This window comes from Rhodococcus sp. DMF-1 (assembly GCF_021441945.1).
In the GTDB taxonomy this organism is placed as follows: Bacteria; Actinomycetota; Actinomycetes; order Mycobacteriales; family Mycobacteriaceae; genus Rhodococcus; species Rhodococcus ruber.
In genome coordinates this window covers 5,258,130-5,487,798 of sequence record NZ_CP090442.1, presented here as the reverse complement: position 1 = coordinate 5,487,798, position 229,669 = coordinate 5,258,130, and the positions used below count along the sequence as shown (strand labels likewise).

Genomic DNA, 229,669 nt, shown 5'->3' with positions numbered 1-229,669 from the left:
GGGATCCGCTCGGTGGCCTGCGCCGCGGCACCGAGGACGGACCACGCGTATCCGGAATGTCCCTGTTCCTCCAGCCACGGGTTGTAGTGGTCGCTGATCACCGAGAAATCGAAGCCGGCCTGCTCCGCCATCTGCACGTCGCGGACGAGGTGGTCGGGCCGGGACTGTTCGCAGAGCATGGTGTAGCCGAAGTCGGTCACTGTTCGTTTCCTCCCGTGGTCGGTGTCGGGCGCCGCGCCGGGGCCGGCGATCCGTCCCTGTCGAATACCCACCGGTCGTCTCGGTACACGACAGTCGGGCAGGAGCCGTGGCCGCGGCTCCACCGTCCCCCGATGAGTTCGTCCCGTCCGCGGAGTCTCAACTCTCGCATCACCGTCATCGCCGGCGCGGGTGCTTCGACTGCGGAAGGTTCGGAATATCGATGACACGCGCCCGCCGAGGCGCTCGTCCGAGCCCCGCGCCGGCTTCCTCGTCTCGCGTTGCGAGCTCGAGGATCACCTTGCCCACCGCGTGAAAGGGACCTGCTGTGAACCTGCAATCCGGGGTCGCGCCGACCTACGACGGCCTGGCCGACCTGCTCGCCTCCGTCCCCGCGGAGACCTGGGACGCGCCCTCGCTCTGCGAGAAATGGCAGGTGCGCCACGTGGTCGCGCACGCAACGATGCCGGCGCGGCTCACACCCGAACAGTTCGGAGCCGAGATGGCGGCGGCGGGCGGCGACTTCACCGTGCTGTCCGACACCGTGGCCGCCCGCGACGCGTTCCTTCCGGTCTCCGAACACCTGGCCCATCTCCGGTCGCCGCTGCTGCACGCGTGGCAGCCGCCGGGCGGCGGCGCGGCCGGCGCGCTCAGCCATGCAGTGATCCACTCCCTCGACGTCACGGTCGCGCTCGAGCGGCCGACGGTTGCCCCGGCCGAGGCCGTGGTAGCCGTCCTCGACCAGCTCACCGCCGCGAACGGCGCAGTGTTCGGGGTCGACCTGACCGAGGTCCGGCTCGAAGCCGACGACGCCGACTGGAGCTGGGGCAGCGGCGAGGTGGTGCGGACCGACAGCGGCCGCCTGGTGGCACTGCTGAGCGGCCGCACCCTGCCCGACGGCCGCACACTGCGCCGTGACTGACCGACCGGCCGACTCGAAGGCACCCGGGTCGCCGTCTCCCACAGCAGGGTGACGGAGCATCGGCCCCGGGTCGGATTTCGGGTTCGCCTCCGCCCGATCCGCGCCGCGGGCACACTCACTGCATGGACCGTTCGGCCACCCGACGAGGAACGACGCCGACCGGATGCGGATCGCCGCACCGGAGACGACCTCGACCCGGGGATCCCCGTTGACCGGAGCGTCACCCGCGCCGGAAGCCCGGCAACCCGGATTCGACGACCTCGAGATCGGTGATCTCGTCCGTCGCACCGGCGTCAAGTGGGCACGTGCCGTCCGCGCGGGCGCCCTGCCGGCCTGGGTCGCCGACATGGACTTCCCGATCGCCCCCGCGATCCGGGACGCGCTGTGCGACGCGGCCCGGTCGGGAGAGCTCGGCTACCCCGACTGGGCCGGCGGCACCCCGCTGCGCGCGGAGTTCGCCCGGCGGATGCAGTCCCGCTACGGATGGACGATCGACCCCGCCGACGTGCGGGAGCAGACCGATCTCATCCAGGCGCTGCAGCTGATCCTGCATGTGCACACCGAGCGCGGCGACGGTGTCGTCATCCAGACCCCGAACTACCCGCCCTTCCTGGCCACGATCGCGACCATGGGCCGCAGGACCGTCGAATTCCCGTTCGTCGACACCCCGGAGGGGTGGCGGCTCGACTTCGACGCGCTCCGGGCCTCGCTCGTCGCCGAACGCCCGAAAGTGCTCGTCCTGGTCGACCCGCACAACCCGACGGGACGGGTCCACACCCGTCCCGAACTCACCCGCATCGCCGAACTTGCCGCCGAGTTCGACCTGCTCGTCGTCAGCGACGAGATCCATGCGGAGCTGATCTACGCGCCCCACCGGCACATCCCGTTCGCGTCGATCGGTGCGGACGCGGCGGCGCGGACGATCACCCTCACCTCGGCCGGCAAGGCATTCAACATCGCCGGCCTGCGCTGTGCCGTCGCGCACTACGGGTCGAAGCAGTTGCTTGCCGTGCGGGACCGAGAACCGCCCGACCTGTACGGCACCGTCTCGACCCCTGCCGTGCTCGGCACCCTGGCCGCATGGCGACACGGCCAGGACTGGCAGGAGGCCCTGCTCCGCGTGCTCGACCGCAACCGCCGGCGGGTCGACACGGTCCTGCGTGAGCACCTGCCGGAAGCCCGCCACCATCGGCCGGAGGGCACCTACCTCAGCTGGGTCGATGTCTCGGCTCTGGCCGTCGACGATCCGGTCCGCCGGATCCGGGACCTCGGCCGGGTGCTGGTCGACGGCGGCCGACCCTTCGGACGTTCGGCAGAAGCGTTCGTGCGCATCAACTTCGCCACGTCGGGGGCCGTCCTCGAGCACATCCTCGACGGTGTCTCGGCGGCGCTGCGCGGCCGGCGAGCCGACTCACCGCTGACCGATCTCCTCGGCACCTGAGCAGTCCCGGTCGCGCGGCACCTCCCGCTCGAGTTCGTCGAGCCAGATGCGCGCGGACGCATCCGAGGGCGCGCGCCAGTCCCCGCGCGGTGAGAGCGAGCCACCGGCAGCCACTTTCGGACCGTTCGGCATCGCGGACCGCTTGAACTGACTGAAGGCGAAGAACCGCTGGACGAACACGCCCAGCCACCGCCGGATCTCGGGCAGGTCGTACGCGCGGCGGGCATGCTCGGGATGGCCGGCCGGCCAGTCCCCGGCACCGGTCTCGTGCCAGGCCTGCCACGCCAGGTAGGCGATCTTCGACGGCCGGAACCCGAAGCGCAGCACCTGGAACAGGAAGAAGTCGTGCAGGTCGTACGGACCGATCGCGGCCTGGGTGCTCTGCGGTGTCTCCCCCTCCCCGACCGGGACCAGCTCGGGACTGATCTCGGTACCCAGGACGGCCTCGAGAACGGTGCCGACCTCGGCGTGGAACTGCCCGGACGAGACGACCCAGCGGATCAGATGCTGGATCAACGTCTTCGGCACCCCGGCGTTGACGTTGTAGTGCGACATCTGGTCCCCGACGCCGTACGTCGACCAGCCCAGTGCGATCTCCGACAGGTCCCCCGTCCCGAGCACCAGCCCACCGCGCTGGTTCGCGGCCCGGAACAGGTAGTCGGTGCGCAGCCCGGCCTGGATGTTCTCGAACGTGATGTCGTAGACCCGCTCCCCGCGCGCGAACGGGTGACCCAGGTCCTCGAGCATCACGCGGGCGGCACGGGTGATGTCGATTTCCTCGAGCGTCACCCCGAGCGCGCGGCACAGCCGGCGGGCGTTCTCCCGGGTCCGGTCGCTCGTCGCGAACCCCGGGAGGGTGAAGGCGAGCACGTCCTCACGCGGACGGCCGAGCCGGTCCATCGCCTTGACCGCCACGATGAGCGCGTGGGTGGAATCGAGTCCGCCCGACACCCCGATGACGACCTTCGGCCCGCCCGCCGTCGGACCACTCAGCGCACGCAGGCGCTGTTCGAGCCCCGCGACCTGGATGTTGTAGGCCTCGTAACAGTCGTGCTCGAGGCGGGCCGGGTCGGCGGGCACGAAGGGGTAGCGCTCGACCCGGCGTCGCAGGCCGATGTCGGTGAGCGGGGGTGCGAGGGTGAACGTGATGCGGCGGAACGCGTCGAGACGGGCGGCGTGACGACGCCGGTTGTCGTCGAAGGTGCCCATGCGGGTGCGCTCGTTGCGCAGCAGCTCGAGGTCGACGTCGGCCACCGCGTGCTGTTCGCCGCGCGGGAACCGCTCGGTCTCGGCGAGCAGCATCCCGTTCTCGTACACCATTGCCTGCCCGTCCCAGGACAAATCGGTGGTGGACTCCCCCGCTCCCGCCGCGCAGTACACGTAGGCGGCCAGGCACCGCGACGACGCCGAACGAGCCAGCAGATGCCGGTCCTCGGCGCGGCCGACGGTGATCGGACTGCCCGACAGGTTCGCCAGCACCGTGGCGCCGGCCAGAGCGGCCTCCGCGCTGGGTGGGATCGGCACCCACATGTCCTCGCAGATCTCCACGTGCAGCACCAGACCGGGAACATCCGTGGCCTCGAACAGCAGGTCGGGACCGAACGGAACCTCGTGACCGGCGAGGCGAACCGTGCCGCGCACGTCGTCGCCCGGTGCGAGCTGCCGGCGCTCGTAGAACTCCCGATACGTCGGCAGATACGACTTGGGTGCGACCCCCAGGATCCGCCCGCGGTGCACGACCGCCACCACGTTGTAGATCCGGTGCCGGGGCCGCAACGGCAGCCCCACCAGCAGGACGGGCAGGAGGCCCGCCGAGCCGGCGACGACCTCCGCCAGTGCCCGCTCGGCCGCCTCCAGCACCGTGTCCTGCATCGACAGGTCCTCGATCGAGTACCCGGTCAGCGTCAGCTCGGGAAACACCGCGAGCCCGACCCCGTCGTCGTGGCAGACCCGTGCGGCCCGCAGCACCGTCGCCGCGTTGGCCGCCGGGTCGACGATCGCCGTCGGCGTCGCGCAGGCCGCGACCCGCAGGAAGCCGTGGCGGTAGCTGGACCGGAACTCGGCTCTCGCCTCGGTGTCGGGGACGTCCCGAGGGCCGGCTTCCTCGTTCATCGCACAGCCTCCTTGCTCGCGCCCGCGGCGCCCGGATCGCGTGATCGAATCCTAGGGATCCGGCCGCTCGGCGCCACCCGGGGCCGTGGAGCGGTCCGGATCCGGACTTTCGCGGCATCATCTCGGCGTTCCGGGGAACACTTGCAGTACGGAAGAATCGGGATACGTCCGCGCGGCCCAGGGGGTGGTGATGGCCTACCGGCACGAGGAGTTCGTCGCTGCGCTGTCGAAGTTCGCGCAGCGCCTGCTGACCCCGTACGAGGTCGACGCCGCTCTCGACGCAGTCGTGGGCAAGGTGACCTCCGTGCTCGAACTGACAGGAGCGGGAGTGACTCTGCACGTCGACGGCCGGCTCCGGTTCGTCACCGCCGCCGGCGAACAGGTCGACGCGATGGAGCGGTGCCAGGAACGATTCGACGCCGGACCGTGCGCGCACGCCTTCACCCACGGCGAGACCATCGCCGTCGCCGATGTCCGCGGCCGCGACGACCTGTGGCCGGAATTCGCCGCCGAGGCGCGGCGGCTCGGGATCGCCGCCGTCGCCGGTGTCCCGATGCAACTCGGCGAGGTCAAGGTCGGCGCCCTGGACCTCTACTGCCGCGAACCCCGGGAATGGGCCGACGACGAGCTCGCCGCCGCGCAGGTGTTCGCCGACATGGCCACCGGCTACATCGTCAACTCCGACAAGATGCGCCAGCAGGAACAACTCTCGGCGCAGCTGCAGACCGCGCTCGACACCCGCATCGTCGTCGAGCAGGCCAAGGGCATCACCGCGCAGGCCCGCGGCGTCACCCCGGCTGCGGCATTCGAGCTGATCCGCTCCTACGCGCGCCGCCGTCAGGCGCCGGTGCGCGCCGTCGCCCAGGCGATCGTCGAGGTCGGTCTGCGCGTCTGAGCGCGTCAGAGCTCCGCATCGATCTCCCGCACGAGGGCGACCAGATTCCGGTGGTGCGAGCCCGCCCAGTAGATCCGGCCGCAGTCCGTGCAGCGGGAGAATTCGTCGTAGAAGCGGCGGGTGAGCGGCTCGAGCTGATCGAGCACCTCCTCCTTGGACACGGCGACGAGCCTGCCGTTGCAGCGCAGGCATCGGGTGAACGGAGCGAACCGTGCCCCGAGATCGAGCCGGCGCACGACCTCGACGATCTGTTCGAGCGGACGGTCGGCGTGCACGAACAGCCCGTGGGTGATCTCCCGGCGCTCGAGCAGTCCCCGGTCGCGGGTCAGCAGGATCCGCTGATGGGCACTCCCGATCCGCGCCAGTTCCGCGTCGTCCATGTCCGACGTCCAGATCACGTCGAACCCGAGCAGCCGGAGCAGGCGTGCGAGCCGGCCCAGGTTCACGTCGACCACGAACCGGGGCTCCCGCAGCGGAACCGGGCGCAGCCGGGTGATCGGTTCGATGTCGAGCGCCTCGAACAACGGATAGACCGCGATGCGGGCACCCGGCCGCGGGCGGTACGCGAAGTCCACCGGCTCCCCGTCGACCACGATCAGATCGATCTCCGTGTGCGGGATGCCCATCGCCTCGACGACGTCCTTGACCGTCTGGTGGCTCCGGAACGGCCGTCGCACCGCGACGCCCCGCGACTCGGGCGCGACGAAGTCGTTCAACTCGGCGTACGCCCGGACCTCGACATGGCCGGTCATCGAACGATGGTCGCGCGGAGCGGGCATCGGCACAACCTCCCGGAGGCGCGCGGTCAACGCGGAACGTGGCCCCGCGTCGCAGGCATGCGCCGGACGACGTGGATCGAAGTCGAGCAGGGCTGAATACACTGACCGGAGATCGGTTCACTGCGCTGCCGGACAGAGAACCGGAGAGGGGTTCGGATCGCCCATCCTTCGGCGGGGCGATCCTGGCACTGCGGGCCGCCCGGGCTCGCGACCGGCTCGCGGCGTGGCAGCACGCCACCCGGCTCCGCCTGCCTGACGATCACCACCGCAGGAGTACCCGATGACCTCTCGCACCGGACCGCACCGGATCGCCCCCGGCGTCCACCTCCTCCGGGCCGGGCGGACTGCCGCCGCCCCCAACGTCTACCTGCTCGGGTCGGCAGCGAGGTGGGTGCTGGTGGACGCGGCCTGGTCCGGCAGCGCCGAGATCGTCACCGCGGCAGCAGAGTCGTTGTTCGGCCGGGGCACGAAACCGGCGGCGATCGTGCTGACCCACATCCATCCGGACCACTGCGGGGCGGCCGGAGCGCTGGCCCGGACCTGGCGGGTGCCGGTGTACGTGCACCCCGCCGAGCTGCCGATGGCGGCGGGCCGCTACCTGCCGGAGTTCACGATGCCGCTGGACCGGTGGGTGGTGGCCCCACTGATGCGACTGCTGCCCCGGCGAACTCGGGCACGGATCGAGCACGCAGGCGACATCACCGACGTCGTGCGCCCGCTGGAGCCGGGCGGCGCGGTGCCGGGGCTGCCGGACTGGCAATGGGTGCACACCCCCGGGCACACCCCTGGGCACGTGGCCTACCTGCGGCGCAGCGACGGCGTGCTGATCACCGGGGACGCCACCGTGACCGTGGACCTGAACTCGGTCACCGGGGTGCTGACGGGCCGGCAGCGGCTGGCCGGGCCACCCCGGTACACCACCTGGAGCCGGCCGGCGGCAGTGCGGTCCGTCGCTGCCCTGGCGGCGCTGCAGCCGCAGATGCTCGCCCCCGGGCACGGGCTGCCGCTGACGACCGGGACGGCCGGGGCGCTGCACCACCTGGCCCGGCAACTCGACCGCCCCCGGACCGGTCGGTTGCGCAGGCTCCGGAGCGCCGTGGCCGCGCCCCGTTACGGCGGAGCGGGCCGGTATCGGCCCCCACCGCCGGTGTACGCGCGGCTGCAGTGGCTCGGCCACGCACTGACCCGGCTGCGGCTCAGCCCGCGGAATGTCGTGACGCTGGAGGTCCCCGGCCGTCGCTCCGGTGTCGTGCGCCGGACCAATCTGCTGCTGCTGGACCACGACGGCGAGCAGTACCTGCTGTCGCTGGCCGGCCAGTCCCAGTGGGCCCGCAACGTGCGGGCTGCCGCCGGGCGCGCACTGCTGGTCCGCGGTCGCCGACGTCGGGCGGTCACCCTGGTCGAGGTACCGGTCCCCGGCCGCGCCGACATCCTCCGCGCCTACCTGCTGCGGGGCGGACGGGAACCCGGCCACCGGAAGATCGCTCGGGAGGCGGACATGTACTTCGGCCTGGCCGGTGCACCCACCCGGGCGGAACTCGCGGCCGTGGCCTCGCGCTACCCGGTGTTCCGCGTCACCGACACCGCCTCGCAGCAGTCGTGATATCGGTCACGTCTCGACGCGCGTGCCCCTGCGCCTGGACGGCGGTTCGGTCGCCCAACTGGGGTTTCGCCGCGCCGATCGGATCGATAGATGCAGACTATCAATCGAATGCAGTCGATCGATTGGCCCTGCCTATCGAAACTCGTTAGTGTTTGAAAGGTCAGAATCCCTATCGACCGAACAGAGGTTCAACGTGGCCCTGATCAACAAGCAGATCAAGCCCTTCTCCGCGACCGCCTACCAGGAGGGTGGTTTCATCTCCGTCTCCGACGAGGACATCAAGGGCAAGTGGGCGATCTTCTTCTTCTACCCGGCCGACTTCACCTTCGTCTGCCCGACGGAGCTCGGTGACCTTGCCGACCACTACGAGGAGCTGCAGAAGCTCGGCGTCGAGGTCTTCTCGGTCTCCACCGACACCCACTTCACGCACAAGGCGTGGCACGACTCCTCCGAGACCATCGGCAAGATCAAGTACGCCATGATCGGCGACCCGACCCTGCAGATCAGCACCGACTTCGAGGTGCTACGCGAGAACGAGGGCCTGGCCGACCGCGGCACCTTCCTCGTCGACCCCGACGGCATCGTCCAGTTCATGGAGGTCACCGCCGAGGGCATCGGCCGCAACGCCGCCGAGCTCGTCCGCAAGGTCAAGGCCGCTCAGTACGTCCGGTCGCACCCGGGCGAGGTCTGCCCGGCCAAGTGGGAAGAGGGCGCCGAGACCCTCGCCCCGTCGCTGGACCTCGTCGGCAAGATCTGACACCTCCGGATCCGACCTTCCTGCGGCGCGGGGCCCGGCCCACATCGGGCCCCGCGCTCCCGGAGCGCCGAGCCACCCGGCGCCGTGCCGAATTCCGATCACCGTTCCCCACCCGTCGATGGAGTAGATACCCATGCTCGAAGCCTCGCTCGCCGGCCAACTGAAGTCCCTCCTCGAGCGGCTGACCCTGCCGATCGAGCTCGTGTCCTCCCTCGACGACGGACCCAAGTCCGCCGAACTCGCCGCCCTTCTCGACGAGATCGCGGCGATGTCGGACAAGATCACCCACGAGCGCCGCGACGACGACGCACGACGCCCCTCGTTCGCCATCCACCGGGTCGGCACCGATATCGAGGTCCGCTTCGCCGGCATCCCGCTCGGTCACGAGTTCACCTCCCTCGCACTCGCTCTCCTCCAGGTCGGCGGTTACCCGTCGAAGGAGCCGGAGGAACTGCAGCAGCAGGTCCGCGACCTGGACGGCGAACTGCACTTCGAGACCTACTTCTCGCTCTCCTGCCAGAACTGCCCGGACGTCGTGCAGGCCCTGAACCTGATGTGCGTGCTCAATCCGCGCATCACGCACGTCGCCATCGACGGCGCCCTGTTCCAGGACGAGGTCGACGGACGCCAGGTGATGGCCGTACCGACGGTGTATCTCAACGGGGAACTGTTCGACTCGGGCCGCATGAGCCTCGAGCAGATCGTCGGCAAGCTCGACACCGGCGCCGCAGACCGCGCGGCCGCCGCGATCGCCGAGAAGGACCCGTTCGACGTACTCGTCGTCGGCGGCGGACCGGCCGGCGCCGCAGCCTCGATCTACGCCGCCCGCAAGGGAATTCGCACCGGACTCGCTGCCGAGCGCTTCGGCGGCCAGGTGCTCGACACGATGGCGATCGAGAACTTCGTCTCCGTGCCCTACACCGAAGGTCCCCAGCTCGGCGCCGCGCTCGAGAATCACGTCCGTCAGTACGACGTCGACGTCATGAACCTGCAGCGGGCCGCGAAGCTCGTGCCGGCGACCGTCGAGGGTGGCCTCGTCGAGGTCGAACTGGACAGCGGCGCCTCCCTCCTCGCCCGTACCGTGATCCTGTCCACCGGCGCGCGGTGGCGCTCGATGAACGTGCCCGGCGAGACCGAGTACCGCAACAAGGGTGTGACCTACTGCCCGCACTGCGACGGACCGCTGTTCAAGGGCAAGCGCGTCGCCGTGATCGGCGGCGGCAACTCCGGTGTGGAGGCCGCCATCGACCTCGCCGGCGTCGTCGCGCACGTCACGCTCATCGAATTCGACTCGGTGCTGCGCGCCGACGAGGTGCTGCAGCGCAAGCTGCGCAGCCTGCCGAACGTGGACATCGTCGTCAGCGCACTGACCACCGAGGTCCTCGGCGACGGCACCAAGGTCACCGGACTGACCTATCAGGACCGCGCCACCGAGACGTCGCACACGCTCGAGCTCGAGGGCGTCTTCGTCCAGATCGGTCTGCTGCCCAACACCGAGTGGCTCGCCGGGACGGTCGAGCTGTCGCCGCGCGGCGAGGTCGTGATCGACGACCGCGGCCAGACCTCGGTGCCGGGTGTGTTCGCGGCCGGTGACTGCACCACGGTGCCGTACAAGCAGATCGTCATCGCCGCCGGTGCCGGCGCGACCGCGGCGCTCGGCGCGTTCGACCACCTCATCCGCACCAGCGCCCCGGCCGAGGACTCGGTCGCCGCGACCGTCCGGTAGTTCGTCCGTCGTGAACCTGCGTGATCTCGAGTACCTGGCCGCGGTGGCGCACCATCGCCACTTCGGCCGGGCGGCGGAGGCCTGCTTCGTCAGTCAGCCGACGCTGTCGACCCAGATCCGCAAGCTCGAACAGGAACTCGGCGTCGAACTCGTCGAGCGGAGCCCGCGTCAGATCACCCTGACCGGCGCGGGCACGCAGATCGTGGAGCGGGCCCGGATCATTCTGAGCGAGACCGCGAACATCCGCGAGATCGCCCGGCAGTTCTCCGACCCGGAGTCGGGCACGCTCCGCATCGGCCTGTTCCCGACCCTCGCCCCGTACCTGCTCCCGCACGTCGTGCCGTCGGTACGGGCGAGGTTTCCCGATCTCGAACTGCTGTTGATCGAGGAGAAGACCGAGGACCTGCTCGAACGGCTCCGCCGCGGCGACCTCGACGTCTGCGTGCTCGCACTGCCGATCGACGACGACCACCTGCACCAGGAGTACCTGTTCTCCGAGGACTTCGTGCTCGCCGTCCCGGCCTCCCATCCGCTGGCCGGCACACCCGAACCTGCCCCCGTGTCGGTGATCGCGGACGAGAGCCTGCTGCTGCTCGAGGACGGTCACTGCCTGCGGGACCAGGCCCTCGAGGTGTGCCGGCTGACCGGAGCCGCCGAACGCAACGGCTTCCGGGCGACGAGCCTCGAGACCCTGCGGCAGATGGTGATCGCCGGGGTGGGGGTGACCCTGCTGCCGCGCCTGGCCGTCACCACCCCGGTCGCCCAGCCCCCGGAGATCCGGCTGCTGCGGTTCGCCGAGCCCGTCCCGCGTCGCCACATCGGCATGTTCTGGCGCAAGACCAGCGGCTTCCGCGACTTCCTGCCGCAGCTTGCCGAGATGTTCCGCCGGCTCCCCGAGGGTCTGGTCGACCCGACACCACCCTCCTGAGCGGGAGTCCGCGGCACCGGCCGTGCCGGGCCGCGGGCACGTGCTGCAGGATGGGCGGGTGCCCGAACCCATCCGCCTCGTCGCCGACGTCGACACCGGCATCGACGATGCTCTCGCCCTGCTCTACCTGCTGGCGAGTCCGGAAGCGGAGATCGCCGCGGTGCTCTCCACCGCCGGGAACGTGCCCGTCCCGCAGGTGACCGCGAACAACCTGGCGTGGCTGCAGGTGTGCGGCAGACCGGACATCGAGGTCGCCGTCGGATCGGCGGCCCCACTCGTCGCGCCGCTGATGACCACCGAGGACACGCACGGTCCGCGCGGCGTCGGTTACGCCGACCTGCCCGCCCCCGGTCACGGCCCGTCGGGCCGCAGCGCCGCCGAGGCGTGGGTGGAGCTGACCCGCGCCCACCCCGGCGAACTCGTCGGCCTCGTCACCGGTCCGCTCACCAACCTGGCGCTGGCCGTCCGGCTCGATCCGCAACTCCCCCACCGGCTGCGCCGCCTGGTCGTGATGGGCGGGGCGTTCAACTACCCGGGCAACACCACACCCACCTCGGAATGGAACATCGCGGTGGATCCGGAGGCCGCGAAGGCGGTGTTCGACGCATTCTCCGCCGTGGCGCCCGACCGCCGGCCGATCGTGTGCTCCCTCGACACCACCGAGTCGATCGCGATGCGGCCCGATCACCTGCGACGTCTGGCCGAGGCCGCGGGAAGCGTCCCGGCCGAGCTCCTCTCGCCGGACGATCCGCGCGGTCTGCGCTCGCGGGCGTCCAACCCGATCGTGCGGCACCTGTCCGATGCGCTGCGCTTCTACATGGAGTTCCACCGCGACCAGGGTCAGGGCTTCCTGGCCCACGTCCACGATCCGTTCGCGGCGGCGGTCGCCCTCGGAACGGTGCCCTTCACCACCCGCCCGGCGACCGTCGACGTCGAACTCGACGGCCGGCTCACCCGCGGCACCACCGTCGCCGACTGGTCCGGCATGTGGGGCCGGCCGCCGAACGCCGAGATCGTCGTCGCCACGGACCCGCAGGTCTTCTTCGATCACCTCGTCGAACGGGTCGGCGCCCACGTCGCGGCCCGGTTCCGTCCGGCCTGACCCGCACTCGCGCGTGCGTGTGGCCGAATGTCACACCGGTTCGATCTGATCGACCCGGTGTGACATTCGGCCACAGTGGATTCCGCGAGCGGTACCGCGTCAGGCGCGCGCCAGGACCTTCGCCTCCTCGACCACGACGGCAGGTTTCGCGTCGGCCGGGCCGTGGCCGTCGTCGACCATCGTCTCCTCGTCGAACGGGATACGGCCGGCGAGGACGTCGCGGACGCGACCGCGGTCGACGGTTCCGGTCCACGTTCCCACCAGCAGGGTGGCGACGGCGTTGCCGGAGAAGTTGGTGACCGCGCGCGCCTCGGACATGAACCGGTCGATGCCGACGATGAGGCCGACGCCGTCGAGCAGCTCCGGACGGTGGCTCTGCAGGCCGCCGGCGAGCGTGGCCAGGCCCGCCCCGCTCACCCCGGCCGCGCCCTTCGACGCGACGATCATGAACACCAGCAGGGAGAGCTGCTCGGCCAGCGACAGCGGCGAACCGAGCGCGTCGGCGATGAACAGCGAGGCCATCGTCAGGTAGATGGCGGTGCCGTCCAGGTTGAACGAGTAGCCGGTGGGCACGACGACACCGACGGTCGTGCGCTCGACCCCGACATGCTCCATCTTCGCGATGAGCCGCGGCAGCGCGGACTCGGACGAGGACGTCGCGAAGATCAGCAGGTACTCGCGGGCCAGGTACTTGACCAGCTTGAAGATCGACACCCCGGCCACCATCCGCAGCAGGGAGCCGAGCACACCGAACACGAACAGCACGCACGTGAGGTAGAACCCGATCATCAGGGTGCCGAGCTGGACGACCGCGCCGAGACCGGTCTGCCCGACCACGTTGGCGATGGCGCCGAAGGCACCGATCGGAGCGAGCCACAGGATCATCGACAGGATCTTGAACACGAGCTTCTGCACGTAGCCGATGCCGCGCAGGACCGGCTCGCCGGACTTGCCGAGTGCCTGCAGCGCGAAGCCGACCAGCAGCGCGACGAACAGGGTCTGCAGCACACTACCCTCGGTCAGCGCCGACAGCAGCGACGTGGGGATGATCGACGCGACGAAGTCCATGGTCCCGCCCGCGGCATGGGCTTTGTCGGCCAGCGCGGCGCCGGCGCCGGCGGCCTCCGGGGACAGGTTGAGGCCGCTGCCCGGATCGAGCAGGTTGCCCACCCCCAGGCCGATGCCCAGCGCGACGGTGGACATGCCGAGGAAGTACACCATCGCCAGGCCGCCGACCTTGCCGACGCTGGCAGCGGCCCGCACCGAGCCGATGCCGAGGACGATCGTGCAGAAGATGACCGGGCTGATCATCATCTTGATGAGGTCGACGAACATCGTGCCGAGGACGCCGAACGACTTGCCGACGTCCGGTGCGAGCCAGCCGACGAGGACGCCGGCCACCACTGCCACGATGACACCGACGTAGAGCCAGTGCGTGCGGTCTCTGCGCTGGGCCGGTGGCGTGGCGCCGGGTGCCCGGGAGTCTGGTGACGTGCTCATGGCGGATCCTCTCGGATGGGCGGTTCGGGGGCTTCGTGATCGCGGTCACGTTCCTGATAGAAATGGTGGTGTCGCAGCCTCACCCGGTGAAGGTTGCGTTCATTTCGTTCAGGTGATGTCGCGCTCACGAGGCGGACCCACCGGCATCCGGAAGGAGTACGCCCGTGCCGCCGACCGCGCACCGGCCGTCGATGAGCGTGGCGCGTCAGCTGCTGGTGCTGCAGCTGGCGGTGCTCGCCCTGGTCATCGCCGCAGGCACCGTCCTCGTCGGGATCGACGAACGCCGCGACAGCGACGACGCCACCCGCCGCACCGTCCTCGGCATCGCCGAGGCTCTCGCGGGCTCCGATTCGACGGCCGCGGCGTTGCGGACGCCGGATCCGACGGCGGTGCTGCAGCCGCGCACCGAACGGATCCGCGAGGCGACCGGTACCGATTTCATCGTCGTGATGGCGCCGGACCGCACCCGGTACACCCACACCGATCCCGCCATGATCGGTCTGCCGTTCAGCGGCAACATCGACGCTGCGCTCGACGGCACGGCGTTCACCGAGACCTACGCCGGTTCGCTCGGCCCGTCCATCCGGGCCGTGGCGCCGATCCTCGACGGCGGGCAGGTCGTCGGTCTCGTCTCCGTCGGCGTCACCCGCGCGCGGGTCGCCGACCAGTTCGCCCGCGGGCTGCCCGCCCTACTCGGTCTGTCGGCCGCGGCCCTGGCCGTCGCCGCGGCCGGCGCCGTGCTCGTCAGCCGGCGCCTGCGCCGCCAGACCCTCGGACTCGCGCCGGACGAACTGCGCCGGCTCTACGAGCACCACGACGCGGTCCTCCACGCGATCGGGGAGGGCCTGATCGTGATCGGCACCGACGACCCCGCCCGCGTGGAGGTCGTCAACGACGAGGCGCGGCGCCTCCTCGGTCTCGGCGACGGCCCGGTCACGACGGACGATCTGCCCGAGGCGCTGCGGGTGGCCGGCCCGGACGCGGACGCCCGCGGTGACGTACTTCTCACCGAGGACCGCGTCCTGGTCGTCGACCGCAGCCCGGTGCAGTGGGAGGGCCGGCGGATCGCCACGGTGACGACGTTGCGGGATCGCACCGAGCTACGTACGGTGCTGGGCGAACTGGACTCGGTCCGCGGTTTCGCCGACGCGCTGCGCGCACAGGCACACGAGTCGGCGAACCGGCTGCACACCATCGTCACGATGGTCGAACTGGGACGTCCCGAGGAGGCGGTCGCGTTCGCGACGGAGGAACTGCGCCTGTCGCAGCAGCTCATCGACCGGCTCACCGCGTCGGTGCAGGAACCCGCACTCGTCGCCCTGCTGCTGGGGAAGATCAACGACGCCGCCGAACGCGGCGTCGAACTGACCGTCACCGACGACACCGCGCTGGGCCCGACCCCCCTCGGCACCCGCGACCTGGTGACACTCGTCGGCAATCTGGTGGACAACGCCATCGACGCCGCCCGGGCCGTCGACGAACCGTGGGTGGAAGTGACGATACGACAGGATGATTCGAACATGATCGTCGAAGTGGCGGACAGCGGACCGGGGATGTCGCCGGAAACCCTCGCCCGCGCCATGACGCGGGGCTACTCCACGAAGGCAGACCACCACGGCCTGGGGCTGGCCCTCGTCGCGCAGGTGGTGACGCGGCACCGCGGCACCCTGCGTACCGAGCCGTCGCTGGGGTCGATGGTCGTCGCCGAGATCCCCCTGCAGACCGAGCACGCAGGCGGCGCACCGTGATTCGCGTCCTCGTCGTGGAGGACGAGCCTCGCATCGCCGACGCCCACCGCGCGTACGTCGATCGACTGCCGCAGTTCACGGTCGTCGCCGTCGCCGGCACCGGCCGGAACGCGCTGCGTGCCGTCGCGGAGGCCGCGAAGGCCGGTGAGCCGGTGGATCTGGTGCTGCTGGACATCGGGCTGCCCGACATGAGCGGCCTCGACGTCGCGGCGGCGCTGAGCGGGATCCGGCCGAGCCCGGACATCATCGCCGTGACCTCCGCGCGCGACCTCGAGGTCGTTCGCACCGCCGTCGCCCGGGGTATCGTGCTCTACCTGCTCAAGCCCTTCACCTTCGCCGCCCTGAGCGACAAGCTCGACCACTACCTGGCCTACCGCGAGGCGCTCGGCGCGTCCGGCGCGGCCGCCGGCCAGCACGACATCGACCGGGCGATGGCGGCGCTGCGGACCTCCGATCCGCGTGCGTCGTCCCCGAAGGGCGTCGCGCCCCACACTCTCGATGCGGTCGCCCGGTGTCTGCGGGAGGCGTCGGGCCCGCTGACGGCCGCCGAGGTGGGCAGCGCAGTGGGCGTGTCGCGGGTGACGGCGTGGCGGTACCTCGAACGCCTGGCCGACGACGGCGTCGCCGCCCGGCACACCGAGTACGGTCGCGCCGGCCGTCCGCAGATCCGCTACGCCCCGCGCTGAACGAGGCGCCGCCCCGGGGAGCCGCCCGTGGACCGAATGTCACATTGCGTCGATGACATCGACGCAATGTGACATTCGGCCACCAGGCATTCGGCCACCAGGGCGTTGGGCCACCAGGGCGTTGGGCCACCAGGGCGTTGGGCCACAACAACGTTCAGGGACGATATGCGCCCGACGTCTCGAGGACCCACGCGAACTCGAAGGCGACCTCGCGCCACTTCTCGTACCGGCCGGACACGCCCCCGTGGCCGGCGCTCATCTCCGTCTTGAGCAGCAGCGGCGCGTCGCCGGTCTTCGTCGCGCGCAGCTTGGCCACCCACTTGGCCGGTTCGACGTAGAGCACCCGCGTGTCGTTGAGGCTGGTGATCGCGAGGATCGCCGGGTAGTCCTTCGCCTCGACGTTCTCGTACGGGCTGTACGAGCGCATGTACTCGTACACCTCGGGGTTGTCGAGGGGGTTGCCCCACTCGTCCCACTCGATCACCGTGAGCGGCAGCGACGGGTCCAGGATCGAGGTGAGCGGGTCGACGAACGGCACGTTCGCGAGGATCCCGGCGAACAACTCCGGCGCGAGGTTCGCCACCGCACCCATGAGCAGTCCGCCCGCACTGCCGCCGTCGGCGACGAGGCGGTCGGGCCGGGTGACGCCGGTGTCGATCAGATGCCGGGCGCAGGCGACGAAATCGGTGAAGGTGTTCTTCTTCGCCAGCGTCTTGCCGTTCTCGTACCAGTGCCGGCCCATCTCGCCGCCGCCCCGCACGTGGGCCACCGCGAAGACCATCCCCCGGTCGAGGAGCGACAGCCGCGCCACCGAGAAGCCGGGGTCGATGCTGGCCTCGTACGACCCGTACCCGTAGAGCAGCACCGGCGCATTCGCGGGCGCACCCTTGCGGGCCACGATCGACAGCGGGATGCGCGTGCCGTCCTCTGCCACCGCCCAGTCCCGGCGCTGCTCGTAGTCCGACGGATCGAAGTCACCGAGCACCGGCTGGGCCTTGCGCAGCAACAGTTCTCCGGAGTCGACGACGTAGTCGTAGACGCGGCTGGGGGTGATGAACGACGTGAACCCGAGCCGCAGCATCGGCTGGTGCCATTCCGGGTTCGCACCCGGACCGACGGCGAACAGTTCCTCGTCGAACTCGAGTTCGGTCAGCTCGCCGTAGCCGTCGGCGGTCAGCGGCCACACCGCGAGCCGGGTCAGCGCCTCCCGCCGGTAACCGAGCACGAGATGCCCGGCGAACGCGTCGACGTCCTCGAGGCGCACGTCGTGCCGGTGCCCGATCAGAGTGCGCAGAGCAGACGGATCGTCCACGGGTGCCTCGGCGAGAACGAAGTTCTCCGCCTTCTCGCGCGTGATCTCACCCGTCGCGTCGTCCACCACCTCGACGACGTCGTTGTGCATGACCAGGAACCGGTCCTCGCCGCCGACGACGGCATGCTCGGCGCCGTACTCGACCCCCTCGCGCCGCGGCAGCAGCACCCGGAACTCGCCGGTGGGGTCGGCGGATTCGAGGACCCACCCCTCGGTCGTGATCTTGGATCCCACCCAGATCATCAGGTACTTCTCGCTGCGGGTGGTGCCCACGGACACCCAGAACCGCTCGTCGGGCTCGTGGAAGACCCGGACGTCCTCGGTGTGGGACGTACCCAGACGGTGGCGCCACACGGTGTCCGGTCGCCAGGACTCGTCCACGGTGAGATAGAAGATGTGGCTGTGGTCGATCGCCCACGTCGCGCCGGGTGCGGTCCCGGGGATTTCGTCGGCGAGCAGCTCACCGGTGCCGAGGTTCTTGAACCGCAGCGTGTAGCGCTCGTCGCCGACGACGTCGACCGAGTAGGCGAGCAGCGTCCCGTCGTGGCTGATCGAGAACGCACCGAGGGAGAAGAACTCGTGCCCGGCGGCCTCGACGTTGCCGTCGAGCAGCACCTGCTCCCCGGGCAGTTCCACACCCGGTGCCAGCTCCGGCGGATTCCAGTCGTCGGGGTCGGAGATCGGGCAGCGGCACTGGATGCTGTACTGCTTGCCCTCGGCGGTCCGGGCGTAGTACCACCAGTCCCCCATGCGGGTGGGCACCGACATGTCGGTTTCCTGCGTGCGGGACTTGATCTCCTCGAAGATCTTCTCCCGCAAGGGCGCCAGGTGCGCGGTCTGCTTCTCGGTCCACGCGTTCTCGGCCTCGAGGTGGGCGATGACCTCGGGGTTCTCCTTGTCGCGGAGCCACTCGTACTCGTCGACGAACGTGTGCCCGTGATGCACCCGCTCGGACGGCACCCGCTTGGCGATCGGCGCGGTCATGCGCTCGGCTCCAGCCAGTCGGAGAACGACAGACCCGAGATCCGTTCGTAGGCTTCGATATACCTCTCACGGGTGGCGTCGACGATGTGCTGCGGCAGGGGCGGCGGCGGGGTGTCGGAGGTGCGGTCCCATCCGGACTCGGGACTCGTCAGCCAATCGCGCACGAACTGCTTGTCGAAGCTGGGCTGCACCTTGCCCGGCTCGTACCCCTCGGCGGGCCAGTAGCGCGACGAATCCGGGGTGAGCACCTCGTCGGCGAGGACGAGGTGCCCGGCGCCGTCGAGTCCGAACTCGAACTTCGTGTCGGCCAGCAGGATGCCCTTGTCCGCCGCGTACATCGCGGCGCGGCCGTAGATGTCGAGGGTGTCCTCGCGCAGCTTCACGGCGAGATCCTGGCCGACCTTGTCGACGACCTCGTCGAAGGTGATGTTCTCGTCGTGGTCGCCGAGTTCGGCCTTGCTCGCGGGAGTGAAGATCGGATCGGGCAGCCGGCTGGCCTCCACGAGGCCGTCGGGCAACGGGACGCCGCACACCCCACCGGTCCTCCGGTAGTCGATCAGGCCCGATCCGGTGAGGTAGCCGCGGGCGACGCACTCGATCGGCACCATCTTCAGCCGTTTGACGACGAGGGCGCGGCCGAGGACCTCGGCGGGGATGCGGTCGTCGTCGGGCTCACCGGCGAGGTGATGGTTCACCTCGAGCAGGTTGAAGAAGAACACGCTCATCGCGGTGAGCACCCGGCCCTTGTCGGGAATCGGGGTGTCGAGCACGTGATCGTATGCCGAGATCCGGTCGCTGGCCACGAGGAGCAGGTGCTCGTCGTCTATGACATACAGGTCCCGGACCTTGCCGCCGGCGAGGTGGGGGTAGGACTCGAGTGATGGACGCACGGTGCCACCCTAGTGCGCCGCCCGGACCTGCACGGCACCCCCGCCCGATCCCGGGATCGTTCACGACGACAATGATCGTGACCGGAACCCCACCCCGAACAGGAGCGTGATGTCGGCGGCACCCCGGATCGACGTGGGTCTGCGCTCGGAACGCGGACCGATTCTCGCGGCCCTGATGCTCGCCACCGCGCTCGTCGCACTCGAGAGCACCGTCCTGGCCACCGCCGTTCCGACCGTCGTCGCGGACCTCGGTGGCTTCACGCAGTTCCCGTGGCTGTTCTCGAGTTACCTGCTCACCCAGGCCGTGCTCGTGCCGGTGTACGGCAAGTTGTCGGACGTGTACGGGCGCAGACCCGTGCTGGTGTTCGGGATCGCGCTGTTCGCCCTGGGCTCGGCGCTGTGCGCGCTGGCATGGAGCATGCCGGCCCTGATCGCGTTCCGCGCGGTACAGGGACTGGGCGCGGGGGCCGTGCTGCCGATGGCGCAGACCATCGCCGGCGACATCTACACCGTCGCCGAACGCGCGAAGGCCCAGGGCTACCTCGCGAGCGTGTGGGGCATGTCGGCGATCGTCGGCCCCGCCGTGGGCGGGGTCTTCTCCGACTTCGTGTCGTGGCCGTGGATCTTCTGGATCAACCTGCCGCTGTGCGCGCTGGCCGTGGCGGTGCTGCTGAGGGCGTTCACCGAGTCACGGCCCTCCGGGCCGCGGCGGCCGGTGGACCGGGCCGGTGCCGCGACGCTCGCGGCGGGCTCCGGACTGCTGATCCTGGGTCTGCTCGAGGGTGGGCAGGCCTGGGCGTGGGCGTCGGCGCCGAGCGTCGGGGTGTTCGCGGCCGCCGCGACGCTGCTGCTGCTGTTCGTGTGGGTGGAGCGACGCGCGGCGGAGCCGATCCTGCCGCCGTGGGTTTTCGCCCGCCGCGTCGTGCTCACCAGCAGCGCGGTCGCTGCTCTCGTCGGCGCCGTGGTGCTGGGCCTGACCTCCTACGTGCCGGCGTTCGTGCAGGGGTCGCTGGGCACCACGGCGCTGGTGGCGGGATTCACCCTGTCGACGATGACGATCGGCTGGCCGCTCGCGGCGGCGCGCTCCGGCTGGTTCTACCTGCGGATCGGGTTCCGCAACACCGCGATGATCGGCTCCGTCCCGGTGCTGGCCGGCACCGGCCTGCTGACGCTGCTCGACGAGCGGTCACCGGTGTGGCAGGTCGCGGGGTGCTGCGTACTCGTCGGTCTCGGGATGGGCCTGATCGCGAGCCCGGCGCTGATCTCGGCGCAGTCGAGCGTGACGTGGGCCGAGCGTGGGGTGGTGACGGGGGCGTACTCGTTCGCCCGCTCGATCGGCAGCGCCGTCGGGGTCGCGGTCTTCGGGGCACTGGCGAATGCGGCCGCGCACGACGTCGCCGGCTCGGGACCGCTCGCGCCGGAGCAGCTCGCCGACGCGGTGGCGCCGGTGTTCGTCGCCCTTCTCGTGACCGCGGTGGCCCTGGCCGTGACGGCCGCCACGATGCCGAACCGGCCTGCGGAACAACCCGACCCCACCTAGATTGGAAAGGCTCACCTAAGGTGTGGGGTATGTCGAACGAAGACGGGCTGCTGCCCAGCGTCATCGAAGTCGCGAAGGTCGAGGACATCACCCCCCGCATGCGCCGCGTCACGTTCGCCGGACGCGGCGTCGAGGTCTACGCGAGCGACCCGACCCGGGTGCCCAACATCAAGCTGATCTTCCCGCGCGCGAACGGTGACCTCGACCTGCCCGTCAACACCGGCGGCCGGCGCCTCGAGTGGCCCGACCCCACGCTCAAGGCGCAGGTCCGCACCTACACCGTGCGGCGACTCGACCCCGCGGCCGCCGAGATGGACGTCGACTTCGTCCGGCACGGCGACGAGGGCCTGGCCAGTGCCTGGGCGGAGCGGGCCCGTCCCGGCGATCGCCTCGCGGCGGCCGGCGGCGGCGGGATCGTCGCGCCCCCGGCCGACTGGTACCTGATCGTCGGCGACGAGACGGCGCTGCCCGCGATCGGCCGCATGCTCGAACGCCTCCCCGAGGGCGCCCGGGGCACCGCCGTCGTCGAGGTCGCCGACGAGGGCGAACACCAGGACCTGCGCTCCCCCGCCGACATCGAGATCCGCTGGGTGCACCGCGACGGCGCCCCCGCGGGCACCACCACGCACCTGACCGACGCGGCGACCGCCGTGCCGATCCCCGACGGCGAACTGAAGCGATTCGCGTGGGTGTCGGCCGAATCGAAGACCGTGCTGCGGATGCGCAGCTACCTGCGCCACGAGGCCGGCTTCGACCGCCGGTCCACCCTCGTCATCGGCTACTGGCGGCACGGCATGACCGAGACCGGGTACGGCCGCACCACCGACCACGACCGGGACTTCACCGAGCACGACGCCTGAGCCGGGCCGAGCGACTCGGGCCGAGCGGATGTATCGTCCCCCTCCTCAGCGCCGGCGGGCGATACATTCGCTCGGCCGCAGGCCGCTCAGGGCGACGAGTCGGGCCCGTGCACCTGGTCGTGCAGGGCCTCCATCCGGACGTCGAGGTCGCGGGCGGTCGCGGCCGCCGCGCGCAGTTCGTCGAGCAGTTCGACGGGCACCGCCTTGTCGTACTTGTAGAAGATCTTGTGTTCGAGGCTGGCCCAGAAGTCCATCGCGACGGTGCGGATCTGCAGTTCGACGAACACCGGCTGCACGCGGTCGGACATGAAGACGGGGACCTCGACGATCGCGTGCAGGCTCCGGTATCCGTTGGGCTTCGGGCACGCGATGTAGTCCTTGACCTGGACGACCCGGATGTCGTGCTGCCCGGTGATCAGGTCGAAGATCCGGTAGACGTCGGAGACGAAGCTGCAGGTGATGCGGATGCCCGCGATGTCGTAGATGTTGTCGCGGATCGCGTCGAGGGTGAGCGGCAGGTTCTTGCGGACGGCCTTCTCGACGACCGATTCGGGGGTCTTCAGCCGCGACTTGACGTGCTCGATCGGGTTGTGGTCGTGGGCGAAGCCGAACTCCTCCCGCAGGATGTTGATCTTGGTCATCATCTCGTCGATGCCGAACTTGTAGACCATCAGGACGCGGCGGAACTCCCGCTGGAGCGCGATCTGCGGCGGGTCCAGGTGGAGCTGCGCGGGCTCGAGTCGTGGTTGCCTCAGCTGCACGTCGTCAGCGCCGTCCACCGTTTCTGTCACCGTCTGTCTCCTCGTCGCCTTCCCGATCGAGTCTGCCAGGTCGGCCGAGGGTGGGGCCCGGCGACGACTCGGAGCCGCGGCGACGAGCGTGGGCGCGAGGCGCAGCGACCGCGCCGGAACGGCACGGTCGCTGCGCGCCCTCACGCGGGCACCGTCGTCACCACGGCAGCGGCACCCACCGGTCGAACAGCCAGAACCCGTGCCCCTGCGACCCGGGCTGCTGATGCTGCGGGGCCGGCCGCTGCGGGGCCGGCTGCGGCTGTTGCTGCTGGTGCTGCATCGGGGACGCCTCGGCGCTCGCGGCGCCGGCGCCCACCGCCGCCAACGCGATCGTCCCGGTCGCCGCGACCTTGCCCAGCTTCGTGTTCAGAACCTTCACGACTTCGCAGTCCTCTCGTCAGGGGCGAGGCGGTTCCCCGCCCGTCGGACGACTCGACACCGACTCGCGCAGCCGGCAGCAGGCTCGGGAAACCCTGACGTTCGGCTCCGAATTCGCGATGCCCGCCCGCGGTGGCCGCCGCGGACGCCCTGACCGTCCGTCCCGACGAATCGGATCCGGTACGGCTCAGCATGTCGTATCCCCCTCCGGCACAGCGAGATCGACGAGGTAGCGTGCGACAGGCAGGTCGATGCACCACTGGCCGCTCAGCACCACCCCGTGCTGGGTTCCGCGGTACGTGACGAGCACCGCGTCCAGTTGCTTCGCCAGGTCCACCCCCGCCTGGTACGGCGTCGCCGGATCCTCGGTGGTGGAGACGACGACGATCGGGGGCAGGCCGTCGACCTCCACGGCGTGCCGATCTCCCGTCGGCGGCACGGGCCAGAAGGCGCACGCACCGAGCGGCGCGTTGCCGGTGCCGCGGCCGTCGTCGAGGAACGGTGCCGCTGCACGGGACCGGGTGTCGAGTTCACCGGCCACCGCCGGGTCGGTCACGGCGGCGTCGTCGACGCACCGCACAGCCGCCATCGCCTCGCCGGAGTTCGAGTACGAGCCGTCGGCGAACCGGCCCTCGTACATGTCGGCCAGCAGCAGCAGCGTGTCGCCCCGGCCCTGCTCCAGCTCGGTGAGTCCGGTCCGCAGGTACTCCCAGCCCTGCGGCGAGTACAGGGTGGCGACGACACCGCTGATCGCGTTCGGATAGCTCAGTCCCCGCGGATCGTCCGTGGCCGCGGGACGGTCGATGAGGGGATCGACCAGCGAGCGGAACCGCGCGACCGCGGCCGCGGGATCGGCGCCGAGGGGGCAGTCCTCGCGGGTCGCGCAGTTCGCGGCGAACGCGTCGAATGCCTGCTGGAAGCCGGCGGCCTGCCGCACCGCCTCCTCGACGGGGTCCTGCTGTGGATCGAGCGCCCCGTCGAGCACCATCGCGCGTACGTTGCCGGGGAACGCCTCCGCATAGGCCGAGCCGAGCCGGGTCCCGTACGAGTATCCGAGGTAGTTCAATCCCGCGTCGCCGAGCGCGGCCCGGATGACGTCCATGTCCCGCACCACGTCGCGGGTGCCCACGTGTGCGAGCACGTCGGTGCCGGTGCGTTCGGCGCAGCGCGCCGCGTACTCCCGGCTCTTCTGCTCGGCCCGGGCAATGCCCTCGGCGGTCATGTCCACCACGGGATCCTGCCGCCACGCGTCGGTCTCCTCGGATGTCAGGCAGTCGATCCGCGGCGTCGACGCCCCGATTCCGCGCGGGTCGAATCCGACGACGTCGAACCGCTCGGCGAGTTCGGTGCCGTCGGCGACGACGGCCGTCCCGAGCCCGGAGGCTCCCGGTCCGCCCGGGTTGACGAGCAGTGATCCGATCTTCTCTCCCGTCGCCCGCGAACGGGACAGGGCGACCTGCGCCGTATCGCCCTCGGGGCTCTCGTAGTCGATCGGCACGGTCACCCGCGCGCACTCGAGCCCGGCCCCGACCAGGTCCGACCCGTCGGTGCTGTAGCCGTCGCACGACTCCCACCGGACCTGCTGGGTGTAGAACGGTTCGAGGCCGGGCGGGATCTCACCGGTCGTGGAGGCGAAGCCGGTGGCGACGACCGGAGACGAGAACCCGCCCACGATCAGGGCCGTCGCCGCTCCCGTTGTGGTCACCAACTGCAGGACCCGTTGCCGGATCCCGCGTTCGCCGTTCGACGCCATGAATCGACCTGCCCTCCAGTGGTACTCGACCGGAGGAAGCAGATCCCTCCGCGGACCACTACAGGGTCGGCGCCGACGGCGCTCGGTACCACCACCCCGAGGGTGCCGATGGGCACCCCCTCGACGGCACCGCGCGGCCCGCTCGTGCGGTCAGCCGGGTCGCTCGGCGATGCGCTTGATCGCCTCGAGGCGACGGTCCCACTGCCGTCCGATCGAGTCCAGCTCGCCGGCCAGTTCGCCGAGCCGGGTTCCGATTGCCCGGTAGCGGATCTCCCGCCCGATCCGGAACGACTCCACGAGCCCGGCGTCGGCGAGGACGGTCAGGTGCTTCGCGATCGCCTGACGGCTGACCGGCAGCCGCTCCGCGAGCGCACTCGCGGACAGGTCCTCGGCGCCGATCGCGGTGAGGATGTTCCAGCGGGTTTCGTCGGCCAGTACCGCGAGCACCGCCGGAACTCCCTTCGCCACATCGTTCACCGGGATTCCAGGAACTCCACCAGATCGCCGAGTTCGGCGCGCCAGCCGTCGACGTTGCCGTCGTGGGCCGCCTGCGGGTCGACGAGCTCCTCGAAGCCGGTTTCCACCAGGGTCAGCCGGGTGCCGCCGTCGATCTCCGCGAGGTCGAACCGCACCACCGTGGAGTTACCCGGCACCGGGTCCACGTTCGCGTCGCGGGCCCAGCGGTAGACGAGCGTCTTCGGCTCGTCCACATGCTCGACCAGGACGCGGAAGGGACCGTGGTCGTGTCCCGTCCAGCCGAACGCGCCCGCGCCTCCGGGCGATGCGTCGAATTCGATTCTGTCGCCGAACCATTGCGCGATCAGTTCGGGTTCGGTCAGTGCGGCCCATACCTTGGTGGCCGGGGCCGCGATGTCGATGGTGCGGGTGATGTCGAGCGGGGCCATGATCGCCTCCAGTCCGGGGATACGATTTGTGCAACTCCAGGGTTGCGTCTCTCTCCCCAAACCGCAACCCCGAAGTTGCACTAATTCGGGTCTTCGCGGCGCCGGGCCGTCTCTCAGAGCTCCCGGTCGACGACGAGCATCTGGACGGCCCCGAACCAGGGGACGATCCGGCCCGGCAGGGCGGCAATCGGCTCGAGTCGATGCCCGAACCGCGCCGCGGTGAACAACCGGCCCCGCACCTGGGCCCGGCCGTGTCGACCGCCCAGGCGGCGCAGCTCTCGCCGAGAAACGTAGCGTGCGGCCGAGTACGGCGCTCGTCGGGTGGGCCGATCGATCCACCCCCACGGGCTGGTGGGGTTGAGGGTGAGCGCGACGATGCGCCCGCCCGGGCGAGTGATACGGGCCATCTCGACCAGCACCGCCGCGGCGTCGGTGAATTCGAGGGTCGCGATCGTGACGGCGGCGTCGGCAACGGCATCCGGCACGGGCAGGCGAGTGGCGTCGGCGCGCACGAGCCGGGCGGGTGCCCGGTCGGTCGCGACGGAGAGCATGCCCGCCGCGAGGTCCACACCGAGCATTCGGGCACCGCGGTGGGCGAGATGGCTCACGAGCCGGCCGGTCCCGCAGCCGACCTCGACCACGGTCCGGCCGGCCACGTCGGGCAGGACCTCGTCGACCGCGTCGCGCTCCACCGCCCAGGCGTGGGCACCCCACGGGGTGTCGAACCAGGTGTCGTAGTCCCGCGCCCGCGCAGCGCCGGTCGTCATCCGTCGCTGCGCGGGGGCGTGGGGGTGCGGAACGTGGACATGCCGTCGGGTTCCCCGCATCCGAGCCCCGAAACAACGGCTCGCGCCGGACCTCGGCTGCGGGTACGCCGTCAGTCGAAGTCCGGAACGGCGACGGTGTCGGAGACCACGCTGTAGACGAGCAGCAGGACGCCGTTGTCGAGGACCTTGCAGTCGCGGAGGTCGAGGGTCGCCTGCGCCTCGACGGAGTCGAACAGGCGCCGGCCCGAGCCGACCAGCACGGGGTAGACGGCGAGCCGGTACTCGTCGACGAGTCCCTGACTGCGCAGGAACTCGACGAGGCTGCCGCTCCCCATGACCAGCAGGTTCTTCTCGGCCTTGAGGGCGCGGATCCCCTCCGCGACGTCGCCCTCGATGCGGGTCGCGTTCCACTCGAGTTCGGTGAGCGTGGTCGTGGCGACGTGTTTGGGAATGTCGTTCATCTGCGCCTTGGACGCGTCGTCCTCGCCGGGATGATCGGGCCAGACCGCGGCAAACTCCTGGTAGGTGGTGCGGCCGAGGAGCAACGCGTCCGCCTCGTTCAATTCGCCGTCCTTGAACGCGGCGATCGTGTCGTTCCAGTACGGGAACGTCCACGCGGGGTTCTCCATGACGCCGTCCGCAGAGACGAACTCGGTGACCGTGACCTTGCCCATGACATCCACTCCTCTTCGGCTTGCCCCGTCCGCGCGGACGGGCGTGCTGTCTCGGATACAGACCGGCCGGCTCCGCCGAACTCATCGCGGCACGGACCGGACGGACTCAGACGACGCGCTCGAGGCTAGTGCCCTCGTCGAGCCGGCGCAGCGTCCGTAGGCCCGCCCACAGCAGCGCGGTGACCACCAGCCCGACGGCGCCGTACGCGGGCAGCGCCGCGGAGATCGGCACCAGCGTCGCCACACCGCCCGCGACCACCGCGCCGACGGAGGCGCCGGCGGTGACCTGCGCCGCCCACACCGCGGCGATACGCCCGCGGTACTCGTCGGGAGTGTGCTTCTGCACCGTCGCATACCGGACGATATCGGTGAGCGCGTCGCCGAAACCGTGCGCGGCCAGACCGATCAGCGCCACCGCGACGGTCGCGGTGAGGCCCGCCCCGACGAGCCCCGCGGCGGAGACGGCCATGAGCACGAAGATCGCCTGTCCGGACCGGCGGAGACGACCGGTCCAGCCGCTGGTGAGGGAGCCGATCACCGCGCCGACCGCCGGGGCGGTATAGAGCAGTCCGACCACCGACGGTCCCGCGCCGAGCACCTCCGTCGCGTACTCGGGGACGAGCACCGACCAGCCGGCGAGCAGCATCGTCACGAACCCGCACACGAGCACGCCGCCGATGACGCGGTTTCCCGCCGCGTAGCGGAAGCCGCTCGCCACCGAACGCAGCGGCGACTCGTCGGCGACGTGGGCCGGTGGCAGCGCCGGCAGCCGGGTGATGCAGAAGGTCGTGATCGCGGTGGTGAACGCGGCCAGCGCGTAGGCCACCCCGACTCCCCCGGTCGCGATGACGACGCCGCCGAGCGCCGGCCCGATCATCGCGCCCAGGTCGCCGGTCAGCGCCATGAGGGCGCCGGCGGCGGCCATCTTCTCCCGCGGCAGCAGGCTCGGTGTGACGGCCATCAGCGCCGTTGCGGAGATGCCACCGCACACACCGTCGATCACCGCCGCCACGTAGACGACCCACATCTTCGGATCGGGCAGGAACGCGTTGACCGCGAGCACCGCGAACGCCACACCCGCCGTGCCGCGCGCGAGCGCGATGACCCGGCGCCGGTCGTAGCGGTCGGCGAGCACCCCGCCGGCAAAGGTGGCGGCGAACGTGGTCACGCCGAGCACCGCCGACACGGCGGCGACCTGCGCGGTGGACCCGGTGAGCCGATACACCTGCAGGGGCACGGCCACGACGAGGAAGCCGATACCGAACAGCGACACGATCCGGGCGGTGAAGATGTAGCGGAATTCGCGGCTGGTGCGCAGCGGGTCGACGTCGAGGACCAGCCTGTCGATCAGGGCCACGGCCGGGTCACCGCGGGGTGAGCAGGTCGTACCACGCCTCGAGCTGCGGTTCGGTGGCCAGGGAGACGAAGTCGACGTCCGCGCCGGCGTCACGCCACCGCTCCACGAGCGCCATCAGGCGCACCGAGTCGAGGCCCTGGTCGACGAGGCTGACCGCGGGGTCGAGTTCGTCGGCCTCGATCTCGAGAAGCCGCGCGACGTCGGTGCGGATCGTCTCGCGGTCCACGGTGCCGGACTGTGCTGACATGTGATCACTCCTTTTCGGGTGCAACGGGTACGGGGATGCGCGCGGCCGCGGCGAGGGCCTGGACCCAGCGCCGGGCCACGAGGTCGACGGTGTGCTCGTCGAGCACCTCGGCGGGCGCGGCGAATTCGCAGTCGAGTACGGGACCCTCCGCGGTGTCCTCGACGACGGCGTCGACATGCAGGACGTGGTCGAGCGGCGTGGCCGGGTCGACGGAACCGCCGAGCGCGACGGCCTCGGGTGCGCCGGACCACGGGGCACCGGTGTCCTCCCCCAGCGTCATCCGGCCGAGGTAGTTGAACACCACCTGCGGTCGCCGATAGCGGTCGAAGGCCGGGTCCGGGGCGAGTCGGTGCAGCAGTCCGAACCCGATACCGTTGTCGGGCACAGCCTTCAAGGCTTCCGTGACGCGCGTGCGGACCGCGTGTGCGGCAGCCGCTTCGGCCAGGGCGTCCCCGGGGTCGATGCCGGACAGGTTCAACGCGACCGGGAACATCGAGGTGAACCATCCGACGGTGCGCGCGACGTCGGACCCGGGCACGATCTGCTCCTCGCGTCCGTGGCCCTCGAGTTCGACGCGCACGACGTCGCCGCCGCGGACCGAGGCCACCGCCACGGCGAGCGCCGCGAGCAGGGCGTCGTTCACGGCCCCGGAGGCGAGAACGTCCTCGGTGACCGGCACGGGGACCCGCACGTGCGTCGAGCGCAGCGCCGCGACCGTGTCGCGGACCGGGTCCAGCGGCCGCGCACCGAGCGGTGGTTCGACCGCGGGTTGCCATGCGGGCAGCGAGGTCCTGACCCGCTCGGAGCGCGCGGCCTCGGCGAGGCCGGTCGCCCACGCCCGGAACGACGTGCCCGGCGGCGTCAGCGCCACGGTCTCGCCGCGTCCGGCCTGTTCGACGGCATCGGCGAGATCCGGGACGAGGATCCGCCACGACACGCCGTCGATCACCAGGTGGTGCACGGCGACGAACACGCGGCCGGGGCGGTCCGGCCCGAAGTCGAACCAGATCACCTGCACCATCACTCCGGATTCCGGATCGAGTGCGCCGTAGGCGATTTCACGTTCAGCAGCGAATCGGTCCGCCCACCGCTCGGCGTCGACCTCGCCGACCTCGACGCGGCGCACCAGTGTCTCGATGTCCGGTGCGTCCTCGGGGACGGTCCAGCGCGGCCCGCCGTCGGTGACGACGAACCGGGACCGCAGCATCGGATGGGTGTCGAGCAGCGCCGCGACGGCCGTTCCGAGCACGTCCACGGTGAGGCCGACGGGTGCGACGAGCAGCCGGGCCTGCGAGAACCGCGCGAGGTCGCCACCCCACGCGAGGGCCTCCCACACGATCGGGGTGATCGGCACGTCGCCCGTCGCGGCGATCGCGGGCACCGTCGCCGGGACGGCGGGTTCGTCGACGGCCGCCAGCGCCGCGACGGTGCGCAGCTCGAACACCTGCCGGGCCGTGAGCCGGAGCCCGGCGGCCCGAGCGCGGGAGACGAACTGGATCGAGACGATCGAGTCGCCGCCGAGGGCGAAGAAGTCGTCGTCGATCCCGACGCGGTCGAGGCCGAGCACCTCGGCGGCCACCTCCGCCAGCGCGGCCTCCCGCGCGGTGCGCGGCTCCCCCGAACCGGCCAGCGCCCCGAAGTCCGGCTCCGGCAGCGCCTTCCGGTCCACCTTGCCGTTGGCGGTGACGGGGAATGCGGCCAGCACGAGCACCGCGGCCGGCACCAGGTAGTCGGGGACCCGCTCGGCGAGCACGGCCCGCACGGCGGCGGGGTCCACGTCGCCGTCGGGGACGACGTAGCCGACGAGGCGGCACACCCCGCGGTCGTCGGTGTGGGCGACGGCGACGGCGTCGCGCACCCCGCGCACCGCGGTCAGCGCCGCCTCGACCTCGCCGAGCTCGACCCGGAATCCGCGGATCTTGACCTGGTCGTCGCCGCGGCCGAGGAATTCGAGGGTGACCCGGCCGTCGCCCGCCGGGACGCGGCGCACGACGTCGCCGGTGCGGTACATACGGGCGCCGGGCGGACCGAACGGGTCGGGCAGGAAGCGGGTGCCGGTCAGGTCGGGTCGGCCGAGGTAGCCCCGGGCGACGCCGGATCCGGCGACGTACAGCTCCCCCGCGACGCCGACCGGCACGGGGCGCAGCATCCGGTCGAGGACGTAGGCGGCGGCGCCGTGTACGGCCCGGCCCAGGCACGGGGCGTCGGCGTCGGTGACCTGTCCGACGAGCGAGTCGACGGTGCATTCGGTCGGTCCGTAGAGGTTGAACGCACGTCCGTCGGTCAGCTCCCGCAGCCGCCGCCACAGCGCCGGGTTGACGGCCTCACCGCCGAATCCGACCGTGGCGGGGCGGTGCTCGCCGTCGAACAGCCCAGCCGCGACCATGCGGTCGAGGAACGACGGGGTGACCTCGAGGAAGTCGAGGGCGTGCGCGGCGACGTAACCGACCATCGCCTCGGGGTCGCGCATGGCGTCCTCGTCGAACACGTGCACGGCGTGGCCGTCGAGCAGCCACAGCATCGGCTGCCACGAGGCGTCGAACCCGAACGACCACGCGTGCCCGACACCCACGCTCGGCCGTCCCGCCGCCGCCACCGTGGGCACGTACAGGTCGGCGCGGTGGCTGTCGAACAGGCCGAGCAGGTTCGCGTGCGTGACCGCCACGCCCTTCGGCAGTCCGGTGGAGCCGGACGTGTAGATGACGTACACCGGATGCTCGGGCCGGAGCGGCGCGGTGCGCTCGCGGTCGGTGACGGGGACGGCCGGACGGACCGCGACGTCGGCACGAACCGACTCGTCGTCGAGGTCGAGCACCGGCACCGCACCGAGCACCGGTCGCAGCGTGTGCGCGACGCCGCCGCCGGTGACCACGACCCGCGGCCGCGAGTCGCCGGCCATGTGGGCGAGGCGCTCGGCCGGATACGACGGGTCCATCGGCACGTAGGCGCCGCCGGCGGCGTGCACGGCACAGATCGCGACCATCATCTCGGCCGAGCGCGGCAGGGCCAGGCCCACGAGCGCCTCGGGTCCGACGCCTTCGTCGATCAGCCGCCGTGCCAGCCGCGCCGAGGCGGCGCCGAGCTCGGCGAAGGTCAGGTGCTCGTCCCCGCACACGACGGCCGTCGCGTCCGGGGTGCGGGCGACCTGCGCCGCCAGGAGAGCGGGCACGGTGCCGTGCCCGCTCGACGGCGCCGGAGCGGTCGACGAGAGCTCGTGCCACCGTCCTCGCTCGGCCGGGCCGAGGACGTCGAGCTGCGCGACGCGCCGCGGCCGGTCGCCGGCGAACTGCTCGAGGAGGTGCACGAGCCGGCGGCCGATCTCGTCGGCGTCGCCGGCGGTGAACAGCGCCCGCTGATACTCGAGGGTGAGGGCGAGCTCGTCGTCGAGCCCGGCGACGAGCACCAGGGGGAAGTTGGTGGCGTCGTGGCCGCGGACGTCGGTGACGTCGAGGCCGCCGGAACGCTGCGCGCGGGCGAGGGCGTCGGTGTCGATCGGGTAGCTCTCGAACACGATGAGGGTGTCGAAGAGCTCTCCGACGCCGACGGCGCGCTGGATGTCGGCGAGTCCGACGTACTGGTGATCGAGGAGCCGGTTCTGCTCGCCTTGGACGCGGCGGAGCAGGTCGTCGGTGGGCTCGCCGGGGCGCAGCGCGACGCGCACGGGCACGGTGTTGATGAACAGACCGATCATCGTCTCGATGCCGGGCACGTCCGGGACGCGGCCGGAGACGACAGCACCGAAGGTCACGTCCGTGCGGTCGAGCCGGGCGCCGAGAAGGACCGCCCATGCGGTCTGCACCGCGGTGTTCACGGTGACGCCGAGGTCGCGGCAGCGGCGCTGCAGCCGCGCGGCCAGGCCGGCCGGAACCGGCACGGGAAGTTCGGCGGGCAACGTGGCGTCGAGCGACGAGCCGGCGGGGGCGAGCAGCGTGGGCTCCTCGACCCCGGTGAGTGCCTCGCTCCAGCGGCGCAGTCCGTCGTCGGTGTCGCGGTCGCCCAGCCAGGCGAGGTAGTCGGTGAACGGCCGGACCGCGGGCAGCGCAGCCGGATCGGCCCCCGCCCCGTACAGGGTGAACAGTTCCTGCACGAGCAGCGGCGACGACCACCCGTCGAGCAGCAGGTGGTGCGCGGCGACGATCAACCGGTGCCGGTCCGGCGCGAGGCACACGAGCGTGAACCGCACCAGCGGCGCGGCCGCGACGTCGAACCGGGTGGCGCGGTCGGCGGCGACGAGCTCGTCGCTGCGCTCCTCGACCGGCCGAATGTCACATTGCGTCGATCCGACCGACGCAATGTGACATTCGGCCACGGGGGCGGGGGTGGTCACGGGGGTGGGTGTGAGGGCGACGTCCGTCCACCGCAGGCCCGGGTCCCGGAGGACGACGCCGATCGGGTCGCCCGCCGCAGTGGTGCGGAACCCGGTGCGCAGATTCGCGTGCCGGTGCAGCAACGCGGCGGCGCTGCGCCGCAGGGTGTCCCGGTCGAGATCACCGCGCAGATCGAGGACGGTCTGCATCGAGTACACGTCGGTCCCGGTGCCGCCGTCGAGACCGGCGAGGAAGAACATCCCGCGCTGCAACGGCGTCAGCGGCACGACGTCGTCGATCGGGCCGAGTTCGGCGGTGAGCGAGTCCAGTTCCGTAATGGTCAGCCTGGGGTAGGTCAGATCCGACGGGGTGGGACCGCCGGCGCCGGGGGCGTCGGCGTGCCGGGCCAGCGCGGTCAGGGCCTCCACCCAGCGACGGGAGACGAGTGTGAGGGTTTCCTCGTCGAGGACCTCCGCCGCGGTGAATTCGCAGACGATCTCGGGTCCGGCGGGGCCGTCCTCGGTGACGGCGTTGATGTCCAGGACGTGGTCGAGCGGGGTGCCGGGATCGACGGCGCCGCCGAGCGCGCCCGCCTCCGGTGCGGTGGACCACTCCTGACCGGTGTTCTCCCCCAGCGTCATCCGGCCGAGGTAGTTGAACATCACGTCGGGAGAACGGTATCCGGGGAAGTTCCGCGTTCCCTCCGGGGCGAGCCGCCGCAGCAGCCCGAATCCGATGCCGTCGTCGGGCAGTGCCCGCAGCGACTCCTTGACCTGTGCGAGAGCGGTCCCGGTGGCGGCGGTTCCGGCGAGTGCCTCGTGCGGGTCGATGCCGGACACGTCGAGCACGGCGGGGTACAGGGTGGTGAACCAGCCGACGGTGCGGGACAGGTCGGCGCCCGGCACGACGTGCTCGGCGCGGCCGTGGCCCTCGAGGTGCACGCGCAGCCCGTCGCCGCCGCGTACCGACGTCACGGCCAGCGCAAGGGCGGTGAGCAGCACATCCGCGACGCCCGCCCGGTACGCGGCGGGCACGGTGGTGAGCACCTTCTCGGTGACCGCCACGGGGACTCGCACCTCGCGCGACCGGGTGGTGGCGACGGTGTCGCGCGCCGGATCCAGCGGGCGGGCACCGAGCCGCGGTTCTGTGGTTCCGGCGATCTGCTGCCAGTGCGGCAGGGACTGCGCGACGCGGTCGGACGCGGCGGCTGCCGTGAGCCCGAGCGCCCAGTCCCGGAAGGAGGTGCCGGCCGGCTCGAGGTCCGGCGCGGTGCCCCGCCGCGCCTGATCGACGGCGGCCGCGAGGTCGGGGACCAGGATCCGCCACGACACGCCGTCGACGACGAGGTGGTGCACGACGACGAACACCCGGCCCGCGGCGCCGGGGCCGGCGTCGAGGAACAGCACGCGGATCATCCGTCCGGCCGCGGGGTCGAGCTCCGCCAGGGCGCGAGCACGTTCGGCCTCGAACAGCGCCCGCCACCGCGGGCCGTCGAGGCCTGCCGCATCGACGCGGCGCACCGCGGTCTCGGGGTTCGGAACATGTTCGGGGACTATCCATTCCGCATCGTCGCCGGCCACGGTGAGCCGTGAGCGCAGCATGGGGTGGGTGCGCAGCAGCGCGGCGACGGCGGCGACGAGGTGCGCTTCGGTGAGCCCGGCCGGGGCGACGAGCAGGCGGGACTGCGCGAAGCGCCGCAGATCCCCTCCGTGGTCGAGGGTTTCGCGCACGATCGGGGTGAGCGGGACCGGGCCGGTGGCCGCGACGACGGGCCGCGCCGGCTGCTCGTCCCCGGTGTCGGCGTCGCAGGCCGCAGCGAGCGCGGCGACGGTGCGCAGTTCGAACACCTGACGCGCGGTGATCCGCACGTCGGCGGTGCGGGCGCGGGACACCAGCTGGATCGAGACGATGGAATCGCCGCCGAGGCTGAAGAAGTCGTCGTCGATGCCGACGCGGTCGAGACCGAGGACCTCCGCGAACGCGGAGCACAACGCCGCCTCCGTGTCGGTGCGGGCCGCACCGGATCCGGCGAGGGCACCGAAGTCCGGCTCCGGCAGGGCCTTCCGGTCGACCTTGCCGTTCGCCGTGGTCGGCAGGACCGGCAGCGGCAGGATCACGGCGGGCACCAGGTAGTCGGGCAGCCGGGCGGCGACCGCGGCGCGCACGGCCCCGGGATCCGCCGTTCCGGTGACGTAGCCGACCAGGCGACGCACGGCGCGGGCGTCGGTGTGGGCGACGACGACCGCGGCATCCACCCCCGGCACGGCACCCAGCGCGGCCTCGACCTCGCCGAGTTCGACGCGGAAACCACGGATCTTGACCTGGTCGTCGGCGCGGCCCACGTATTCGAGGGCGCCCCGCGCGGTGGCGACCGGGTCGGGTGACCACCGCACGGTGTCGATCGGGTCCGGTAGCCACCGCACGGTGCCGACTGGGTCCGGCAGCCACCGCACGATGTCACCGGTGCGGTACATCCGGTCCCCGGTGAACGGGTCGGCGACGAACCGCTCCCCCGTCCGGCCGGGCTGTCCCAGGTAGCCGCGGGCGAGACCCCCGCCGGCGACGTAGAGTTCCCCGGCCACACCGGGCGGCGCCGGCCGCAGCCACCGGTCCAGCACGTACAGCCGGGTGCCGGGGGGCGGACCGCCGATGGTGACGGTGTCACCGCCGATCCGGGTGTATGCGGCGTCGACGGTGCATTCGGTGGGGCCGTAGCAGTTGTAGGCCTCGACGCCGTCCGCGGCGCGCAGCCGCTGCCACAGCGCCGACCCGACGGCCTCGCCGCCGACGGTGACCGTGGCGGGCCGGTGGCGGTCCCCGTCGAGCAGACCGGCGTCGAGCAGACCACTCATCAGCACGGGCACGCAGTCGACGTGGTCGATGCGGTGGGTGCGCACGTAGTCGACGACGAATGCGGTGTCGCTGCGGTGCTCGTCGGGCAGCACGTGCAGGGTGTGCCCGGACAGCAGCCAGGTCAGGGCGGCGACGGCCGAGTCGAAGGCGAACGGGTAGGTGAGCAGCACCCGCCGTGTGCCCGATGCCGACGGCATGATCGTCTCTCTCTGTGCGGCAAGGAAATCGGCGAGATTGGCGTGGGTGACGACGACGCCCTTGGGGAGACCGGTGGAGCCGGAGGTGTAGACGACGTACGCGGTGTGGCCGGGGCGGAGCGGCCGGCGACGGTCGGCGTCGGTCACCGCGGCGGCGGGCAGTGCGGTGAGCCGGGCCTGCACGTCCGGATCGTCCAGCACGACGACGTGCGCACCACCGCCGGGGAGGGTCGCTCCGAGTTCCGCGGCGACGGCGCCGGTGGTGAGCACGACGCCGGGACGGGCGTCGGCGACCATGTGGGCGAGCCGGTCCGCCGGGTACGACGGGTCGAGCGGAAGGTAGGCACCGCCTGCGGCGAGCACCGCGAGGATGGCCTCGACGGTCGCGGCGGAGCGCGGCAGGGCCAGGCCCACGAGCACGTCGGGTCCGACACCGAGCTCGATCAGCAGCCGCGCGAGCCGCGCCGAGTTCGCTCCCAGTTCCGCGAAGGTGCGCTCCTCGGCGCCGCACACCACCGCGAGGGTGCCGGGCTCCCCCGGGGCGGGCAGCGCCGCGACGGTGCCATCCGCGGGAGCGGCCGGTGCGACGGACCACGTGCCGAGGACGCGACCGCGCTCGGCGCCGGTGAGCAGGTCCAGCCCGGCGGCCGGGCGGTCCGGCGCGGCGGCGAGAGTGTCGAGGATGTGGACGAGGCGGTCGGCGAGGGCGGCGGCGTCGTCCGCGGTGAACACACCGGGCCGGTAGTCGAGGGTCATGACGAGGGTCTCGGCGACACCCGCGGTGAGCACGAGCGGATAGTTGGTGGCGTCGCGGCCCTCGACGGCGGCGATCGTGACCCCGCCCGCGCGCTCGGCGCGGTCGAGCGCGTCCCGGTCCACGGGGTAGCTCTCGAAGACGGTGAGGGTGTCGAACAGCTCCCCGAGCCCGGTCTCCCGCTGGACCTCGGCGAGGCCGAGGTACTGATGGTCGACGGTGCGGGACTGCGCCAGCTGCACCTGTCGCAGCAACTCGGTGACGGTGGCGCGGGGATCCAGGCGCACCCGCACGGGCACGGTGTTGATGAACAGCCCGACCATGGATTCGACGCCGGTCAGTTCCGGCGGTCGCCCGGAGACGGTGGCGCCGAAGACGATGTCGTCGCGGCCGAGGAGTCCGGACAGCAGCAGCGCCCAGCCGGTCTGCAGGACGGTGTTGAGGGTGACGCCGGCGTCGCGGGCGAGGCCGGTGAGCCGGTCGTTCAGCTCGACCGGCACGTCGACGGCGAGTGCGACGGTGGGTGTGGTGGCGCGGGTGGCGCCGGGCGGGGCGACGAGGCTCGGTTCGGTGAGCCCGTCGAGGGATTCGCGCCACAGCGCGCGAGCGGCGTCGTGGTCCTGCCGGTCGAGCCAGCTGAGGTAGTCGCGGAAGGGCCGCACCGGGGCCAGCCCGGCGGCGGTGCCGCCGGCGGCGTAGATCTCGAGGAGTTCGCGCACCAGGATCGGGGTGGACCAGCCGTCGACGACGATGTGGTGGGCGGTGAGCACCAACCGCACGTCGTCGGGCCCGAATCGCACGAACAGCCAGCGGATCAGCGGTGGCCGCGCGAGGTCGAACCAGTCGCGCAGATCCTCGTCGAGCAGATCCGCGAGACGTCGCTCGGACTCGTCGACCGCGAAACCGGTGAGATCGACACTGCGCCAAAGCGCCTCGACACCGCGCACGACGAGCCCGGCGGTGCGGCCGTCCTTGCGGGGACGGAAACACGTGCGCAGGGCAGGGTGCCGGTCCAGCAGCGCCTGCGCGGAGGCTCGCAGGGTGTCCTCGTCCACCCGCCCGGTCAGGCGCAGCACGGACTGCACGGTGTAGGCGTCCGGTTCGACGGCTCCGGCGGCACGGGCGGCGTCGTCGGGCGCGGCGACGGTGCTGAGGTAGAGCAGGCCCTGCTGCAGCGGCGAGAGGGGAACGATGTCTTCGAGCGCGGAGGTGCGGGTCATGGCTGCCTATCGGAGCGGGTGTGCGACGAACACGGCCCCCGGGTCGCCGGACGCGGGGGCCGTGGGTGCCGGGAGGGCTACTGCTGCTGGTTCGCGGGCAGCGCGGCGAGCGCCTGATCGATGGAATCGAGTGCGAGCAGCGCGGTCTCGTAGGTCGCGGCGTGGGAGTGCCGGACCGGGACCAGGTTTCCAGCCTGCACGGCGGGCAGGGCCTGCCACAGCGGGGAGGCCATCAGCTCCTGCAGCTCGGGCGAGACGGACCCGTCGCCCTCGACGCCGTAGACGATGACGTCGACGTCCCCGAGGTTCCGGCCGATCTCCTCGACGGAGAGGTACTCGCCGTGCACGGCCTCGGGATCGGCGGGCTGACCGGGGAATTGCAGGTCGAGGTCCTGGAAGAGGTTGGTGGTGTACGAGGAGGCGTACTCGCGGTAGAACTCACCCGGCTCGGTGCCGCACACATTGCAGACCCCGGCGAAGGTCAGGTTCCCGAGGGTGCCGCGGTACTTGTCGGCGATCTCGGCGGCACGCGCCTCGTACTGTTCCTTGTACTCGCCGTACTCCTCGGAGACGCCGGCGGCGTCGGCGTACTGCTCGCCGAGCATGCGCCAGTCACCGGGGTCGGTCAGGCCGAGGAAGACCACCGGAGCGAGCGCCTCGAGCTTGGCCGTGTCGAGCTGCGACTGCACGCGCGCGGGCACGCCCATGATGATCAGGTCGGGTGCGGCGGCGGCCACGGCCTCGTAGTCGAGTTCGCTCACGGCTCCGTCCGGCGCCACCTTGGGCAGGGCCTCGTACGCGGCCTCGGTCTCGGCGTCCATGTTGTCGAGCTCGCGGGTCCACTCGCAGGCCGCAGCCAGGTTCGCCTCGGCCTGGAGCAGCGGCAGGACCGCGTAGCCGCAGGCGACGATGCGCTGCGGATCGGCCGGGATCTCGATCGACCCGTTCTGCGCCTCGAACGTGCGCGTGGTGCTCGCGCCGGACTCCTCACCGGTGCCGCTGTCGCTGCCGCATCCCGCGAGGCCGATCGCCAGCATCGCCGCCGCGCCGATCGCCGCCGCGCGGCGCACCCGGCCCAGTCCCTCAACCCGCATCGCTCACTCCCACATGTCTGTTCGCCGGGCACCTGCCCGAACTCAGTTGGTTAGGCTAACCGAACCTACTCTGCGCGCCAAGCGCTACGTCTCCGGACCACGGCGTCCCCTCACGCGTCGCGCCGGTCCGAGCCGCCGGCTCCCCCGCCACCGCGTCGCCACCACCGCAGCCGCACACGCACCGCCCCTCCGGTGCGGAGGCCGACCCTGCCGCAACCCCGACCTCGGCGAGGCAGGCAACACCGCCTCGGTGGACACCCTCGCCTCCTGAAGATGCTCCTCGCGCCGGCGCGGCCCGAGGTGGACGCCGTGCGGCACCCGACGGGTGGGCGACACCGCCCCGATCCTGGAGAAATGGCACGATGGCGCGGTGAGCATCGGTAGCTATCTGGCCCTGATGGGCGTCTGGCTGGCCGGGGTCGTCTCCCCCGGACCGGATGCTGTTGTGGTGCTGCGACAGTCGGTCCTGGGGTCCCGCCGCCTCGGGATCGCCACAGCCCTCGGGATCGCCACCGGAATCGCGGTCTGGGTCACCGTAGCGATGCTGGGTGTGGCGGCCGGACCACCGAAGGTGCTCGCCGCCGTCCAGATCCTCGGGGCGGCGCTGCTGCTGTACCTGGCCGTGGCGACCCTCCGGGCGCGGCCCCTCACCGACACCGCAACGGGCGCATCGCCGCAATCCCCGTCGACGTCCTTCGCGCTCGGTGTCGCCACCAACATCACCAACCCGAAAGCGGTGGTGTTCTTCATGGCCGTGTTCGCCACACTGATACCGCAGCACGCCTCCGGAGCAGACAAACTCACCGTGGCGGTGTTGCTGATCGCCTCCGAAGCCGCGTGGTTCGGTGCCCTCGCCTGGTTCGCATCCGCGAAAGTCGTCGACCACTGGCTGCGGTCCCATGCCCGCGCGTTCGCCCGCACCACCTCCGCGGTCCTGACGATTCTCGCCGGGGTCGTGCTGTGGTCGGGCACAACAGAACTACTCGCCTGACCCCGGGCGACCTCGAGTCGGGCGCACCGGCCCGGCCACCCCCTCCACCCGAGCAATCGGAGGGTGCCACGCCCACGACCTTCGCGCACTGCTCCCGTGCAACCGCATCTGCGCGACGGGCTCACCGCAGGGCGCGTATCCCCAGATTCCCGCGACCCCTCATTTCGACGAGGCCGAGAGGATCACGTCACCCGTTGGCTGCTTGAACGACCCTGCTGTGCGCGGGTTCTCCGGCCTGTCGGAGGGGCTCACCGCCCAGGACGGGGGACATCGGCGGAAGTCAGAGGGCCGGTATGCCTACGGTTCGGGTCGGGGCACCCTCGGGAGAGGCGGCGTTCAGCTGCTGGACGTCGGCGCTGTGGGCGCGCAGCGCTGCGCGGACTTCGACGCCGGCCCGGCGTCGGCACTGTCGCCGTCCCGGTCGTGGACGACCACAATCAGCACGGCCCGTGACGGCGACACCGATCGGACGCGATGGGGGGTATTCGCGTCGAAGTAGAGGCTGTCCCCCTCGTCCAGGGTGATCACCTGATCGGGGATGCTCACCTCGACAGTCCCCTCCTTGACAAGGATGAACTCTTCACCCGGGTGCTCCATGTAGTCGGATCCGGGTTGCGTCGTCGGGTGAACAATGAACGGCTGCATGGATTTACCGATCATGCGGGTGGCGACGGCGTCGTAGACCGCACTCCCGTCGCGCTCGTCGACCTGCGCGCGCTCACCTCGCCGCTCGACCGTCATCATGCTGTTGTCGGGGCTGTCGGAGAACAGCTGACTGACATCGGCGTCCAGGGCCCGCGCGATCTTCAGCGCCACCGCGATCGACGGTGTACTGATCCCTCGCTCGACCTTCGACAGGTAGCTCTTGGTCAGCCCGGTGCCCTCGGCGAGGGCCTCCAAGGTCAACCCCGCCCGGCGTCGATGCGACCGCAGTAGCGCCGCCATCGTGTCCACACCTCCCTCTCGGTTGCGCCCGCGAAGACAGGCGTCCCCGCACACGCCCACCCTACCGACCACGTCACCCGGTTGCACTATAGGACACTTTGTGTCCTATAGTGCTCTACGTGTCATCGACTTGTCCGTGGTGAAAGGAGCCCCGAGGATGGCGACAACGATGAATCTCGGCAAAGCCGAGTTGATGGAGACCGCCAAGAAGACCATGCTCACCGAGGTCGCGGCGGCCGAGTGGACGGACCGCCAGAAGATCGCCCTGACCTGCCGGGCCCTGTTCGATGCCGGACACGACTCCGGTCTGGCGGGCCAGATCTCCGCGCGCGGCACGGCACCGGGAACCTTCCTCACGCAGCGGCTCGGTCTCGGCTTCGACGAGATCACCGAAAGCAACCTGCTCCTCGTCGACGAGGACCTTCAGGTTCTCGAAGGCAGCGGCATGGCGAACCCGGCCAACAGGTTCCACAGCTGGATCTACCGGGCACGGCCGGATGTGAACTGCATCGTCCACACGCATCCGCTGCACGCGGCGGCATTGTCCATGCTCGAGATCCCCCTGCAGGTCTCGCAGATGGACGTCGCCCCGCTCTACGACGACTGTGCGTTCCTGCCGGACTGGCCGGGAGTTCCCGTCGGCAACGAGGAGGGCGAGATCATCTCTGCCGCGCTCGGTGACAAGCGCGCGATCCTGCTCGCCCACCACGGGCAACTCGTCGTCGGATCGACCATCGAAGAGGCGTGCTCGCTGGCGCACCTGATCGAACGGGCGGCCCGCCTGCAACTGCTCGCGATGGCGGCCGGCGAGATCAAGCCTCTTCCCCCACGGCTGGCGCGTGAGGCCCACGACTGGACCCTCACCCCACGCCGCAGCGAAGCCAACTTCGGCTACTACGCACGCAAGGCCCTGCGCTCCCACCCGGACGCGATCGACTGCCACTGACCCCGGCCACCCACCATCCGAATTCTCTTGGAGTGCACCTTGACCACAATCAGCGGAATCGTTGCATACCCCGTCACACCGTTCGACAGCCGAGACCCCGAGACGATCGACGTGGACATCCTGCACCTGCTGCTGGACCGCATGATCGATGCAGGCGTCGATGCGATCGCCCCCCTCGGCAGCACCGGGGAGAGCGCCTACCTCGACCACAACGAGTGGATCACCGTCGCAACCGAAACCATCGAGCACACCGACGGCCGGGTGCCGACGGTCGTCGGAGTCTCGGACCTGACCACTGCCGGCACGATCCGTCGCGCGCAGATCGCCGAGCGCCTCGGCGCCACGGCGGTGATGGCGCTGCCCACCTCGTACTGGCGCCTCACCGAGGAAGAGGTCCGGTTGCACTTCACCACCCTCGCCGAATCGATCGGAATCCCGGTGATGGTCTACAACAACCCAGCTACCACCGGCATCGACATGACGGCGGAGTTCCTGTTCGACCTCGTCGCCACGGTCGAGAACATCACGATGGTCAAGGAATCCACCGGTGACATTGCGCGCATGCACCGCCTGAACGAACTCAGCGGCAACACACTTGCGTTCTTCAACGGCAGCAACCCGCTGGCGCAGAGGGCCTTTCAGGCGGGTGCCGCAGGCTGGTGCACCGCGGCGCCGTGCCTGATCCCGCACCGGATCGTCGAGTTCCACCGCGCGATCACCACAGGCCGGGAGGACGAGGCGGCCGAACTCTTCGATCGGCTCCGTCCGCTCCTCGACATGATCGTCAGCCGCGGGCTTCCGGCCACGATCAAGGCGGGCCTGCGCAGCGTCGGCGTCGAGGCGGGAACCCCGCGCCGGCCCCTGCTTCCCCTCGATGAACCCGAAACCGCCCGACTCGAGGAGCTCATCGCCGCCTGCCGGTGACGGAACACCACCACCGCTCGTATTTCACACGCAGCACTGGCCGAACGCTGCCGCCTGCCGAGCGCAGCGCATCCCGCATCGAACTTCGCAGACGCAGAGCCCGCGGACACTACGCACTGGCACCGCTCCACCCGAGACCTTCGAAAACCCACAGGAGCAACCGAATTGACAACGACCACCACTCCGACGGTCCGACCGCTCGCCCCCACCGACGAGACCCGCTGGCGCGTCCTCTTCCGTGAGTACCGCACGTTCTACAAGCTGCCCGAGTCCGAGGACATCGTCTCCCGTGCATGGGGATGGTTCATGGATCCCCGACACGAATGCAAGGCGCTCGTCGCGGAGGCGCACGGCGAGATCCTCGGGTTCGCACACCACCGTCGTTTCTCCTCGCCCTACACCGGTACCACCGGTCTCTTCCTCGACGATCTGTTCACCGACCCCGCGGCCCGGGGCCGGGGGGTCGGACGTGCACTGATCGAGCGTCTCACCGAGATGGCCGCCGCCGAGGGCCGCGCCGTGGTGCAGTGGGTGACCGCCGAGGACAACCATCGAGCCCAGGCGCTCTACAACACCCTCGCCACACGAACGAACTGGGTCACCTACGAAGCCGAGCCCTCGGCGAGGTGATCACTGCACCATGAGCGTGTTCCTTCCAGGAGTCCTGCGGTAGGACTTCGTCCGGTCAGGATGCAGTGATGGCCGGCCGGGCAGGTACCGACCCGACGGTCGAGTGCGCGTCGCAGTTCGCGCACGACGGCGTAGGGGTCGGTCCTGCCCGGCTGTGTCGGGGTCGGTCGACCGCAGCATCGTGAGGAACAGGTGCGCAGGGCCGGCCAGGGGTGGCCTGCGGGCGCGCCTGCCGGCCCAGCGCACAGACACTCACCCGAACTCCAGGGCGAACTCGTCGATCTCGGACTGGTCCAGACCACTCAGCGTCAGATCGGAGGGCGTGAAGCCGCCCGCGTCGTCGCGCGCGGCGTGGTCGGCGAGCGCACGCAGCGCCGCGACCCAGCCGTGTGCCAGCTCGGCGACGACGGTCGCCGTGACGACGCCGGTGGCGTACCCCCACGTCGCGCGGAGCACCGGCCCGGCCGGCGTCTCCTCGGTGACGGCACCGACCTCGATCGCGTGGCTCACCGGCATCGCCTCGTCGGTGGCGCCACCGAGCACGCCGGCTTCCGGAGCCGCCGTCCACGGCGCGCCGGTCCCGTCGCCGAGGGTCAGCCGGCCGAGGTAGTTGAACCCGATCTCCGGTGCCGGTCCGGCCCCGAGCTCGGCCGCGGAGTCGGGGTCGAGGTGACGGAGCATGCCGAATCCGATTCCGCTGTCCGGGATCTCCCGCAGTTGCTCCTTGACGAGCTTGAGCGCCGCACCGGCGGCGGCCCCACCGGCGAAGGCCTCGGCGAGGTCCACCGCCGACACGTCGAGACGGACCGGATACAGGGTGGTGAACCAGCCGACGGTGCGGGACAGGTCGGCGCCGGGCACCACCTGCTCCTCACGTCCGTGCCCCTCCCGGTCCACCGGGACCGGCCCGCCGCCGCACGCCCGGCGCACGGTCAGCGCCAACGCGGTCAGCAGCACGTCGTCGACACCCGCGCGGAACCGCTCCGGCACGGTGGTCAGCAGCGCCTCGGTCACCGACGCCGGGACCTCCACCTGCACCCGCGCGACCGTGGCCAGCGTGTCACGCACCGGGTCCACGTCCCGCCCGGCAATTCGCACGCACCCGGCGGGTTCGAGGACGCGGCGCCACAACGCCAGTTCGCCGCGCCGCGCGGGGACCTGCTCCAGCAGTCCCCGCGCCCATGCCCGCAGCGGTGTTCCCCCGCCGTCCGGTTCGACGCCCTCGCAGGCGGCGGCCAGGTCCTGGACCAGGATCCGCCACGAGACCCCGTCGACCACCAGGTGGTGTATCACCACCAGGATCCGGCCCGGGCGGTCCGGCCCGGTGTCGAAGAAGACCAGCCGCATCATCGCGCCGGCCTCGGGATCGAGGGCGGCGCACGCGACGTCGGTCTCCTCGGACAGCACCGACGAGCGCGCCCGCTCGTCGAGTCCCCGGACGTCCACCCGTCTGACAAGCGCGGCCGGATCTACGACGTCCGCGGCACGGACGTCGAAGGTCCGTGCGACCGGATCGAAGACGGCACGCAGCGCGTCGTGCCCCGCGAGCACCCGGCCCACCGCGCCGGCCAGGGTGGCGAGGTCGAGGCCGGGGGGTGCGATCAGCAGCCGGGACTGGGCGAATCTCCGGTAGGGGCCGCCGCGGTCGAGGAGGTCGTGCACGATCGGGGTCGCGGGGACGAGACCCAAGGCCGCGGTCCGATCCGTCGCCTCCGATACCGGATCGACCTGCACGATCCGGGCCAGGCCCGCCGGGGTGCGGTGTTCGAAGACGTCGCGCGCGGCGAACCGCAGTCCCGCCGCGCGAGCACGCGACACGAGCTGGATCGAGACGATGGAATCGCCGCCGAGGGAAAAGAAGTCGTCGTCCGGCCCGACCACGTCCAGGTGCAGCACCTCCGCCACCACCACGCACAGGCGTCGCTCGAGGTCGTTCGCCGGGGCGCGCGGCGCACCGGCGGGCGCGAAGACCGGAGCGGGCAGCGCCCGCCGGTCGAACTTGCCGTTCGGGGTGGTCGGGAACTCGTCGAGCACCACGACCGCGGCCGGCACCATGTGCTCGGGCAGGCGACGGGACATGTGCTGCCGCAACACCTCCGGGTCGGTCGCATCGCCGACGACGTAGCCGACGAGCCGGCGCCGGCCCGGTTCGTCCTCGCGTGCCACGACCACACAGCCCGCGACCGACGGATGCGCCGACAGCACGGTCTCGATCTCGCCGAGCTCGATACGGAACCCGCGGATCTTGACCTGATCGTCGCTGCGGCCGAGATATTCGAGGACCGGACGGTCGCCGCCCGCGTCGAGCCACCGCACCCGATCGCCGGTGCGGTAGAGCCGGGTTCCGGAGGCACCGAACGGATCGGCCACGTACCGGGTGGAGCTGTGGCCGGGCCGGTTCAGGTAGCCGCGGGTCACGCCGGGCCCGCCGACGTACAGCTCCCCGGCCACTCCCGTCGGCACGAGGCACAGGCGGTCGTCGAGCACGTACACCCGGGCACCGTCGATCGGCGTCCCGATGTGCGGGCGCACTCCGCGGATCTCGGCAATGGTGGCGTCGACCGTGCATTCGGTGGGGCCGTACATGTTCAGCGCCCGCACCCCGTCGATCGACCCGAGCGTCGACCACAGGTCCGCGGACACGGCCTCGCCGCCGACCGCGAGCAGGCGCGGGCGGTGTGGCGCCGCAGGCTCGCACAGCCCGGCGGCGAGCAGTTCGGTCATGAGCAACGGTACGCAGTCGACGGCGTCGATGCGGTGGGTGCGCACGTAGTCCACGGTGGCGGCGGCGTCGGCGAGCAGATCGGCGTCCGGCAGGTACAGCGTGTGCCCGGCCAGCATGGACAGCAACGGATCGATCGAGGAATCGAAGGACAGCGCGTAGGTGAGCAGCACCCGCAGCGGCCGATCCTCCGCGCGGCCGACGGTCCGGCGGCGCTGCGTCGCGACCAGGTTCACCACACCCCGGTGCGGCACCACGACGCCCTTGGGGAGGCCGGTCGAACCGGAGGTGTAGACGATGTACGCGGCGCCGTCGCCGGAGACCGCGCCGAGACGCTCGCCCGGCTCGAGCGGGGTGTCCGGCAGCGCGGGGTCCACCGCGGCGAGCGCGGCCTCGTCGAGGACGAGCACGGGCCGGGAGTCGGCGAGCATGTGCTCGACGCGCTCGACCGGGTACCCGGGATCGACCGGCACGTAGGCGCCGCCGGCCTGCCACACCGCGAGGGCCGCGACGATCGCGTCCGTGCCGCGCGGCAGCATCAGCGCGACCACGGTCTCCGGTCCCACGCCGCGGCCGATCAGGTAGCGGGCCAGACGGCCGGCGCGGGCGTGCACTTGCCCGAAGGTCAGCGTCTCGGTGCCGGTGACGAGCGCGGTCGCCTCCGGGGTGCGCTGCGCCTGGCGGGTGAACAGGTCGCCGAGGGTGCCCGCCCCGACGTCCTCGATCTCGTCCATACATACGTACGGGCTGCCGGAGCGGAGGCGGTCGCGTTCGTCGTCGGAGAGCAGGTCGAGCGCGGACAGGCGGGTCTGCGGATCCGTCCCGAGGGCGTCGAAGGCGCGCACCACGCGCCCCGCCAGCGCGTCGGCCGTGGTCGGGTCGAACAGGTCCCGCGCGTACTCCACCCGCACCCGTAGGCCACCGTCCACGTCCTCGATCACGTCGAAGGTCAGGTCGAACAGGGCGGCGCCGGTGTCGACGGTGGACACGCGCGGTTCCAGACCGGCGAAGGCGTCGACGACGGGCGGGGTGCGATGCTGCACGAGCACCTGGAACAGCGGATGCCGGCCGGCGCTGCGAGCCGGCTCGAGGGCCTCGACGAGACGGTCGAACGGCAGGTCCTGATGCGCGTAGGCGTCGAGATCGGTGCTGCGGACCCGGGCGAGCAGGTCGGCGAGCGTGGGGTCACCCGACAGGTCCGTCCGCAGCACCACCATGTTGACGAAGAACCCGACGAGGCCGTCCAGCTCGGCCGCGGGCCGGCCCGCGGTGGGCGAGCCGATCGGGAGGTCCTCCCCCGCGCCGCTGCGTGCGAGTGCGACGGCGACGGCGGTGTGCACGAGCATGAACATCGTGACGTTCGCCGCGCGCGCGACGGCGCGCAGTGCGTCGGCGACGTGCGGGGACACCGGCTGCTCGACCGTGCCGCCCACGAACGAGGCGGTCACCCCACGCGGCCGGTCGGTGGGCAGGGCGAGCTCCTCGGGCATCCCGTCCAGCCGGGCGCGCCAGTAGTCCAGCTGCCGGTCCGCGAGTCCGTCTGCGCCGCCGAGGATCTCGCGGTGCCATACCGCGAAGTCGGCGTACTGCACCGGGAGCGGCGCCGGCGTCCAGGAGCGTCCGGCGGCCGCGGCGGCATACGCGGCGCCGAGCTCGCGCAGCAGGATGGGGGCGGACAGCTCGTCGGCGGCGATGTGGTGCACGAGCACCAGCAGCACGGTCTCCGCGCCTCCGTCGTCGAAGAGCGCCACCCGGATCGGGATCTCGCGTTCGAGGTCGAATGCGTGCCGCGCCTCGGCCGCCGCCGCCGCGTCCAGGCCGGACGCCGGGACGGTGCGGGCGGTGAACGGCACCTCGGGTGCGGCGAGCGCGCGCTGCATGCCGACGCCGTCGTGGTCCTCGAGCACGGTGCGCAGGACCTCGTGCCGGTCGAGGACCGCGCGCACCGCGTCGCGCAGCGCCGCCGGATCGGGGACACCGCGCAGGCGCAGCGTCAGCGGCACGTTGTAGGTCGGGCTCGGCCCCTCGAGGCGGAACTGGAACCACAGCCGCTGCTGCCCCGCCGACAGCGGTGCCCAGTCGCCGCGCTCGACCGGTCGCAGCGGGATCCGCAGCGCTGCAGCACCGTCCGGGCACTGCGCGGCGAGCGCCTCGACGGTCGGGTGGTCGAAGACGGTGCGGATCGGCAGTTCCACGCCGAGCGTGTCGCGGACCGTCGCGATCAGCTTGGCCGCCGCGAGGGAATGACCGCCGAGGAGGAAGAAGTCGTCGTCGACGCCGACCGTGTCGAGGCCGAGGACGTCCGCGAACGCGGCGCACAGCACGCGTTCGCGTTCGGTGGCGGCCGCGCGCCCGCCGACAAGAGTCCCGAAGTCCGGTTCCGGCAGCGACGTGCGGTCCACCTTGCCGTTCGAGGTGAGCGGCAGCACGTCGAGGAACACGAACGCCGACGGCACCATGTGCGCCGGCAGCCGCCGCGCCACGTGCTCGCGGGCCGCCGCCGGGTCGCCGTCGCCGCCGACCAGGTAGGCGACGAGCCGCGCGGTGCCGGTCGCGTCGGGACGCGCCCCGGCGACGGCCCGCGTGACGCCGGGCAACTCCTGCAGCGCCGCCTCGACCTCGCCGAGTTCGACGCGGAAGCCGCGGATCTTGACCTGGTCGTCCCGGCGGCCGCGGTAGGCGAGGCGGCCGTCCGCGGTCCACCGCACCACGTCGCCGGTGCGGTACATGCGGGTTTCGCTGTCGCCGAACGGGTTCGCCACGAACCGCGCCGCCGTCGCGCCGGGCGCGCCGAGGTAGCCGCGCACCACGCCGGGACCGGCGACGTACAGTTCGCCGTCCACCCCCTCGGGGACGGGCTCGAGCGCGGCGTCGAGCACGTAGGCACGCAGGTTCGCCACCGGCCGGCCGATCACGGGTTCCGCCGCGTCCCCCACCTCGGCGACGAGGACGTCGACGGTGCCCTCCGTGGGGCCGTAGAAGTTGAACGCGGCGCCGTCCCGGTCGCGCAGGCGTCGCCACAGGGTGTCGGTGACGGCGTCGCCGCCGAACCCGAGGGTCGGCACGTCGCGCAGCAGGTCGGCCTCGACGATCTGCTCGAGTTGCGCGGGCGACAGTTCGACGAAGTGCCACCCCTCGCTGCGGGCGAGTTCGGCGAGCCGGTGCGGGTCGCGCTGCGTGGTCTCGTCGACGATGCTCAGCTCGTGCCCGTCGAGCAGCCACAGGTGCGGGCCCCACGAGGCGTCGAACGCGAACGACCAGACGTGCCCGACCCGCAGGCGGTCGCGGCCGGCCTCGGCGCGGGCCCGGGAGAAGACGCGCGCGCGGTGGCTGTGGAACAGGTTGACGGCCCCGCGGTGCGGGACCTCCACGCCCTTGGGCCGGCCGGTCGACCCGGAGGTGTGGATGAGGTAGGCCACGTCGAGCTCGTGCAGCGGTCGGCCGCGTTCGGCGCGGGTCAGCGGCTCGTCGGCGTAACCGGACGGGTCCAGCTCGTCGAGGTCCACCGGATCGGGCAGGCCCGCGGCGCAGGCGATCTCGGCGATACGTGCGGCCACGTCGCCGCCGGTGAGCACGACACCGGGCGCGGTCTCGGCGAGCACGTGCGCGAGTCGCTCGGCCGGATGGTCGGGGTCCAGCGGGACGCACGTCGCGCCGGCCTCGAGGACGGCGAACAGCGCGACGAGCGTGTCGGTGCGGCGCGGCAGCGCGACGGCGACGCGCCGCTGCGGGCCCAGCCCGGCGCTCAGGAGGTGCCGGGCGAGTCGGCGCGAGCGCGCGGCCAGTTCGCCGAAGGTCAGTGCGGTGGCGGCATCGCGCACCGCGGGTGCGTCCGGGTCGCGGGCCACCTGGGCGGCCAGCAGGTCCGGCAGCGTGAGGCCCGTGGGCACCGGCAGGTCGTCGCCGCTGCGCTCACCGAGGAGGCGGCGGCGCTCGTCGGCGTCGAGGATCTGCAGCCGGGCCAGCGGCCGGTGCGGGTCGGTGAGCGCGGCGACCCGGGTGAGAAGGAGTTCGAGCCGGCGGGCGTGCCGCTCGAGGTCGTCGGCGGTGTAGGCGTCGGCGTCGGCGTCCACCCAGATCTCGAGGCCGCCGGTGTGGTCGAGCGGCCGCGCGGTGACCATGAAGTCCTGCAGCGGGCCCCGGGCCACGGAATGCACCGCGGCGTGCAGGTCCGCGAAACGCAGCCGGTCGCCGAACGGTTTGACGTTGACGGACGGCCCCACGACACCGCGCGAGCCGGCGGGCAGGCGCAGGTCGTTCTGGATGTCCTCCCCGCGGTAGCGGTGGTGCGGACGGCAGTTCGCCACCGCGGCGCGCACGTCGCCGACGAGGTCGGCGAGGGTGCGGGCGGGTTCGGGGCGCAGGCGCAGCGGTACGACGTTGACCGCGGACATCGGCACGGTCGTCGCGGCGCTGCCCAGCCGGTTCATCACCGGGAATCCCACGATCACGTCGCCGCGTCCGGTCGCGGCCCGCAGGTACGCGGCGACGGCGGCGGTGACGACGTCGCCCCAGCTCGCCCCGGTGGCCTTGCCGAGCTGCGAGAGTCCCTGCTGCTGTTCGGCGGTCAGGGTCAGGCGCACGCCGCGGCAGCGGACGGCGATGCCGCCGGGACCGTCGGCGAGGGCCACGGCGTCCTCGGCGCCGTCGAGGTAGCCGGCCCAGAAGTCCCGGTCGGCGGCGAAGTCCGCGGACGCGCGATAGGCGGCCTCCTCGGCGACGACGGGGGCGAGCGGGGCGAACCTCGCCGGCGGCACCGGGCGCCCGAGCACGTCGGCGGTGTAGCGCTCGGCGATGCGCCGGGTGAGCAGGCCGAAGCCGTAGGCGTCGATCACCAGGTGATGGATGCACAGGTAGAGAACCACGTGCCGGTCGTCGAGCCGGAGCACGGCGGCGCGCAGGCAGAGTTCCCGTGCGGGGTCGAGCACGCGCGTATGGTCCTCGCGCATCCAGTGCTGCGCGGCCGCTTCCGGGTCGGGCTCGCGGCGCAGATCGACGACGGCAGGCTCCGGCGCCGCGTGTGCACCGGGACGGATGACGACCGATCCGTCGGCCTGCACGGCGAAGGCTGCGGTCGGCACCTCGGCTTCGGCGACGGTCTCCCGGACCGCGCGCAGCAGGGCGGCGACGTCGACCTCGCCGCGGAGTTCGACGCATTCCGCGGTGTTGAAGACGGGGTTCGCGGGGTCGAGCTGCTGGGCGAACCACACGCCGGACTGGGCTCGCGTCAGCGGAAACTCCGAGGTCGACAGGCCGGACGTGGGCACGATCGATCCCCTTTCTACGGTCGAATTCGACTGTGCCGTATCGCATCACGAGCGGTGAAGCCGGTCCGGCGCGAAACGTGACGATACCAAAGGTTAGGCTAACCGTATATGTTCTGCTGGGTCGGGTGCACGGCACCACGACCGACCCTGTCACCGCTACGAGAGGTCTGTGCACATGCAAGCACCGGTCGCCGCCCGCGGCACCGCCGCCTCGCGGCAAGTCGATACCGCCGCCTCGCGGCAAGTCGATACCGCCGCCCCGCGGCAGGCCGATACCGCCGCCCCGTTCGTGCTGTCGCGTCCGCACGGCACCGTCGTGGCGGAGGGCGTCGATGTCCGGTTCGACTCGGCCGGCGAGGCCGCGGCCGCGCTGCGCGCCGGCTCGGTGGCGGCCGTCGTCGGCGCGCTACCGTTCGCTCCCGATCACCGCGCCGCGCTCACGGCGCCCGTCGCGCTGCGGCACCAGCCGGACCCCGTCGGGGACGCCGCCGTCCCGCTCGCGCCGGTGCGGATCGCCGCGACACTGCCCGCCGAGGACGAACACCTCGACCGGGTGGCCACGGCGCTGCGGCAGCTCCGCGATCCGGCCGACGACCTGGCGAAGGTGGTGCTGGCCCGGGCGCTGCTCCTGCGGGCGGACGCACCCGTCGACCCGATGTCGCTGCTCGCCCGGCTGGCCGGAAACGATCCCACCGGAAACGGTTTCGCCGTCGATCTCACCGCCGCCGGCGGAGCGTGGACCGGCCGGCACCTCGTCGGCGCCAGCCCCGAGGTGCTCGTCCGGCGCCGCGGCGACCTCGTCACATGCCATCCGCTGGCCGGGTCCGCGCCCCGGCATCCGGATCCCGAGGTGGACGGGCGCACCGCACAACGCCTCGCCGCATCGGAGAAGAACCGCGCGGAGCACGCCCACGTCGTCGAGGCCCTGCGGACGAGCCTCGACCCGCTGTGCACCGACCTCGACATCCCCCGTACGCCGACGCTGGCGAGCACCCGGCAGCTCTGGCACCTGGGCACCCCGATCGCCGGCCGGTTGCGGGACCGGTCGGTCACCGCGCTCGACCTGGCTCTGGCCGTGCATCCGACCCCCGCGATCTGCGGCACGCCGACCGCCGCGGCCCGGGCACTGATCCGCGAACTGGAGGGCGACCGCGGCTTCTACGCCGGTGCCGTGGGCTGGGCCGACCGGGACGGTGACGGCGAATGGATGGTGACGATCCGCTGCGCCGTCCTCGACGCCGACGGCACCACGCTCACCACCCACGCCGGCGGCGGCATCGTCGCCGGTTCGGATCCACTCGACGAACTCGCCGAGACCACAACGAAGTTCGGCACGGTGCTCGACGCGCTCGAGGTGCGACGATGAGCCGGTCCGTCACCCTCGTCGTCGGCGCGGCCCACGGCATCGGCCGCGCCACCGCCCGCACCCTCGCGGGGGCCGGGCACCGCGTCGTCCTCGCCGATCGGGATCTCGACGGCCTGGCCGAGACCGCCGCGCTGCTCGACGTGCCCGCTCCCGTGCACGGTCTCGACGTGTGCGATGCGGCCGCCGTCGCCGAGGCGGTCGCCCGGGTGGAAGCCGAGCACGGGCCGGTCGACGCGCTGGCCCACGTCGCGGGTGTGTTCACCACCGGATCGGTGCTCGACTGCGATCCCGCCGAGTGGCGGAAGATGTTCGACGTCAACGTCACCGGCCTGGTCAACGTGCTGCGCGTCGTCGGCCGCGGAATGCGCGAACGTCGCCGCGGCGCGATCGTCACGGTCGGCTCCAACTCGGCGGGGGTGCCCCGCGTCGGGATGGGCGCCTACGGGGCGTCGAAGTCCGCCGCCCACATGATCGTCCGGGTGCTCGGTCTCGAGCTGGCCCGATTCGGGGTGCGCGCCAACGTCGTCGCGCCCGGTTCCACGGACACCGCGATGCAACGGTCCCTGTGGCCGGATCCGGGCGACGACGCGGGTGCCCGCACCGCGATCGACGGCGACGCGACCTCGTTCAAGGTGGGTATTCCGCTGGGCCGCATCGCCGAGCCCGCCGACATCGCGGACGCCGTCGCGTTCCTGCTCTCGGACCGCGCCCGCCACATCACCATGCAGACCCTGTACGTCGACGGCGGCGCCACGCTGCGCGCCTGACCCGAAAGGACCCCCGTGACGATCGCCGCCACCCGGACTCCCCTGGCCGCCACCGCCGGCTACCCGCGGGAGTTCGCGGAACTCTACCGCGCCGCGGGTTACTGGACGGACGAGACGTTCGTCCGGTTCCTGTCCGGCCGGGCCGACCGTCACGGCGAGCGCGTCGCGCTCGTCGGCCGCGACGCCCACGGCACCGAGCGACGGATCACCTACCGCGAGCTGTCCGACACGGCGGACCGGATCGCCGCGGGCCTCGCGGCGGCCGGGGTGCAGCGCGGCGACCGGGTCCTGGTGCAGCTACCCAACATCGTCGAGTACACCGAGGTGGTCTTCGCGGTGTTCCGTCTCGGTGCGCTGCCGGTGTTCGCGCTGCCCGCGCACCGCAGCGCCGAGATCGGGTACTTCTGCCGGTTCACCGACGCCGCCGCGTACGTGATCGCCGGCGAGCACGGCGGAATCGACTACCGGGCGCTGGCCCGGCAGGTGTGCGCGGCTCTCGACCGGCCCCCGGTCGTGATCGTCGCCGGCGACGCGCAGGAGTTCACCGCGCTCGACGCGCTGCGCGCACACGAGCCGGACGCGTGCGCCGACGTCGACCCGGAATCCGTGGCGTTCCTGCAGCTCTCGGGTGGGACGACCGGCACACCGAAGCTGATCCCGCGCACCCACACCGACTACCTGTACTCCGTGCGCGAGTCGGCCCGCATCTGCGGCGTCGACGCCGGCACCCGGATGCTCGTGGTTCTGCCGGCGGCACACAACTTCCCGATGAGCTCACCCGGGATCCTCGGCGTCCTGCACGCCGGAGGTACGGTCGTGCTGGCCCCGGACCCGAGCCCCGACACCGCCTTCGAGCTGATCGAGCGGGAGGGGATCACCATGGCCTCGCTCGTGCCCCCGCTCGCCCTGGCGTGGCTCGCGGCGCGGGCCCGCACCGAGCGGGACCTGTCGTCGCTGCGGGTCCTGCAGGTCGGCGGGGCGAAGTTCGGTGCCGAAGCGGCCGCGCGGGTGACGCCCGAACTCGGCTGCACCCTGCAGCAGGTGTTCGGGATGGCGGAGGGCCTGGTCAACTACACCCGGCTCGACGACCCCGACACCACCGTCGTCGGCACGCAGGGCCGTCCCATCAGCCCGCACGACGAGATCCGGATCGTCGACGACGAGGATCGGCCCGTCGCCCCCGGCGCGACGGGCCACCTGCTCACCCGCGGCCCGTACACGATCCGCGGCTACTACGCCGCGCCCGAGCACAATGCGACGGCGTTCACCCCCGACGGGTTCTACCGCACCGGCGATCTCGTGCGCCTGACCGAGGACGGCTACGTCGTCGTCGAGGGCCGCGCGAAGGATCAGATCAACCGGGGCGGCGAGAAGATCGCCGCCGAAGAGGTGGAGAACCACCTGCTCGCCCACCCCCACGTCCTGGACGCCGCGGTGGTCGCCGTGCCCGACGCCTACCTCGGGGAGCGCACGTGCGTGTTCGTCGTGGCCGACGGGACCACGCCGAAAGCCCCGGCGCTGAAGGCGTTCCTGCGGGAACGGGGCCTGGCCGCGTACAAGATCCCCGACAAGGTGGTCCTCGTCGACGCCTTCCCCGTCACCGGAGTGGGCAAGACCAGCCGCGCCGAGCTGCGCCGCGCGCTCGCCGCCACCCTGCAGCACTGATCCCCGACGACAGAAAGCGAATCCCGCCATGGCCCTGCCGAAGTCCGTCTCCTATCCGATGCCCACGGACCTGCCGGAGAACACCGTCGACTGGACGATCGATCCGCGGCGGGCGGTGCTGCTCGTGCACGACATGCAGGAGTACTTCGTCCGCGCGTTCGACCGCACGGCGGATCCGCTGGCCACGGTGGTGCCGAACATCGATACGATCCGGCAGTCGGCGTACGAGGCGGGCATTCCCGTCGTCTACACCGCCCAGCCGGGCGATCAGGATCCCGCCGAGCGCGCCCTGCTCACCGACTTCTGGGGTCCCGGCCTGGCCGACGACCCGGCTCTGACGTCCGTCGTCGCCGAACTCGCGCCGCGCGAGGACGACGTGCAGCTCACCAAGTGGCGCTACAGCGCATTCATCCGCACCGACCTGCGGGAGCGGATGCACGCGTGGGGCCGGGACCAGCTCGTCGTGACCGGCGTCTACGCCCACATCGGGTGCCTGAGCACCGCGCTGGACGGGTTCATGCGGGATGTGCAGGTCTTCGTCGTCGCGGACGGGGTCGCGGACTTCTCCCGGCGGGAGCACACCGAGGCGCTGCAGTACCTCGCGGCGCGATGCGCCGCCGTGGTGCCGGCGGCGGACGCGGTGCGGCGCCTGCGGACCGGCGCCCTTTCGGTGTCCGGCTGAGCGGCGGTCACACGCCGACTTCCTGTGGTTGTGTGCGGGCCGCGAGCGCGGCGTATCGGCCGTCGCGGGCGAGCAGTTCGTCGTGGCTGCCCTGCTCCACGATGCGGCCGCGGTCGAGGACGACGATGGTGTCGGCGTCGCGGACGGTCGAGAGGCGGTGCGCGACGGTGAAGGTCGTGCGATCGCGGCGGGCCGCGTCCAGCGCGGCCTGCACCGCGCGTTCGGTCTCGTTGTCGAGGGCGCTGGTCGCCTCGTCCAGCACCAGGATGCGCGGGTCGCGCAGCAGGGTGCGGGCGATGGCGAGGCGCTGCTTCTCGCCGCCGGAGAAGCGGTGCCCGCGCGCCCCGACGACGGTGTCGTAGCCGTCCGGCAGCGAGCACAGCAGGTCGTGGATGTGCGCGGCGCGCGCGGCCTGCTCGATCTCGGCGTCGGTCGCGTCGGGCTTGGCATGACGCAGGTTCTCCCGGACCGTGGCGTGCAGCAGGTACGTCTCCTGGGAGACCACACCGACCAGGCTCGCGACGTCGGCGAGCGGCAGGTCGCGCACGTCGACGCCGTCGATCGTCACCCGCCCCGACGTGGGGTCGTACAGTCGCGCGACGAGCGACCCGAGAGTTGTTTTTCCTGAACCGGTTTCGCCGACGAGCGCGACGTGCGAGCCCGCCGGCACGTCGAGGGTGATGCCGGCGAGCGCGTCCCGGTCGGCACCGTCGTAGCGGAAGCGGACGTCGTCGAACCGCACGGCGCCGGCGACGCGCCCGAGGTCCAGGTGCACCGGCTCGGTGGGTTCGCCGATCTCGACGGTCAAGTCGAGGTACTCGAAGATGCGGCTGAACAGCGCCAGCGACCCGGTGACCGACACGCCCACGTCGAGCAGGCTCATCAGCGGCCGGAACAGGGTGGCCTGCAGGCCGGTGAACGCGACGAGGGTGCCGATCGTCATCCCGCCCGACGTCGCGGGCAGGCCGGCGACGAGGTAGAGCAGGGCCGGGATGGCGGCGAAGACGATGTTCATCGTGGCCATGCGCCAGCGCCCGGACAACTGGGAGCGGACCTCGAGGTCGGCGAGTTCGGTGGAGGTGCGGGCGAAGCGCTCCGACATGGCGGGACCGGTGCCGAGGATCTTGCCGAGCAGGACGCCGCTGAGCGAGAGGCTCTCCTCGATCTGGGTCTGCATGTCGGCGAGCCGACGCTGGCGCACGGTGGTGATCTCGCGGCGCATCAGGGCGACCTTGCGGGTGAGCCAGATCGCCGGCGGCAGCACCAGCAGGGACAGCAGCGACAGCCGCCAGCTGAGCACCGCCATCGCGACGGCCGTGCCGACGACGGTGGTGACGTTGGAGGCGATCGAGGTCGCCGTGGAGGTGACGACGTTCTGCATGCCGCCGATGTCGTTGGTCAGCCGGGACTGGATCTCCCCGCCGCGGGTGCGGGTGAAGAAGCCGAGGGACTGCCGCTGCAGATGGTCGAACACGCGGGTGCGCAGGTCGTGCATGACGTGCTGGCCCACCGTGGTGGAGATCCACGTCTGCACCACGCCGAGGATCGAGGCGACGACGGTGACGGCGAGCATCGCCCCGACGGCGCCGAGCAGCAGCGGCACGTCCTGGTCGGGAATCGCGTGGTCGATGAGGGTGCGGACGAGGAACGGGTTGGCGAGCGTGATCACCGACGAGACCACGATGAGCCCGACGACGAGCGCAACCTGCCAGCGGTAGGGCGCGAAGAGCGCGCCGATGCGGCGCACGCTCACGGGGGATTCCTCGAGCTGGGCGCGGTCGCGCGGGTCGGGCTTGGCGTGCCGCATCGGTCCCGGCCCGCCGCCGGGCGGAGGCTGCATCATGCCCGTCACCTCCTTCGTGAGGTACGAAACGTACTTGTTGAGGTTGCCTCACTAAGAGGCAACCGTCAAGTGAGGTATGATCCGCATCATGTCCGACGTCCCCACCGACCCGGCGCTGCGCGACCTGCTGATGACCGCCACCCGCACGCTGCGCCGCCGCTGGCACGCCACCCTCGGTCCGTGGGAGCTGTCCCCGCACGAGCACCGCGCGCTGCACGTCGTCGGGCACTCCCCCGAGCCGCTGCGCCTCGGTGACGTCGCCAAGGCGCTGCGCATCGCGCCGCGCTCGGCCACCGAGGTGATCGACCGGCTCGAGACCCGCGGCCTGACCCGCCGCGTCGCCGACCCCGCCGACCGTCGCGCCGTGTGCGTCCACCTCACCGACGAGGGCCGCCGCATCGCCGCCGAACTCGATGCCGCGCGCGACGCCGAGGCCACCGAGTTCTTCGCCCGTCTCGACGGCCCCGAACGCACCGAACTCGCCCGCCTGCTCACCAAGCTCGCCGACGGGTGACTGCCGCGACGAGCGGGAGGTTGTCGCGGCAACGCGCGAGTGGCGTCGCCGGTTTCCTCCCGTTCGCCGCGAGAACCTCCCGGCCGGATCTCACGTTTCCCGCCCGACGAGCGTCTACGGGGTGGACTGCCCGGCCGGAGGAGGAACGATGACCAACCGGACCGACTCGCTCACCGCGCGGGTCGAGGCTCAGGACTGGCCGGCGCTCGTCGCCGAGCTCGACGCGACGGGGTGCGCGCAGACCGGGCCGCTGCTCACCGCGGACGAGTGCGCACGCGTCACCGCGATGTGGGACGACGAACGCCGCTTCCGCAGCACGATCGACATGGCGCGGTATCGCTTCGGCAAAGGCACCTACCGCTATTTCGGCAGTCCCGTACCCGAGGGCATCACCCGGTTGCGCGCGGCGTTCTACCACCGGCTGCTGCCCGTCGCACGGGACTGGGCACAGCGCCTCGGCGACCCCGCGCCGTGGCCCGACGAGTTCGGCGACTGGCTCGACGCCTGCCGCGCCGCGGGACAGACCGAGCCGACGCCCCTGCTGCTGCGCTACACCGCCGGCGACTGGAACGCCCTGCACCGCGACCTCTACGGCGACCTGGTGTTCCCGCTGCAGGTGGTGATCGGCCTCGACCGGCCCGGCCACGACCACCTCGGCGGCGAGTTCCTCCTCGTCGAGCAACGCGCCCGCGCGCAGTCCCGGGGCACCGCCACGGTGCTGCAGCAAGGTCACGCCCTGATCTTCACGACCCGCGACCGGCCCACCCGATCCACGCGCGGCTGGACCCGCTCCCCCGTCCGGCACGGGGTCAGCACCGTCCGCGCCGGCGTCCGCCACACCCTCGGCCTCGTCCTGCACGACGCACGGTGACCCACTACACGCTCGTCGGGAGCGACGGACGTCCCTACCTCAGCGCAGCCCCCGGCACACTGGGCGGCCACCGTCGCGGCCGGATCTACGGACGACTCGACTGCCGCGCGGCGCGGCGGGCGATCGCGCGCGGCGGCTACGTCCGGGACCGGGTCTTCTTTGCCGGCGAATCCGACGCCGTCGCAGCCGGCTACCGCCCGTGCGCGGTGTGCCTGCCGGATCGCCACCGGACATGGAAGGCGGACCGAGCCGGATGAGCGGCAGTTCGCGTTCTGCGCCGCGTACCCGCCGAAGCGGTGCCCGTCGGCCCGGTCGCTACCCGACCGGTTCGATGTCCGGGAGCCTCCAGGTCTTGTCGAACCGTGGCTCCAGAGGCCCGTAGAGCCGGAACATGGCGAACCAGCCCCTGCCGGGCAGGCTCTGTATCCAGTTGCAGTCCTCGGTGGGTCGTTCGGGCCCGAAGTGGACGTCGACCGAGCCGTCCTCGTTTACGGCCAGGTCCGCATCCTGGCTGGTCACCGACGGCCACTGCTGATCGGTCTGCAGCATCGACCGGGCCTGGGTGTCGTAGACCAGCACCGACCAGAAGTTGTTCACGGGCACGTGCGGGGGCACGTGCAACCGGTAGCTCCGGTCACCGTCGAACGGTGCGCCGGTGGCGTCGACGAATGCGAGGGCGTACTGCGACCCGGTCCCGACCGCCTTCTGATCGAAGGCCGGGCTGGTACTGCCGTACAAGAAGTCGAGTTGAGCGGCGGCGTCGAGCAGCAACGCCCCGTCCTCCGTGCACGAGTAGCCGCCGAGGAAGCCCGAGCGCCAGGCGCGGCCGGGGTAGTAGTACGCCTCCTGGTGGCGGAACCGGTAGGTCAGCGCGCGGGCGGTCGCGTCCCCGACCGTCGCCGCCTCGGTCAGGATCGCGCGCATCCGCTCGTCCGGGGCGAACGGCCTGCCCCGACGGATCCCGACCGAGGCGAACATGCCCAGGGTGAGCGGGTCGGCCGACTCCGGCGGTTCGGACTGCACCACCTCGTCGAGCATCTCCCAGAACCGGAAGTCGGCCGGGGCGACGGCGCACATCGGCTCGGCGGAGACGTTCACGAACCGCGTCGACGGGGGATCGTCCGCTTGGGAGAGCGGATGAATCCGGGTGTGCGCCTCGACCATCTCCACCGCCGGGCGCGGATCACCGTGTTCGTCCCGGAAACCCCGCCAGCCCACCCACAACCCGACGGTGCGTGACCGCACCACCCGGTCACCGTCCGGCACCTGCCCGGCGTAGCCCGGCGGCACGAACAGGTAGCGGCCGCCGCGGCCCTGGTCCGGTCCGGTGAGGCCCACGTCGACCACCCACCGGCACCAGGGATCGATTGCGGCGCCGTATACCTTCGGGGGGGACCTCGACGACGACTGGCCCGTCGCGCAGGTCGAGCCAGGCGTAGTGGTACGAGGTGCTCGTGTTGTAGACAAGGCCGAGGAATCGCGGATGGACCAGGTCCGCCCACATCACCAGGGTGGCGTTCACCGGCCCCCACTGCACCAGCGCCTTACGCATCGCCGCCACGGCGACCGGGGCCAGCCCCAGCAGGTACGCCTGGACCGCCCGCTGGAAGTCCAGGTTGTCGAACAGCGTCCGGGTCGCCGCGTCGTCGGGGACCCCGTCGAAGAATCGCAACGTGCCCAACCGGGTCCGGACCTCGTCCGGCATCGCGATCCCGGGCGGAATAGGTGTGGTGTTCGCATGCGAGGTCATCGATTTCCTCCTGCCTTCACGGCCGAGACCGCAACTCGTCGCCGTCGGCGCTCTTCGATTCCTCCGGCCGGTAGCACTTCTCGAACTCGGGTGGTATCCAGTCTGGCGTGTCGTCTGCCCGGATGGTGGGGAGTTCCTCGAATCCCGGGTGCGCGGCACGGCGCTCCCGGGTTCCGGCGCCCGCCGTGCTGCGCCGCTCCGCCTGTCCGAGTGGTCCGCGAACCAGTCGTTCTTCGCGAACCGGGCGTCGAGGATCACAACCGGACCGTCTCACGGCGTCTCTCCGCGGAGGTCGAATTGCTCTGTGATGCAGTGCGATTCACGCATCGAGGCGACCGGGGCCCCGTTCATTCGGTAATCGACGGTCCGACAGTCCTTTTCGGAGGCATTACCCATGGGGCGATGCCACCTCGCGGGGACTCCACACCGGCCGGAATCTCTCGTCGGCCTGCGATACCGGCGCCGGAGTCGCTGCGCGGCCCGTCCGGCGACCGTCGCCGGCAGGTTCCGGTTGGGTAGCATCGAGGCCATGAGCACGGAGGCCCGCCCCCACTCGACCGGGGCCGAAGCCGGGTCGTCGAGGGCGACGGCCGACCCCCTCGCCCTCGACCGTCAGGTCTGCTTCGCCCTGTCCGTCACCAACCGCGCGGTCCTTTCGGTGTACCGGCCGGTGCTCGAACCGCTCGGCCTGACCCACCCGCAGTACCTCGTGATGCTGGCGTTGTGGGGGGACGCGCCGATGTCGGTCAAGGGAATCGGACGGGCCCTCCAACTGGACTCGCCCACCCTGTCCCCGCTTCTCAAACGACTGGAGTCGCTCGGTCTGATCACCCGCACCCGGAGCCCCCAGGACGAGCGTCAGCTCGTCGTCGACCTCACCGACGCGGGACGTGCACTGCGGAAACGGGCGGAGACGGTGCCCGAAACGGTGGTGCGCCGGCTCGGGGTGAGCCTCGCCGAGCTCGAGGAACTGCACGACGTGCTGACCCGCATCAATGCCGCCGCGCTGCGCGCCGGCGCCCTCGATCAACACTAGGCACGCGAGATCCGGGCCTTCCCCGGGGGTCGATCGGCAGATCCACACTCCCACCATGCGGGAACCCGCAGGAAAAACATTACGGAAGGGTAACAAACTACTTCTCACTGCACATCGAATGGATCGGACGGCCGCCCGTCGGGTACGCCGGAACGGTTGTCCGAACGAAGGGATGTGTCTTGAGACCCACCGGCGATACCGACGTGCACTCCGAGGTCCGACCCGGTCATCTGCGGCGCGCGATCAGCGCCTCGGCCATGGGCAACTTCACGGAGTGGTTCGACTACGGCGTATACGCCTACACCGCCACCTACATCGCCGACTCGTTCTTCCCCGGCGATCTGGAATCGGCCACGCTGCTCACCCTGGGTGTCTTCGCCGTGTCCTTCCTCGTACGTCCGCTCGGTGGGCTGGTGTGGGGTCCCCTCGGCGACCGGCTCGGACGCCGCCAGGTGCTTGCGCTGACGATCATCCTGATGGGCACGGCGACCGTCCTGCTCGGTGCCATTCCCTCGTACGCCTCCATCGGCTTCTGGGCACCGCTGCTGCTGGTGCTGCTGCGCATGATCCAGGGCTTCTCCACCGGCGGCGAGTACGGTGGTGCGGCGACCTTCATGGCCGAGTACTCCCCCGACCGTAAGCGCGGGTTCTTCGGCAGCTTCCTCGAGTTCGGCACTCTCGCCGGCTTCTCGTTCGGCGCGCTCATCGTGTTGTCCATCGATCTGCTCTCCACCGACGCGTTCATGAGCACGTGGGGCTGGCGCCTGCCGTTCTTCGTCGCCGGACCCCTCGCCCTCGTCGGGCTGTACCTGCGGTCGAAGCTCGAGGACACCCCGGTGTTCCGCGAACTCGAGGCCGACGGGGAGGTCGAGCAGGACACCGGCACGCAGTTCAGGAGTCTGCTCTCGCAGTACTGGAAGCCGATCGTGACGCTGATGGGTCTGGTCGTCGCGCTCAACGTCTGCAACTACACCCTGCTGAGCTACATGCCGACCTACCTCGAGAACCGCATCGGTCTGTCGAGCACCGCCTCGCTGTCCCTCGTCGTCATCGGGCAGCTCGCCATGATGGCGGTCATTCCGTTCGCGGGCTCGCTGTCCGACCGGATCGGCCGCAAGCCGATGTGGCTGATCTCGATGGGCGGGCTGCTGCTGCTCGCGATTCCGATGTACATGCTCATGACCGTGAGCTTCGCCTGGGCCATCGTCGCGTTCACGGTCCTGGGCCTGCTGTACGTGCTGCAGCTGTCGACCATCTCGGCGACCTTCCCGGCGATGTTCCCCACCCACGTGCGCTTCGCCGGCTTCGCGATCGCCTACAACGTCTCGACGTCGCTGTTCGGCGGGACCGCCCCGGCGGTGAACGAGTGGCTGGTGGAGCGGACCGGCAACGACCTCGTCCCCGCCTTCTACATGATGGGCGCGTGCGTCGTCGGTCTCGTCGCGTTGTACTTCGTGGCCGAGACGGCCGGCGCGTCCCTGCGCGGGCGTGGGATCCCCGGCGTCGACACCGAACCCCGCCCGACGGCGCTGTCGAAGGCCTGACTCCGAACCCCCTCTCCGGAGGGGTCTTTCGGTTGATGCGCCCGGCGCCCGGTAGGCGACCGCCCCGGATCAGGCCGACGTGACGGCGCCGGTCATCGCGGCACGTAAGGCGACGTCGCGCGGATCGTTCCGAGACTTGCCCATGCGGTTGCAGACGTAGCCGTAGCCGATCCCGGCATCCGGATCGGCGTAGCCGAAGGAACCGCCGGCACCGGGCGCGCCGAACGACCGGGGGCCGCCGAAAGACCAGTCGGGACTCGGGCGCATGAAACCGAGGGCGAACCGGATGTCCCCGAGCATGCACGCGTCGTGGAAACCGTCCCGGGGCGGCACCGGCGGGGCCGTCAGTTCGTGCAGCGTTTCCGGGCGCATGCCGAGTTCCGCACCGCCGGTGGCCAGGACACCGTAGGCGTGCGCCAGGGCGCGTGCCGTGCCCACGCCTCCGCCGGACGGCGCCTCCAGATCGCGCGCGTAGATCGTGTCCGGGTCCAGTGCCACGAGCGTTCCCGGGTTGGCGACCAGCGAGCGGTAGAACACCGACCGCTTGTTCAGGAACGCCGGAAACAGCCGCGGCGACAGCTCGGCGAGATTCCGGAGGGGGTTCCGCATCATCAGCGGGGCAAGTCGGGCGTCGGGAACGGAGGCCGGGAGGCGGATGTAGAACTCCAGCCCCAGCGGGGTCGCGATCTCGTCCTGGAAGACCTGCCCGAGCGTGCGGTGCTGCGGGTCGACCCGGCGAACGAGTTCACCCTGATAGAAGCCGAGGCTGATCGCGTGGTAGGCCTGCCGCTCCCCCGGCGCCCACTCCGGTCTCTGGCGGGCCATGATCGCGGCCAGCCGGTCCGGGTCGGCGATGACCCCGGCATCCACCGGCTCGTCGAAGCCGAACAGCCCGGCCTGGTGGGCCAGCAGTTGGCGGACGGTGATCCGTTCCTTGCCGTTCTGCGCGAACTCGGGCCAGTAGGTGCAGACCCGCTCGTCGAAATCGAGCCAGCCGCGGGAATGGGCCAGCGCGACGGTCACGGCGGTCATCCCCTTCGTGGCGGAGAACACCAGCGTCATGGTGTCCCGTTCCCACGGCGCGCCGGTCGTCTTGTCCCGTACCCCGCCCCACAGATCGACCACCTTCTCCCCGCGGTAGTAGACGCAGCATGCGGCACCCAACTCCCTACGGTGGGAGAAGTTCTCGGCGAACGCCTGCCGCACGGCCGCGAAGTCGTCGCGCGCGTATCCGTGGATCCCCGGGTGCCGGGATATTCGAGCGGACACGGTCGTCTCCTCTCGCGTGGTGCGGCACACGCGGTACCGGCGATGCGGCACAGGGCCGCGCGGGTAGCCGATCGGGCGCGGCAGTCCGACGAGCGCTTCGTGCAGATCCCCGACGGTCGCGACGAACCTGTCCGACGACGACGTTCATGTCGTCCGGCTCGTCGACCGCCACGATCCGAACTGCACGACCGCCTCCTCGGACGCCTGCGACTCGCCGGGCCATCGCCCCCGGACAGTCTCCCGCACCCGGGAGATGCGGGCAATACAGTCGCGGCCCGCGGCGGGCACCCGTCCGTCGCATCCGAGATGAGGCAGGATGGTGCGGTGCCCGATTCCTCACCTTCTCCGGCCATCCTGCTGCGCGGGCGTTCGTCCGGCCGCGCAGTCCTCCTCGTCGGCTCGCTCGTCCTGGCCCTGGCCGCCGGCATCCGGTGGCTGCGGTCGAGCCAGGGCGTCAGCGCGTCGGCGTGGCGCGACGACGAAGTGGGTCCGGACGACCTGGCCGGCTGAGCCCGGACGACTCGGTCTCAGCCGGGGCTGCCCCCGGCGTCGGCCAGCGCTGCCCGCACGGTCTCGGCGGTGCCGTCGAGCACGGCGCGGTTCGGGGTGCGCGGCACGGCCCGCAGTCCGAAACCGTCGCCGCGACGGCGCGGAACGACGTGCAGGTGCACGTGGAACACTTCCTGGCCGGCGGCGGCGCCGTCGGCCAGGAAGAGGTTGACCCCCTCGATGGGAAGCGAACTCGCGCGCAGCGCGGTCGCGATGCGCCGGCCCGCGTCGAACACCCGCGCGCCGTCCTGTGGGGCGAGGTGCGCGAGGCCGGATGCGTGGCGCTTGGGGATCACCAGCAGGTGCCCGGGTGTGAACGGACGAATGTCCATGAACGCCAGCACATCCGGCTCGTCCAACACGATGCTCGCCGGCGCGGCGCCGGCGACGATCGCGCAGAACACGCAGTCGCTCACGCACTCTCCTGAACGGGTGCCGGCCGCCGGACGCCTTCGAGGAGCTGCAGCAGCTGCGCCTGCACCTCCGGCCGTTCGCGGATGGGGTCGTCGCTGTGGGCGAGGTAGAGCATGGCCTCCTCGACGGCCGCGACGATCATGTGCGCCAGCGCCGACGACTGCGGTGCCGGTTCGCCGCTGCGCCGCGCGATTGCCCGCAGCGCGCGCTCGGTGATCATGATGGTGTTCTTGCGGTGCCCCTCCCGGACCTCCGCCCAGCCCAGCACCGCGGGGGCCTCGATGAGCAGCAGACGCCGGATCGCCGGGTCGTACACGACATCGAGCGAGGCGAGCACCGCGGCGGTGAACGATTCCCACGGATCGCTGCCCTCGATCGCCGCGAGCGTCTCCTCGGTCTCCACCTGCATCCGCTCCACGACCCCGCGGAACAGATCCCGCTTGTTCGCGAAGTGATGGTAGAGCGCCCCGCGGGTCACGCCCGCGACGGCGACGATCTCCTCGGTCGCCGCCGCGGCGTACCCGTCGCGGAGAAACACCTCCGTCGCGGCGTCGAGCAGCGCGGCTCGCGTCCGCACCGCATCCCGGATCCGTACGGCATTACCCGGCTTCCCGGCCAACATCTTCTCCCCTGCATTTCGGCTACCCCCATCTGACAACTCCCCCCGGCAGCCTTGTCCCGGACGATCCCTACAGGATCGGCGCCGGCGTGTACTTCGCGGCGTCCGGGTACTGCTCGACGAGGTCCTGCACCGCCGCGACAACGGTGGCGACCTGCGCCTGTGCGGCACCGACGAACGCCGACCGGTCGGCCAGCGCGGCGTCGAGGGCCGCTCGATCCAGTGGCAGCCGCTCGTCGGCGGCCAGCCGGTCCAGCAGGTCCGGCTCGCGGCCCTGCTCACGCATCGCCAGTGCCACGGCGACCGCATGCTCCTTGATGACCTCGTGCGCCGTCTCGCGGCCGACGCCCGCGCGCACCGCCGCCATGAGCACCTTCGTGGTCGCCAGGAACGGCAGGTAGCGGTTGAGTTCCTTCTCGATCACCGCCGGGTAGGCACCGAACTCGGCGAGGACGGTCAGGAAGGTCTCCATCAGTCCGTCGAGGGCGAAGAATGCGTCGGGCAGTGCGACGCGCCGCACGACCGAGCAGAACACGTCGCCCTCGTTCCACTGCGCGCCGGCGAGCTCGGCGGCCATCGACGCGTACCCGCGCAGCACCACCTGCAGGCCGTTGACCCGCTCGCAGGAACGGGTGTTCATCTTGTGCGGCATCGCGGACGAGCCGACCTGGCCCGGCTGGAAGCCCTCGGTGACGAGCTCGTGCCCGGCCATCAGGCGGATGGTGTGCGCGAACGACGACGGCCCGGCCGCGACCTGCACGAGCGCGGAGAGCACGTCGTGGTCCAGGGAGCGCGGATAGACCTGGCCGACGCTGGTGAGCACGTTCGCGAAGCCGAGGTGCTCGGCGACCTTCGCCTCGAGACGCGCGAGCTTGTCGGCGTCACCGCCGAGCAGGTCGAGCATGTCCTGCGCGGTGCCCATGGGTCCCTTGATGCCGCGCAGCGGATACCGGGCGATCAGCTCGCGCAACCGGGTGAGCGCGATGAGCAACTCGTCGGCGGCGGACGCGAACCGCTTGCCGAGAGTGGTGGCCTGCGCCGCGACGTTGTGCGACCGGCCCGCCATCACCAGCGTCGAGTACTCGGCGGCGCGCTCGGCCAGCCGCGCGGCGATCGCGACACCGTGGGCGTGGGCGTGCTCGAGCGAACGCAGGATCTGCAGCTGCTCGACGTTCTCGGTGAGGTCGCGGCTGGTCATGCCCTTGTGCACGTGTTCGTGGCCGGCGAGGGCGTTGAACTCCTCGATGCGGGCCTTCACGTCGTGGCGGGTGACGCGCTCCCGCGCCGCGATCGACTCGAGGTCGACCTGCTCGAGCACCCGCTCGTAATCGGCGAGCGCCTCCCGGGGGACGTCGATCCCGAGCTCCGCCTGCGCCCGCAGAACCGCCAGCCACAGCTGGCGCTCGAGCACGATCTTGTGCTCCGGCGACCACAGCGCGGTCAGGTCCGGGCTGGCGTAACGGGTGGCAAGGACGTTCGGGATGCGACTCACAGGACATCAGTTTACGGCGCCCCGTCACGCCTCCTGCTCGGCAGGCGGTGCCACTCCCTCCAGGACGCCGGGCAGGATGCACCGCGCGAGGGCCCGCGGATCGGGGTCGAGGTCGCCGAGCGCGCCGAGCACGGCACCGTCGACGACCGCGACGAGCCGCCGCAGCTGTGGTTCGTGCACCGACCGCCCGCACCGCTGCAGCAGGTCCGTGAGCAGCTGCTCGATCTGCGCGCGCAGCTCCTTCTGGACGTCGCGCAGCTCGGGGTGACGGGCGGTGGCGACGCACCGCTCGTAGCGGGCGATGAGGCGCTCGCGTTCGATCTCGCCGACCCCGCCGGGCCCGACGAGCAGGTCGACGATCAGGTCCGCGGTGGACTCGGGTCCGCGGTCGCTCGGCGGGACGCACTGCACGCGCGAGCGCATGACGTCGAGTTCACGCCGGCCGTTGTGCTGGACCGCGCTCGCGACGAGGTCGTCGAGGGAGTGGAAGTAGTACGTGGTGGAGGCGAGTGGAAGTCCGGCCCGGTGCGCGACGGCACGGTGCCGGACGGCATCGATTCCGCCCTCGAGGATCAGGTCGGCCGCCGCCGCGACGAGCGCCTGGCGGCGCCGTTCGCCCTTGGGGGTGGCTGCGATCGACACCCTTGTCATGGTGCCAGTCCCGGTGGTCGCGCCTGACGGAAACGGCCCGAATACTCGCAGGTAGGACCAATCTGTCGGGTTTCGTCACGATCCGGGCAGCCAGGCGCGCAGCCGTTCCAGCGCCGCCTGCACGTCCGCGGTGGACCCGGCGAAGGACAGCCGGACGGTCCGATCGCCGTGCACGGTGTCGAAGTCGACGCCGGGCGCGAGCGCCACCCCGGTCTCGTGCAGCAGCCGGGCGCACCAGCGGGTGGAGTTCTCGCCGTCCGGGAGCAGGTGGCCGATGTCGGCGTAGACGTAGAAGGCACCGTCGGCGGGGGCGAGCTCGGTGACACCCAGCTCCGGCAGGCCCCGCAGCAGCAGCTCCCGGTTGGCCGCGTACCGCGTGACGTGCCCGTCGAGCTCGGCCCGGGCCTCCGCGCCGAACGCGGCGACGGCCGCGTACTGGGAGATCGCCGGCGGGCACACCGTCATGTTGGAGGCCAGGCGCTGCAGCGGCGGGCGCAGTCCCTCCGGCACGAGCATCCAGCCCAGCCGCCACCCGGTCATCGAGAAGTACTTGGACACCGAGCCGATCACCACGGCGTCGCGGGAGGTCTCCCACGCGCAGCTCGTGGCGGGCGCACCGTGCGTTCCGAACTCGATGCCGTGGTAGATCTCGTCGGAGATGAGCAGCGCGTCGTGGTCGTCGCACCAGCGGGCGAGTGCGGCCAGCTCGGCCGGCTCGATCATGGTGCCGGTCGGGTTGGCGGGGCTGGCGACGACGAGTCCGGCGATCGGCCCGTCGAGGGCCTCGAGCATCTCGACGGTCGGCTGGTAACGGGTGTGCGGTCCGCAGTCCAGCTCGACCACCCTGCAGCCGAGGGCGGCGAGGGTGTTGCGGTAGGCGGGGTAGCCGGGCCGGGCGACGACGACCGTGTCGCCGGCGTCGAAGGCAGCCAGGAACAGCAGCGTGAACGCCCCCGACGATCCGGTCGTGACGACCACGTCGTCGGCCCCGACGTCGACGCCGTAGCGGTCGCGGTGGTAGCCGGCGATCGCCTCGCGCAGCGGCAGGATCCCGAACGTCTCGGTGTAGCCGAGCAGCTCGTCGTCGAGGACACGGTGGGTGGCGCGCAGCACCGGGGCGGGTGCCGGCGTGGACGGCTGACCCGCCGCCAGGCTCAGCACGTCGCCGTGGGTGCGCTGCCGCTCGGTGGCCGCCTTCCACACGTCCATGACGTGGAAGGTCTGGATCCTGGATCGTCGGGATTCGAAGCGCACGACCTCGACGTTAGCCGCTCGCGCTCGGCCGGATGTTTCCCGGTGGGCATGCACCGACGGACCGTCGCGACGTCAGCTCCTTCGACGGACACCCGCGCGCCGACCGGAGCGCGCCCGTGTCCGGGCACCGCGCGGGTACGTCCCCCCTAGGACGGGATCGTGATGCGCCCTTCGACGGCGGCCAGTCCGATGTCCTTGCGGAAGTGCCCACCCGGCAGCTTGATGCCGGCGAGCGTGGCGTACGCCTCGTCGCGGGCGGCGGTGAGATCGGCGCCCGTGCCGACGACGCTGAGGACGCGTCCGCCGGCCGAGACGACCGCGTCGTCGGCGATCCTGGTGCCCGCGTGCAGCACCCCCTCCGCGTCGGCGCCGACGACCACGTCGCCGGTGCGGGGGCTGGCCGGGTAGTACTCGGCCGCCAGCACCACGGTGACGGCGGCGCCGTCGCGCCAGCGCAGCGGCGGCAGCTCGGCCAGGGTGCCGGTCGCGACCGCGTTCAGCACCTCGCCGAGCGGCGACTCGAGCAGGGCGAGCACGGCCTGGGTCTCGGGATCACCGAAGCGGCAGTTGAATTCGACGACGGCCGGACCGTCCTTGCCGATGGCCAGGCCCGCGTAGAGCAGGCCCGAGAAGCCGCATCCGCGGCGGACCATCTCGGCGGCGACGGGCTTCACGACGTCCGCGACGATCGTGTCGACCATGCCCTGCGGCAGCCACGGCAGCGGCGTGTAGGCGCCCATGCCGCCGGTGTTGGGGCCGGTGTCGCCGTCGCCGACGCGCTTGTGGTCCTGCGCCGGCAGCAGCGGCACGACGGTCTCGCCGTCGACGAGGCAGAACAGCGAGACCTCGGGGCCGTCGAGGAACGATTCGAGCAGCACGGGGTGCCCGTTCTCGAGGATTTCCGCGGCGTGGTCGCGGGCGGCGGCCCGGTCGGCGGTGACGACGACGCCCTTGCCGGCGGCGAGCCCGTCGTCCTTGACCACCCAGGTGGGGCCGAAGCGGTCGAGCTTCTCGTCGAGATCGGCGGGATTGTCGACGACCTCGCTGTGCGCGGTGCGGACCCCGGCGGTCTTCATGACGTCCTTGGCGAACGCCTTCGAGCCCTCGATGCGGGCGGCCGCCGCGGACGGACCGAAGCAGGCGATGCCCGCGGCGCGCACGGCGTCGGCGACGCCGAGGACCAGGGGCACTTCCGGGCCGATCACCACGAGGTCGACATTCTGCGCCTTCGCGAGCGCGACGACGTCCTCGGCGGACGCGGCGTCGACCGGGAGCTGCTCGGCGATCCGGCCGATGCCGGCGTTGCCGGGCGCCGCCAGCACGGCCGTCACGCCGGGATCGCGGGTCAGGGCCAGGACGAGGGCATGTTCACGGGCACCGGAACCGATAACGAGTACGCGCACGCAGGACAGGTTACGGGACCGGTCCGGGGCCCCGGACCGACGCATCGGTGCCCCACCGTCCGTGCGCGGGCGACGGGGTACCGGGACGGACGACCGGGACCGCCCGGCGCTACCGGGCCGCTCCGGCGTCCCCTCCGGTTCCCACGACCGGGCACCACACCAGGTCGGCACGGTCCCGGGTCCGCGCAACGGTGTACGCGTTGGGCAGGTCGACCGTGCGGACCCACTCGGCGGCCTGGGCGACGGTCGATCCGGTGGCCCGGTGACGCCGGGCCAGGCGGGTCTCGAGCTCGTCGTCGGGTGCGTCGAGGTAGACGACGAGGTCGAGGAGCGGGCGGATCCGTTCCCATCCGCCGTCTGCGAGGAGCAGGTAGTTGCCCTCGGTGACGACGACGCGGGTCTCGGGGGTGATCTCGTGGAACGCGGCGATCGGTTCGTGGAGGCGGCGCGAGTACTCGGGTGCGTGCACGGTCTCCGTGCGGTCGTCGCGGATCCGGCGCAGCAGGGCCGCGAATCCGTCGACGTCGAACGTCTCGGGCGCGCCCTTGCGGGATCGGGTGCCGCGGGCGTCGAGCCGGTGGTTGGACAGGTGGAAGCCGTCCATCGGAGCGGCGGCGGCGGCAATGCCGGCGTCGCGCAGGAGGTCGACGAGCAGGTCGGCGGCGGTGCTCTTGCCGGCGCCGGGCGGGCCGCAGAGCCCGACCACGCGGCGCTCCCCCGCCGCGACGGTGCGCAGGTGCCGGTCGATCAGGTCGGCGACGAGCGCGCGCAGCGGTCCCGTCCGGGGTGGCTGCGGCGACGGCATGCGACGAGGATACGAGAGGCGCCGGCTGCGGGGGTCCGCCTATTCTCCCCGGTATGGCTTCCGTGTTCAGCATGATCATCGCCGGCGACCTGCCGGGCCGGTTCGTGTGGCAGGACGACGACGTCGTCGTCTTCCTGACCATCAACCCCGTGAACCAGGGCCACGTGCTCGTGGTGCCGCGGCAGGAGGTGGATCACTGGCAGAACGTCGACGACGACCTGTGGGACAAGGTCCACCACGTCGCCCGCATCATGGGCCGGGCGGTGTGCTCGGCGTTCGGCGCGCCGCGTGCGGGACTGCTCGTCGCCGGCCTCGAGGTGCCGCATCTGCACCTGCACGTCTTCCCGGCGTACGACCTCGGTGACTTCGACATCAGCAAGGCGGAGAAGGACCCGTCGCCGGAGTCGCTCGACGAGGCCCAGGCGAAGCTGAAGGCCGCGCTACGGGAACTCGGGCACGCGGACCACGTCCCCGCCTGACCTTCCGGTCCGCGGCGGCACCGGTGCGGGGTCGTCGAGGAACCCGGTGAAGTGCGCCCACGACGTGCCGCGGGCGGCTGGGCCGGCGAGCAGTCCCAGGTGGCTGCCGGGCACGACCTCGAACCGCACGTGGGGCGATCCGGGCAGTACCCGGCCGATCGCCTCGACGGCCGGGACGGGTGCGAGCACGTCGTCGCTGCCGGCGAGTGCGAGCACGGGCACGGTGACGTCGGCGAGGTCGATCGTCCGGTCCTCGAACCGGACCCGGCCCGTCGCGAGTTCGTTCGCGACCGTGAGGCGCATCGCCATCTGATGGAACAGCCGGCCCGGGTAGCCGGGCATGTCCGCCTGGAACCGGTCGATCGCCTCCATCCGGGCGAGGGTGCCGGCGTCGGCGAGGTTGCGGGCGACGAACCACGGCCGGGTCAGTTCGCGTTCGAGGGCGGTGGCCCGGTAACCGAGCTGCACCAGCGGGGCGGGCACGCCCCCGAGCAGGTGGGTCACGGCCGTGAGGGCGGGTTCGCCCACGAGGCGGCCGAGGTGCCGGGCCGGCCCGAGGAAGGGGATGCGCTCGTAGTCGATCGGCGTGCCGAACGCGGTGATCGAGCGAATCGGCAACCCGGGATGGGCGGCCGCGGTGAGCAGGCACAGGGTTCCGCCGAGGCTCCAGGCGGCCAGGTCGACGTCGCGGCCGCCGCACAGTTCGGCGACCCGCGCGATCGCCTCGGGCACGATGTCGTCGACCCAGTGTTCGAACCCGAGATGACGGTCGGAGCGGTCCATGGTGCCGAAATCGAGGACGTGGACGTTGCGACCGGTGGCGACGAGGTGCTGCACGAGACTCTGCCCGGGGCGCAGGTCGTAGCAGCGCGCGGGCGCGGCGAGCGGCGGCACGAGCAGGACCGGGGCGCCCGCGTCGGACTCACCGTAGCGGCGCAGGGTACGGTGCGGTCCGTCGGCGACGACGGCCGACGCGGTGGCGTGCGGTGGTTCGATTCCGTCGCCGACGAACAGCGCCCACGCGTTGCGCACGGCGCGCTGCGCCGTCCCCGACAGTCCCACGACGTCTCCTTACTCGAAAGTCAGTTACGTCACCGTAGCCCAGGGCCGGACCGTCATCCCACCGGCATCCGCGGGATCAGCACCCGGAACGTCGACCCGGCGCCCGGCGCGGACTCCACCTCCGCCCGGCCGCCGTGGGCCGCCACCAGCGCGGCGACGATCGACAACCCGAGACCGCTGCCGCCCGACGAACGGGCGCGCGAGACGTCGGCGCGATAGAAACGCTCGAAGACCCGGGCGCGGTCCGCCTCACTCAGGCCGGGGCCGGTGTCGACGACCTCGAGCACGGCGTCGGGTCCGGCCGTGCCGACCCGGACGGTGACGCGCGCGTCGGCCGGAGTGTGGGTGAGAGCGTTGGTGACGAGGTTGCCGAGCACCTGCCGCAGTCGCGCGTCGTCGCCGAGCACCTCCGGTATCCCGGGGCCGTCGAACACCTCGAGCTCGACGGTGCGCTCCGGCGCGACGGCCCGCGCATCGTGCACGGCGTCGGCGGCCAGGGCGAGCAGGTCCACCGGATTCTGCTCGAGCGGCCGCTGGGCGTCGAGGCGGGCCAGCACGAGCAAATCCTCCACCAGCAGGCCCATCCGCCGGGACTCGCTCTCGATGCGGTCCATCAGCAGTGCGGTGTCGCTGCTCGCGCCCTGCCGGTAGAGCTCGGCGAACCCGCGGATCGTGGTGAGCGGGGTGCGCAACTCGTGGCCGGCGTCGGCGACGAACCGTCGCATCTTCTCCTCGGATCTGCGGGCGGACTCCTCCGACGCCGCCGTCGCCGCGAAGGCCTCCTGGATCTGGCCGAGCATGCCGTTCAGCGCCACCGACAGCCCACCGACCTCGGTGCGCGGGTCCCGCTCGGGAACCCGCCGGTGCAGATCCCCGCCCGCGATCGCTGCCGCGGTGCGTTCGACATCCTTCAGCGGCCGCAGACTGCGCCGCACCACGAAGTACCCGGCGACCCCGAGCACGAGCAGCACCGCGGCGCCGATGCCGACCTGCAGCACGACGAGCCGATCGACGGTGTCCTCGATCGAGACCAGGGTGACACCGACGGTGGTCACGAGGCCCGCGGCGCTACGGGTCGACACCACCCGCCAGCGCACGTCGGACCCGTCGGCGGAGCCCACGGTCTGCGGCTCCCACACCGGCTCGCCGGGCAGCGCCGGCGCGGTGGACTCGTCGTTGACGACGAACCGCTCCTGCCCGTCCGGGTCGACCACCCGCACATAGAACGGGCTCGGCGGGCGGTTCGAACTCGGAGCGTCCGGCGGCGGCAGCTCGCGGCCGGCCCCGGGCGGCTTGGCCCACGTCTGCGCCGCGGTGCGCAGGTCCTGGTCGGTCCGGGCGAGCAGCGAACCCTGCAACGCGGACGTCACCGCCACCCCGGACGCCAGCAGTCCCAGGCCCGACAACGCCACCAGCGCCGCGACCAGCGTCAACCGCAGCGGCAGCGGCCGTACGCGGCTCACGCGCGGGGTTCCCGCATGACGTACCCGACCCCGCGCAGCGTGTGGATCAACGGGGTGTCCCCGGTGTCGACCTTGCGCCGCAGATAGGAGACGTACGACTCCACGACGCCGACCTCGCCGCCGAAGTCGTAGCTCCACACGTGGTCGAGGATGCGCGGCTTGCTGAGCACCGTGCCCGCGTTGACCATGAAGTACCGCAGCAGGGTGAACTCGGTGGGTGAGAGCGACACCGGCCGGCCGGCCTTCCACACCTCGTGGGTGTCGTCGTCGAGTTCGATGTCGGCGAAGGTGATGCGGGCCGAGCGTTCGTCCGCGGCGATCTTGCCGGCCCGTCGCAGGATCACCCGGAGCCGGGCGATGACCTCCTCGAGGCTGAACGGCTTGGTGACGTAGTCGTCCGCGCCCAGGGTCAGGCCGGACACCTTGTCCGCCACGGCGTCCTTCGCCGTCAGGAACAACACCGGCGCGTCCGAGCCGTCGGCCCGGAGCCGGCGCAGCATCCCGAACCCGTCCATCCCGGGCATCATGACGTCGAGGATCACCGCGTCCGGCCGGAACGCCCGGGCCCGGTCGAGCCCCTCGGCGCCGTTGCTTGCCGTCTCGACCTCGAAGCCCTGGAATTTCAGGCTCACCGAGAGCAGTTCGGCGATGTTCGGTTCGTCGTCGACGATCAGAATCCGGGCTTCGGGGGTCTTGTCGGTCACGGCGCCGATTCTCCCGGAGTGCTCTGGCATGCCGCTGCGAGAACCCTGGGAACTTCCTGTATGGCCGGCCCTGCCGAATCCGGGCCGTCGGGGTGCGGCGATCGGGGATCATGGACGTGTTCGCACTGTGAGACGTATCCGCATCGTGAGGAGCCGCCGTGTCGCCGAAGTGGCTGCGCCGCGGGGCGGCGTCGGCCGCGGCCGTCGCCGTGTCCCTGCTCGTGGCCTGCCCGCCCGGGGCCGCCGAGGAGGTCGAGGTCTCGTTCGGCCTCGCGTGCCGGGTGCGGTCGGTGATCGACGTCGACGAATTGCTCGGATCGTCCGCGACGGTGGACGCGCCCGCCCGGGTCCGCCCGGGTGAACGGTTCAGCTACCGGATCCAGACGGCCCCCGTCGCGTATCCGGACTCGAGCCGCGGCGCTACCACCCGCAGCGTCTCCCGCCTGAAGAACGACTTCGCGATTCCCGCCAACGCGACGTTCGTCGACGCCGCGGTCGTGCCCGGGACCGCCTTCAACCTGGACAACGTGCCGCCCGGCGTGCTGCGGGTGAACGAGGACGGCGTCCCCGACCCGGCGGGCACGATCCTGCGCCTGTCCGGAAACAACGAGGTCATCGGCAACAGCCCCACGTCCGGCACCGAGGGCGAGGCCGGGATCCGGGCGCCCAAGACACAGTTGCAGCTCGACGGCACCCCCAGTCCCGTCGGCGACAGCTGGTTCCGGCTCCCCGCGGTGGAGGTGACCATGATCGCGGGCGACGCGGGCGTGATCACGCCGATGCTCCGCACCGCCGGCGCCGCGGGCCTGGTCGACGACGACGCCAACTACAACACCTCGCTCACCCAGGCCACGTTCCTCGGCTCCACCCAGTGGGGACCGACACGCTGCTCACCGCGGGACACGATGACCGGGCCCCTCAACGCCGGCGCCGGTCCGCTCGCGGTCATCACGATCTCCGACGTCGCCGAGGTGCCCGCGACGGTCACCGTCGACGCCCCGGACGTGGTGGACGACGGGACGGTCGTCACCCTCACGGCGACGGTGTCGCCGGACGTCGAAGGCGGCACGGTGCTGTTCCGGGACGGCGGCACCGACCTGGGTCAGCCGGTGGCGGTCGTCGACGGCCGGGCCGCCGTCGAGCATCGCCTCTCGGGCGCCGGAAGCCACACGATCACCGCGGTCTACTCGGGCGCGCCCGGCGCGGCGGGCGCGACCTCCGAACCCGTCGCGGTGACGGTGCCCGGATCCGGGAACGCCCGCGGCTGGTGGATCGCCGCCGGGGTCGGGGCGATCGCCGGTGTGCTGGCCGTTGCCGTCCTCGCCCGCCGCCGGAGGCGCTGATCCGGCCCCGCCGGAGGCGGTGATCCGGCCCCGCCGGAGGCGCCGACCCGACCGGACACGCCCCCGCACGTCCACCACGTTGTCGGCGCGTGATGCTATTACGGGACGAAGACAGCCACCGCGAAGGAGGTCCCGCCCATGACGACGTGCCGGGCGTGCCGATCCGATCTCGACCACTGTCACGGCACCCTCGTCGTGCACGCGACGACCACCGTGGAATGCACCGATCCCGACTGCTTCGACACCTCCCGGGTGCGGCACGTGCTGGTGATCGACTGCTCCGAACTCGCTCGGGGCTGCGGCTGCACCGAGGTGTATGCCCGGGTGGGAACGCTCCGCGTCTCCTGAGGACCCCCGGCGGCGGCGGCTCGTCCCGCCGAGCCGCACTGTTGCGCCGGTTACAGTGACAGTCATGAGTCTGGCGTCCGCGCTCGCGTTCCCCGTCCGTCTCGGCTTCGCTGCGGCGGATTCGGCCCTCGGCGTGGCCGAAGGCGTCATCGGGACCGTCCGCCTGGCGGTCTCCCCCCAGACGTATGCGGGGCTGAACGCGGTCGGCGTCGCGAGCCCGCGGGGACCGCTCGGTTTGCTGCAACAGGTCTCCGTGCTTGCCGCCGACGACCGTCCGCTCGGCCAGGCGCTGCGTCCCGGCGGACCGCTGGATCGCCTCCTCGCGCCCGGCGGACCGGTTGACCGGCTCACCGCCCCGGGCGGCCCCCTCGACCGGCTCCTCGAACCCGGTGGCGCCCTCGACCGGGTGACGGCGCCCGGCGGTCCGCTCGAGAAGGTCCTCGCCGAGGACGGAGCCCTGGACCGCCTGCTGTCGAGCGGCGGCCTCCTCGATCGGCTCACCGCCCCCAGCGGCCCGCTCGAGCGTCTGCTCGCCGAGAGCGGGCCCGTCGAACGGCTCACCGCTCCCGGCGGAATCGTCGACGTCGCCCTCCAGCCCGGCGGCCTGGTCGAACGGGCCCTCGAGCAGGGCGGGGTGCTCGACACCCTGCTCGCCGAACAGGGCGCCCTCGAACGCCTGCTCGCCAAGGGCGGACCGCTCGACCAGATCGTGTCGCTGTCCGAGACGCTGGTGCAGCTGACCCCCACGATCCATCGGATGAGCACCAGCATCGACGTGCTGCAGGAGACCGCCGAACTGCTCCGCGAGGCGGTGGGCCCGCTGGGTGATCTCGCGGGCAAGCTGCCCGGCCGGTGGTTGCGCAGCAACTCGGGTGGCTCGGGCAACAGCGGCAGGCACGAACTGCGGGCACCGGACTGATCCGCTCACTCCTGCAGGTCCGTGACGGCCCGGAAGGTGCCGTCCATGTGGAACGGGGTGGACTCGTGCTCGTGTGCGATCCGCCACGGCCCCTCGACGCGGCGTAGACCGAACGTGACGCGGAACCACAGGTCGAAGCGCGGCCCGCCGTGCTGTGTCGCTCCCAGCCGCGACAGTGCGTGGCAGAACGCGACGTCGCCGGCCGTCTCGACGCGCAGGTCCCGCACCTCACAGTCGAGAGGGCCGTCGAACCCCGCGAACCACGACGCCCAGACCTGCGGAGCGGGGGCGGACTTGCGCAGCGGCGGCGCCAGATCGAACACCGTCGCACCGGGGACGTAGCACGCGGCGAGCCGATCGACGTCCTTGGCGTTGCGGGCCGCGGTGTGTTCCTCGATCAGCGCACGAATCCGCTCCTCGTCCGGAGCCTCGTCCGTCTCGAGGACGGCGAGGATGTTGCCGGCCGGGTCCCGGAACCACGCGATCGGCGGGCCGACCCGACGGAAGATGCCCTTGTCGTCGACGTCGTCGTAGCGCTCGAACCGGACACCGCGAGCGGCGAGTTCGTCCACCACCTTCTCGAGGTCGCGAACGGGAAAGTCGAGGACGGTGTAGGTGGCCGGAGTGTGGTCCTCCTTCGGATAGATCAACGTGTCGCGTCCGCCGTCGAGGTGCAGGTGCAACATCCCGTGCTCCTCGGACACGGAGAGACCGAGGACGTCTCCGTAGAACTTCGCGGCCGCCGCCACGTCGTCGACAGCGAAACTGGAAAAGGAACGGTCCAACATGGTGCTGACTCCTCACTGCGAACGATGCCGTACCTGTTCCGACCGCCGAGCGGCGGTAAACTCATCGGCCGGGCGGTGACCTTCTTCCCCGGCACGGACCCCCGGGTCTAGCGTGAAAGACGGTTCCGACCGAGGGAGGTCGCCATGACACCCACTTCGACCCGACCGCGCTCCCCGGTCGCCGCCCGACGATTCGGGTATCTCGTCGCGGCCCTCCTCAACGCGGTGGTGCTGTACGCCGCGAACGTGTGGCCGGGCTGGGAGGCGGTGCCGTTCCTCACCGACGACACGCGGTCCGTCATCGGCTGGGTCAACGCCTCGATCCTGGTCAGCCTGGTCGCCAATCTCCTGTACCTGATGCGGGATCCCGTGTGGTTCAAGGCGCTGGGAGACGCGGTCACCACGACGGTTGCGCTGCTGGCGCTGCTGACGATCTGGCAGGTGTTCCCGTTCGACTTCGGCGACGCCTCGTTCGACTGGCCGCTCGTGGCGCGCATCGTCCTGGGGCTGGGAATCGTGGGCAGTGTCATCGGGATCGTCGCCGCCCTCGTCACCTTCGTCCGCAGCGTGGTGGGTCGCTCGTCGGCTCGAGGGACCCGGTCTCGCTGAACTGTGCCCGAGCCGGCCCTGGACGCCGGCTCGAAGGACCGCCTCGCCCCACCGAGCGAACGGACCGTGCTGGCGCCCCGCGCGACGGACCAGCGCGACGGGACCGGCCGAGGCTACTAGCGTTGGAACCATGCCCGTCCCCGAACTGCTCGCCGGCCGCTACGAGTTGCGCGGCGTGCTGGGCTGCGGCGGGATGGGTGAGATCAGAGACGGCTGGGACACCCGTCTCGGGCGACCCGTCGCGGTGAAAGTGCTTCGGGGCGAATTCGGACGCCTGCCCGACGTGCGCCGACGCTTCGAGGCCGAGGCACGCGCTGCGGCGTCCCTCGACGATCCGCACATCGTCGCGGTGCACGACAGCGGCGAGGACGCCGGAGTGCCCTACATCGTGATGGAGCGCCTGCCCGGCGGCACCCTCGCCGACGAGATCGCGCTCGGCCCGATGCCACAGGACCGGGTGCGGGCCATCCTGATCGACGTGGCAGCCGCGGTCGCCGCGGCGCACGACGCCGGGATCCTCCACCGCGACATCAAACCGGGCAACATCCTCTTCACCGAGGCCGGAGCGGTGAAGGTGACCGACTTCGGCATCGCCAAGAGCGCCGGCGAGGACTACACCCGCACCGGCGAACTCGTCGGCACCGTCGCCTACCTGAGCCCCGATCGGCTTGCCGGCACGCCGGCGAGCGTGCACGACGATCTGTACGCCCTCGGGGCCGTGGGGTACGAGGCACTGACCGGGCGCAAGCCCTACGACTACGACAACCTGCTGGCGCTGGCACGGGCGATCACGCAGGGACCGCCGCCCCCGCTGGCCGCAGCGCGACCGGACGTCGACCCCGGACTCGTGGCCGTGATCGAGCGGGCGATGGCACGCGATCCCGGACAACGCTTCACCAGTGCCCGGGACATGCTCGCCGCCCTGCAGGGCCGGCCTTTCGCCGCTCCGGTGAGCCCGGTGCCTCACGGGCCGACACGGGAGTTCACCGCCGCCGTGCCACTCGCGCCCGCCACGACTGCTGTGCGGTTCGACGCGACCCCCGAACCCGACCCCGGTCGTCGCCGGATCCTGCTGGCACTCGGCGTGACGACCGCAGTAACGGTTGCCCTGCTCCTGCTTGCCTGGGGGCGGGGCGGTGATGCGCCGTCGGTCGCGGGGACGAGCAGCGTTCCCGTCAGCATCCCGATTCCGGTCGGCAACCCCAGTTCACCCGGCACCCCAGAGGCGAGCCCGACGCCCGTGTTCACCACCGTTCCCGCGCCGGCCCCGATCGTGCCGCCGGTAGTGCCGGAGTCCGGGAACGGAAGCAGTGAGGACGGTAACGAGGGGAACGGTAGCGGTGACGACGGCCGCGGCAACGAGGGCCGCGGTGACGGCAACGAAGGTGGCAACGAGGGCGGCGGCAACAACAGCGGCGGCAACGGCAACCGCGGCAACGGCAACCGCGGCAACGGCAACAACAGCGGCGGCAACGGCAACAGCGGCAGGTGATGCGGGAGTCGGAACACGGGCCGGTGCGGAACGGAAGGGCTGATCGCGTTCGACCGCTGGACTGCACGAAACCCCTCGGGCGCTCCCACTTCGAGGTGGGAGCGCCCGAGGGGTGATGGATCAGAGCAGGATGCCGAGACCGGCGAGCAGAGTGAACAGCGTTGCAGCGAGGGAACCGAGAACCATTCCTACCTCCAAGGTGTCGTGTGACGATCCTTCGTCTCCGCAGGGGACGGAGACGAACGACGCTCCACGTCGCTGAGCGCGCGACGGGGGCATCATCAAGATCATCGAGCGGTACACGATAGGTGTTACCCCCAGTTCGACAAGCGCACTCTGTGATGTGCCTCACCACGGTTCGTCGGGTAGCCAGCCGACGGCCTTCGTGCCGGGAACCGACCGTCGGCCTGACTATGCCGCGGGCAAGTCACTTAGGATGGGTGCATGGATGCGGCACGGTTGGAGGGCTTTCTCGCCGATCGCGATGCCTGGCAGACCACCCAGTGCTCGATCGCGAAGGCGATGGACACGGTGGGAACCCGCTCGGCGATGCTGATCCTGCGCGAGGCCTACTACGGCACCCGGCGGTTCGACGACTTCACCCGCCGCGTCGGGGTCACCGAGGCTGTCGCGGCAGCCCGACTGCGCGAGATGACCGCCGAGGGCCTGTTCGAGCGTCGGCCGTACAAGGAACCCGGGCAGCGGACGCGGTACGAGTACGTCCTCACCGAGAAGGGCCGCGACCTGCTCCCCGTGGTACTCGCGCTGCAGCAGTGGGGTGACAAGTACCTCCAGGGCGAGCGCGGCGCTCCTCTCGGCCTGTCCGACGACACGACCGGTGATCCCGTGCGCGTCGAGGTCCGCAGCGCCGAACGCGAAGTCCCCCTCGAGGAACTGCGCGTGACGCCGAACTTCACCGCGGAACAGGCCCGCCGCGCGATGCGCAACGCCTCCGCAAACCGGTGACCCACCGCCGGGCGCTCTGCGAGAATCGGTCGACACGTTGTCACGAGCTCCGGGGGTGATCACCGTGACGGAGATGCCGGAATCCGGTGCCGGACCCGACCTGACCCGGGTGCCGACCGACGCCCTGCTCGCGGAGATCCGCCGCCGGATCGAGTCGTCGCCCGCCGTCTCCGCGGCAGCAGCGCCCGATCGAACCGAGGACGCCCCTCCCCCGAACACGCCGTTGCAGGTGTTCGAGGTCGCCGCGAACGAGAGCGACGAGACCGGGTTGCGCGCCTCACCGATCCACCCGGACAGCGAGACCTGAGCGCATCCGCGATCCGGGCAGCCGGACGCGAATGCAATTGTTGTCGCGTCCGACCGAGAACCGCGCGGATGCCCCCGCGCCGCTGGTGGAGCCCCCTGTCAGGATTGAACTGACGACCGCTCGCTTACAAGGCGAGTGCTCTACCACTGAGCTAAGGAGGCAGTCGAGCGCGCCAATCATACCGAGACACCGGGCCCGGCATGCCACCCCCCGGTTCGTTACGGTGGATTGGTGGCCGCGACGGCCGCAATCGACGACGACAGAGTTGGGAGCGCACAGCGGTGGGAACGATGGCAGCCGCCTTCGGAAAGCTTGTCCTCGACCGCCGGGCGACCCTGGACACCATCACCGAGGCGCCGGCGCCGCTGCAGCCGATCGACCTGACGGACGACGCGACGGTCGCCGAGGCACTCGACGTCGCCGTCCGCGTCGGCGAGGTGCTGCTGGCCGCGGGCACCGGCGCGATCGACACCTCCGAGCAGGTGCGTTTCGTCGCCGCGACGTACGGCCTGGCGCAGTGCGACGTCGACGTGACCTACAACTCGATCGTGCTCTCGGCGTACCGCGGGCCGACGATGCCGCCGGCGAGCACGATGCGCGTCGTGCAGTACCGGTCGATGGACTTCACGCGGCTCGCCGCGGTGGACCGGTTGACCCGGCGCATCCGGCGGGAGGCGATCTCCCCGGCGCAGGCCCGTGAGGATCTGCTGGCGATCACGACGGCGCCGCACCCGTATCACCGCTGGGTGGCGACGTTCGCGTGGGCGGCGATGGCCGCGTCGATCTCGGTGCTGCTCGGTGGTGGCGCGCTCGTGGCGGCGATGGCGTTCGCGTCGACGGCGGTCATCGACCGGACGAACCGCATCCTCAACGGCATGGGTCTGCCGTTCTTCTTCCAGCACGTCGTCGGCGGCATCATCGCCGCGACGCCCGCGATCCTGTTGTTCAACCTGCGCGAACCGTTGGGTGTCGACGCCCCGCCGGGGCTGATCATCGCGGCCGGCGTGACGGTACTGCTCTCGGGCTTGTCGCTGGTCGGCTCGGTGCAGGACGCGATCACCGGAGCGCCGATCACCGCGTCGGCGCGGTTCTTCGAACTGGTGATGATGACGGGCGGGATCATCGCCGGCGTGGCGACGGCGCTGAAGGTGATGGAGGCGCTGGGCGCGGAGCTGCCGGTGATCAGCAACGATGCGCTACCCACGGCGACCGCCCTGCCGGTGAAGGTACTCGCCGGTGCGGCGTCGGCACTGTTCTATGCGCTGGCGTGCTACGCCGAACGGCGGGCGCTGACGGCCGCCGCGCTCGGCGGTGCGGTGGGCAGCCTCGTGTTCCTGATGTCGATGGAGTTCGCGGTGGGTCCGATCATCTCGTCGGCGACGGCCGCGACGGTGGTCGGTTTCGCCGGCGGCCTGATGGCGCGACGGGCGCTGACCCCACCGTTGGTGGTGGCGGTCGCCGGTATCACCCCGTTGCTGCCGGGCCTGTCGTTGTACCGGGGCCTGTATGCGGTGATCGGCAACGAACTGCTGCTCGGACTGACCGCGCTGTTCTCGGCGTTCGGCATCGGGTGCGCGCTGGCGGCGGGGGTGACGCTCGGCGAGTGGCTGGCCCGCACGGTCCGGCATCCGCGCAGCGTGCTGCGGGCGGGGTCGCTGCGCCGGCCGCAGTTGCGGCGCGTCCGGCTGGTCCGTCCGTACCGGGGGGCGAAACGCCACGAGAGCCACCCCGCGGGTGGCGCACCCGCGGCGTGACTCTCGTCTACGCGTTACCTCGGACGGTCAGGCGCCGGCGTTGCGGGCCTTCTCGTCGGCTTCCATGGCGTCACGCAGGCTCTTCGGCCGCATGTCGGTCCAGTTCTTCTCCACGTACTCGACGCACGCTGCACGCGACTCCTCCCCGAACACCACGCGCCACCCCTGCGGCACCTCGGAGAAAGTCGGCCACAGCGAGTACTGCTCCTCGTCGTTCATGAGGACGTAGAAGCGGCCGTCTTCGTCGTCAAAAGGATTCGTGCTCATCTCGCCTCACTTGTCGCATAGGTGTGCTGCTCCCGTACCCTAGCAAGCTCCGGGGCCCGGTCATGACCCGCTGGTAGTTTTCCGTCGCGCTGCTCGAGGACGGATCCGAGGATCTCCCCGGACCGGATCGCCACGTTCGACAGCAGCGAGGCCGTCAGCCCGTGGGTCTTCTCGGTGCCGCCCTGAAGATAGATCCCCGCCCGGACGTCGCCCTCGGTGGGCAGGCGGTAGTCCCGGTCGACCGTGCGCAGCGGCGACGACTCGGGAGCGAGAGCGCCGAGCAGCGGGGGCAGCGGGGCGGCGTCGAATCCGGTGGCGAGGACCACGGCGTCGCACGTCAGGGTGTCGGTGAGTCCGTCGAGCGTGCTGCGCACGTCCACCTCGATTCCGGTGGCAGTCTCGGTGACCGCGGCGACCTCGGAGGCGCGCCGCATGAACAGCCGCCGCCGGCCGCCGACGCGCTCGCGGTACTCGGCCGCGTACAGCGCGGCGATGAGGTCGGGGTCGACGACGGAGTAGTTGGTGCTGCGGTGCAGGGCCAGCAGTCGCTCCCGCTCCGCTTCGGGTGCGGCGTGCAGTTCGTCGACGGTGGCCGGATCGAAGATGCGGTTGGCGTACGGGCTGTCGTCGGCGGGGCTGTAGCCGAAGCGGGCGAACACGTTGTGCACCTCGGCCTGCGGGTAGTGGCTGTGCAGGTACTGCACCACCTCGGCAGCGCTCTGGCCGGCACCGACGACGACGAACCGCTGGTGCACCGGCGCCGGCATCTCGGCCAGATGGAACAGGAACCGGTGGTTGTGGAAGCACCGCACGCTCTCGGTGGCCCACGGGGGGATGCGGGGCCGCAACCCCACCCCGACGACGATGTTGCGGGCGTGTACGACGGTGCCGTCGGCGGCGTGGACGGCGAGGCGGTCGGCGATGCCCGCCGGGTCGCGTACGGCCTCGACGGCGACGACCTCGGTGCCGTACCGCACGTCGGCGTCGACGCGGGCGGCCGCCCACTGCAGGTAGTCCTGGAACTCGTGTCGGGTGGGGAAGAACGTCTGGTGGTTGACGAAGTCGACGAGCCGGCCCCGGTCGTGCAGGTAGGCGAAGAAGGTGTAGGGGCTCGTGGGGTTGCGGAAGGTGACCAGGTCCTTCGGGAAGGCGATCTGCATGGTGGAGCCCTCGAGGAGCATTCCGGGATGCCAGGCGAACGCGGGCTGCCGGTCGAAGAACCGGGCCCGCACGGGGTCGTGCGGGGCTTCGGCATTGTGCTCTTCGACGGCGATCGCCAATGCGAGATTGGCGGGTCCGAATCCGATCCCGACGAGGTCGAGGAGTTCCGGTGGTTCGCCGTCCGGCGACGGCGAGTCACCGCTGTCGTTGCAGGAGCGGTCGGTCATGGTCGCTCTTCCGTGCTCGGGGGCCGCAGCCGCGGATGGATCGATCGCACAAGAAGATAGCTCAGGCTACCCTTGGTTTGGTTAGCCTACCAATCATTGCAGCCGGTTGGGGTGCGTCACCCGCCGGCCCGGAACCCCGCTCCCTAGTGACTCCCCTCCGCCCGCGCAAACAGATCGCCTTTGCGGATCTTGCCGGTGGCCGTCATGGGCATCGCCTCGACGAGTTCGACGATCGGCACCTTGTAACCCGCCATGTTCTCGCGCGCCCACGCCGTGAGTTCGCCGGCCGTGACGGTCGCGCCGGGGACCGGCTGGACGAACGCAAACGCGACCTGCCCTCGGTCCGGATCGGACCTGGGGACCACCGCGACCGTCGCGACCCCCGGGTGCATGCGCAGCAGCGCCTCGACCTCGGCGGGGAAGACGCTCATACCGTTGGTCTTGATCATCTCCTTGTTGCGGGCGAGATAGTGCAGCGCACCGCGCTCGTCGAACCGGCCGACGTCGCCGGTGCGCAGCCAGTCGCCCTGGAACGCGTCCGCGGTAGCCTCGGCGTTGCGGTAGTACCCGGTGGTCACCGAGGGGCTGCGCACGACGATCTGCCCGGTCTCACCGAGCGGCACCGGGGCACCCGCCTCGTCGACGATCAGGATGTCGGTGCCCGGCACGGGCAGGCCACAGAACACCGGCTCGCTCGCGAGGTCGAAGTCGCCGTCCTGGAAGCCGAGGGTGAAGGTGTCCGCGGTGTTCGTCTCGGTCATGCCGTAGCTCGCCTCCCGCAGGGTGTGGCCGGTCGCGTCGCGCCACCGCCGGCGGATCGCCGGGTCGAGCTTCAGCACGAACGACACCGCCATGGCGTTGTCGAGCGTGGCGGCACGATTCCCGTCGAAGCCGGGCGCGTCCATGAGTTCGACATAGTTGTCGACGGTGCCGACCGCGCTGGTGACGCCGTGCCGCTCGACGAGAGCCAGCGCGGCGTCCGCGTCCCACCGGGTCATCAGCACGACGGAGCCGCCGTTGACGAGAGGATTGAGGATGCCGAAGACTTCGCCGGCGATCCAGAACATGGGCAGGTAGTTGAGCACCACGGTGGTCTCCCCCACCCGCCGGCCGCCGCCGACGGTGGCCGCGGCCGCGGTGTAGACCATGTGCCACTGGGTGTGCTCGCAGCCCTTCGGCATGCCGGTGGTGCCGCCGGTGTAGTTCAGCGCGGCGAGCGCGTCCGGGTCCGTCGCGACGGCGGGTGCGCGGGGACTGTCGAGAATGCTCGCCCAGTCGCCCGCGGCGGGATCGGTGACCGGGAACGGTGGCGGCACCTCCCCCGGCCTCGTACCGGTGAGCATGTCGCCGAGGGCAGTGACGGCGACGTGCCGCACCGGCGTGCGCGGCCGGACCGCCTCCACCAGCGGGAGCAGTTCGGGCTGCGTGAGCAGGATCGTGACGCCGGCGTCGGCGAGCTCGTGGGCGAGCTCGTGTTCGCGCAGCATCGGATTCACGGGTACGTGGACGGCGCCGATCTTGAGGATGCCGAGCATCGCGACGTGGAACTGCGGACAGTTGCCGAGGTGGACACCGATCCGGTCGCCGGCCCGGGCGCCGCGGGCGAGCAGCCAGCCGGCGAACCGGTCGGAGAGGTCGTCGTACTCGGCGTAACCGACCGTGCGACCGTAGAACTCGATCGCGGGGGCATGCGGGCGCACGTGCGCCCAGTGCCGCAGGTAGTCCACGAGCGCGCGCTCGTCGATCGGGTACTCCACCGTCCGCGGCACCTCCGGCGGCCAGTGCGCTTCCTGCACCCGCCGGATCCCGGTGAGTGCAGCCTCGAGGGCGTCGGAGTCGGTGGGGACCGTGTTGAGCTCGCGTGTCATCTGATGTGCGGCGCGGATACTCCCTCGTTCACGAGGGAGAGGAAGCGCCGTCCTCCTTTCGGGGGGAGTGGTGGTGTCGGGCGAACCTGTCGGTGGGGTCGGTCAGCGTGCCGGGCATGGGGGTCGAGGTGGTGCGCTACAACTACCGGTTGCGGCCGGGCACCATCGCCGAACATGCCCTGATGCAGGAGTGGCATCGCTGCCGGTTCCTGTGGAACGAGGCGGTGCACCAACACAAGGCCGGTCGCCGGCCGACGTTCGGGAAGCTGGCCAAGCAGTTGACCGAGGCGCGGGCCCGCTCGTCGTGGTTGCGGGACGGCTCCCAGGTCGCCCAGCAGCAGATGCTGCGTACCTACGCGCAGGCGCTCGACGCGTCGTGCACGGTCGAGGGCCGGGGCCGGCCGCGGTTCAAGGCGCGGAGGAAGACCCTGCCGTCGCTCGAGTACACCCGCCGCGGGTTCCGGCTCCGGGACGGGCGGTTGGTGTTGCCCAAGGGCGTGAGTGTGCCGGTGGTGTGGTCGCGGGTGTTGCCGTCGGAGCCGTCGAGTGTGCGCATCACCCGCGATTGCCTGGGGCACTGGTACGCCTCGTTCGTGGTGACCCGCGAGGTGGAGCCGATCCCGGTGGCCGACCCGGGCAGCGCGGTCGGGATCGACTGGGGCGTGGCCCGCACCGCGACGGCCACCGAGGAGCGGTTCGACCTGCCGCAGCACGGGCACCGGAGACGGTGTGCGGCGGAGGTGGCGAGAGCGCAGCGGACGATGGCGCGGCGCCGCCGAGGCACGGGGCACCCACCCTCGAGGGGCTATCGCCGGGCCCGCACCCGGGTCGCGAAGGTGCAGAAGAAAGCGGCCCGGCGCAGCCGGCACGACGGCCGGATCTGCGCCCGGGCCGTGGTCGAGGCGCATCATCTGGTCGCGGTGGAGGATTTCCGACCCCGGTTCCTGTCGAGGTCGACGATGGCGCGCACGGCCGCCGATGCCGCGATCGCGACGGTGAAACGGGAATTGCTCGAGCGGGGCAGGCGGGCCGGCCGGAAGGTGGTGCTGGTGCGGCCCGCGTACACGACCATGACGTGTTCGAGGTGTTTCGCGAGAGCCAAGCAACGCCTCGGACTCGGGGAACGTATCTTCCGGTGCTGGGCGTGCGGGCATACCGCGTGCCGGGACCGGAACGCTGCCAGAGTGATTCTGGCTGTGGCGGAGCGTGGCCACACCGGTGTCGACGACGTGAGTCAAGCGGATCACCTCCCTCCGGGTGGTGGTGCGGTTGCGGTCTGAGCCGGGAATCTCCTGCCTTCAGGAAGGAGAGGCGTTAAGTCGACCTTCCGTTCTCGGGGCATCCGGCGGCGACGGGGTGATCCCGGTCACCCACCGTGTATAGTTGAATCCGGCGTCGAATTCAACTGACCGGGACGACCGCCGCACATCCGAATCACCGCACCGCAGCAGAGCTTTTCTGCAATCGAAAGGAAGACGTATGGCGCCCGCGAACAGGCAGGTCCGACTGGCACGACGACCGGTCGGCCGCCCCGACGACTCCACATGGGAGGTCACCAGCGCCCCGGTCCCGCAGCCGGCCGACGGCGAGTTCACCGTCCGCGTCGAGTACGTCTCCCTCGACCCCGCCATGCGCGGATGGCTGAACGACGTCCGGTCGTACGTCCCGCCGGTCGGGATCGGTGAGGTCATGCGCGCCCACGCCGTCGGGCGGGTACACGAATCCCGCCACGACGGCTACAAGGAAGGACAGCTCGTCTCCGGGCACTTCGGCGTGTGCGACTACGCCGTCTCCGACGGCAGCGGCGTCATCGCGGTCGACGAGTCCCTCGCACCGTCGCCGGTGTGGCTGGGTGCACTCGGATTCCCCGGCATGACGGCATATTTCGGTCTCGTCGACGTGGGGCGGATGAAGCCCGGCGACACCGTGCTCGTGTCGGGCGCCGCCGGGGCCGTCGGCAGCATCGCCGGGCAGATCGCGAAACTGAGCGGATGCCGCGTCATCGGCATCGCCGGCGGACCCGAGAAGTGCGCGTGGCTCACCGACGAGCTGGGATTCGACGCCGCCATCGACTACAAGGCCGGATCCGTGGGCCGGGCGCTGCACGCCGCCGCACCGGACGGGATCGACATCTACTTCGACAACGTCGGCGGGGAGACGCTCGACTCGGCGCTGGCCGTGCTGCGCAAGCACGCGCGAGTCGTGTTGTGCGGGGCCATCTCCGGCTACAACGCGACCGACCCGCAGCCGGGCCCGTCCCGCTACCTGTCCCTGCTCGTGAACCGGGCATCCATGACCGGGTTCATCGTCTTCGACTACCTCGACCGCTTCCCCGAGGGCATGGCTGCCGTGTCGGAATGGATCCGCCGCGGCGAACTGGTGACCCGTGAACAGGTCGAGACCGGCGGCGTCGAGGCGTTCGGACGCACACTCAACATGCTGTTCGACGGTGCCAACACCGGCAAACTCGTCCTGACGACCACGGCCGACTCCTGAGAACCCCGCGCCCGGCCGGGTCGCCCCGCGGCGCGGCCGGGCGCGATCAGTTCTCGAACCGATACACCGCGTACGCGGTGCGGATGACCGGCTGTGCGACGTTGCGGACCCGCACACCGCCCGGGGTCGTGCCGCGCTCGCACCCCGCGTGTGCGTGCCCGTGCACCGCGAGATCGAGGTGGAACTCGTCGATCGGCTCGCCCAGCAGATACGACCCGAGGAACGGATAGATCTCGGCGGGCTCGCCGCGCAGGGTGTCGCTGATCGGCGAATAGTGCAGCAGCGCCACGCGGACGTCGGCACCGTCGAGCTCGGCGACGGCGCCACGGAACCTGTCGGCCAGTTCCACGGTGTGCCCGGCGAACTGCTTCATCTCCGGCTCACCGAACGCGCTCGCGCACTTGCCCGCGAAACCCCCGCCGAACCCCTTGGTTCCCGCCACGCCGAGCCGGGCCCCGTCGACGTCGAGGACGACCGACTCCCCCTCGAGCACGACGATGCCCCGGTCGCGGAGCAGCTCGGTGATCTCGTCCTCGGCATCGCTGTGGTAGTCGTGGTTGCCGAGCACACCGACGACGGGCACCGCAAGATCGCCGAACTCGTCGGCGACGACGCGCGCCTCGTCGACGGTGCCGTGCCGAGTGAGGTCACCGGCGAGCAGCAGCACATCGGCGTGCTCGTGCAGGTGTTCGAGAGCGGGCCGCAGATGCCCGCGGGCGTCCTCGGCCAGGTGTACGTCTCCGACGGCAGCAATCCTCATCGCAGTTCCTCCACCGAGGTTCCGGGGTCGCGCGAGTCGACCACGTGCACGTCGTTGTGGACGGTGACGCCCGGCAACTGTTCCTGCACCACCACGCTCAGCGCGTCACGACGCGCGGCGCTGGCGACCTCGCCGGTCAGGTAGACGTCGGTGCCGCGGATCGTGACACGCACGCCTTGTTCGGCGGTGCGGGGGTCCTCGGCCAGGGCGCGGTGCAGGTGCGCCACCACGTACTGCGGGTGCTCCGGGTGTTCGTGACTCATCGTCGGGCCTCCGGGTCGGGTTCGATGATGCCCAGATCGGCGAGCAGGCCGAGGAAGGCGCGGGCATACGGCGACGCGGCCGTCGCGGTGGCCACCTGCCCCCAGTCCACCTGCTCGCGCAGGGCGCGGGCGATACGCAGCAACGGCGCGAAGTCGCAGCGGTGGGCGTCGAGCACGTTGAGCTTGTCGCTCATCAGGTCGGTGCCGCTGATCACCGGCGCCGCGGTCGGACCGATGCGCATCCACTGTGCGCGGGCGAGCATCGAATCGTCGACGTCCCGGTCGTTGGGCCGGAAGATCAGGTCCACGAGGTGATCACCCTCGTAGACCTTGCTCAGCCAGTTCTCGGGCGGGTCGACGGGACGCATGCCGGCGGCGACGAGCGCCTCCCGCGCGGCGTCCACATCGTGCGGGCGGACGAACAGGTCCACGTCGTGGTCGGACGCCGGGCCACCACGGGCGTACACCGCGCAGCCGCCGCCGACGGCGAACCGCACCCCGGCCTCACCGAGGGTGTTCACCGCCTTTGTCAGCACCTGCAGCAGCTGCCTCTCCTTGACCGACTCGTCCGACGAGCCCGCAGCGCCGGACGGCGCGGCATCGAGACCGTGAGGATGTGCGTTGGTCATGGGTGGCGGGTACCCGCGCGCCCGGGGCTCACACCTGGCCGGGCACCTGCCCCGTCACGAAGCCGAATCGCTCGGCGAGCTCGGAGCGGGTGCGGTCGGCGTCGGTGTGCAGCACGCCGGCGATTCCGATCCGCGCCGCTCCGTCGAGGTTCTGCTGCAGGTCGTCGATCATGACGGCCTGTTCGGGGGCGACCCCCAGGCGCTCGCACGCGAGGGCGTAGATCCGGCGCGACGGCTTACGGATGCCGACCTCGGCGGAGATCACCACCTCGTCCGCGAGTGCGGTCAGCTCGAAGCCCGCGTAGCAGTCCCGTCCGAAGGCGTTGGACACCAGCGCCACCGGCACGCCGGCGGCCCGCAGATCGTCGAGGAGGGCCACCGTCCGGTCGTCGCGCCGCAGCCCGGCCTGCATCCGGGCGGCGAGTCCTTCCGCAGTCACGGCAGCTCCGTGGGCGCGGAGCCGTCCGGCGAAGCCCTGCTCGAACTCCTCCGCGTCGATGCGCCCCGACTCGTGGTCGGCGAGCAGCCGTCGCGAGTCCGGGTCGCCGCCGAGCAGCCGCAGCGGCAGTCCCGGATCGCCGAGTGCCGCGCCGAACTGCTCGAACGCGGCGAACACGCTCGTGGTGAGCACGCCACCGAAGTCGACGAGGACGGCCGAGCGCTCGGGCGCGGCGCGGTTCATCGATCCCGCCCTTCGGAGCGTCCGGCACCGACGGCCGCGGCGCGCTCGGTGTGGAACCGCACCATGCCTTCCTGCGCGACGGCGGCGACCAGTCGTCCGGTCGTGTCGAAGATCTGTCCCTGGATCAGGGCGCGTCCCGAATCGGACGACGGCGACACCTGATCGAACAGCAGCCATTCGTCCACCCGGAACGGCCGCAGGAACCACACCGCGTGGTCGAGCGACGCCCCCTGGATCGGCCTTTCGGGATGCGGCAGGACGGCGATGTCGAGCAGCGCCATGTCGCTGCAGTAGGTCAGGGCACAGGCGTGCAGGACCGGGTCGTCAGGCAGCGGGGTGCGGTGCCGGATCCACAGCCGCCGGCGCGCCGGCGCGTCGGGTGTGGCCTCGTCCGCCGGGAGCCAGCGACGTTCCCAGTCGTCCCACTCCGGGAAGTCGTACCACGCGGCCCACGGGCGCCCGTTCTCCGTGACCTCCTCCGGTCCGGTCGTGGGCGGCATGGCCGTCTGGTGGGCGTGCCCGTCGTCACCGCGGTGGAACGAGGCGGTCAGGGTGAACACGGTCTCGCCGTCCTGGACCGCGGTGACGTAGCGGGTGCGGAAGCTGCCGCCGTCCCGCACGGCGTCCACGTGATAGTCGGCGGGCTCGAGCGGCCGGCCGGGGCGCAGGAAGTGGCCGTGCACCGAGTGCACGCCGAACTCCTGCGGCACGGTCCGTGCCGCCGCGGCGAGCGCCTGCCCCGCGACCTGACCGCCGAAGGTGCGCTCCATCTCGGTCGGCACCGGGGCGGCGCGGAACGTCGCCGGGGCGATCTCGCGCAGGCGCAGGATCTCGTCGATGCTCGGCACGTGTCTCCTCCTCGGGTCAGGACGATGCGACCCTGCGCATCTCGCGGCGCAGGATCTTCCCGCTGGTGGTCTTGGGCAGCTCGTCGAGGATCTCGACCGACCGGGGTGCCTTGTAGGCGGCCAGCCGCTCGCGGCACCAGGTCACCAGTTCGTCCGGGTCGACCTGCTGGTCCGGGCGCAGGCTCACGAACGCGGCGACCGACTCGCCGCGGTAGGAGTCGGGCACGCCGACGACCGCGGCCTCCCGGACCGCCGGATGCCGGTAGAGCACGTCCTCGACCTCGCGGGGCCAGACCTTGAACCCGGAGGCGTTGATCATGTCCTTCTTGCGGTCGACGACGTACACCCAGCCCTGTGCGTCCATGAAGCCGACGTCACCGGTCAGCAACCGTCCGCCCGGAATGGACTGGGCAGTGGCCTCGGGCAGATTCCAGTAGGCGGGGACGACCATCGGCCCCTCGACGGCGATCTCCCCGACCTCGCCCGGTCCGAGGTCCTTGCCGTCCTCGTCGACGATGCGCACCATCGCGGTGGGCAGCGGCAGACCGATGGACAGTGTGCCCGAGTCCGGATCCACCGGCGCCTCACGACCGGAAGGCACGACGACGCAGGGCGCACTGGTCTCCGTCAGGCCGTACCCGTTGCGGATGTAGAGGCCGGTCCGCTCGCGGAAGCGTTCGACGATGGCCGGCGGCAGCGGCGCGCCACCGGAATTGAGAGTCAGCAGCGACTCGAACGCGTCCGACGAGAACGACGGATGTGCCAGCAGCGCCATGAACGCGGTCGACGGGCCGACCATGAAAGCGGGCCGCTCCCGCTTCAGGACGTCGAGCACCACCCCGGCGTCGAAGCGGTAGGCCAGGACCAGCGGACCGGCCAGATCCACCGCCGTGAGCAGCTGCACGACCATCCCGGTGATGTGGAACAGCGGCGCGAGCGCGAAGATCGGCGAACCCGCCGGGATTTCGTCGTACAGGCGCAGCAGTACGCAGTTGACGGTGAGGTTCGCGTGGGTGTTGGTGGCACCCTTGGGCAGTCCGCTCGTCCCGGACGTGTAGGAGACGAGCGCGATGTCGTCGGGGACCAGGCCCGGGTCGGGGACGGGGCGGCCGGCCCACTCGCGGGCGACCTCGAGCAGATCGGGGACACCCGGGGTCCGGCGGCGCTCGACACCGGCGAAGAGCCGCTCGTCGTTCGAGGTCTGCAGGTCCAGCTCGCTCGCCGTCAACGCGATCGTCACGCCCGCCCCGGCGGACCGCTCCGCCACCCGGTCCGCCCACGCCTGTTCACCGCACACGACGGCGACGACGCCTGCGTCGGTGAGGATGTGGTCGAGCTCGTCCTTGTACATCGGGTTCAGCGGCACCACCGCGCCGCCGGCTTTCCACGCACCGAACAGCGCGAGGACGAACTGTGGCACGTTCTGCAGGTACACGGCGAGCCGGTCACCCTTGCGGAATCCCTGCGCGAACAGGTACGCCGCCACCCCGTCGCTGAGCTCGTCGACCTCCCGATACGTCAGCGCCGCACCGAGATACGTGATCGCCGGCCCGTCCGGCGCCGTGGCGACGGCGTCCGCGAACACCTCGAGGGTGGTCCGCCGCGGGACGGGCCCGGCCTCGGCTACGCGGGGATCGTACTGCGCCATCCAGGGCCTGTCGTCGTACCAGCTCATCGTCGCGACACCTGTCCTCTCGTGTGTGGTTGCAGCGCAGTCGAGTTCATGCGACCGGCAGGTCGACGAGCTCGGCCAGGCGGGCGCGGTGCCGGGACGGGACGCCGAGCGCGAGCTGATCGGCCTTGGCCCGCTTGAGGTAGAGGTGCGCCGGGTACTCCCAGGTCATTCCGATGCCGCCGTGCAACTGGATGCACTCCTCGGCGGCGTGCACCGCGACGTCGCTGCAGTACGACTGGGCGACGGCGGTCGCGATCGCGGTGTCGTCGTCGCCGCGCGCGTACGCGTCGGCCGCGTACCGGGCGGCCGACTGCGCCGCGCCCACCTCGAGCCACAGGTCGGCGAGCCGGTGCTTGATCGCCTGGTACGAGCCGACGGCGCGACCGAACTGGCGGCGCTCCTTGACGTAGGCGACGGTCGTCTCGAGGCACCACTGGGCCATCCCGAGCTGCTCGGAGGCGAGCAGCACCGCCCCGCACCGGAGCGCCTCGGCCACCGCCGCTGCCGCGTCGCCGTCGTCGACGCGGGTGGAGGCGGCCCCGGTGAACTCGATGTCGGCGATCGGCCGGGTCATGTCCAGTGACAGCACGGGGGTCACGGTGACGCCGGGCGCATCCGACCGGACGGTGTGCAGTTCGAGGCCGTCGGGCCCCGCGACGGGGACGACGAGCACGTCGGCCTCGTGTGCTCCGGCAACGCTGGTGACCCGGCCGGTCAGGCCGTCGCCGGTGCGACGCACCCCGGTGATCGCGGCGTCCGGCCCCGTCGACAGCGGGACCGCGAGGGCGCCGGTGACGGCACCGGCCGCCAGGTCCGGCACAGTCCCGGTGTCGCCGGCACGCAGCAGCGCGACGGTGGCGAGCACCGCGCTCGACAGGTACGGCACCGGGGCGGCGGCCCGGCCGATCTCCTCCATGACGACCGCGGCCTCGCGGGTGCTCGCGCCGCCGCCGCCGAGAGATTCGGGGACCAGCAGTCCGGCCAGTCCGAGTTCGACGGCCACGGTCTTCCACACGCCCGAGAAGTCAGCGGGCGCGGCGTCGTACGCGGTCGTCACGACGGACGCAGGGCAGCGTTCGGTGAGCATGCGACGGACGCTGTCGCGCAGGGCGTCCTCGGTGTCGGAGTACAGCAGGTCGGTCATCGCGCCAGGTCCTTCCACGGAATGTCCTTGTCCACACGGTGTTCCGGCGGTAGTCCGAGCACCCGCTCGGCGACGACGTTGCGCAGGATCTCCGACGTGCCGCCCTCGATCGAGTTGCCCTTGGCGCGCAGGTACCGGTATCCGGGTTCGCGGCCGGTGAAGTCCACCGATTCGGGCCGGCGCAGGGTCCAGTCGTCGTAGCGCAGGCCCTGCTCGCCGTGCAGTTCCACCTCGAAGCCCGAGATCGTCTGGGCGAGGCGGGCGAATGCGAGTTTCATACCGGAGCCTTCCGGGCCGGGCTGGCCCGCGGCGAGCTGCTGGCGCAGGCGTTCGCCGGTCAGCCGGGTCACCTCGGCCTCGACCCACAGCCGCATCAGCTCGTCGTGCCGCGCCGGGTCGCGCACCTCGGGGCGCTCGCGCCAGGCCTCGGTGACCTTGCCGATCATGCCGCCCTCGCGGGGCGCACCGGAGCCGATCGCGACGCGTTCGTTGTTGAGGGTGGTGGTGGCGACGCGCCAGCCCTGCCCTTCGTCACCGAGCCGATCGGCGTCGGGTACCCGCACTCCGGTGAGGAACACCTCGTTGAACTCGGCCTCACCGGTGATCTGCCGCAGCGGCCGCACGTCGACGCCGGGATCGCTCATGTCGAGCAGGAAGTACGTCAGCCCTGCGTGTTTGGGCACGGACGGATCGGTGCGGGCCACCAGGATCGCCATCTGCGCGTTCTGTGCGCCGGAGGTCCACACCTTCTGGCCGTCGACGATCCAGTCGTCACCGTCGCGGACGGCGCGGGTCGCGACGGCGGCCAGGTCGGAGCCGGCGCCGGGCTCGCTGAACAACTGGCAGTAGATGTGCTGTCCGGTGTAGATCGGGCGCAGGAACCGGCTCTTCTGCTCCTCGGTGCCGAAGGCGGCGATGGTGGGGGCGGCCATGCCCAGGCCGATGCCGTTGCGGCCGGCGGCAGGCCGGGGCGCGCCGGCGGCGGCCAGTTCGGCCTCGACCTGCGCCTGGTGGCTCTGCGGCAGGCCGAGCCCGCCGTGGCCGGGCGGGAAGTGCACCCAGGCGAGGCCGGCGTCGAATCGTGCGCCGAGGAAGTCCTCGGGCCGAATTGTGCTCGGATCATGTTCGGACAGAAGCGTCTTCACACGCGCGGAGAGGTCGCGTGCGGTCGTCTGCTCGTCGGGGGACATCGTCGTCTCCTGCGTGTCGAGGGGTCGGGGCGTCAGATGCCGGCGTCGTCGGCGATCTCGCGGGCCTTGTGAACCAGGGCGTCGATGCGTTCGATCGTGGGAGTGCCGGCCGCGGCCTTGTTCTGCGGTTCGTCGAGCGCGCGGCGCATCACGCCTTCCGCGATCACCGCCACCTTCCACAATCCGAGCGCGTGCCAGAACTGCAGTGCCGCCGGGTCGCGGCCCGTCTCGTCCAGGTAGACGGCGGCGAGTTCGGCGCGGCTGGGGAAACCCTCGAGGGTGGAGGCGGGAAAGTCGCCGCCGGTGTCCTCCCCGGGCTCGGGCCAGTAGGCGAACAGCGACCCGACGTCGGCGAGCGGGTCGCCGACGGTGGACAGCTCCCAGTCCAGCGCCGCGACGACGTCACCGCCGTCGTACGAGGTGATGACGTTGCGCAAATGGAAATCGCCGTGCACCAGGGTGGTTTCGTGCTGCGGAGGCACCGCGGCCAGGAGCCGGCGGGTCAGGTCGTCGAGTTCGGGCAGCTCGCGGGTCTTCGACTTCTCCCACTGGCCGGCCCAGCGGTGCAGCTGCCGCTGGGCATAGGGCTTGGGCCGGGCCAGGGCGGCGAGGCCCGTGCTGTCGAGGTCCACGGCGTGGATGCGGCCGAGCGTCCGCGCGAGCGACAGCCCGATGCGGCGGCGGCGCTCCGGCGTCAGGGACTCGGCGACGGACATCCGGTCCACCACCTGTCCGTCGACGTACTCCATGAGCACCATCGGCACGTCGCTGATCGCCGGATCGTCGGTGAGCCCGAACACCGTCGGTGTCGGCACGTCGGTGGACTCGAGCGCCGAGAGGATGCGGGCCTCGCGCGCGACGTCGTGCGCGGACGCCAGCAGGTGCCCGAGCGGTGGTCGCCGCAGCACCCACCGGCGCCCGTCGCCGTCCTGCACGAGGTAGGTCAGGTTCGACTGGCCGAGGCCGATGCGATCGAAGGTCAGCGGTGCGGTGTGCTCGATGCCGAGATCGCCCAGCCAGCGCAGGATCGCGTCCGGGTCGATGCCGACGGTTTCACGCAGTGGCATGGGCGCTCCCGGGCAGGGCGGCGAACTCGGGGGCGCGCCGCTCGAGGTGGCTGGCGACGCCCTCGGCGACGTCGGGGCCGCGGAAGGCCTCGACCATCAGGCGGTCCGCGGCGGTCACGGCGTCGGGGTAGGACCGGTCGGCGTCGGCGCGCAGCTGCGTCTTGATCGTCGCCATCGATCGCGGTGAGCAGCGGACGGCGAGGTCGGTCGCGTAGGCGACGGCGGCGTCGACGACGTCGCCGGTGGTGACGAGGTGATCGAGCAGGCCGATCCGGTGGGCCTCGCCGGCGTCGATCATGCGGCTCGACAGCAGCAGGTCCGCGGCGCGGCTGTGGCCGACGACGCGGGGCAGCAGCCAGGTGACGCCGTATTCGGCGATGAGTCCGCGGCGCGCGAACGCGGTGGTGAAGCGGGTGGTCGCGTCGCCGAAGCGGACGTCGCAGTAGAGGGCCTCGACCAGGCCGAGTCCCGCGACGGGGCCGCGGATCGCGGCGACGATCGGCTTGCGGACGCGCAGCGGGAAGTCGCGCGGGCGCGGGCGCACCAGGTCGTCGTCCGTGGCGTCGGCGACGTGGCGCAGGTCGTCGAGGTCGGCACCGGAGCAGAATCCGCGGCCGGCGCCGGTGACGACGACGGCCCGGACCTGCGGGTCGTCGTCCGCCTGCTCGAGCAGGTCGAAGTAGCGGTCCTCGAGGGCGTTGCTCCAGGCGTTGAGCTTGGCCGGCCGGTTGAGGGTGAGCAGGACGACCGGTCCGCGCCGCTCGGCGAGGACCAGGTCGTCGGTGGTGGCCACGCCGCGGGTCGTCGCGGCGGGTGCGTCGGTCATCCGGTGCTCCTTCACAGCAGGGAGTCACATAACTTGACGTCAGATTCAAGTTGCTGAGCGCTTGCATAGTGTGCGCCGGGGACGGTGTGATGTCAATCGCTTCCGGCAGCCCCGTGTGACCGGGAACCCGGGTCAGGACCCGACGCTGCGGCGCGGCGCGTGGACGGCGAGGACGGCCGTGTCGTCCTCCACCCCGGTGCCCAGGGTGTCGAGGAGGTCGCGGACGGCGGCGACGGCCTCCGCGGCGGTGACCGGACCCAGCCTCCGGGCGAAGTCGAGCAGAGCCTGCTCGCCGAAGCGCTCGTCGGCGCCCGGAGCGGTGCGGGCCTCGGTGAGACCGTCGGTGTAGAGCACCAGGGTGTCGCCGGGATCCAGCCGGACGACGGCGCTGGCGATGTGGGCCCGCGGCAGCAACCCGATGAGCTGTCCACCCGGAATGTGCACGTAGTCGGCGCTGCCATCGGCGCGCAGCAGCAGAGCCGGCGGGTGCCCACCCGACGCCAGCGTGACGCGGAAGCTGCCCGGCGACGCGTCGGGGGTGAGCATCCCGAACACGACGGTGCAGAACCGCGGATCGTGCATGCGGTACCGATCGACGAGGACGGTGTTCAGGTCGGCCAGGACCGCCGACGGGCCGGAGGCGTAGACGGCCGCGGCACGCACGGTGTAGCGCGCGACGGAGGTCATCACCGCCGCGGCCGCCCCCTTACCGCACACGTCGCCGAGGAACAGGCCCCAGGTGCCGGCACCGAGCGGGAACAGGTCGTAGAAGTCGCCGCCGACCTCGTCCGGAGAGGCGATGTGGTAGTGCGCGGCGACATCGAGACCGGGCACCTCGGGCAGGTCGGGTGGCAGCAACGTCGCCTGGAGGGTGCGGGTCAGCCGCTGCAGGCGTCGTCGTTCGTCCTCGGCCTCCCGGCGAGCGCGCAGCAGTTCGGTCTCGTACGCCCGGCGCTCCCGGGCGTCGAAGACGGTGGTGCGGATCAGCAGGGGCTGCCCGCCGCTGTCGTACCGGACCACCGACGTGACCAGGACGGGCAGGCGGGTGCCGTCGGCCGCCCTCAATTCCAGTGCGATGCCGCTGATTTCCCCCTGCATGCGCAGCAGCGGGGCGAAGTGGGTCTCGTGGTAGAGGCGGCCACCGACCGTGAGCAGGTCGGAGAAGTACCGCCGGCCCACCACGTCGTCGCGCCGGAGTCCCAGCCACTGCAGCAGAGTCGCGTTGATCTTCGCGATCCGCCCGTCCGGCAGGGTGGACAGGTAGCCGCAGGGCGCGTTCTCGTACAGGCTCTCGGCGCTGTCCTCGGCCAGCGCGGCGCGCATCTCGCGATCCTCGCCCGCCGTCGCCCCGGCGCCCGGGTTCCGGCCGTCGTCCGTCTCCCGGGCCGGGATCATCAGCCCACCGAACCAGCGAAGGCGGCGATCGTGGCCACGGTCTCGTCCGGGGCACTGAGCTGCGGGCAGTGCCCCGTGGCGTCCAACGTCACCAACTGGCTTCCCGGAATCTGCGCGTGGACGAACGCACCCACCTCCGGCGGGGCGATCGCGTCGCGGGAGCACTGGGCCACCACGGTCGGAACACTCACGTTCGCCAGGTCCGCCCGGTTGTCGGAGAGGAAGGTCACGCGGGCGAAGACCCGGGCGATGGCCGGATCGGTGCGGCAGAAGGCGGCGGTCAGTTCCTCGCCGAGTTCGGGACGTTCCGGATTGCCCATGATGGCGGGCGCCATCGCACCCGACCAGCCCAGGTAGTTCGCCTCCAGCGACTCGAGCAGCTCGTCGATGTCGGCGACGCTGAACCCGCCCCGATATCCGGTGGACGGATCGTCGACGAAGCACGGCGACGGGGCGAGCAGCACCAGCCCGGCGAACGCGCCGGGGTCGCGCGCGGCGGCGAGCACCCCCATCATCGCGCTCACCGAATGCCCGACGAAGACGACCGGTCCGAGATCCAGCGTCCGGCACACCGCCAGCACGTCGTCGGCGTAGCCGTCGAGATCCGAGTACCGCTCCGCGCTCCACGCCGACAGATCCGATCGGCCCGCGCCCACGTGGTCGAACAGCACCACGGTGAAGTCGCGTTCCAAGGCCGGCACCACCAGTCGCCACAGGTTCTGGTCGCAACCGAACCCGTGTGCCAGCACCACGACGGGCGCGCCGGCCCGGCCGGTGACGCGTACGTGGTTTCTGGTGAGGACATTCACGGGCCTCATACTCGCACGGTCGCCGAGATCCCATCCCCGTGGACGGCGTTCCGGAACTTTCGGCCCGCCCGGCACGGCACGCACCGATCGGTGCGCGGGGCGGGTAGGCATGAAGGATCCGCACACACGACTTCCCACCGAGAGCAGAGCGCGATGGCCCAGTCGAATGCCGCGAGCGAGCCGATCGGGATCGACGCCGCGCGCGTCACCGCGTGGTTCGTCGAGAACCTCCCGGCGGTCGCACCGCCGCTGCACTTCGAACTGATCACCGGAGGCCGGTCCAATCTGACCTACCGGGTCCGTGACGACGCGGGGACGCGGTGGGTCCTGCGCCGGCCGCCGACCGGGACGCTGCTCTCCTCCGCCCACGACGTCGTGCGGGAGTGGCGCATCCTCGACCTGCTCGCCGGCGGCCCGGTGCCGGTACCGCCGGTACTGGGCTACTGCACCGACCACGCGGTGACGGGCGCGGACTTCTACGTCATGACGCATGTCGACGGCATCGTCCTCGACGATGCCGAGACGGTCGCCGCGCTCCCCCGGCAGCACCGGCGGGCCGCCTCCTACAGCATCGTGGACACCCTCGCGAAGATCCACGCGGTGGACACCACGACCGGACCGCCGGCGCAGATGCGCAGACCCGGCAGCTACCTCGAGCGCCAGTTGCGGCGCTGGAGCCGCCAGCTCGCCGACGGCGGTGTCGGTCCCGGTCCCGTGTGGGACGTCCACGACCTCCTGGCCCGGAACCTGCCCGCCGAACGGTGGACCGGGTTGGTGCACGGCGACTTCCGGCCGGGCAACCTCCTGATCGGGCCCGACGGTGAGGTCCGGGCGGTTCTCGACTGGGAACTGTGGACCGTCGGCGACGTCATGGCCGACCTCGGGTGGCTCACCGCCACCTGGGCCTCGGCCGACGTGATCGGCTGGGCACCCGATCCCGCCGAGGGTTTCCTCGACGTCGACACGGTCGCCGCGCGGTATGCCGACACGACCGGACGCGATCTCGACGACCTGCGCTACCACCAGGCCTTCGCGCTGTGGAAGCTCGCCGCCATTGCGGAGGGTGTGGCGGCGAGGTTCCGCGCCGGGACGATGGGCGGTCAGGACATCGACGTCGACGCCCTCGCCCGGCGGCCGGCGCAGCTGGCCGAGATGGCCCGCGAGGCCCTCGCCGGACGGTCCTAGCCCGTTCGCCGGGGGCGGTGGCGCAGCAACTGGGTGAGCCGGTGCGCCTGCCGAAGCAGCAGTTCCCCGAGTTCGGGGCGGCGATCTTCGCGGAAACGGCTCTCGACCCCGGTGATGCTCAACGCCCAGGCCGGTGCGTCCCGGTGGTCGAAGACGGCGGCCCCCATCCCCCAGCTTCCCTCCACGAGCAGGGCGGGATTGGTGGAGTAGCCGGCCAGGCGCGTCGCGGCGATCCGTTCCTCCACCGCGTGCCGGGTGTGGTCCGGTCCCCACCCCGCGGTCAGGTCGGTGCGGGACAGGTACTCGTCGATGTCGCGGTCCGAGAGATGGGACAGGATGACCAGGCCCGCGGACGCGACCCCGAGTGGCAGCCGGATGCCGACGTGCAGGACGTGGGAGCGCAGCGGAAAGCTGCCCTCCTCACTGGCGAGGCACACGGTCTCGTCCCCGCGCCGGGCGGACAGGAAGGCGCTCTCACCGGTCTCCCGCGCGAGATCGCGCAGGACATCCCGGGCGAGGTCGGTGATGTCGTACCGGCCGGCCGCCAGCGAACCGAGGAGGTAGAGCTCGGGTCCCAGCGACCATCGGCCGGTCTTCGGGTCTCGGTCGACGAGTCCCTCGTCGGCGAGCGAGGTCAGCAGGCGGTGCACCGTCGGCCGTGCGAGGCTCGTCGCCCGCGCGAGGTCGGACGTCGACGATCCGACCGGTTCGTGCCCGGCGATCGCCCGCAGGAGCGCTCCGACCCGCGCGATCACCTGAGGTCTCTGCTCGTCCGTCATGCCCCCAGAATACGTCCACTCAGTGAACGCCATCCGTAACGACGTTCCGATGGGCGAGCAATCTCGAAAGGGCCGCTGACAAGGCCTTGAAATCGGCGGGCCGGGAGTTTGTAGTGGTAAGCGATCGATGTGTGCTCGTCCATTGAGTGAACACGTCCTGCACCGGGTCCGGACGGACCGAATTCTCGAGAGGGGTCTTGATGGGAACGAAAGTGTTCGGTACGCCCGCGGCGGCCGTCGCGGACGTGTCCGACGGCGCGACGATCGCCGTCGGCGGGTTCGGGTTGTGCGGCATCCCCGACGCCCTGATCCGCGCGCTGGTCGAGTCCGGCGTCGGCGACCTGGAGGTCTTCTCCAACAACTGCGGCGTCGACGACCACGGCCTGGGCCTGCTGCTCAACGGCCGGCAGATCCGCCGGGTGACCGCCTCCTACGTCGGCGAGAACAAGGAGTTCGCCCGTCAGTACCTCGCCGGTGAGCTCGAGGTCGAGCTCACCCCGCAGGGCACCCTCGCCGAGCGGCTGCGGGCCGGCGGCGCCGGCATCCCCGCCTTCTTCACCCCCGCGGGCGTCGGCACCCCCGTCGCGGACGGCGGACTGCCGTGGCGGTACAACGTCGACGGCTCGGTGGCCGTGGCGTCCCCGCCGAAGGAGACCCGGGCCTTCGGCGACAAGCGGTACGTGATGGAGCAGGGCATCACCGCCGACTTCGCACTGGTGCACGCGGTCAAGGGCGACACCGCGGGCAACCTGATCTTCGACAAGACGGCGATGAACTTCAATCCGCTGGCCGCGATGGCCGGCAAGGTCACCGTCGCGCAGGTCGAGGAACTCGTCGAGCCCGGCGAACTCGATCCCGCCCAGGTGCACCTGCCGGGAATCTTCGTGCAGCGCATCGTCGAAACCGGCCCGCAGGTCAAGCGGATCGAGAAGCGGACAGTTCAGGCCACGGAAGGGGCGGCACGATGACCGGCACCAAAGGATGGACCCGAGATCAGATGGCGGCCCGCGCGGCCGAGGAGATGATCGACGGCGAGTACGTCAATCTCGGCATCGGACTGCCGACGCTCATCCCCGGCCATCTCCCGCCGGACGTGCACGTGACGCTGCACTCGGAGAACGGCATCCTCGGCACCGGCCCCTACCCCACCGAGGAGAACGTCGACCCGGACCTGATCAACGCGGGCAAGGAGACGGTGACCGTCAATCCCGGTGCGGCCTTCTTCGATTCGGCACTGTCGTTCGGGATGATCCGCGGCGGGCACATCGACACCGCCGTGCTCGGCGGCATGCAGGTCTCCCGCACGGGTGACCTGGCCAACTGGATGGTCCCCGGCAAGATGGTCAAGGGCATGGGCGGCGCCATGGACCTGGTGCACGGTGCCAGCCGCGTCATCGTGGTCATGGAACACACCGACCGCGAGGGCAATTCGAAGATCGTCGACACCTGCTCGCTGCCCCTGACCGGTCAGGGTGTCGTCGACCGGATCATCACCGATCTCGCGGTGATCGACGTCGTGGGTGACGGGACCCTCGCGCTGCGCGAACTCGCTCCCGGCGTCACCGTCGACGAGGTCCTCGCGGCCACCGCGGCGCCGCTCGAGGTCCGCATCGACGAGCTCGTCTGAGAACGTAGTCGAATACCACTGCTCGCCAACAGGATCGGATAAGCCATCGTGACCAGTTCTGTCATCGTCGCCGGAGCCCGGACCCCGATGGGGCGTCTGCAGGGCGCCCTGAAGGACTTCTCCGGCTCGGACCTCGGCGGGGTCGCCATCGCCGGGGCCCTGGCCAAGGCCGGGGTCGCCCCCGAGCAGGTCGAGTACGTGATCATGGGGCAGGTGCTCACCGCCGGGGCCGGGCAGATCCCGGCCCGCCAGGCCGCCGTCGCCGCCGGCATCCCGATGGATGTGCCCGCCCTGACCGTGAACAAGGTGTGCCTGTCCGGCATCGACGCCATCGCGCTGGCCGACCAGCTCATCCGCGCCGGCGAGTTCGACGTCGTCGTCGCCGGCGGCCAGGAGTCGATGAGCCGGGCCCCGCACCTGCTCGCCGACTCCCGCGCCGGGTTCAAGTACGGCGATGTGACCCTGCGCGACCACCTGGCCTTCGACGGGCTGCACGACATCTTCACCGACCAGGCCATGGGTGCCCTCACCGAGGCCGCCAACACCGGCGCGGCGGCCGTCTCCCGCGCCGAGCAGGACGCGTTCGCCGCCGCCAGCCACCAGCGGGCGGCCCGCGCGCAGAAGGACGGGCTGTTCGACGACGAGATCGTGCCGGTGTCGATCCCGCAGCGCAAGGGCGACCCGGTCGTGGTCACCGCCGACGAGGGCATCCGCCCGGACACCACCGCCGAGTCCCTGGCGACGCTGCGGCCGGCGTTCGCCCCGGACGGCACCGTCACCGCCGGCTCGGCCTCGCAGATCTCCGACGGCGCGGCCGCGGTGGTGGTGATGTCCAAGGCCAAGGCCGAGCAGCTCGGCCTGTCCTGGCTCGCGGAGATCGGCCGGCACGGGGTGGTCGCCGGTCCGGACTCGACGCTGCAGTCCCAGCCGGCGCGGGCGATCGCGAAGGCCTGCGCGCGGGAGGGCCTCGAGCCGGCCGAGCTGGACCTGGTGGAGATCAACGAGGCGTTCGCCGCGGTGGGGATCGCCTCGGCCCGTGAGCTGGGCATCGACCCGGCCAGGGTGAACGTCAACGGCGGGGCGATCGCGCTGGGGCACCCGCTGGGGATGTCCGGGGCGCGGATCGTGCTGCACCTGGCCCTCGAGCTGGCCCGCCGCGGCGGCGGGGTCGGGGCCGCGGCCCTGTGCGGCGGCGGCGGCCAGGGCGACGCCCTCATCGTCCGCGTCCCCAAGGCGTAGGACCCGCGACCTCGAGGATCCGTCGAGGACCGTCACGTTCGGGCGGAGGCGACACGATCGCCTCCGCCCGAACGCGTGCGGGTGCCTGCGACCGTGCCGGTGACGGCAGCACCCCACGGCCGGCTCGACAGACCATCGACGTCACCGCGGCGATGCCCGGGGCTGCAGTATGTCCAGGAAGGCCACCGCGGCAGGCGCGGGATTGAAGTCGCTCCAGGCGAGATACTCCACTCGGGTCGGCCCGTCGCCGACGGGCACCGTGACCAGGTTCGGGGTCGACGGGACGAACGCGGGTGGCAGGAGCGCGACGGCGAGGTTCTGCTTCACGAGGTCGAGGATCAGGTCGGTCGACATCGATTCGAAGGTCACCTCCCGCCGCAGGTCGGCGGCGTCGAAGGCGAGGTCGCTCTGCGCACGCCCCTGGGTCCCGGCCGGGAAGTCCGCGAAGGTCTCCCCGGCAAGATCACGCAAGCGCAGCCGGCGCCGCCCCGCCAGCCCATGATCGGCCGCGAGCACAGCGACGAGGCGTTCGCGTGCCAGCTCGACGGACCGGACACGGTCGGGAGTGGTCGCGTCAGGCAGGCCCAGCACGGCGACGTCGACCCGACCCGCGCGGAGTGCGCTCACGAGTTCGTCGCTGCCGCCGTGCCGTAGTGCGATGCGCACCGCCGGGTGCGCGCGGTGGAACCGGCCCAAGGCAGCGGGAATGTCGACGGCGGTCACGGTGGGGATGACACCGACCGTCAGCGTGCCCCGCACCTGGCCGACCGTAGCGGTCGCGTCGGCAGCGGCACGCTCGGCAGCTTCCAGGCTCGCCCGCGCGGCGGGCAGGAACGCCGCCCCGGCGTCGGTGAGCTCGACGCGGCGGCTGGTCCGGGCGAACAGTGCCACGCCCAGCTCCTGTTCGAGCGCCTTGATCTGGTGACTGAGCGCCGACTGGACGACGAAGCACTGCTCGGCCGCTCGGGTGAAGTTCCGCTTCTCGGCCACGGCGAGCACATACCGCAGTTGCTGCAGTTCCATTCACCTATCGTGCACATCGATTGCTGATATGAAAACCATGTCTTGGACTCATCGGTACAACGACGCGACAGTGATGTGGTGACTACCACGACAACTCCTCTGCCGGCGCCCCCGGGGCGGGTGACGAACCGCACGGCACTCACTGCGGTGACCGCCGTGGCCCCTGCGGTGTGGGGCACGACCTATGTCGTCACCACAGAACTGCTGGCCCCGGGCCACCCCCTGTTCGCGGCGCTCGTGCGGGCGCTGCCCGCAGGCGTGCTCGCCCTCCTGCTCTCCCGGACGCTGCCCCGCGGGGCCTGGTGGTGGAAAACCGCGGTGCTGGGCGCCTTGAACATCGGCCTGTTCTTCCCGCTGCTGTTCCTCGCCGCGGAACGGCTGCCCGGCGGGGTCGCCGCCACCCTCGGCGCGACCCAGCCGATCATCGTCGCTCTTCTCGCCGTCGTCCTTCTGCCCGAAAGCCTTTCGCTCCGGCGTCTGGTCTGGGGTGTCGTCGGCGTGCTCGGCGTGGGCCTGGTCGTGCTCGGCCCCGCAGCGGCCTTCGATCCCGTCGGCATCGTCGCCGGGCTCGCCGGTGCCGCGGTGATGGGGACCGGCGTCGTTCTCACCGCACGCTGGGGCCGGCCCGAGGGAGTCGGCGCGATCAGCTTCGCAGGGTGGCAGCTCACCGTCGGCGGCCTGATCCTGTCGGTACCGGCACTGCTGATCGAAGGGGTTCCCAGCCGAATCGACGCCCCCGCCGTCGCGGGCTACCTCTGGCTCGGCTTCCTCGGTGGGCTGCTGGCCTACACCCTCTGGTTCAACGGCCTGCGCACCCTGCCGGTCACCGCGACGGCGCTGCTCGGGTTGCTCTCCCCCCTCGTGGCCGCCGCCCTCGGTGTCCTCGTGGCGGGGGAAACCCTCAGCGCACTGCAGCTTGTCGGTTTCGTGCTCGCCCTCGCGGCGCTCGGCGCCGGGCAGACCGCGCCTCGCGCCCGTACGCGGAAAGGACTTTCGTCGTGAACGTCACCGTCATCGGGGCCACCGGCATGGTCGGCTCGCGCCTCGTAGCCGAAGCCGCCACGCGCGGACACCGCGTCGTCGCCGCCGCCCGGCATCCGGGCACCCATCCGGATCCGGGCGTCACCCCACTCGCCGTCGATGCCGGCGTGCCCGGACGACTCGATGCCGCACTCGCGGGTGCGCACGCGGCGATCCTCGCCGTCCGTGCCGCTCCCGGCCAGGAACAGACGATCGCACCGCTGACCACGGCGGTCCTGGACGCTACGGGTCGCTCCGGTACCCGCCTGCTCGTCATCGGCGGAGCCGGCCCCCTGCGCTCACCGCGGAGGGACGGCCTGGCGGTCCTCGATGATCCCGACTACGTGCCGGTCGAATGGCGAGCGGTCGCCGAGGCCAGCACTGCCCAGCTCCGCACCTGTGTCCGGCACACGAACCCGCGCTGGACATACCTGAGCCCGCCCGCGATCGTCGAATCCGGAACGCGCACGGGCACGTACCGGCGCGGAGCCACCACCCTGCTCACCGAACCCGACGGCACCTCACGCATCACCGCCGAGGATCTCGCCGTGGCCGCCCTCGACGAGATCGAACGCCCCGGTACCGACCGGCACTTCACGGTGGCACGCACTCCCCCGCGTTGTGGATAGCGTGGAGCGGGTAGCGAAAGCGGGTGGCACCGAGCAGGAGCGGCCGGCTCGTCCCGGGCGGCGATCAGCTCGCCAGGAACTCCAGCAGCACCTTGTTCACGGCCTCCGGCTGCTCGAGGTAGCCGTAGTGCCCGGCGTCCGGGATCTCCTGGTAGCTCGCGCCGGGAATGGCGTCGGCCACCTCCCGCGACAGGTACGCCGGAATCATCCGGTCGTCGGCGAAACCGACGGCCAGGCACGGCACCCGCACCGCCCGGTAGGCGGCGCGACGGTCGAACTCACGGTCCATTCCCAGCTGCGCCCGCACGCCGGGCGACGTCTTGCCGCCGGTGAACTCGAACACGTCGAGCCAGTCCCGCGCGGTGTGCGGGTCGGCCAGCGACGCCGGCGACAGGTTCATCACGGCCGTGACCGCCGCCCGGTACTTCGCGGGCAGTTCGACGCCGCTGTCGTACAGCTGACGCTCGCCCTCGGTGAGGGTGACCTGGAACTGGTCCATGCGGGCGTGCCCGGCCAGGAACACCGCCTTGCGCACCAGGTCCGGGCGGGCCAGCGACAGCTCCTGCGCGACGCGCGCCCCCATGGAGGTGCCCACGACATACGCGGGACCGCCGAGCAGCTCGATCAGGCCGGCGGTGTCGGCCACCAGGTCGTCGATGGTCATGCCGCCGAGGCTCTCCCCCGACGGCGCGATGCCGCGGTTGTCGAAGGTGGCGACGCGGTAGCCGGCCTGGACCAGCGCGGGAACCTGGTGCAGGTCCCAGACCCGGCCGGGGCTGCCCGTCCCCATGATCAGCACGACGAGGTCGCCGGTCCCCTTGACCTGGTAGTTCAGCGGGATGCCGTTGATTGTCGCGATGGGCATGAAAACCTTCCTGAGGTGGGTGGCGCGGGTGCGGCCGCACGGCAGCACGGGCACAACGGACCGATCCACACTACCCTGCACCGCAGGTCGCGACCCTGGCAGCACATCCTCAGGCGCCGCCCTGCCACGCGCGCCACAGCCGCGCGTAGCGGCCTCCGGCGGCGACGAGCGCCGCGTGCGGCCCCTCCTCGACGACCCGGCCCGCCTCGAGCACGACGATCCGGTCCGCGGCCGCGGCCTGCGTCAGCCGATGCGCCACGACCAGCGCGGTGCGTCCTCGCGTCACGACCGCCGCGGCGGCTTCGAGGGCTCGCGCGCCCGCGCTGCCGGCCTCCGCCGTCGCCTCGTCGAGCACCACCACCTGCGGATCGGCGATCAGCACCCGCGCCAGCGCGAGCTGCTGGGCCTGGGCCGCGGTCACGGGATGGCCGCCCTCACCGACGACCGTGTACACGCCGTCGTCGAGGGCGCGGACCCACTCGCCCGCGCCGACGGCGTCGAGCGCGGCCGCGACCTCGTCCACGGTGGCGTCGGGCCTGGCCAGGCGCACGTCGTCGAGCAGGGGGCCGCCGAACACGTGCACCTCCTGGCTGACGACGACGACGTAGCGGCGCAGCCGGGCACCGAGTTCGCCGAGCGCCCGGCCACCGAGACGGACCTCCCCCGAGGTGGGCGTGACGACCCCGGCGGCGGCAGCGGCGACCGTCGACTTCCCGGCGCCGGTCGAGCCGACCAACGCCACCGTCTCCCCCGGCGCGACCTTCAGGTCCACGCCGTGCAGGACCTCGGGGCCGTGCGCGTATCGGTGCCGCACCCCGGTCAGCTCCAGCGCCGGCGGACCGCAGCGCGGCTCGTCGGGCGGACCGTCGTCCGGGGTCGGCGCCGCCGGGAGGTCGGCGACGCCCACGAGCCGGGCCAGGCTCGCGCCCGCCGACTGGACGTCGTCGAAGGTGAACAGCAGCAGCCCGAGGGGCGAGAACAGGCGGTGGAACAGCAGTGCCGCCGCGGTGGCCTCGCCGACGGTCACCGCGTCCGCCCGGATCAGGACGAACCCGGCGACGAGAAGCGCCGCGAGACCGACGAATTCGGCCCGGTTGGCCCGGCCCGCGAATCGGGTGAACAGGCCGAACACGCCGACGGTGAGGTCGCGCGCGCGGGCCGAGGCGGCATCGATGCCGGACAGGTGGGTCGTGTCGAGGCCGTAGGCACGGACCGTGCGCACCCCGTGCATGCTGCTGACGAGTGCCTGCGACCGTGCGCCCATCGCGACCCGCTCCGCGGCGTACAGCGGAGCCGAGCGGGGCAGGTACCAGCGCAGGGCGAGCGCGTACATCGGCAGCGCGACGAGGCCGGCGAGACCGAGCCGCCAGTCGATTCCGACCATCGCCGCGACGCTGACCACCACCAGCATCAGTGCCGCCACCAGCTGCGGCACCACCGAGCCGAGTGCCTTCGCCAGCACCGCGACGTCGTCGCCGACGCGGGAGAGGACGTCGCCGTGCCCGGCGCGTTCGACGGTCTCGGTGGGCAGGGTCAGCACCCGCGCCAGCACCGTCTCGCGCAGCCGGGCCAGCACCGTCTCGCCGAGACGCGCAACCAGGTGCAGGCCGGCCCCCTCGAGCACGCCGCCGACGACCGCCGCCGCGGCGATCAGCGCGACGACCCATCCGAGGGTGGACATCGGGGCCTGCTCGCGCACCCGGTCGACGAGGACACCGAGGACGCGCACCGGCACCACCGCGGCGATCGCCGACCCGACGGACACCGTCACCGTCAGCGCGACCCGCCCCGGCGCGTCGCGCAGCTGCGCTCCCAGCCAGCGCCACGACCGTCCCGCGGAGGCGATCGGCAGCAGCTCGGACTCGTTGTTCGTCATCGCAGCACCGCCGCTCGGTAGGTGGGGTCGGTGGCGGACAGTTCGGCGTGGGTGCCGGACGCGACGATCTCGCCGTCGTCGACCACCACCACGCGGTCGGCGGCGGCGAGCAGCGCGGGGCTCGAGGTGATGACGACGGTCGTGTGCTCGTCGCCGTCGTGCCGCAGGCGCGCGATCCCCTCCGCGACGGCCTGCTCGGTAACCGCATCGACCGCGGTGGTCGGCTCGTGCAGCACGAGCACGGGAGCGCGCCGCGCCAGCGCCCGGGCCAGCGCCACGCGCTGCCGCTGTCCGCCGGACAGGCTGCTGCCGCGGTCGACGATCCGCTGGTCGAGGCCGTCGGGGTGGGTGTCGGCGAGCTGGCCGGCGGCGGACGCGCCGAGCACCTCCGGGGGGATGCCGTCGGAGGGTCGGCTCATGCCGGCGGCGATGTTGTCGGCGAGCGTTCCCGCGAACAGGTCGCTGTGGTGGGGTTCCGCGAGAACGGTCCGGCGTCCGGCGACGGGGTCGAGCGCATCGAGCGGCACTCCCCCGACGGTCAGCTCGCCGCGGACGTCCGCCGGCGGCACCTGGCCGGACAGCACGTCGGCGAGGGCCTCCGCGTCCTGCGACCGGTGGGCGAGGACACCGAGCAGTTCCCCCGGCGCGACGGTCAGGTCGATCCTGCGCAGCGACCGGTAGCCGAGCCCGCGCAGCTCGAGGCTGCCGTCCGCCGGGGTCCCGGTTCCGGCGGGCAGCAGCGACGGCGCGTGCAGCACGAGCGAGAGCCGGTCGGCGGAGGCGCGGGACGCGGCCCACGACGACGGCAGGGCGGCGAGCGTCCCGAGCGGTTCGACGACGAACTGGGCCAGGCCCACGACGGTGATGAGTTCGCCGACCGAGATGCGGCCCGACAGGGCGGCCCAGCCCGCGACGCCCGCCACCGCGACGGACAGCAGCGCGCTCACCGCCGACGAGGCGCCGGTGTAGACGCCGAGGGCGCGGGTCGCGCGCAGTGTCGAGGCGAGCGCGTCCGCGCTGGCGTCCCGGTACCGGTGGGCGGCGGCCGGTTCGGCCCCGATGCCGCGCAGCGGACGCAGTCCCGTGACGAGGTCCGTCGCCAGACCCGATGCCCGCGCCACCGCCTCCTGCTGTGCGGTCATCCGCCGGGTCAGCAGCGGGGTGGCACGGTCGAGCGCGACGAGGATCGCGGGTGTGCCCAGCAGTACCAGCAGACCGAGCGGGACGTCGACGAGCAGCAGCGCGATCGCGGCCCCGACCACCGCGGTGACGGCCGCGGCGGTGGCGGGCACCACGTGCAGGATCTGCGCGGCCCGCCCGGCGTCGGTGGTCGCCACCGCCAGGAGTTCCCCGGTGCGCAGGGAGGTGCGCACCCCGCGCGGATCGAGGATCCGGCGGGCCACGGCGACCCGCAGCCGGTGCGACTCCGCCTCGATCGCCGCGACGAGCCGGCGCGCACCGAGACGCCACGAGTAGGTGAGCACGACGAACAACGCGGCGAGGCCCGCGAGGGCGACGACCAGCATCGACACGTCGCCGTCGGTGACCGGCCCGTCGATGATCACCCCGATCGCGACGGGCACGAGGGTCTCCATCACCTGGTGCAGCGAGACCAGCGGGGTGCCGACTGCCAGCGCGATCCGCTGGTTCACGATGGTGCGCCGCAACAGCCCCGGACCTGGCTTCTTCCCGTCGCCGGCCCCGCGGTCGTCGTCACCGCTCATGCGTTCCACCACACGAAACTCTCCGTTCCACGTCACCACCCCGAGAAGTGAGTCAACCCTAACTTGCAGCGCGGGTGGCGTCGGAAGCGCCGGTTCTCATAGAGTCGCACTACGAATGACCTGCTCGAACGGAGCAGCAAGCCCGGGAGGAACAACCATGGCCGCGGACGCCACCACCGAGAACGACATTCCGGACGAGGAACTCGAACCCGTCGCGGACGAAACCGCCCGCCAGGCGCAGCGTGTCGTCGCTGCCTACGCGGAGGATGCGGACGAGTGCCGCATGCTGCTGTCCATGCTCGGCATCGGGCCGAACCCGAAGATGGACTGACCGGACACCGCCGGACAGGGACAGTCGGACAAGGACAGGGAGCGCCACGTGGTTGCAGCTGAGGAGTCGACGCAGGCGGGTGGTTCGGACTTCGTCGTCGTCGCGAACCGCCTGCCCGTCGACCTCGAGCGTCTTGCGGACGGCTCGACCCGGTGGAAGCGCAGCCCGGGTGGCCTCGTCACCGCGCTCGAGCCGATCCTGCGCAGCAACCGCGGAGCGTGGGTCGGCTGGGCCGGTGTCGCCGACGCCGAACTCGACCCGATCGTCCAGGACGACCTCGAGCTGTATCCGGTCCCGCTGAGCGCGCAGGAGATCGCCGACTACTACGAGGGCTTCTCCAACGCGACACTGTGGCCGCTGTACCACGACGTGATCGTCCGGCCGGAGTACCGGCGCGAGTGGTGGAACACCTACGTCGAGGTCAACCGCCGGTTCGCGGAGGAGACCGCGAAGGCCGCGGCCGAGGGCGCGACGGTGTGGGTGCAGGACTACCAGCTGCAGCTGGTGCCGAAGATGCTGCGGATGCTGCGCCCGGACCTGACCATCGGCTTCTTCCTGCACATTCCGTTCCCGCCGGTGGAACTGTTCATGCAGATGCCGTGGCGGACCGAGATCGTCGAGGGTCTGCTCGGCGCCGACCTGATCGGCTTCCACCTGCCCGGCGGTGCCCAGAACTTCCTGTACCTGGCGCGCCGGCTGGCCGGCCATCAGACCTCCCGCGGCACCGTGGGCGTGCGCTCGAAGCTCGGGGTGGTGCAGGTCGGGTTCCGGGCGGTGCGCGTCGGGGCGTTCCCCATCTCGATCGACTCCGGGCAGCTCGACGAGCAGGCCCGCCGCAAGTCGATCCGCGACCGCGCCAAGCAGATCCGCAAGGAACTCGGCAATCCGAGGCACATCATGCTCGGCGTCGACCGGCTCGACTACACCAAGGGCATCGACGTCCGCCTCGACGCGCTGCTCGAGCTGATCGCCGAGGGGCGCGTGGATCCGGCCGACACGGTGATGGTGCAGCTCGCCACCCCGAGCCGGGAACGCGTCGAGTCGTACGTGCAGATGCGCGGCGCCATCGAGCAGACGGTCAGCCGGATCAACGGCGAGTACGCCGAGGTGGGCCGGCCCGTGGTGCACTACATCCACCGGCCCATTCCACGGGACGAGCTGATCGCGTTCTTCGTCGCGGCCGACGTCATGCTGGTGACGCCGCTGCGTGACGGCATGAACCTCGTCGCCAAGGAGTACGTGGCGTGTCGCAGCGACCTCGGCGGCGCCCTCGTGCTGAGCGAATTCACCGGGGCCGCAGCAGAACTGCGCCAGGCCTTCCTGTGCAATCCGCACGACCTCGAGGACGTCAAGGACAAGATGGAAGCGGCGCTGACCCAGCCGCGCGAGGACGGCCGGCGGCACATGCGGGCACTGCGCCGGCAGGTCCTCGCCCACGACGTGGACCGGTGGGCCCGGTCCTTCCTCGACGCCCTCGCCCATCAGGGCGCGGCAGGTCCGGCGCTGATCGCGCCGGCGGAGGTCGGCGAGCCCGAGTGACGAGCACACCCGACCGCGAGGACTACGGTTCCCGGCCCTCGCCCGAGCGCATCGGGGCTGCGGCGGCCGGCGTCCCCGCGCCGCGCACGACCACCGGTTCCCTCGACGTGCTCCTCGTCGAGGACGACGCCGGGGACGAACTGATCATTCGGGAGTCGTTCGAGGCCAACGAGATCGGCAGCACACTGCACGTGGTGCGGGACGGCGCGGAGGCCCTCGACTTCCTGTACCGGCGCGGGATGCACGCCGACGCCGCGCGGCCGGCGCTGGTGCTGCTCGATCTGAACCTGCCGAAGTACGACGGGTGGCAGGTGCTCGAGGCGGTCAAGGCCGATCCCGACCTGGCGTCCATCCCGGTCGTCGTGCTGACGACGTCCACCGCCGAGGAGGACGTCGTGCGCAGTTACCGGCTGCGGGCCAATGCCTACGTCTCCAAGTCGGTGGACTTCGACCGGTTCGTCGCCACCGTGCGGCAGATCGACCGGTTCTTCGTGCACATGGTGCGCCTGCCCGGTCGCTGATCCCTCACACCGGCGTCAGGCGGCTCACCAGCCACCGGCCGTCGTGCTTCTCGAGTTCGACGCGCACACGGCTGCCGCTGCTGACCGCTTCGGGATTGACGGAACTGGTGGTGATCTGGTTGAGGAACAGCAGGGTCACCGCCCGGTCGGCCTCGGCCGACACGACCGACGACGCCTGCACGCTCACCTGAACGGTGATCGACTTCTCCTTCGCGCCGGGCGCGATGACGTTCGTCATCAGGCTGGTGTACTCGTCCCGGAAGTCGCCGGTGAGCCCGTCGGAGGCCGCGGCGACCTGCTCGTCGACCCTGGCGTGGTCGTACGCGAGCATCGCGACGGCCTGCTCCTCGGCCGCCTGCAGGGCCTCGGTCCGGGCCGCCTCGGCACCGTCGCGCTCGACCTTGTCGTACACGCCGAACCCGACGAGGCCGGCGAGCACGATCGCCGCGGCGGTGAGGGCCGCGAGCAGCATTCTCCGCCGACCGCCCGCGGGGCCGGGCGGCGTCGTCGCGTCCTCCGCGGCGTCCACGCGCGTGGTGTCGTCGGTCTGGGTCACGGCGTCGTCCTTCGAATTCTCGGTCACGGTACGAAGTCCACCTTCGACGCGAGCAGGCGGCCGTCCTCGTCGCAGATCGTCACCCGCAGCCGGAAGTCGCGCGGTTCGGGTTCGGTCTGTTCCGCGTTGGACACCATCGACCGGGCGGCCACGAGCGAGGTCATGCAGGCGCCGTCCTCGGCTTGGATGCCGGCCTCGATCACCTCGCCGGTGGTGTCGACGTTCGCCTTGGTCACCACGTCGACGAAAGGCCCCTCGCGGCCTTCGAATTCGGCCTTGAAGTCGCCGGTCGCCCCGTCGAGCAGGCGCTGCACGTCCGCGGCCGCGCTCTGCGGGTGGATGGTGGTCAGGTTCAGCACGGTCTGCCGCGCGGCCTGCAGGTACGCCGCCCGCCGGGCGTCGTGGTCGCGGTCGGCTCTCGCGTCGAGCCACAGCCATACCCCGGCGCCCGCCAGGGCGAGGACGATCACGGCCGCGAGCGCGGGCAGCAGCCGGCCCGTCCGGGCGGGTGCGGTCTCCGGGGTCGTCGTGATGGCGGAGGTCTGTTCGTCTGCCATCAGCCTTGCTGCGCCTTCATGTACGTCTCCAAACTGGTCTCGGGGCCGGTGTCGACGTTGCGATACACCGTACCGTCGGGACCGATGTACGTCCCCGTCGCCGGGTCGATGCCCCGCGCCGTGACCCCGGCGGGTGCAGCCGGGTTCGTCCCGGTCGCGTGCGACGCGGGGACCGGCACGTCGCCTTCCGACTGCACGGGTGTCGGCGCGCCCCGCCACGGGTTGTCGAGGTACTCGGGCTGATACCCGTTGCGGCACGCCTCCGGCGTGGGCCCGCGCCGGCCCGGGAACTCCATGCACGGCAGGTTCCGCGCACCGCGCACGGCGTTCGGATCCGACTGCGGGAGCTTGCAGTACACCTCGCCGGGGGTGTCCACCATGGTGGTGTCCGCGGGACTGCGCCACTGCTCGGGTGGCAGGAAGCCGGACAGGCACGGCGGCGGATCGTGCAGCTGCAGGTGGAAGTCGACGACCGCGCCGTCCTCGGCCGGTCCGCTGCCGGCGGCGGTGATCAGGGCGGTGGTCATCGGCGGGTACAGCACCAGGATCTGTTCGATGCCGGCGTTGTAGATCACGCCCACCTCCCCGACGCTGACCATGTTGGCCAGCAGGAGCGGCAGCGTCGGCCGCAGGTCCTGCAGCAGCTGTTCGGCCTCGGCCGCGGCGCCCGGCCCCTTCGCGAGCACCGCCCGCAGGTCGGTGTCGGCGGCCCGCAGCCCGTCGGTGAACGTCAGCATGTCCCGGGTCCAGGACCGGATCGCGTCGCTGGTGACGACCTGGGTGTCGAGCAGCGGACCGAGTTGATCGAGCAGTGCCTTGGTCTGCTCGCTGCCCGCGCTCGCCTCCTGCACGAACAGGCGGGTCGAATCGATCAGCCGCTGCAGGTCCGGTCCCGAACCGTTGAACGCGTCGAACGACTCGTCGACGACAGTGCGCAGCCGCGTGTCGCTGATGCTGGCGAGCAGGACGTCGGCCTGGTCGAGCAGCGCGCCCACCTCCTGCGGCACCGACGTGCGGTCGGCGGGGATCACGTCGCCGTCCGCCAGGTACTCCCCACTCGAACCGTTCTGCGGCGGAACGAAGTCCACGTACTGCTCGCCGACGGCGGACACGCTGCGCACCGCCGCGTCGACGTCGGCGGGGATCGCGCGGTCGCTGTCGATCGACAGGACGGCCTCCACGCCGGTGGGCGAGAGCTGCACCTTGTCGACCACCCCGACCGTGTTGCCGCGGTAGGTGACGTTCGCGTGCGGGTAGAGCCCGCCGGTGGAGGCCAGCTCCACGATCACCGTGTACCGGCCGACGCCGAACAGCTGCGGGAGCTTGACGTACTGCAGCGACATCACCAGCAGCCCGACCACCGTGAGCACCGCGAAGATCACGAGCTGGATCCGGACGAACTTCGACAGCATCATGGCGCCGGCACCCCCAGCGGGGGCAGCCCCGGAATGGTGATCTCCCCCAGGCCGGGCACCGACAGGGTCGCGGCCGGGCCCGGTGCGGGTTGTGCGGCCGGCTGCTCGAGCGGGGCCTGGAACGGGTCCGCGGACTGGGCCGCCAGCCCGGCGTCCTGCCCGAGGATGCCTTCCGGTCCGGCGAGACGCCCGGCGAGCGGGGTGCCGGTGAGGAAGTTCAGGTCCAGCCGTTCGAGGGTGAGGTCGATGGTCATGGCGAGGTTCGCGTAGTCGCCCCGGATGACCTGGTCGATGCCGGCCTGCGGGAACGGATAGGTCAGCAGCACGCCGAGCACCTCGGTCAGGGCGTTGCCGGAGTCGGCGAGCGCCCGCAGCGTCGGAGCGAGCGCCTGCAGGTTGGTGTGCAGGTCCTCGCCGCTGTTCTCGACGAGCCGGCTGGCCACGGTGCTCATCTCGCCGAGCGAGGTGAGCGCGGTGGTCAGGTCCTGGCGCTGGTCGGCGAGCACGGTCAGCGCGGCCGGCATCTCGTCGAGCGCCCGGACGAGGGTGGCGTTCTGCGCGTCGACCGTCCACGCGAGCCGGTCGATGCCCTCCATCGCGGCGATGATGTCGCCCCGCTGCCGGTCGAGGGTGCCGACGAGTTCGTCGAGCCGCGGCAGCAGGTTCCGGATCGAGTCCTCCCGTCCGTACAGCGCCGCGTTCAGCTCGGTGGTGATGTCGTTGATCTGTGCGAGTCCACCGCCGTTGAGGACCACCGACAGCGACGACAGCGTCTGCTCGGTGGTCGGGTACACCCCGGCCCGCTCGAGCGGAATGAGGTCGCCGTCCTCGAGCCGGCCCTGCGGCGGCTCGTCCGTAGGCGACGCCAGTTCGAGATGCTGCGAGCCGAGCAGGCTGGTCTGCCCGATCCTCGTCGTCGCGTTCGCCGGGAGTGCCACCTCACCGTCGAGGGCGACGGTCACGAGGGCGTGCCAGTCCTCGACCTCGATCCTGGTGACGCTGCCGACCTGGACGTCGTCGACCCGCACCGGCGAATTCTGGGTCAGGGTGGTCACGTTCGGCATCTGGATCCGCACCTGGTAGGCGTCCTCGCCGTGCCCGGCGGTGCCGGGGAGGGGAAGGGAGTTCAGCCCCTCCCACTCGCATCCGGTCGAGGTCAGCGCCGCCGCGACCAGCATCGCGGCGACGGCACCGCGTCGCGTCGGGCGGGAGTGCCGGATTCGGGTGCTCATCGTCCTCCTCCCGGCTGCAGCAGCGCACCGAGGTCGGGGGGAACCGTCACGGTGGGCAGGCCGGGCAGCGGCCCGGCCGGCGGCACGGCGTCCGCGGGTGCGGTGCCCCGCCCCGCGGCCGCGGCTTCCGCCTCGAGACCCGGCTCGGTGTACTGGATCTGGTCGGGGAACGCCTCCACCGCGGCGATGGGGTTGGTCATGACCGGCAGGTAGTTCATCGCCAGCGACTGGAGCACCGGTCCGAGCTGCTGGCGGCACAGTTCCGCGCTGCGGTCGGAGGTGGCGTTCGCGGCCGCGGCCACGGACCCGCACATGAACTCGACGGGATTGGCGAGGTTGCTGATCGCCAGCGCACCGGTGAGCGAGCCCTGTGCGGGCTTGTAGATGTCGTAGAAGTTCGACAGCGCCGTCGGTCCGGAGTGCAGGACCCGTTCGATCTCGGGTCGCTTGCGGGCGAGGACTTCGGTGGCGTCGGCGAGGCGCTGCACCGACTCGGTCAGCGCGGCCCGGTGGTCCTGCACGAACCGCTGCACGTCACCGACCGCGAGGTCGAGGTCCGCGAGCGAGGTGCCGAGCTGATCCGAGCTCTCGGCGAGGACGTCCGAGACCGACGCGAGTCGGCCGCCGAGCTGCACGATCTGCTCGTTGCTGGTCGAGAGCACCGCCACGAACGCCTGCAGGTTCCGGACGGTGCCGAACAGGTCGGTGCGCCCCTCCGACAGGGTGTGCATCGTGTCGGACAGTTCGCGCAGGGTGGCGCGGATGGTCAGGCCGTTGCCGTCGAGGTTCTCGGCGGCCGTGTCGATGAAACGCCCGAGCGAGCCCTGCGGATCGAGACCCTGAGGGCCGAGGGCTTCCGACAGACGCATCAGTTCCGTCTTGATCTGGTCCCATTCCACCGGCGAGGCGGTGCGCTCGAGCGGGATCGTCGCGTCGTCGGCGAGCTGCGGGCCCCCCGAGTACACCGGGGTCAGCTGGACGAAGCGCGCGGACACGAGGCTCTGCGCGATGATCACCGCCTTGGCGTCGGCCGGGATGTCGACGGAGTCGTCGACCTGCATCTGCACGCGCACCAGGTCGTCGCCCGGCTCGATGCGGGTGATCCTGCCGACGCTCACGCCCAGCACCCGCACGTCGTCGCCCTCGTACAGGCCGCTCGTGGAGACGAATTCGGCGTTGATCGTGCGCTTGCCCCAGCCGGGCAGCACCACGGCGAACGCGACGAGGGCCAGGGCCACCACTGCGACACCGGCGATCACCGGCAGCAGCAGGCGGCGGCGCTTCCCGGGCCGGTCCTCCGGGGCTTGGAGGGTATCGGTGCTCATTCGCCATCCTTCGTGATCGACGGCGGGTCCTTCGGGATGATGTCCTGCAGGTCCTGCTCCAGCAGTTCGGGGGCGACCATGCTGTCGACCAGTGCCTTCCACCACGGCGCGGGCAGGACGTTCGACACGTACGCGTTGAAGAACGGGCCGCTCGCGACGGACTCGCCGAGCGCGCTGATGTACGGGCCGAGCCCGTCGAGGGCGCCGGCGATGTTCTCCTTGTTCGCCTGCAGGTTGGCGGTCACCGCGTTGAGCTTGTCCAGGGTGGGACCCATCTGCGCCTGGTTCTCCTGCACCAGGGCGGAGAGCTGCCTCGAGACCGCGGAGATGTTCGCGATCAGCTCGGTGATCGCGTCGCGCCGCAGGCTCAGCTCCCCGAAGAGGGCGTTGGCGTCCACCACGAGCGCGTTGATCCGGTCGCTGCGTTCGGCGAGGATGCCGGTCACCGATTCGGCGCGGGCCAGCAGATCCTCGAGCGACTCGTCGCGTGCGTTGACGGACTGGGACAGCCTGGTCATGCCCTCGAGCGCCCCCCGCAGCTCGGGCGGGGTGTCCTGCAGCGAATCCGACAGCGCATCGAGCGAGTCGTCGATCTGCTCGGTGTCGAGCTCGGACACCGTGGTCGTGAGGTCGCCGAGGGCGTCGGTGAGCGAGTACGGCGAGTCGGTGCGCGTCGACGGGATCGGCTCGCGCGGGTCGAGCGTCCCCGAACCGTACGGTTGCACGGCGAGCGACTTGCGGCCGAGCACGGTATTCGTCTTGATGTCGGCTCCGGTGTCCTCGCCGAGCGCGATGCCGTCGCGGACGGTGAAGGCGACGAGCACCTGCCGGTCGTCGAGGCGGACGTCGGTGACCTCGCCGACGTCGACGCCGGCGAGGGTGACGGTGTCGCCGGGTACGAGACCGCCGGCGTCGACGAAGTACGCCGAGTAGGTCAGGCCCCCGGAGAGGAACTGCAGCTGGTCGTACTGCAGGCCCGCGAGCACCGTCGCGGCGGCGACGGACAGGCCGACGATGCCGACCTGCACGGGATTGCGTTCACGGATCGGACTCATTCGATCTTCGCGCACCTTCCGGTCGTCTGCTCGGCCGACGTGAAACGGATGGTGGTCCCGTCCGGTCCCGAGAATTTGAACGTGTTGGCACACAGGAAGAATTGGAAGAAGTTGCCGTACACCCCCACCCGGATGAGCTTCTTGTAGTCGTTCGGCAGCCGCTCGAGCGTCCGGTTGATGTCGTCGCGCCCGAGGTCGAGCTGGGTCATGGTGCGGTTGGTCTCGGCGATCACCGACTGCAGGTCCGGCCGGTTGTTCTGCAGCAGCGACGCGAGATCGCCGGTGCCGGCCGCGATCCGCGGGATGGCGGTGCCGATCGGGTCGCGGTCCTGCGCGAGCCCGCTCACCAGGGTCTGCAACCGGTCGACGGTCTCGGTGAACTGCTGGTCGTTCTCGTCGATGGTGGCGAGGACCGCGTTGAGATTGTCGATGACGTCGCCGATCAGCCGGTCCCGGTCGGCGAGGGAGTTCGTGAAGGAGTTCGTGTTGCCCAGCAGCGACACCAGGGTGCCGCCCTGGCCCTGGAAGACCTGGAGCAGCGCGCCGGACAGGTCGTTGACCTGCTGCGGGTCGAGGCCCTGCAGCAGCGGCTTGAATCCGCCGAGCAGCAGGTCGAGGTCGAGCGCGGGTTCCGTCTGCGACACCGGGATCGTGCCGCCGGCCGGCAGCGTCTCGCCGGTCCCCGGTCCCTCGAGCAGTTCGAGATAGCGGTCGCCCACGAGGTTCTCGTACCGCACCGTGGCCTTGGTGCTCGCCAGCAGCGTGTGCTCGGCGTCGACGTCGAACGACACCTCGGCCTGGTTGTCGCGCCCGACGTCGACGCTGTCGACCGATCCGACGGGCACCCCGGCGATACGGACCTTGTCACCGGCCTGCAGTCCGGACACGTCGGTGAACGTCGCGTGATAGGTCTGCGTGCCGGTGAACCGCACCTGGCTGAACACGATCGCCAGCACCGCGAAGATCAGCACCATCACGACGGTGAACGCGAGGAACTTGACCGTGGTGGCCCTCACCGGATCACCCCGCCTTCCCGCGCCGCCCGGTCCGTCCGCATCTGCGCCTGCGGCATCTCACTCGCCTCCCGGGATCATGTCGCCGAACAGGAAACCGAAGATCGTCGGGTACCGCACCCACGTCTCGGTGTTCGGGTGGTACGGCACGGGATGGGTATCGGCGACGACGAAGGGCGCGTGGCCGTCGCGCTTGGGATCGAAGTCGGGCAGCCCGTGGCAGTTCGGCCCGCCCGAAGCTCCCACCACCGGCAGGTCCTGCTCGTGGTCGTACATGGTGGCGCCGCCCAGGAAGTTCGTGCTCAGCATCAGCGCCGGGTACTTGCCGGTGCCGGCCATGGGTTCGAACGCGATGCGCGCGTCGTTGAGCCCGACGAGGAAGCACGGCAGCTCGGGCGAGTACTCGGCGAGCAGCGTCGTGGTCTCCGTCAGCAGATCCAGCGCCGAGGTCAGTTGGGCCTCGTTCTCGCCGAGGACGTCGCGCCCGGTGTTCGCCAGACCGGTGACGTTCATCAGCATCAGGTCCAGGTTGGCCTGCTCGTCGACCACGGTGTTGCCGATCGAGGTGGCGTTGTCGAGCAGGTTCATCACGTCGGGGGCGACGTCGGCGTACAGGTTGGTGACGTCGGCCGCCACGGCGAGGTCGTACTGCAGTTGCGGCAGCGAGGGATTCATCGTCGCGAGGTAGTCCTCGGCCTCGACGAGGGTGGCGCCGAGGGTGTCGCCCCGACCGTCCAGGGCCTCGGAGATCGCCCCGAGCGTGGCGTTGAGCTTCTCCGGCTGGATCTGCGCGAGCACGTCGGACAGGTGCTGGAAGACGGTGTTGAACTCGACGGTGACGTTCTCGGCCGCGATGATCGCGCCCTCCTGGAGCGGAACCGGCGACGGGTCGTCCGGCACGAGCAGGTTGACGAACTTCGCCCCGAACACGGTGGTGGACTCGATGGCCACCCGCACGTTGGACGGCACCAGGTGCAGCTGACCGGGATCCATCGCGAGCTGCAGCAGCGCACCGTCGGGAGTGTGCTCGACGGACCGGACCCGGCCCACCTCGACACCGCGCAGCTTGACCTTCGCGTCGGGTTCCATCACCAGGCCGGACCGTGCGGAGGTGACCGTGACCGGGGTGGTGGCGGTGAAGGCACCGGCGAACATCAGCAGCGCCAGCACGACGGCGACGGTGAGGCCGCCGACGAGCCCGAGGGCCGCGAGTTTCTTCTTCCAGGAGGGTGTGTCCATGCGCCTATCCCGACAGGTTGAAGTTGCCGGTCGCCCCGTACACCGCGAGCGAGATGAGCAGGGTCACGGTCACCACCGCGATCAGGGAGGCGCGCACCGCGTTGCCGACGGCGACGCCGACGCCGACCGGGCCGCCACCGGCATTGAACCCGTAGTAGGTGTGGATCAGCATGACGGCTATCGCCATGACGATGGCCTGCACGAACGACCACAGGATGTCGGTGGGGATGAGGAACGTGTCGAAGTAGTGGTCGTACACGCCCGCGGACTGGCCGTAGAGCACGACGGTGGCGAAGCGGCTGGCGACGAACGAGGCGATCACGGCCAGCGAGTACAGCGGGACGATCGCGATCATGCCCGCCATCACGCGGGTGCTCACGAGATACGGGATCGACGGGATCGCCATGACTTCGAGCGCGTCGATCTCCTCCGAGACCCGCATGGCGCCGAGCTGGGCGGTCGAGCCGGCGCCGATGGTGGCGGCCAGGCCGATGCCCGCGATGGTGGGCGCCGCGATGCGGACGTTGATGAAGGCGGCGAAGAAGCCCGTGAGGGCCTCGACGCCGATGTTGCCGAGGGAGCTGAAGCCCTGCACGGCGATGATCCCGCCGGTGAACAGGGTCAGGAAGCCGACGATGACGACCGTTCCGCCGATCACGGCGAGCGCCCCGGTGCCCATGCTGATCTCGGCGATCAGCCGGACCGTCTCCTTCGGGTAGTGCATCAGCGCACGCGGGGCGTAGCCGAGCGCCTTGCCGAAGAAGAGCGCCTGGTCACCGAGCCGGTCCACGGAGTCGGAGGCCCGGGCGATGCGGCGCCGCGCGCGGGGGAAGCGCCAGGAGATCACTGCCATCTACATCACCGCCGTGCCGGTCACCCGCCCGTCAGCTTGATGCCGACGGCGGTGACGAGAAGGTTGACCACGAACAATGCCATGAAGGCGAACACGACCGTCTGGTTGACGGCATCGCCCACGCTCTTGGCGCCGCCCTTGACGTTGAGGCCCAGGTAGGCGGCGACGAGGCCGGCGATCATGCCGAACAGTCCGGCCTTGATCTGGGAGATCATCAGTTCGCCGAAGCCGGTGAGCAGGGTGATGCCGTTGACGAAGGCGCCGGGGTTCACGTCCTGGAGGAAGACGGAGAACGCGAAGCCGCCGAGGATGCCGATGGAGCACACCAGCCCGTTGAGCAGCAGCGCGACGACGGTGGACGCGAGGACCCGGGGCACGACGAGACGGTGGATCGGGTTGATGCCGAGCACGCGCATCGCGTCGATCTCCTCTCGGATGGTGCGGGCGGCGAGATCCGCGCAGATGGCGGTGGCGCCGGCACCGGCGACGATGAGCACGGTGACCATGGGGCCGACCTGGGTGACGGCACCGAGCGCGGCGCCGGCGCCGCTGAGGTCCGCGGCTCCGATCTCGCGCAGCAGGATGTTGAGGGTGAAGCTGACCAGGACAGTGAACGGCACCGCGACGAGGACCGTCGGCACGAGGGACACCCGTGCGACGAACCAGGCCTGGTCGACGAACTCGCGTCGCTGGAAGGGCCGGGAGAACACGGCCCGGGCGGTCTCACCGGTCATCGCGAAGAATCCGCCCACCGCGCGGAGCGGGACCTCGAGGAGGTCTACCACCGTCTCCTCCTCCGTTGGTTCGCTCGCCGGCCACGGCCGACGAGAGGTCAGCTTGTGACCCGCGTCATACTAACTAGAACGTGTTCATGTGTCAAAGACCGTCGCGACACGCCGCCGCCCGCGCGGCGGGAACCGTGCCGCACCGGCCGCGGCGCGACAGCCACGACGAACCCGGAATCGGGCTTCGAACTGGGAAGATGCCCACCCGGACCGCGGGATCCCCCACCCGTCCACAGCGCCCGGTCGCACGGGGTCGCGGCACCGAACCGGCGCGTCCCGCCGGATGTCGAGGGAGAGAAATTAGAACAGGTATCACCAGAGTTCACACGCCCGCGGTCGCGGCCGCGCACCCGGCGCGGCACGCCGGGCAGAGCCCGACACTAACCGGATCGGCCCGGGACGGCGCGATATTACCGAAGGGCGACCTTGCATGTCACTTCGGGTATCACCTAGCGGTGTTTCAGAGAGCGAGGGCCTGCGCGGCCGAGAAGGTGCGCGCAGGATCCCGGTCGTCGAAGTAGCTTCCGACGCGGTCGGCGAGGGTTTCCGGGGTCCAGCGGACGTCCGCGTCGAACCGCTGCTCGACGACGGGCGCGGCCATCAGCGCGACCATCGGGCCGTAGACGACGAAGACCTGGCCGTTGATCCGGTCCGCCGCGGGAGATGCCAGGTAGGTGACCAGCGCCGAGACGTGCTCGGGTGCCAGCGGATCCACCTCCCCCTCGGGCGCGGCACCGAAGACACCCTCCGTCATCGCGGTGCGCGCCCGTGGGCAGATGGCATTGGCCCGCACCCCGTACCGGGACAGGCCCCGCGCGGCGGAGAGGGTGAGGGCGGTGATCCCGGCCTTGGCCGCGCCGTAGTTGGCCTGCCCCTCGGGGCCGAGCAGGCCGGCCTCGGAGGACGTGTTGACGATCCGGCCGTAGACGGGCCCGCCGGCCTTCTTGGACTCGCCACGCCAGTGCGCCGCCGCGTTGCGGCACAGCAGGAAATGGCCGCGCAGATGGACGGCGATCACCGCGTCCCAGTCCTCGTCGGACATGTTGAACAGCATGCGATCCCGCACGATGCCGGCATTGTTGACGACGATGTCGAGACGACCGAATCGGTCCCGGGCCGTCGCGAGCAGGGCGTCGGCCGTGGCGCGTTCGGCGACGCTGCCGGCCACGAAGGCCGCGTCGGCGCCGAGGTCGCGGATCTCGGCGAGGGTGTCCTCGACGGCGTCCGACGCCGCGAGATCGTTGACGACCACCGCGGCACCGGCCCGGGCCAGCGCGACGGCCTCGGCGCGTCCGAGTCCGGCGCCGGCTCCGGTGACGACGGCGACCCGCCCCTCGAGACTCACACCGCCCTCGAGACTCACACCGCCCTCGAGGCTCACGCCCCCGTCGTCCCCCGCACCGTTTCCCGCGGGGCCGAGACCGTTGCCGCTTGCACTCATCGACGCGTTCTCCCTAGCGATACCGGGCGGCCGCCCGGGCCGCCGCGCTCCTGGTCGCCGCGGATTCCAGCGGCCATCAGAAATGTAGAACGTGTTCTCGTTTCTGACAAGTGAACTCGTCAGGCCTCGCTCAGTGCCGCGCGGGGGCACTGCGCGATCGCCGTGCGCACGTCCTCCTCCTGCTCCGGCGCGATGGGGTGCGTGACGATCAGCTCGTCGTCGTCGTTCAGATCGAAGACCTCGGGCGCAATCCCCACGCACACGCCGTTCGCCTCACAACGATCGAAGTCGACCTTGACCTCCATGAACAGACCTCGCTTCTCGCTCGCACAACCGATCCGGCGCCGGTCGCGCGGGCTGGCGCGACGGCTCGAAATCCAGGCTAGAACGCGTTTCAGTTCTGTGCAATGATTCGGGAACATCGCCGAGCCGGTCCCGGTCCTCGGCCGTCGAACAGCTGCCTACCCGACGAACGGAGCGGTTCGTGGACATCGCGTACACCCCGCAGCAAGAGGAACTCCGCGCGCAGTTGCGCGCCTATTTCGCCGACCTGATGACGCCCGAACGACGGGAGGCGCTCGCCGCGACGACGGGCGAGTACGGTGCCGGCAACGTGTACCGGGAGGTCGTCCAGCAGATGGGCAAGGACGGCTGGCTCACCCTGGGCTGGCCGGAGGAGTACGGCGGCCAGAACCGTTCGGCCATGGATCAGCTCATCTTCACCGACGAGGCGGCCATCGCCGGCGCTCCCGTTCCGTTCCTCACCATCAATTCGGTCGCGCCGACGATCATGCACTTCGGCACACCCGAGCAGAAGGAGTTCTTCCTCCCGAAGATCTCCGCCGGCGAGCTGCACTTCTCCATCGGCTACTCCGAACCCGAGGCCGGCACGGATCTCGCGTCGCTGCGCACCACCGCCGTCCGCGAGGGCGACGAGTGGGTGATCAACGGCCAGAAGATGTGGACGAGCCTGATCGCCTACGCCGACTACGTGTGGCTCGCATGCCGCACCGACCCGGCCGCGCGCAAGCACAAGGGCATCAGCGTCCTCATCGTGCCCACCACGGCCGAGGGGTTCTCCTACACCCCCGTGCACACCATGGCCGGCCCCGACACCAGCGCCACCTACTACCAGGACGTGCGCGTCCCGGCCTCCGCGCTCGTCGGCGAGGAGAACGGCGGCTGGGCGCTGATCACCAACCAGCTCAACCACGAACGCGTCGCACTCACGTCCGCGGGCCCGATCCTCACCGCGCTGCAGGAAGTGCGCGAGTGGGCGCAGCACACCCGCCTGCCCGACGGCCGCCGCGTCCTCGATCAGGAATGGGTGCGGATCAACCTGGCCCGCGTCCACGCCCAGGCCGAGTACCTGAAACTGATGAACTGGGAGATCGCCTCCGGCGCCGCGCCGCTCGGGCCCGCCCCGGCGTCGGCGAACAAGGTGTTCGGCACCGAGTTCGCGACCGAGGCGTACCGGTTGCTGATGGAGATCCTCGGACCGTCGGCCATCCTGCGGCAGAACTCGCCGGGCGTGCTGCTGCGGGGCCGGCTCGAACGGATGCATCGCAGTTCCCTGATCCTCACCTTCGGCGGCGGCACCAACGAGGTCCAGCGAGACATCATCGCGATGACCGCCCTCGGCCAGCCGCCCGCCAAGCGCTGACACTCCACCGGAAGGACAAGGCCGTGGATTTCACCCTCACCGAGGCACAGCAGGACCTCGCCGGGCTCACCCGCCGCATCGTCACCGAGATCGCCACCAACGACCACCTGCGCCGGCTCGACGCCGCCGAGGACCGCATCGACCACACCCTGTGGGACGCGCTCGCCTCGTCGGGCATCCTCGGCGCGGCACTGCCCGAATCCGTCGGCGGCGACGGCTTCGGGCCGCTCGAACAGACGAGCATCCTCGCCGAACTCGGCCGCGGTGTCGCCGCCGTCCCCTACCTGTCCTCGATCGTCGTGTCCGCCGCCGCCGTCGCCGAGTTCGGCAACGACACGCAGCGCCGCGACTGGGGCGAACCCGCCGCCACCGGCGAGCAGATCCTCACCGCCGCCCTCGAGGAGGAACTGAACGACGACCCCACGTCGCCGACCACGACGGCACGTCGCACCGACGGTGGCTGGATCGTCGACGGCACCAAGATCCTCGTCGACGCGGCACCGGCCGCGGACCTGTTCCTCGTGCCGGCGGCGACCTCGGCCGGCGTCACCGTGCTCCTCGTGCGCCCCGCCGATCCCGGCGTGAGCGTGACCCGTCAGTACGACACCGGACGAGGCTGCCTCGGGACGCTGACCCTGACCGCCGCCGCCGTCCCCGACGACCGTGTGCTGGGCACCGACGGCCGCGCGATCACGGCGTGGCTGCACGACCGCGGACTCCTCGGCTCGGCCGCATACCAGTACGGGGTGCTCGACCGGGCGCTCGAGCTCACCGCGGAGTACGCGCGCGAACGGGTGCAGTTCGACCGGCCGATCGGCAGCTTCCAGGCGGTGGCCCAGCGACTCGCCGACGCCTACATCGACGTCAAGGGGGCCCGGCTCACCCTGTGGCAGGCAGCCTTCCGCGCCGACGCCGGGCTGCCCGACACCGGGGAACTGCGCACGGCCGCGTTCTGGGCGGCCGACGCCGGGCACCGCGTCGCGCACACGCTCGTCCACGTCCACGGCGGAGTGGGTCTGGACGAGGACCATCCCGTGCACCGCTACTTCCTGGCCGCCAAGCACCACGAATTCCACCTCGGCTCGGCCACCGCACAGCTCCGGGCCCTGGGCGCGTCCCTCGCGGAAACGCCCGCGTGACAGTCCCGGTCAGCGGAACCGGCACCTCGGCCGGCACGCACGGACGCCAGGATGCCCCCATGACCGACGCACTCACGGTGACCGCGCTCCTCGAGCGGCTCGCCACCGTCGACGATCGTGGCCTGCAGTTCGAGAACACGTCGCTGACGTGGCGCGAGCACGTGCAGGCCGGCCGGGACCGGGCCGCCCTGCTGCACGAACTGCTCGACCCGCGCAGGCCCCGGCACTTCGGGATCCTCATGGACAACGTGCCGGAGTTCTCGCTGCTGCTCGGCGCCGCGGCACTGTCCGGGTCGGTGGTGGTCGGGCTGAACACCACTCGCCGCGGGCAGGCCCTGGCCCGCGACATCGCGCTCGCGGACTGCCAGGTGGTGTTCACCGAGACCGCGAACGCCCGACTGCTCGACGGGCTCGATCTCGGCGGGGTGCGGGTGATCGACGTCGACTCCGCCGAGTGGGCCGCGCTGCTCGCCCCGTATGCCGGTGCCACCGTCGAACCGGTCCCGGCCAGCCCGACCGACCTGTTCATGCTGATCTTCACCTCCGGCACCAGCGGCGACCCGAAGGCCGTGTGCTGCACCCACGAGAAGATCACCGGCCCCGGCGTGATGCTCGCGGAGCGGTTCGGTCTCGGTGCCGACGACGTCGTGTACGTGTCGATGCCGATGTTCCACTCCAACGCGATGATGGCCGGCTGGGCGGTGGCGCTCGCGGCGGGGTCCGGGATCGCCCTGCGACGCAGGTTCTCCGCCTCCGGGTTCCTGCCGGACGTGCGCCGCTTCGGGGTAACCTACGCCAACTACGTGGGAAAGCCGTTGTCCTACATCGTCGCCACCCCGGAGGAACCCCGCGAGGCGGACAACCCCCTGCGCATCATGTACGGCAACGAGGGCACGGCCCCCGCGATCGCCGCGTTCCGGCGACGGTTCGGCGCGACGGTCGTCGACGGGTTCGGCTCCACCGAGGGCGGCATCTCGATCTCCGCGGCGCCCGACGCCCCGCCCGGAGCACTGGGCCGACTGCCCGACGGCGTGCAGATCTTCGACCCGGACACCGGATCTCCCTGCCCTGTCGCCGAGTTCGACACCGACGGCCGTGTCCTCAACGCCGACGTCGCGACCGGCGAACTCGTCAACGTCACCGGGTCCGGTCTGTTCGCAGGCTATTACAAGAATCCGGGGGCCGATGCCGAACGGATGCGCGACGGCCGCTACCACAGCGGCGATCTCGGTTACGTCGACGCCGAGGGCTTCGTCTACTTCGCCGGTCGCAGTTCCGGGTGGATGCGCGTCGACGGCGAGAACATCGCGGCCGCACCGATCGAGCGCATCCTGCTCCGCTATCCGGGCTTCGCCCAGGTCGCGGTCTACGCGGTCCCGGATGCGGACGTGGGCGATCGGGTGATGGCCGCCGTCATCCCCACCGCGACCGACGAGTTCGATCCGGTCGCGTTCGCGGACTTCCTCGACGCGCAGCCCGACCTCGGCCCCAAACAGCTGCCGACGCTGATCCGGGTGTGCTCCGACTTCCCGCGCACGGCCACCTTCAAGGTGCTCACCCGCACGCTCAGCGCCGAACGGTGGAACTGCACCGACCCGGTGTGGATGCGGTCGCGCGGTGACCGCGAATTCACCCTCCTGACACCCGACCTCGCCAGCGGTGCGCCCTTTGGGCGGTCCTGACCGCCCAAAGGACACACCGATCCGCGGCCGGGCTGGCCGTTCCCGGCCCCATTTACTACAGTTAATTCCGTGGAAAATAGTGATCCGGTTCTCGGGCCGGCACCTCCGGCAACGGCGGAGCCGCCGCCGCTGTCGGCCCAGCGCGCGACCGTCCTCGGCGACGTGCGCACCCATGCTCCCGTGCGCGTCGGCGACGTCGCCGGACGTCTCACCCTGCACACCAACACGGTGCGCGAGCATCTCGAAGCCCTCGTGGAACTCGGCCTGCTCGTCCACGACAGCGTCGGCCCGCAACCGGCGCGGGGACGCGGCCGGCCCGCGCGGTGGTACCGGCCCGCACCCGCCGCCGACCCCTCCGTCTCCGCGCGCGACTACGCCGGACTCGCCACCGCCCTCGCCGGGCACCTCGCCCGCACCAGCGCCACTCCCGAGTCCGACGCCCGCGCGGCCGGTACCGACTGGGGCCGCGACCTCGTGCGCGAGTACCGCGCCTCCGGCGACCCCGACCGGACGGTGCTGACCCTGCTCGCCCACCTCGGCTTCGACCCGGTCGACGACGGGCCGCTCCGCGGCGTCGCGCTCCGCCGGTGCCCGCTGCTCGCCGCCGCCCGCCGTTTCCCCACGGTGGTGTGCCAGGTCCACCTCGGTATCGTCGAGGGCGTCCTCGCCGAACTCGGCGCTCCCACCGGGCCGGGCCTGGACCTGCTGCCCTTCGCCGAACCCGGCGCGTGCCGGCTCTTCCTGCCTACGCCCGCCGCACCGCCACGGCCCTCGGGGCGGCAGCCGTGAACGAGCGTCCCGTTCCGACACGCGCGCTGCTGCTCTTCCCGGGCGGGGTGGCCCTCCTCGCCGGTCTCGACGCCGCACTGCTGATGCTCGGTGTGCCCGCTCCGGTCGACAGCGACCGGCTCCCCGAGGTCCACGGCGTCGTGCTGGTGCTCGGCTTCGTCGGCACGGTGGTCGCCCTCGAGCGCGCTGTCGCACTCGGACGCCGCTGGGGGTATTCCGCGCCGATCTGCCTGGGCGCAGGCGGTCTGCTGCTCGTCGCCCCCGCCCCCCGAGGTCTCGCCGACGGCCTCCTCGTGGCCGGCAGCGCCCTGCTCGTCGCGGTGTACGTGCCGTTGTGGCGGCGCACCGAGGACGTCGCGGTGGTCGTGCAGGCGGCCGGCGCGGTCCTCGCAACGGGCGGTGCACTGCTGTGGCTCGGCGGCGTGTCCGTCCCCGACCTGCTGCCGTGGTTCGTCGGCTTCCTCGTGCTCACGATCGCGGGGGAACGCCTCGAGCTCGCGCGGGTGGCGATGGTCGGCACCGGCGCGGAGCAGCTCCTGGTGGCGAGCGCGGGGGCCGTCGTGGCCGGCGTGCTCGCCACCCTGTTGTGGCCGTCCGCCGGGTATCCCCTCCTGGGCGCCGCGCTGCTGGCCCTCGTCGCCTGGCTGGCCCGGTTCGACGTGGCCCGCCGCACGGTCCGCGCGGCCGGACAGGCCCGGTTCACGGCCGTGTGCCTGCTCGCCGGGTACGGGTGGCTGGCCGCGGCGGGACTGACGTGGTTGCTCGTCGGCCCGGTCCGGACGGGCGGCGGGTACGACGCGGTCGTGCATGCGGTGATGCTCGGCTTCGTGCTGTCGATGATCCTCGCGCACGCCCCGATCGTTCTCCCGGCCGTGGTGCGACGGCCCCTGCCGCACCGCCCCGCCATGTACGGGCCCGCAGTGCTGCTGCATGGGTCCCTGCTGCTACGCCTGGCGGTCGGGGACGTCCGCGGCGTCGGATGGGCCGTCACCGTCGGCGGGGTCCTGAACATCGTCGCGGTGCTCGCCTTTCTCGCGGTGGCCGCGTACTCGGCGCTGCGACCGGCGCGGACGGAGGCGCCGGCATGAGCCGCGGCGGATGGCACCTGCGGGCGGGGACGATCGTGTTCGCGTGGTTCGTCGCGCTCGTCGTCGTCGCGCTCGCTCACCGGTTCGTGCCGATGTCCGGGTGGCTGCTGGTGCATCTGCTCGGACTCGGGGCGGCGAGCAACGCCGTCCTCGTCTGGAGCCGGCACTTCGCGGACGCCCTGCTGCGCCGCCCGCCGGCGACGAGTCGTCGACCCGAAGCGCTGCGGCTGGTGGTGTTCAACGCCGGCGCGGTCGCGGTCGTCGCGGGCATGCTCGGCCGCTGGTGGCCCCTGGTGCTCGCCGGCAGCGTCACGGTGGCGGTGATCGCCGCGATACACGCCGTGATCCTCGTCCGGCACCTGCGGGCCGCGCTGCCGTCACGCTTCGGCGAGACCGTCCGCTTCTACATCGTGGCCGCCGCCCTGCTGCCGCTGGGGGCAGGTCTCGGCGCCGCGATGGCGAACGACGCGCTGCCGGGGACGCTGCACGAGCGGTTCGTCGTCGCGCACGCCGGAGTCAACCTGTTCGGGTGGATGGGACTGACCGTGCTCGGCACGCTGGTCACCCTGTGGCCGACGATGCTGCGCACCCGGGTGGCGCAGCGGGTGGAGACGGCGGCGCGGCACGGTCTGCCCGTTCTCGCCGCCGGGCTCGGCGCCGGAGTGGCCGGGGCGATCATGGGGAGCACCGGGCTCGCAGCGGCGGGCGCGCTCACCTACCTCGCCGCAGCGGTGTACGTGCTCGAACCGCACCTCGCGGAGATCCGTCGCCGCACACCCGCCGATTTCGCGACGATGTCCGTCCTCGCGGGGGTGACCTGGTTCCTCGTGAGCGCCGCCTACGTGGCGGTCGCGCTGGCCACCGCACCCGGCTGGACGGCCGCCGCCGGCCGTATCGGCACGGCCACCGGGATCCTGCTCGCCGGCTTCCTCGTCCAGGTGCTGCTCGGGGCCCTGACGTACCTGCTCCCGGTGGTCATCGGCGGGCGGGCGGCCGTGCAGGCCGCGACGGCGGAACTCGAACGCGGCGCGGCGTGGCGTGTCGCGGTGGCCAACGGGGGCCTGGTGCTGTGCGTGCTCCCGGCGCCGAGCCTGGTGCGCGTCCTGGCGTCGATGCTGGTTCTCGTCGCCCTCGCCGCGTTTCTTCCGCTCGCGGTACGCGCGGTGGTGGCCGGCCGCCGGGCCAAGGGCACGCCGTCGCGGCTCGGCAGGCCCGAACCGATCCCCGCCCGGCGGCGTCTCGGTGTGGCCGCCGCGGGCCTGGGTGTCGTCGTGGTGGCCGCCGCCGCGGGCGTGGCGGCGGATCCCGCGGCGGCGGGCATCTCCACCGTGCGCGCGGAGGCGGTCGAGGTCACGGGCGTCACCACGGAAGCTCAGGTCCGCATCGAAGGGATGCGGTTCGTGCCCGACGTGATCGACGTTCCCGCCGGAAACCGCCTCGTCGTCACCCTCACCAATTCCGGTACGGATCGGCACGACCTCGTCCTTGCCGACGGAACCCGAACCGAGCGCCTCGCTCCCGGCGACTCCGCCACTCTCGACGCCGGCGTGATCGGCAGCGACGTCGACGGGTGGTGCTCGGTCGCCGGCCACCGGCAGATGGGCATGACGCTACGGATCCGCGCGACCGGCGCGCCGGCCCCGGACGCGCACGCCGATCATGCCGCGGCGACAGCCGGCACATCGCTCGCCGCCACCGACGTCGCTCGCAGCCTCGGTGCCGAACCGGGACCGGACTTCGTCCCGCACGACCCGGCGCTGCCCGCGCCGATGCCGGAGCACCGCATCACCCTGACCGTGACCGAATCCGAGCGTCCCGTCGCCCCCGGAATCACCCAGCGACTGTGGACGTTCGGCGGCACCGCACCCGGTCCCACCCTGCACGGCAAGGTCGGCGACGTCTTCGAGATCACGCTGGTCAACGACGGGACGATCGGGCATTCGATCGACTTCCACGCCGGGTCGCTCGCCCCCGACGGGCCGATGCGCACCATCGACCCCGGACAGTCCCTGGTCTACCGGTTCACCGCGACGCGTGCCGGCATCTGGATGTACCACTGCGCCACGATGCCGATGTCCGTGCACATCGCGAACGGGATGTTCGGCGCCGTCGTCATCGATCCGCCGGACCTCCCGCCGGTGGACCGCGAGTACGTGCTGGTGCAGTCGGAGTTGTATCTCGGTCCGGCGGCGGGTGAGGCGGACGCGGCCAAGATCGCAGCGGAGGCACCGGATCTGGTGGTGTTCAACGGCTACGCCGGACAATACGACCACGTGCCGCTGCCCGCCCGTGTCGGCGAGCGGGTGCGGATCTGGGTACTCGCGGCCGGACCCGACCGGGGCACCGCGTTCCATGTCGTCGGCGGGCAGTTCGACACGGTCTGGACCGAGGGCGACTATCGCCTGCGCCCGGGCGTCTCCGGTGCGCAGACGCTCGGCTTGTCGCCGTCCCAGGGCGGGTTCGTCGAGCTGACCTTCCCCGAGGAGGGCCGCTATCCCTTCGTCTCGCACGTGATGGTCGACGCCGAGCGGGGCGCGCACGGGGTTGTCGAGGTGCAGCCCTGAAACGCGGCTACCCGAGCGACGCGGGCAGGCTCACCCAGCCGCGGGTGAACGACGACTGCAGGCGTACCCCCGCACCCGGGTCGACCGACACGTGCGGATACCGGGACAGCAATTCCTCGAGGGCGACCCGGGACTGCAACTTCGCCAGGTGCGAGCCGATGCAGAAGTGGGGACCGCTGGAGAAACCCAGGTGCCGCGGAATGGAGCGGGTGATGTCGAACTGCTCGGCGGTGTCCCCGAATTCGCGTTCGTCCCGATTGGCCGCGCCGTAGAGCATCATCACCTTCTCCCCCGCGGGAATCGTCACCCCGTGCAGTTCGACGTCGCGCGTGGTGGTCCGCGCCAGTCCCTGCACCGATCCCTCCAGCCGCAGCGTCTCCATCAGCGCGCCCGGGATCCGGGCGGGGTCGTCGACGAGCAGGGCGCGCTGGCGGTGGTCGGTGTCGAGCAGCATCACCGCGTGCGAGATCAGGTTCCCGGTGGTGTCGTTGCCCCCGGCGACCATGACGAAGCAGAAGCCGAGGATCTCCCAGTCGGTGAGCAGTTCGCCGTCGGACTCGACTTCGGTCAACGCGCTGATCAGGTCGTCGCCGGGTGCGCGACGGCGCTCGGTGATCAACCCGGCGAAGTACTCGAACATCTCGGCGACGGCAGCGGGGGCGCTCATGGCGTTCAGGTCGAACCCGGAGTCCTGCAGCGCCGTGAGGGCAGCGACCCACGGATCGAAGCGCGGCCGGTCGGCTGCCGGCACCCCGAGCAGCTCGGCCAGCACGAATGTGGGTATCGGCGAGGAGAACTCGCGGTGCAGATCCACCTCACGCCAGCCCGCGAAGGAATCCAGCAGCACTCGGACGAATCCGCGCACCGCGTCCTCGAGAGCCGCGACGCGCCGGGGAGTGAAGCCCTTCGCCACGAGTCCACGCAGTTGTCCGTGCCGCGGCGGGTCGAGCATGACGATCGTCGGCGCGAGACCCAGTTTTCCGATCTCGTCGGGTACGAACGTCAATCCCTGTGCAGAGGAGTAGGTGCCGGTGTCGCGCACCGCGTTCCACACGTCCTCGAAGCGGGACAGCGCCCAGAACGGCGGGATGCCGTTCCGGGCGCTGACGTGGCGATGCACCGGATCCTCGTCCCGCAGCATCCGGTAGGCCGGGTAGGGGTCGGCCAGGAACTGCGGGTCGAAGGGATCGTAGACGGTCACCACCGGTCCGTCACCGGGCCGCGTTCAGCCGGTCGACGGCCTGCTCGTACCCCGCGACGAGCTCGGCCATGATCTCCGCGACCGGCCGGATCTCGTTCATCCGGCCGACGATCTGCCCTACGGGCATCGCGACGACCTCGGGATCGTCCGCGGCGGCGATCCGCTGGTGGGCTTCGCTCACGAGCAGGTTCTGTAACGGCATCGGCAGTGGTGACGGCGCCTCGGGCTTCGACCACGCCTCGGTCCACTTCGTCTTGAGCAGGCGGGCGGGCTTGCCCGAGTAGATCCGCGAGCGCACGGTGTCGGACGACGACGCGCCGAGCAGCGCTCGCTGGACCGACGACGGGCCGGCCGCGGCGGCGCCGAGCTTGTATTCGGAGGTGGTGAGCCAGTAGGAGCCCATCCACACTCCGGACGCGCCGAGCGCGAGCGCGGCGGCGATCTGCCGACCCGACCCCACTCCGCCGGCGGCAAGTACCGTCGCCGAATCGCCGAGGGCGTCGACGATTTCGGGCCAGAGCACCATCGAGGCCACCTCACCGGTGTGCCCGCCCGCCTCGTATCCCTGGGCGATGACGATGTCGACGCCGTTCTCGACGTGCCGCCGGGCATGCTCGACCGCCCCGGCGAGCGCCGCGACGGGCACCCCCTTCTCGTGGGCGAGGTCGATCACGTCCTTCGGCGGGGAGCCGAGTGCGTTGGCGATGAGGGCCGGACGGTGCCCGAGCGCGACGTCGACGTGGGAGCGGGCGACCGAATGCAGCCATCCGAGGACACCGGCTGCGTGTTCGGCGGACTCGTCGAGCGGCGGCACGCCGAGTTCGGCGAGGGTGCGCTCGACGAAGGCACGGTGCTCGGCGGGGATGAGCTTGTCGAGGTCGACGGCGGACCCCTCGGTGGGGACCTTCGCGGGCATCACGATGTCGACGCCGTAGGGCTTGCCGTCGGTGTTCTCGTCCATCCAGGTGAGGACGTCGTCGAGTTCGGCCGGGTCGTTGAACCGGACGCAGCCGAGGACGCCGAGACCACCGGCCCGGCTGATCGCGGCGGCGACGTGCTCGGACGGGGTGAACCCGAAGATCGGGTACTGGATTCCGAATTTCCTGCTGAGATCGGTGTGCATCCCGGTCCCTTCTAGCTCGCCGCAGCGGAGCCGTTGGTGTGGTGGTCGTCCGCTGGGCGCTGCTCGGTCTGCTCCTTGGCCCACCGGTAGTCGGGCTTGCCGGCCGGTGAGCGCTTGATGGCGTCGACGTACCAGACACTGCGCGGGATCTTGTAGCTGGCGATCTGCGTCCGGGCCACCTCGACGAGGTCGGCCAGCGCCGGCCGGGTGCCGGCCCGGGGGGCGATCACGGCGGACACGCGCTGTCCCCAGCGCTCGTCCGGCACGCCGACGACGAGGACGTCGAACACGTCCGGGTGGGCCTTCAGGGCGCCCTCCACCTCCTCGGGGAACACCTTCTCGCCGCCGGTGTTGATGCAGACCGAGCCGCGGCCGAGCATGGTGACGGTGCCGTCGGCCTCGACCCGCGCGTGGTCCCCCGGGATGGAGTAGCGGACACCGTGGTACTCGCGGAAGGTCGCCTTGGTCTTGACCTCGTCCTTGTAGTAGCCGATCGGGATGTGGCCCTTGCGGGCGAGCACGCCCACCTGACCGGATCCGGGCTCGATCGGGTTCCCCTCGTCGTCGATCACGGCGGTGGAGGCGTCGATCTTGACGGTCGGGCCGCCCGCGTGGGTCTGTCCCTTGGCGACGATGCCGAGTCCGCCGAAGCCGGTCTCGGACGAGCCGATCGAGTCGGTGACGACCGTGTTGGGCATCAGGTCCAGGAAGCGCTCCTTCAGCGCCGGGGAGAACAGGGCCGCACTCGACGCCATCGCGAACAGCGACGACAGGTCGTACTTCTCCCCCGTCCCGGGACGGCCGCTCTCGAGGGCGTCGAGCATCGGGCGGCCCATCGCGTCGCCGGTGATGAAGATGACGTTGACCTTGTGTTCCTCGATGACCCGCCACACCTCGTGGCCGTCGAACTCGGGATGCATGATGACCTTGCCGCCGCTGAACAGCGACTGCAGCACCGCCCACTGGGCACCGCCGTGGATGAGCGGCGGGATCGGGAAGCGCACCAGCGGCGCACCCGAGGCACCGGTCTTGGCGAGTTCCCATTCGTCGGCGACGTATTCGCCCGTCATGAAGTTGATGCCGCCGCCGAGCACGCGCCACACGTCCTCCTGACGCCACATCACGCCCTTGGGGCTGCCGGTGGTGCCTCCGGTGTAGAGGATGTAGAGGTCGTCGGCGCTGCGTTCGCCGAAGTCGCGCTCGGGTGAGCCCTGGGCCAGGGCGGACTCGTAGTCGACGCCGTCGTAGCCCGAGTAGTCGAGATCGGTGCCGTCGTCGACCACGACGACGGTACGGATCTGCGGACAGTGCGGCAGGACGGCGGCGACCTTGTCCGAATAGCGACGCTCGTGGACGAGCGCGACCATGTCCGAGTTGTCGAAGATGTACTGCAACTCGTTCTCGACGTACCGGTAGTTGACGTTCACCATCACGGCACGGATCTTGAACACCGCGACCATCGCCTCGATGGCTTCGATGGTGTTGCGGGAGTAGATCCCCACCTTGTCACCGGGCTTCACACCCTGTTCCTGCAGATAGTGGGCGAGCCGATTGGCGCGCTCCTCCAGCTGCGCGTAGGTGACCTCACGTCCGTCCGACGCGAGCGCGACGCGGTCGGGAACAAGGTCGATTGCGTGCTCTACGAGGTCTGCGATGTTAAGGGCCACGACACAAAAGTAGAACGTGTTACCGTTTCTGACAAGACCCGAATGAGATCCAGTTCACAACACCGCAGGAGTCCTCAGTGTCCACCACCGCATCGGAAGTTTCCGGCATTTCGGCAGCCGCTCCGCACTGCCTCGTCGAGCAGCGCGGTCCGGTCCTGATCGTCACCATGAACCGGCCCGAGGCGCGCAACGCCCTCTCCGGCGAGATGATGGCGATCATGGCCGAGGCGTGGGACCGCGTCGACAACGATCCGGAGATCCGGGTGGCCGTCCTGACCGGCGCGGGCGGCGCCTTCTGCGCGGGCGCCGACCTCAAGGCGATGAACCGGTCCGCCCCGGGCGACAAGTTCGAGCAGGGCGACGGCGGAGGATGGGACCTGTCCAGGCTGCCCGCGCTGCTCAAGGGCCGCCGCCTCACCAAACCGCTCATCGCCGCGGTGGAGGGGCCGGCCATCGCCGGCGGCACCGAGATCCTCCAGGGCACCGACATCAGGGTGGCCGGCGAGAGCGCGAAATTCGGTGTGTCCGAAGCAAAATGGGGCCTGTTCCCACTCGGTGGCTCGGCGGTGCGGCTCGTGCGTCAGATCCCCTACACGATCGCCGCCGACATCCTGCTCACCGGCCGGCACATCACGGCCCCCGAGGCGAAGGAGATCGGCCTGATCGGCCACGTCGTCCCCGACGGTCAGGCACTCGACAAGGCCCTCGAGATCGCCGGCACCATCGCCGCCAACGGCCCGCTCGCCGTCCGGGCCATCCTGAAGACCATCCGCGACACCGAGGGCATGCACGAGGAGGAGGCCTTCGAGATCGACGCGAAGCTCGGCGCCGAGGTCTTCAAGAGCGCCGACGCCAAGGAGGGCCCCCGCGCCTTCGCCGAGAAGCGGGCCCCGAAGTTCACCGGCGCCTGAGGGGCCTCTGCCCGCCCCCGCCGGCCGCCCCCGCCGACCGCCCCCGCCGACCGCCCCCGCCGACCGAATGTCACATCGCGTCGATCACATCGAAACCGGTGTGACATTCGGCCACGCGGCAGCAGTGGGTGCGCGCCGGGGCGGCGTGATCAGCCCAGGACGACGTCCGCCAGGGAACGCACGTGCTCGGCGTCGTGGCAGCTCACCAGCAGCATCGTCACGCCCGCGTCGGACCAGCGCTTCACTCCGGCGCGGACCTCGTCGCGGTCGCCGACGATCATCGTCTCGGTGACCATCTCGTCGGGGATCGCGGCGGCGGCCTCGTCCTTGCGGCCGGCGCGGAACAACCTGGTCACCTCGTCGACGACGTCGCCGTAGCCCATCCGCCGGTACACCTGGGCGTGGAAGTTCAGTTCGGGAGTGCCCATGCCCCCGACGTACAGGGCGGTGACGGGCTTGAGGCCCGCGACGGTCCCCGCCCGGTCGTCGGTGACGACGACCTGGCAGGTCGCGGCGATCTCGAAGTCGGCGCGGGTGCGCCGGGCGCCCGGACGGGAGAAGCCCTCGTCGAGCCACTCGTCGTACATCGGGGCCAGGCGCGGCGAGTAGTAGATGGCCAGCCATCCGTCGGCGATCTCGGCGGTCAACGCGACGTTCTTCGGTCCCTCGGCGCCGATCCAGATGGGGATGTCCGCGCGCAGCGGGTGCGTGATCGGCTTGAGCGGCTTGCCGAGACCGGTGGCGCCGGGACCGTCGTACGGCAGCGGGTAGTGCGGCCCCGGGTTGGTCACCGGCTCGCGGCGGTCGAGCACCCTGCGCACGACCGAGACGTATTCGCGGGTGCGAGCGAGCGGTTTGGCGAACGGCTCGCCGTACCATCCCTCGACGACCTGCGGGCCCGACACACCGAGGCCCAGGATGTGCCGACCGCCGCTGAGGTGGTCGAGGGTGAGGGCGTGCATGGCGCAGCTGGTGGGGGTGCGGGCGGAGACCTGCACGACGGACGTGCCGAGCCGCACCCGCTGCGTGCCCGAGCCCCACCAGGCGAGCGGTGTGAACGCATCCGAGCCCCACGACTCGGCGGCGAAGACCGCGTCGAAGCCCTCCGCTTCGGCGGCAGCGACGAGTTCTCCGGCGTTCGCGGGCGGCTGCGCCCCCCAGTAGCCGAGCTGCAGACCCAGTTTCATTGCACACCATTCCTTTCGGGGTGGGCCGAAGGCACCGCTGCTCGGACAGTACCCTTGCCACCGTCTCTAGAACCTGTTCTACTCGAAGTTGTGAGCCTGGGAAAGAGCGCGACCGCGGAGAAACCGCTGAGCGCACCACTGAACCTGAAGTTCGACTACACCCGATCCACGGGGCCGACCGTCGGCGCGTTCGTCACCGGTCTGCGCGACGGACGAATCCTCGGCGCCCGCGGCTCGGACGGACGAGTCCTCGTGCCGCCCCCGGAGTTCGACGCGGTCACCCACGAACCGCTCACCGACTTCGTCGAGGTCGGGCAGAGCGGCACGGTTCGCAGCTGGACCTGGAATCCGGATCCGTTGCCGGGCCAGCCGTTCGACCGTCCCTTCGCGTGGGCGCTGATCCAGTTGGACGGGGCCGACACGACGCTGCTGCACGCGGTCGACGTCCCCGACCCGGCGGACATGCGCACCGGGATGCGGGTGCGCGTGCGCTGGGCCGACAACCGCGTCGGCCACATCCGCGACATCGCCGGGTTCGAGCCCGGCGAGGCCGGCACCGTGACGGTGCGGCCGGAGGACTCCGGCGAACCGGTGACGATGATGATCACCCCGCTGGACCTGCACTACACGCACAGCGCGTCGTCCGAGGAGTCCTACTACCTGCGCGGGCTGGCCGAGGGCCGACTGATCGGCGGGCGCACCGGTCCCGGCGGCAAGGTCTACATCCCGCCGCGCGGCGCGAACCCCACCGACGGCATCCCCACCCGCCAGCAGGTCGAGGTGTCCGACAAGGGCATCGTGACCACGTTCTGCATCGTCAACGTGCCGTTTCTCGGGCAGCAGATCACGCCGCCCTACGTCGCGGCGTACGTGCTGCTCGACGGTGCCGACATCCCGTTCCTGCACCTGATCCTCGAGTGCGACGCCTCCGAGGTGCGCATGGGCATGCGGGTGGAGGCGAAGTGGCGCCCGCGCGAGGAGTGGGACTACACGCTGCGCAACATCGAGTACTTCCGTCCGACCGGCGAGCCGGACGCCGCCTACGAGACCTTCGAACACCACCTGTAAGGGAGCCGCGCCCACCATGACAGACATCGCAGTCGTCGGCTTCGCGCAGGCACCTCACGTGCGCGAGACCACCGGCACCACCAACGGCGTCGAGATGCTCGTCCCGTGCTTCCGGGAGCTCTACGACAAGCTGGGTATCACCAAGTCCGACATCGGTTTCTGGTGTTCGGGCTCGTCGGACTACCTGGCCGGCCGGGCGTTCTCGTTCATCTCCGCCGTGGACGCGCTCGGCGCGGTGCCACCGATCAACGAATCCCACGTCGAGATGGACGCCGCCTGGGCGCTGTACGAGGCGTGGGTCAAGCTGCTCACCGGGGAGGTCGACACCGCGCTCGTGTACGGCTTCGGCAAGTCCTCGGCGGGCACGCTGCGCCAGGTCCTCGGCGTGCAACTCGACCCGTACCTCGTCGCACCGCTCGGCCTCGACTCCGTCTCGCTCGCCGGGCTGCAGGCCCGGTTCGGACTCGACGCCGGCAAGTGGACGGAGGAGGACATGGCGCAGGTCGCCGTCCGCGCACGGGCCGCCGCCAAGGACAATCCGAATGCCCAGATCAGCGGCGACGTCACGGTCGAGGAACTGCTCGACCGGCCCTACGTCGCCGACCCGTTGCGGAGGCACGACTGCGCCCCGGTCACCGACGGCGCCGCCGCCGTCGTGCTCGCCACCGGCGACCGGGCCCGCGAGCTGTGCGAGAACCCCGCCTGGATCACCGGCATCGAGCACCGCATCGACACCCCGAACTTCGGCTCGCGGGACCTGACGCAGGCACCGTCCGCCGCCGCGGCCGCCGCGGCGGTGACCGGCGGGGACACCGCCTTCGACGTCGCCGAGCTGCACGCCCCGTTCACGCATCAGGAGCTGATCCTGCGCGAGGCGCTCGGCCTCTCGGGCGCGACGGCGGTCAACCCGACCGGAGGTCCGCTCACCGGCAACCCCATGTTCTCCGGTGGACTCGAACGCATCGGCTGCGCCGCGCAGGCGATCATGGACGGCCGCGCCGGACGTGCGCTCGCACACGCGACGAGTGGAGCTGTGCTGCAACAGAATCTGGTAGCAGTTCTGGAGGGACGCAACTGATGGGCAAGCAACTCGCCGCTGTCCTCGGCACGGGACAGACCCACTACGTCGCCAAACGGCACGACGTGTCGATGTCCGGTCTCGTCCGCGAGGCGATCGACCGGGCGCTCGCGGACGCGGACGTGGGCTGGGACGACATCGACGCCGTCGTCATCGGCAAGGCCCCGGACCTGTTCGAGGGCGTGATGATGCCCGAGCTGGGCATGGTCGACGCGATCGGTGCCACCGGCAAGCCCATGCTGCGGGTCCACACCGCCGGGTCGGTCGGCGGGTCCACCGCCAACGTCGCCGCCAGCCTCGTCCAGGCCGGCGTGCACCGACGGGTGCTGGCCGTGGCGTGGGAGAAGCAGTCCGAATCGAACGCCATGTGGGCGTTGTCCACCCCGGTGCCGTTCACCATGCCGGTCGGGGCGGGCGCCGGTGGCTACTTCGCCCCCCACGTGCGCTCCTACATCCGGCGCTCGGGCGCCCCCGAGCACATCGGCGCGATGGTGGCCGTCAAGGACCGCCTCAACGGCGCGAAGAACCCCTACGCGCACCTCAAGCAGCCGGACATCACGCTCGAGTCGGTGCAGGCGTCGCAGATGCTGTGGGACCCCATCCGCTACGACGAGACCTGCCCCTCCTCGGACGGCGCGTGCGCCGTGGTGATCGGCGACGAGGACTCGGCCGCGGCAGTCGAGGCGCAGGGCCGGGGCGTCGCGTGGATCCACGCCACCGCGATGCGAACCGAGCCGACCACGTACGCGGGACGCGACCAGGTCAACCCCGAGGCGGGCCGGATGGCCGCGGCGGCGCTGTGGGAGGCCGCGGGGATCACCGACCCGCTCACCGAGATCGACTGCGCCGAGATCTACGTCCCCTTCTCGTGGTTCGAACCGATGTGGCTCGAGAACCTCGGCTTCACCCCGGAACGTTCCGGCTGGAAGCTCACCGAGTCCGGGGAAACGGCCCTCGGTGGTCAGCTGCCGGTCAACATGTCCGGCGGGGTGCTCTCGTCCAACCCGATCGGCGCGTCCGGAATGATCCGATTCGCCGAGGCGGCGATGCAGGTGATGCACCGCGCCGGGGAACATCAGGTCGACGGTGCGCGCAAGGCGCTCGGGCATGCGTACGGTGGTGGCTCGCAGTACTTCTCGATGTGGGTGGTCGGCTCGGACCGACCGGAACGATAGGCACGGACCGTGGTGGACTTCACCGTCGGCGTCGCGATGACGCCGCTCGATCAACTCGCCGACCTGGCCCGCACTGCCGAAGAGTGCGGGTTCGCCTCGATCGCGCTGCCCGACTCCCTGTTCTACATGGAGAAGCAGAGCGTCGACTACCCGTACACTCCCGACGGGTCGCGGATGTGGACCGAGGACACCCCGTGGGTGGATCCGTTGATCGCCGCGGCCGCGATGGGGGCGGTCACGTCGACGCTCCGGTTCTACACCCAGGTCCTCAAGCTCGGCTCCCGCAACCCCGTGCTGCTGGCCCGCCAGGTCGGGTCGGTCGCCAACCTGACCGGGAACCGCTTCGGCTTCGGCGTGGGAATCGGCTGGGCCCCGGAGGAATTCGAGTGGTGCGGCGTCCCGTACGCGCGGCGCGGCAAGCGGGTCGACGAGATGATCGAGGTCATCAGGCTCATCCTCGGCGGCGGCATGGTCGAACACCACGGCGAGTTCTTCGACTTCGACCGCCTGCAGATGAGCCCCGCCCCCAGCGCACCGGTGCCGTTCTACATCGGCGGCCACACCGACGTCGCGCTGCGCCGCGCGGCCCGGATCGGCGACGGTTGGACCTCGGCGATGATCCGCTTCGACGACCTCGTCGACGTGGTCGCGCGACTGCGCGAACTGCGCGCCGAATACGGCCGCGCCGACGGGCCGTTCGAGATCCAGGCCGTGTGCGTCGACCGGTTCGGCAGCGCGGGGTACGCCGAACTCGAGGACGCCGGGGTCACCGACATCATCGTGGTGCCGTGGATCTTCGACGGGCACGGCTTCGACAGTCCCCTCGAGGCGAAGCAGGAGTCCCTGCACAGATTCGCCGACAGGTACATCCATCGACGGGAGCAGGCATGAGCGACGAACATCCGGCGCGGGTGGCCGCGCGGGCGTCCCAGGCCGCGGCCAGCGGGAAGCGCAAGGACGAGTGGCTGGCGCTGTTCGCCGAGAACGGGGTCGTCGAGGACCCGGTCGGTCCGTCCGGGTTCGACCCGGAGGGCACGGGGCACCACGGGCGCGAGGCGATCTCGCGCTTCTACGACATGACCATCGCGAACACCGACCGGCTCGAGTTCCTCGTCGACGACGTGCTGGTGTGCGGCGACGAGTGCGTCAACATCGGCACCATCCGCACCACCCTCGGCGGCAACGTGATCGACGCCGAGGGCGTGTTCGTCTACCGCGTGGACGACGACGGCCGGATCGCGTCGCTGCGCGCCTTCTGGGAAGTCGAGCGGGCCATGAAGACGGTTCGCCCCGCAGCCGGGGCGGCGCGCGGCTAGAGTCCGGCCATGACCGTCGGCGGGATCGTCCTCGCGGCGGGGGGCGGCACGCGACTGGGCGGGCGCGCGAAAGCACTGCTCCCCCACCGCGGCCACCCGCTGCTGCACACCGTGGTGGCCGCGCTCACCGCCGGGGGCTGCGACGAGATCACGGTGGTCGCCGGCGCCTACGCCGACGACGTCGTCGCCGCGTGCCCGCCCGGCATCCGAACCGTCGTCAATCCGCGCTGGGCCGAGGGGATGTCGACGTCGCTGCGGGCCGGGATGGACGCCACGACGGGCCACGAGGTGATCGCCCTGACCGTCGTCGACTTTCCCGGCATCACCGCCGGACTCGTCCGAACCGTGCTGGCCGCGCACCGCCCCGGCACGATCACCGTGCCGATGTTCGGCGACCGCCCCGGCCATCCCGTGGTGTTCGACCGGCGTGATGCCGAGGCGGCGGCCCGGGAGGCCGTCGGCGACGAGGGCGCCCGGCGATTCCTCGCCGGCCACCGCGACCGGGTGCGGCGGCTGGACTGCACGGGTCTCGCCGATCCGGGAGACGTCGACGTGCCCGGCGATCTGGCGCTGCTGGACCGGCGGGACGTCACGCGCGGCGATACCTGATCGCCGAGCCCAGGACGATCGTCACGGCGCAGGACAGCACCAGCATCGTGCAGACGGCCCCGAGTGCGGCCACCGTCGGCGTGGCCGTCCCCGGCACCACCAGGGACGCGAGCAGGAGCGACGCCACCGAGGTGCCCACGGCCGACGCGGCGGTGCGCAGCACGGTCTGGCTGCCGGCCATCTCGCTCGTGTTGTGTTCCGGGACGGACTCGACGAGCAGGTTCGGCAGCGCGGTGTACGCGAACGCCGTCGCCACCGAGACGGCCACCACCAGCAGCGTCATCCCGAGCACCGAGGCCCGGAAGAAGAAGAATCCGGCGCACGCCACGAGGAACACCACGCTGCCGAGCAGCAGCGACGACCGTGCCCCCACCGCGGCGGCGATCCGGCCCGCGACGGGCGTGAACGCCATGCCGATCATCGCGCCGACGAACGACAGCGTTCCGGCGTAGGTGGGTGTGAGTCCGAGGCCGAACGGCGCGGAGGTGGGGCTCTGCATGATGATCGGGATGATCATCGTCCCGACCCCGATCGGTCCGACGCCGAGGGCCACCCCGGCGAGCATCGTCAGCGCGACGTTGCGTTCGGCGAGCAGGCGCAGGTTCACGATCGGGGACGGCCGGCCGAGCTCCCACCACACCCACCAGGCGAAGATCGCCGTACCGACGACGATCGGCGCGAGGACGCGGCCGTCGCTCCAGCCCCAGGCGCGGCTCTGGGTCAACCCGAACAGGACGGCGGCCACGGCCGTCGCCAGGCCGGCCGCGCCCACCACGTCGATCGGCTGCCGGTGGTGGTGGCGGCGTCGCCACGGCAGCACGGCCTCGACCAGGAAGATGCAGGCGACGGCGTACGCCGCGGCGACGACGAAGATGTACCGCCAGTCCCCGAGATCGATGAGGATGCCGGCGACGAGCAGGGAGGCGGCCCCGGCCGCGACGGCGGATCCGGAGATCAGTGCGACGGCCATCGGGACGCGTTCCGCGGGCAGGTGCTCACGGGCGAGCCCGATGCACAGCGGCAGGATCGCGCCCGCCACCCCCTGGATCGCCCGGCCGGCGATGATGGCCTCGAGGGTCCCGAACGCCATGCTGACGATCGAGCCGGTGGCGGCGCAGGCCAGCACGAACATCAGCACCCGTTCGCGACCGTACATGTCGCCGAGCCGGCCGCACACTGCCGCCGAGGCCGCCGCCACCAGCAGAAACGCCGTCACGGTCCATCCGACCGCGGAGGCGTCCGCCTCGAAGACCCGGGCGAACGTCGGCAGCGCCGCGTACATCATCGACGTCTCGAATGCGCTGATGACTTCGACGGCGATGAGAATGGCCACCACCGCCCACACGGGTCGGGTCCGCTCGTAGCGGCGTTCGGCACGGGTCGAGGGTGCCCGTTCGGGTGCCAACGATGTACTCATGAATACTCCTACGGTTCGTCGGTGTGAACCGTACGGACGGAGTACGCCGAGTGTGACGCAGGACCCACTGAGCGGGACCGGGCGGCCGGCGTCGTCCTTACGCGCCGGCCATGTGCCGGACCGCCAGGTGGGCGAACAACGCGCTGGTGCCGATCGGGTTGCCGCCGCCGGGGTAGACGGTGCCGCTCGGGGCGGCCATCGTGTTGCCCGCCGCGTACAGCCCGGGGATGGGCGTCCCGGCGCCGTCGAGCACGCGGCCGACGGTGTCGGTGCGCAGGCCGCCCTTGGTGCCGAGGTCCGAGATGCCGAACTGCGCGGCGTGGAACGGGCCCTTCTCGATCGGGACCAGCGCCGAACCGCCGCCGGTGAACGCCACGTCGTAGGGCTCGTCCCCGCGGCCGAAGTCCTCGTCGACGCCGCCGGCGGCGAGGCGGTTGAACCGTGCGACGGTCGCCTCGAGCGCCTCGGCCGACACCCCGATCTGCCCGGCGAGTTCGGCGAGCGTGTCGGCGGTCTTCCACAGTCCCGCCGCCTCGTACTTCTCGGTCTCCACGAGCGGAACGTTCGTCGCCGCGATCGGCGGCACCACCCCGCTCCGGTCGTCGTAGATCATCCAGAACGGCAGCGTCATCTCGCCCTTGTCCATGCGGGCGATGATGTCGCGGCCGAGCCGGTCGTAGGGCGCGTACTCGTTGGTGAAGCGATTGCCGTCCTGGTCGACGAAGATGCCGCCGGTGAAGCACAGCGCGAAGGCCGAGCGCCCGTCGGGGTGGGTCAGCCCCGGCGACCACCACGCCTCGCTCATCAGGTCGACGTCGGCACCGATCGCGATGGCCGCCTGGTGGGCCTTGCCGAGGTTGGACCACGGCCCCATCGAATCGCGGGCCGCGCCGGGGACGCCGTACCGTGCGCGCATCTCGTCGTTGTGGTCGAATCCGCCGGCGGCGAGCACGACGCCCTTGCGGGCCCGCACCGCGCGCCGCTGCTCGCCGTGGGAGACGATCGCGCCGACCACGGCGCCGTCCTCGACGACGAGTTCCTCGAGCGGCGTGTTCCGGTGCAGCTGCACGTTCGGGTACTTGCGCATGGCGACCAGGAACCGGCCGATGAGGGCACGCCCACCGATCAGCTTGTCCGGCAACGGATCCCCGTTGCGCTCGCGACCCAGCGGCCCGCGGACGGATTCGTTGAGTTCCGGGTCGTCGGCGACGGACCGCGGGGTCGGTGCGATGTGACGGCCCTTCGCGCTGGCCTTGGGAGCCTTGCCGAAGTAGTCCGGCCACGGGTAGGCCGTGAACTCGATGTCCTCGTCGGCCTCGAGGTAGTCGATCAGGGGTGCGCCGCCACGGACGTAGGCGTCCTGCAGGTCGCGGGGGGTGCGGTCGCCGACGACGGCATGGTAGTAGGTCAGGGCGTCGTCGATGGTGTCGTCGTCGCCGGCACGTCGCAGCACGGCGTTGGTGGGGAACCAGACCCCACCGCCGCCGGAGTAGGCGGTGGTGCCGCCGAAGTACTCGGAGGCCTCGACCAGGACGACCGACAGTCCCTCACGGGCGGCGGTGTACGCGCCGCAGCAGCCTCCCGCCCCCGATCCCACGACGAGGACGTCGCATTCCTCTGCCCAATCCACCATGCTCGAAGCCTTTCGCCGATTCCGTTCCGGGAGCACGTGACACTATTTCCGCAACCGCGGCGCACGGGAGAGGACGTCTCACTGGGCGGAACAACAGGCCCGGGCCCTGCCGCACGCGAGATCTCCCCCGTTCGGTCCGCACGGCCGGACCCGGCACGGCGACGTCGCACAGGCCGATCCCGGTCAGCAGGACCGGAGGCTACCGGCCCTCGGCGGCCGAAATACTGTGGCCGAGCACCCCGCCCTCACCCCCAATTTCGGCGGGGTGCACCCACGTCGCCGGCTTCTGCGGTACTCCCCACCTCTGTCCGACATCCCTCCGCGCGCCGATCCGGGAACGGCGACCGGATCCGCAGGACGCCGGGGCCAGCGGTCGGCACGGCGGCGCCGTAGGAGCCCCGATCGCCCCGGCGCCGTGGCATCGGGTCAGTGCTCGACGGGGCAGCCGCCCTCCGTCCTGTAGTCCACCCGGAACTCCTTGATGCCGTTGAGCCAGCCGGACCGCAACCGGCGCGGATCGGCGACCTTGGTGATGTCGGGCATGTAGTCGGCGATCGCGTTGAACACGAGGTCGATCTCCATCCGCGCCAGGTTGGCGCCGAGGCAGTAGTGCGCGCCGGTTCCGCCGAACGCGAGGTGCGGGTTGGGATCTCGCAGGATGTCGAATGTCCGGGGGTTCTCGAACACCTCCTCGTCGTTGTTCGCCGACGCGTACAGCATCACGACGCGGTCGCCCTTGCGAATCGTCTGCCCGCCGAGTTCGGTGTCCTCGAGCGCGGTGCGCTGGAACGACGTGACCGGCGTGGCCCAGCGGATGATCTCGTCGGCCGCGGTCTTCGGGCGGTCCCGCTTGAAGATCTCCCACTGCTCCGGGTTGTCGAGGAACGCCGCCATGCCGTGCGTGATCGCGTTGCGGGTGGTCTCGTTGCCGGCGACGGCGAGCACGATGAAGAAGAAGCCGAACTCCTCGGGTGAGAGCTCGTCCCCGTCGATGTCCGCCTCGATCAGCGTGGTGACGATGTCGTCCGCCGGACACTCCTTGCGCGCGGCGGCCATCTGGTACGCGTAGCCGAGAACCTCCATCGACGCGGCCGCGGGGTCGGCGGTGTTGTCCGGATCGTCGTAGCCGGTCATCTGATTCGACCACTCGAAGATCTTGTCCCGGTCCTCCTGCGGGACGCCGATCAGTTCGGCGATGGCCTGCAGGGGCAGCTCGGCGGCGACCTGGGTGACGAAATCGCCCCGGCCGGCCTGGCAGGCTTCCTCGACGATCTTCTTCGCGCGGGCGTTCAGCTCGTCCCGGAGGCCGTTGATGGCGCGGGGGGTGAACCCACGGGCGACGAGTTTGCGCAGCTTGGTGTGCTCGGGAGCGTCCTTGTTGAGCAGGACGTGCCGCTGCAGTTCGATGGCCTCGCGCGGGATGTCGTCGTTGAACCGCGGGATGGCGGTGTTCTCCCAGTTGGAGAACACGTCGCTGCGGCGGGAGACCTCACGGACCTCCTCGTGCCGGGACACGACCCAGAATCCCTCGTCGTGGAACCCGCCGACGTCCGGGGATTTCTTGTTCCACCAGACGGGGGCCGTCCTACGCAGCTCGGCGAACTCCTCGAACGGCATCCGCTCGGCGTAGAGATCCGGATCGGTGAAGTCGATGTCTTCGGGGATGTTGGGCTGCGCCACTGAATTCTCTCCTACCCTGACGAGTGCACCGGGTCGCGATGTGGAACACGTTCTAAAAGCATTCAAGCACAGGGCGGCCCGCAGGCCAAGGAATCGCCAAGTCCCGATCATTCGGACCACACCTTGTCCGCCACGACAACCTGTTCTACTTTGCGAGGACAAGGATCAGAAAGGAGCCCACCGTGGGCACACCAGTCATCGTCGAGGCGGCACGCACCCCGATCGGCAAGCGCGGCGGCTGGCTCGCCGGCCTGCACGCTGCCGAGATCCTCGGGGCCGCGCAGAGCGGACTGATCGAGCGTGCGGGCCTCGATCCCGCCCTCGTCGAGCAGGTGATCGGCGGGTGCGTCACACAGGCCGGCGCGCAGTCCAACAACATCACCCGCACCGCCTGGCTGCACGCCGGACTGCCGTGGCAGGTCGGCGCCACCACGATCGACTGCCAGTGCGGGTCGGCCCAGCAGGCCAACCACCTGATCGCCGGGCTCATCGCCACCGGCGCCATCGACGTCGGCATCGCCTGCGGTATCGAGGCGATGTCCCAGGTGCCGCTCGGCGCGAACGTCGGCGAACTCGCCGGCCCGCGCCGCCCCGAGTCGTGGAACATCGACATGCCCAACCAGTTCGAGGCGGCCGAGCGCATCGCTCGCCGGCGCGGCATCACCCGCGAGGACGTCGACGCCCTCGGCGTCCGGTCGCAGGCGCTGGCCGAGCAGGCCTGGGACGAGGGCCGATTCGACCGCGAGGTGCTGCCCGTCGTCGCACCCGTCGTCGACAAGGCGGGCGCGCTCACCGGCGAGAAGCAGACCGTCGCCCGCGACCAGGGCCTGCGCGAGACGACCGCGGAGTCGCTCGCGAAGCTGAAGCCGGTCCTCGACGGCGGCATCCACACGGCCGGCACCTCGTCGCAGATCTCCGACGGCGCGGCCGCGGTGCTGCTCATGGATTCCGACCGCGCCGCGGCGCTCGGCCTGAAGCCGCGGGCTCGGATCGTCTCGCAGGCCCTCGTCGGCGCCGAGCCCGAGTTCCATCTCGACGGACCGGTGCAGGCGACGAGCCGCGTCCTCGACAAGTCCGGGATGGCGATCGGCGACCTGGACCTGTTCGAGGTCAACGAGGCGTTCGCGTCGGTGCTGCTGTCGTGGGCGCGGGTGCACGAGCCCGACATGGAAAAGGTCAACGTGAACGGTGGCGCGATCGCGCTCGGCCACCCCGTCGGCTCCACCGGCTCGCGGCTGATCACCACCGCCCTGCACGAGCTCGAGCGGCGCGACGGCTCGACCGCGCTGATCACCATGTGCGCCGGCGGCGCGCTGGCCACCGGCACGATCATCGAGCGGATCTGACATGAGCGCAGCCGCCGCGCCGAAGGGCCTCGACTCGAAGTGGACGGTGCCGGTCATCAAGTGGATGTCGCGCGCCAACGTGGCGGCCTACAAGGCCACCGGGGGCCGGATCGGTGGAAAGTGGCGGGTGGGCAGCGCCTTCCCGTGGGGCATCCCCGTCTGCCTGCTCACCACCACGGGCCGCAAGACCGGGCAGCCACGGACCGTCCCCCTGCTGTTCCTCGAGGACGGCGAGCGGGTGGTGCTCGTCGCATCCCAGGGCGGCCTGCCTCAGCACCCGCTGTGGTTCCGCAACATCCGCGCCGATCCGCGGGTGACCGTGCAGGTGCGCTCGCGGGTGCGGCAGATGACGGCGCGGGTGGCGACGCCCGAGGAGCGGTCGCACTACTGGCCGCGGCTGGTGGCGATGTACGCGGATTTCGACAATTATCAGTCCTGGACGGATCGGGTCATCCCGGTGGTGGTGTGCGAGTGATCTTCGCGGGAGCCGGCACGGCCGGGCACGAACCAGTGGGGTGCCCGGTCGAGCTGCTCTCGAGAAGGGATGTCACCCGATGACAACCGCCAACCACGACCGCGTACTCGACAAGCGGGAGATCGCCGCCGCACTGCTGCGCGCGCTCGAACGCCGGCACGAGGTCCTCGATGCCATCGTCGAGAGCGACGACCGGGCCGAGGCGGTCACGACCGTCGCGCGGCTGCTCGACACGAACGAGTCGTGCGCCGAAGCGGTGCTCAACCTTCCGTTCCGGCGGCTGACCAAGGCGGAGCGGAAGAAGATCCGGGAGGAACTCGACGACCTCGACGCGGTGCTGAAGTGGACGCCCGCCGAACGTCCGTACGCCACCGGTGCCCACTTCCGGCTGCGTCAGTTCAGCAACAGCGATCGGGACCGCGAGCTGTTCCGCGCGCGGTGCGAGGAGCAGCTCGGCGACGCCGGCGAGGAGCGGGTCGAGCAGGAACGCGCCGCCGGCCTGTCGCGCATCGACGACGAGTCCGCGGTGTGGCTGGTCGCCGAGGACCTGTCCGGCACCGACCCCAAGCCGGTCGGTTTCGCGTTCGGTGAGCTCCAGGGCCACGAGGTCGACGTCGCGATCTGGGTCCACCCGGAGCTGCGCAAGCAGGGCTACGGCACCGCGACCCTCAAGCACGCCCGCACCGAGCTGGCCGCGTACTTCCCCGGCACCACCATCATCGTCCGTTCGCCCGCATAGTCGCCCCCACCCGTGCGCGCTTTCGGTAGCGGGCGCTACCGAAAGCGCGCACGGCCGGTCAGGCGCCGTAGACCGGGGTCGGGGGCTCGCTGCGCGCGATCAGCTTCTCCACCACCGGGCCGAGTTCCTTCGGATCCCAGCGCTCGCCCTTGTCGATCGCCTCGCCGTGCCGCCAGCCGTCGGCGACGGAGACCTTGCCGCCCTCCACCTCGAAGACCCGGCCCGTGACCTCCTTGGACTCGGCGCTGCCGAGCCACACCACCAGCGGTGAGACGTTCTCCGGGGCCATCGCGTCGAACCCGTCCTCGGGGGCGGCCATCGACTCGGCCATCGCCCCGCCCGCGCCCACGGTCATGCGGGTCCGCGCGGCCGGCGCGATCGCGTTGACGGTGACGCCGTAGCGCGCGAACTCCGCGGCCGCCTGGATCGTGAGGGTGGCGATCCCCGCCTTCGCGGCGGCGTAGTTGCCCTGGCCGATGCTGCCCATCAGGCCGGCACCCGAGCTGGTGTTGACGATGCGGGCGTCGACCGGGTTGCCGGCCTTCGCCTCCCCGCGCCAGTACGCCATCGCGTGCCGCATCGGAGCGAAGTGGCCCTTCAGATGCACCCGGATCACCGCATCCCATTCCTCCTCGCTCATGTTGGCGAGCATGCGATCCCGCAGGAATCCGGCGTTGTTGACCAGGACGTCGAGCCGCCCGAAGGTGTCCAGGGCCGTCTGCACCAGGTTCTGCGCGCCGGCCCAGTCGGCGACGTCGTCACCGTTGACGACGGCCTCGCCGCCGGCCGCCCGGATCTCCGCGACGACCTGCTCCGCGGGGCTCTCCCCCGTCGCGGAACCGTCCGCGCCGGCCCCGATGTCGTTGACCACGACCTTCGCCCCCTCGGCGGCGAACGCCAGCGCGTGGGCCCGTCCGATACCGCGCCCCGCGCCGGTGACGATCACGACGCGCCCGTTGACCAGTCCACTCACTTGTCTTCTCCTCGAATAGATGTCGTTGTCGCGGAATTCGGGCGACACGCTCGCCCCGCCTCCACGATTCCGCTCCCTGGGGTCTTCGCCCCGCATGTGCTAACTTACCAAGCAATCGCTTGGTTCGGTACAGACGTTAGGAACCTGCCATGGGCATCACCTCGACCACCGACGGCGCGGGCATCACCACGGTCACCGTCGACTACCCGCCTGTGAACGCCATCCCCTCCCAGGGGTGGTTCGAACTGGCCGACGCGGTCCTCGCCGCAGGCAAGGATCCGGCCACGCACGTGGTGATCCTGCGCGCGGAGGGCCGCGGCTTCAACGCCGGCGTCGACATCAAGGAGATGCAGGCCACCGACGGGCACGACGCCCTCATCGCCGCCAACCGCGGCTGCGCCGCCGCCTTCGCCGCCGTCTACGACTGCGCCGTGCCCGTCGTGGTCGCCGTGAACGGCTTCTGCGTCGGCGGCGGAATCGGTCTCGTCGGCAACGCCGACGTCATCGTCGCCTCCGACGACGCCGTCTTCGGCCTGCCCGAGGTGGACCGCGGCGCGCTCGGCGCCGCCACCCACCTCGCCCGGCTCGTGCCGCAGCACATGATGCGCACCCTCTACTACACGGCGCAGAACGTCACGGCCCAGCAGCTCGAGCACTTCGGTTCCGTCTACAAGGTGGTCCCGCGCGCCGAACTCGACGCCACGGCCCGCGAGATCGCCGGGAAGATCGCGGCGAAGGACACCCGCGTCATCCGCTGCGCCAAGGAAGCCATCAACGGCATCGACCCGGTGGACGTGAAGGACAGCTACCGCTTCGAGCAGGGCTTCACCTTCGAACTCAACCTCGCGGGCGTCGCGGACGAGCACCGGGACGAGTTCGTCGCCACCGGCAAACCGCGCGCCAACCACTGACCAGGAGACATGAAACACCATGCGTGACAAGAGGATGCCGCTCGACGACGTGGTCGGCGAGCTGCGCAGCGGCATGACGATCGGCATCGGCGGCTGGGGGTCGCGGCGCAAGCCGATGGCGCTCGTCCGCGCGATCCTGCGCTCGGATCTGACGGACCTGACGGTCGTGACCTACGGGGGCCCGGACCTGGGCCTGCTGTGCTCGGCCGGGAAGGTGAAGAAGGCGTACTACGGGTTCGTCTCCCTCGACTCGGCCCCGTTCTACGACCCGTGGTTCGCCAAGGCCCGCACGAACGGGGAGATCGTCGCGCGGGAGATGGACGAGGGCATGGTCAAGTGCGGCCTCGAGGCGGCCGCCGCGCGGCTGCCGTTCCTGCCGATCCGCGCCGGCCTGGGCTCGGCCGTCGTCGACTTCTGGGAGGGCGAGCTGCAGACCGTCACCTCGCCGTACCCCGGCGAGTCGGGCGAGGCCGAGACGCTGATCGCGATGCCGGCGCTGAATCTCGATGCGGCCCTGGTGCATCTGAACCTCGGCGATGCGCACGGCAACGCCGCCTACACCGGTGTCGACCCCTACTTCGACGACCTGTACTGCCTGGCTGCCGAGAAGCGGTACGTCTCGGTCGAACGCATCGTCGAGACCGAGGAACTCGTCAAGTCCGTTCCGCTGCAGTCCCTCGTCCTCAACCGCATGATGGTCGACGGGGTCGTCGAGGCACCGAACGGCGCCCACTTCACCCTTGCCGGCGACAGTTACGGCCGCGACGAGAAGTTCCAGCGCCACTACGCCGAATCGGCGAAGGACCCGCAGACGTGGCAGGGGTTCGTCGACCGGTTCCTCTCCGGCAGCGAGGACGACTACCAGGCCGCAGTGCAGGCCTTCAGCGAGGAGCAGGCATGACCGAGACGACCACCCCGGCGACCTCCGGCACGGTGACCCGCGCCGAGTACTGCGCCATCGCATGCGCCGAGATCTTCGCCGGCGCCGGCGAGATCATGGCCAGCCCGATGGCGACCCTGCCGCTCATCGGCGCCCGCCTCGCCCGGCTGACCACCGAACCGGACCTGCTCATCACCGACGGCGAGGCCCTGATCCTCGCCGACACCCCCGCCGTCGGCGCGAAGGGCCCGATCGAAGGCTGGATGCCGTTCCGCAAGGTGTTCGACGTCGTCGCCTCCGGCCGACGCCACGTCGTGATGGGCGCCAACCAGATCGACCGGCACGGCAACCAGAACCTGTCGGCGTTCGGGCCGCTGCAGCACCCCACCCGGCAGATGTTCGGCGTGCGCGGCGCCCCCGGCAACACCATCAACCACGCGACGAGCTACTGGGTCGGCAAGCACAACACGCGCGTGTTCTGCGACAAGGTCGACATCGTCTCGGGTGTCGGCTACGACAAGGTCGATCCGGCCAACCCGGCGTTCCGGTTCCTGCACCTGCACCGGGTCGTCACCAACCTCGGCTCGTTCGACTTCGGCGGTCCCGGCCACACGTTCCGGGCGCTGACCCTGCACCCCGGGGTCACCGCCGAGCAGGTCGCCGAGAACACCTCCTTCGAGGTGGCGGGCCTCGACGAGGCCGGCCTCACCCGGGAGCCCACCGCCGAGGAACTGCGCCTGATCCGTGAGGTCCTCGATCCGCGCGGGCTGCGAGACCGGGAGGTCGCGGTATGAGTCCGCGCCTGACGACGGCCCTGACCGACCTGGTCGGCATCGAGCATCCGATCGTCCAGACCGGCATGGGCTGGGTGTCCGGCCCCCGGCTGACCGCCGCCACCTCCAACGCGGGTGGCCTCGGCATCCTGGCGTCGGCGACGATGACGTACGAGGAACTCGAGGTCGCCGTCGCGAAGACGAAGGCGGCGACGGACAAGCCCTTCGGCGTGAACATCCGGGCCGATGCGTCCGACGCCGCCCAGCGCATCGACCTGCTCATCCGCGAGAACGTCAAGGTCGCGTCCTTCGCGCTCGCGCCCAGGAAGGAACTGATCGCCGAGCTCAAGGATCACGGCGTCGTGGTGATCCCGTCCATCGGCGCCGCGAAGCACGCGGTGAAGGTGGCCGCGTGGGGCGCCGACGCGGTGATCGTGCAGGGCGGCGAAGGCGGCGGGCACACCGGACCGGTGGCCACCACGCTGCTGCTGCCGAGCGTGCTCGACGCCGTCGACATCCCAGTCGTCGCGGCCGGCGGGTTCTTCGACGGCCGGGGCCTGGCAGCGGCGCTCGCCTACGGGGCGGCCGGCGTCGCCATGGGCACCCGGTTCCTGCTCACCAGCGACAGCGCCGTGCCCGACTCGGTGAAGCAGGAGTACCTGGGCCGGGGCCTGCAGGACACGACGGTCTCGGTCAAGGTCGACGGCATGCCGCACCGCGTGCTCAACACCGAGCTCGTGGACAGCCTCGAACGCGGCAGCTACGCGAAGGGCCTCGCCGCCGCCGCCAGGAACGCGGCCAAGTTCAAGGCCATGACCGGGATGAAGTGGTCGACGCTCGTCAAGGACGGCATCGCGATGAAGCGGGCGAGCGACCGCACGTGGCAGCAGATCATCATGGCGGCCAACACCCCCATGCTGCTCAAGGCCGGGCTCGTCGAGGGCAACACCGAGGCCGGTGTGCTCGCCTCCGGGCAGGTCGTCGGCATGCTCGACGACCTGCCCAGCTGCCAGGAGCTGATCGACCGCATCGTCACCGAGGCCGTCGAGCGGATCGACGCGCTGGCCGCGCTGCGTGGTCAGGCCCAGGCGCCGCGCGCCGCCGCGCCGCGCGCGTAGGTCTCGAACGAGATCGGTGGCCGGCCCGTCACCTCGGCGACGACGTCGTTCGGGGTGACGTCGCCGGTCGCCCGCAGCGCCTCGAAGGCCTCGATCTCGGCAAGCACCTGCGCCCGGTCCAGACCGAAACCGGTCATGGTCTCGAGGTAGGCGTCGGGCTCGCCGCGGTAACGCACCGGCCGCCCCGACTCGCGGGCGACGATCGCCGTCGCCTCCCCGAACGACAACGCGTCGGGTCCGCTCAGCTCGTACGTGCGACCCGCATGACCGGGCTCGGTCGGAGCCACCACCGCGACGGCGGCGATGTCCTCGGCGTCGTTGAACGCCTGCCGGACGTCGCCGAGCGGCACCACGACGTCGCCGGCGAGCACGGCGTCGCGCAGGAAGCCCTCGTCGAAGTTCTGATCGAACCAGTCCGCCCGGACCACTGTCGACTCCACTCCCGCAGAGGTGACCGCGCGTTCGGCGGCCAGCAGCCGCGTGTCGTTCATCGTGTCGATCGCCTTGCTGGACAGCAACACGAGCCGTGAAACTACTTCTGCCACCGCTAGTTCCACGAACTCGTCGGCGATCGGCACGCCGTCGGGCGCCATGACGAACACCGCGCCGGACCCCGCGACGACGGGTACGCCCTATGGGTCTCGGGCCTGGCCTACTTCCATCTCGGCCGTGTCGACGACGTCGTCGGCGCGGCGGAACGGGCCCTGCGGATCCAGCGTGAGTTCAAGGACAAGATCTGCACGGCCCTGTCGATCGAACTCCTCGCGTGGTCCGCGGAAGCGGCCGGTCGCACCGAGCGGTCTGCTGCGCTCCTCGGTGCCGCCGAGGCGGTGTGGCAGCGACTCGGCACGTCCGTCGCCGCCTTCGGTCCCCACATCACGAACGACTCCGCGCACTGGAAGCAGCGGGTCCGGCAGGCTCTCGGACCGAAGCGGTACGCGCGCCTGTCGACACCGCCGGCACGACTGACGATCGAGCAGACCGTCGACACGGCCCTCGGAACGCCTGCGGAGGAGTCGGTCACCACGGCGCCCGGCGCCTCGCCGTTGACGCGCAGGGAAGCGGAGGTGGCCGAACTCGTCGCCCGCGGCCTCAGCAACCGGGAAATCGCGGATCAGCTCGTGATCTCGCACCGGACGGTCGACGGGCACGTCGAGCACATCCTGGGCAAACTCGGGGTCGGATCCCGCACGCAGGTGGTTGCCTGGGTCCACGCCCGTGCCGCGGGAACGGCACCGGCGTCCGGCTGAGGCCCGTCGAGGACGTGGTTCAGCCGCGCGCTGCGATCCGCGCCTGCACCTCCGGCCGGCGCAGCGGCGGCACCGTCGGCGGCGGCTGGCGGCGCGGCGGGAGCCGGTCGAGCAGCCGCATGGTGACGGCCGTGACCTCGGCGACGGCCTCCTCGAACGGTTCGCGGGTGGCGTCGGACAGCTTGTGGACGCCGCTGACCTTGCGCACGTACTGACGGGCGGCGGCCTCGATCTCCTCGTCGGTCGCTGCCGGCTCGAGCCCGCGCAGCTCCGTGATGTTCCGGCACATGGACCGAGGGTAACGCCGGACCGTCAGCCGAGGCGACCGCCGAGCATGCCCCGCAGTGCGTTCAGGCACAGCTCCCGTAGCTGTTCGCCGGTGACGGCGGGGTGATCGTGCCAGTCGACGCAGACGCTGCGGACGAGGGCGATCCAGCCCTGCACGGCCACCGCGACGAGTTCGCGTTCGTCGTCGGGCGGGGCGAGGGCGTCGAGGATGCGCTCCTGCTGCACGCCGAGTTCGGCGTCGACGATCGCGCGGATGCCGGCGTCGGCGGAGTCCGCGGCCCGGTTGACCGCCGCGACGCCCTGCCGGTGCGAGGCGACGTAGTCGAGGTAGGCGTCGAGGCCCGCGGTGATCCGCTCGGCGACGGTGAGCCGCGGATCCGGTTCGGTGACGGCGAGCAGCCGGTCCGATTCGCGTTGGACGACCGCCGCCATGAAGTCTCGCTTGGTCGGAAAGTAGTGGTACATCAGGCCACGTGAAACCCCCGCGAGCTCGGCGACCTCCTCGATCCACACGTCGTCGTAGGCACGCTCGGCGAACAGACGCGCGCCGATGTCGAGCAGCTGCGCGCGGCGCTGCTCGGGATCGAGACGTCGGCGGGGTTGGGCCACGGACCCAATCTAGTTCTTGACAGGCGTCCGTCCCGGCGTAGCGTGGCTACTGTACACGGATTCAATAGCTGGGGGTCGGAGCATGGTCATGGCCACGTCGCGGGTGTTCGACACGGAAATTCCACGCCCGCCGAAACGCCTGCCCCTCGCCGGCGACATCCTGGGCATGTCGCTGAAGACACCGGTGCAGAACTCGATGGCCACCCACAAGGCCCTCGGCCCGGTGTTCGAGCGCACGGCGTTCGGCCGTCGCTTCGTGTTCGTCTGCTCCGGCGACCTCACGGCCGAGCTGTCCGACGAGAAGCGCTTCGCCAAGCACCTCGCCCCGGGGGTCGAGGCCCTGCGGGCGATCGGCGGCGACGGGCTGTTCACCGCCTACAACGAGGAACCGAACTGGCGTCGCGCTCACGAACTGCTCATGCCGGCGTTCACGCAGCAGGCGATGCGCCGGTACCACGCCACGATGCTCGACGTCACCGCCCAGCTCGTCGCGCACTGGGACCGCCGGGCACGCAGCGGCGGCGACGTCGACGTCGCCGCGGACATGACGAAGCTGACCCTGGAGACCATCGGCCGCACCGGGTTCAGCTACTCGTTCGAGCCGTTCGACCGCGAAGAGCGGCACCCGTTCGTCGAGGCGATGGTCGGCGGCCTGTCGTTCTCGCAGCGCAGCATGCTGCGCACCGTTCCCGTCGTCGGGCGCTTCCTCTTCCCCGCCGCCAAGCGGCAGTACGACCTCGACCGGGCGCACATGCACGACGTCGTCGACGCAGTGATCCGCAGCAGGAGCGATGCGCCCGGCCCCGCCCCCGACGACCTGCTCGAGCTGATGCTGCGGGCGGCCCGCGAGGACGATCCCCACAGGCTCGACCCCGTCAACATCCGCAACCAGGTGCTCACCTTCCTCGTCGCCGGACACGAAACCACCTCGGGCGCGTTGTCGTTCGCCCTGTACTACCTGATGCGCGACCCACGGGCCTACGCGCGGGCACGGGCGGAGGTCGAGGAGGTCTGGGGCGACGGCGAGCCCGCCTTCGAACAGATCGCCAAGCTGCGCTACGTCCGCCGGGTGCTCGACGAGGCGCTGCGGCTGTGGCCGACCGCACCCGCATACGCGCGGGAAGCGAAGGCGGACACCACCCTGGGTGGCCGGTACCGGATGCGCGCCGGCGACTGGGTGCTCGTGCTGCTGCCCGCGGTGCACCGGGACCGCGCGGTGTGGGGCGACGACGCCGACGAGTTCGACCCCGACCGATTCCTGCCCGAACGGGTCCGGGCCCGCCCCGCGCACGTGTACAAGCCGTTCGGCACCGGAGAACGCGCCTGCATCGGACGGCAGTTCGCGCTGCACGAGGCAACACTCGTGCTGGGAACCCTGTTGCGCCGTTACGACCTGACGATGGATCCCGGCTACCGGCTGAAGGTCGCCGAACGTCTCACGCTCATGCCGGAGGGCCTGCACGCCCGGGTGTCCTTCAAGTCCTGAGCGGCCGCCCGCCCGTGTCGTACGCTGTGCCCGACGGGTGGGAGAGGCCCGCACGGGAGGGAGAAGCCATGCGATTCGGGTATGCAGGTGCGACGGCGGCGGTGTTGTCCACGATCGTTGCGGCAGTGGTTGTTCCGGCCACGGCCCACGCGACCGCCACCGCCGACGTCGTCGCGGGCCGCGAGCGGGTGAAGGTGACGGTGCACGGCGTGCCCGTCCACCCGGAGAGCTGCCGCGTCGATCCGGACGCGGACGGGAACACCCGCAGTCTGCCTCTCGAGCCGTCCGGGTCGATGGTCGCCCATCAGGTGGCGCCCGGGCCCCGGCGGGTGGTCGTCTGGTGCCCGGACGGCGGCGTCGTCCACGAGCAGATCGTCCACGTCCTACCCGCCGATCCGCTCGCCGATCTCGCGGACCATGTGTTCCGCACCGCCGGCAGCAGCGACCGCGTCACCGACCCGACCCTGCGCTGACGCGCCGGTGCGTCCTTTGGGTTGCCCTGACCGCCCAAAGGACACACCGGCGGCGCAGCCGCCCCGGCTACACGCGCTCGATGATCGTCACGTTCGCGGTGCCGCCGCCCTCGCAGATCGTCAGCAGCCCGTACCGGCCCTCGCGCCGCTCGAGCTCGTTGAGCAGCGTCGCCATCAGCTTGGTGCCGGTGGCGCCGAGCGGGTGACCCAGCGCGATGGCGCCGCCGTTGACGTTGACCTTGGCCGGGTCTGCGCCGATCTCCTTGATCCAGGCCAGCACGACGGGGGCGAAGGCCTCGTTGATCTCGACCAGATCGATGTCGTCGATGCTCAGACCGGTCTTCGCCAGCGCGTGCTGCGTGGCCGGGATGGGCGCGCTGAGCATGAAGATCGGGTCGTCGCCGCGGGCGCTGAGGTGATGGATCCGTGCACGAGGCTTCAGGCCGTACGTGCGCACGGCCTCGTCGGAGGCGAGCAGCACCGCCGACGCACCGTCGGAGATCTGGCTGGCGACGGCGGCGGTGAGCCTGCCGCCCTCGACGAGCGTCGCGAGGGACGCCATCTTCTCGAGGCTCGTCTCGCGGGGCCCCTCGTCGACGGCGGCGTCGCCGAGCGGGACGATCTCGCCCTCGAACCGGCCCTCGGCGATGGCCGCCTTGGCCCGCTCGTGGCTCTGCAGCGCCCAGCGCTCGAGGTCCTCACGACTGAGATCCCACTTGTCCGCGATCATCTCGGCACCGCGGAACTGCGAGACCTCCTGATCGCCGTAACGCTCGGTCCAGCCGGTCGAACCCCCGAACGGGGTGTCGAAGCCGTACTGCTGCCCGACGATCATCGCCGCGGAGATCGGGATCTGCGACATGTTCTGCACGCCGCCGGCGACGATGAGGTCGGCGGTGCCGGACAAAATGGCCTGCGCACCGAAGTGCAGGGCCTGCTGGCTCGACCCGCACTGCCGGTCGACGGTGACGCCGGGGACGTGCTGCGGGTAGCCGGCGGCGAGCCACGAGGTGCGGGCGATGTTGCCGGCCTGACCGCCGATGGCGTCGACGCAGCCGAAGACGACGTCGTCGACGTCGCTCGGGTCGATGCCGGTGCGGTCCACGATCGCCTTGATCACGTGCGCGCCCAGGTCGGCGGGGTGGACGGCGGACAGGCCGCCGTTCTTCTTGCCGATCGGGGTGCGTACCGCGTCGACGATGTATGCCTCGGTCATGAGGGACTCCTAGTCGGTTCCGGGAAAAGTCGGTTCAGGGATTGGCAAGTCCGTCGAGCACGATGGACAGGTACTGCTGGGCCACCTTGTCGGCGGTGAGGGTGCCACCGGGCCGATACCAGCGCACGGCCACCCACACGGTGTCGCGCAGGAACCGGAAGACGAGTTCGACGTCGACGTCCGGCCGGAACGTGCCGTCGGCGATGCCGCGCTCGATCACCCCCACCCACAGGTCGCGGAATTCGGTGTTGCGATCGGAGATGTAGGAGAACCGCTCGTTCTCCACGAGCCGCTTGGCCTCGTCCTGGTAGATCGCGACCGCGGCGTGCGACTTGTCGATCGACTCGTACGACGCGGTGATGAGCGCCTCGAGGGTGGCACGCGAGTCCGAACCCGAGGCGACGATCTCGCGGTAGCGACCGAACAGGTCGTCGAGAAATCCCCGCAGGATCTCGTCGACCATCGACTCCTTGGAGTCGAAGTGGTGGTAGAGACTGCCCGACAGGATGCCTGCGGCGTCGGCGATGTCGCGCACGGTGGTGGCACGCACCCCGCGCGAGGCGAACAGTTCCGCGGCGATGTCGAGCAGCTCGGCCCGACGCCCGGACTTGGTGGCATCGTCTCTGGGAGGAGTCATGAAGGCATCCTTTCAGGGCTGCCGTGCGCGGTTTCGGTAGCGGCCGCTACCGGAACCGCGCACGGGTCAGGCCCGCTGCGACGAGATCGAGACGACCTCACCGGTCAGGTACGTGGTGTAGTCGCTGGCGAGCATGGCGATGGTCGCGGCGATCTCCCAGACCTCCGCGGCCCGCCCGTACGCCTCGTCGGCGGCGAGCCGGTCGAGCAGTTCCTCGCTGGTGACCTTCGCGAGGAAGGCGTGCCGCGCGATCGACGGCGCGACGGCGTTGATCCGGACCCCGTACTCGGCGGCCTCGATCGCCGAGCAGCGGGTCAGCGCCATCACGCCGGCCTTGGCGGCCGCGTAGTGCGCCTGCGAGTGCTGCGCGCGCCACCCGAGCACGGAGGCGTTGTTGACGAGGACGCCGCCGTGGTCGGCCGACCGGAAGTAGCGCAGCGCCGCGCGCGTCGCACGGAAGGTGCTGGTGAGGGTGATGTCGAGGACGCGGTCCCACTGCTCGTCGGTCATGTCGACGACGGGGGTCTCGCCGCCGAGGCCGGCGTTGTTGACCAGCACGTCGATGCGCCCGAGTCGCTCGGCGGCCCCGGTGATCAGCGCATCGACCTGCTCGGTCGAGGAGACGTCGCACACGACGGACTCCACCTGCTGCGACGGGAACTCGGCGGCGAGCTTGTCGACCGTCTCCCCGAGCCGGCGCTCGTGGAAGTCGGAGACGAGCACGTCGCCGCCCTCGAGCAGGGCGCGACGGGCGGTCGCGAACCCGATGCCCGTGCCGGCGGCGGCGGTGACGACGACCTTCTTGCCGCTCAGCAGGCCGTGGCCCGGGGTCTCGACGGGCGGGGTGGCGAGGGGGGAAGTGGTCACGGACGGGCCTCTCGGGGAAGGCCGAGCACGCGCTCGGCGATGATGTTGCGCTGGATCTCGTTGGATCCGCCGTAGATGGTGTCGGCGCGGGTGAACAGGAACAGCCGCTGCCATTCGGCGAGCTCGAGGTGCTCGGGGTCCGAGAGCACCGACGGGTTGCCGGCGTGGTCGTGGTCCGGTCCGGTGAGCGAGGCGGGCCCCTGCACGTCCATTGCCAGGGCGCCGAGGTCGCGATGCCAGTTGGCCCACAGCAGCTTCGCCACCGACGCCTGGCCGGGGTCGGCGTCGCCGAGGGTGCGCACGGCGTGGGCCCGCATGACGCGCAGACCGATCCGGGCGCGGGCGATCCGTTCGCGGATGTGCGCGTCGTCGGCCGCACCGGTCGCGACCGCGAGATCGGCGATGCTCTGCAGCTCCCGGGCGAAGCCGATCTGCTGGCCGAGGGTCGACACTCCCCGCTCGAAGGTGAGCAGGCCCATCGCGACCTTCCAGCCGTCGCCGGGAGCACCGACGACGAGGTCGGCGTCGGTGACGGCGTCGTCGAAGAAGACCTCGTTGAACTCGGAGGTGCCGGTGAGCTGCTGGATGGGCCGGACCGTCACGCCCGGCTGATCGAGCGGCACGAGCAGGAAGCTCAGGCCGTGGTGCCGGGTCGAGCCGGGTTCGGTGCGGCACACCACGAACGCCCACTGCGCGACGTGCGCGAGCGACGTCCACACCTTCTGGCCGTTGATCACCCACTTGCCGTCCTCGAGCCGGGCGGTGGTGGAGACGTTGGCCAGGTCGGAGCCCGCACCGGGCTCGGAGTAGCCCTGCGCCCACAGTTCGGTGACGTTGCGGATCCCGGGCAGGAAGCGGCGCTTCTGTTCCTCGGTGCCGAAGGCGACGAGGGTGGGGCCGAGCAGTTCCTCGCCGAGGTGGTTCACCCGCGCCGGTGCGTTCGCCTTGGCGTACTCCTCGTGGAAGATCACCTGCTGCTCGAGGGTCGCACCGCGGCCACCGTGCTCGGTGGGCCAGCCGATGCAGGTCCATCCGGCGGCGGCGAGGTGCCGGTCCCAGGCCAGACGTTCCTCGAAGAACTCGTGCTCGCTGCCCGGTCCGCCCTTGCCTCTGAGCGCGGCGAACTCGCCGGTCAGGTTCTCCTCCAGCCACCGGCGGACGGTCGCGGCGAATTCGGTGTCGGCCAAACCCGTGTCGTCCAGTCTCTCGCTCTCATGCACGTCTGTACGATAACCTACCAAGCACTTGCTAGGTAGGGAGCTCCGTGACTGCACAACCGAGAACCACACCGGCCGCCGTCGAACGCGCCGCATCGGTGTACGCCGACCGGACCGCGATCGTCGACGGCGACGTGCGACCGACGTTCGCACAACTTCGCGATCACGTCCGCGAATTCGCCGCCGCGCTCGTCGCCCACGGCGTCGGGCCCGGCGCACGCGTCGCGATCTGGTCGCCCAACACCCACCACTGGATCGTCGCTGCGCTCGGGATCCAGTGGGCCGGCGGCGTCGTCGTCCCCGTCAACACCCGCTACACCGGGGCCGAGGCGCACGACATCCTCGACCGCATCCGTGCCGAGGCCCTCGTCGTCGCCGGCGACTTCCTCGGCACGGACAGGTACGCCGCCCTGCGCGCCGCCGCGCCCGGCCTGCACGTGCCCACCGTGGTGCGGGTCCCGCTGGGTGGGACCGACGCACCGGCCGACGGCGTCGTGGACTGGGACGACTTCCTCGCCGCGGCGACGGCGGACGCGCGCACCGAGGCCGACGCCCGGGCGCGGGCCGTCTCTCCCGACGACGTCAGCGACATCCTGTTCACCTCGGGCACGACCGGGCGCAGCAAGGGCGTGCTCAGCGCCCACCGGCAGCTGATCGGGGTGGCGCAGGCGTGGGCCGAGTGCGCCGAGCTCACGCCGGACGACAACTACCTGATCATCAATCCGTTCTTCCACAGCTTCGGCTACAAGGCCGGGTTCGTCGCCGCGCTGCTCGCGGGCGCGACCGCCGTGCCGATGGCGGTGTTCGATGTCGAGAAGGTCATGGCCACCGTCGCCGACCGGCGGATCAGCGTGCTGCCGGGCGCACCGACGATCTACCAGAGCATCCTCGACCACCCCCGCCGCGACGAGTTCGACATGTCGTCCCTGCGGATCGCGGTCACCGGGGCCGCACCCGTGCCCGTCGCGCTCGTCGAGCGCATGCAGAACGAACTGAGCTTCGACGCCGTGCTCACCGCGTACGGCCAGACCGAGGCCGTGGTCGCGACGATGTGCCGCACCGACGACGATCCCGTCACCGTCTCCACCTCCTCCGGCCGCGCCGCCGCCGGCTTCGAGGTCCGCATCGGCGACAAGGGCGAGATCCTGCTGCGCGGCCCGAACGTGATGCTCGGTTACCTCGACGACCCGGAGGCCACCGCCGAGACCATCGACGCCGACGGCTGGCTGCACACCGGCGACGTCGGCACCCTCGACGAACGCGGCTACCTCGACATCACCGACCGGCTCAAGGACATGTACATCAGCGGGGGGTTCAACGTCTATCCCGCCGAGATCGAGGCGGCGTTGATGCGCCTGCCCGGCGTCCACGAGGTCGCGGTCGTCGGCGTGCCCGACGAGCGCATGGGCGAGGTCGGCCGCGCGCACGTCGTCGCCCTCGAGGGCAGCGGCCTCACCGAGGAGTCGGTGATCGCGTTCTGCAAGGAGAAGCTGGCCAACTTCAAGGTGCCGCGCTCGGTTCGCTTCACCGGGCACCTGCCCCGTAACCCGTCCGGCAAGGTTCTGAAAAACATTCTGCGTGAGGAGAAGTCATGACCGTCCCCTACGAGCCCGATGTCGTCACCTACGAGGTGCGCGACGGCATCGCGATCGTCACCCTCAACCGGCCGGACTACCGCAACGCGCAGAACTCCGTGATGACCTACGCGCTCGACGCCGCCTTCGAACGCGCCGTCGAGGACGACGAGGTCAAGGTGATCGTGCTCGCCGGCAACGGCAAGCACTTCTCCGCCGGGCACGACCTGGGCACCCCCGGTCGTGACCACCACGTCCACTACGACAACAAGGCCGTCATGTGGTGGGACCACGTCGACAAGCCCGGCGGCGACCAGCGGTACGCCCGCGAGATGGAGGTGTACCTGGGCATGTGCCGCCGCTGGCGGGAGATCCCCAAGCCGACGGTGGCGATGGTGCAGGGCGCATGCATCGCCGGCGGCCTCATGCTCGCGTGGGTGTGCGACCTGATCGTCGCCTCGGAGGACGCGTTCTTCTCGGATCCGGTGGTGCGGATGGGCATTCCCGGCGTGGAGTACTTCGCCCACCCCTGGGTCCTGGGCACGCGCTTCGCCAAGGAGATCCTCTACACCGGTGACCGCTTCGGTGCCCAGCGCGCCTACGAGGTCGGCATGGTCAATCGTGTCGTGCCACGCGAGAAGCTCGAGGAGGAGACCCTCGCCCTGGCCGGACGGATCGCGGAGATGCCGCGGTTCGGGCTGGCCCTGACCAAGCGCGCCGTCAACCAGTGCGAGGACCAGATGGGCATGCGCAACGGCATGGACTCGGTGTTCGGCCTGCACCACTTCGCGCACGCCCACAACGCCGAGGTCGGCACCGACTCCCTCGGCGGCATGAACGCGAAATCGATGGCCGCGAGCGCACGCCCGGTGAGCGGCTCTGCCGCGCAGGAAGGAACGAAGTAGTGGATCTGCAACTCGACGACGCGACCCTCGCCTTCCGCGACGAGGTCCGCGCCTTCCTCACCGAGAACGTCCCGTCGAGCCCGCTGAAGTCCATGGACACGGCCGAGGGCTTCGAGGAACACCGCGAGTGGGAACGCACCCTCGCCGAGGCCCGTCTGTCGGTCGTCTCGTGGCCCGAAGAACTCGGCGGGCGCAACGCCACGCTGCAGCAGTGGGTGGTGTTCGAGGAGGAGTACTACCGCGCCGGCGCGCCGGGCCGGGTCAGCCAGAACGGAATCTTCCTGCTCGCTCCCACGCTGTTCGAGCACGCCCACCCCGACCAGCTCGCGCGCATCATGCCGCGCATGGCCCGCGCCGACGACATCTGGGCCCAGGCCTGGTCCGAGCCGGAGTCCGGCAGCGACCTCGCGTCGCTGCGCTCGACCGCCCGGCGGGTCGACGGCGGGTGGCTGCTCAACGGGCAGAAGACGTGGAGCTCGCGGGCGTCCTTCGCGGACATGGGCTTCGGCCTGTTCCGTTCCGACCCGGATGCGCAGCGACACAAGGGCATCACCTACTTCATGTTCGATCTGCGTGCCGAGGGCGTCACCGTCCGGCCCATCGACCAGCTCGACGGCGAACCCGGCTTCGCGGAGATCTTCCTCGAAGACGTGTTCGTCCCGGACGATCCCGCCGACCCCGGCGAGTCCGGCGTGATCGGCGGCGTGAACGAGGGATGGCGCGTCGCGATGAGCACCGCCTCGAACGAACGCGGACTGTCGCTGCGCTCCCCCGGACGGTTCCTCGCCACCGCCGACCGCCTGCTGGCGCTGTACGCGGCGTCGGACCGGCACGGGGACGCGGCCCTGCGCAACCGCGTCGCCGACGCGTGGATCGGGGCGCGCGCATACGAGTTGTCCACCTGGGCCACCGTCACCCGGCTGCAGGACGGCGGCCAGCTCGGCGCCGAGTCGTCCATCAACAAGGTGTTCTGGTCGGACTGGGACATCGCCGCCCACGAGACCGCGCTGGACCTGCAGGGCCCGGCCGCGGAGATCGCCGACGGCTGGACCGACGGCTACCTGTTCTCGCTGTCGGGGCCGATCTACGCGGGCACCAACGAAATCCAGAAGAACGTCATCGCCGAGCGGCTGCTCGGCCTTCCGAAGGGCGACCGATGAGATTCGCGCTCGACTCCTCCCACGAGGACTTCGCGTCCAGCATCGACGCGCTGCTCGCCAAGTCCGATCTGCCTGCGGTCGTCCGGTCGTGGGCCGCCGGTGACACCGGCCCCGGCCTGAAGGTGTGGCAACGGCTCGCCGAGGTCGGCGTCGGCGCGCTGCTCGTCGACGAGGACCACGACGGTCTCGGGGCCGACGCCGTCGACCTCGTCGTCGCCATGGAACAGCTCGGTCGCCACGCGGTGCCCGGCCCGATCGTGGAGACCGTGGCCGTCGCGCCGATCCTGCTGGCCGCCGTCGCTCCGGACCGGCTGCCCGCACTCGCCTCCGGTGAGCTCGCGACGGTCGCCGCGGCACCGCACGTGCCGTACGCGGTCGACGCCGACGTCGCCGACCTCGTGCTGCACGTCGACGGCGGCACGGTCTCGACGGGCACCGCCGGCGACGTTCGGCAGTCCGTCGACCCGGCCCGTCGTCTGCATGCCGTCGCCGCGGCGGACGCATTGGGCGACACGGACTTCGGCGCGGCGTTCGACTACGGAGCCCTGGCCACCGCGGCGCAGCTGCAGGGGCTCGGACGCACCCTCCTCGACACCACGGTCGAGTACGCGCAGCAGCGCAAGCAGTTCGGTCGCGCCATCGGCTCGTTCCAGGCCGTCAAGCACCACCTCGCCGAGGTCGCCGTCGGCCTCGAGATGGCGCGCCCGCTGCTGCTCGGTGCGGCCCTCGCGGTGCGCGACGGCGCAGCGACCGCCTCCCGCGACGTCTCGGCCGCGAAAGTCGCCTGCGGCGACGCGGCCTACCGGGCGGCACGGACGGCACTGCAGGTGCACGGCGCCATCGGCTACACCCTCGAACACGATCTGTCGCTGGCGTTGACCCGGGTGCGGGCCCTCGTCACCGCGTGGGGCACCGCGGACGTGCACCGGGCGCGGGTAGTCGACGCACTGGAGGACGCATCGTGACCTTCGAGACCGAGGATCGCGCCGCGCTGCGCGAGTCGGTGCGCAGCCTGCTCGCCCGGCACTCCGATTCCGCGGCGGTGCGCAAGGCCATCACCCTCCCGGACGGCTACGACGCCGACCTGTGGCAGAAGCTGGTCGAACAGATCGGGGTCGCAGCCCTCGCCGTGCCCGAGGAATACGACGGTGTCGGCGCCTCCCTCGCCGAGACCCACGTCGTGCTCGAGGAACTCGGCCGCACGCTCACCCCGTCGCCGATGCTCGGCTCGGCGGTGCTCTCGGCCCAGGCTCTGCTGCTCTCCGGCGACACCGACGCATGCACCCGCCTGTTGCCGGGCATCGCCGCCGGGGAGATCGCCGCGGTGTGCTGGGCTTCCGAAGCCGGCTGGTCCACACCCGGTGTCGTCCTCGAGGGCGGCCGGCTCGACGGCACCGCCCACTACGTGCTCGGCGGGGACGTCGCGACGACCTTGCTGGTGCTCGCGGCCGACGGGGACGACGTCGCGCTCGTCGAGGTGGATCCGGACGCCGACGGTGTCGTGCGACGCCGGGTGCCGACGATGGATCCGACCCGCACCCTCGCCGAGGTGCGCTTCGAGGGGGTGACGGGCCGGCGGCTCGCGGCGTCCGCCGCTCTCGAGGAGCGCCTGCGGACCGTCGCGCTGATCGCGCTGTCGGCCGAGCAGGTCGGCGCGGCCCGGGCCGCGCTGGATCTGACGGTGGAGTACTCGAAGAACCGCAGGCAGTTCGGCCGGGTCATCGGGTCGTTCCAGGCGCTCAAGCACCGCATGGCCGACATGTACGCACTGGTGGAGACCGCACGCTCGATGTCGTACGCGGCCGCGCTGTCGCAGGACACGCAGGACGCGTACGCGGCGAAGGTGTACTGCTCGGAGGCCTTCGAACAGGTGGCCGCGGAAGCGATCCAGTTGCACGGGGGCATCGCGATCACCTGGGAACACGACGCGCAGCTGTACTTCAAACGCGCGCACGGGGCGGCCCAGCTGTTCGGGCAACCGCGGGAGTTCCTGACCGCGATCGCGCGTTGAGCGCGGGCGGCACCCGCATCCGGGTGCCGCCACCGTTGCCGGCGGCGGCACCGTCCGTACACCGTCTGCCCGGTCCGTAGCAGCGGGACATGCACATCGTCCGCTCGGTTCGGTACCCACGCCTCCCCGCCCCGGGCCCGGGCAAGCAACCTTGCCGGATCGAGTGCGGTGCCCTTATCTTCAGAGAGGACGCAGCAGCTGCCAACTGCCCGGCCTGTTCCTCGGGTGACCCTCGACAGACGTCGCGCACCATGGCGTCCCGCTCCCGAGCGCCGGCCGGGGAAGGAGGGGTCATGCCGGCTCGGTCTTCCGGCGGGAGCTCTGACGAGGCCCGCCGCGCGGTGGGGATCCCCGATGTCGTCGAGACGGACCTGGGGACATTCCGATTCGACGACGGTGTCCCGGACCTGGACACGATGGCGTTGTGCTGGGATCGTCTCGACCTGCTGCGCGGCGTCGACGTGTTCCTGAACGCGGTTCCCGGCGCGTCGCTCGCGGCCGCACGTGCCGCGTTCCCGTCGCTGGGAATCCACACGTCGCGGGACATGGCCGTGTGCGCGCGCATGGATTCGGTGCCCTACCTCCTGACAGCCAACACCGAGACGACCTATGGGTTCACCTTGCTCGACCTGCGGGCCGACGGGCCGACGGTGGTCGAGTGCCCGCCGATGTCACTCGACGTGGTCGACGACTTCTGGTTCCGGTACGTGGCCGACCTGGGCAATGCCGGGCCCGACAGGGGGCAGGGCGGGAAGTACCTGTTCCTGCCGCCGGGCTACGAGGGCGAGGTCCCCGAGGGCTACTTCACCTTCCGCTCGCGCACGTTCACCAACTTCCTGTTCGCCCGCAACCTCGGCGGGCTCGATGTCATCGAGCAGACCCGTATCTATCCGCTCGACCAGGCCGGTGACCCGCCGGAGATGCGGTTCGTGAAAGCAGACGGCGTGCCGTACAACACCGTCCACTCGAACGACTTCTCGTTCTACGAAGAGGTCGACCAGATCGTCCAGGAAGAACCGGTCGACGCACTCGATCCCGAGCTTGCCGGTCAGCTGGCGGCGATCGGCATCGTCAAGGGCCGGCCGTTCGCTCCCGATCAGCGGATGCGCGCAATCCTGTCTCAGGCGGCGCCGATCGGTGCGGCGATTGCGCGCACTCTCGCGTACCGGCCACGTGACCCGCAGTCCTACATCTACGGCCGGGACGTGTCGTCGTGGAAGACGGCCTTCGTGGGCGGAAGCTCCGAGTTCCTGCACGACGGTGTTCGTCTCCTGGATGCCCGTACGCTGTTCCACTACGTCGCCACCGTCGTCACGCCGGCGATGGCGACGCCGACGGTGGGAGTGGGCTCGCAGTACGCCTACACCGCCGAGGACTCCGAGGGACAGTGGCTGGACGGGGGCCGCACCTACCGGGTGCACCTGCCCGCAGGCATTCCCGCCAAGGACTTCTGGTCGCTGTGCGTCTACGACTGCCAGTCCCGCTCCCTGCTGCAGACCGACAACCCGTACCCGTCACTCAACAGCAACACCGGGACGGTCGCAGCCGACGAAGACGGCTCCGTGGACGTCTACTTCGGACCCGCATCACCGGCGGGCCGGGAGTCGAACTGGATCCAGACGGTCCCGGGCAAGTCCTGGTTCCTGCTCCTGCGCCTCTACGGACCACTCCAGGCATGGTTCGATCGGACCTGGCGACCCGGTGAGATCGAACCCCTCGCCTGACCGAGACGCGGGGGGCGGTCTCGGCGCAGGAAGACTGCTCGCGTGATCGCACCTCCTGGCCCCGCCGGAGCGGCGATCGGACTTCGAGCGTGCTCGTCCGGTGGCGTTTCCCGACGGGGCACCGAACCACGATTCCGCAGTATCCCGCTGGGCGAGTGAGCGACGGACTCGAGCGCGGCAGGACACCTTCGGACTCGTTAGCCTGGGACGATGAGCACTCCCGTCATCACGCTGAATTCCGGTACCACCATCCCGCAGCTCGGCCTGGGAGTCTGGCAGGCCACCGACGAGCAGACCGAACACGCCGTGCGCTACGCCCTCGACGAGGCGGGCTACCAGCACATCGACACCGCCGCCGCGTACGGCAACGAGGAGGGTGTCGGACGCGGGATCGCGTCGGCGTCCGTCCCGCGGGAGGACGTCTTTCTCACCACGAAGTTGTGGAACTCCGACCAGGGCTACGATCGGGCGTCGAAGGCGTTCGACGAGAGTCTGCGCCGCCTCGGCACCGACTACGTCGACCTGTACCTGATCCACTGGCCGCTGCAGGACGACGACCGGCTGCTGCGCACGTGGGACGCGCTCGAGAAGATCGCCGAGTCCGGACGGGCCAAGGCGATCGGCGTGTGCAACTTCGAGCCGCACCACCTGCAGCTGCTCGTCCATCGCGGCGGCATGCTGCCCGCCGTCGACCAGGTGGAGCTGCACCCGCACCTTCCCCAGCAGGAGATTTGCGCCTTCGCGGCCGACCACGGGATCGCCGTCGAATCGTGGAGCCCGCTGGGCGGTACCAGCAACTCGGGCTGGGGCCGCGAGTCCAAGCCGAACACGCTCCTGGTCGATCCGATCATCACTCGCATCGCGGACCGGCACAGCAAGTCGGCTGCCCAGGTGCTGATTCGCTGGCACCTGCAGAACGGGTTGATCGTCATTCCGAAGTCCGTCCACGACGAGCGGATCACGCAGAACATCGACGTGTTCGACTTCGAGCTCGACGACCTCGATCTGAGCGAGATCGCGACCCTCGACGACGGCACGCGTGTCGGCATGCACCCGGACGAGATGAACCTCGGCGCACCGAGCTGACGGACCCACCCTGCACGGGCGGCCGCGCCCATCCGGCGCGGCTGCCCGCTCTTCGGACGCATTCGCCGACCACTCTTGCGCTCCCAGCACGGACCACGAATAGTAGAACACGTTCTCATCCGCAACCCGGCCGGCCACCGCCGGGTGCGCGATCGGTCCGCGCAGAAGGGGCAGGGCGTGACGACACACATGATCTCGGGCACCGCGATCGAGATGCCGGTGCGAGTCCGGACCGCGACGGCATTCACGGCGATGTACTCGGTGCCCGCCGCGCCGGCTCAGGCGCTGATCGACCACTCTGGACTCGAACTGCTGCACCCCCGCCCGGGTCGCGGAGTCTGCATCCTGGTGTTCGTGGACTACGTCGACGGTGATCTCGGACCCTACAACGAGTTCGGCGTGTGCTTCCTCGTTCGCGACCACCGCCGGCGCGGCGGCACCGCGCTGCGGGATCTGCGGGAACTCGTCCGCGGCGGCGCGGGTGCCCTCATCCACCGGCTCCCGGTGGACGGCGAGTTCACCCTGGCGGCGGGACGCGGGATCTGGGGATTCCCCAAGACTCTCGCCGACTTCGACGCCGACCACACCGGCGACGTCAAGCGCGCGTCGGTGCGCAGCGACGGGCAGCTGATCGCGGAACTGTCGGTCCGGCCGGGTTTCGCGGTTCCCGGCCGGGGCGCGGCCGCCTCCGTCACGGCCTACTCGCATCTGGGCGGCGTCACCCGGCGCACCGGATGGGCGATGCATCCCGCCGGCGTGCGCAGCCGCATCGGCGGCGCCGACCTGCAGCTGGGCACCCACCCCATCGCCGGTGAACTGCGCACCCTGGGTCTGCCCCGGCGCGCGCTGCTCACGTCGTCGATCTCCCGTCTGCAGATGACGTTCGGAGACGCCGAACCGATCTGACCCGACCGCCGGGTTTCGGCGCGCGCCGCAGTGGGCACCCACCGAGTCGAAGACACAATCGATCGGTGAGGTCACCATGATCAACAACAGCGACATCGATGCGCTCGTCGGCGCCACCGTCCACGGTCCCGGCGGCGACAAGCTCGGCAAGGTCGGCGAGGTCTATCTCGACAACCGGACCGGCAACCCTGCGTGGATCACCGTCGTCACCGGCCTGTTCGGCACCCGTCGGCACTTCGTGCCGATCGACGTCGCCGAGTTGGACGGTAAGGACGTCCGTCTGCCGTTCGACAAGGACACGGTGACCGGCGCCCCGAACATCGACGAGGACGGCCGTCTCACCCCCGAGGAGGAGACGCAGCTCTATCGGTACTACGACAGGGGGGATACCGATACCGACACCGGACGCGCGCCGGATAGCGACCGGACACCCGACACCGGTCGCGACACCGGCCGGACACCCGACACCGACCGACTGCGCGACGCCGATCGGACACCGTCCACCGGTGCGCCGGGTGTCGCGACCTCGGCGCCGCCGTCGGCACCGTCGCACGGCGGCGGCACCGGCGGGACACCGCAGCAGGGCACGCCACAGCACGGCACGCCACAGCAGCACGGCACGCCCTCGCCCGGTCCGCGGCTCCACAAGCGGGTCGTGACCACCGAGTACTACGTCGACGAGGGCGCCCCCGGCCAGCATCCCGGCCAGCATCCCGACCAGGAGGACCGACGATGATCGAACGCGAACCCGCCGGGGCCAGCGCCGCCGGCAGAGACCCGATTCCCAACCGCGACCGCGTTTCCGACCGCGACCGTGTAGTGGCGGACGACCGCGTCACCACCACCACCGCCGCCCCCTTCGAGGAGCGGGTGACGACGAAGCCCGCCAAGACGAGCGTCGCTGCCGCACTCGCACTCGCGGTCGGCACGGCCGCACTCGTGTGCGTGCTCTCGCTCGTCCTGTCGCCGGTGGGCCTCGTGCTGTCCATCATCGGCATCGTGCTCGGTATCGTCGGCCTACGCGCCGCCCGGCGCCTCGGCGTGACCGGACGGGGCGTTGCCATCGCGGGCATCGTCCTGAGCGTCGTCTCGCTCGTGCTGTCCATCGCGTACGTCGCGGGCGTCGTCACGGTGCTCAACAACGACCGCATGGTCGAGCAGCTCGAGCAGCAGCTCGATCGGGCCCGCGACCAGCTGCCCGACAGCATCGAGGTGCCGCAACCCGGCCAGTGACGGACCGATGCCTGCCGGAGCCGGCCCCTAGAGCCAGGTGTCCTCGGAGGTGCTCGTGAGAAACGCCTCGAGGTCGTCCCGCCAGGGGGCCGGCACCGTCTTGTCCGGCTCGATCCCGGTGTACTGGCCTCGATAGAACAGCAGCGGCCGTTCCTTCTCGTCCCGCACCTCGCTCAGCGACGACACCCGGCCGAACACCACCCAGTGGTCGCCCCCGTCGTGCACGGTCTCCACCGTGCAGTCGATGTGGGCGAGGGAGCCGGCGAGGATGGGCGAGCCGAGCGGCGACGGACGCCACTCGACACCGGCGAACTTGTCCGGCTCGCGGGATCCGAACCGCGCGCATGTGTCCCGCTGTTCCTCCGCGAGCACGTTGACGCAGAAGCGCCCGGAGCGTTCGATGGCGGTCCACGACCGCGACATTTTCGTCGGGCAGAACAGCACCAGGGGCGGGTCCAGCGACAGCGCCGCGAACGACTGGCAGGCGAATCCCACCGGCTCGCCGGCGTCGACTGTGGTGATGATCGTGACACCCGTACAGAACTGGCCGAGCACGGTGCGGAAGGTGCGAGGGTCGATCGTGACGTCGCCGGGTCCGGTCATGGCTGCAAGCCTACGCTGAAGTCGTGGCCCCACAGGCTGACGGCTGTGGACTCGCGGGCGATCCACTCCCGGTCCTCGACCTGCCTTCCCTCGCAGCCGAACTCGACGTCGAAACCGCCGGGGGTCTTCATGTAGAACGAGAGCATCAGATCGTTGACGTGCCGGCCCAGCGTCGCCGACATCTTGACCTTGCGGCGCAGGGCCCGGTCCAGGCACAGCCCGACGTCGTCGGAATTCTCCACCTCGATCATCAGGTGCACGATGCCACTCGGCGTGGGCATCGGAAGGAACGCCAGGCTGTGGTGCCGGGGATTGCATCCGAAGAAGCGGAGCCAGGCCGGTTTCCCGTCGGCCGGGCGGCCCACCATCTGCGGCGGCATGCGCATCGAGTCCCGCAACCGGAAGCCGAGGACGTCGCGGTAGAAGTGCAGCGCCTCCTCGTCGTCGCGGGTGGACAGGACGACGTGCCCGAGTCCCTGCTCTCCGGTGACGAACCGGTGCCCGTACGGACTCACGACGCGGCGGTGCTCGAGCGCGACCCCGTGGAACGCCTCGAGAGTATTGCCGGACGGGTCCTGGAACACGATGAGTTCGTCGACCCGGCGGTCGGCGAGTTGCTCGGCCGTGCCCTCCTTGAACGGCACTTCGGCGGCCGCGAGGTTGTCACGCACCTCCTGCAGCTCGGCGGCGTTCGCGGTCTCCCAGCCGGAGACGAGCAGCCGGTCGCTCTCGTGCGGCTCGATGACCAGCCGGGCCGGGAAATCGTCCATCCGGAGGTAGAGCGCCGCGGGATCGACGCCCTTGCCCTCGACCATGCCGAGCACCTTCAGACCGTATTCCCGCCAGGCGTCCATGTCGGTGGCGCCGATGCGCAGGTAGGCGAGGGATCGGATACCCATGTCAGTTGCTCCTGTCCGTCAGGAAGTCCGTTGTCAGGCGGTTGAACTCGTCGAACTTCTCGAGCTGAGCCCAGTGTCCGCAGCCACCGAAGACGTGCAGTTGCGCCCGCGGGATCATCTTGAGCGCGACGAGCGCGCCGTCGAGCGGGTTGACCCGGTCCTCGCGCCCCCAGATCAGCAGCACCCGCTGCCGGAGCTTGTAGGCGTCGCGCCAGAGCATGCCGAGCTCGAAGTCCGGACCGGAGAACGACTTCCCCATCGCGCGTGCGGCAGCGAGGGATTCCGAGGTGCTCGCGGCGGCGAACCGTTCGTCGACCAGCTCGTCGGTGATCAGCGACTGGTCGTAGACCATCACCCGGAGGAACGCCTCGAGCTTCTCCCGGGTGGGGCCCTCCGGCGGCGCCGCGAACCGGCCGAGGTTCTTCACGCCCTCGGTGGGGTCGGGGGCGAAGAGGTTGACGCTCAATCCGCCCGGCCCCATGAGCACGAGCCGTCCGGCGCGGTCCGGGAAGTCCAGCGCGAATCGCACTGCGGCGCCGCCGCCGAGCGAGTTGCCGAGCAGGTGCACGCGCCCCTCGAGCCCGAGGTGGTCGAGCAGGTCCTTCAGCGCGGTGGCGCTGTGCACGAAGTACTGCGGGTGTTCGGTGGGCTTGTCGGACCTGCCGTAGCCGGGCTGGTCGACACACAGGACGTGGAAATGCTCGGCCAGCACGGGGATGTTGCGGGCGAAGTTGGACCAGCCGGAGGCGCCCGGCCCGCCGCCGTGCAGCAGGACGATCGTGGTGTCGTTGCCGACCCCCGCCTCGTGGTAGTGCAACCGCAGGTCGTCCCGCACCTGCGCGAACCGGGACGTGGACTCGTAGGTGATCTCTTCCGTCGCAGTCAATTCGATATCCCCTACACCATCGTGTCGGTGATCGGCAGGCCGAACTCGCCGGCGCCGAACATCACGTAGGCGCGTTCGGCGTCGTTGGCGGCGTGGACCCGCCCGGCGTGGGCGTCGCGCCAGAACCGCTGGATCGGCGTGCCGTTGGCGAGGGCGGTGGCGCCGGAGTTCTCGAACAGCAGGTCGATGGAGGCGATGGCGCGGCCCGTCGCCCGGACCTGGTCGCGACGGGCACGCAACCGCAGGTCCATCGGGACCTCCTCGCCGGCGACGAGGTGCGCGTACTCCTCGGCGACGTTGCCCGACAGCTGACGCCACGCGGCGTCGATGTCGCTGGACGCCTCCGCGATCCGGACCTTGGAGAACGGATCGTCCTTGGCCTTCTCCCCCGCGTACGCGGCACGAACCCGCTTACCCTGATGGTCGACGTGGGCCCGGTACGCGCCGAAGGCCATGCCGACGATCGGCGTCGAGATCGTCGTGGGATGGATGGTGCCCCAAGGCATCTTGTAGACGGGTGCGGTGTTGCGCTCGAGCCCCGGCGCGGTGAGCTCGCTCATGGCGCGGAAGCTGAGGAAGCGGTGCCGCGGCACGAACACGTCCTGCACCACCACGGTGTTCGATCCGGTACCCCGGAGCCCGACGACGTTCCAGACGTCGTCGATCGCGTAGTCCGCGCGCGGGATCAGGAAGCTGCCGAAGTCGACGGGGCGGCCGTCCTTGATCACCGGGCCGCCCACGACGACCCAGGTGGCGTGGTCGCACCCGGAGGACCAGGCCCACGCACCGTTGACCTTGTATCCGCCGTCGACGACCTCGCCGGCGCCCATGGGGGCGTAGGACGAGGAGATGCGGACATCGGTGTCCTCGCCCCACACGTCTTCCTGGGCCTGCTGCGCGAACAGCGCCAGATGCCAGTTGTGGACACCGATGATGCCGGAGACCCAGCCGGTGGAGCCGCACGCGGCGGCGATGTTGCGGACCGCCGTGTAGAAGGTGACCGGATCGGCTTCGTACCCGCCCCACTGGCTCGGTTGGAGCAGTCGGAAGAAGCCGGTCTCCTGCAGCGCCTTGATCGAGTCGTCGGGGATGCGGCGAAGGTCTTCGGTCTCCTGTGCACGTTCCCGCAGGGCGGGCAGCAGCGCGTCGATCCGCTGCAGCACCTCGTGGCTCTCGTGGTCGCCCACTGGACGCTCCCGTCTGTTCCGGAATTGATCGCTTGATTCGAGACTAGAACACGTTCCCATTTGTGTCGAGACCGGAACCGCGTCCCAGGTCGACGGGCTTTCCGTGGGACGAAAGTCCTCGAACGCTTCCGGTACGCGCCAAAATTCTATAACGTGTTCTACCAAGCATCCGAAGGAAAGTGAGGGGACGATGGCACAGGTTCGCGAGATCGACGTCGGAGAGGTCCGCACGCGGTTCGCGCGGGGGTGGCACTGCCTCGGGCTGGCCCGGACGTTCAAGGACGGCAAGCCGCACGCCGTCGAGGCCTTCGGAACCAAACTCGTGGTCTGGGCCGACAGCGCGGGCGACCTGAAGATCCTCGACGCCTACTGCCGCCACATGGGCGGCGACCTGTCCCAGGGCGAGGTCAAGGGCGACTCCGTCGCCTGCCCCTTCCACGACTGGCGATGGGGAGGAAACGGCAAGTGCACCGACATCCCCTACGCCCGCCGTGTGCCACCGCTCGCCCGCACCCGCGCCTGGCTCGCGATGGAGAAGAACGGTCAGCTCTTCGTCTGGAACGACCCCGAAGGCAACACCCCGCCGCCGGAGGTCACGATCCCGGACATCGAGCAGTACGGGTCGGACGAATGGACCGACTGGACCTGGAACTCGATCCTCATCGAGGGCGCCAACTGCCGGGAGATCATCGACAACGTCGTGGACATGGCGCACTTCTACTACATCCACTACGCCTTCCCGACGTACTTCAAGAACGTCTTCGAGGGGCACGTCGCCGCGCAGTACCTCAACACCCGGGGCCGTCCCGACAAGGGCATGTCCACCCAGTACGGCATGGAGTCGCTGCTGAAGTCGTTCGCCGCGTACTACGGCCCGTCCTACATGATCAATCCGCTGACCAACAGCTACGGCGGCTACGAGGTCGAGTCGGTGCTGATCAACTGCCACTACCCCGTCACACACGACTCGTTCGTGCTGCAGTACGGCATCATCGTCAAGAAGCCGACGGGCATGCCCGAGGAGGCGTCGAACAAGCTGGCCGCGAAGCTGACCGAAGGCATCGGCGAGGGCTTCCTGCAGGACGTCGAGATCTGGAAGAACAAGACCAAGATCGAGAATCCGTTGCTGTGCGAGGAGGACGGTCCGGTCTACCAGCTGCGACGCTGGTACGAGCAGTTCTACGTCGACGTCGCCGACGTCACCGAGAAGATGACGCAGCGCTTCGAGTACGAGGTCGACACCACCAAGGCCAACGAGGCATGGCAGGCGGAGGTCGCCGAGAACCTCGCGCGGCAGAAGGCCGACCAGGGCAAGCAGGAAGCGGAGGTCTGACGATGGATCCCTCGACCCGGGCGCGCAGCTGGGCGAAGGCCCCGGACTTCGCCGGCCAGCCCGCCCGGGTCGAGGCGGTCCGCGCCCAGACCGCCATCGACAAGATCAACTATCTCGATTCGGGCCTGCACGAGGTGCAGTGCCGCGAGTGCGGCACCTGTGTCCTGGTGCGCAAGAACAGCTTCGACCACACGACCGTGCAATGGCGCGAGGACCCCGCGGCGGTGTGCCCGAATTTCCGGGGCTCCGAGGTCCCGGGCGCCCTGCGCGACGGCTGCCCGCAGCTGCGCGCCAGCATCGAGCAGGCCGTACTCGACGGCCGGATCACGATTCCGGACTGACAGCGCCACGCCGCACTATGCTGGCGTCGTGTTCCTCCTCTTCGGCTTCAGCACCAAGCGGCAACACCTCGGCTCCGGGCAGACCCGAACGTGCCCGAACTGCCACAACACCACACAGTGGGCACGGATCCGCGAATTCAACCAGTTCACGTTGTTCTTCGTCCCGGTCGCGCGATGGAAGCGCCGGCAGCTGGAGCAATGTGGCATCTGCGGCACCGCCGTCGAAGTCTGAGCGCCTTCATTCCGGGCGACCGTCACCGCCGGAGCGTCGGCGCACTCAGCCGATACCCGGATCGACGAGCCGAATCGAGCACCGGAGCTGTTCCGACAACTGCAACGCTGTGTGCTGCCAGACAAAAACAGTTGAGCAACATAGCTTTTCGTGTGCAGGTGAGACATTCCGTCACGGACGCCGCCTACCGGGCGTGCAACTGTTCCACAACTCCGCCCCCTCGACCGCCGGACCGGCCACCAGCGCGTCGGCGAGAATCCGGCCTCGGTCGCGCCGAGAGCGTGATCGTCGAATTTCCTCGTAGCGTCCTCGGCATCGCTCTTGCTTGTTGCGGCACCTCTTTCGACGAATCAGCCAGATCGTCCACCATTTCAGAACGCGACACCGTCATCGTCTTCCGCGAGTGCCGCAATACCGCTCGCATCGCACGAAACTCGGTACCGCACGAGCGGCCGTTCTCCGGTACGACCTGCGCGATCGATCGAGGCGAGGGAGAGATGTGCACCGCCCCTCGAGCCCGGACTGCCGGGCACCGCACGGACGCCACCGCAGGACCGGCCGGGACCGATGCACCGCGAGGTCGGTCGAAGAGCATGAAGTCAGATGCCGTCACAGCGATGAGTCCGCCGCCTCCCACGGGTCTACCTTTGCGACGGAGACACACCACTTCACCGGGAGCCGAGCCATGGGCCTGATCGACATCGAACTGTTCACCACCCTCGACCTCGTCGGACAGGCACCCGGCGGCCCCGACGAAGACCCGGAAGGATTCCCGTTCGGCGGGTGGCAGGCGCCCCTGCTCGACGAGGTCACCGGCGCGCAGATCGGGGCCGCCTACGACGGCACCGACGCCCTGCTGCTCGGCCGCCGGACCTACGACATCTTCGCCGCCTACTGGCCGCACCAGCACAGCGGCGAGGACCACGACATCGCCACACTGTTCAACAGCGTCCCGAAGTACGTGGCCTCCCGCGGCCGGCCCGACCTCTCCTGGTCCGGATCCACACAGCTCGGCCCCGATCTGGCCGGTGCGGTGCGCGAGATCCGGGACCGGCACGAGCACATCAAGGTCGTCGGGAGCCTGGACCTGGTCCAGACCCTGCTGCGCGAGAAACTCTTCGACCGGCTCGACCTGTGGGTGCACCCGATCGTGCTCGGCGTCGGGAAGAAGGTGTTCGACGCCGGCGCGGTGCCCACCAACCTCACTCTCCTCGCACCGCCGGTAGCCGGCCCGACGGGCACCGTGTACCTGCGCTACGCGCTCGCCGACGGCATACCCGGCACCGGGGACATGAGCGCCCCCGACCGCGGCGCCGGGAGGGACGGCTGAACCCGCCCCACCTGGGTCCGTGTGCTCGGCGGTGCCTCCGCCGGGTCTGCCGCCGTCGTTCCCCTCGGCGCATCACCGACGACGTAGCCCCCCCGGGGACGAACACAGTCGTACCCGGCGGCGTGCACTCGGGCGTCAGGTGCCGCAGAAGGTTCGGAAGGTTGCGCTGAACGACGGCGGGGCAGGGGTGGTGTAGTCGGACCATTCGTCGCGACGATCGAACGGATGCGTGACGACGTCGAGCAGCTTCTCGAACGGGGCGAACTCTCCGTCGGTCGCGGCCCGCAACGCGGCATCGAGCTGATGATTGCGCGGGATGTACAGCGGGTTCACCCGGTCCATCGCGTCCGCGGTCGCCACCGCCTCGCGCCCCTGTGCGGTCAGTGCGCCGCGCCAGCGCTGCACCCAGGGCCCCATACGCTCGCGGGGAATCAGGGCATGCAACGGCGTCGAATGTCCCCGCAGTTCTTCCGCGAGCGCACGGAAGCTGCCCGTCCAGTCGGCGCCGTGCCCGGCCATCAGCCTCAGCAGGTCGTCGACGAGCGCACGGTCGAGGAGTGTGCCCGCCGCCCCGAGTTTGGCCGCCATCCCGGCCGCGTAGTGGCCCTCGTACCGCTCCTCGAAGGTGTCGAGGACTGCCGATACCGCGCCGATCGCGTTCTCCGGCGTCGTGTCGATCAGCGGCAGCAGTGTTTCCGCGAAGCGCGCCAGATTCCATTTCAGGACAGCCGGCTGGTTGCCGAACGCGTAGCGGCCGCTGTGATCGATCGAACTGAACACCGCCGCGGGGTCGAACGCATCGAGGAAGGCGCACGGACCGTAGTCGATGGTCTGTCCCGAAATGGTCGTGTTGTCGGTGTTCATCACCCCGTGCACGAAGCCGGTGAGCGTCCACTGCGCCACCAGTGCTGCCTGTGCCTCGACCACCGCCTCGAAGAATGCCAGGTAGCGACTGCCCTCCCCCGTGGCCGGCAGCTCGGCCACCTCCGGGTAGTGGCGGGCGATCGCGTAGTCGGCCAGCCGCTGCAGGACTCCCTCCTGTCGGGCCGCGAATTCGAAGGTCCCGACCCGCAGGTGACTGGCCGCGACCCGGGCGAGCACCGCACCGGGCTGTGCGCCGTCCCGGCGTACGCGGCGGCCCGTCGCGACCACCGACAGCGCGCGCGTCGTGGGAATACCGAGAGCGTGTATGGCCTCGCTGACCAGGTACTCGCGCAGCATCGGGCCGAGGACCGCGTAGCCGTCACCGCCCCGAGAGAACGGCGTGGGCCCCGAGCCCTTCAGGTGCAGATCCACCCGCCGACCGTCACTGCCCACCACTTCGCCGAGCAGCAACGCCCGGCCGTCCCCGAGCAGCGGCGCGTACCCACCGAACTGATGGCCCGCATACGCCATCGCCACCGGCGTGGCCCCGGCCGGCGCCGTCGATCCGGACAACACCCCGACCCCGGCCTCGCTCCGCAGCACCTCCACGTCCCATCCCAGCGACACCGCGAGCCGCTCGTTGAGCGCCAGCAACTTCGGGTCGGGAACATGAACACCCTGCCACGGCACGGCCAGAGCACCCAGCTCGTCGGCAAAAGTGCTTTCGAAGCCGGCCACCGCCGAGTTCGTGCTCACCGTGGACTCCGGGAATGCAGCCATCAGTCGAGGGTAACCACACCCAACCCTGTCCCGCCGCTCACGACCGGGAACACACCCGGCCGCCCGGTGCCCGACGTCGCCGGGCCACGAGGCCCCACCGCACTCGCCTGCAAGGGCTCGTCACCCCGCGGGGGCGGCGCCGGTCGGCATGGCCCACCGCGTAAGCAGCGGGCCTGCGAGCCGAGGGGTGCGCCGCGAGCGCAGACGGGGGGCTGCCGGTCGGGGGCGGCGCCGGGTCACTGCGCAGCACCCCGCGCCGGCGGACCGGTCGGGCGCTCACGACGCGGGCGCGGGACCGGAGCCATGTCCGGAGCGGCGACGAGCGCGAGCCAGAGCGAGCCCGCCGAGGACCGTGCCGGTCAGTCCCAGCGCCACGGCGACGACGGCGCCGGCGAGCCCGTTGCCGGTGCCGAGGCCCCCGGCGGCGTTGACCCCGTGTACTCCACCGGCGATCACGCTGAGCGGCCCCAGCACCACGGCCACGATCGTCCGGGCTGGTCCGGTGCCGGGCCGGCGGGATCGGGCCAGGGCCAGCCCCCCGGCGACGGCGCTGATCAACCCCAGTACGGCTGCCGCTGTGGGCACGGCTCGTCCGACGCCGAGTTCGTAGCCGGCAGCGAGAACGACGACCTGTGTCGTCGCCGGTGCGGCAAGCAAGTCGAGGACAGGCATTGCGGATCCTTTCGGTCGAACGACGGCTACCGGAGGCCTCCGTCGCTGAGCGGACGCACTCGATCGTCGTGTCTCGGCAAACGCGGTGTCCTCGGGCGGCGGGCGGCAGCGGATACGGAGTTCGACGTAGGTCGCTCACCCGCAACCACGCTCCTCGACGTAGGCGGTTGCGCAGTTCGGGGGAGTTGTCATCCCGGCCCGGAGCCATATGATCGCGCCATGCAGGAGCGCGTCACGTTGTTCCGCCCGCCCGCCTGGGCGCAGGATGTGCTCCTGGCGGTGTTCATCACGGTGATGCAGGTCCAGGGAACGGTCGTCCGCAACGGCGGGGAACCGGAGGCCGTGCTGCGCCCGCTGTCCGACCTCGGGAATCTCGGCTACCTCCTCTTGGTCACCGGCGGCGCGGTCCTGGTCTGGCGCCGCCGCCGTCCCGTCGCAGTGTTCGTCGTGACCGCGCTCGCGAGCATGGTGTACTACGCGCTCGATTTCCCGGACGGTCCCACATGGCTGGGCCTGTTCGTGGCCCTCTACACCCTCACCGCCCGCGGCGACGGACGTCGCTCGCTGGTGGTGGCCGGGGTCGGCATTGCAGCACTGTCCGCGGTGTGGCTGCTCGCCGCGGCCGACATCGAGCCCCCCGCCGCGGTCGGCTGGGTGTACTTCCGGATCGGCGCCGCGGGCATGAGTGCCGCCCTCGGGGAGAGCGTCCGCTCGAGGAGAGTCATCGCGGAGGAAGCGCTCGAGCGCGCCGAACTGGCAGAACGCTCTCGTGAGGACGAAGCACGCGCCCGGGTCGACGAGGAACGGCTCAGGATCGCACGCGAGGTCCACGACACCGTCGCGCACGCCATCGCCGTCATCAACGTGCAATCCGGGGTCACCGCGCACGTGCTGGACAAGCGACCCGAACAAGCACGCCGGACGCTCGAGGCCATCGAGCAGACCAGTTCCCGGGCACTGCAGGAGATGCGGGCCATCCTCGGAGTCCTTCGCGACGACCGCGACGACCGCCTCCCGCCGCCGGGCCTCGCGCAGGTCGGCGAACTCACCGCCAGGGCGCGCGACGCCGGGCTCGACGTCGAGTTGGAGACGATCTCACCCCCGCCGCCCGTACCCGGCGCGGTCGGCAGCGCCGTGTACCGGATCCTGCAGGAGTCGATCACCAATGTGATTCGCCACGTCGGCCCGACCCGGGTCGCGGTCGTACTCGACTACGGCCCCGACGCCGTGGAAGTCCGCGTGACGAACGACGGCCCGCGCATCGGTGGGGACACCGAGGAAGCAGCCGACCGTGCCGACGGTGGGTTCGCCGGCACGGGCACACGCGGACACGGGATCGTGGGAATGCGCGAGCGTTGCCAGCTCCTGGGCGGAGACTTCGACGCCGGTCCGCTCCCGGGCGGTGGCTTCGCCGTCACCGCCCGGCTGCCCTTGGCCCCGACCGGAACGGTGAACGCATGAACCCGGGCGCCTCCGGCCCCGACGCCCCCATCAAGGTCCTGCTCGTAGACGACGAGCATCTCGTGCGGTCCGGTTTCAGGATCCTGCTCGAGGTCGAGGACGGCATCACGGTGGTCGGGGAAGCCGCAACCGGCGCCGAGGCCGTGGAGCAGGCCCGCGCCGTGCGCCCGGACGTCGTCCTCATGGATATCCGGATGCCGAAGATGGACGGCATCGAGGCCACCCGGCAGATCACCACCACCCCCGGGCTCCAGCACGTACGCATCCTCATCCTGACCACCTACGACACCGACGCCTACGTCTTCGAAGGCTTGCAGGCCGGCGCCAGCGGCTTCCTGCTCAAGGACGCCGGCCCCGCCGAGCTCCTGCACGGTATCCGCGTGATCGCCGCCGGAGAGGCTCTGCTCGCACCGCGCATCACGCGCCGACTCATCGCCCAGTTCACCGCACAGCGCACCGCCGACAAGGCCGCCGATCGTCGGCTCGAGGTTCTCACCGACCGGGAACGTGAGGTCCTGACGCTCGTAGGTATGGGCATGAGCAACAAGGAGATCGGCGCCGAACTCTGCCTCAGCCCGGCCACCGCCCGTACCCACGTCAGCCATGCCATGGTGAAACTCGGGGCTCGCGACCGCGCGCAACTGGTCGTCATCGCCTACCGAACAGGACTCGTGAAGCCGTGAGCGATCCCCCGCCTGTGAGCGCAGCGACGCGCCCCCGGGGGGCCGAATGTCACATCGCGTCGATCGGATCGACGCGATGTGACATTCGGTCGGGCAGGCGGGCGGGGGGTCGGTCGGGGGTCGGGCAGGCGGTCGGTCAGGCGGACTGCTGCTCGCGCTGGAGTTCGAGGGCGATGTCGATCAACTGGTCCTCCTGGCCACCGATGAGCTTGCGCTTGCCCGCCCGCACCAGCAGTTCCGCGGCGGAGACCCCGTACCGCTCGGCCTGGCGCTCGGCGTGGCGCAGGAAGCTCGAGTACACCCCGGCGTAGCCCATCATCAGGGCCTGACGGTCGAGGAGGCATTCGGCGGGCATCACCGGGCGCACGACGTCCTCCGCGGCGTCGGCGATCGCGAAGAAGTCGATGCCGGTCTTGATCCCCACCTTGTCGCACACCCCGACGAACGCCTCGACCGGGGTGTTGCCGGCACCCGCGCCGAACCGGCGGGCCGACCCGTCGATCTGCCTGGCACCCGCGCGGACCGCGGCGATCGAATTCGCCACGCCCAGGCCGAGATTCTCATGTCCGTGGAATCCGACCTGTGCGTCGGAGCCGAGTTCGGCGACGAGCGCCTCGACGCGCTCGGTGACCTGTTCGAGGACGAGCGCGCCGGCCGAGTCCACGACGTACACGCACTGGCAGCCGGCGTCGGCCATGATGCGGGCCTGCTCGGCGAGCTTCTCCGGGGTGACGGTGTGCGCCATCATCAGGAAGCCCACGGTCTCGAGTCCGCGCTCGCGGGCGAGCCCGAAGTGCTGGACGGACACGTCGGCCTCGGTGCAGTGCGTGGCGATGCGGCAGATCGAGGCGCCGTTGTCCTGCGCCTCGATGATGTCCTCCTTGATGCCGACACCGGGGAGCATGAGGAACGCGATCTTCGCGTGCTGGGCGGTGTCGACGGCGATCTTGATCAGTTCCTGCTCGGGCACCTTCGAGAACCCGTAGTTGAACGACGAGCCCCCGAGACCGTCGCCGTGGGTGACCTCGATGACGGGGACGCCCGAGAGGTCGAGGGCGGCGACGACGGCACGCACCTCCTCCCGGTCGAACTGGTGACGCTTGTGGTGGGAGCCGTCGCGCAGCGACGTGTCGGTCACGCGGATGTCCCACGACGGTTCGAAGAAGATGTCGTCGCGGCGGTCGGTAGCGGTCATCGGATTCACGCCTTCACGGAGGTGTTCGAGGGGAGGGCGTCCGCCGAGAGGAGTGCGCGGGCGATCTCCTCGCCCACCTTGGTGGCGGCCGCGGTCATGATGTCGAGGTTGCCGGCGTACGGCGGCAGGAAGTCGCCGGCGCCCTCGACCTCGACGAAGGTGGTGACGGTGGCGTGCCCGCCGGACACGACGGTCGGATCGTCGAACTGCGGTTCGTTGAGCAGACGGTAGCCGGGCACGTACTGCTGCACGTCGGCGACGACGCGGTGGATGGATTCGGCGATCGCGCCCCGGTCTGCGTCCTCGGGGATGGCACAGAAGATGGTGTCGCGCATGATCATCGGCGGGTCCGCCGGATTGAGGACGATGATCGCCTTGCCTCTGCGGGCACCGCCGATGGTCTCGATGCCCCGGCTGGTGGTCTTGGTGAACTCGTCGATGTTGGCGCGGGTGCCCGGACCGGCGGATACCGACGCCACGGACGCCACGATCTCGGCGTAGGGCACGTCCACCACGCGGGAGACGGCGTGCACGATCGGGATGGTGGCCTGGCCGCCGCAGGTGATCATGTTGACGTTGGGCACGTCCAGGTGCGCACCGAGGTTCGCGGGCGGCACGACGGCCGGTCCGACGGCCGCGGGGGTGAGATCGATCGCCCGGATGCCGGCCGCCTCGTACCTCGGTGCGGCCTCCCGGTGCACGTATGCGGACGTCGCCTCGAACACCAGGTCCGGCTTCTCCGGCTGCGCGAGCAACCAGTCGATCCCCTCGGCCGACGTCTCCAGGCCGAGCGTGCGGGCGCGGGCGAGTCCCTCGCTCGCGGGGTCGATACCGATCATCCAGCGAGGCTCGAGCACATCCGAGCGTTGCAGCTTGTAGAGCAGGTCGGTGCTGATGTTGCCCGACCCGACGATTGCGACACGTGCCTTGGCCATGGTTTCTCCTTGCAGTCGGGACCGGGTGGTCACGAGAACGTGAGCGAGACGGAGCCCAGTCCCGCGAACTCGGCGTGGAACTCGTCGCCGGGGCGCGCATCGATCGCCCGCGTGCACGAACCGGGCAGGACGATGTCGCCCGCCTTCAGCCGCACCCCGAAACTGTCGACCTTGCGGGCGAGCCACGCGACCGCGGTGACGGGATTGCCGAGCACCGCGTCGCTGCGTCCCTCGGCGATCCGCTCGCCGTTGCGGGTGAGCACCGCGTCGATGCCCTTGATGTCGATATCGGACGGCGCGACCCGCTGCGTGCCGAGCACCCAGCCGGCAGACGAGGCATTGTCGGCGATGGTGTCCGCGAGGCCGATCTTCCAGTCCTTGATCCGGCTGTCGATCAGTTCGATGGACGGCGCGAACGCGACGGTGGCATCGAGGACGTCGTTCTCGGCGCAGTCCGCCCCGGGCAGGTCCTTGCCGAGCACGAAGGCCACCTCGACCTCCACCCGCGGAAAGCAGTATCGCGAGGTGTCGACGGGCCGGTCCTCGAAGACCTGCATGTCGTCGAGCAGATGACCGTAGTCGGGCTCGTCCACACCCATCATCTGCTGCATGGCCAGGGACGACAGCCCCACCTTGTGGCCGACCACGCGAGCACCGGCCGCGAGGCGACGCCGGATGTTGATCAGCTGGATCTCGTAGGCGTCGACGACGTCGATGTCGGGGTGCCGGGCCACGAGCGGGTCGACGGGGGTACGGTCGCGCTCGGCGGCCTCGAGCTCGTCCGCCAGCCGGGTGCGCAGTTGCGTCGGCAGCATTGCGGTTCCTTCCTGTTCACCGGCGACCGGCATGTTCTGCAACCTGTTTCCGTTCGACGCGTGGTGTGCGGGTGATCTTCCTGGCAGAAGGGATGGACTCACCGCGCCATCATTCTATAACGTGTTCTACATGATCAAGCAGGAATACGACATCGTCGTCGTCGGCAGCGGCGCCGGCGGAATGACCGCCGCGCTGACCGCCGCGCACCGGGGCGCGAGCGTCGTCCTGGTCGAGAAGGCACCGCACTACGGCGGTTCGAGTGCGCGCTCGGGCGGCGGCGTGTGGATTCCGAACAACGAGGTCCTCGGGGCGGCCGGCGTCACCGACACCCCGGAGGCCGCCCGCACCTACCTGCACAGCATCATCGGCGACGTCGTGCCCGCCGGCAAGATCGACACCTACATCGACCGCGGGCCCGAGATGCTGTCCTTCGTCCTGGAGCACAGCGCCCTGGAACTGCAGTGGGTGCCGGGCTACTCCGACTACTACCCCGAGGCCCCCGGCGGCCGGCTCGGCGGGCGGTCCGTCGAACCGAAGCCGTTCGACGGCAAGCGACTCGGCGACGACCTCGCGCTGCTCGAACCCGACTATGTCAAGGGCCCACCCAACTTCGTCATCACCCAGGCCGACTACAAGTGGCTCAACCTGCTCATGCGCAATCCCCGCGGGCCGGTCCGCGCCGCGAAGGTCGGCGTGCGGTACCTGTGGGCGCGGGCCCGCAGAAGGCACCTGCTGGTCCGCGGCCAGGCACTCATGGCCGGACTCCGCATGGGTCTGCGTGACGCCGGAGTACCGCTGCTGCTGAACACCGCTTTGACGGACCTCGTCGTCGAGGACGGGGTGGTGCGCGGTGTGCGGGTCGAGTCGGACGGACAGCAGCGCACCGTCCGGGCCCGCCGCGGCGTCGTGATCGCCTCCGGCGGTTTCGAACACAACGAGCAGATGCGCACGCAGTACCAGCGCGCGCCGATCGGCACCGAGTGGACCGTCGGCGCGAAGGCCAACACCGGGGACGGCATCCGCGCGGGCCAGTCCCTCGGCGCCGCCGTCGATTTCATGGACGACGCCTGGTGGGGCCCGTCCTTCCCGCTCACCGGCGGCCCGTGGTTCGCCCTGTCCGAGCGCAGCCTGCCGGGCTCGATGATGGTCAACGCGGCGGGCCGGCGCTTCGTCAACGAATCCGCCCCGTACGTCGAAGCGGTGCACGCCATGTACGGCGGTCGGCACGGCCGGGGCGACGGGCCCGGCGAGAACATCCCGTGCTGGATGATCCTCGACCAGCGCTACCGCAACCGCTACACCTTCGCCGGCATCACGCCCCGCAGCCCCTTCCCCAAGCGCTGGCTGAAGGCGGGTGTCGTCGTCCGCGCCGGCTCGATCGCCGAGCTCGCCGGGAAGATCGGGGTTCCGGCCGCCGCCCTCACCGCGACGGTGGAACGCTTCAACGGTTTCGCCCGGGCGGGCCGGGACGAGGACTTCGGGCGCGGGGAATCGGGCTACGACCACTACTACGGCGACCCGCGCAACAAGCCCAACCCGAGTCTCGGCGTCATCGACAAAGCCCCCTTCTACGCGATCAAGGTGGTGCCCGGCGATCTAGGCACCAAGGGTGGCCTGCGCACCGACGCCGACGCCCGGGTCCTGCGCGAGGACGGGACCGTGATCGAGGGCCTCTACGCGGCCGGCAATGCCAGCGGTCCCGTCATGGGCCACACGTACGCCGGACCGGGCGCCACGATCGGCCCGGCCATGACCTTCGCCTATCTCGCGGTCCTCGATGCACTCGCCCGGCCGGAGCAGCCGGCGGTGCCGCCGGTCTCCGAGACCGTCGAACAGCACTGACCCGCACCCGGCCGCGCCGATCTCCGTCCGCCGAACAGAAAGGCTCATTCGTGCCCATCGATCCCGCCGTCGCGCTCGGCGCCGAACTGCCCGTCCAGGAATTCACCTGGAGCAGCAGCGACGTCCAGCTCTATCACCTCGGCCTCGGCGCCGGAGCCCGTCCCACCGACCTCGGTGAGCTCCGCTACCTGCGCGACGGCGACCCGCAGGTCCTGCCCACCTTCGCCACCGTCGCGGCGACGTTCCACGCGACCGAGCCGCCGAAGGTGTCGTTCCCGGGTGTCGAGATCGACCTGGCGAAGGTGGTGCACGGCAGCCAGGAGGTGACGGTGCACGCTCCCCTGCCGCCGGAAGGCAAGGGCCGCACCGTGACCCGGATCGCCGAGGTGTGGGACAAGGGCAAGGCCGCGGTCATCGTCCAGGAGTCGACGACCACGGATCCGGCCGGTAGTCCGCTGTGGACGGCCCGTTCGTCCATCTTCGCCCGCGGCGAGGGCGGCTTCGGCGGCGAACGCGGACCGTCCGAGTCCGTCGAACTTCCCGGCCGGGCACCCGATTTCGAGGTGGACGTCGCGACGCTGCCGCAGCAGGCCCTGCTGTACCGGCTGTGCGGCGACCGCAACCCGCTGCACTCGGATCCGGAGTTCGCGACAGCCGCCGGATTTCCCGCCCCGATCCTGCACGGGCTGTGCACCTACGGGATCGTCTGCAAGACGATCACGGATGCGGCCCTCGCCGGGGATGCCGTGGCCGTACGGGGATTCAAGGCTCGATTCGCCGGCGTCGTCTTTCCCGGCGAGACACTGAGGGTGCGCGCCTGGCGGACCGGCGACCGCGTGCTCGCGACAGCCGCGGTGGTCGAGCGTGACCTCGCCCCCGCCCTCACCGACGTCGTCCTCACCCTCGCCTGACCCCGTCCTCCCCCAGCACCGCCCTCCCCCAGCACCGCCCTCCCCCAGCACCGCCCTCTCCCAGCACCGCCCTCCCCCAGCACCGTCCCGGCACGGGGCGGTGAGAAAGCAGCGCATCCATGACGATTCGCACCGAACCCCTGCGCCTGTCCCGTCGCGGTTTCCTCGCGGCCGGCGCGGGTGCCCTCGCGGCCACCGCGCTCGGCGGCTGGACCCCCGTCCACGCCGTGCCGGCCGGCTCGTCCGGCGCCACGCTGCCCACCCCGGCCGCCTTCCCCGACGGCATCGCCCTGTACCAGCAGGCCTACCAGAACTGGTCCAAGGAGATCATGCTGGACGCCATCTGGACCTGCGCCCCGCGCAGTCCCGAGGACGTCGTCCGCCTCGCGAACTGGGCCCACGCCCACGGGTACACCATCCGGCCACGCGGCGCGATGCACGGGTGGACGCCGCTGACCATCGTCAACGGCGCACCGATCGACAAGGTGATCCTGGCGGACACGATGGTGCACCTGAACGCAGTGTCGGTGAACCCCGGATCGGCACCCGCCACCGTCACCGCCGGTGCGGGCGCGACGCTCGACGCGATCACCACGGCGCTGCAGGCGAACGGACTCGGCTGGGCCAACCTTCCCGCGCCCGGCGTACTGTCCGTCGCCGGTTCCCTGGCCGTCAACGCCCACGGCGCCGCGTTACCCGCCGACGGCGAAGCGCAGGTGCCGGGGAACACGTTCGGCTCGCTGAGCAACCTCGTCACGGAACTGACCGTGGTGGCGTGGAACGGGAGCGAGTACGCGCTGCGCACCGTCACGCGCGCGGACGCCGACAGCACCGCACTGCTCACGCACCTGGGTCGCACGTTCGTCACCTCGGTCACCCTGCAGGCCGGGCCGAACACGCGGATGCGGTGCCAGAGCTACACCGACATCGACTGGCGCGAACTCTTCGCCCCCGCCGGCGCCGCCGGACGCACCTTCGAGAGCTTCGTGCGCGCTTCCGGGCGTGCGGAGGCGATCTGGTACCCCTTCACCGACAAGCCGTGGATGAAGGTGTGGTCCCTCGCCCCCGAACGGCCGGCCACGTCCCGCGAGGTGTTCGGCCCCTACAACTACCCGTTCTCGGACAACGTCCCCGAGCCGGTCACCGATCTGCTCGGGCAGATGACCGCCGGGAATCCGGCCGTCGCCCCGGCCTTCGGCCAGGTCTACTACAACACCACCGTCGCGGGCCTCGCCGCCACGAACTCGAGCGACATCTGGGGCTGGTCGAAGGATCTGCAGTTCTACATCAAGGCCACCACCCTGCGGCTCACGGAGGGCGGCGGCGCGGTCCTCACCAACCGCGCCAACATCGCGAACGTGATCCACGACTTCACGCAGTGGTTCCATCAGCGCATCGAGCACTACCGGGCACTGGGGCAGTACCCGCTCAACGGCCCCGTCGAGATCCGATGCTGCGGACTCGACCAGCCCGACGACGTGCAGGTCCCGTCCGCCGGGCCGCCGACCATCTCCGCGACCCGCCCGCGACCCGATCACCCCGAATGGGACACCGCGATCTGGCTCAACGTGCTCGGGGTGCCCGGTACACCCGGGATGTTCGCGTTCTACCGCGAGATGGAGCAGTGGATGCGCGGACACTACGACAACGGCAGCGCCACGTTCCGTCCCGAATGGTCCAAGGGCTGGGCGTTCGGTCCCGAGCTGCCCTACACGGACCAGCGGATCGTCGAGCAGGTCCTGCCCGACACCTACCGCGAGGGCGTGCCCGCGGACGAGAACTGGGACTCGGCGCGAGCGGTGTACAACCGCCTCGACCCGCACCGGATCTTCAGCAACAGCTTCATCGACCGGCTGCTGCCCTGACGAGAGGCCGGCCCGTATCCGCGCCCCCCGGTGCTACTTGCGCGCGTCCTCACGCGCGCGAGTAGCACCGGACCGCGCGAGCATCGCGTCGACGGGACCCCTGCCCAAGCGGCCCCACAGCTGTCCCAGCCGCACCCACAGCTGCCAGTACGCCACACCCACGACGAGTGACGCCGCGAACGCGAGCCACGGGTCGATGTCCCGCAGTTGCGGATAGACCGTGAAGTGGGTCAGGTAGATGTACAGCGACGACGCGGCGAGCACCTCGGCCGGCCGCACCAGCAGCACCGGCCACCACATCCGCGGCACCCAGATCAACAGGAGCAGCCCACCGATCACGAGCGCGGTGCGCTCGGGTTCGGCGTGGAAGAACCCCGGTACGGTCGCGATCGCCACGGCGGAGACCACCAGCCGTTGCCACCCCGCGTCGGCCCGGGCTGCCGCCCAGCCCAGCGGAAAGAGCCAGAACACCACGTACGAGGCGAGGATCTGACTGGTCGGCATGTCCGGCCCGAGCACCTCGTACCGGGTCAGCAGCCCCAGGCCCACCAGTCCGAGCGGGAACGCGAACGGGAATCGTCGCTCGTGCCGGTCGAACCACGGAACGGCGAGCAGCAGAGCCACCGCGACCAGCGCGTACACCAGTGCCTCGACGAACCAGTACCGCCACTCCCTCGTCCAGGCGGGCGGTCCGAACACCCCGTTGAGCAGCAGCACACTCGACCAGCGGTACTCGCCGGTGATCACGTGTACCGCGCCGATCCACACGGCGGCGGGTGCGGCGACCCGCGCGACACTGAGCAGGGTGGTGCGCAGCCGTTCGGCGCGAGGCTTGGGCAGCTGGAACCGCGCGTAGTTGTAGCCCGCGGCGGCGAGCAGCACATGCGCTCCCCCCACGAGGGCGAACAGGTGCAGGTGCGAGCCGACGATGAACACGATCGCCACGGCACGGATGAGCACGTTGGTCTCGACGGTCCGCCAGCCTCGCGGTGTCCGGCGCGACGACGGGCTCAGCTCGCGCAGCGGCGTCGTCGGCCAGTCCGCGGGCAGGTGCCCGAGCAGCCGCTCGAGCCGCACCGACATGCGCACGTACGACAGCGAGTCGCCCCCGAGGCCGACGAACGTGCTGTCGTCGGTGACGTCGTCGCGGCTGAGTACGTCCGCGTAGAGCTCCCGCAGTTGCCGGAGGTCGGCGGCCCGAGATTCGGGGGCCGGCCGCGGCGGCACCGGGGTAGCGCCCAGAGCGGCGACAGCGCGGTAGTCCGGTTTGCCGTTCGGTGTGCGGGGCAGCTCGGCCACGACGCACACCCGCACCGCGGACTCGGGCAGTCCGCTCGCGCGCGCCGCGACCGCCCGTACGTGCGCGGCGTCGGCGGACTCGACGGCGACGATCAGTTCGTCGTCGCCGCCGGCGCAGCACGCGGCGAGTTCGTGGCGCGTGAGGACGGATTCGATGCGTTGCAGATCGATGCGAAGACCGAACAGCTTCGCGAAGCGCGATCGACGGCCGACGATCCGGTACAGCCCGGCGTCGGTGCGGACGGCGAGATCACCGGTGCGCAGTTCGTCGACGGTGCGCCCCAGAGCCAGATCGGACGGGTCCGTGGCATAGCCGAGCATGACGTTGGGCCCGGTGTAGACGAGTTCGCCGGCACCGTCGCCGGCCTCGGGCACGGGGTCGATGCGGAAGGCGCCGCCGGGGACGGGGACGCCGATCGTGTCGGGGTGCTCCGCGGCGAGATGCGGGGGCAGGTAGGCCATGCGGGCGGTGGCCTCGGTCTGCCCGTACATCACGAAGAACCGCCACCCGCGGCGATGGCCGAGGCCGACGTAGCGGCGGACGCGGTCGGGGTCGAGGCGACCGCCGGCCTGGGTGACGTAGCGCAGGTGCGGCAGGGCCATGTCCGCGAAACCGACACGGTCGAGCAGGTCGAAGGTGTACGGCACGCCGGCGAGTGCACTGATCCGGTGCCGGTGCACGAGGTCCCAGAATCCGGGGTCGGTGACGGACCGGTCGGTGAGCACGACGCCGGCGCCCCGCAACAGGTGGCTGTGCAGCACCGACAGCCCGTAGCAGTAGTGCATCGGCAGCGTGGTGATCGCGCGGTCGGTGTCGCGGATGTCGAGGTAGTCGGCGATGGCCTCGGCGTTGGCCTGCACGTTGCGGTGCGACAGGCGGACGAGCTTGGGCGAGCCGGTCGAGCCGGAGGTGCTCAACAGCAGCGCCAGGTCGGGGTGCAGGTCGTGGCCGGTGCCCTCGGCGAGTTCCTCCAGGCGGCCGCCGTCGACGACGACGTCGGGCCGGTACGCCTCGATCGTCGCGGCGAGGGCGTCGGGCCGGTCGCCGGGCACGAGCAGGACGGGATGGCCGGCGGACAGCGCCGCCAGGTAGGCGACGATCGCGTCGACGGTGTTGGCTCCGACGACGAGCACGAGCCGGCGGGTGGTGCCGAGTCGGTCGGCGATGCCGGCGACCCGCTCGGCCAGGTCGCGATAGGTGATCTCGGCGCCGTCGCAGACGAGTGCGGTCCGTTCGCCGTGCTCGGCGAGGCGTCGGACGAACGGAACCGTCGGACAGTCGACGAGCTCGGTGGAACGTGGTGACACCGCGGCAGTCTATAAGGTTTGGCTGTCCTGAATCCAGGCTCGGGCGGGTTCGCGGAGCAGGGCGAGGCGGCTGAGCAGCCGGTCGACGTCGGGTTCGGCGGGGACGGACGTCGCGAAGTCGGCGCGCGCGACGGTGGCGCACACGGTGAGCCGGGCGCCGGCGTCGCACAGCACATCGACGACGTTGCCGAAGCGGCGCAGGGCGTCCGGGTCGACCTCGCGCAACGGCGGGACGCCGGTGACGATCCACTCGCGGTGGTCGCGAAGGACTGCGAGGTAGTCGGCGGGCGCGGTGGGCGCGCAGCACAGGTCGGCGAAGTCGAACCAGACGACGCCGCCGCGCACGGCGAGCGCAGGCAGAGCCCGGCCCGACGGCCGCAGCGTTCGCCGCTCTCCCGGTTCCGGCAGGTCGAGGACGCCGGGCGAGAGGAACTCGCCCGACCCGAACCCGCCGTCCGGTGCGGGCGCGGCCGTGCGGCGACGGTCGATCGGCCCCCCGACCTCGACCACCTCCATCCGGCGTTCGAGCAGGACGATGGTGGGTTCGAACAGGTGGTGGAACAGGGGGTTGGGCAGCAACCCCGACGGCGGATAGTTGGAGGTGGCGACGAGCGCGACGCCCCGTCCGAGGAGGGTGCGCACGGCACGCGCGACGAGCATGCCGTCGCCGATGTCGTGGACGTGGAACTCGTCGAAGCACAGCACGCGGGCGTCGCCGACCGCGGCATCGACGGCGTCGTCGATCGAGCCGAGTCGATGCGCATGCGCATGCAGGGCGGTGAAGAAGCCGTGGAAGTGGTGCCGTCGCGCGGGCACGGGCACCGTCTCGAGAAACCGGTCCATCAGCCACGTCTTGCCCCGGCCGACCGGCCCCCACAGGTAGACGCCCGACGGGGAGGCCCGCCGGGCAGCGAGATCGCCACCGAGCCGATGCAGCGCCTCCGCGCCGGCGCGCTGGTGCGGATCGTCCACCGTCATCCTCCTCTGCACGTGCCGGGGACTCTACATGTGTAGAGTTCCGGGCATGGCCCGCAGTCCCGATCGCCGCGCCCTGATCGCCGAGACCACCCTCGACCTGATCGCCCGTGACGGACTGCGCGCCCTGACCCACCGGGCGGTGGACCGCGCCCTCGACCTTCCCGACGGTTCGTGCTCGTACTACTTCCGCACCCGCAGCGGTCTGATCGATGCGGCCGTGCGCCGTCTCACCGAACGCTCCCGTGCCGAGTTCGCACACTCCGGCCTCACCCGGCCACCGGCCCCGATCGACGTCGACGCCGCCGCGCGAGCGGTCGCGACGGTGCTCGACCACAACCTGAGCCACCGCCGCCGGGATCTGCTCGTGCGGTATGCCCTGGCCACCGATCCGACCATCGCCGCCGAACAGCGCGCCGCCCTGGCGACCTCTCTGTTCTCCCGCGAGGCCGCGCGCGGCCTCGCGCTCGCCTGCGAAGCCGAGGACGCCGACGGCGCAGCCGCCGATCTCGTGAGCCTGGCCGAGGGACTGACCGCGGACCGGCTGCTCGGCGCCCGGTCGCTGGACGGTGTCACCGCCGGCACGGAGGAGAGCGTCGCGCTACTGGCCCGGCCGATCGCGGTGTTCCTCCGGGGCCTGCGCCCCGAGCGGGACGTCGGCACCTGCGGAGGCACGCGCACGTAATCGATTGCGGCAGGCGAGAACCGGAGGTGGACGCACCGGGATCGCGGAGGCGGTCCACTGGCACACTCAGGTACCGATCCCGGCAAACGACTCGCTGAGCGCCGCGATACCGGCGCGCACCGCGGGCCGGTCGTTGTCCCGGCGCCGGAGGGCGTAGATTTCCCGCTCCAACGTCGGCCGTACCGGCACGATCGCGATCGTCTCCGGCACCCACACCCGAGCCAGGCGCGGCACCAGTGCGGCGGCGAGGCCGTGCGCGACGAACTCGAGCTGGGCAGCGAACTCCGGCACCTCGTAACGGACCCGGGGCTCGACGCCCCGCTTGCGCAGCGTCTGGACCAGCCAGGTGTGGAAGACGGCACCCTTCGTCCAGGTCGTCCACGGCATCTGCGCGATCTCGTCGAGATCGACGTAGTCCCGGTGCGCCAGAGGATGATCGATCGGAAGCGCAACGTCGGCGGAATCACGGTGCACGAGCGTGCATACCGCCGCTTCGGGGAGCTGGAACGGCATCGTGACCCAGCTGTCGACGACGGCCAGATCCAACTCACGCCGAACAACCGCAGGGACGAGTTCCTCGGTCTCACCGACGACGAAACCGATCCGGAGTCCGGCGTGGCGGCGCTGCAGGGCGGCGATCGCCGCCGGAGCGACGACCCGGCTCGCCGACGCGAACGACCCGATCCGCAGGTCTCCGACCACGTCGCGCTCGAGGGACACGACCTCCGATTCTGCTTGCGCCAGAAGGGATATCACCTCTCGCCCACGGCGCGCCAGCAGGCGGCCCGCATCGGTGAGCTGCACTCCGCGACCGGACGGCACCAGCAGCGCCACACCGACCTCGCGCTCGAACTTGTGCAACTGCTGCGATACCCCCGACGGGGTCACATGCAGGGCCTGCGCCGCCGCACTGATCGAACCGTACTCGGCGACCGCACACAGGGCCCGGAGGCGCTCGACGCTCAACACGGTAGTAACTCTACCGATTCATCGGCACGAATATTTACTTGTGCTCACGGGTCGGCCCCTCGAGAATTCGAGCATGACCTCCGGACCGCGCCTGCCGCCTGTGCTCGTCGCCCGCCCCCGCTTCACCGTCACCCCCGTGGATCCGCGGGTGACGGTGCTGGTAGGTGCCGCGGCGACGTCGCTGACGGCCGGCCTGATCAAGCTCTCCGGGGTGTCGCCGGCGACATCGACCCTCTTCCGGTGCGCATTCGCTCTTCCCGTACTGGGCCTTCTTGCCCTGCACGAGATTCGGCGACACGGAGGCATTTCACGCCGCGTGCTCGCCACCCAGGCGCTCGGCGGCGCGATGCTGGGCATCGACTTCGCGCTGTGGGCACGATCGATCGAGATGATCGGTGCCGGAATCGCCACGGTCGTCGTCAACGTCCAGGTCGTCGTCGTCCCGCTGCTGGCGTGGCTGGTCTTCCGCGAACGGGTTCCGGTGCGCTTCGTCCTGGCGGTTCCCTTCCTGTTCGCCGGTGTCGCGCTCGCCGGTGGAGCCCTGTTCGGCGGCGGCGAGACCGATCGGTCGATGTGGGGAACACTGCTGGCACTGGCCGCAGGCCTCGCGTACGGCACCTACCTCTTCGTCGCCGGTCGGGCGGGTTCGGAACGAAGAGCCTCCTCGCAGGTGTTCGTGTCGACTCTCGTCGCCGGCGTCGTCGGCACTTCCGTCGGCTCGCTGTGGGGCCCGGTCGACCTCACCCCCGGTTGGCCCGCCCTCGGATGGCTGGCGATGCTGGCGCTGAGCGGCCAGGTGCTCGGCTGGGTCCTGATCGGAATCGGCCTCCCCCGGCTCCCGTCCGAGGTCGGCGCGACGCTGTTGCTCGCTCAGCCCGTGCTGGCGATGGGGGTGGCGATCGCCCTCGTGCACGAGCGCCCCACTCTCGTCCAGTCGATCGGATGCGCGGTCGTGGTCGCCGCCGTCTGGTTCGTCAGCCGCGCACCGGCGACCCCCGAGCGGCACGACCGGCAGGCGCCACCCCCACAGATCGATCCCATCTCGTTATCCACCCGCCCCCGCGCCGTGTGCCCACCCGCCGACCTGGGGGCACGCCGCGGCGCACAGCAGAGTACATCGGTGTAATTCTCTGTGGCCCAGCGCAATTCTGCACTCGAGGGCTGCACATCGCGCTGCCGCACCGGATAATCCCTACCATGCCCCCAGCCCGCGCCTCCGTCCCGGCGCCGATGCTCGCCACCGCCGGCCGCCCGCCGATCGGCACCGGATGGGCGGTGGAGATGAAGTGGGACGGCGCACGCACGGTGGCGATGTGCGACGGCGAGCGGTGCCGGCTCCACAGCCGCAACGGCAGGGACGTCTCCGGGATCTACCCGGAGCTGACGATCGCGCTGTCGGCGCTGGCTCGCGGCCGTCCGACGGTCGTCGACGGCGAAATCGTCGCGCCCGACCCGCGGACCGGGGCGCCGTCGTTCCCCCGGCTGCAGAGCCGCATCCACGTGGCGAAACCGACGGCCGCGCTGATCAGGACCACACCCGTGGAGTTCTACGCGTTCGACCTGCTCGCGCTCGACGGCGCACCGACGACCGGGCTGCCGTACCTCGAACGCCGTCGCCGGCTGGTCGACCTGTCGATGTCCGGTCCTCTGGTCCGCACCCCACCGCACTGGATCGGCACCGATACGAAGATCCTGCTCGACCTCGCCCGCGACCACGGTCTCGAAGGCATCGTCTGCAAGCGGACCGACTCGACCTATCAGCCGGGACGCCGGTCCCCGGCATGGATCAAGACGGCGCTGCGCAGGAACACCGAGGCCGTCGTCGCCGGGTGGTTGCCGGGCACCGGTCCGCACCGCGCCACCTTCGGGTCCCTGGTCCTCGGCGCCCACGACGACGACGGTCGTCTCGTCCACATCGGCAACCTCGGCACGGGCTTCACCACCGCGGGGCGACGGGCCCTGTGGGAGCGGCTCGACGAACTCGAGCGGCCCACCTATCCGTTCGACGTCACGCCGCCGGCCCCCGTCGTCCGGGCCGCCCGGTGGGCCGAACCCGTACTGGTCGGCGACGTCGAGTACCGGGAGTTCACGGGCGACAGTCTCCGGCACCCCAGCTGGAAGGGGTTGCGACCGGACAAGGAGCCGGACGAGATCCTCGTTCCGCCGCTGCCGTAGCGCCGCGGGATCTCCCGGACGCGTCGTCCACCGTCACGGCGGCCGGTGGTGACCTCGGGTCACGGGAGTGGGACGCCGACCTCGTCGACCGCCAGCCACAGCCCGCCGAACTCCTCCACCCGGTGGCACAGCACCTGCCCGGGTTCCTCGTCGGCATAGAAGTACAGCGGATGCCCGGCGTACGTGACCTGGGTGGTCCCGTCGGAGCGCGCCGTGGTCCCCAGCAGTGCCTGGTCGGCGTCGCCGGCCGCGACGGGGGCGCCGACGGTGAGGACCGGCGGCCACGCCACGGCGCAGTCCCCGTAGCAGTCGGGAACCGTGCCCACCTCCCGGTCGAAGATGTAGATCGCCTGGTCCGTCCGGTCGAAGAGCATCTCACCGAGGGGACCGTTCGCCGTGGTGACCACCGTCGACTCTCCGGCCGCGGTCACCGCGGGGCCCGACGCCGGGGCGGCATCGTCGGTGCTGTCGTCCGTCGCCGCACAGGCGGTGGCGACGAGCATCGCGAGCGGGAGGATCGCGCACCGCGCGGCAGGGGCACGCCCGCCGAGTCGCGCCGTCACCGGTGCTCGGGATTCTCGAACGAAGGATGACAACCGGCATCCCACAGGGAGCGTTGATTGCCCCCGACTGGAAAACCGCCGGCCCGCACGAGCAGCGCGGCGGTGTGCATGAGGTTGTAGGTCATGAAGGCGGTGTTGCGGTTGGTGAAGTCGTTCTCCGGACCGCCCGACCCCGGATCGAGGTATGACGGGCCCGGACCGGCCTCCCCGATCCAGCCGGCGTCGGCCTGCGGCGGGATCACGTATCCGAGGTGCTGCAGGCTGTAGAGGATGTTCATCGCGCAGTGCTTGACGCCGTCCTCGTTGCCGGTGATCAGGCAACCGCCGGCGCGACCGTAGTACGCGTACTGGCCGTGCTCGTTGAGCAGCGACGAACAGCCGTAGAGACGTTCGACGACCTTCTTGGTGACCGACGAGTTGTCACCCAGCCAGATGGGGCCGGCGACGACGAGGATGTGCGCGGCGAGGATGCGCTCGAACAACTGCGGCCATTCGTCGCTCGGCCACCCGTGCTCCGTCATGTCGGGGTACACGCCCGTCGCGATGTCGTGGTCGACGGCCCGGATCTGGTCCACCCTGACGCCTTCCCGTTCCATCAGCGCCACACTGCGATCGATCAGCCCCTGCGTATTGCTGGTCTCGGGCGACCGTTTGAGTGTGCAGTTGACGAACATGGCGCGCAGCCCCTCGAACCGGCGCGATCCGTCCGTGCCCTGCAACCCCTCGAAAGCCGGTTCGGTCATGGGTCCTCCCACACGAGATCCGCACGCCCACGATAGACCGCGACGACTGCCCACGGAAGCGGTTCCGCGTCCGTCCTGCTGCCGGCGACCTCCGGTAACGTGCGGAACATCTGGCCCAGGGAAGGGACCGGCTCCGGTGACGGACGAACTCGACGCAGCCTCCTACCGCGACCGGATCGCGGCCGCACTGACCACGTACGCCTGCGGAGACGCGTTCGGCGTCCCCTGGGAGGGCGCGGACTCCGCGGACATCGATCTCGGGACGGCGGCAACCCTGCCCGTCCGGCCGGGCCGGCCCCGGGGCGCGACGTCCGACGACACGGCGCTCACCCTCCTCGTGGCCGAGGTGCTGACGACGACCTCGAACGAGGACCCGGGCTCGAGGTTCCTGCGTCTGCTCAGCGAGCGCGCCGAGACCGTCCCGGGCCTGGGGCCCTCCACACTGGCCGCGATCCGGGCCTTCCGCGAATCGGGCCGGCGTCCCGAGACCGGTGGCGACACGAACGGCGCTGCGATGCGGGCTCTTCCGGCCGGTTGGGCGGTTCCGGTCGACGAACCGGATCGCCGGCGCGCACTCAGCCTGGGTCTGTCCCGGGTGACGCATCCGTCACCGGACGCGCAGTGCGCGGCAGCGGTGATCTCGGCGTGCGCCTCGTGGTCGCTGGAAGGCGCGGACGCGCAGCGGTTGCTCGAGGTGGCCCGCGACGAGGCGCGCATCGCGACCGGGGAATTCGGTGGTGGCCGTCGTCTGGGGGACCTCCTCGCCGCGGTCGCGACGGACCGCTGGAGCGCCGCCCCGTCGGGCGTTTCGCTCGAACCGTACGACACCGTCGCCGCCGTGCTGCACTGCATCGTCACGGCGCGGTCGCCGATCGACGCCATGCGCGCCGCCGTCGCGCTCGGCGGGGACACCGACACGGTCGCCGCCCTCGCAGGCGGTCTGCTCGGTGCCGGATTCCCGTCCGCGGAGGCAGCGCTCACGCAGATCCCCTGGTCGTCCGCGGTGCTGCTGCCGGACGCGGCCGTCGTCACCGGATTCGCGACCGGTCTTGCCGCGGCGCGAGCCGCCGGCCGGTAGACCGCCGGTCACAGGACGCGGTCTCGGTGCGGCGCCGCCGGCCGGGAGGCGAAGGCGCCGCGGCGTTCGTGCCGGTGTCGTCCATGACGGTCGACGGGAACGGGTGTGGCGTCTTCACGGGAGAGCGTGGAACTCGAGCTGGGCTGCCGGTGCGGAACCGTCGGAGCAGTTGCCGGGGTGCGCGTCGAGACGGGTATCGAACGTCAGGCCGCCTGTGCGACCTCCGCGCTCGTCACCGGGATCGACTGCTGCGATTCCGCCTGCGCGACGGCCGCCGAGGGCGCACCGCAATGCCCGGTCGCCCGGCACACCAGGTGTGTGGCCGCGCAGAAGATCCCACCGAGTACTGCCCACAGCAGCGAACCGAACATCCACAGCCCCACCACCGCCACGGCCAGAATCAGTATGCCGTCCAGCACGAAAGCCATCGTGGGATGTGCAACCAGCGGTTCGTCGTTGCCCTGCCGTTCCGACTCCATACGCCCGTCTCCTTTCCTGCCGACTCCGTATCCGATACCCCGCTCGGACGGAATCCACACCCCGGGTGCACGAACCCGGGAGGCGCCGCAACGAACGCGATACGCGTTCGACTGGCGACATCGTTTTGTGATGCGATACAAATCAGTGCATAATGTGAGAGCGATCACATTGTGGTACGGCAGGGGGTACATCGTGATCCATACCTTCGAGGGTCGGCACAGGTTACCGACCGATAACGACGAGGCCGACGAGTCCCGCTCGCGTCTGCGGCACACGTCCGGCACGGCGGGCGTCGCCTGCGCGGTAGCGGCAGCCATGACGGTCGCCGTCACCGGTTCGGTGCTGCTCGGACTCGCGATCGCGGTATCCGTTCTGGTGGCCGTGGCCGTCGCCGCCGTCATGATCTGACGTCGCGGGGCCGGCCTCGGGGAGCGCCGAGGACTCGGCACGGCGATCCGGATCGTGTTCTTCCGCGACGACTTCTTCCGCGACGACTTCTTCCGCGACGACGACGCGCCGGCCTGCATGGCGAACGTCCCGCCCTCCGGCCGAGGGCGGGACGTTTCGGGCTCAGCTCAGCGCCGGTCGCGGACGGTGTGTGCGGCGTCGCGTGCGTCACCCTGCACCGTGCGCGCGGCGCCGGCACCTTCCTCGGCGACGGTCGTCGCGGCATCCCGAGCCGTGTCGGCGACCGCGTGCGCCGCCTCCTGCGCGGGCTGCGCGAGCCGCTGAGCGGTGTCCTTGGCAGCGTCGGTAGCTTCCTGCAATGCCGGCTCCGCGGTCTCCTTCAGCGCGACGGCGGCCTGCTGCTCGGACCGGCTGGCGGGCACCAGCGCGGCCGCCACGAGGCCGGCGCCGAACGCGATCAGCCCGACCGCCAAGGGATTGCCCTGCGCCTGCTGCTGCGCGGTGGCGGGCACGCCGCGTGCCGCGTCGGTCGCCGACGACACGGCCGAACGGCCGGTGTCCGACAACTGCGACGTCGCGTCCTGCGCCGTGCCCATGACCCTGTCCCGCATCCGGGACAGCGAGCCGCCGATCCCGCCGACCTTGCGCCGGGCGATCGTCGAGGGCCGCGCCCGATCGGCGAGCGTGTCGACGTCGGCGCTGAGACTGCGTCGCGTACGGTCTATTTCGGCGCGGATCCGATCCGGGTCGTCGGTGTTCGTCATCGCTTCTCCTGGGGATGAGGGGCAAGTGCTCCGGGCACCTGGGAAAGGGTTTCGGTGGTGCGGGGAAGTCCTTTGGCGCGAGCCAGCTCCGAGCGTCCCAGCACGGCCAGCAGCGTCGCGACGACCGCCCACACGACGGTCACGACGAGGGCCGACCAGCCGCGGCCGATCGCATTGCCCAGCGCCCACCATGCGGCGATGGACAGGAACAGCAGCACGAAGTGCGCCGCCACCGCGGCGCCGGCCAGCATGCCGGCGCCCTTGCGGGCACGGGTCGCGGTCTGGGTGGCCTCGGCCTTCGCCAGTGCCAGTTCCTGGCGCATCAGGGTGGACAGGTCACCGCTGACATCGGCGAGCAACTCGCCCAGCGAGCGCTGGTCGCCGGCTCGATTGTGTTCTGCGGGAGGAAGAGTCACGGCCGCACCTCCCCACCGGGATGCGGCGGTGCATATCCGCCGGGCGGCGGGGTGCCCGTCCCCGGCGCCGAGTAGCCGCCGGGCATCGGAGCCCCCGTCGCGGGTCCCGCAGGATACGTTCCGGGCGCCGACGTGCCGGGTCCCTGCGCCGGGTACGCGTATCCGGCGGGCCCGCCGGCGCCGGGATCGGCGGCGGTGAACCCGGGGTGCGCGACCCCTGGGGACTGCGCCGTCGGCGAATGAGGCGCGGGAGAAGCCGGGTCGGAGGAATGTGTTGTCGCGGAACCCGATCCGGAGTCCGCGTCCTTCAGTCCGCGACCGAGCCGGCCGAGGACGAATCCCGCTCCCGCAGCGAGGGCGATGAAGGCCCCCGGTCGACGCCGGGCGAAACCGCTGACCTCGTGCAGGACTCCACCCGGCTCCCGCTGTTCGAGCCAGGAGGCGACGGTGTCGGCTCGGTCGGCCGCCTGGCGGACGAGGTCACCGGCCATGCCGGGCTGCTCCGAGTCGCGCGCCATCGAACCGAACTGCGCTCCGAGCGTGCGCAACCCCTCGGCAACCTTCTTCTGCTGTCGAGCGGCCTGGTCGGTCAGTTCGTCCCGGGTGCGCCGCAGCACGTCCTGGGCCTGCGCAGTCGCTTCGTTCTTCACGCGGGCAGCCTGATCGCCGGCCGTTCCGGCCACCTCCCGGCCTGCGTCCGCGGCTCGCCCGGCGACCCGGCCGGCCTGTTCCTGCGCGACCTGCGCCGACGACGCATCGTCCGGTTCGCCGCGTGCCGTCCGATACTCGTCGAGACGGTGCCGGGGCTCCGGTATCGGACCGTCCGGGGAGGTGAAGGGTTGCTCGGTGAGCGGGTCGGTGCTCCGTCCGCCCGGGTCCGGGTATCCGCTGTACGTCATCAGTGTTGTCCTTCCGAGGGGATCGGGAATACGGCCGGCACTTCTGCACGGTCCTGCCTGTGCCGGGCCGTCCCGCCGTGTCACCGGCGGTCGCCGATGGTCGTCGATCTCCACCAGCCGTACGCCCCCCGCTTACCCGGGTCCGGGAGAGGCAAACGTGCCGCATATCCGGCATTACCGACGGTTCCGGCAGTTCCGGCAGTTCCGGCGGTCGGCCGGAACCCGCCACCCCGTAGCCCGCATCAGCCGGTGACCACCAGCAGCCAATCCTCCGCGCCACCGACGTTCGTTCCCGGCGTGGACACGTTTCCGTCCCGGTCCACCTGCGCCGGCAACGCGGGCGCTGCGGCATCGGCGGGATCGATCCAGGCGTAGCTCGCTCCCTGCGGGATCAGGGAGAGCGCGAGCCGGATCGTCCGCTCCGTCGGCACATAGACGACGGCGAGGGCGCCGTCCGGCGTGCGTGCGGCGGTGACGTAGTCGTTGTCCAGGACGTCCACCGTCTCGTCGTCCGTCGCGCGGGTCCCGCGCCCGTCGAGGACGAACGGGTCGTCGACGTCCGGCACCAACTGCCACCACGCCCACGACGCCCACAGGTCACGGAGAGCTCGGAGTTGCGTGACGGCGGGGGTATCGAGACGCGCTTCCCAGCCGTCCCGGAACTCCCAGTCGTCGGAGCCGCGGAACTCCCCCGGGGAGCCGGATGTCAACGCCCACAGCGCTTGGCGGCGAAGCGTCTCGTCGGTCGTCGGCGCAGTCTCGGGCTGGTTGTTCTCGCCCTCGTAGTTGCCCTCCGCGAACACGGCAGGACGCGGATCCCGGACGCCTGCCGGTCGCTCGTACCCGTCCAGCACGGCCTTGTAGGTCGGCAGGTAGGTGTAGACGAAGTTCCAGTCCACCAGTGGCTCCCAGAACGGGTTGTCCGTGGAGAGCGATTTCTGGGGGCCGAGCTGTATCGAGAACGGCCTGTCCGAGCCGGCCGCCCTGATCCCGTCGAGCACGGCGCGCAGTACCCGGTCCGATTCGGCCCCGGCGGCAGCGTCGTCCGTGTCGGGCGAATAGTCACCGCCGGTCAGCCAGACGATGTTCGGGAACCGGGCGTATCGCTGGGCGATCATCCGGCCGTAGACCGCAGCCTGTTCGGGAGTGGCCGATGCGAACACGCCCGAGAGGTTCCACCCGTCGATCGGATACAGGAACAACGTGTTTCCGTACCGGCACGCGATTCGGGCGTACTCGTCGACGCGCTCCCAGTACGGCTCGTTCCATGCGGTGATGTCGCCGCCGACGAACGGTTCGATGCCGTCGAAAGTGGCTCCGTTCTCGTTCGGCCCGCCGTTGTCGGGGTCGGCGATCACGGAGACGAGGGCCGCGTCGAACCCGTGCGCTGCTCGATTCGCGAAGTACAGCTCGGCCTGCTCGGGCGACCAGTCCGCCATGCCGGACCACGGCGAGTCCCCGCGGATCAGAATCGGGTCACCGTGCTGATCCTCGAAGTAGCGGCCGTTGCGACCGACGGAGGAGACGTAGCGATGGCCGGCGCTCTCGGCGACGTCGCACGCGGCGGCCGCCGGGACGGTCGCCGGCGGCGACGAAGGAACCCGCGGCCCGCCGCGGTCCGTGCAACCGGCGACGCAGAGCAGGACCAGAAGGGACAGGGCGGAGTGTCTGTTCACGGTTCTCCCACCCGGCTGCGCGCTCGACGGAGTGCGCGTCCGACGAGGCTTCAGCCGTTCCACCGGCCCCGGGGCCGTACGGGTTCGGCTCCGGATGCGCTCAGCCGAGTCTATGCCGTCGCGACCCGGCCGGCCTGAGCCTTCCGTGCCGGACACCGGCCCGATCGGTCCTGAGCGGTCCCCGTGCCGTGAGCCGAGCGCCCGTTCCGCCTCGAACGCCACCCGGTCCGGCTTACCGTGAGCGTGCGGCGGCATGTTCGCGCCCGGGCGATCACCGGCCGCACACACACGGAGAGGGAGCACGTTGAACGATCTCCTCCGGCAGGTCGCCGAACTGCGCACGGATCTGCGGGCCCTGGACCGGCGGGTGCGCTCCCTCGCCGATGCGTTCGACATGGTGGAGCCGGCGGCGGACGACGACACCGGCGAGGCCAACCTGCGGGAGGTCATCGACAGCCTCAGCGACGCCCATCTGGATCTGAGCACAGCGGACAAGCATCTCGAAGCTGTCGCGTCCCACGCGGCACGCCTGCGCGGCTGAGCTCGTCGGCCGTCGCGGCGGACATCACCGCGGTAGGCTCGGGCTCGCCACTGTTCGACCACGACGGCCGGTCCCACCGGCGCCGCAGGAGGCAGTTACATGAACGGTGCCGTCGGCAGCGACCCGCGGATCGCCCACCACCCCGCCTCCAGGGGTGCGCCCGACACCGGGCATCTGCCGCAGCGGCCCCGCGTGGTGGTCGTCGGCGCCGGCATCGCAGGACTGACCGCCGCCACCGCGCTCGCCGAGCGCGGCGTGGAAGTCGAGGTGCTCGAACGCGAGGCGTACCTGGGCGGACGGGTCGGCGGCTGGCGTGAACGTCTCGACGACGGCACCGGACTCGCCATGAACCGCGGGTTCCACGCCTTCTTCCGGCAGTACTACAACCTGCGCCGGTTGTTGCGACGGACCGACCCCGATCTGCAGCGGCTGACGGCGGTCGACGACTATCCGCTCGTCGACGGCGCGGGCCGGCGCGACACCTTTCGCGGAATTCCCAACACCCCACCGTGGAACGCACTGGTGTTCGCGCTGCGCAGTCCCACGTTCCGGCTGCAGGATCTGGTGCGCATCGACGTGCGGGCCGCGGCCCCGCTCGCGACCGTGTCCGTGCCGGAGATCTACGACCGGCTCGACGACGTCGACGCCCAGACCTTCCTGCAGCGCATCCGTTTTCCGGAGGCGGCCAATCACCTCGCGTTCGAGGTGTTCTCGCGCAGCTTCTTCGCGCCCCCGGCCGGGATGTCGGCCGCCGAGCTGGCCACGATGTTCCACATCTACTTCCTCGGCTCCGCGGAGGGCCTGCTGTTCGACGTCGCCACCGGCAACTTCGACACCGCCCTGTGGGGACCGCTCGGCCGGTATCTCGAGGGCCACGGCGCGCGCATCCGGACCGCCACCGCGGTGACCGGCATCGAACCCGGCGGCACCCGGACCTTCCGCATCCACGACGACACCGGCGGCAGCACCGACGCCGACGGCCTCGTCCTCGCACTCGACGTGGCCGGATTGCGCGCCCTCGTCGACGCCTCGCCCGATCTCGGTGATTCCGGGTGGCGCTCGCGGGTGCAGCACCTGCGGTCCGCTCCCCCGTTCCTGGTGCAGCGGCTCTGGCTGGATCGCCCAGTCGCCACGGACCGCCCGGCATTCCTCGGCACCGGCGGCCTGCGCCCGCTCGACAACATCAGCGTGCTCGACCGCTACGAGGAGGAGGCCCGCGGCTGGGCCGCTCGCACGGGCGGTTCGGTCGTGGAACTGCACGCGTACGCCGCCACCGGCGACGGAGTCGGCGAATCGCGTTCGCCCGAGGATGTGCAGGCGCAGGTGCTCGCGCGCCTGCACGCGATCTACCCCGAGACCGCCGCCGCCCGCGTCGTCGAGGAACGCACGCTGTGGCGCCAGGACTGCCCCCTGTTCGGGGTGGGCGATTTCGCGCACCGGCCCACCGTCCGCACCCCGCACGAGCGGCTGATGCTCGCCGGCGACGGCATCCGCATCGACCTGCCGGTGGCCCTCATGGAACGCGCGGCCACCACGGGGTGGGAGGCCGCCAATGCCCTTCTCGCCCAATGGGGCATTGCCGGCCACGACCTGTACACGGTTCCCACCCGGGGCCGCTCGACGGTCCTGCGCCGGCTCGCCGCCCTGGAAAGGCGCCCCGCATGAGCGTGCTCGATCCGCTGTACCGTCGCTGGCCCGCCACCTGGCCCGTCCAGCCCATGGATCCGGACCGCTGGGCCGCACAGGCGCCCACCTACCGGGGTGCCCGCCCCGAGCTGATCAACGCCGTCCTCGACCGCTCGCAGCGCCGGCCCTCCGGCAACTGGTACGTCGTGGCCGCCAGCCGGGACATCGGTGCGGAGCGTCCCTTCGGCGTCACCGTCGCCGATGTCGAACTCGTCGCCTGGCGCGACGGCGAGCAGGTGATCGTCGGCCCCGGCGCGTGCCCCCACCTCGGCGCGCCGATGTCGCTGGCAGCGGTGGACTGCGGTGCGCTGGTCTGCCGTTGGCACGGTCTACGCATCGACGCCGCAGGCGCGTACGGCTGGAAACCCTTCCCGAGTCACGACGACGGGGTGCTCGTATGGGTCCGGCTCGACCACGTCGGCGGGGAGACACCGACGGAACTGCCCGTCGTCCCCGAGCGTCCGACCGCCGACTCCCGCATCGCAGCCGTCGCCACCCTCGTCGGGGTGTGCGAACCCACCGACATCGTCGCCAACCGCCTCGACCCGTGGCACGGCGCCTGGTTCCATCCGTACTCGTTCGCCCGCCTCGAGGTGGTCGAGGCACCCTCCACCCACGGCAGCCCGGGCGACGAGGACCGGTTCGTCGTCGACGTCACCTTCCGGGTCGCCGGCCGGATGGGGGTTCCGGTCCGCGCGGAATTCACCAGCCCCGAACCGCGCACCGTCGTCATGCGCATCGTCTCGGGCGAAGGCGTCGGGAGCGTGGTCGAGACCCACGCGACCCCGCGTGGCACCGGCCCGGACGGCCGTCCCCGGACGGCGATCGTCGAGGCCGTCGTCGCCGACTCCCCCCGCCCGGGGTTCGGCATGGCCACCCGGCGCGCGGCCGCCGCCCTCCGCCCCCTCATGCAGCGCACGGCCACCCGGCTGTGGCGCGACGACCTGGACTACGCCGAGCGTCGCTATCAGCTCCGTGCCGCGACCTCACCGGGCCCCGTGCCCGGACGCTGACTGCGCCGCATCCCCGTCCCGCCGCCGCACCGTAGGTCGCCTCGGATTCGGGTCCGAGGACCCTGGTCCGCGCCGCGGCCCGCGCGCACAGTCGAGACATGCTCGACACCGTCCTCGACATCTTCCGGGTGCGCCAGTACTTCGACGTTCTCGCCCGCGGTCGGGACGTGGTCGACGGCGTGCGCACCGACACCGGATTCCTCGTCGACGGCGCGCGGGCGGCCCTGCAGCGGCCGTCGGGCCTATGGGACCGGGAACTGCATCCGTTTCCCGCGTTCGAGCCCTTCCGGGTCCGTGTCCGGGAGGGCGATCGGATCGCGCTGGCCGCGACCGGGGGCAGCGGAGCGCTCGCATCGCTGGTCGGGGTGGCCCGCGCACTGGAGGAGGGCGGGATCCGGCCGTCGGTCGTCTCGCTGTGCTCCGGTTCCGCGCTGTTCGGCTTCCCGATCGCAGCGGGCGTCCCCGCCGACGAGGCCGCAGCATTCACCCTCGCACTCGACCCCGCGGACTACATCGACGTCGACTGGCGACGCCTGCTCACCGTCGCACCGACCGTGGGCCGCGGCTTCGCCGGCATCCTGCGTGGCGACGCGCTCGAGGCCACGTACCGGCGCCTGCTCGGCGACATGACGCTCGCCGCGCTGCCCGTACCCGCCTACGCGCCGATCTGGAACATCGAGCAGAACCGCCTCGAGTACCTCGGGCCGCGAACGTATCCCGACCTGTCGGTGGCCCGGGCCGTGCACATGGCGGTCGCGCTGCCGCTGTTCGTCGCCCCCGTCGCACTCGGTGGGTTCCACTGGTGCGACGGCGGGATCGTCGACATCTTCCCCGTCCACCCGCTGCTCGACCTCGAGCAGCCGTGCGAGGTCACCCTCGCCGTGAACGGCTTCTACCCGCCCGGCTTCGAAGGCGAGGACGCCACCGGCTGGGCTGAACGCCGCGCGAGCATCCTCTACATCGCCGCTCAGGTCCGCACGTCCCAGCAGGTCGAGCTGGCACGGGAGAACCTGGCGCGGCTGCGCGCGGCCTCGCGCGTCTCGATGATCGAGCCGGTGCCGTACGCGAAGGTGCGGGGCGTCGGTTTCTACCGGCAGTTCCTCGGCACCCGGGACTGGCCGGAGTTCATGCGCGCCGGACGCGCCGCCGCCCGCCGTGTCCTGACGGCATGACTCGTCGGCAGCCGAAGTTGTCGGACCCCTGCGGCACTGTGTACAGCGTGCCCGTACGGGTACCACTCGACCGAACGGCTCGGGAGATTCCACGGGAGGTTCGACATGGTGAACGTAACGATGTTCCGTCGGGTGATCGCGCCGACCGCGGTGGCGTTCCCCTCCTCCGCGCTCGCGGACGCCCTGGTCGCTGCGGCGGCCGACGTGCCGCTGCACGGATCGGTGGCCCGCACGGTGGCGAGCAGCGTGGACGACGCGGCGCGGGCGCTGACCGCCGACGAGGGCGGGTTGTTCCCGTCGCAGGCGGCCGCCCTCGTCTACGAGTGCTTCGTCGGGGCGATACACGGGCTCGACACGATCGACACCGCGGTGGCACTCGGCGCCGTCTTCACCGCCTACCTGGACCGGCTCACCGCCGCCGGTCCCGTTCCGACGGACGTCGCGGCAGCCTGACCGGCCGGCGGACCGGCCCGCGACGTGCAGGTCCGCGTTCCCGGGCCCCGCCGTGACCGCCGGTCACCGGTAGACTGAAGGTCGACCCTGCCGTGCACGGCAACCTGGTATGACGAGAAGCAGGCTCGGTAGATCGTGAGTGAAGGACGGAGTGGGCACGCGGTTTCGCCCGGCCGGGCCGAGGCCCGGACCCCGGTATCCCCGTTGCGCCGGCTGAAGCAGCGATGGCTCCGCTGGCGGCGGCGCATCGAGCGGCGTCCCTCCCTGAACCTGACGTACCGCATCACCGTCGGGACCTTCGGAACACTGGTGTTCCTGGCCGGCATCGTGGCCATCCCCTATCCCGGCCCGGGCTGGCTCATCGTCTTCGCCGGCCTGGGGATCCTGGCCTCGGAGTTCGCCTGGGCGCACCGTCTGCTGCACTTCGCGCGGGGCCGCTACGACCGCTTCATGCACTGGTTCGGACAACAGTCGCTGGTGGTACGGGGTGCGGGAGCGCTCACGACCGGCGCGATCGTGGTCATGACCCTGTGGCTGCTCGGCACCCTCAGTCTGGCCGGCGGCTGGGTCGGGGTCGACTACTCGTGGCTCGAAAGCCCGCTCTGAGCTTCTCCCGGATCGTCACAGCATCCGCACCGTGTCGCCCGGATGCAGGCGTTCGACCCGGCCCCGGCACTCGATCTCGATCGGCCGCTGGATGCCCGCGCCCGCACTGACCTCGACCTGACGGCCGGAGATCCGCACCTGCAGGTGGTGTCCCCGGTAGAAGATCGGGAAGGCGAGCACACCGAGTTCCTCCGGCCACTGCGGGCCGAAGACCAGGCGGTCACCGCGGGCTTCGAGACCGGAGAAGCAACGCTGCAGCAGGTCGACGCTGCCGGCCATGGCCGCGAGATGGATCCCCTCCGACGTGGTGCCGCCCTGGATGTCGGCGATGTCGGACGCCAGCACGCGGTCGAAGAATTCCATCGCCTGACCGCGGTGTGCCCGGGCCAGTACCCACGAGTGGACGACCGCGCTCAGCGTCGACCCGTGCGACGTCCGTGCCATGTAGTAGTCGATCGTCCGCGGGATGGTCTCACCAGTCAGCTCGTAGCCGAGCCTCTCGAACAACTCCCGCAGTTCGTCCGCCGACAGCAGGTAGAACAGCATGAGCACGTCGGCCTGCTTCGACGCGCGGTAGCGGTTGACGTCGTCGCCCTCGGCCTCGAGAAGCCGGTCCAGGCGCTGGACGTCGCCGTGCCGGCGCCGGTATCCCTCCCAGTCGAGTTCGGCGAGGTCCCCGTAGCCTTCGAACTGGCTGATGACCTGATCGTGGAAGGGCACGAACATACGCCGGCTGACATCCTCCCAGCGCGCGGTCTCGCGCGCGGTCAGACCGAGGGTGTCGACCAGTTCGGTGCGCATCCGCAGCGGGATGATCTCCAGCGCGTCGAGGGCGCGCAGGATCACCCAGACCGCCATGACGTTGGTGTAGGCGTTGTTGTCGATACCGTCGAACGGCGCGTCCGGATAACCGGAATGGAACTCGTCGGGGCCGATGACGCCCCGGATGACGTACCGGTCGCGGGCGTGGTCGTAGGTGGCGATGTCGGCGAAGAACCGGGCGATCTCCACCAGCATCTCGGCACCGTAATCCGCGAGGAACCCGAGGTCCCCGGTCACCTGGTAGTACTGCCACACGTTGTGCGCGATCGCCACCCCGATGTGATGCTGGCGCCAGCTCGCGTCGGGATTCCACCGTCCCGACTTCGGATTGAGGTGAACCTGCTGGCTCTCCTCACGGCCGTCGCTGCCGGACTGCCACGGGAACATCGCGCCGGTGTGACCGGCCTCCCGCGCCGCGCGGCGCGCCTCGTCCAGCCGGCGGTACCGATAGCGCAGAAGGGAGCGGGTCAGTCCCGGCAACCGCAGGTTCAGCACCGGCAGCACGAACAGCTCGTCCCAGAAGATGTGCCCGCGGTACGCCTCCCCGTGCAGCCCCCGCGCCGGAACGCCGACGTCGAGCTCCGCGGTGTTCGGCGACAGCGTCTGCAGCATCTGCAGCAGGTGCAACCGCACGATGCGCAGACCTTCGCCGTCGCCCCCGAGGTAGATGTCCACCCGGTCCCACAGGTGCACCCAGGCGAGAACATGTCCTTCGAGCGTTTCCTCGAAGCGTCCCGTGCGGGCCAGCCAGCGGGCCGCTTCCTCCGACGGCTCGGACACCGCCAGGTCACGCCCGGTGAACAGGGTCGCCATCTTCTCCAGGGTCACGGGCTGGTGGGCCGCCACGTCGAGCGCGATGATGTGTCCGACCCGTCCTCCCGAATCGAGCAGGGTGTACTCGGCGGGGACGCGTTCGCCGTCGCGCCACAGCGTGCTGCGGGCAGCCACGGCGACGGGAATCCGGGACTGGTTGGTCAGGACCGTCATACACACCGAGTCCTCGGACAGCCGGGCGGTGTGCAGCAGCCGCAGATGGTTGCCGTCGAGGTGCCGGTAGCGTTCGACGAGCGTGTTGCGGACCGAGCCGTCGACTTCCGACCGGATCTCGAGCCGCCCCGTCCAGTCCTCCGGGACGATCGTCGTCTCGAGGCCGCACACGTGCGGCTGGTGCATCGCGACGAACCGTCGCTGCACGACCGTCGTGCTGCGGCCCGCAGCGTCGCGGAAACGCAACCGCCGGGTGAGCACGGCCCGGCGCAGATCGAGGTACTGGCAGTACTCCCGCACGTCGACGGCGTCGATGTCGAACCACTCACCGCCGTCGATGCGGAAGGTGACCGGCAGCCAGTTCGGCAGGTTCACCATGCTCTCGTTGTCGATGGTGCGACCCGCCACCTCGTCCGTCAGGCGGTTGAAGATCCCGGCGGCGTACGTGCCGGGGTAGTGCACGGTGCCGGCGTGGGATTCGGGGGCGCAGCCACGGGTGGCGAAGTACCCGTTGCCGACGGTGCACACGGCCTCGCGCAGTTTCTCGGCCGGCGGATCGTAACCCTCGAAGTACAGCGTCCAGGCGTCGTGGCGCGGACCGACCTCCTGGTTCCCGCCCCACAGTTCGGCGAGCTGCTGCAGCAGTCGGCGGACCTGCTCGGGACCGTCCAACGAGAACTGCGCTGCCGACCGGCGGTCACCGTCCTCGTTGTGGCACACCACGATTCCGAGCCCGGTGCCGGCAAGCGCGTCGAACGCGTCCTCGTCGGAGATGTCGTCCCCGATGTAGACCGGCATCGGGTCGTCCTCGTCGCGCACGTGCTCGAGCACCCATTCGAGGGCGCGGCCCTTGTCCCAGTCGACATCGGGGCGGAGCTCGACGACCTTGCGACCGGTCGTGACCCGGAGGTGGTCCTCGGCAGCGGCGATCTCGCGCACATCGGCGACGAGTCCGTCGGCGCGGTCCGGGGGGACGTTGCGGTAGTGCACGGCCACGGTGAACCGCTTGTGCTCGATCACGACGCCCGGCACGTCGTCGAGCCGTTCCTGCAGGGCGGCGGCGGCCCGCTCGAGGCAGGGCACGGCGGCCAGGGCCGCGTCGTTCTGCCGGTGCTGCCCGTCGGGGCCGACCAGCTCGAAGCCGTGGCTTCCGACGTACCACAGTCCCGGGAGACCGACGCGGGTCTGCACATCGGCGAGGTCCCGCCCGGAGACGACGGCGACGGTGCACTCGCTCGCCAGCGTGGACAGCACCGCCGACGCGCCGTCGAGAAGCGTGGCGGCTGCGGGATCGTTCACGATCTCGGAGAGCGTGCCGTCGAAGTCGAGAAAGACCACGGGCCGGCGTTTGCCGAGCAGTGCGGTCAGCTGCTGGAACGAGGCCAGGCCGTCCGGAATCTGGGACATCCGGCGGTCGCCGGTGCGCACCGCCAGCTCGGCGAGGTCCTCGACCACCACGTCGGCGCCGCGGCGCTGCAGTTCCTCGCGATGGTGGACGCGGTCCACGCCGACGACGAGCCCGAATCCACCGCGTCGGCCCGCGGCGACGCCCGCCTCCGCGTCCTCGACGACGACGGACCGGGCCGGGCGGACCCCGAGCCGGTGGGCGGCCTCGAGCATGGCTGCGGGGTCGGGCTTGCCGGGCAGCCCGAGTTCGTCGGAGACCACGCCGTCGACTCGGACGCCGAACAGATCCGCGAGCCCGGCGGATTCGAGCACGAGCGTGCAGTTGCGGCTCGAGGTGACGACCGCGGTGTCGAGTCCGGCCTTCTGCACCCGGCGCACGAGCTCGACGCTCGACTCGAACACCGGGACCCCGTCGCGATGGATGCGCTCCCGGAACATCTCGTCCTTGCGGGCACCGAGACCGCACACGGTCTCCATGTCCGGGCCGTCGTCGGGATTCCCCCACGGCAACGTGATCCCGCGCGAGGCCAGGAAGTCCGCGACGCCGTCGACACGCGGCTTGCCGTCGACGAACTTGCGGTAGTCCTCGTCGGTGAACTCGCGGTGGTTCTCACCGTCGTGGTCGGGGCGCTGGGAGAGATACCGGTCGAACAGCTCCGCCCATGCCGCGGCGTGGACCGCTGCGGTGTCGGTGACCACTCCGTCGAGGTCGAAGATCACCGCGTCGTGACGGCGAGGGTCGATCACCGGCCCGCTCATCGCTCTCTCCCGGTCGATTCGTCCATGTCGGCCTGCTTCCCTGTCCTGGCTCGGCAGGCCCACTATCCCACGCCGACCGGCCTCGCTCCGGCTCCTTGGGACATCCGGCGTCGACCGGGGACCTGCGCCTCCGGTCCAAGGTCCCTCAGCGGCTGACGGCCTTCTGGTAGCGACGGATCGCGAAGGGCACGAAGACGATCAGCATGGCGGCCGTCCACAGCAGCGACGCGAGGATCGGGTTCTGCAACGGCCACGCATCCGAGACGGGCATCGTCGGATTGGTGTTGCCGAACAGCTCCCGCACCGCCTGCGTCAGCGCCGAGACCGGGTTCCATTCCGCGATCGTCTGCAGCACCGGTGGCAGCGAGGAGATGTCGACGAAGGTGTTGGCGACGAACGACAGCGGAAAGATCACCATGAAACTCGCGTTGTTGAACACCTCCGGCGTGCGGATCCACATCCCCACCACCGCCATCACCCAGGACAGCGCGTAGGCGAACAACAGCAGCAGCGCGTATCCGGCGAGGGCCTCCCCGAACGACGAGTGGATCCGCCACCCGACGAGCAGACCCGTCAGCGACATGACCACCAGGCTGAGCACGTTGATGAGGACGTCGGTGGAGGTGCGGCCCACCAGCACCGCCGACGGCGCCATGGGCAACGAGCGGAACCGGTCGATGATGCCCTTCTGCAGGTCCTCGACCATGCCCAGACCGGTCCAGGTCGCCCCGAAGATCACCGTCTGGGTGAAGATGCCGGCGATGAGGAACTCGCGGTAGGACATCCCCGGAACCTGGATCGCGCTGCCGAACACGTACGCGAACAGCAGCACGAACATGATCGGCGAGAGCATCGTGAAGACGATGAGATCGGGCACCCGCTTGATCTTGATGACGTTGCGCTTGGCGATGGTGACGCCGTCCGACACCATCATCTGAGCCGTGTTCATCCCACCGCCTCCTCGATCTTCTCGTCCGCCTCGTGCCCGGTGAGGGCGAGGAACACGTCGTCCAGTGTCGGTTTGCGCAGCGCCACATCGGTGACGCGGATGCCGGCCGCGGACAGGCGGCCGAGCGCCGTGGCCAGCGCATCGGCGCCGCTGCCCGTCGAGCCGGTGTCGCTGAGCGGCACGGTGACGCGACCGGAACCCGCGTCGGCCTGGATCTCGCCGACCGCGAGGTCGTCGAGCTCGCGGCGCACGGCCGGGATCGTGGCGGCGTCCGCGACCCCCAGCTCGATGCGTTCCCCGCCGACGAGGCGCTTGAGTTCGTCGGCGGTACCGCGGGCGATCACGACCCCCCGGTCGATGACCGCGATCCGGTCCGCGAGCCGCTCCGCCTCCTCCATGTACTGGGTGGTGAGCAGCAGCGTCGTCCCTCGCGCGACGAGCTGGTCGATGACCTCCCACAGCTGCAGCCGGGCCCGCGGGTCCAGACCGGTGGTGGGTTCGTCCAGGAACAGCACGGGTGGTTGCGCCACGAGCGCACCGGCGAGGTCGAGCCGGCGCCGCATGCCGCCGGAGTAGCCCTTGACCGGACGGTCCCCCGCCTCGACCAGGTCGAACTGTTCGAGCAACTCACGTGCCCGCTCGCGGCTGCGTTTTATGCCCAGATGATAGAGGCGGCCGACCATTTCGAGATTCTCGAAGCCGGTGAGGTATTCGTCGACCGCGGCGTACTGGCCCGAGGCGCCGATGCGCGCACGCAGCGCGCGTGCATCGGCGACGACGTCGAGTCCCGCTACGGTGGCCCGGCCCTCGTCCGGCACGAGCAGGGTGGTGAGCACCCGCACCGTGGTCGTCTTGCCGGCGCCGTTGGGCCCGAGCAGCGCCGTCACCGTCCCTTCCGGGACTCGCAGATCGATTCCGTCGAGGGCCGTGACCGGTCCGTACCTCTTGATCAACCCCTCGGCGACTATGGCGTCGGCCATGAGTCCTCCCCGTCGTCGGATGTGCGCCCCAGTGTGCTACAGACCTCCGACAGGTTTCGAGCGGTTTTCCCGGCTCGTCAGATACCGGCCAGCAACCGTTCCTGATAGCGCCGCATTCCGGCGAGCCAACGGTCGTAGTCGGCTCCCTTCATCCGGTACATGTCGAGGACCTCGGGGTGCGGGAGGATCAGGAACTGCTCGGCCTCGACGCCCGCGAGCACCACCTCCGCGACGTCGGCCGGTTCGAGGACCGCGCCCGCGGACGTGACGGCCCGTGTGGCCGCCGCGCCCAGGCCGTCGCCGGCGGTCTCGCCCTCGTGCAGCAACTGGGTGTTCACTCCCATGGGGCACACGCAACTGACGCGGATTCCCTTGCCGCCGTAGGTGACCGACAACCACTCGGCGAATCCCACCGCGGCGTGCTTGGTGGCCGAGTAGGTCGCCGATCCGATCTGGGTGAGCAGCCCCGCGGCGGAAGCCGTGCTCACGAAGTAGCCCTCCCCTCGCTCGAGCCACCGCGGCACCATCAGTTGCGCGGCGCGCACGTGCGCGCGCAGGTTCACATCGAGCGCGCGGTCCCAGGCGGCTTCGTCGACGTCGAGTCCCGCCCCGCCCCCGATCCCGGCATTGGCGAAGTACAGCGCCACGGGACCGAGGTCGGTCTCGGCGCGGTCCACGATCGCACGGATGCGGTCGGGATCGGAGACGTCGGCACCGACGCCCACGGCCAGACCGGCGCCCTCCGGATCGAGTTCGCGAGCCACCCGGCACGCGGCGTCGCCGTCGAGGTCGGCGACGAGCACCCGTGCGCCCGCGGCTACGAGCCGGGCCGCGAGTGCCGCGCCGATTCCGTTCCCGGCTCCGGTGACAACGGCAACCTTGTCTTCGACGTGCACGGGGCTTTCCTCTCGTCGCGGGATGGTCCCCCCTGTTTAGTTGAATCAGACTTCAAGTTCAAGTGGTTGCGGCGGCTCGCTCCGGAATCCGCAGGGCGTTCGCCCACAGCCGCGTCAGAGTGGACACCAGCACATCGAAATCCACGCCGTCGCCGTCGCCCAGTGCGAGCGTCGAGTAGGCGAGGCGGCTGACCATGCCCGACAGGGCACGCGAGGCGAGCATCGGATCGATCTCCGGATCGGCGATGCCCCGCTTCTGCAGGTCCGCGATGCTGCGCGCATTACGGCGGATGAAGGTCTCACCGCGCCGGCGCCGCAGCTCGCGGAACCGCGGATCGATGCTGGCGACCTGCTCGAGCAGCACCATGAGACGGGCGTTACGACGGTACGCCTCGAGGTACGCCCGGTTGCTGGCCTCGAGCACCGCGTACGGATCGTCGGTCCCGGCGACCCGGCCCATCCCCGGGTGCAACATGTCCTCCTGGGCCTCCTGGAGGACGGCTGCGAACACCTCCTCCTTGTTGTTGAAGTAGGTGTAGAAGGACCCTGTCGAGCACTTGGCCTCACGCGTGATGTCGGTGAGCTTGCTGTCGAGGAACCCGGACCGTTCGAAGACGACCCGCGCCGCTGCGATCAGCTCGGCACGGCGGCGCGCCCCGCGCTGGGTGACCGGCGGGTCGTGCAGCAGGTCCGCCGGCGCCATGGACGGCGCCGGGCCGTCCCAGTCGGCGTCGCGGCCCGCGTCGCCGCGGCCTGAGTGTGAGGCGGAATTCATGTCCTACTTATACCGTCCCGCTCGATTCCCGGCCGTGATGTCCCGCCGGATCCCTCCCGGTCCGGGCCGGCGTCACCGCCCTCAGCCCCGCGTCAGCACCAGTCCCGACGTCGGCACCCCGGTGCCTGCGGTGACCAGCACGTTCTCCACGTCGGGAACTTGATTGACGGAGGTGCCGCGAACCTGACGCACCCCCTCGGCGATGCCGTTCATCCCGTGGATGTACGCCTCACCGAGCTGGCCGCCGTGGGTGTTGAGCGGCAGCCGCCCGCCGACCTCGATCGCGCCGTCGGCGACGAAGTCCTTCGCCTCACCGGGTGCGCAGAAGCCGAGTTCCTCGAGCTGTATGAGCACGTACGGGGTGAAGTGGTCGTAGAGCACGGCCGTCTGCACGTCCTGCGGGCCGAGACCGGACTGCTCCCACAGCTGGCGGCCGACGATGCCCATCTCGGGCAGCCCCGTCAGCCCGTCCCGGTAGTAGCTGGCCATGATGTACTGGTCCGGTCCGCTGCCCTGCGCGGCGGCCGCCACCACGGCGGGCGGCTGCGGCAGGTCCCGGGCCCGTTCGGTGGTGGTGACGACGAGCGCGACACCCCCGTCGGATTCCTGGCAGCAGTCGAGCAGGTGCAGCGGTTCCGCGATCCACCGCGAATTCTGGTGGTCGTCGAGGGTGATCGGCTTGCCGTGGAAGAAGGCGTGCGGATTCGTTGCGGCGTGCCTGCGCGCGGCGACGGCGACCTTCCCGAAGTCCGCGCTGGTGGCGCCGGTGACGTGCATGTAGCGTCGGGCGGCCATCGCCACGAACGACGCCGGGGTACCCAGACCGTGCGGATAGGAGAAGGCGTAGTCGGTGCCCGAGGAATTGACCTGTGTGGACAGCGCGGTGTTGACCTGGCCGTACCGCGCACCGGAGCGTTCGTTGAATGCCCGGTACACCACCACGACCTCCGCGACCCCCGTGGCGACGGCCATTGCCGCCTGCTGCACGGTGGCACAGGCCGCGCCGCCGCCGTAGTGGACCCGCGAGAAGAACTTCAGGCTCGGGATACCCACCGCACGGGCGACGGCGATCTCGGTGTTGGTGTCCATCGTGAAGGAGGTCAGGCCGTCGACGTCTGCAGGGCGCAGTCCGGCGTCGGCCAGCGCCGCCCGCACCGCCTCCGCGGCCAGGCGCAGTTCACTGCGGCCGGAGTCCTTGGAGAAGTCGGTGGCGCCGATACCGACGACGGCGGCGCGACGGGACAATTCGCTCATGCGGTGCCTCCGATCACGAGGACGGCCTTCGCGGTGATGTGATCGCCCAGACCGTTCCTCCCGACGACGTCGACGGTGATGCGACCGTCGTCCTCGACGGCGGCGACGGTTCCGGTCAGCGTGAGCGAGTCGTACGCGTACCAGGGCACTCCCAGCCGCAACGAGATCGACTTCAGCACCGCGCGCGGGCCCGCCCAGTCGGTGATGTACCGCTGCACCAGTCCGGTGTCGGTGAGGATGTTGACGAAGATGTCCTTCGAGCCGCGCTCCTGTGCCTTGTCGCGGTCGTGGTGCACATCCTGGAAGTCCCTGGTGGCCAGCGCAGTCGAGACGACGAATGTCGGGTCGGCCCGGATCGTCAACGGCGGCAGGGCTTGTCCGGCCGTTGCCACGTTCATGCGCGCTCCTCGCTCGGCTGCCAGGCGTACAGGGTCCAGGGGTCACCGCCGGTGTCGTCGTCGCCCGGGAAATCGAGAAAGATTGCCTCGACGGGCATCCCGACGCGCACGTCGCCGGGGTCCACCCCGCGCAGCTCCCCGAGCATCCGGACGCCCTCGGCGAGTTCGACGAGGGCGACGACGAACGGCGCCGTCCGGCCCGGCACTTTCGGCGCGTGGTGCACCACGTAGCTGAAGACGGTGCCCCGGCCGGACGCGACGACGTAGTCCGTCGTCTCGTCCTTGTCGAGCCACAGGGCCGGCACCGGGGGATGCTGCAGCGTGCCGTCGGGGCGCCGCTGGATCCGCAGTTCGTGCGCGGCGACACCGTCCCAGAAGAACCGGGTGTCCTGCGACGCGGACGGCCGCAGCATGCGGGTGGGGTCGAGATCCTCCGGAACCGTGAGGGCCGAATGTGACATCGGTTCGATCGAATCGACGGGATGTGACATTCGGTCGGTAGCGCGGGAAGGTGGCGCGAACTTCAGGATGCGGAAGAGCATCTCGGCGACCACCTCGTCGCCGACCTTCCACACGCTGCGGGTGGTGAAGAACCAGCCCTCGCCGAGGCCGGTCTTCTTCGGTCCGGCGAGGTCCTCGAGGGTGGACTCGATGGTCACCTCCTCGCCGTGGCGCAGATAGCGGTGGTAGAGCTGATCGCAGTTCGTGGCGACGACCGACGTGTAGCCCGCCTCGTCGAGGATCTCCGTCATCCGGCGGAGCGGATCGTCCTCCTCGCGCTTGGCGCCGAGGCCTCGCATGGTCCACACCTGTGCCATCGCCGGCGGCGCGACGGCGCCGTCGTGGCCGGCCGCGATCGCGGTTGCGTCGTCGGTGTAGATCGGGTTCTCGTCGCCGATCGCCTCGAGCCAGTTGCGGATCAGCGGCAGGTTCACCGGGTCACGGCCCGCCCGCGGCTCGGACGGGCCGTCGGCGCGGACGCGCTCGGCGGCCGCGCGGATCTCGTCGTGGGGACCCGGCACGCCGGTGCTCATCGACACGTCCTCCTTCACCGCGGAACCCTGGGCATGGCCAGGCCCGCCGTCGCGATCAGCTCGCGCATCACCTCGTTGACACCGCCGCCGAAGGTGATCACCAGGTTCCGCTTGACCTGCATGTCGAGCCAGCGCAGCAGGTCCGCGGTCGCCGGGTCGCCCGGGTCCCCGAACCGGCCGACGATCTCCTCCGCGAGCCGGCCCGCGCGCTGGATGCGTTCGGTGGCGAACACCTTGGTGGCCGACGCGTCCGCGATGTCCACGGCCTCGGATTCGCTGGCGGCGACCTGCCAGTTGAGCAGTTCGTTGAGCCGGAACGTCGCATGGATCTCGCCGAGCGCGCGCCGCACGTCGGGCTCGCCGAGCAGGTCCCGGGAACGGGCCCAGGCGGACAACCGATCGTAGAGCCCGCCCACGCGACCGGCGGGGCCGAGCATGACGCGTTCGTGGTTGAGCTGGGTGGTGATCAGCCGCCAGCCCTTGTCCTCCTCGCCGACGAGCATCTCGACCGGGACGCGCACGTCGCTGTAGTAGGTGGCGTTGACGTGATGCGCGCCGTCGCAGGTGATGATGGGCGTCCAGCCGAAGCCGGGATCCTTGGTGTCCACGATGAGGATCGAGATGCCGCGATGCCGCGAGTCGGCGCTGCCGGTGCGAACCGCGAGCCAGATGTAGTCGGCGTCGTGGCCGCCGGTGGTGAAGATCTTCTGCCCGTTCACCACATAGTGGTCGCCGTCGCGCACGGCCGTGGTGCGCAGCGCCGCGAGGTCGGTTCCGGCGTCGGGCTCGGAATAGCCGATCGCGAAGTGCACCTCCCCCGCGAGGATGGCGGGCAGGAACTTCCGCTTCTGTTCCTCGGTCCCGTAGACCTGCAGGGTCGGCCCGACGGTCTGCAGGGTGACGCTGGGCAGCGGCACGTCGGCGCGCACGGCTTCGTTGACGAAGATCTGCTGCTCGACCTCACCGAAGCCGCGGCCGCCGAATTCGACGGGCCAGCCGACCCCGAGCCAGCCGTCCTTGCCCATCCGGCGCACGACCTCCCGATAGGTGGGTCCGTGGCGCTCGGTGCGCATGATCGCGGCTTCCTCGGGCGAGATCAGATCTGCGAAGTACCGTCGCAGTTCCGCCTGCAGCGCGCGCTGCTCGTCGGTCAGGTCGATGAACACCGGGCCCCCACGAGGTCTAGTCGGTACGAGGCGCCGCCGAGCAGGCGCGCCAGGTCCTTTGCGGTCGAGGAATAGCGGTGCAGCGGGTAGGTCTCGTCCACGCCGAGACCGCCGTGCAAGTGGTGCAGCACGCCCATCGCGGGCGGCAGCTCCGCGACGATCCAGTACGCGGCGACGTCGAGGTCGTCGTCCGCGGCGGTGCTGCGGGCGTCCTGCGCGACGCGCCAGGCCGCGGCGAGTGCCGCGACGTGCAGGGTGCGGGAGGTGACGTAGACGTCGGCGATCTGCTGGGCCACCGCCTGGAACGTGGCGAGCGGCCTGCCGAACTGATGGCGGGTGCTCACGTGCTGTGCGGTGAGTTGCGTTGCCCCCGAGAGCAGTCCGTCCGCGTAGGCACCGACTGCGGCGAGCGCCAGACGGTACAGGGCGGCGACGTCGGCGGCCGGGTCGGCGCCGTCGCCGAGGCGCAGGCCCGGAGCGGAGTCGAGCCGCACGGAGAACTCGGGAGCACGGGCCGACGACGGGCTCTCGGTGAGGGTGACGCCCGGCGCCGTGGGCTCGACGGCGATCACACCGGCGGCGGTGGGCACCAGGATCCGTCGCGCCGTCGCCGCGTAGGGGACGCCGACGAAGTGCCCGGTGACGGCGTGGCGTTCCCCGTCGGGTACCGCCGTGGCGGCAGGCGACGCCGGGAAGGCCCGGCCGGCCTCGGCGAGAGCGGCGGTGAGGACGGCGCCGTCACCGACGTCCGCGAGCAGCTCGTCCTGCTGCGCCGCGGTGGCGAGGGTCCGGACGGGCAGCACGCCGAAGCCCAGGGTGGCCAGGGCCGGCACGGGTGCGGCGCCGCGTCCGATCTCGGTGAGCAGAGCGGTGACCTCGGCGACACCGAGATCGTCACCGCCGAGCCGCGCGGGCAGGGCGAGAGAGAGCAGGTCGGCGTCGGCGAGGGCACGCCACAGTTCGTCCGGGCCCAGGCCGCGGGCCAGCAGGCCCACCGCGACCTCGGCCACGGCCTCCTGCGTGTCGTCACGAGCGAAGTCCACGGATCCACCTTCGATTAGAACGTGTTCTAGTTGTATCAC

Annotated in this window: 207 protein-coding genes, 1 tRNA gene and 1 pseudogene (1 of these 209 running past the window's edge); 99 read left to right on the top strand and 110 right to left on the bottom strand. The window is 71.0% G+C overall.

Translation table 11 applies throughout. From position 1 onward, the window contains the following. On the bottom strand, window positions 1-200 hold the start of the coding sequence (locus LZP97_RS25155) for an LLM class F420-dependent oxidoreductase (RefSeq protein ID WP_017680617.1). Its footprint begins 778 nt before the window's first position; 200 of the gene's 978 nt are visible here — the first part of the coding sequence; its start codon is at window positions 198-200; the stop codon falls past the left edge of the window. A gap of 326 nt (window positions 201-526) precedes the next feature. On the opposite strand from LZP97_RS25155, the gene LZP97_RS25150 reads away from it, so the two are divergent. After that, window positions 527-1,120: a maleylpyruvate isomerase family mycothiol-dependent enzyme gene (locus LZP97_RS25150; protein WP_010593803.1), complete on the top strand. Its 594-nt coding sequence runs from the start codon at window positions 527-529 to the stop codon at window positions 1,118-1,120. 163 nt (window positions 1,121-1,283) lie between these two features. Beyond that, window positions 1,284-2,561, top strand: a complete 1,278-nt coding sequence (locus LZP97_RS25145; protein ID WP_017680616.1) for a MalY/PatB family protein — start codon at window positions 1,284-1,286, stop codon at window positions 2,559-2,561. Here the strand turns inward: LZP97_RS25145 and LZP97_RS25140 are convergent. Further along, complete coding sequence (locus LZP97_RS25140; protein WP_010593801.1) at window positions 2,532-4,673, bottom strand: NAD(+) synthase; 2,142 nt, start codon at window positions 4,671-4,673, stop codon at window positions 2,532-2,534. The two genes, LZP97_RS25145 and LZP97_RS25140, sit on opposite strands and share 30 nt — an antisense overlap. Window positions 4,674-4,863: 190 nt before the next feature. Here LZP97_RS25140 and LZP97_RS25135 point away from each other — a divergent pair, with 190 nt between their 5' ends. Then, on the top strand, window positions 4,864-5,568 hold the full coding sequence (locus tag LZP97_RS25135; RefSeq protein ID WP_225222235.1) for a GAF and ANTAR domain-containing protein: 705 nt from the start codon (window positions 4,864-4,866) through the stop codon (window positions 5,566-5,568). 5 nt (window positions 5,569-5,573) lie between these two features. Here the strand turns inward: LZP97_RS25135 and LZP97_RS25130 are convergent, their stop codons facing one another. Beyond that, window positions 5,574-6,320, bottom strand: a complete 747-nt coding sequence (locus LZP97_RS25130; RefSeq protein ID WP_026137725.1) for a Mut7-C RNAse domain-containing protein — start codon at window positions 6,318-6,320, stop codon at window positions 5,574-5,576. Between the two features lie 307 nt (window positions 6,321-6,627). Between LZP97_RS25130 and LZP97_RS25125 the strand changes: the two genes are divergently transcribed. The 5 genes from LZP97_RS25125 (at window position 6,628) to LZP97_RS25105 (ending at window position 12,463) form a co-directional block, all read left to right on the top strand. Continuing rightward, window positions 6,628-7,950, top strand: coding sequence for a nitroreductase/quinone reductase family protein (locus tag LZP97_RS25125; RefSeq protein ID WP_017680613.1), 1,323 nt, complete (start codon window positions 6,628-6,630; stop codon window positions 7,948-7,950). 193 nt (window positions 7,951-8,143) lie between these two features. Continuing rightward, window positions 8,144-8,707, top strand: a complete 564-nt coding sequence (gene ahpC / locus LZP97_RS25120; protein ID WP_003936729.1) for an alkyl hydroperoxide reductase subunit C — start codon at window positions 8,144-8,146, stop codon at window positions 8,705-8,707. A gap of 133 nt (window positions 8,708-8,840) precedes the next feature. Beyond that, window positions 8,841-10,433, top strand: a complete 1,593-nt coding sequence (gene ahpF / locus LZP97_RS25115) for an alkyl hydroperoxide reductase subunit F (protein ID WP_048772604.1) — start codon at window positions 8,841-8,843, stop codon at window positions 10,431-10,433. 10 nt (window positions 10,434-10,443) lie between these two features. Further along, window positions 10,444-11,361 (top strand): LysR substrate-binding domain-containing protein, encoded by a 918-nt coding sequence (locus tag LZP97_RS25110; protein ID WP_017680611.1) that lies wholly within the window; start codon window positions 10,444-10,446, stop codon window positions 11,359-11,361. Between the two features lie 58 nt (window positions 11,362-11,419). Further along, complete coding sequence (locus tag LZP97_RS25105) at window positions 11,420-12,463, top strand: nucleoside hydrolase (protein WP_048772607.1); 1,044 nt, start codon at window positions 11,420-11,422, stop codon at window positions 12,461-12,463. Between the two features lie 99 nt (window positions 12,464-12,562). On the opposite strand, the gene LZP97_RS25100 is transcribed toward LZP97_RS25105, so the two are convergent. Further along, window positions 12,563-13,963 (bottom strand): cation:dicarboxylate symporter family transporter, encoded by a 1,401-nt coding sequence (locus LZP97_RS25100; protein WP_026137724.1) that lies wholly within the window; start codon window positions 13,961-13,963, stop codon window positions 12,563-12,565. 191 nt (window positions 13,964-14,154) lie between these two features. Here LZP97_RS25100 and LZP97_RS25095 point away from each other — a divergent pair, with 191 nt between their 5' ends. After that, window positions 14,155-15,711 carry a sensor histidine kinase gene (locus LZP97_RS25095; RefSeq protein ID WP_048772681.1) on the top strand — a complete coding sequence of 519 codons (1,557 nt, stop codon included), beginning with the start codon at window positions 14,155-14,157 and terminating at the stop codon, window positions 15,709-15,711. Continuing rightward, on the top strand, window positions 15,708-16,397 hold the full coding sequence (locus tag LZP97_RS25090) for a response regulator (RefSeq protein ID WP_017680607.1): 690 nt from the start codon (window positions 15,708-15,710) through the stop codon (window positions 16,395-16,397). The genes LZP97_RS25095 and LZP97_RS25090 overlap by 4 nt, the downstream gene beginning before the upstream one ends. Before the next feature lie 154 nt (window positions 16,398-16,551). Here LZP97_RS25090 and LZP97_RS25085 read toward each other — a convergent pair whose 3' ends face one another. Together LZP97_RS25085 and LZP97_RS25080 are read right to left on the bottom strand one after the other, a co-directional pair. Then, window positions 16,552-18,693: a S9 family peptidase gene (locus LZP97_RS25085; protein WP_017680606.1), complete on the bottom strand. Its 2,142-nt coding sequence runs from the start codon at window positions 18,691-18,693 to the stop codon at window positions 16,552-16,554. Next, window positions 18,690-19,583 (bottom strand): phosphoribosylaminoimidazolesuccinocarboxamide synthase, encoded by an 894-nt coding sequence (locus LZP97_RS25080; RefSeq protein WP_010593789.1) that lies wholly within the window; start codon window positions 19,581-19,583, stop codon window positions 18,690-18,692. The genes LZP97_RS25085 and LZP97_RS25080 overlap by 4 nt, the downstream gene beginning before the upstream one ends. A 109-nt stretch (window positions 19,584-19,692) precedes the next feature. Between LZP97_RS25080 and LZP97_RS25075 the strand changes: the two genes are divergently transcribed. Beyond that, window positions 19,693-21,123: an MFS transporter gene (locus LZP97_RS25075; RefSeq protein ID WP_048772612.1), complete on the top strand. Its 1,431-nt coding sequence runs from the start codon at window positions 19,693-19,695 to the stop codon at window positions 21,121-21,123. Between the two features lie 29 nt (window positions 21,124-21,152). Further along, complete coding sequence (locus LZP97_RS25070; protein WP_017680603.1) at window positions 21,153-21,983, top strand: siderophore-interacting protein; 831 nt, start codon at window positions 21,153-21,155, stop codon at window positions 21,981-21,983. 86 nt (window positions 21,984-22,069) lie between these two features. Here the strand turns inward: LZP97_RS25070 and LZP97_RS25065 are convergent, their stop codons facing one another. The 11 genes from LZP97_RS25065 to LZP97_RS25015 form a co-directional block, all read right to left on the bottom strand. Continuing rightward, window positions 22,070-22,738, bottom strand: coding sequence for a GTP pyrophosphokinase (locus LZP97_RS25065; protein WP_371851025.1), 669 nt, complete (start codon window positions 22,736-22,738; stop codon window positions 22,070-22,072). 193 nt (window positions 22,739-22,931) lie between these two features. Next, on the bottom strand, window positions 22,932-23,153 hold the full coding sequence (locus LZP97_RS25060) for a hypothetical protein (RefSeq protein ID WP_017680602.1): 222 nt from the start codon (window positions 23,151-23,153) through the stop codon (window positions 22,932-22,934). A 186-nt stretch (window positions 23,154-23,339) separates the two neighbouring features. After that, window positions 23,340-24,905, bottom strand: a complete 1,566-nt coding sequence (locus LZP97_RS25055; protein ID WP_040273982.1) for an alpha/beta hydrolase — start codon at window positions 24,903-24,905, stop codon at window positions 23,340-23,342. Window positions 24,906-25,055: 150 nt separating this feature from the next. After that, window positions 25,056-25,382 (bottom strand): ArsR/SmtB family transcription factor, encoded by a 327-nt coding sequence (locus tag LZP97_RS25050; RefSeq protein WP_017680600.1) that lies wholly within the window; start codon window positions 25,380-25,382, stop codon window positions 25,056-25,058. Beyond that, window positions 25,379-25,810 carry an SRPBCC family protein gene (locus tag LZP97_RS25045; protein WP_010593782.1) on the bottom strand — a complete coding sequence of 144 codons (432 nt, stop codon included), beginning with the start codon at window positions 25,808-25,810 and terminating at the stop codon, window positions 25,379-25,381. The genes LZP97_RS25050 and LZP97_RS25045 overlap by 4 nt, the downstream gene beginning before the upstream one ends. A gap of 113 nt (window positions 25,811-25,923) precedes the next feature. Continuing rightward, window positions 25,924-26,577 (bottom strand): class I SAM-dependent methyltransferase, encoded by a 654-nt coding sequence (locus LZP97_RS25040; protein WP_010593781.1) that lies wholly within the window; start codon window positions 26,575-26,577, stop codon window positions 25,924-25,926. Window positions 26,578-26,687: 110 nt separating this feature from the next. Then, on the bottom strand, window positions 26,688-27,251 hold the full coding sequence (locus LZP97_RS25035) for a dihydrofolate reductase family protein (protein WP_010593780.1): 564 nt from the start codon (window positions 27,249-27,251) through the stop codon (window positions 26,688-26,690). 106 nt (window positions 27,252-27,357) lie between these two features. Beyond that, window positions 27,358-28,608 (bottom strand): enterobactin transporter EntS, encoded by a 1,251-nt coding sequence (gene entS / locus LZP97_RS25030; RefSeq protein WP_048772614.1) that lies wholly within the window; start codon window positions 28,606-28,608, stop codon window positions 27,358-27,360. Between the two features lie 7 nt (window positions 28,609-28,615). Beyond that, window positions 28,616-28,855, bottom strand: coding sequence for a phosphopantetheine-binding protein (locus LZP97_RS25025; RefSeq protein WP_048772617.1), 240 nt, complete (start codon window positions 28,853-28,855; stop codon window positions 28,616-28,618). A gap of 4 nt (window positions 28,856-28,859) precedes the next feature. After that, window positions 28,860-38,186, bottom strand: coding sequence for a non-ribosomal peptide synthetase (locus tag LZP97_RS25020; protein ID WP_048772619.1), 9,327 nt, complete (start codon window positions 38,184-38,186; stop codon window positions 28,860-28,862). A 77-nt stretch (window positions 38,187-38,263) separates the two neighbouring features. Then, window positions 38,264-39,280: an ABC transporter substrate-binding protein gene (locus LZP97_RS25015; protein ID WP_010593776.1), complete on the bottom strand. Its 1,017-nt coding sequence runs from the start codon at window positions 39,278-39,280 to the stop codon at window positions 38,264-38,266. Between the two features lie 370 nt (window positions 39,281-39,650). On the opposite strand from LZP97_RS25015, the gene LZP97_RS25010 reads away from it, so the two are divergent. Then, complete coding sequence (locus tag LZP97_RS25010) at window positions 39,651-40,271, top strand: LysE family translocator (protein WP_172603549.1); 621 nt, start codon at window positions 39,651-39,653, stop codon at window positions 40,269-40,271. Between the two features lie 336 nt (window positions 40,272-40,607). Here LZP97_RS25010 and LZP97_RS25005 read toward each other — a convergent pair whose 3' ends face one another. Then, window positions 40,608-41,216 carry a helix-turn-helix domain-containing protein gene (locus tag LZP97_RS25005; protein ID WP_048772684.1) on the bottom strand — a complete coding sequence of 203 codons (609 nt, stop codon included), beginning with the start codon at window positions 41,214-41,216 and terminating at the stop codon, window positions 40,608-40,610. A 157-nt stretch (window positions 41,217-41,373) separates the two neighbouring features. Here LZP97_RS25005 and LZP97_RS25000 point away from each other — a divergent pair, with 157 nt between their 5' ends. The 3 genes from LZP97_RS25000 (at window position 41,374) to LZP97_RS24990 (ending at window position 43,716) form a co-directional block, all read left to right on the top strand. Continuing rightward, window positions 41,374-42,162: an aldolase gene (locus tag LZP97_RS25000; RefSeq protein ID WP_010593773.1), complete on the top strand. Its 789-nt coding sequence runs from the start codon at window positions 41,374-41,376 to the stop codon at window positions 42,160-42,162. 39 nt (window positions 42,163-42,201) lie between these two features. Continuing rightward, window positions 42,202-43,086, top strand: coding sequence for a dihydrodipicolinate synthase family protein (locus LZP97_RS24995; protein ID WP_010593772.1), 885 nt, complete (start codon window positions 42,202-42,204; stop codon window positions 43,084-43,086). Window positions 43,087-43,251: 165 nt separating this feature from the next. Further along, entirely contained in the window at window positions 43,252-43,716 is a 465-nt protein-coding gene (locus tag LZP97_RS24990) for a GNAT family N-acetyltransferase (RefSeq protein ID WP_010593771.1), read from the top strand. Window positions 43,717-43,968: 252 nt separating this feature from the next. Here the strand turns inward: LZP97_RS24990 and LZP97_RS24985 are convergent, their stop codons facing one another. Next, complete coding sequence (locus tag LZP97_RS24985; RefSeq protein WP_048772622.1) at window positions 43,969-51,705, bottom strand: non-ribosomal peptide synthetase; 7,737 nt, start codon at window positions 51,703-51,705, stop codon at window positions 43,969-43,971. A 175-nt stretch (window positions 51,706-51,880) separates the two neighbouring features. On the opposite strand from LZP97_RS24985, the gene LZP97_RS24980 reads away from it, so the two are divergent. From LZP97_RS24980 to LZP97_RS24965, 4 genes are read left to right on the top strand one after another with little or no spacing between them, the layout of a single operon-like run. Beyond that, window positions 51,881-53,071: an isochorismate synthase gene (locus LZP97_RS24980; protein ID WP_026137721.1), complete on the top strand. Its 1,191-nt coding sequence runs from the start codon at window positions 51,881-51,883 to the stop codon at window positions 53,069-53,071. Continuing rightward, the gene (locus LZP97_RS24975; protein WP_010593768.1) at window positions 53,068-53,838 is read left to right on the top strand and encodes a 2,3-dihydro-2,3-dihydroxybenzoate dehydrogenase; all 771 of its coding nucleotides are present in this window, start codon (window positions 53,068-53,070) and stop codon (window positions 53,836-53,838) included. The genes LZP97_RS24980 and LZP97_RS24975 overlap by 4 nt, the downstream gene beginning before the upstream one ends. A 15-nt stretch (window positions 53,839-53,853) precedes the next feature. Beyond that, the gene (locus LZP97_RS24970) at window positions 53,854-55,503 is read left to right on the top strand and encodes a (2,3-dihydroxybenzoyl)adenylate synthase (protein ID WP_048772623.1); all 1,650 of its coding nucleotides are present in this window, start codon (window positions 53,854-53,856) and stop codon (window positions 55,501-55,503) included. A gap of 28 nt (window positions 55,504-55,531) precedes the next feature. After that, entirely contained in the window at window positions 55,532-56,185 is a 654-nt protein-coding gene (locus LZP97_RS24965; RefSeq protein WP_017680591.1) for an isochorismatase family protein, read from the top strand. 7 nt (window positions 56,186-56,192) lie between these two features. On the opposite strand, the gene LZP97_RS24960 is transcribed toward LZP97_RS24965, so the two are convergent. Beyond that, the gene (locus tag LZP97_RS24960; protein ID WP_048772626.1) at window positions 56,193-58,028 is read right to left on the bottom strand and encodes an ABC transporter ATP-binding protein; all 1,836 of its coding nucleotides are present in this window, start codon (window positions 58,026-58,028) and stop codon (window positions 56,193-56,195) included. A 76-nt stretch (window positions 58,029-58,104) separates the two neighbouring features. Between LZP97_RS24960 and LZP97_RS24955 the strand changes: the two genes are divergently transcribed. The 3 genes from LZP97_RS24955 to LZP97_RS24945 all read left to right on the top strand — a co-directional run bounded on the left by LZP97_RS24955 (window position 58,105) and on the right by LZP97_RS24945 (window position 59,670). After that, on the top strand, window positions 58,105-58,542 hold the full coding sequence (locus LZP97_RS24955; RefSeq protein WP_010593764.1) for a MarR family winged helix-turn-helix transcriptional regulator: 438 nt from the start codon (window positions 58,105-58,107) through the stop codon (window positions 58,540-58,542). A gap of 148 nt (window positions 58,543-58,690) precedes the next feature. Next, window positions 58,691-59,413, top strand: coding sequence for a 2OG-Fe(II) oxygenase (locus LZP97_RS24950; RefSeq protein ID WP_017680589.1), 723 nt, complete (start codon window positions 58,691-58,693; stop codon window positions 59,411-59,413). After that, on the top strand, window positions 59,410-59,670 hold the full coding sequence (locus LZP97_RS24945) for an Ada metal-binding domain-containing protein (protein WP_010593761.1): 261 nt from the start codon (window positions 59,410-59,412) through the stop codon (window positions 59,668-59,670). The genes LZP97_RS24950 and LZP97_RS24945 overlap by 4 nt, the downstream gene beginning before the upstream one ends. A 58-nt stretch (window positions 59,671-59,728) precedes the next feature. On the opposite strand, the pseudogene LZP97_RS27315 reads toward LZP97_RS24945, so the two are convergent. Further along, a pseudogene (locus LZP97_RS27315) lies at window positions 59,729-61,163 on the bottom strand (DUF1254 domain-containing protein). Between the two features lie 529 nt (window positions 61,164-61,692). Between LZP97_RS27315 and LZP97_RS24930 the strand changes: the two are divergent. Together LZP97_RS24930 and LZP97_RS24925 are read left to right on the top strand one after the other, a co-directional pair. Further along, window positions 61,693-62,199 carry a MarR family winged helix-turn-helix transcriptional regulator gene (locus LZP97_RS24930; RefSeq protein ID WP_010593760.1) on the top strand — a complete coding sequence of 169 codons (507 nt, stop codon included), beginning with the start codon at window positions 61,693-61,695 and terminating at the stop codon, window positions 62,197-62,199. A 257-nt stretch (window positions 62,200-62,456) separates the two neighbouring features. Continuing rightward, complete coding sequence (locus LZP97_RS24925; protein ID WP_234575086.1) at window positions 62,457-63,743, top strand: MFS transporter; 1,287 nt, start codon at window positions 62,457-62,459, stop codon at window positions 63,741-63,743. 69 nt (window positions 63,744-63,812) lie between these two features. On the opposite strand, the gene LZP97_RS24920 is transcribed toward LZP97_RS24925, so the two are convergent. Continuing rightward, the gene (locus LZP97_RS24920) at window positions 63,813-65,012 is read right to left on the bottom strand and encodes an EstA family serine hydrolase (protein ID WP_010593758.1); all 1,200 of its coding nucleotides are present in this window, start codon (window positions 65,010-65,012) and stop codon (window positions 63,813-63,815) included. 324 nt (window positions 65,013-65,336) lie between these two features. On the opposite strand from LZP97_RS24920, the gene LZP97_RS24915 reads away from it, so the two are divergent. Further along, window positions 65,337-65,522, top strand: a complete 186-nt coding sequence (locus tag LZP97_RS24915; RefSeq protein ID WP_010593757.1) for a hypothetical protein — start codon at window positions 65,337-65,339, stop codon at window positions 65,520-65,522. Window positions 65,523-65,539: 17 nt separating this feature from the next. Here the strand turns inward: LZP97_RS24915 and LZP97_RS24910 are convergent, their stop codons facing one another. The 7 genes from LZP97_RS24910 to LZP97_RS24880 form a co-directional block, all read right to left on the bottom strand. Continuing rightward, window positions 65,540-65,977 (bottom strand): HIT family protein, encoded by a 438-nt coding sequence (locus tag LZP97_RS24910; protein ID WP_010593756.1) that lies wholly within the window; start codon window positions 65,975-65,977, stop codon window positions 65,540-65,542. Next, the gene (locus LZP97_RS24905) at window positions 65,974-66,552 is read right to left on the bottom strand and encodes a TetR/AcrR family transcriptional regulator (RefSeq protein ID WP_010593755.1); all 579 of its coding nucleotides are present in this window, start codon (window positions 66,550-66,552) and stop codon (window positions 65,974-65,976) included. Before LZP97_RS24905 ends, LZP97_RS24910 begins: the two co-directional genes overlap by 4 nt. Window positions 66,553-66,664: 112 nt before the next feature. After that, on the bottom strand, window positions 66,665-68,086 hold the full coding sequence (gene purB, locus LZP97_RS24900; protein WP_040273944.1) for an adenylosuccinate lyase: 1,422 nt from the start codon (window positions 68,084-68,086) through the stop codon (window positions 66,665-66,667). Window positions 68,087-68,110: 24 nt separating this feature from the next. Further along, window positions 68,111-68,728, bottom strand: a complete 618-nt coding sequence (locus tag LZP97_RS24895; protein ID WP_010593752.1) for a TetR/AcrR family transcriptional regulator — start codon at window positions 68,726-68,728, stop codon at window positions 68,111-68,113. An 84-nt stretch (window positions 68,729-68,812) separates the two neighbouring features. Beyond that, window positions 68,813-69,991 (bottom strand): pyridoxal phosphate-dependent aminotransferase, encoded by a 1,179-nt coding sequence (locus LZP97_RS24890; RefSeq protein ID WP_029539984.1) that lies wholly within the window; start codon window positions 69,989-69,991, stop codon window positions 68,813-68,815. Window positions 69,992-70,137: 146 nt separating this feature from the next. Beyond that, on the bottom strand, window positions 70,138-71,394 hold the full coding sequence (gene purD, locus LZP97_RS24885; protein WP_026137719.1) for a phosphoribosylamine--glycine ligase: 1,257 nt from the start codon (window positions 71,392-71,394) through the stop codon (window positions 70,138-70,140). A 109-nt stretch (window positions 71,395-71,503) separates the two neighbouring features. Next, window positions 71,504-72,199: a nucleoside/nucleotide kinase family protein gene (locus LZP97_RS24880; RefSeq protein ID WP_017680581.1), complete on the bottom strand. Its 696-nt coding sequence runs from the start codon at window positions 72,197-72,199 to the stop codon at window positions 71,504-71,506. A 53-nt stretch (window positions 72,200-72,252) separates the two neighbouring features. Between LZP97_RS24880 and LZP97_RS24875 the strand changes: the two genes are divergently transcribed. Further along, on the top strand, window positions 72,253-72,678 hold the full coding sequence (locus LZP97_RS24875) for an HIT family protein (RefSeq protein WP_026137718.1): 426 nt from the start codon (window positions 72,253-72,255) through the stop codon (window positions 72,676-72,678). Here LZP97_RS24875 and LZP97_RS24870 read toward each other — a convergent pair. Genes LZP97_RS24870 through LZP97_RS24860 form a run of 3 tightly spaced genes read right to left on the bottom strand, consistent with a single transcriptional unit; the run spans window position 72,640 to window position 75,937 of the window. Continuing rightward, a complete protein-coding gene (locus LZP97_RS24870; protein WP_017680579.1) occupies window positions 72,640-73,740 on the bottom strand; it encodes an alpha/beta fold hydrolase in 1,101 nt (366 codons plus the stop codon). The genes LZP97_RS24875 and LZP97_RS24870 overlap by 39 nt on opposite strands. 53 nt (window positions 73,741-73,793) lie before the next feature. Continuing rightward, complete coding sequence (locus LZP97_RS24865; RefSeq protein WP_048772631.1) at window positions 73,794-75,203, bottom strand: sensor histidine kinase; 1,410 nt, start codon at window positions 75,201-75,203, stop codon at window positions 73,794-73,796. Further along, window positions 75,200-75,937, bottom strand: coding sequence for a response regulator transcription factor (locus LZP97_RS24860; protein ID WP_200903452.1), 738 nt, complete (start codon window positions 75,935-75,937; stop codon window positions 75,200-75,202). Before LZP97_RS24860 ends, LZP97_RS24865 begins: the two co-directional genes overlap by 4 nt. Window positions 75,938-76,065: 128 nt before the next feature. On the opposite strand from LZP97_RS24860, the gene LZP97_RS24855 reads away from it, so the two are divergent. The 3 genes from LZP97_RS24855 (at window position 76,066) to LZP97_RS24845 (ending at window position 78,517) form a co-directional block, all read left to right on the top strand. After that, a complete protein-coding gene (locus LZP97_RS24855) occupies window positions 76,066-77,250 on the top strand; it encodes an Ig-like domain-containing protein (RefSeq protein WP_040273938.1) in 1,185 nt (394 codons plus the stop codon). A gap of 138 nt (window positions 77,251-77,388) precedes the next feature. Further along, entirely contained in the window at window positions 77,389-77,598 is a 210-nt protein-coding gene (locus tag LZP97_RS24850; RefSeq protein WP_017680576.1) for a hypothetical protein, read from the top strand. A 64-nt stretch (window positions 77,599-77,662) separates the two neighbouring features. Then, window positions 77,663-78,517 carry a hypothetical protein gene (locus tag LZP97_RS24845; RefSeq protein WP_010593742.1) on the top strand — a complete coding sequence of 285 codons (855 nt, stop codon included), beginning with the start codon at window positions 77,663-77,665 and terminating at the stop codon, window positions 78,515-78,517. A 5-nt stretch (window positions 78,518-78,522) separates the two neighbouring features. On the opposite strand, the gene LZP97_RS24840 is transcribed toward LZP97_RS24845, so the two are convergent. Further along, window positions 78,523-79,305, bottom strand: a complete 783-nt coding sequence (locus LZP97_RS24840) for a nuclear transport factor 2 family protein (protein ID WP_048772633.1) — start codon at window positions 79,303-79,305, stop codon at window positions 78,523-78,525. Between the two features lie 144 nt (window positions 79,306-79,449). On the opposite strand from LZP97_RS24840, the gene LZP97_RS24835 reads away from it, so the two are divergent. From LZP97_RS24835 to LZP97_RS24820, 4 genes are all read left to right on the top strand, one after another. Then, the gene (locus tag LZP97_RS24835) at window positions 79,450-79,914 is read left to right on the top strand and encodes a hypothetical protein (RefSeq protein WP_010593740.1); all 465 of its coding nucleotides are present in this window, start codon (window positions 79,450-79,452) and stop codon (window positions 79,912-79,914) included. Between the two features lie 130 nt (window positions 79,915-80,044). After that, complete coding sequence (locus tag LZP97_RS24830) at window positions 80,045-81,406, top strand: serine/threonine-protein kinase (RefSeq protein WP_048772637.1); 1,362 nt, start codon at window positions 80,045-80,047, stop codon at window positions 81,404-81,406. 444 nt (window positions 81,407-81,850) lie between these two features. Next, window positions 81,851-82,372, top strand: coding sequence for a winged helix-turn-helix transcriptional regulator (locus LZP97_RS24825; protein ID WP_010593738.1), 522 nt, complete (start codon window positions 81,851-81,853; stop codon window positions 82,370-82,372). Between the two features lie 73 nt (window positions 82,373-82,445). Further along, window positions 82,446-82,679 (top strand): hypothetical protein, encoded by a 234-nt coding sequence (locus tag LZP97_RS24820; RefSeq protein ID WP_225222260.1) that lies wholly within the window; start codon window positions 82,446-82,448, stop codon window positions 82,677-82,679. Between the two features lie 86 nt (window positions 82,680-82,765). On the opposite strand, the gene LZP97_RS24815 is transcribed toward LZP97_RS24820, so the two are convergent. Then, window positions 82,766-82,840, bottom strand: a tRNA-Thr gene (locus LZP97_RS24815). A gap of 129 nt (window positions 82,841-82,969) precedes the next feature. On the opposite strand from LZP97_RS24815, the gene LZP97_RS24810 reads away from it, so the two are divergent. Beyond that, complete coding sequence (locus tag LZP97_RS24810) at window positions 82,970-84,433, top strand: threonine/serine ThrE exporter family protein (protein ID WP_010593736.1); 1,464 nt, start codon at window positions 82,970-82,972, stop codon at window positions 84,431-84,433. A gap of 27 nt (window positions 84,434-84,460) precedes the next feature. Here the strand turns inward: LZP97_RS24810 and LZP97_RS24805 are convergent, their stop codons facing one another. From LZP97_RS24805 to LZP97_RS24795, 3 genes are all read right to left on the bottom strand, one after another. After that, window positions 84,461-84,700: an MbtH family protein gene (locus LZP97_RS24805; RefSeq protein ID WP_003936798.1), complete on the bottom strand. Its 240-nt coding sequence runs from the start codon at window positions 84,698-84,700 to the stop codon at window positions 84,461-84,463. Continuing rightward, window positions 84,697-86,088, bottom strand: coding sequence for a lysine N(6)-hydroxylase/L-ornithine N(5)-oxygenase family protein (locus LZP97_RS24800; RefSeq protein ID WP_040273932.1), 1,392 nt, complete (start codon window positions 86,086-86,088; stop codon window positions 84,697-84,699). The genes LZP97_RS24805 and LZP97_RS24800 overlap by 4 nt, the downstream gene beginning before the upstream one ends. Window positions 86,089-86,231: 143 nt before the next feature. Then, window positions 86,232-87,956 (bottom strand): AMP-binding protein, encoded by a 1,725-nt coding sequence (locus LZP97_RS24795; protein WP_040273929.1) that lies wholly within the window; start codon window positions 87,954-87,956, stop codon window positions 86,232-86,234. 116 nt (window positions 87,957-88,072) lie between these two features. Here LZP97_RS24795 and LZP97_RS24790 point away from each other — a divergent pair, with 116 nt between their 5' ends. Both LZP97_RS24790 and LZP97_RS24785 read left to right on the top strand, forming a co-directional pair. Beyond that, window positions 88,073-89,236: an RNA-guided endonuclease InsQ/TnpB family protein gene (locus LZP97_RS24790; RefSeq protein ID WP_234574927.1), complete on the top strand. Its 1,164-nt coding sequence runs from the start codon at window positions 88,073-88,075 to the stop codon at window positions 89,234-89,236. A gap of 199 nt (window positions 89,237-89,435) precedes the next feature. After that, window positions 89,436-90,452 carry an NADP-dependent oxidoreductase gene (locus tag LZP97_RS24785; RefSeq protein ID WP_048773317.1) on the top strand — a complete coding sequence of 339 codons (1,017 nt, stop codon included), beginning with the start codon at window positions 89,436-89,438 and terminating at the stop codon, window positions 90,450-90,452. A gap of 46 nt (window positions 90,453-90,498) precedes the next feature. Here the strand turns inward: LZP97_RS24785 and LZP97_RS24780 are convergent, their stop codons facing one another. The 12 genes from LZP97_RS24780 to LZP97_RS24725 form a co-directional block, all read right to left on the bottom strand. Then, window positions 90,499-91,212, bottom strand: coding sequence for a metallophosphoesterase family protein (locus LZP97_RS24780; protein ID WP_048773319.1), 714 nt, complete (start codon window positions 91,210-91,212; stop codon window positions 90,499-90,501). After that, window positions 91,209-91,475: a BON domain-containing protein gene (locus LZP97_RS24775; RefSeq protein ID WP_048773321.1), complete on the bottom strand. Its 267-nt coding sequence runs from the start codon at window positions 91,473-91,475 to the stop codon at window positions 91,209-91,211. Before LZP97_RS24775 ends, LZP97_RS24780 begins: the two co-directional genes overlap by 4 nt. Continuing rightward, complete coding sequence (locus LZP97_RS24770) at window positions 91,472-92,104, bottom strand: nucleotidyltransferase (protein WP_029539981.1); 633 nt, start codon at window positions 92,102-92,104, stop codon at window positions 91,472-91,474. The genes LZP97_RS24775 and LZP97_RS24770 overlap by 4 nt, the downstream gene beginning before the upstream one ends. A gap of 28 nt (window positions 92,105-92,132) precedes the next feature. Continuing rightward, window positions 92,133-92,786 carry an HAD family hydrolase gene (locus tag LZP97_RS24765; protein WP_048773323.1) on the bottom strand — a complete coding sequence of 218 codons (654 nt, stop codon included), beginning with the start codon at window positions 92,784-92,786 and terminating at the stop codon, window positions 92,133-92,135. Further along, a complete protein-coding gene (locus LZP97_RS24760; RefSeq protein ID WP_017682262.1) occupies window positions 92,783-93,634 on the bottom strand; it encodes an acyl-CoA thioesterase in 852 nt (283 codons plus the stop codon). Before LZP97_RS24760 ends, LZP97_RS24765 begins: the two co-directional genes overlap by 4 nt. 16 nt (window positions 93,635-93,650) lie before the next feature. After that, window positions 93,651-95,309: an AMP-binding protein gene (locus LZP97_RS24755; protein ID WP_048773325.1), complete on the bottom strand. Its 1,659-nt coding sequence runs from the start codon at window positions 95,307-95,309 to the stop codon at window positions 93,651-93,653. A gap of 46 nt (window positions 95,310-95,355) precedes the next feature. After that, entirely contained in the window at window positions 95,356-96,453 is a 1,098-nt protein-coding gene (locus tag LZP97_RS24750) for an acyl-CoA dehydrogenase family protein (protein WP_048773327.1), read from the bottom strand. Continuing rightward, window positions 96,450-97,643, bottom strand: a complete 1,194-nt coding sequence (locus LZP97_RS24745) for an acyl-CoA dehydrogenase family protein (RefSeq protein ID WP_048773329.1) — start codon at window positions 97,641-97,643, stop codon at window positions 96,450-96,452. Before LZP97_RS24745 ends, LZP97_RS24750 begins: the two co-directional genes overlap by 4 nt. 32 nt (window positions 97,644-97,675) lie before the next feature. After that, window positions 97,676-98,710: a phosphotransferase family protein gene (locus tag LZP97_RS24740; protein WP_048773331.1), complete on the bottom strand. Its 1,035-nt coding sequence runs from the start codon at window positions 98,708-98,710 to the stop codon at window positions 97,676-97,678. Continuing rightward, window positions 98,697-99,536 carry an enoyl-CoA hydratase-related protein gene (locus tag LZP97_RS24735; protein WP_017682342.1) on the bottom strand — a complete coding sequence of 280 codons (840 nt, stop codon included), beginning with the start codon at window positions 99,534-99,536 and terminating at the stop codon, window positions 98,697-98,699. Before LZP97_RS24735 ends, LZP97_RS24740 begins: the two co-directional genes overlap by 14 nt. A 132-nt stretch (window positions 99,537-99,668) precedes the next feature. Further along, the gene (locus tag LZP97_RS24730) at window positions 99,669-100,931 is read right to left on the bottom strand and encodes a SpoIIE family protein phosphatase (protein WP_040273896.1); all 1,263 of its coding nucleotides are present in this window, start codon (window positions 100,929-100,931) and stop codon (window positions 99,669-99,671) included. Further along, window positions 100,931-101,740, bottom strand: a complete 810-nt coding sequence (locus LZP97_RS24725) for an alpha/beta fold hydrolase (protein ID WP_010593716.1) — start codon at window positions 101,738-101,740, stop codon at window positions 100,931-100,933. The genes LZP97_RS24730 and LZP97_RS24725 overlap by 1 nt, the downstream gene beginning before the upstream one ends. 153 nt (window positions 101,741-101,893) lie before the next feature. Between LZP97_RS24725 and LZP97_RS24720 the strand changes: the two genes are divergently transcribed. After that, window positions 101,894-102,925: a phosphotransferase family protein gene (locus LZP97_RS24720; RefSeq protein ID WP_010593715.1), complete on the top strand. Its 1,032-nt coding sequence runs from the start codon at window positions 101,894-101,896 to the stop codon at window positions 102,923-102,925. Here the strand turns inward: LZP97_RS24720 and LZP97_RS24715 are convergent. Next, window positions 102,922-103,704: an IclR family transcriptional regulator gene (locus LZP97_RS24715; RefSeq protein WP_026138139.1), complete on the bottom strand. Its 783-nt coding sequence runs from the start codon at window positions 103,702-103,704 to the stop codon at window positions 102,922-102,924. The genes LZP97_RS24720 and LZP97_RS24715 overlap by 4 nt on opposite strands. A gap of 200 nt (window positions 103,705-103,904) precedes the next feature. Between LZP97_RS24715 and LZP97_RS24710 the strand changes: the two genes are divergently transcribed. Genes LZP97_RS24710 through LZP97_RS24700 form a run of 3 tightly spaced genes read left to right on the top strand, consistent with a single transcriptional unit; the run spans window position 103,905 to window position 106,570 of the window. After that, window positions 103,905-104,672 (top strand): CoA transferase subunit A, encoded by a 768-nt coding sequence (locus tag LZP97_RS24710; RefSeq protein ID WP_010593713.1) that lies wholly within the window; start codon window positions 103,905-103,907, stop codon window positions 104,670-104,672. Further along, window positions 104,669-105,331 (top strand): CoA transferase subunit B, encoded by a 663-nt coding sequence (locus LZP97_RS24705; RefSeq protein ID WP_003938908.1) that lies wholly within the window; start codon window positions 104,669-104,671, stop codon window positions 105,329-105,331. Before LZP97_RS24710 ends, LZP97_RS24705 begins: the two co-directional genes overlap by 4 nt. 48 nt (window positions 105,332-105,379) lie before the next feature. Beyond that, window positions 105,380-106,570, top strand: a complete 1,191-nt coding sequence (locus LZP97_RS24700) for an acetyl-CoA C-acetyltransferase (protein WP_048773333.1) — start codon at window positions 105,380-105,382, stop codon at window positions 106,568-106,570. Between the two features lie 141 nt (window positions 106,571-106,711). Here the strand turns inward: LZP97_RS24700 and LZP97_RS24695 are convergent, their stop codons facing one another. Beyond that, window positions 106,712-107,593 (bottom strand): LysR substrate-binding domain-containing protein, encoded by an 882-nt coding sequence (locus tag LZP97_RS24695; RefSeq protein WP_010594427.1) that lies wholly within the window; start codon window positions 107,591-107,593, stop codon window positions 106,712-106,714. A 78-nt stretch (window positions 107,594-107,671) separates the two neighbouring features. Here LZP97_RS24695 and LZP97_RS24690 point away from each other — a divergent pair, with 78 nt between their 5' ends. Both LZP97_RS24690 and LZP97_RS24685 read left to right on the top strand, forming a co-directional pair. Beyond that, window positions 107,672-108,595, top strand: a complete 924-nt coding sequence (locus LZP97_RS24690) for an EamA family transporter (RefSeq protein WP_234574925.1) — start codon at window positions 107,672-107,674, stop codon at window positions 108,593-108,595. Then, a complete protein-coding gene (locus LZP97_RS24685; protein ID WP_010594429.1) occupies window positions 108,592-109,242 on the top strand; it encodes an NAD(P)-dependent oxidoreductase in 651 nt (216 codons plus the stop codon). Before LZP97_RS24690 ends, LZP97_RS24685 begins: the two co-directional genes overlap by 4 nt. 64 nt (window positions 109,243-109,306) lie before the next feature. Here LZP97_RS24685 and LZP97_RS24680 read toward each other — a convergent pair whose 3' ends face one another. The 3 genes from LZP97_RS24680 to LZP97_RS24670 form a co-directional block, all read right to left on the bottom strand. After that, complete coding sequence (locus LZP97_RS24680; protein ID WP_010594430.1) at window positions 109,307-110,107, bottom strand: alpha/beta fold hydrolase; 801 nt, start codon at window positions 110,105-110,107, stop codon at window positions 109,307-109,309. Between the two features lie 109 nt (window positions 110,108-110,216). Further along, on the bottom strand, window positions 110,217-111,983 hold the full coding sequence (locus LZP97_RS24675; protein ID WP_010594431.1) for an ABC transporter ATP-binding protein: 1,767 nt from the start codon (window positions 111,981-111,983) through the stop codon (window positions 110,217-110,219). Continuing rightward, window positions 111,980-113,707, bottom strand: coding sequence for an ABC transporter transmembrane domain-containing protein (locus LZP97_RS24670; RefSeq protein WP_048773429.1), 1,728 nt, complete (start codon window positions 113,705-113,707; stop codon window positions 111,980-111,982). The genes LZP97_RS24675 and LZP97_RS24670 overlap by 4 nt, the downstream gene beginning before the upstream one ends. A gap of 157 nt (window positions 113,708-113,864) precedes the next feature. Here LZP97_RS24670 and LZP97_RS24665 point away from each other — a divergent pair, with 157 nt between their 5' ends. The 3 genes from LZP97_RS24665 to LZP97_RS24655 are packed head-to-tail and all read left to right on the top strand — an operon-like array spanning window position 113,865 to window position 116,098. After that, window positions 113,865-114,038: a hypothetical protein gene (locus tag LZP97_RS24665; protein WP_003939603.1), complete on the top strand. Its 174-nt coding sequence runs from the start codon at window positions 113,865-113,867 to the stop codon at window positions 114,036-114,038. 48 nt (window positions 114,039-114,086) lie between these two features. Further along, on the top strand, window positions 114,087-115,577 hold the full coding sequence (locus LZP97_RS24660) for an alpha,alpha-trehalose-phosphate synthase (UDP-forming) (protein ID WP_017680996.1): 1,491 nt from the start codon (window positions 114,087-114,089) through the stop codon (window positions 115,575-115,577). Then, window positions 115,574-116,098: a response regulator gene (locus LZP97_RS24655; RefSeq protein WP_010594435.1), complete on the top strand. Its 525-nt coding sequence runs from the start codon at window positions 115,574-115,576 to the stop codon at window positions 116,096-116,098. Before LZP97_RS24660 ends, LZP97_RS24655 begins: the two co-directional genes overlap by 4 nt. 4 nt (window positions 116,099-116,102) lie before the next feature. Here the strand turns inward: LZP97_RS24655 and LZP97_RS24650 are convergent, their stop codons facing one another. The 12 genes from LZP97_RS24650 to LZP97_RS24595 all read right to left on the bottom strand — a co-directional run bounded on the left by LZP97_RS24650 (window position 116,103) and on the right by LZP97_RS24595 (window position 127,874). Continuing rightward, window positions 116,103-116,681: a hypothetical protein gene (locus LZP97_RS24650; RefSeq protein WP_010594436.1), complete on the bottom strand. Its 579-nt coding sequence runs from the start codon at window positions 116,679-116,681 to the stop codon at window positions 116,103-116,105. Continuing rightward, window positions 116,678-117,211: a hypothetical protein gene (locus LZP97_RS24645; RefSeq protein ID WP_040273882.1), complete on the bottom strand. Its 534-nt coding sequence runs from the start codon at window positions 117,209-117,211 to the stop codon at window positions 116,678-116,680. The genes LZP97_RS24650 and LZP97_RS24645 overlap by 4 nt, the downstream gene beginning before the upstream one ends. Further along, complete coding sequence (locus LZP97_RS24640) at window positions 117,211-118,626, bottom strand: MCE family protein (RefSeq protein ID WP_010594438.1); 1,416 nt, start codon at window positions 118,624-118,626, stop codon at window positions 117,211-117,213. The genes LZP97_RS24645 and LZP97_RS24640 overlap by 1 nt, the downstream gene beginning before the upstream one ends. After that, the gene (locus LZP97_RS24635; RefSeq protein WP_048773336.1) at window positions 118,623-119,858 is read right to left on the bottom strand and encodes an MCE family protein; all 1,236 of its coding nucleotides are present in this window, start codon (window positions 119,856-119,858) and stop codon (window positions 118,623-118,625) included. The genes LZP97_RS24640 and LZP97_RS24635 overlap by 4 nt, the downstream gene beginning before the upstream one ends. Beyond that, window positions 119,855-121,183 (bottom strand): MCE family protein, encoded by a 1,329-nt coding sequence (locus tag LZP97_RS24630; protein WP_010594440.1) that lies wholly within the window; start codon window positions 121,181-121,183, stop codon window positions 119,855-119,857. The genes LZP97_RS24635 and LZP97_RS24630 overlap by 4 nt, the downstream gene beginning before the upstream one ends. Then, window positions 121,180-122,238 (bottom strand): MCE family protein, encoded by a 1,059-nt coding sequence (locus LZP97_RS24625; protein WP_010594441.1) that lies wholly within the window; start codon window positions 122,236-122,238, stop codon window positions 121,180-121,182. Before LZP97_RS24625 ends, LZP97_RS24630 begins: the two co-directional genes overlap by 4 nt. Beyond that, window positions 122,235-123,254, bottom strand: a complete 1,020-nt coding sequence (locus tag LZP97_RS24620; protein ID WP_010594442.1) for an MCE family protein — start codon at window positions 123,252-123,254, stop codon at window positions 122,235-122,237. The genes LZP97_RS24625 and LZP97_RS24620 overlap by 4 nt, the downstream gene beginning before the upstream one ends. 57 nt (window positions 123,255-123,311) lie before the next feature. Further along, window positions 123,312-124,490 carry an MCE family protein gene (locus LZP97_RS24615; protein ID WP_017680994.1) on the bottom strand — a complete coding sequence of 393 codons (1,179 nt, stop codon included), beginning with the start codon at window positions 124,488-124,490 and terminating at the stop codon, window positions 123,312-123,314. A 4-nt stretch (window positions 124,491-124,494) separates the two neighbouring features. Further along, window positions 124,495-125,343: an MlaE family ABC transporter permease gene (locus LZP97_RS24610; protein ID WP_010594444.1), complete on the bottom strand. Its 849-nt coding sequence runs from the start codon at window positions 125,341-125,343 to the stop codon at window positions 124,495-124,497. A gap of 20 nt (window positions 125,344-125,363) precedes the next feature. Then, on the bottom strand, window positions 125,364-126,128 hold the full coding sequence (locus LZP97_RS24605) for an MlaE family ABC transporter permease (protein WP_010594445.1): 765 nt from the start codon (window positions 126,126-126,128) through the stop codon (window positions 125,364-125,366). Window positions 126,129-126,588: 460 nt separating this feature from the next. Then, entirely contained in the window at window positions 126,589-127,569 is a 981-nt protein-coding gene (locus LZP97_RS24600) for a 3-oxoacyl-ACP reductase (RefSeq protein ID WP_225223570.1), read from the bottom strand. A 119-nt stretch (window positions 127,570-127,688) separates the two neighbouring features. After that, a complete protein-coding gene (locus LZP97_RS24595) occupies window positions 127,689-127,874 on the bottom strand; it encodes a ferredoxin (protein ID WP_010594447.1) in 186 nt (61 codons plus the stop codon). A gap of 179 nt (window positions 127,875-128,053) precedes the next feature. Between LZP97_RS24595 and LZP97_RS24590 the strand changes: the two genes are divergently transcribed. The 6 genes from LZP97_RS24590 (at window position 128,054) to LZP97_RS24565 (ending at window position 136,494) form a co-directional block, all read left to right on the top strand. Next, window positions 128,054-129,232, top strand: a complete 1,179-nt coding sequence (locus LZP97_RS24590; RefSeq protein ID WP_048773340.1) for an acyl-CoA dehydrogenase family protein — start codon at window positions 128,054-128,056, stop codon at window positions 129,230-129,232. Between the two features lie 23 nt (window positions 129,233-129,255). Then, window positions 129,256-130,371 (top strand): acyl-CoA dehydrogenase family protein, encoded by a 1,116-nt coding sequence (locus LZP97_RS24585; protein WP_048773341.1) that lies wholly within the window; start codon window positions 129,256-129,258, stop codon window positions 130,369-130,371. 59 nt (window positions 130,372-130,430) lie between these two features. Next, on the top strand, window positions 130,431-132,053 hold the full coding sequence (locus LZP97_RS24580) for a long-chain-fatty-acid--CoA ligase (RefSeq protein WP_048773343.1): 1,623 nt from the start codon (window positions 130,431-130,433) through the stop codon (window positions 132,051-132,053). Window positions 132,054-132,122: 69 nt separating this feature from the next. Beyond that, window positions 132,123-132,842 (top strand): helix-turn-helix transcriptional regulator, encoded by a 720-nt coding sequence (locus LZP97_RS24575; protein ID WP_228287186.1) that lies wholly within the window; start codon window positions 132,123-132,125, stop codon window positions 132,840-132,842. Then, entirely contained in the window at window positions 132,782-133,930 is a 1,149-nt protein-coding gene (locus LZP97_RS24570; RefSeq protein ID WP_082170400.1) for a hypothetical protein, read from the top strand. The genes LZP97_RS24575 and LZP97_RS24570 overlap by 61 nt, the downstream gene beginning before the upstream one ends. Continuing rightward, window positions 133,927-136,494: a multicopper oxidase domain-containing protein gene (locus LZP97_RS24565; RefSeq protein ID WP_010594453.1), complete on the top strand. Its 2,568-nt coding sequence runs from the start codon at window positions 133,927-133,929 to the stop codon at window positions 136,492-136,494. The genes LZP97_RS24570 and LZP97_RS24565 overlap by 4 nt, the downstream gene beginning before the upstream one ends. Window positions 136,495-136,501: 7 nt before the next feature. On the opposite strand, the gene LZP97_RS24560 is transcribed toward LZP97_RS24565, so the two are convergent. From LZP97_RS24560 to LZP97_RS24550, 3 genes are read right to left on the bottom strand one after another with little or no spacing between them, the layout of a single operon-like run. Further along, on the bottom strand, window positions 136,502-137,695 hold the full coding sequence (locus LZP97_RS24560) for a cytochrome P450 (RefSeq protein ID WP_228287187.1): 1,194 nt from the start codon (window positions 137,693-137,695) through the stop codon (window positions 136,502-136,504). A gap of 10 nt (window positions 137,696-137,705) precedes the next feature. Further along, window positions 137,706-138,818 carry an NAD(P)H-dependent flavin oxidoreductase gene (locus LZP97_RS24555; protein WP_010594455.1) on the bottom strand — a complete coding sequence of 371 codons (1,113 nt, stop codon included), beginning with the start codon at window positions 138,816-138,818 and terminating at the stop codon, window positions 137,706-137,708. Between the two features lie 11 nt (window positions 138,819-138,829). Then, window positions 138,830-140,485: an acyl-CoA synthetase gene (locus LZP97_RS24550; RefSeq protein WP_010594456.1), complete on the bottom strand. Its 1,656-nt coding sequence runs from the start codon at window positions 140,483-140,485 to the stop codon at window positions 138,830-138,832. A 77-nt stretch (window positions 140,486-140,562) separates the two neighbouring features. Between LZP97_RS24550 and LZP97_RS24545 the strand changes: the two genes are divergently transcribed. Continuing rightward, window positions 140,563-141,396, top strand: a complete 834-nt coding sequence (locus LZP97_RS24545; RefSeq protein WP_010594457.1) for a crotonase/enoyl-CoA hydratase family protein — start codon at window positions 140,563-140,565, stop codon at window positions 141,394-141,396. Between the two features lie 149 nt (window positions 141,397-141,545). Here LZP97_RS24545 and LZP97_RS24540 read toward each other — a convergent pair whose 3' ends face one another. Further along, on the bottom strand, window positions 141,546-142,583 hold the full coding sequence (locus tag LZP97_RS24540) for an LLM class F420-dependent oxidoreductase (RefSeq protein WP_010594458.1): 1,038 nt from the start codon (window positions 142,581-142,583) through the stop codon (window positions 141,546-141,548). A 90-nt stretch (window positions 142,584-142,673) separates the two neighbouring features. Here LZP97_RS24540 and LZP97_RS24535 point away from each other — a divergent pair, with 90 nt between their 5' ends. Genes LZP97_RS24535 through LZP97_RS24510 form a run of 6 tightly spaced genes read left to right on the top strand, consistent with a single transcriptional unit; the run spans window position 142,674 to window position 147,829 of the window. Then, window positions 142,674-143,651: a Zn-ribbon domain-containing OB-fold protein gene (locus LZP97_RS24535; RefSeq protein WP_048773346.1), complete on the top strand. Its 978-nt coding sequence runs from the start codon at window positions 142,674-142,676 to the stop codon at window positions 143,649-143,651. 16 nt (window positions 143,652-143,667) lie between these two features. Continuing rightward, entirely contained in the window at window positions 143,668-144,729 is a 1,062-nt protein-coding gene (locus LZP97_RS24530) for a thiolase domain-containing protein (protein WP_010594461.1), read from the top strand. After that, entirely contained in the window at window positions 144,729-145,904 is a 1,176-nt protein-coding gene (locus tag LZP97_RS24525) for a thiolase domain-containing protein (RefSeq protein WP_048773347.1), read from the top strand. The genes LZP97_RS24530 and LZP97_RS24525 overlap by 1 nt, the downstream gene beginning before the upstream one ends. A gap of 12 nt (window positions 145,905-145,916) precedes the next feature. Then, the gene (locus LZP97_RS24520) at window positions 145,917-146,795 is read left to right on the top strand and encodes a TIGR03619 family F420-dependent LLM class oxidoreductase (protein WP_048773349.1); all 879 of its coding nucleotides are present in this window, start codon (window positions 145,917-145,919) and stop codon (window positions 146,793-146,795) included. Then, window positions 146,792-147,220, top strand: coding sequence for a nuclear transport factor 2 family protein (locus LZP97_RS24515; protein WP_010594464.1), 429 nt, complete (start codon window positions 146,792-146,794; stop codon window positions 147,218-147,220). Before LZP97_RS24520 ends, LZP97_RS24515 begins: the two co-directional genes overlap by 4 nt. A 9-nt stretch (window positions 147,221-147,229) precedes the next feature. Then, window positions 147,230-147,829, top strand: a complete 600-nt coding sequence (locus LZP97_RS24510) for a nucleotidyltransferase family protein (RefSeq protein WP_010594465.1) — start codon at window positions 147,230-147,232, stop codon at window positions 147,827-147,829. Here the strand turns inward: LZP97_RS24510 and LZP97_RS24505 are convergent. The 3 genes from LZP97_RS24505 to LZP97_RS24495 all read right to left on the bottom strand — a co-directional run bounded on the left by LZP97_RS24505 (window position 147,810) and on the right by LZP97_RS24495 (window position 152,559). Further along, a complete protein-coding gene (locus tag LZP97_RS24505) occupies window positions 147,810-149,246 on the bottom strand; it encodes an MFS transporter (protein ID WP_234420161.1) in 1,437 nt (478 codons plus the stop codon). The genes LZP97_RS24510 and LZP97_RS24505 overlap by 20 nt on opposite strands. Before the next feature lie 97 nt (window positions 149,247-149,343). Next, window positions 149,344-150,915: an FAD-binding protein gene (locus tag LZP97_RS24500; RefSeq protein ID WP_267966271.1), complete on the bottom strand. Its 1,572-nt coding sequence runs from the start codon at window positions 150,913-150,915 to the stop codon at window positions 149,344-149,346. A 390-nt stretch (window positions 150,916-151,305) separates the two neighbouring features. Continuing rightward, window positions 151,306-152,559, bottom strand: a complete 1,254-nt coding sequence (locus LZP97_RS24495; RefSeq protein WP_010594468.1) for a cytochrome P450 — start codon at window positions 152,557-152,559, stop codon at window positions 151,306-151,308. Between the two features lie 182 nt (window positions 152,560-152,741). Here LZP97_RS24495 and LZP97_RS24490 point away from each other — a divergent pair, with 182 nt between their 5' ends. From LZP97_RS24490 to LZP97_RS24480, 3 genes are all read left to right on the top strand, one after another. After that, complete coding sequence (locus LZP97_RS24490) at window positions 152,742-153,905, top strand: steroid 3-ketoacyl-CoA thiolase (RefSeq protein WP_048773352.1); 1,164 nt, start codon at window positions 152,742-152,744, stop codon at window positions 153,903-153,905. A gap of 1 nt (window position 153,906) precedes the next feature. Continuing rightward, entirely contained in the window at window positions 153,907-154,380 is a 474-nt protein-coding gene (locus tag LZP97_RS24485) for a nitroreductase family deazaflavin-dependent oxidoreductase (RefSeq protein ID WP_010594470.1), read from the top strand. A gap of 79 nt (window positions 154,381-154,459) precedes the next feature. Further along, entirely contained in the window at window positions 154,460-155,119 is a 660-nt protein-coding gene (locus tag LZP97_RS24480; RefSeq protein WP_010594471.1) for a GNAT family N-acetyltransferase, read from the top strand. 58 nt (window positions 155,120-155,177) lie between these two features. On the opposite strand, the gene LZP97_RS24475 is transcribed toward LZP97_RS24480, so the two are convergent. Continuing rightward, the gene (locus LZP97_RS24475; RefSeq protein ID WP_017680976.1) at window positions 155,178-156,092 is read right to left on the bottom strand and encodes an SDR family oxidoreductase; all 915 of its coding nucleotides are present in this window, start codon (window positions 156,090-156,092) and stop codon (window positions 155,178-155,180) included. 149 nt (window positions 156,093-156,241) lie between these two features. Here LZP97_RS24475 and echA20 point away from each other — a divergent pair, with 149 nt between their 5' ends. Genes echA20 through LZP97_RS24455 form a run of 4 tightly spaced genes read left to right on the top strand, consistent with a single transcriptional unit; the run spans window position 156,242 to window position 159,774 of the window. Further along, the gene (gene echA20 / locus LZP97_RS24470) at window positions 156,242-157,003 is read left to right on the top strand and encodes a (7aS)-7a-methyl-1,5-dioxo-2,3,5,6,7,7a-hexahydro-1H-indene-carboxyl-CoA hydrolase (protein WP_010594473.1); all 762 of its coding nucleotides are present in this window, start codon (window positions 156,242-156,244) and stop codon (window positions 157,001-157,003) included. A 19-nt stretch (window positions 157,004-157,022) separates the two neighbouring features. Then, window positions 157,023-157,904 carry a cholesterol ring-cleaving hydrolase subunit IpdA gene (gene ipdA / locus LZP97_RS24465; protein WP_200903462.1) on the top strand — a complete coding sequence of 294 codons (882 nt, stop codon included), beginning with the start codon at window positions 157,023-157,025 and terminating at the stop codon, window positions 157,902-157,904. Further along, a complete protein-coding gene (gene ipdB / locus LZP97_RS24460; protein WP_010594476.1) occupies window positions 157,901-158,677 on the top strand; it encodes a cholesterol ring-cleaving hydrolase subunit IpdB in 777 nt (258 codons plus the stop codon). The genes ipdA and ipdB overlap by 4 nt, the downstream gene beginning before the upstream one ends. Next, on the top strand, window positions 158,674-159,774 hold the full coding sequence (locus LZP97_RS24455; protein WP_017680974.1) for an NAD(P)H-dependent flavin oxidoreductase: 1,101 nt from the start codon (window positions 158,674-158,676) through the stop codon (window positions 159,772-159,774). Before ipdB ends, LZP97_RS24455 begins: the two co-directional genes overlap by 4 nt. Here the strand turns inward: LZP97_RS24455 and LZP97_RS24450 are convergent. Further along, window positions 159,735-160,367: an NmrA family protein gene (locus LZP97_RS24450; protein WP_234574923.1), complete on the bottom strand. Its 633-nt coding sequence runs from the start codon at window positions 160,365-160,367 to the stop codon at window positions 159,735-159,737. The two genes, LZP97_RS24455 and LZP97_RS24450, sit on opposite strands and share 40 nt — an antisense overlap. Window positions 160,368-160,604: 237 nt before the next feature. Between LZP97_RS24450 and LZP97_RS24445 the strand changes: the two genes are divergently transcribed. Next, entirely contained in the window at window positions 160,605-161,024 is a 420-nt protein-coding gene (locus tag LZP97_RS24445; RefSeq protein ID WP_048773355.1) for a helix-turn-helix transcriptional regulator, read from the top strand. Window positions 161,025-161,043: 19 nt separating this feature from the next. On the opposite strand, the gene LZP97_RS24440 is transcribed toward LZP97_RS24445, so the two are convergent. Then, a complete protein-coding gene (locus LZP97_RS24440; RefSeq protein WP_003935852.1) occupies window positions 161,044-161,313 on the bottom strand; it encodes a DUF2277 domain-containing protein in 270 nt (89 codons plus the stop codon). A 23-nt stretch (window positions 161,314-161,336) separates the two neighbouring features. Next, entirely contained in the window at window positions 161,337-161,921 is a 585-nt protein-coding gene (locus LZP97_RS24435; RefSeq protein WP_017680971.1) for a TetR/AcrR family transcriptional regulator, read from the bottom strand. Window positions 161,922-162,009: 88 nt separating this feature from the next. Between LZP97_RS24435 and LZP97_RS24430 the strand changes: the two genes are divergently transcribed. Further along, complete coding sequence (locus LZP97_RS24430; protein ID WP_048773438.1) at window positions 162,010-163,407, top strand: cytochrome P450; 1,398 nt, start codon at window positions 162,010-162,012, stop codon at window positions 163,405-163,407. A gap of 68 nt (window positions 163,408-163,475) precedes the next feature. Continuing rightward, the gene (locus LZP97_RS24425; protein ID WP_010594482.1) at window positions 163,476-163,880 is read left to right on the top strand and encodes a hypothetical protein; all 405 of its coding nucleotides are present in this window, start codon (window positions 163,476-163,478) and stop codon (window positions 163,878-163,880) included. A gap of 67 nt (window positions 163,881-163,947) precedes the next feature. On the opposite strand, the gene LZP97_RS24420 is transcribed toward LZP97_RS24425, so the two are convergent. The 4 genes from LZP97_RS24420 to LZP97_RS24405 all read right to left on the bottom strand — a co-directional run bounded on the left by LZP97_RS24420 (window position 163,948) and on the right by LZP97_RS24405 (window position 167,820). After that, window positions 163,948-165,096: an acetyl-CoA C-acetyltransferase gene (locus tag LZP97_RS24420; protein ID WP_010594483.1), complete on the bottom strand. Its 1,149-nt coding sequence runs from the start codon at window positions 165,094-165,096 to the stop codon at window positions 163,948-163,950. A 34-nt stretch (window positions 165,097-165,130) separates the two neighbouring features. Next, window positions 165,131-165,733 carry a TetR/AcrR family transcriptional regulator gene (locus tag LZP97_RS24415; RefSeq protein WP_010594484.1) on the bottom strand — a complete coding sequence of 201 codons (603 nt, stop codon included), beginning with the start codon at window positions 165,731-165,733 and terminating at the stop codon, window positions 165,131-165,133. 66 nt (window positions 165,734-165,799) lie between these two features. Beyond that, complete coding sequence (locus LZP97_RS24410) at window positions 165,800-166,600, bottom strand: SDR family oxidoreductase (RefSeq protein ID WP_010594485.1); 801 nt, start codon at window positions 166,598-166,600, stop codon at window positions 165,800-165,802. Next, window positions 166,597-167,820 (bottom strand): acyl-CoA dehydrogenase family protein, encoded by a 1,224-nt coding sequence (locus LZP97_RS24405; protein WP_040273851.1) that lies wholly within the window; start codon window positions 167,818-167,820, stop codon window positions 166,597-166,599. The genes LZP97_RS24410 and LZP97_RS24405 overlap by 4 nt, the downstream gene beginning before the upstream one ends. Before the next feature lie 44 nt (window positions 167,821-167,864). Here LZP97_RS24405 and LZP97_RS24400 point away from each other — a divergent pair, with 44 nt between their 5' ends. The 10 genes from LZP97_RS24400 (at window position 167,865) to LZP97_RS24355 (ending at window position 178,416) form a co-directional block, all read left to right on the top strand. Continuing rightward, window positions 167,865-169,412 (top strand): FadD3 family acyl-CoA ligase, encoded by a 1,548-nt coding sequence (locus LZP97_RS24400; RefSeq protein ID WP_026137818.1) that lies wholly within the window; start codon window positions 167,865-167,867, stop codon window positions 169,410-169,412. After that, window positions 169,409-170,296, top strand: a complete 888-nt coding sequence (locus tag LZP97_RS24395; RefSeq protein WP_010594488.1) for an enoyl-CoA hydratase — start codon at window positions 169,409-169,411, stop codon at window positions 170,294-170,296. The genes LZP97_RS24400 and LZP97_RS24395 overlap by 4 nt, the downstream gene beginning before the upstream one ends. Next, entirely contained in the window at window positions 170,296-171,456 is a 1,161-nt protein-coding gene (locus tag LZP97_RS24390; protein WP_010594489.1) for an acyl-CoA dehydrogenase family protein, read from the top strand. The genes LZP97_RS24395 and LZP97_RS24390 overlap by 1 nt, the downstream gene beginning before the upstream one ends. Further along, the gene (locus LZP97_RS24385) at window positions 171,453-172,421 is read left to right on the top strand and encodes an acyl-CoA dehydrogenase family protein (protein ID WP_048773357.1); all 969 of its coding nucleotides are present in this window, start codon (window positions 171,453-171,455) and stop codon (window positions 172,419-172,421) included. Before LZP97_RS24390 ends, LZP97_RS24385 begins: the two co-directional genes overlap by 4 nt. Next, entirely contained in the window at window positions 172,418-173,467 is a 1,050-nt protein-coding gene (locus tag LZP97_RS24380; protein WP_048773359.1) for an acyl-CoA dehydrogenase family protein, read from the top strand. The genes LZP97_RS24385 and LZP97_RS24380 overlap by 4 nt, the downstream gene beginning before the upstream one ends. A 293-nt stretch (window positions 173,468-173,760) precedes the next feature. Beyond that, on the top strand, window positions 173,761-175,191 hold the full coding sequence (locus tag LZP97_RS24375; protein ID WP_234574922.1) for a DUF1254 domain-containing protein: 1,431 nt from the start codon (window positions 173,761-173,763) through the stop codon (window positions 175,189-175,191). 210 nt (window positions 175,192-175,401) lie between these two features. Next, window positions 175,402-176,277: an aldo/keto reductase gene (locus LZP97_RS24370; RefSeq protein ID WP_048773363.1), complete on the top strand. Its 876-nt coding sequence runs from the start codon at window positions 175,402-175,404 to the stop codon at window positions 176,275-176,277. Window positions 176,278-176,466: 189 nt separating this feature from the next. After that, entirely contained in the window at window positions 176,467-177,183 is a 717-nt protein-coding gene (locus LZP97_RS24365; RefSeq protein ID WP_017680963.1) for an acetoacetate decarboxylase family protein, read from the top strand. 76 nt (window positions 177,184-177,259) lie between these two features. Further along, the gene (locus tag LZP97_RS24360) at window positions 177,260-177,919 is read left to right on the top strand and encodes a PRC-barrel domain-containing protein (RefSeq protein WP_048773365.1); all 660 of its coding nucleotides are present in this window, start codon (window positions 177,260-177,262) and stop codon (window positions 177,917-177,919) included. Further along, window positions 177,916-178,416, top strand: coding sequence for a DUF4190 domain-containing protein (locus LZP97_RS24355; RefSeq protein ID WP_010594496.1), 501 nt, complete (start codon window positions 177,916-177,918; stop codon window positions 178,414-178,416). Before LZP97_RS24360 ends, LZP97_RS24355 begins: the two co-directional genes overlap by 4 nt. Before the next feature lie 27 nt (window positions 178,417-178,443). Here LZP97_RS24355 and hsaB read toward each other — a convergent pair whose 3' ends face one another. From hsaB to hsaA, 4 genes are read right to left on the bottom strand one after another with little or no spacing between them, the layout of a single operon-like run. Further along, the gene (gene hsaB / locus LZP97_RS24350; protein ID WP_010594497.1) at window positions 178,444-179,019 is read right to left on the bottom strand and encodes a 3-hydroxy-9,10-secoandrosta-1,3,5(10)-triene-9,17-dione monooxygenase reductase subunit; all 576 of its coding nucleotides are present in this window, start codon (window positions 179,017-179,019) and stop codon (window positions 178,444-178,446) included. Then, complete coding sequence (gene hsaC / locus LZP97_RS24345) at window positions 179,016-179,918, bottom strand: iron-dependent extradiol dioxygenase HsaC (protein WP_010594498.1); 903 nt, start codon at window positions 179,916-179,918, stop codon at window positions 179,016-179,018. Before hsaC ends, hsaB begins: the two co-directional genes overlap by 4 nt. Window position 179,919: 1 nt before the next feature. Continuing rightward, window positions 179,920-180,804, bottom strand: coding sequence for a 4,5:9,10-diseco-3-hydroxy-5,9,17-trioxoandrosta-1(10),2-diene-4-oate hydrolase (hsaD, locus tag LZP97_RS24340; RefSeq protein WP_010594499.1), 885 nt, complete (start codon window positions 180,802-180,804; stop codon window positions 179,920-179,922). Between the two features lie 11 nt (window positions 180,805-180,815). Further along, a complete protein-coding gene (hsaA, locus tag LZP97_RS24335; RefSeq protein WP_010594500.1) occupies window positions 180,816-181,991 on the bottom strand; it encodes a 3-hydroxy-9,10-secoandrosta-1,3,5(10)-triene-9,17-dione monooxygenase oxygenase subunit in 1,176 nt (391 codons plus the stop codon). A 190-nt stretch (window positions 181,992-182,181) separates the two neighbouring features. Here hsaA and LZP97_RS24330 point away from each other — a divergent pair, with 190 nt between their 5' ends. From LZP97_RS24330 to LZP97_RS24315, 4 genes are all read left to right on the top strand, one after another. Continuing rightward, window positions 182,182-183,324 carry a Rieske 2Fe-2S domain-containing protein gene (locus LZP97_RS24330; RefSeq protein WP_048773367.1) on the top strand — a complete coding sequence of 381 codons (1,143 nt, stop codon included), beginning with the start codon at window positions 182,182-182,184 and terminating at the stop codon, window positions 183,322-183,324. A gap of 2 nt (window positions 183,325-183,326) precedes the next feature. Continuing rightward, window positions 183,327-183,665 (top strand): hypothetical protein, encoded by a 339-nt coding sequence (locus LZP97_RS24325; protein ID WP_010594502.1) that lies wholly within the window; start codon window positions 183,327-183,329, stop codon window positions 183,663-183,665. A gap of 28 nt (window positions 183,666-183,693) precedes the next feature. Beyond that, complete coding sequence (locus LZP97_RS24320; RefSeq protein WP_010594503.1) at window positions 183,694-183,897, top strand: zinc-ribbon domain-containing protein; 204 nt, start codon at window positions 183,694-183,696, stop codon at window positions 183,895-183,897. Between the two features lie 685 nt (window positions 183,898-184,582). Next, window positions 184,583-185,227, top strand: coding sequence for a dihydrofolate reductase family protein (locus tag LZP97_RS24315; RefSeq protein WP_010594504.1), 645 nt, complete (start codon window positions 184,583-184,585; stop codon window positions 185,225-185,227). A 135-nt stretch (window positions 185,228-185,362) separates the two neighbouring features. Here the strand turns inward: LZP97_RS24315 and LZP97_RS24310 are convergent, their stop codons facing one another. Further along, window positions 185,363-186,871 (bottom strand): protein adenylyltransferase SelO, encoded by a 1,509-nt coding sequence (locus LZP97_RS24310; RefSeq protein WP_017680961.1) that lies wholly within the window; start codon window positions 186,869-186,871, stop codon window positions 185,363-185,365. Window positions 186,872-187,147: 276 nt separating this feature from the next. Beyond that, window positions 187,148-187,543, bottom strand: coding sequence for a DUF6223 family protein (locus LZP97_RS24305; RefSeq protein ID WP_017680960.1), 396 nt, complete (start codon window positions 187,541-187,543; stop codon window positions 187,148-187,150). 219 nt (window positions 187,544-187,762) lie between these two features. On the opposite strand from LZP97_RS24305, the gene LZP97_RS24300 reads away from it, so the two are divergent. Together LZP97_RS24300 and LZP97_RS24295 are read left to right on the top strand one after the other, a co-directional pair. Continuing rightward, complete coding sequence (locus tag LZP97_RS24300) at window positions 187,763-189,004, top strand: sensor histidine kinase (RefSeq protein ID WP_010594507.1); 1,242 nt, start codon at window positions 187,763-187,765, stop codon at window positions 189,002-189,004. Next, window positions 189,001-189,687: a response regulator transcription factor gene (locus LZP97_RS24295; RefSeq protein ID WP_010594508.1), complete on the top strand. Its 687-nt coding sequence runs from the start codon at window positions 189,001-189,003 to the stop codon at window positions 189,685-189,687. Before LZP97_RS24300 ends, LZP97_RS24295 begins: the two co-directional genes overlap by 4 nt. Before the next feature lie 136 nt (window positions 189,688-189,823). Here LZP97_RS24295 and dmpG read toward each other — a convergent pair whose 3' ends face one another. From dmpG to LZP97_RS24280, 3 genes are read right to left on the bottom strand one after another with little or no spacing between them, the layout of a single operon-like run. After that, window positions 189,824-190,882 (bottom strand): 4-hydroxy-2-oxovalerate aldolase, encoded by a 1,059-nt coding sequence (gene dmpG / locus LZP97_RS24290; RefSeq protein WP_048773441.1) that lies wholly within the window; start codon window positions 190,880-190,882, stop codon window positions 189,824-189,826. A gap of 5 nt (window positions 190,883-190,887) precedes the next feature. Beyond that, a complete protein-coding gene (locus tag LZP97_RS24285) occupies window positions 190,888-191,817 on the bottom strand; it encodes an acetaldehyde dehydrogenase (acetylating) (RefSeq protein WP_048773368.1) in 930 nt (309 codons plus the stop codon). 29 nt (window positions 191,818-191,846) lie between these two features. Beyond that, window positions 191,847-192,632 (bottom strand): 2-keto-4-pentenoate hydratase, encoded by a 786-nt coding sequence (locus LZP97_RS24280; protein WP_026138161.1) that lies wholly within the window; start codon window positions 192,630-192,632, stop codon window positions 191,847-191,849. A gap of 130 nt (window positions 192,633-192,762) precedes the next feature. Here LZP97_RS24280 and kstD point away from each other — a divergent pair, with 130 nt between their 5' ends. The 3 genes from kstD (at window position 192,763) to LZP97_RS24265 (ending at window position 197,251) form a co-directional block, all read left to right on the top strand. After that, window positions 192,763-194,475 (top strand): 3-oxosteroid 1-dehydrogenase, encoded by a 1,713-nt coding sequence (gene kstD / locus LZP97_RS24275; protein WP_048773443.1) that lies wholly within the window; start codon window positions 192,763-192,765, stop codon window positions 194,473-194,475. Window positions 194,476-194,525: 50 nt separating this feature from the next. Then, window positions 194,526-195,386: a MaoC/PaaZ C-terminal domain-containing protein gene (locus LZP97_RS24270; RefSeq protein WP_010594513.1), complete on the top strand. Its 861-nt coding sequence runs from the start codon at window positions 194,526-194,528 to the stop codon at window positions 195,384-195,386. Window positions 195,387-195,505: 119 nt separating this feature from the next. Beyond that, entirely contained in the window at window positions 195,506-197,251 is a 1,746-nt protein-coding gene (locus tag LZP97_RS24265) for a cholesterol oxidase substrate-binding domain-containing protein (protein WP_048773370.1), read from the top strand. Window positions 197,252-197,284: 33 nt separating this feature from the next. Here LZP97_RS24265 and LZP97_RS24260 read toward each other — a convergent pair whose 3' ends face one another. Both LZP97_RS24260 and zapE read right to left on the bottom strand, forming a co-directional pair. Beyond that, window positions 197,285-199,858 carry a non-ribosomal peptide synthetase gene (locus LZP97_RS24260; protein ID WP_048773371.1) on the bottom strand — a complete coding sequence of 858 codons (2,574 nt, stop codon included), beginning with the start codon at window positions 199,856-199,858 and terminating at the stop codon, window positions 197,285-197,287. Window positions 199,859-199,867: 9 nt separating this feature from the next. Further along, window positions 199,868-200,836 carry a cell division protein ZapE gene (gene zapE, locus LZP97_RS24255; protein WP_017680920.1) on the bottom strand — a complete coding sequence of 323 codons (969 nt, stop codon included), beginning with the start codon at window positions 200,834-200,836 and terminating at the stop codon, window positions 199,868-199,870. A 46-nt stretch (window positions 200,837-200,882) separates the two neighbouring features. Between zapE and LZP97_RS24250 the strand changes: the two genes are divergently transcribed. Continuing rightward, window positions 200,883-201,518: a TetR/AcrR family transcriptional regulator gene (locus tag LZP97_RS24250; protein WP_017680921.1), complete on the top strand. Its 636-nt coding sequence runs from the start codon at window positions 200,883-200,885 to the stop codon at window positions 201,516-201,518. Between the two features lie 66 nt (window positions 201,519-201,584). Here the strand turns inward: LZP97_RS24250 and LZP97_RS24245 are convergent, their stop codons facing one another. Continuing rightward, window positions 201,585-202,487, bottom strand: a complete 903-nt coding sequence (locus LZP97_RS24245) for a LysR family transcriptional regulator (RefSeq protein ID WP_010594518.1) — start codon at window positions 202,485-202,487, stop codon at window positions 201,585-201,587. 73 nt (window positions 202,488-202,560) lie between these two features. Between LZP97_RS24245 and LZP97_RS24240 the strand changes: the two genes are divergently transcribed. After that, a complete protein-coding gene (locus LZP97_RS24240; RefSeq protein ID WP_234574920.1) occupies window positions 202,561-203,613 on the top strand; it encodes a DMT family transporter in 1,053 nt (350 codons plus the stop codon). A 71-nt stretch (window positions 203,614-203,684) separates the two neighbouring features. Further along, the gene (gene ligD / locus LZP97_RS24235) at window positions 203,685-204,662 is read left to right on the top strand and encodes a non-homologous end-joining DNA ligase (protein WP_040273806.1); all 978 of its coding nucleotides are present in this window, start codon (window positions 203,685-203,687) and stop codon (window positions 204,660-204,662) included. A 59-nt stretch (window positions 204,663-204,721) separates the two neighbouring features. On the opposite strand, the gene LZP97_RS24230 is transcribed toward ligD, so the two are convergent. Both LZP97_RS24230 and LZP97_RS24225 read right to left on the bottom strand, forming a co-directional pair. Beyond that, window positions 204,722-205,225: a COG4315 family predicted lipoprotein gene (locus LZP97_RS24230; protein ID WP_017680923.1), complete on the bottom strand. Its 504-nt coding sequence runs from the start codon at window positions 205,223-205,225 to the stop codon at window positions 204,722-204,724. Further along, entirely contained in the window at window positions 205,222-205,968 is a 747-nt protein-coding gene (locus tag LZP97_RS24225) for a flavodoxin family protein (RefSeq protein WP_010594522.1), read from the bottom strand. Before LZP97_RS24225 ends, LZP97_RS24230 begins: the two co-directional genes overlap by 4 nt. A 136-nt stretch (window positions 205,969-206,104) precedes the next feature. Between LZP97_RS24225 and LZP97_RS24220 the strand changes: the two genes are divergently transcribed. Then, the gene (locus LZP97_RS24220; protein WP_010594523.1) at window positions 206,105-207,046 is read left to right on the top strand and encodes an ADP-ribosylglycohydrolase family protein; all 942 of its coding nucleotides are present in this window, start codon (window positions 206,105-206,107) and stop codon (window positions 207,044-207,046) included. Window positions 207,047-207,249: 203 nt separating this feature from the next. Here the strand turns inward: LZP97_RS24220 and LZP97_RS24215 are convergent, their stop codons facing one another. Continuing rightward, window positions 207,250-207,525, bottom strand: a complete 276-nt coding sequence (locus LZP97_RS24215; RefSeq protein WP_010594524.1) for a hypothetical protein — start codon at window positions 207,523-207,525, stop codon at window positions 207,250-207,252. A gap of 193 nt (window positions 207,526-207,718) precedes the next feature. Here LZP97_RS24215 and LZP97_RS24210 point away from each other — a divergent pair, with 193 nt between their 5' ends. Then, window positions 207,719-207,934: a hypothetical protein gene (locus LZP97_RS24210; RefSeq protein ID WP_040273804.1), complete on the top strand. Its 216-nt coding sequence runs from the start codon at window positions 207,719-207,721 to the stop codon at window positions 207,932-207,934. A gap of 167 nt (window positions 207,935-208,101) precedes the next feature. On the opposite strand, the gene LZP97_RS24205 is transcribed toward LZP97_RS24210, so the two are convergent. The 4 genes from LZP97_RS24205 to LZP97_RS24190 all read right to left on the bottom strand — a co-directional run bounded on the left by LZP97_RS24205 (window position 208,102) and on the right by LZP97_RS24190 (window position 211,689). After that, the gene (locus LZP97_RS24205; RefSeq protein ID WP_040273802.1) at window positions 208,102-208,698 is read right to left on the bottom strand and encodes a DUF3618 domain-containing protein; all 597 of its coding nucleotides are present in this window, start codon (window positions 208,696-208,698) and stop codon (window positions 208,102-208,104) included. Next, window positions 208,695-209,114 carry a phage holin family protein gene (locus LZP97_RS24200; protein ID WP_010594527.1) on the bottom strand — a complete coding sequence of 140 codons (420 nt, stop codon included), beginning with the start codon at window positions 209,112-209,114 and terminating at the stop codon, window positions 208,695-208,697. Before LZP97_RS24200 ends, LZP97_RS24205 begins: the two co-directional genes overlap by 4 nt. Next, the gene (locus LZP97_RS24195) at window positions 209,111-210,013 is read right to left on the bottom strand and encodes a hypothetical protein (protein ID WP_040273799.1); all 903 of its coding nucleotides are present in this window, start codon (window positions 210,011-210,013) and stop codon (window positions 209,111-209,113) included. Before LZP97_RS24195 ends, LZP97_RS24200 begins: the two co-directional genes overlap by 4 nt. A 242-nt stretch (window positions 210,014-210,255) precedes the next feature. Then, the gene (locus LZP97_RS24190; RefSeq protein ID WP_017680929.1) at window positions 210,256-211,689 is read right to left on the bottom strand and encodes an apiosidase-like domain-containing protein; all 1,434 of its coding nucleotides are present in this window, start codon (window positions 211,687-211,689) and stop codon (window positions 210,256-210,258) included. A 304-nt stretch (window positions 211,690-211,993) separates the two neighbouring features. Here LZP97_RS24190 and LZP97_RS24185 point away from each other — a divergent pair, with 304 nt between their 5' ends. The 6 genes from LZP97_RS24185 (at window position 211,994) to LZP97_RS24160 (ending at window position 217,160) form a co-directional block, all read left to right on the top strand. Then, on the top strand, window positions 211,994-212,230 hold the full coding sequence (locus LZP97_RS24185; RefSeq protein ID WP_010594530.1) for a hypothetical protein: 237 nt from the start codon (window positions 211,994-211,996) through the stop codon (window positions 212,228-212,230). 99 nt (window positions 212,231-212,329) lie between these two features. Then, window positions 212,330-213,895 (top strand): FAD-dependent oxidoreductase, encoded by a 1,566-nt coding sequence (locus tag LZP97_RS24180; protein ID WP_017680930.1) that lies wholly within the window; start codon window positions 212,330-212,332, stop codon window positions 213,893-213,895. Then, a complete protein-coding gene (locus LZP97_RS24175) occupies window positions 213,892-214,929 on the top strand; it encodes a DUF5914 domain-containing protein (protein WP_048773376.1) in 1,038 nt (345 codons plus the stop codon). The genes LZP97_RS24180 and LZP97_RS24175 overlap by 4 nt, the downstream gene beginning before the upstream one ends. A gap of 98 nt (window positions 214,930-215,027) precedes the next feature. Then, entirely contained in the window at window positions 215,028-216,101 is a 1,074-nt protein-coding gene (locus LZP97_RS24170) for a patatin-like phospholipase family protein (protein ID WP_017680931.1), read from the top strand. A gap of 105 nt (window positions 216,102-216,206) precedes the next feature. Continuing rightward, window positions 216,207-216,554, top strand: a complete 348-nt coding sequence (locus tag LZP97_RS24165) for a hypothetical protein (protein ID WP_172603504.1) — start codon at window positions 216,207-216,209, stop codon at window positions 216,552-216,554. Between the two features lie 204 nt (window positions 216,555-216,758). Beyond that, the gene (locus LZP97_RS24160; RefSeq protein WP_010594536.1) at window positions 216,759-217,160 is read left to right on the top strand and encodes a TIGR02611 family protein; all 402 of its coding nucleotides are present in this window, start codon (window positions 216,759-216,761) and stop codon (window positions 217,158-217,160) included. A gap of 15 nt (window positions 217,161-217,175) precedes the next feature. Here the strand turns inward: LZP97_RS24160 and otsB are convergent, their stop codons facing one another. The 10 genes from otsB to LZP97_RS24110 form a co-directional block, all read right to left on the bottom strand. Beyond that, entirely contained in the window at window positions 217,176-221,135 is a 3,960-nt protein-coding gene (otsB, locus tag LZP97_RS24155) for a trehalose-phosphatase (protein ID WP_048773377.1), read from the bottom strand. A 145-nt stretch (window positions 221,136-221,280) separates the two neighbouring features. After that, window positions 221,281-222,084, bottom strand: coding sequence for an ABC transporter permease (locus LZP97_RS24150; RefSeq protein WP_010594538.1), 804 nt, complete (start codon window positions 222,082-222,084; stop codon window positions 221,281-221,283). Further along, window positions 222,081-223,064 carry a daunorubicin resistance protein DrrA family ABC transporter ATP-binding protein gene (locus tag LZP97_RS24145; protein WP_010594539.1) on the bottom strand — a complete coding sequence of 328 codons (984 nt, stop codon included), beginning with the start codon at window positions 223,062-223,064 and terminating at the stop codon, window positions 222,081-222,083. Before LZP97_RS24145 ends, LZP97_RS24150 begins: the two co-directional genes overlap by 4 nt. Before the next feature lie 77 nt (window positions 223,065-223,141). Then, window positions 223,142-223,960, bottom strand: a complete 819-nt coding sequence (locus LZP97_RS24140) for an SDR family oxidoreductase (protein WP_048773379.1) — start codon at window positions 223,958-223,960, stop codon at window positions 223,142-223,144. A 58-nt stretch (window positions 223,961-224,018) separates the two neighbouring features. Further along, complete coding sequence (locus LZP97_RS24135; protein ID WP_003935934.1) at window positions 224,019-224,735, bottom strand: TetR/AcrR family transcriptional regulator; 717 nt, start codon at window positions 224,733-224,735, stop codon at window positions 224,019-224,021. Between the two features lie 81 nt (window positions 224,736-224,816). Further along, window positions 224,817-225,989 (bottom strand): lipid-transfer protein, encoded by a 1,173-nt coding sequence (locus LZP97_RS24130; protein WP_048773381.1) that lies wholly within the window; start codon window positions 225,987-225,989, stop codon window positions 224,817-224,819. Continuing rightward, a complete protein-coding gene (locus LZP97_RS24125; protein ID WP_010594545.1) occupies window positions 225,986-226,387 on the bottom strand; it encodes a MaoC family dehydratase in 402 nt (133 codons plus the stop codon). The genes LZP97_RS24130 and LZP97_RS24125 overlap by 4 nt, the downstream gene beginning before the upstream one ends. Continuing rightward, window positions 226,384-227,421, bottom strand: a complete 1,038-nt coding sequence (locus LZP97_RS24120; RefSeq protein ID WP_048773384.1) for a bifunctional MaoC family dehydratase N-terminal/OB-fold nucleic acid binding domain-containing protein — start codon at window positions 227,419-227,421, stop codon at window positions 226,384-226,386. Before LZP97_RS24120 ends, LZP97_RS24125 begins: the two co-directional genes overlap by 4 nt. 14 nt (window positions 227,422-227,435) lie before the next feature. Then, window positions 227,436-228,587, bottom strand: coding sequence for an acyl-CoA dehydrogenase family protein (locus tag LZP97_RS24115; RefSeq protein ID WP_048773386.1), 1,152 nt, complete (start codon window positions 228,585-228,587; stop codon window positions 227,436-227,438). Next, the gene (locus LZP97_RS24110; RefSeq protein ID WP_040273780.1) at window positions 228,572-229,630 is read right to left on the bottom strand and encodes an acyl-CoA dehydrogenase family protein; all 1,059 of its coding nucleotides are present in this window, start codon (window positions 229,628-229,630) and stop codon (window positions 228,572-228,574) included. The genes LZP97_RS24115 and LZP97_RS24110 overlap by 16 nt, the downstream gene beginning before the upstream one ends. Window positions 229,631-229,669: the final 39 nt, after the last annotated feature.

Excerpts from the sequence above, each read along its gene's own strand:
- LZP97_RS25145 (WP_017680616.1), top strand. The coding sequence starts at position 1,284 with ATGCGGATCGCCGCACCGGAGACGACCTCGACCCGGGGATCCCCGTTG.
- LZP97_RS25140 (WP_010593801.1), bottom strand. The coding sequence starts at position 4,673 with ATGAACGAGGAAGCCGGCCCTCGGGACGTCCCCGACACCGAGGCGAGA.
- LZP97_RS25135 (WP_225222235.1), top strand. The coding sequence starts at position 4,864 with ATGGCCTACCGGCACGAGGAGTTCGTCGCTGCGCTGTCGAAGTTCGCG.
- LZP97_RS25130 (WP_026137725.1), bottom strand. The coding sequence starts at position 6,320 with ATGACCGGCCATGTCGAGGTCCGGGCGTACGCCGAGTTGAACGACTTC.
- LZP97_RS25125 (WP_017680613.1), top strand. The coding sequence starts at position 6,628 with ATGACCTCTCGCACCGGACCGCACCGGATCGCCCCCGGCGTCCACCTC.
- ahpF (WP_048772604.1), top strand. The coding sequence starts at position 8,841 with ATGCTCGAAGCCTCGCTCGCCGGCCAACTGAAGTCCCTCCTCGAGCGG.
- LZP97_RS25100 (WP_026137724.1), bottom strand. The coding sequence starts at position 13,963 with ATGAGCACGTCACCAGACTCCCGGGCACCCGGCGCCACGCCACCGGCC.
- LZP97_RS25095 (WP_048772681.1), top strand. The coding sequence starts at position 14,155 with ATGAGCGTGGCGCGTCAGCTGCTGGTGCTGCAGCTGGCGGTGCTCGCC.
- LZP97_RS25085 (WP_017680606.1), bottom strand. The coding sequence starts at position 18,693 with ATGACCGCGCCGATCGCCAAGCGGGTGCCGTCCGAGCGGGTGCATCAC.
- LZP97_RS25075 (WP_048772612.1), top strand. The coding sequence starts at position 19,693 with ATGTCGGCGGCACCCCGGATCGACGTGGGTCTGCGCTCGGAACGCGGA.
- LZP97_RS25070 (WP_017680603.1), top strand. The coding sequence starts at position 21,153 with ATGTCGAACGAAGACGGGCTGCTGCCCAGCGTCATCGAAGTCGCGAAG.
- LZP97_RS25055 (WP_040273982.1), bottom strand. The coding sequence starts at position 24,905 with ATGGCGTCGAACGGCGAACGCGGGATCCGGCAACGGGTCCTGCAGTTG.
- LZP97_RS25045 (WP_010593782.1), bottom strand. The coding sequence starts at position 25,810 with ATGGCCCCGCTCGACATCACCCGCACCATCGACATCGCGGCCCCGGCC.
- LZP97_RS25040 (WP_010593781.1), bottom strand. The coding sequence starts at position 26,577 with ATGACGACCGGCGCTGCGCGGGCGCGGGACTACGACACCTGGTTCGAC.
- LZP97_RS25035 (WP_010593780.1), bottom strand. The coding sequence starts at position 27,251 with ATGGGCAAGGTCACGGTCACCGAGTTCGTCTCTGCGGACGGCGTCATG.
- LZP97_RS25025 (WP_048772617.1), bottom strand. The coding sequence starts at position 28,855 with ATGTCAGCACAGTCCGGCACCGTGGACCGCGAGACGATCCGCACCGAC.
- LZP97_RS25020 (WP_048772619.1), bottom strand. The coding sequence starts at position 38,186 with ATGACCCGCACCTCCGCGCTCGAAGACATCGTTCCCCTCTCGCCGCTG.
- LZP97_RS25015 (WP_010593776.1), bottom strand. The coding sequence starts at position 39,280 with ATGCGGGTTGAGGGACTGGGCCGGGTGCGCCGCGCGGCGGCGATCGGC.
- LZP97_RS25005 (WP_048772684.1), bottom strand. The coding sequence starts at position 41,216 with ATGGCGGCGCTACTGCGGTCGCATCGACGCCGGGCGGGGTTGACCTTG.
- LZP97_RS25000 (WP_010593773.1), top strand. The coding sequence starts at position 41,374 with ATGGCGACAACGATGAATCTCGGCAAAGCCGAGTTGATGGAGACCGCC.
- LZP97_RS24980 (WP_026137721.1), top strand. The coding sequence starts at position 51,881 with ATGCAAGCACCGGTCGCCGCCCGCGGCACCGCCGCCTCGCGGCAAGTC.
- LZP97_RS24975 (WP_010593768.1), top strand. The coding sequence starts at position 53,068 with ATGAGCCGGTCCGTCACCCTCGTCGTCGGCGCGGCCCACGGCATCGGC.
- LZP97_RS24965 (WP_017680591.1), top strand. The coding sequence starts at position 55,532 with ATGGCCCTGCCGAAGTCCGTCTCCTATCCGATGCCCACGGACCTGCCG.
- LZP97_RS24960 (WP_048772626.1), bottom strand. The coding sequence starts at position 58,028 with ATGATGCAGCCTCCGCCCGGCGGCGGGCCGGGACCGATGCGGCACGCC.
- LZP97_RS24955 (WP_010593764.1), top strand. The coding sequence starts at position 58,105 with ATGATCCGCATCATGTCCGACGTCCCCACCGACCCGGCGCTGCGCGAC.
- LZP97_RS24950 (WP_017680589.1), top strand. The coding sequence starts at position 58,691 with ATGACCAACCGGACCGACTCGCTCACCGCGCGGGTCGAGGCTCAGGAC.
- LZP97_RS24930 (WP_010593760.1), top strand. The coding sequence starts at position 61,693 with ATGAGCACGGAGGCCCGCCCCCACTCGACCGGGGCCGAAGCCGGGTCG.
- LZP97_RS24925 (WP_234575086.1), top strand. The coding sequence starts at position 62,457 with ATGGGCAACTTCACGGAGTGGTTCGACTACGGCGTATACGCCTACACC.
- LZP97_RS24880 (WP_017680581.1), bottom strand. The coding sequence starts at position 72,199 with ATGCCGTCGCCGCAGCCACCCCGGACGGGACCGCTGCGCGCGCTCGTC.
- LZP97_RS24875 (WP_026137718.1), top strand. The coding sequence starts at position 72,253 with ATGGCTTCCGTGTTCAGCATGATCATCGCCGGCGACCTGCCGGGCCGG.
- LZP97_RS24860 (WP_200903452.1), bottom strand. The coding sequence starts at position 75,937 with ATGCCAGAGCACTCCGGGAGAATCGGCGCCGTGACCGACAAGACCCCC.
- LZP97_RS24850 (WP_017680576.1), top strand. The coding sequence starts at position 77,389 with ATGACGACGTGCCGGGCGTGCCGATCCGATCTCGACCACTGTCACGGC.
- LZP97_RS24845 (WP_010593742.1), top strand. The coding sequence starts at position 77,663 with ATGAGTCTGGCGTCCGCGCTCGCGTTCCCCGTCCGTCTCGGCTTCGCT.
- LZP97_RS24840 (WP_048772633.1), bottom strand. The coding sequence starts at position 79,305 with ATGTTGGACCGTTCCTTTTCCAGTTTCGCTGTCGACGACGTGGCGGCG.
- LZP97_RS24835 (WP_010593740.1), top strand. The coding sequence starts at position 79,450 with ATGACACCCACTTCGACCCGACCGCGCTCCCCGGTCGCCGCCCGACGA.
- LZP97_RS24830 (WP_048772637.1), top strand. The coding sequence starts at position 80,045 with ATGCCCGTCCCCGAACTGCTCGCCGGCCGCTACGAGTTGCGCGGCGTG.
- LZP97_RS24825 (WP_010593738.1), top strand. The coding sequence starts at position 81,851 with ATGGATGCGGCACGGTTGGAGGGCTTTCTCGCCGATCGCGATGCCTGG.
- LZP97_RS24820 (WP_225222260.1), top strand. The coding sequence starts at position 82,446 with ATGCCGGAATCCGGTGCCGGACCCGACCTGACCCGGGTGCCGACCGAC.
- LZP97_RS24810 (WP_010593736.1), top strand. The coding sequence starts at position 82,970 with ATGGCAGCCGCCTTCGGAAAGCTTGTCCTCGACCGCCGGGCGACCCTG.
- LZP97_RS24805 (WP_003936798.1), bottom strand. The coding sequence starts at position 84,700 with ATGAGCACGAATCCTTTTGACGACGAAGACGGCCGCTTCTACGTCCTC.
- LZP97_RS24800 (WP_040273932.1), bottom strand. The coding sequence starts at position 86,088 with ATGACCGACCGCTCCTGCAACGACAGCGGTGACTCGCCGTCGCCGGAC.
- LZP97_RS24795 (WP_040273929.1), bottom strand. The coding sequence starts at position 87,956 with ATGACACGCGAGCTCAACACGGTCCCCACCGACTCCGACGCCCTCGAG.
- LZP97_RS24790 (WP_234574927.1), top strand. The coding sequence starts at position 88,073 with ATGGGGGTCGAGGTGGTGCGCTACAACTACCGGTTGCGGCCGGGCACC.
- LZP97_RS24785 (WP_048773317.1), top strand. The coding sequence starts at position 89,436 with ATGGCGCCCGCGAACAGGCAGGTCCGACTGGCACGACGACCGGTCGGC.
- LZP97_RS24780 (WP_048773319.1), bottom strand. The coding sequence starts at position 91,212 with ATGAGGATTGCTGCCGTCGGAGACGTACACCTGGCCGAGGACGCCCGC.
- LZP97_RS24775 (WP_048773321.1), bottom strand. The coding sequence starts at position 91,475 with ATGAGTCACGAACACCCGGAGCACCCGCAGTACGTGGTGGCGCACCTG.
- LZP97_RS24770 (WP_029539981.1), bottom strand. The coding sequence starts at position 92,104 with ATGACCAACGCACATCCTCACGGTCTCGATGCCGCGCCGTCCGGCGCT.
- LZP97_RS24765 (WP_048773323.1), bottom strand. The coding sequence starts at position 92,786 with ATGAACCGCGCCGCGCCCGAGCGCTCGGCCGTCCTCGTCGACTTCGGT.
- LZP97_RS24755 (WP_048773325.1), bottom strand. The coding sequence starts at position 95,309 with ATGAGCTGGTACGACGACAGGCCCTGGATGGCGCAGTACGATCCCCGC.
- LZP97_RS24750 (WP_048773327.1), bottom strand. The coding sequence starts at position 96,453 with ATGACCGACCTGCTGTACTCCGACACCGAGGACGCCCTGCGCGACAGC.
- LZP97_RS24745 (WP_048773329.1), bottom strand. The coding sequence starts at position 97,643 with ATGTCCCCCGACGAGCAGACGACCGCACGCGACCTCTCCGCGCGTGTG.
- LZP97_RS24740 (WP_048773331.1), bottom strand. The coding sequence starts at position 98,710 with ATGCCACTGCGTGAAACCGTCGGCATCGACCCGGACGCGATCCTGCGC.
- LZP97_RS24735 (WP_017682342.1), bottom strand. The coding sequence starts at position 99,536 with ATGACCGACGCACCCGCCGCGACGACCCGCGGCGTGGCCACCACCGAC.
- LZP97_RS24730 (WP_040273896.1), bottom strand. The coding sequence starts at position 100,931 with ATGATCCCGGCCCGGGAGACGGACGACGGCCGGAACCCGGGCGCCGGG.
- LZP97_RS24720 (WP_010593715.1), top strand. The coding sequence starts at position 101,894 with ATGGCCCAGTCGAATGCCGCGAGCGAGCCGATCGGGATCGACGCCGCG.
- LZP97_RS24715 (WP_026138139.1), bottom strand. The coding sequence starts at position 103,704 with ATGACGGACGAGCAGAGACCTCAGGTGATCGCGCGGGTCGGAGCGCTC.
- LZP97_RS24710 (WP_010593713.1), top strand. The coding sequence starts at position 103,905 with ATGGGAACGAAAGTGTTCGGTACGCCCGCGGCGGCCGTCGCGGACGTG.
- LZP97_RS24705 (WP_003938908.1), top strand. The coding sequence starts at position 104,669 with ATGACCGGCACCAAAGGATGGACCCGAGATCAGATGGCGGCCCGCGCG.
- LZP97_RS24695 (WP_010594427.1), bottom strand. The coding sequence starts at position 107,593 with ATGGAACTGCAGCAACTGCGGTATGTGCTCGCCGTGGCCGAGAAGCGG.
- LZP97_RS24680 (WP_010594430.1), bottom strand. The coding sequence starts at position 110,107 with ATGCCCATCGCGACAATCAACGGCATCCCGCTGAACTACCAGGTCAAG.
- LZP97_RS24675 (WP_010594431.1), bottom strand. The coding sequence starts at position 111,983 with ATGACGAACAACGAGTCCGAGCTGCTGCCGATCGCCTCCGCGGGACGG.
- LZP97_RS24670 (WP_048773429.1), bottom strand. The coding sequence starts at position 113,707 with ATGAGCGGTGACGACGACCGCGGGGCCGGCGACGGGAAGAAGCCAGGT.
- LZP97_RS24665 (WP_003939603.1), top strand. The coding sequence starts at position 113,865 with ATGGCCGCGGACGCCACCACCGAGAACGACATTCCGGACGAGGAACTC.
- LZP97_RS24645 (WP_040273882.1), bottom strand. The coding sequence starts at position 117,211 with ATGGCAGACGAACAGACCTCCGCCATCACGACGACCCCGGAGACCGCA.
- LZP97_RS24640 (WP_010594438.1), bottom strand. The coding sequence starts at position 118,626 with ATGATGCTGTCGAAGTTCGTCCGGATCCAGCTCGTGATCTTCGCGGTG.
- LZP97_RS24635 (WP_048773336.1), bottom strand. The coding sequence starts at position 119,858 with ATGAGCACCCGAATCCGGCACTCCCGCCCGACGCGACGCGGTGCCGTC.
- LZP97_RS24630 (WP_010594440.1), bottom strand. The coding sequence starts at position 121,183 with ATGAGCACCGATACCCTCCAAGCCCCGGAGGACCGGCCCGGGAAGCGC.
- LZP97_RS24625 (WP_010594441.1), bottom strand. The coding sequence starts at position 122,238 with ATGAGTCCGATCCGTGAACGCAATCCCGTGCAGGTCGGCATCGTCGGC.
- LZP97_RS24615 (WP_017680994.1), bottom strand. The coding sequence starts at position 124,490 with ATGGACACACCCTCCTGGAAGAAGAAACTCGCGGCCCTCGGGCTCGTC.
- LZP97_RS24610 (WP_010594444.1), bottom strand. The coding sequence starts at position 125,343 with ATGGCAGTGATCTCCTGGCGCTTCCCCCGCGCGCGGCGCCGCATCGCC.
- LZP97_RS24600 (WP_225223570.1), bottom strand. The coding sequence starts at position 127,569 with ATGAGTGCAAGCGGCAACGGTCTCGGCCCCGCGGGAAACGGTGCGGGG.
- LZP97_RS24595 (WP_010594447.1), bottom strand. The coding sequence starts at position 127,874 with ATGGAGGTCAAGGTCGACTTCGATCGTTGTGAGGCGAACGGCGTGTGC.
- LZP97_RS24580 (WP_048773343.1), top strand. The coding sequence starts at position 130,431 with ATGACCGACGCACTCACGGTGACCGCGCTCCTCGAGCGGCTCGCCACC.
- LZP97_RS24565 (WP_010594453.1), top strand. The coding sequence starts at position 133,927 with ATGAGCCGCGGCGGATGGCACCTGCGGGCGGGGACGATCGTGTTCGCG.
- LZP97_RS24555 (WP_010594455.1), bottom strand. The coding sequence starts at position 138,818 with ATGCACACCGATCTCAGCAGGAAATTCGGAATCCAGTACCCGATCTTC.
- LZP97_RS24540 (WP_010594458.1), bottom strand. The coding sequence starts at position 142,583 with ATGAAACTGGGTCTGCAGCTCGGCTACTGGGGGGCGCAGCCGCCCGCG.
- LZP97_RS24530 (WP_010594461.1), top strand. The coding sequence starts at position 143,668 with ATGACAGACATCGCAGTCGTCGGCTTCGCGCAGGCACCTCACGTGCGC.
- LZP97_RS24525 (WP_048773347.1), top strand. The coding sequence starts at position 144,729 with ATGGGCAAGCAACTCGCCGCTGTCCTCGGCACGGGACAGACCCACTAC.
- LZP97_RS24515 (WP_010594464.1), top strand. The coding sequence starts at position 146,792 with ATGAGCGACGAACATCCGGCGCGGGTGGCCGCGCGGGCGTCCCAGGCC.
- LZP97_RS24510 (WP_010594465.1), top strand. The coding sequence starts at position 147,230 with ATGACCGTCGGCGGGATCGTCCTCGCGGCGGGGGGCGGCACGCGACTG.
- LZP97_RS24505 (WP_234420161.1), bottom strand. The coding sequence starts at position 149,246 with ATGAGTACATCGTTGGCACCCGAACGGGCACCCTCGACCCGTGCCGAA.
- LZP97_RS24485 (WP_010594470.1), top strand. The coding sequence starts at position 153,907 with ATGAGCGCAGCCGCCGCGCCGAAGGGCCTCGACTCGAAGTGGACGGTG.
- LZP97_RS24480 (WP_010594471.1), top strand. The coding sequence starts at position 154,460 with ATGACAACCGCCAACCACGACCGCGTACTCGACAAGCGGGAGATCGCC.
- echA20 (WP_010594473.1), top strand. The coding sequence starts at position 156,242 with ATGGGCATCACCTCGACCACCGACGGCGCGGGCATCACCACGGTCACC.
- ipdA (WP_200903462.1), top strand. The coding sequence starts at position 157,023 with ATGCGTGACAAGAGGATGCCGCTCGACGACGTGGTCGGCGAGCTGCGC.
- ipdB (WP_010594476.1), top strand. The coding sequence starts at position 157,901 with ATGACCGAGACGACCACCCCGGCGACCTCCGGCACGGTGACCCGCGCC.
- LZP97_RS24455 (WP_017680974.1), top strand. The coding sequence starts at position 158,674 with ATGAGTCCGCGCCTGACGACGGCCCTGACCGACCTGGTCGGCATCGAG.
- LZP97_RS24450 (WP_234574923.1), bottom strand. The coding sequence starts at position 160,367 with ATGGCGCCCGACGGCGTGCCGATCGCCGACGAGTTCGTGGAACTAGCG.
- LZP97_RS24440 (WP_003935852.1), bottom strand. The coding sequence starts at position 161,313 with ATGTGCCGGAACATCACGGAGCTGCGCGGGCTCGAGCCGGCAGCGACC.
- LZP97_RS24430 (WP_048773438.1), top strand. The coding sequence starts at position 162,010 with ATGGCCACGTCGCGGGTGTTCGACACGGAAATTCCACGCCCGCCGAAA.
- LZP97_RS24425 (WP_010594482.1), top strand. The coding sequence starts at position 163,476 with ATGCGATTCGGGTATGCAGGTGCGACGGCGGCGGTGTTGTCCACGATC.
- LZP97_RS24420 (WP_010594483.1), bottom strand. The coding sequence starts at position 165,096 with ATGACCGAGGCATACATCGTCGACGCGGTACGCACCCCGATCGGCAAG.
- LZP97_RS24415 (WP_010594484.1), bottom strand. The coding sequence starts at position 165,733 with ATGACTCCTCCCAGAGACGATGCCACCAAGTCCGGGCGTCGGGCCGAG.
- LZP97_RS24395 (WP_010594488.1), top strand. The coding sequence starts at position 169,409 with ATGACCGTCCCCTACGAGCCCGATGTCGTCACCTACGAGGTGCGCGAC.
- LZP97_RS24385 (WP_048773357.1), top strand. The coding sequence starts at position 171,453 with ATGAGATTCGCGCTCGACTCCTCCCACGAGGACTTCGCGTCCAGCATC.
- LZP97_RS24375 (WP_234574922.1), top strand. The coding sequence starts at position 173,761 with ATGCCGGCTCGGTCTTCCGGCGGGAGCTCTGACGAGGCCCGCCGCGCG.
- LZP97_RS24370 (WP_048773363.1), top strand. The coding sequence starts at position 175,402 with ATGAGCACTCCCGTCATCACGCTGAATTCCGGTACCACCATCCCGCAG.
- LZP97_RS24365 (WP_017680963.1), top strand. The coding sequence starts at position 176,467 with ATGATCTCGGGCACCGCGATCGAGATGCCGGTGCGAGTCCGGACCGCG.
- LZP97_RS24360 (WP_048773365.1), top strand. The coding sequence starts at position 177,260 with ATGATCAACAACAGCGACATCGATGCGCTCGTCGGCGCCACCGTCCAC.
- LZP97_RS24355 (WP_010594496.1), top strand. The coding sequence starts at position 177,916 with ATGATCGAACGCGAACCCGCCGGGGCCAGCGCCGCCGGCAGAGACCCG.
- hsaB (WP_010594497.1), bottom strand. The coding sequence starts at position 179,019 with ATGACCGGACCCGGCGACGTCACGATCGACCCTCGCACCTTCCGCACC.
- hsaC (WP_010594498.1), bottom strand. The coding sequence starts at position 179,918 with ATGGGTATCCGATCCCTCGCCTACCTGCGCATCGGCGCCACCGACATG.
- LZP97_RS24330 (WP_048773367.1), top strand. The coding sequence starts at position 182,182 with ATGGCACAGGTTCGCGAGATCGACGTCGGAGAGGTCCGCACGCGGTTC.
- LZP97_RS24325 (WP_010594502.1), top strand. The coding sequence starts at position 183,327 with ATGGATCCCTCGACCCGGGCGCGCAGCTGGGCGAAGGCCCCGGACTTC.
- LZP97_RS24315 (WP_010594504.1), top strand. The coding sequence starts at position 184,583 with ATGGGCCTGATCGACATCGAACTGTTCACCACCCTCGACCTCGTCGGA.
- LZP97_RS24310 (WP_017680961.1), bottom strand. The coding sequence starts at position 186,871 with ATGGCTGCATTCCCGGAGTCCACGGTGAGCACGAACTCGGCGGTGGCC.
- LZP97_RS24305 (WP_017680960.1), bottom strand. The coding sequence starts at position 187,543 with ATGCCTGTCCTCGACTTGCTTGCCGCACCGGCGACGACACAGGTCGTC.
- LZP97_RS24300 (WP_010594507.1), top strand. The coding sequence starts at position 187,763 with ATGCAGGAGCGCGTCACGTTGTTCCGCCCGCCCGCCTGGGCGCAGGAT.
- LZP97_RS24295 (WP_010594508.1), top strand. The coding sequence starts at position 189,001 with ATGAACCCGGGCGCCTCCGGCCCCGACGCCCCCATCAAGGTCCTGCTC.
- dmpG (WP_048773441.1), bottom strand. The coding sequence starts at position 190,882 with ATGACCGCTACCGACCGCCGCGACGACATCTTCTTCGAACCGTCGTGG.
- LZP97_RS24285 (WP_048773368.1), bottom strand. The coding sequence starts at position 191,817 with ATGGCCAAGGCACGTGTCGCAATCGTCGGGTCGGGCAACATCAGCACC.
- LZP97_RS24280 (WP_026138161.1), bottom strand. The coding sequence starts at position 192,632 with ATGCTGCCGACGCAACTGCGCACCCGGCTGGCGGACGAGCTCGAGGCC.
- kstD (WP_048773443.1), top strand. The coding sequence starts at position 192,763 with ATGATCAAGCAGGAATACGACATCGTCGTCGTCGGCAGCGGCGCCGGC.
- LZP97_RS24265 (WP_048773370.1), top strand. The coding sequence starts at position 195,506 with ATGACGATTCGCACCGAACCCCTGCGCCTGTCCCGTCGCGGTTTCCTC.
- zapE (WP_017680920.1), bottom strand. The coding sequence starts at position 200,836 with ATGACGGTGGACGATCCGCACCAGCGCGCCGGCGCGGAGGCGCTGCAT.
- LZP97_RS24250 (WP_017680921.1), top strand. The coding sequence starts at position 200,883 with ATGGCCCGCAGTCCCGATCGCCGCGCCCTGATCGCCGAGACCACCCTC.
- LZP97_RS24240 (WP_234574920.1), top strand. The coding sequence starts at position 202,561 with ATGACCTCCGGACCGCGCCTGCCGCCTGTGCTCGTCGCCCGCCCCCGC.
- ligD (WP_040273806.1), top strand. The coding sequence starts at position 203,685 with ATGCCCCCAGCCCGCGCCTCCGTCCCGGCGCCGATGCTCGCCACCGCC.
- LZP97_RS24225 (WP_010594522.1), bottom strand. The coding sequence starts at position 205,968 with ATGACCGAACCGGCTTTCGAGGGGTTGCAGGGCACGGACGGATCGCGC.
- LZP97_RS24215 (WP_010594524.1), bottom strand. The coding sequence starts at position 207,525 with ATGGAGTCGGAACGGCAGGGCAACGACGAACCGCTGGTTGCACATCCC.
- LZP97_RS24205 (WP_040273802.1), bottom strand. The coding sequence starts at position 208,698 with ATGACGAACACCGACGACCCGGATCGGATCCGCGCCGAAATAGACCGT.
- LZP97_RS24195 (WP_040273799.1), bottom strand. The coding sequence starts at position 210,013 with ATGACGTACAGCGGATACCCGGACCCGGGCGGACGGAGCACCGACCCG.
- LZP97_RS24180 (WP_017680930.1), top strand. The coding sequence starts at position 212,330 with ATGAACGGTGCCGTCGGCAGCGACCCGCGGATCGCCCACCACCCCGCC.
- LZP97_RS24175 (WP_048773376.1), top strand. The coding sequence starts at position 213,892 with ATGAGCGTGCTCGATCCGCTGTACCGTCGCTGGCCCGCCACCTGGCCC.
- LZP97_RS24170 (WP_017680931.1), top strand. The coding sequence starts at position 215,028 with ATGCTCGACACCGTCCTCGACATCTTCCGGGTGCGCCAGTACTTCGAC.
- LZP97_RS24165 (WP_172603504.1), top strand. The coding sequence starts at position 216,207 with ATGGTGAACGTAACGATGTTCCGTCGGGTGATCGCGCCGACCGCGGTG.
- otsB (WP_048773377.1), bottom strand. The coding sequence starts at position 221,135 with ATGAGCGGGCCGGTGATCGACCCTCGCCGTCACGACGCGGTGATCTTC.
- LZP97_RS24150 (WP_010594538.1), bottom strand. The coding sequence starts at position 222,084 with ATGAACACGGCTCAGATGATGGTGTCGGACGGCGTCACCATCGCCAAG.
- LZP97_RS24145 (WP_010594539.1), bottom strand. The coding sequence starts at position 223,064 with ATGGCCGACGCCATAGTCGCCGAGGGGTTGATCAAGAGGTACGGACCG.
- LZP97_RS24135 (WP_003935934.1), bottom strand. The coding sequence starts at position 224,735 with ATGAATTCCGCCTCACACTCAGGCCGCGGCGACGCGGGCCGCGACGCC.
- LZP97_RS24130 (WP_048773381.1), bottom strand. The coding sequence starts at position 225,989 with ATGAGCGAATTGTCCCGTCGCGCCGCCGTCGTCGGTATCGGCGCCACC.
- LZP97_RS24125 (WP_010594545.1), bottom strand. The coding sequence starts at position 226,387 with ATGAACGTGGCAACGGCCGGACAAGCCCTGCCGCCGTTGACGATCCGG.
- LZP97_RS24120 (WP_048773384.1), bottom strand. The coding sequence starts at position 227,421 with ATGAGCACCGGCGTGCCGGGTCCCCACGACGAGATCCGCGCGGCCGCC.